The 228,809-nt window shown below is 66.0% G+C and carries 196 protein-coding genes, 2 tRNA genes, 3 rRNA genes, 1 pseudogene and 2 riboswitches (2 of these 204 only partly in view); of the genes and pseudogenes, 104 read left to right on the top strand and 98 right to left on the bottom strand.

Going from position 1 to position 228,809, the window contains the following annotated elements; genetic code table 11:
* The 5 genes from SBP01_RS18965 to SBP01_RS18945 form a co-directional block, all read left to right on the top strand.
* Window positions 1–642, top strand: partial view of an ABC transporter permease gene (locus SBP01_RS18965; protein ID WP_275213116.1) — the 3' portion only. Its footprint begins 333 nt before the window's first position; 642 of the gene's 975 nt are visible here — the last part of the coding sequence; its start codon lies off the left edge, out of view; it ends in the stop codon at window positions 640–642.
* Window positions 639–2,876, top strand: a complete 2,238-nt coding sequence (locus SBP01_RS18960) for an ABC transporter ATP-binding protein (RefSeq protein WP_320536915.1) — start codon at window positions 639–641, stop codon at window positions 2,874–2,876. The genes SBP01_RS18965 and SBP01_RS18960 overlap by 4 nt, the downstream gene beginning before the upstream one ends.
* Before the next feature lie 49 nt (window positions 2,877–2,925).
* Window positions 2,926–4,647 carry an ABC transporter family substrate-binding protein gene (locus tag SBP01_RS18955; protein ID WP_275213119.1) on the top strand — a complete coding sequence of 574 codons (1,722 nt, stop codon included), beginning with the start codon at window positions 2,926–2,928 and terminating at the stop codon, window positions 4,645–4,647.
* 128 nt (window positions 4,648–4,775) lie between these two features.
* Entirely contained in the window at window positions 4,776–5,846 is a 1,071-nt protein-coding gene (locus SBP01_RS18950) for a Gfo/Idh/MocA family oxidoreductase (RefSeq protein ID WP_320536914.1), read from the top strand.
* Between the two features lie 164 nt (window positions 5,847–6,010).
* Complete coding sequence (locus SBP01_RS18945) at window positions 6,011–7,570, top strand: S8 family serine peptidase (RefSeq protein WP_320536913.1); 1,560 nt, start codon at window positions 6,011–6,013, stop codon at window positions 7,568–7,570.
* Window positions 7,571–7,775: 205 nt separating this feature from the next.
* On the opposite strand, the gene ald is transcribed toward SBP01_RS18945, so the two are convergent.
* Complete coding sequence (gene ald, locus SBP01_RS18940) at window positions 7,776–8,894, bottom strand: alanine dehydrogenase (RefSeq protein WP_275213122.1); 1,119 nt, start codon at window positions 8,892–8,894, stop codon at window positions 7,776–7,778.
* A 235-nt stretch (window positions 8,895–9,129) separates the two neighbouring features.
* Here ald and SBP01_RS18935 point away from each other — a divergent pair, with 235 nt between their 5' ends.
* Window positions 9,130–10,347 carry a helix-turn-helix domain-containing protein gene (locus SBP01_RS18935; protein ID WP_320536912.1) on the top strand — a complete coding sequence of 406 codons (1,218 nt, stop codon included), beginning with the start codon at window positions 9,130–9,132 and terminating at the stop codon, window positions 10,345–10,347.
* On the opposite strand, the gene SBP01_RS18930 is transcribed toward SBP01_RS18935, so the two are convergent.
* On the bottom strand, window positions 10,344–10,760 hold the full coding sequence (locus SBP01_RS18930; RefSeq protein WP_320536911.1) for a helix-turn-helix domain-containing protein: 417 nt from the start codon (window positions 10,758–10,760) through the stop codon (window positions 10,344–10,346). The genes SBP01_RS18935 and SBP01_RS18930 overlap by 4 nt on opposite strands.
* Before the next feature lie 48 nt (window positions 10,761–10,808).
* On the opposite strand from SBP01_RS18930, the gene SBP01_RS18925 reads away from it, so the two are divergent.
* A complete protein-coding gene (locus tag SBP01_RS18925) occupies window positions 10,809–11,591 on the top strand; it encodes an alpha/beta hydrolase (RefSeq protein ID WP_320536910.1) in 783 nt (260 codons plus the stop codon).
* A gap of 33 nt (window positions 11,592–11,624) precedes the next feature.
* Here SBP01_RS18925 and SBP01_RS18920 read toward each other — a convergent pair whose 3' ends face one another.
* Together SBP01_RS18920 and ptsP are read right to left on the bottom strand one after the other, a co-directional pair.
* Window positions 11,625–11,903 (bottom strand): HPr family phosphocarrier protein, encoded by a 279-nt coding sequence (locus tag SBP01_RS18920; protein WP_275213126.1) that lies wholly within the window; start codon window positions 11,901–11,903, stop codon window positions 11,625–11,627.
* Window positions 11,904–11,956: 53 nt separating this feature from the next.
* Entirely contained in the window at window positions 11,957–13,642 is a 1,686-nt protein-coding gene (gene ptsP, locus SBP01_RS18915; protein ID WP_320536909.1) for a phosphoenolpyruvate--protein phosphotransferase, read from the bottom strand.
* 161 nt (window positions 13,643–13,803) lie between these two features.
* Between ptsP and SBP01_RS18910 the strand changes: the two genes are divergently transcribed.
* From SBP01_RS18910 to SBP01_RS18880, 7 genes are all read left to right on the top strand, one after another.
* On the top strand, window positions 13,804–14,532 hold the full coding sequence (locus tag SBP01_RS18910; protein WP_275213128.1) for a TetR/AcrR family transcriptional regulator: 729 nt from the start codon (window positions 13,804–13,806) through the stop codon (window positions 14,530–14,532).
* A 49-nt stretch (window positions 14,533–14,581) separates the two neighbouring features.
* Window positions 14,582–16,669, top strand: a complete 2,088-nt coding sequence (locus SBP01_RS18905; protein WP_320536908.1) for a PTS mannitol transporter subunit IICBA — start codon at window positions 14,582–14,584, stop codon at window positions 16,667–16,669.
* The gene (locus tag SBP01_RS18900) at window positions 16,669–17,832 is read left to right on the top strand and encodes a mannitol-1-phosphate 5-dehydrogenase (RefSeq protein ID WP_320536907.1); all 1,164 of its coding nucleotides are present in this window, start codon (window positions 16,669–16,671) and stop codon (window positions 17,830–17,832) included. The genes SBP01_RS18905 and SBP01_RS18900 overlap by 1 nt, the downstream gene beginning before the upstream one ends.
* Before the next feature lie 249 nt (window positions 17,833–18,081).
* Window positions 18,082–19,032: a siderophore ABC transporter substrate-binding protein gene (locus tag SBP01_RS18895; RefSeq protein WP_320536906.1), complete on the top strand. Its 951-nt coding sequence runs from the start codon at window positions 18,082–18,084 to the stop codon at window positions 19,030–19,032.
* A gap of 47 nt (window positions 19,033–19,079) precedes the next feature.
* On the top strand, window positions 19,080–20,087 hold the full coding sequence (locus SBP01_RS18890) for an ABC transporter permease (RefSeq protein WP_320536905.1): 1,008 nt from the start codon (window positions 19,080–19,082) through the stop codon (window positions 20,085–20,087).
* Window positions 20,080–21,129, top strand: coding sequence for an iron chelate uptake ABC transporter family permease subunit (locus SBP01_RS18885; RefSeq protein WP_320536904.1), 1,050 nt, complete (start codon window positions 20,080–20,082; stop codon window positions 21,127–21,129). Before SBP01_RS18890 ends, SBP01_RS18885 begins: the two co-directional genes overlap by 8 nt.
* Entirely contained in the window at window positions 21,126–21,884 is a 759-nt protein-coding gene (locus SBP01_RS18880) for an ABC transporter ATP-binding protein (RefSeq protein WP_320536903.1), read from the top strand. Before SBP01_RS18885 ends, SBP01_RS18880 begins: the two co-directional genes overlap by 4 nt.
* 354 nt (window positions 21,885–22,238) lie before the next feature.
* Here SBP01_RS18880 and SBP01_RS18875 read toward each other — a convergent pair whose 3' ends face one another.
* Window positions 22,239–23,717 carry an amino acid permease gene (locus SBP01_RS18875; RefSeq protein WP_320536902.1) on the bottom strand — a complete coding sequence of 493 codons (1,479 nt, stop codon included), beginning with the start codon at window positions 23,715–23,717 and terminating at the stop codon, window positions 22,239–22,241.
* A 95-nt stretch (window positions 23,718–23,812) separates the two neighbouring features.
* Between SBP01_RS18875 and SBP01_RS18870 the strand changes: the two genes are divergently transcribed.
* Window positions 23,813–24,349, top strand: a complete 537-nt coding sequence (locus tag SBP01_RS18870) for a GNAT family N-acetyltransferase (protein WP_320536900.1) — start codon at window positions 23,813–23,815, stop codon at window positions 24,347–24,349.
* A 128-nt stretch (window positions 24,350–24,477) separates the two neighbouring features.
* Window positions 24,478–24,774 carry a hypothetical protein gene (locus SBP01_RS18865; RefSeq protein ID WP_320536899.1) on the top strand — a complete coding sequence of 99 codons (297 nt, stop codon included), beginning with the start codon at window positions 24,478–24,480 and terminating at the stop codon, window positions 24,772–24,774.
* A 149-nt stretch (window positions 24,775–24,923) separates the two neighbouring features.
* On the opposite strand, the gene SBP01_RS18860 is transcribed toward SBP01_RS18865, so the two are convergent.
* The 3 genes from SBP01_RS18860 to rraA all read right to left on the bottom strand — a co-directional run bounded on the left by SBP01_RS18860 (window position 24,924) and on the right by rraA (window position 28,910).
* The gene (locus tag SBP01_RS18860; protein WP_320536898.1) at window positions 24,924–26,363 is read right to left on the bottom strand and encodes a sugar porter family MFS transporter; all 1,440 of its coding nucleotides are present in this window, start codon (window positions 26,361–26,363) and stop codon (window positions 24,924–24,926) included.
* Between the two features lie 215 nt (window positions 26,364–26,578).
* Window positions 26,579–28,240, bottom strand: a complete 1,662-nt coding sequence (locus SBP01_RS18855; protein ID WP_275216317.1) for an MDR family MFS transporter — start codon at window positions 28,238–28,240, stop codon at window positions 26,579–26,581.
* Window positions 28,241–28,415: 175 nt separating this feature from the next.
* Window positions 28,416–28,910, bottom strand: coding sequence for a ribonuclease E activity regulator RraA (gene rraA, locus SBP01_RS18850; protein ID WP_275216319.1), 495 nt, complete (start codon window positions 28,908–28,910; stop codon window positions 28,416–28,418).
* A 132-nt stretch (window positions 28,911–29,042) separates the two neighbouring features.
* On the opposite strand from rraA, the gene SBP01_RS18845 reads away from it, so the two are divergent.
* From SBP01_RS18845 to SBP01_RS18820, 6 genes are all read left to right on the top strand, one after another.
* On the top strand, window positions 29,043–30,341 hold the full coding sequence (locus SBP01_RS18845) for an MFS transporter (RefSeq protein WP_320536897.1): 1,299 nt from the start codon (window positions 29,043–29,045) through the stop codon (window positions 30,339–30,341).
* Window positions 30,342–30,476: 135 nt separating this feature from the next.
* Window positions 30,477–31,085 carry a TetR/AcrR family transcriptional regulator gene (locus tag SBP01_RS18840; RefSeq protein WP_275216321.1) on the top strand — a complete coding sequence of 203 codons (609 nt, stop codon included), beginning with the start codon at window positions 30,477–30,479 and terminating at the stop codon, window positions 31,083–31,085.
* A 290-nt stretch (window positions 31,086–31,375) separates the two neighbouring features.
* Window positions 31,376–32,575: an NADP-dependent malic enzyme gene (locus SBP01_RS18835; protein ID WP_275216322.1), complete on the top strand. Its 1,200-nt coding sequence runs from the start codon at window positions 31,376–31,378 to the stop codon at window positions 32,573–32,575.
* A gap of 140 nt (window positions 32,576–32,715) precedes the next feature.
* On the top strand, window positions 32,716–33,216 hold the full coding sequence (locus SBP01_RS18830; RefSeq protein ID WP_320536896.1) for a DUF456 domain-containing protein: 501 nt from the start codon (window positions 32,716–32,718) through the stop codon (window positions 33,214–33,216).
* Window positions 33,217–33,249: 33 nt separating this feature from the next.
* Window positions 33,250–34,215 (top strand): hypothetical protein, encoded by a 966-nt coding sequence (locus tag SBP01_RS18825; protein WP_275216324.1) that lies wholly within the window; start codon window positions 33,250–33,252, stop codon window positions 34,213–34,215.
* Between the two features lie 54 nt (window positions 34,216–34,269).
* Entirely contained in the window at window positions 34,270–34,629 is a 360-nt protein-coding gene (locus SBP01_RS18820; RefSeq protein ID WP_275216325.1) for a nuclear transport factor 2 family protein, read from the top strand.
* A gap of 10 nt (window positions 34,630–34,639) precedes the next feature.
* Here SBP01_RS18820 and SBP01_RS18815 read toward each other — a convergent pair whose 3' ends face one another.
* Complete coding sequence (locus SBP01_RS18815; protein ID WP_320536895.1) at window positions 34,640–35,293, bottom strand: LysE family translocator; 654 nt, start codon at window positions 35,291–35,293, stop codon at window positions 34,640–34,642.
* 104 nt (window positions 35,294–35,397) lie between these two features.
* Between SBP01_RS18815 and SBP01_RS18810 the strand changes: the two genes are divergently transcribed.
* Entirely contained in the window at window positions 35,398–35,853 is a 456-nt protein-coding gene (locus SBP01_RS18810; protein ID WP_275216327.1) for an Lrp/AsnC family transcriptional regulator, read from the top strand.
* A 120-nt stretch (window positions 35,854–35,973) separates the two neighbouring features.
* Here the strand turns inward: SBP01_RS18810 and SBP01_RS18805 are convergent, their stop codons facing one another.
* The gene (locus SBP01_RS18805; protein WP_275216334.1) at window positions 35,974–36,432 is read right to left on the bottom strand and encodes an Lrp/AsnC family transcriptional regulator; all 459 of its coding nucleotides are present in this window, start codon (window positions 36,430–36,432) and stop codon (window positions 35,974–35,976) included.
* A 422-nt stretch (window positions 36,433–36,854) separates the two neighbouring features.
* Here SBP01_RS18805 and gluQRS point away from each other — a divergent pair, with 422 nt between their 5' ends.
* From gluQRS to SBP01_RS18785, 4 genes and pseudogenes are all read left to right on the top strand, one after another.
* A complete protein-coding gene (gene gluQRS / locus SBP01_RS18800; protein WP_320536894.1) occupies window positions 36,855–37,736 on the top strand; it encodes a tRNA glutamyl-Q(34) synthetase GluQRS in 882 nt (293 codons plus the stop codon).
* Window positions 37,737–37,868: 132 nt separating this feature from the next.
* Window positions 37,869–38,188: pseudogene (locus SBP01_RS18795) on the top strand (Hsp20/alpha crystallin family protein).
* A 55-nt stretch (window positions 38,189–38,243) separates the two neighbouring features.
* Window positions 38,244–38,316 (top strand) — tRNA-Lys (locus tag SBP01_RS18790).
* Window positions 38,317–38,464: 148 nt separating this feature from the next.
* Window positions 38,465–39,115: a DUF1345 domain-containing protein gene (locus tag SBP01_RS18785; protein WP_320536892.1), complete on the top strand. Its 651-nt coding sequence runs from the start codon at window positions 38,465–38,467 to the stop codon at window positions 39,113–39,115.
* Between the two features lie 29 nt (window positions 39,116–39,144).
* Here SBP01_RS18785 and SBP01_RS18780 read toward each other — a convergent pair whose 3' ends face one another.
* Window positions 39,145–40,014, bottom strand: coding sequence for a S1C family serine protease (locus tag SBP01_RS18780; protein WP_320536891.1), 870 nt, complete (start codon window positions 40,012–40,014; stop codon window positions 39,145–39,147).
* 493 nt (window positions 40,015–40,507) lie between these two features.
* Here SBP01_RS18780 and SBP01_RS18775 point away from each other — a divergent pair, with 493 nt between their 5' ends.
* The gene (locus tag SBP01_RS18775) at window positions 40,508–41,110 is read left to right on the top strand and encodes a phosphohydrolase (RefSeq protein WP_275216331.1); all 603 of its coding nucleotides are present in this window, start codon (window positions 40,508–40,510) and stop codon (window positions 41,108–41,110) included.
* Here SBP01_RS18775 and SBP01_RS18770 read toward each other — a convergent pair.
* The 11 genes from SBP01_RS18770 to SBP01_RS18720 all read right to left on the bottom strand — a co-directional run bounded on the left by SBP01_RS18770 (window position 41,107) and on the right by SBP01_RS18720 (window position 56,417).
* The gene (locus SBP01_RS18770) at window positions 41,107–42,618 is read right to left on the bottom strand and encodes a carboxylesterase/lipase family protein (protein ID WP_320536890.1); all 1,512 of its coding nucleotides are present in this window, start codon (window positions 42,616–42,618) and stop codon (window positions 41,107–41,109) included. The two genes, SBP01_RS18775 and SBP01_RS18770, sit on opposite strands and share 4 nt — an antisense overlap.
* Window positions 42,619–42,825: 207 nt before the next feature.
* The gene (locus SBP01_RS18765) at window positions 42,826–44,436 is read right to left on the bottom strand and encodes a DUF222 domain-containing protein (protein ID WP_414004245.1); all 1,611 of its coding nucleotides are present in this window, start codon (window positions 44,434–44,436) and stop codon (window positions 42,826–42,828) included.
* Window positions 44,437–44,579: 143 nt separating this feature from the next.
* Window positions 44,580–45,896 (bottom strand): ATP-binding protein, encoded by a 1,317-nt coding sequence (locus tag SBP01_RS18760; RefSeq protein WP_275215770.1) that lies wholly within the window; start codon window positions 45,894–45,896, stop codon window positions 44,580–44,582.
* 109 nt (window positions 45,897–46,005) lie between these two features.
* A complete protein-coding gene (locus tag SBP01_RS18755) occupies window positions 46,006–47,382 on the bottom strand; it encodes an FAD-binding oxidoreductase (RefSeq protein WP_320536889.1) in 1,377 nt (458 codons plus the stop codon).
* 358 nt (window positions 47,383–47,740) lie between these two features.
* Window positions 47,741–48,235 (bottom strand): universal stress protein, encoded by a 495-nt coding sequence (locus tag SBP01_RS18750; RefSeq protein WP_320536887.1) that lies wholly within the window; start codon window positions 48,233–48,235, stop codon window positions 47,741–47,743.
* Window positions 48,236–48,405: 170 nt separating this feature from the next.
* Window positions 48,406–49,353, bottom strand: a complete 948-nt coding sequence (locus tag SBP01_RS18745) for an L-lactate dehydrogenase (protein ID WP_320536886.1) — start codon at window positions 49,351–49,353, stop codon at window positions 48,406–48,408.
* Window positions 49,354–49,509: 156 nt separating this feature from the next.
* A complete protein-coding gene (locus SBP01_RS18740) occupies window positions 49,510–51,048 on the bottom strand; it encodes an amino acid permease (protein WP_320536885.1) in 1,539 nt (512 codons plus the stop codon).
* A 78-nt stretch (window positions 51,049–51,126) separates the two neighbouring features.
* Complete coding sequence (locus tag SBP01_RS18735; RefSeq protein WP_320536884.1) at window positions 51,127–52,542, bottom strand: aspartate ammonia-lyase; 1,416 nt, start codon at window positions 52,540–52,542, stop codon at window positions 51,127–51,129.
* Window positions 52,543–52,585: 43 nt separating this feature from the next.
* The gene (locus SBP01_RS18730; protein WP_320536883.1) at window positions 52,586–53,650 is read right to left on the bottom strand and encodes an asparaginase; all 1,065 of its coding nucleotides are present in this window, start codon (window positions 53,648–53,650) and stop codon (window positions 52,586–52,588) included.
* A gap of 55 nt (window positions 53,651–53,705) precedes the next feature.
* Window positions 53,706–54,461 (bottom strand): FadR/GntR family transcriptional regulator, encoded by a 756-nt coding sequence (locus SBP01_RS18725; protein WP_414004244.1) that lies wholly within the window; start codon window positions 54,459–54,461, stop codon window positions 53,706–53,708.
* 108 nt (window positions 54,462–54,569) lie between these two features.
* Window positions 54,570–56,417 (bottom strand): glycoside hydrolase family 15 protein, encoded by a 1,848-nt coding sequence (locus SBP01_RS18720; RefSeq protein ID WP_320536882.1) that lies wholly within the window; start codon window positions 56,415–56,417, stop codon window positions 54,570–54,572.
* Window positions 56,418–56,538: 121 nt separating this feature from the next.
* Here SBP01_RS18720 and SBP01_RS18715 point away from each other — a divergent pair, with 121 nt between their 5' ends.
* On the top strand, window positions 56,539–57,501 hold the full coding sequence (locus SBP01_RS18715) for a polysaccharide deacetylase family protein (protein WP_320536881.1): 963 nt from the start codon (window positions 56,539–56,541) through the stop codon (window positions 57,499–57,501).
* 21 nt (window positions 57,502–57,522) lie between these two features.
* Here SBP01_RS18715 and SBP01_RS18710 read toward each other — a convergent pair whose 3' ends face one another.
* A complete protein-coding gene (locus SBP01_RS18710; protein ID WP_320536879.1) occupies window positions 57,523–58,143 on the bottom strand; it encodes a DedA family protein in 621 nt (206 codons plus the stop codon).
* A gap of 180 nt (window positions 58,144–58,323) precedes the next feature.
* On the opposite strand from SBP01_RS18710, the gene SBP01_RS18705 reads away from it, so the two are divergent.
* Window positions 58,324–58,590 carry a helix-turn-helix transcriptional regulator gene (locus SBP01_RS18705; protein WP_320536878.1) on the top strand — a complete coding sequence of 89 codons (267 nt, stop codon included), beginning with the start codon at window positions 58,324–58,326 and terminating at the stop codon, window positions 58,588–58,590.
* Entirely contained in the window at window positions 58,587–59,831 is a 1,245-nt protein-coding gene (locus tag SBP01_RS18700; protein WP_320536877.1) for a type II toxin-antitoxin system HipA family toxin, read from the top strand. Before SBP01_RS18705 ends, SBP01_RS18700 begins: the two co-directional genes overlap by 4 nt.
* A gap of 42 nt (window positions 59,832–59,873) precedes the next feature.
* Here the strand turns inward: SBP01_RS18700 and SBP01_RS18695 are convergent, their stop codons facing one another.
* Window positions 59,874–60,491 (bottom strand): uracil-DNA glycosylase, encoded by a 618-nt coding sequence (locus SBP01_RS18695; RefSeq protein WP_275215783.1) that lies wholly within the window; start codon window positions 60,489–60,491, stop codon window positions 59,874–59,876.
* Window positions 60,492–60,617: 126 nt separating this feature from the next.
* Here SBP01_RS18695 and SBP01_RS18690 point away from each other — a divergent pair, with 126 nt between their 5' ends.
* Complete coding sequence (locus tag SBP01_RS18690; protein ID WP_275215784.1) at window positions 60,618–61,127, top strand: hypothetical protein; 510 nt, start codon at window positions 60,618–60,620, stop codon at window positions 61,125–61,127.
* On the opposite strand, the gene SBP01_RS18685 is transcribed toward SBP01_RS18690, so the two are convergent.
* The 5 genes from SBP01_RS18685 to SBP01_RS18665 are packed head-to-tail and all read right to left on the bottom strand — an operon-like array spanning window position 61,124 to window position 64,728.
* Window positions 61,124–61,504 carry an RNA-binding S4 domain-containing protein gene (locus SBP01_RS18685; protein ID WP_320536875.1) on the bottom strand — a complete coding sequence of 127 codons (381 nt, stop codon included), beginning with the start codon at window positions 61,502–61,504 and terminating at the stop codon, window positions 61,124–61,126. The two genes, SBP01_RS18690 and SBP01_RS18685, sit on opposite strands and share 4 nt — an antisense overlap.
* A 43-nt stretch (window positions 61,505–61,547) precedes the next feature.
* Window positions 61,548–62,546 (bottom strand): HAMP domain-containing sensor histidine kinase, encoded by a 999-nt coding sequence (locus SBP01_RS18680; protein WP_320536874.1) that lies wholly within the window; start codon window positions 62,544–62,546, stop codon window positions 61,548–61,550.
* Window positions 62,539–63,207, bottom strand: a complete 669-nt coding sequence (locus SBP01_RS18675) for a response regulator transcription factor (protein WP_275215786.1) — start codon at window positions 63,205–63,207, stop codon at window positions 62,539–62,541. The genes SBP01_RS18680 and SBP01_RS18675 overlap by 8 nt, the downstream gene beginning before the upstream one ends.
* Before the next feature lie 4 nt (window positions 63,208–63,211).
* A complete protein-coding gene (locus SBP01_RS18670; RefSeq protein ID WP_320536873.1) occupies window positions 63,212–63,910 on the bottom strand; it encodes a DedA family protein in 699 nt (232 codons plus the stop codon).
* Between the two features lie 26 nt (window positions 63,911–63,936).
* Window positions 63,937–64,728 (bottom strand): phosphatase PAP2 family protein, encoded by a 792-nt coding sequence (locus SBP01_RS18665; protein ID WP_320536872.1) that lies wholly within the window; start codon window positions 64,726–64,728, stop codon window positions 63,937–63,939.
* A gap of 139 nt (window positions 64,729–64,867) precedes the next feature.
* Here SBP01_RS18665 and SBP01_RS18660 point away from each other — a divergent pair, with 139 nt between their 5' ends.
* Window positions 64,868–65,752, top strand: a complete 885-nt coding sequence (locus tag SBP01_RS18660; RefSeq protein WP_320536871.1) for a cytochrome c oxidase assembly protein — start codon at window positions 64,868–64,870, stop codon at window positions 65,750–65,752.
* On the opposite strand, the gene SBP01_RS18655 is transcribed toward SBP01_RS18660, so the two are convergent.
* The 4 genes from SBP01_RS18655 to SBP01_RS18640 all read right to left on the bottom strand — a co-directional run bounded on the left by SBP01_RS18655 (window position 65,749) and on the right by SBP01_RS18640 (window position 69,797).
* On the bottom strand, window positions 65,749–66,408 hold the full coding sequence (locus SBP01_RS18655) for a GntR family transcriptional regulator (RefSeq protein ID WP_320536870.1): 660 nt from the start codon (window positions 66,406–66,408) through the stop codon (window positions 65,749–65,751). The two genes, SBP01_RS18660 and SBP01_RS18655, sit on opposite strands and share 4 nt — an antisense overlap.
* A gap of 118 nt (window positions 66,409–66,526) precedes the next feature.
* Window positions 66,527–67,480, bottom strand: coding sequence for a transketolase family protein (locus tag SBP01_RS18650; protein WP_320538389.1), 954 nt, complete (start codon window positions 67,478–67,480; stop codon window positions 66,527–66,529).
* A gap of 41 nt (window positions 67,481–67,521) precedes the next feature.
* Complete coding sequence (locus SBP01_RS18645; protein WP_320538388.1) at window positions 67,522–68,394, bottom strand: transketolase; 873 nt, start codon at window positions 68,392–68,394, stop codon at window positions 67,522–67,524.
* 65 nt (window positions 68,395–68,459) lie between these two features.
* Complete coding sequence (locus tag SBP01_RS18640; protein ID WP_320536869.1) at window positions 68,460–69,797, bottom strand: MFS transporter; 1,338 nt, start codon at window positions 69,795–69,797, stop codon at window positions 68,460–68,462.
* A gap of 190 nt (window positions 69,798–69,987) precedes the next feature.
* Here SBP01_RS18640 and SBP01_RS18635 point away from each other — a divergent pair, with 190 nt between their 5' ends.
* Genes SBP01_RS18635 through SBP01_RS18620 form a run of 4 tightly spaced genes read left to right on the top strand, consistent with a single transcriptional unit; the run spans window position 69,988 to window position 73,995 of the window.
* Complete coding sequence (locus tag SBP01_RS18635) at window positions 69,988–70,812, top strand: sugar phosphate isomerase/epimerase (RefSeq protein ID WP_320536868.1); 825 nt, start codon at window positions 69,988–69,990, stop codon at window positions 70,810–70,812.
* A 43-nt stretch (window positions 70,813–70,855) separates the two neighbouring features.
* Window positions 70,856–71,632 carry an SDR family NAD(P)-dependent oxidoreductase gene (locus tag SBP01_RS18630; protein WP_320536867.1) on the top strand — a complete coding sequence of 259 codons (777 nt, stop codon included), beginning with the start codon at window positions 70,856–70,858 and terminating at the stop codon, window positions 71,630–71,632.
* 42 nt (window positions 71,633–71,674) lie between these two features.
* Window positions 71,675–73,447, top strand: a complete 1,773-nt coding sequence (locus SBP01_RS18625) for a dihydroxyacetone kinase family protein (RefSeq protein ID WP_320536866.1) — start codon at window positions 71,675–71,677, stop codon at window positions 73,445–73,447.
* The gene (locus SBP01_RS18620; protein WP_320536865.1) at window positions 73,444–73,995 is read left to right on the top strand and encodes an RpiB/LacA/LacB family sugar-phosphate isomerase; all 552 of its coding nucleotides are present in this window, start codon (window positions 73,444–73,446) and stop codon (window positions 73,993–73,995) included. Before SBP01_RS18625 ends, SBP01_RS18620 begins: the two co-directional genes overlap by 4 nt.
* Before the next feature lie 21 nt (window positions 73,996–74,016).
* Here the strand turns inward: SBP01_RS18620 and SBP01_RS18615 are convergent, their stop codons facing one another.
* The 6 genes from SBP01_RS18615 to SBP01_RS18590 all read right to left on the bottom strand — a co-directional run bounded on the left by SBP01_RS18615 (window position 74,017) and on the right by SBP01_RS18590 (window position 79,010).
* Window positions 74,017–75,123, bottom strand: coding sequence for a sulfite oxidase (locus SBP01_RS18615; RefSeq protein WP_320536864.1), 1,107 nt, complete (start codon window positions 75,121–75,123; stop codon window positions 74,017–74,019).
* Between the two features lie 120 nt (window positions 75,124–75,243).
* Window positions 75,244–75,657 carry a DUF4282 domain-containing protein gene (locus SBP01_RS18610; protein WP_320536863.1) on the bottom strand — a complete coding sequence of 138 codons (414 nt, stop codon included), beginning with the start codon at window positions 75,655–75,657 and terminating at the stop codon, window positions 75,244–75,246.
* Between the two features lie 120 nt (window positions 75,658–75,777).
* Window positions 75,778–76,575 (bottom strand): SDR family oxidoreductase, encoded by a 798-nt coding sequence (locus tag SBP01_RS18605; RefSeq protein ID WP_414004310.1) that lies wholly within the window; start codon window positions 76,573–76,575, stop codon window positions 75,778–75,780.
* 72 nt (window positions 76,576–76,647) lie between these two features.
* A complete protein-coding gene (locus tag SBP01_RS18600) occupies window positions 76,648–77,652 on the bottom strand; it encodes an aldo/keto reductase family protein (RefSeq protein WP_320536861.1) in 1,005 nt (334 codons plus the stop codon).
* A gap of 107 nt (window positions 77,653–77,759) precedes the next feature.
* Window positions 77,760–77,954: a hypothetical protein gene (locus SBP01_RS18595; protein WP_320536860.1), complete on the bottom strand. Its 195-nt coding sequence runs from the start codon at window positions 77,952–77,954 to the stop codon at window positions 77,760–77,762.
* A 192-nt stretch (window positions 77,955–78,146) separates the two neighbouring features.
* Window positions 78,147–79,010, bottom strand: coding sequence for a hypothetical protein (locus SBP01_RS18590; RefSeq protein ID WP_320536859.1), 864 nt, complete (start codon window positions 79,008–79,010; stop codon window positions 78,147–78,149).
* A 244-nt stretch (window positions 79,011–79,254) separates the two neighbouring features.
* Between SBP01_RS18590 and SBP01_RS18585 the strand changes: the two genes are divergently transcribed.
* Window positions 79,255–79,650 (top strand): YchJ family protein, encoded by a 396-nt coding sequence (locus SBP01_RS18585; protein WP_320536858.1) that lies wholly within the window; start codon window positions 79,255–79,257, stop codon window positions 79,648–79,650.
* On the opposite strand, the gene SBP01_RS18580 is transcribed toward SBP01_RS18585, so the two are convergent.
* The 3 genes from SBP01_RS18580 to SBP01_RS18570 form a co-directional block, all read right to left on the bottom strand.
* Window positions 79,647–80,591: a hypothetical protein gene (locus SBP01_RS18580; protein ID WP_320536857.1), complete on the bottom strand. Its 945-nt coding sequence runs from the start codon at window positions 80,589–80,591 to the stop codon at window positions 79,647–79,649. The two genes, SBP01_RS18585 and SBP01_RS18580, sit on opposite strands and share 4 nt — an antisense overlap.
* 62 nt (window positions 80,592–80,653) lie before the next feature.
* Window positions 80,654–82,681 carry an acyl-CoA dehydrogenase family protein gene (locus SBP01_RS18575; RefSeq protein WP_320536856.1) on the bottom strand — a complete coding sequence of 676 codons (2,028 nt, stop codon included), beginning with the start codon at window positions 82,679–82,681 and terminating at the stop codon, window positions 80,654–80,656.
* A 61-nt stretch (window positions 82,682–82,742) separates the two neighbouring features.
* Window positions 82,743–83,045 carry a hypothetical protein gene (locus SBP01_RS18570; RefSeq protein ID WP_275215803.1) on the bottom strand — a complete coding sequence of 101 codons (303 nt, stop codon included), beginning with the start codon at window positions 83,043–83,045 and terminating at the stop codon, window positions 82,743–82,745.
* Between the two features lie 308 nt (window positions 83,046–83,353).
* Between SBP01_RS18570 and SBP01_RS18565 the strand changes: the two genes are divergently transcribed.
* From SBP01_RS18565 to SBP01_RS18555, 3 genes are read left to right on the top strand one after another with little or no spacing between them, the layout of a single operon-like run.
* Entirely contained in the window at window positions 83,354–84,811 is a 1,458-nt protein-coding gene (locus tag SBP01_RS18565) for a DUF3375 family protein (protein WP_320536855.1), read from the top strand.
* A complete protein-coding gene (locus tag SBP01_RS18560) occupies window positions 84,811–85,611 on the top strand; it encodes a DUF4194 domain-containing protein (protein WP_320538387.1) in 801 nt (266 codons plus the stop codon). Before SBP01_RS18565 ends, SBP01_RS18560 begins: the two co-directional genes overlap by 1 nt.
* The gene (locus SBP01_RS18555; protein WP_320536854.1) at window positions 85,608–89,051 is read left to right on the top strand and encodes an ATP-binding protein; all 3,444 of its coding nucleotides are present in this window, start codon (window positions 85,608–85,610) and stop codon (window positions 89,049–89,051) included. The genes SBP01_RS18560 and SBP01_RS18555 overlap by 4 nt, the downstream gene beginning before the upstream one ends.
* 133 nt (window positions 89,052–89,184) lie before the next feature.
* Here SBP01_RS18555 and SBP01_RS18550 read toward each other — a convergent pair whose 3' ends face one another.
* Both SBP01_RS18550 and SBP01_RS18545 read right to left on the bottom strand, forming a co-directional pair.
* Window positions 89,185–89,748 (bottom strand): TetR/AcrR family transcriptional regulator, encoded by a 564-nt coding sequence (locus SBP01_RS18550; RefSeq protein WP_320536853.1) that lies wholly within the window; start codon window positions 89,746–89,748, stop codon window positions 89,185–89,187.
* The gene (locus tag SBP01_RS18545) at window positions 89,745–91,715 is read right to left on the bottom strand and encodes an MFS transporter (RefSeq protein ID WP_275215807.1); all 1,971 of its coding nucleotides are present in this window, start codon (window positions 91,713–91,715) and stop codon (window positions 89,745–89,747) included. Before SBP01_RS18545 ends, SBP01_RS18550 begins: the two co-directional genes overlap by 4 nt.
* A gap of 240 nt (window positions 91,716–91,955) precedes the next feature.
* Here SBP01_RS18545 and SBP01_RS18540 point away from each other — a divergent pair, with 240 nt between their 5' ends.
* The 6 genes from SBP01_RS18540 to SBP01_RS18515 all read left to right on the top strand — a co-directional run bounded on the left by SBP01_RS18540 (window position 91,956) and on the right by SBP01_RS18515 (window position 98,183).
* Window positions 91,956–93,065, top strand: a complete 1,110-nt coding sequence (locus tag SBP01_RS18540) for an ABC transporter substrate-binding protein (protein WP_275215808.1) — start codon at window positions 91,956–91,958, stop codon at window positions 93,063–93,065.
* Window positions 93,066–93,075: 10 nt separating this feature from the next.
* Window positions 93,076–94,194, top strand: a complete 1,119-nt coding sequence (locus tag SBP01_RS18535; RefSeq protein WP_320536852.1) for a FecCD family ABC transporter permease — start codon at window positions 93,076–93,078, stop codon at window positions 94,192–94,194.
* A 53-nt stretch (window positions 94,195–94,247) separates the two neighbouring features.
* Window positions 94,248–95,231 (top strand): FecCD family ABC transporter permease, encoded by a 984-nt coding sequence (locus tag SBP01_RS18530; protein ID WP_320538386.1) that lies wholly within the window; start codon window positions 94,248–94,250, stop codon window positions 95,229–95,231.
* A 1-nt stretch (window position 95,232) separates the two neighbouring features.
* The gene (locus tag SBP01_RS18525) at window positions 95,233–96,048 is read left to right on the top strand and encodes an ABC transporter ATP-binding protein (RefSeq protein WP_320536851.1); all 816 of its coding nucleotides are present in this window, start codon (window positions 95,233–95,235) and stop codon (window positions 96,046–96,048) included.
* Entirely contained in the window at window positions 96,045–97,148 is a 1,104-nt protein-coding gene (locus SBP01_RS18520; protein ID WP_320536850.1) for a siderophore-interacting protein, read from the top strand. The genes SBP01_RS18525 and SBP01_RS18520 overlap by 4 nt, the downstream gene beginning before the upstream one ends.
* Window positions 97,149–97,340: 192 nt before the next feature.
* Entirely contained in the window at window positions 97,341–98,183 is an 843-nt protein-coding gene (locus SBP01_RS18515; RefSeq protein WP_320536849.1) for an SGNH/GDSL hydrolase family protein, read from the top strand.
* Here the strand turns inward: SBP01_RS18515 and SBP01_RS18510 are convergent.
* Window positions 98,180–98,467 carry a YciI family protein gene (locus SBP01_RS18510; RefSeq protein ID WP_275215813.1) on the bottom strand — a complete coding sequence of 96 codons (288 nt, stop codon included), beginning with the start codon at window positions 98,465–98,467 and terminating at the stop codon, window positions 98,180–98,182. The two genes, SBP01_RS18515 and SBP01_RS18510, sit on opposite strands and share 4 nt — an antisense overlap.
* Before the next feature lie 69 nt (window positions 98,468–98,536).
* Here SBP01_RS18510 and SBP01_RS18505 point away from each other — a divergent pair, with 69 nt between their 5' ends.
* Together SBP01_RS18505 and SBP01_RS18500 are read left to right on the top strand one after the other, a co-directional pair.
* Window positions 98,537–99,016: a MarR family winged helix-turn-helix transcriptional regulator gene (locus SBP01_RS18505; RefSeq protein WP_275215814.1), complete on the top strand. Its 480-nt coding sequence runs from the start codon at window positions 98,537–98,539 to the stop codon at window positions 99,014–99,016.
* A 39-nt stretch (window positions 99,017–99,055) separates the two neighbouring features.
* Entirely contained in the window at window positions 99,056–99,817 is a 762-nt protein-coding gene (locus SBP01_RS18500; RefSeq protein ID WP_320536848.1) for an SGNH/GDSL hydrolase family protein, read from the top strand.
* 16 nt (window positions 99,818–99,833) lie between these two features.
* On the opposite strand, the gene SBP01_RS18495 is transcribed toward SBP01_RS18500, so the two are convergent.
* From SBP01_RS18495 to SBP01_RS18485, 3 genes are read right to left on the bottom strand one after another with little or no spacing between them, the layout of a single operon-like run.
* Window positions 99,834–100,652 carry an FAD:protein FMN transferase gene (locus SBP01_RS18495; protein WP_320536847.1) on the bottom strand — a complete coding sequence of 273 codons (819 nt, stop codon included), beginning with the start codon at window positions 100,650–100,652 and terminating at the stop codon, window positions 99,834–99,836.
* The gene (locus SBP01_RS18490) at window positions 100,636–101,142 is read right to left on the bottom strand and encodes an FMN-binding protein (protein ID WP_320536846.1); all 507 of its coding nucleotides are present in this window, start codon (window positions 101,140–101,142) and stop codon (window positions 100,636–100,638) included. Before SBP01_RS18490 ends, SBP01_RS18495 begins: the two co-directional genes overlap by 17 nt.
* Window positions 101,139–102,611 (bottom strand): ferredoxin reductase family protein, encoded by a 1,473-nt coding sequence (locus SBP01_RS18485; RefSeq protein ID WP_320536845.1) that lies wholly within the window; start codon window positions 102,609–102,611, stop codon window positions 101,139–101,141. The genes SBP01_RS18490 and SBP01_RS18485 overlap by 4 nt, the downstream gene beginning before the upstream one ends.
* A 316-nt stretch (window positions 102,612–102,927) precedes the next feature.
* Between SBP01_RS18485 and rpmB the strand changes: the two genes are divergently transcribed.
* The 9 genes from rpmB (at window position 102,928) to SBP01_RS18440 (ending at window position 114,886) form a co-directional block, all read left to right on the top strand.
* Window positions 102,928–103,164, top strand: coding sequence for a 50S ribosomal protein L28 (rpmB, locus tag SBP01_RS18480; protein ID WP_015938871.1), 237 nt, complete (start codon window positions 102,928–102,930; stop codon window positions 103,162–103,164).
* Complete coding sequence (gene rpmG / locus SBP01_RS18475; RefSeq protein WP_013602737.1) at window positions 103,164–103,331, top strand: 50S ribosomal protein L33; 168 nt, start codon at window positions 103,164–103,166, stop codon at window positions 103,329–103,331. The genes rpmB and rpmG overlap by 1 nt, the downstream gene beginning before the upstream one ends.
* A gap of 3 nt (window positions 103,332–103,334) precedes the next feature.
* On the top strand, window positions 103,335–103,640 hold the full coding sequence (gene rpsN / locus SBP01_RS18470) for a 30S ribosomal protein S14 (protein WP_164204161.1): 306 nt from the start codon (window positions 103,335–103,337) through the stop codon (window positions 103,638–103,640).
* Between the two features lie 679 nt (window positions 103,641–104,319).
* Window positions 104,320–105,847 (top strand): 16S ribosomal RNA (locus tag SBP01_RS18465).
* A 563-nt stretch (window positions 105,848–106,410) separates the two neighbouring features.
* Window positions 106,411–109,551 (top strand): 23S ribosomal RNA (locus tag SBP01_RS18460).
* Between the two features lie 218 nt (window positions 109,552–109,769).
* Window positions 109,770–109,886, top strand: a 5S ribosomal RNA gene (gene rrf, locus SBP01_RS18455).
* Together the 16S, 23S and 5S rRNA genes form the textbook arrangement of a ribosomal RNA operon.
* A gap of 446 nt (window positions 109,887–110,332) precedes the next feature.
* Window positions 110,333–110,620 carry an HU family DNA-binding protein gene (locus SBP01_RS18450; RefSeq protein ID WP_214961838.1) on the top strand — a complete coding sequence of 96 codons (288 nt, stop codon included), beginning with the start codon at window positions 110,333–110,335 and terminating at the stop codon, window positions 110,618–110,620.
* Window positions 110,621–110,729: 109 nt separating this feature from the next.
* A complete protein-coding gene (locus SBP01_RS18445) occupies window positions 110,730–112,877 on the top strand; it encodes a cytochrome c oxidase assembly protein (protein WP_320536843.1) in 2,148 nt (715 codons plus the stop codon).
* Window positions 112,877–114,886, top strand: a complete 2,010-nt coding sequence (locus tag SBP01_RS18440) for an NHL domain-containing thioredoxin family protein (protein ID WP_320536842.1) — start codon at window positions 112,877–112,879, stop codon at window positions 114,884–114,886. The genes SBP01_RS18445 and SBP01_RS18440 overlap by 1 nt, the downstream gene beginning before the upstream one ends.
* A 77-nt stretch (window positions 114,887–114,963) precedes the next feature.
* On the opposite strand, the gene SBP01_RS18435 is transcribed toward SBP01_RS18440, so the two are convergent.
* The 4 genes from SBP01_RS18435 to catA form a co-directional block, all read right to left on the bottom strand.
* Window positions 114,964–115,956, bottom strand: a complete 993-nt coding sequence (locus SBP01_RS18435) for a hypothetical protein (RefSeq protein ID WP_320536841.1) — start codon at window positions 115,954–115,956, stop codon at window positions 114,964–114,966.
* Window positions 115,957–116,085: 129 nt separating this feature from the next.
* Window positions 116,086–117,807 carry a helicase HerA-like domain-containing protein gene (locus tag SBP01_RS18430; protein WP_320536840.1) on the bottom strand — a complete coding sequence of 574 codons (1,722 nt, stop codon included), beginning with the start codon at window positions 117,805–117,807 and terminating at the stop codon, window positions 116,086–116,088.
* Window positions 117,808–117,816: 9 nt separating this feature from the next.
* Window positions 117,817–119,154, bottom strand: coding sequence for a benzoate/H(+) symporter BenE family transporter (locus tag SBP01_RS18425; protein WP_320536839.1), 1,338 nt, complete (start codon window positions 119,152–119,154; stop codon window positions 117,817–117,819).
* 109 nt (window positions 119,155–119,263) lie between these two features.
* Window positions 119,264–120,160: a catechol 1,2-dioxygenase gene (gene catA / locus SBP01_RS18420; protein WP_320536838.1), complete on the bottom strand. Its 897-nt coding sequence runs from the start codon at window positions 120,158–120,160 to the stop codon at window positions 119,264–119,266.
* A 323-nt stretch (window positions 120,161–120,483) separates the two neighbouring features.
* Here catA and benA point away from each other — a divergent pair, with 323 nt between their 5' ends.
* The 5 genes from benA (at window position 120,484) to SBP01_RS18395 (ending at window position 127,854) form a co-directional block, all read left to right on the top strand.
* Entirely contained in the window at window positions 120,484–121,866 is a 1,383-nt protein-coding gene (benA, locus tag SBP01_RS18415; RefSeq protein WP_320536837.1) for a benzoate 1,2-dioxygenase large subunit, read from the top strand.
* 37 nt (window positions 121,867–121,903) lie between these two features.
* Complete coding sequence (gene benB / locus SBP01_RS18410) at window positions 121,904–122,440, top strand: benzoate 1,2-dioxygenase small subunit (RefSeq protein ID WP_320536836.1); 537 nt, start codon at window positions 121,904–121,906, stop codon at window positions 122,438–122,440.
* 121 nt (window positions 122,441–122,561) lie between these two features.
* Window positions 122,562–124,133: a benzoate 1,2-dioxygenase electron transfer component BenC gene (gene benC / locus SBP01_RS18405; RefSeq protein ID WP_320536835.1), complete on the top strand. Its 1,572-nt coding sequence runs from the start codon at window positions 122,562–122,564 to the stop codon at window positions 124,131–124,133.
* Window positions 124,133–124,960, top strand: a complete 828-nt coding sequence (locus SBP01_RS18400; RefSeq protein WP_320536834.1) for a 1,6-dihydroxycyclohexa-2,4-diene-1-carboxylate dehydrogenase — start codon at window positions 124,133–124,135, stop codon at window positions 124,958–124,960. Before benC ends, SBP01_RS18400 begins: the two co-directional genes overlap by 1 nt.
* 62 nt (window positions 124,961–125,022) lie before the next feature.
* Complete coding sequence (locus SBP01_RS18395) at window positions 125,023–127,854, top strand: ATP-binding protein (RefSeq protein WP_320536833.1); 2,832 nt, start codon at window positions 125,023–125,025, stop codon at window positions 127,852–127,854.
* A gap of 24 nt (window positions 127,855–127,878) precedes the next feature.
* Here the strand turns inward: SBP01_RS18395 and catC are convergent, their stop codons facing one another.
* From catC to SBP01_RS18375, 4 genes are all read right to left on the bottom strand, one after another.
* Window positions 127,879–128,157 (bottom strand): muconolactone Delta-isomerase, encoded by a 279-nt coding sequence (gene catC, locus SBP01_RS18390; protein ID WP_275215197.1) that lies wholly within the window; start codon window positions 128,155–128,157, stop codon window positions 127,879–127,881.
* Window positions 128,158–128,200: 43 nt separating this feature from the next.
* The gene (locus SBP01_RS18385) at window positions 128,201–129,304 is read right to left on the bottom strand and encodes a mandelate racemase/muconate lactonizing enzyme family protein (protein WP_320536832.1); all 1,104 of its coding nucleotides are present in this window, start codon (window positions 129,302–129,304) and stop codon (window positions 128,201–128,203) included.
* The gene (locus tag SBP01_RS18380; RefSeq protein WP_320536831.1) at window positions 129,301–130,239 is read right to left on the bottom strand and encodes a LysR substrate-binding domain-containing protein; all 939 of its coding nucleotides are present in this window, start codon (window positions 130,237–130,239) and stop codon (window positions 129,301–129,303) included. The genes SBP01_RS18385 and SBP01_RS18380 overlap by 4 nt, the downstream gene beginning before the upstream one ends.
* Before the next feature lie 125 nt (window positions 130,240–130,364).
* Complete coding sequence (locus SBP01_RS18375) at window positions 130,365–131,750, bottom strand: aromatic acid/H+ symport family MFS transporter (protein ID WP_320536830.1); 1,386 nt, start codon at window positions 131,748–131,750, stop codon at window positions 130,365–130,367.
* 283 nt (window positions 131,751–132,033) lie between these two features.
* On the opposite strand from SBP01_RS18375, the gene SBP01_RS18370 reads away from it, so the two are divergent.
* Window positions 132,034–132,732 carry a maleylpyruvate isomerase family mycothiol-dependent enzyme gene (locus tag SBP01_RS18370; RefSeq protein WP_320536829.1) on the top strand — a complete coding sequence of 233 codons (699 nt, stop codon included), beginning with the start codon at window positions 132,034–132,036 and terminating at the stop codon, window positions 132,730–132,732.
* 167 nt (window positions 132,733–132,899) lie between these two features.
* Here SBP01_RS18370 and SBP01_RS18365 read toward each other — a convergent pair whose 3' ends face one another.
* The gene (locus SBP01_RS18365; protein ID WP_320538385.1) at window positions 132,900–134,111 is read right to left on the bottom strand and encodes a multidrug effflux MFS transporter; all 1,212 of its coding nucleotides are present in this window, start codon (window positions 134,109–134,111) and stop codon (window positions 132,900–132,902) included.
* A 112-nt stretch (window positions 134,112–134,223) separates the two neighbouring features.
* On the opposite strand from SBP01_RS18365, the gene SBP01_RS18360 reads away from it, so the two are divergent.
* Window positions 134,224–134,664 carry a MarR family winged helix-turn-helix transcriptional regulator gene (locus SBP01_RS18360; protein WP_275215182.1) on the top strand — a complete coding sequence of 147 codons (441 nt, stop codon included), beginning with the start codon at window positions 134,224–134,226 and terminating at the stop codon, window positions 134,662–134,664.
* A gap of 56 nt (window positions 134,665–134,720) precedes the next feature.
* Here SBP01_RS18360 and SBP01_RS18355 read toward each other — a convergent pair whose 3' ends face one another.
* The gene (locus SBP01_RS18355) at window positions 134,721–135,620 is read right to left on the bottom strand and encodes a transporter substrate-binding domain-containing protein (protein ID WP_320536828.1); all 900 of its coding nucleotides are present in this window, start codon (window positions 135,618–135,620) and stop codon (window positions 134,721–134,723) included.
* A gap of 302 nt (window positions 135,621–135,922) precedes the next feature.
* Between SBP01_RS18355 and SBP01_RS18350 the strand changes: the two genes are divergently transcribed.
* Window positions 135,923–138,262 carry a chromosome segregation ATPase gene (locus tag SBP01_RS18350; protein WP_320536827.1) on the top strand — a complete coding sequence of 780 codons (2,340 nt, stop codon included), beginning with the start codon at window positions 135,923–135,925 and terminating at the stop codon, window positions 138,260–138,262.
* An 83-nt stretch (window positions 138,263–138,345) separates the two neighbouring features.
* Here SBP01_RS18350 and SBP01_RS18345 read toward each other — a convergent pair whose 3' ends face one another.
* Both SBP01_RS18345 and SBP01_RS18340 read right to left on the bottom strand, forming a co-directional pair.
* The gene (locus SBP01_RS18345) at window positions 138,346–139,044 is read right to left on the bottom strand and encodes a type 1 glutamine amidotransferase domain-containing protein (RefSeq protein ID WP_320536826.1); all 699 of its coding nucleotides are present in this window, start codon (window positions 139,042–139,044) and stop codon (window positions 138,346–138,348) included.
* 59 nt (window positions 139,045–139,103) lie between these two features.
* A complete protein-coding gene (locus SBP01_RS18340) occupies window positions 139,104–139,988 on the bottom strand; it encodes an aldo/keto reductase (RefSeq protein WP_320536825.1) in 885 nt (294 codons plus the stop codon).
* Window positions 139,989–140,128: 140 nt separating this feature from the next.
* On the opposite strand from SBP01_RS18340, the gene SBP01_RS18335 reads away from it, so the two are divergent.
* On the top strand, window positions 140,129–141,118 hold the full coding sequence (locus tag SBP01_RS18335) for an LLM class flavin-dependent oxidoreductase (RefSeq protein WP_320536824.1): 990 nt from the start codon (window positions 140,129–140,131) through the stop codon (window positions 141,116–141,118).
* A 6-nt stretch (window positions 141,119–141,124) separates the two neighbouring features.
* On the opposite strand, the gene galK is transcribed toward SBP01_RS18335, so the two are convergent.
* The 8 genes from galK to SBP01_RS18295 form a co-directional block, all read right to left on the bottom strand.
* Window positions 141,125–142,303, bottom strand: coding sequence for a galactokinase (gene galK, locus SBP01_RS18330; protein WP_320536823.1), 1,179 nt, complete (start codon window positions 142,301–142,303; stop codon window positions 141,125–141,127).
* Window positions 142,300–143,430: a galactose-1-phosphate uridylyltransferase gene (gene galT / locus SBP01_RS18325; protein WP_320536822.1), complete on the bottom strand. Its 1,131-nt coding sequence runs from the start codon at window positions 143,428–143,430 to the stop codon at window positions 142,300–142,302. Before galT ends, galK begins: the two co-directional genes overlap by 4 nt.
* A 1-nt stretch (window position 143,431) precedes the next feature.
* The gene (locus SBP01_RS18320) at window positions 143,432–145,666 is read right to left on the bottom strand and encodes an alpha-galactosidase (protein WP_320538384.1); all 2,235 of its coding nucleotides are present in this window, start codon (window positions 145,664–145,666) and stop codon (window positions 143,432–143,434) included.
* A 104-nt stretch (window positions 145,667–145,770) separates the two neighbouring features.
* Window positions 145,771–146,580 carry a DeoR/GlpR family DNA-binding transcription regulator gene (locus SBP01_RS18315; RefSeq protein ID WP_320536821.1) on the bottom strand — a complete coding sequence of 270 codons (810 nt, stop codon included), beginning with the start codon at window positions 146,578–146,580 and terminating at the stop codon, window positions 145,771–145,773.
* A 9-nt stretch (window positions 146,581–146,589) separates the two neighbouring features.
* Window positions 146,590–148,695, bottom strand: coding sequence for a beta-galactosidase (locus SBP01_RS18310; protein ID WP_320536820.1), 2,106 nt, complete (start codon window positions 148,693–148,695; stop codon window positions 146,590–146,592).
* A 2-nt stretch (window positions 148,696–148,697) separates the two neighbouring features.
* Window positions 148,698–149,645, bottom strand: a complete 948-nt coding sequence (locus SBP01_RS18305; RefSeq protein ID WP_320536819.1) for a carbohydrate ABC transporter permease — start codon at window positions 149,643–149,645, stop codon at window positions 148,698–148,700.
* Window positions 149,642–150,595, bottom strand: a complete 954-nt coding sequence (locus tag SBP01_RS18300; RefSeq protein ID WP_320536818.1) for a sugar ABC transporter permease — start codon at window positions 150,593–150,595, stop codon at window positions 149,642–149,644. Before SBP01_RS18300 ends, SBP01_RS18305 begins: the two co-directional genes overlap by 4 nt.
* A 44-nt stretch (window positions 150,596–150,639) precedes the next feature.
* On the bottom strand, window positions 150,640–151,962 hold the full coding sequence (locus SBP01_RS18295) for an ABC transporter substrate-binding protein (protein WP_320536817.1): 1,323 nt from the start codon (window positions 151,960–151,962) through the stop codon (window positions 150,640–150,642).
* A gap of 231 nt (window positions 151,963–152,193) precedes the next feature.
* Here SBP01_RS18295 and SBP01_RS18290 point away from each other — a divergent pair, with 231 nt between their 5' ends.
* The gene (locus tag SBP01_RS18290) at window positions 152,194–154,845 is read left to right on the top strand and encodes a trehalase-like domain-containing protein (RefSeq protein WP_320536816.1); all 2,652 of its coding nucleotides are present in this window, start codon (window positions 152,194–152,196) and stop codon (window positions 154,843–154,845) included.
* A gap of 18 nt (window positions 154,846–154,863) precedes the next feature.
* On the opposite strand, the gene SBP01_RS18285 is transcribed toward SBP01_RS18290, so the two are convergent.
* The 4 genes from SBP01_RS18285 to SBP01_RS18270 form a co-directional block, all read right to left on the bottom strand.
* Window positions 154,864–156,006: an FAD-dependent oxidoreductase gene (locus SBP01_RS18285; RefSeq protein WP_320536815.1), complete on the bottom strand. Its 1,143-nt coding sequence runs from the start codon at window positions 156,004–156,006 to the stop codon at window positions 154,864–154,866.
* Window positions 156,007–156,071: 65 nt separating this feature from the next.
* Window positions 156,072–156,998 carry an AEC family transporter gene (locus SBP01_RS18280; protein ID WP_320536814.1) on the bottom strand — a complete coding sequence of 309 codons (927 nt, stop codon included), beginning with the start codon at window positions 156,996–156,998 and terminating at the stop codon, window positions 156,072–156,074.
* A gap of 51 nt (window positions 156,999–157,049) precedes the next feature.
* The gene (gene panD / locus SBP01_RS18275) at window positions 157,050–157,475 is read right to left on the bottom strand and encodes an aspartate 1-decarboxylase (RefSeq protein WP_275215169.1); all 426 of its coding nucleotides are present in this window, start codon (window positions 157,473–157,475) and stop codon (window positions 157,050–157,052) included.
* Window positions 157,476–157,644: 169 nt separating this feature from the next.
* The gene (locus SBP01_RS18270) at window positions 157,645–158,559 is read right to left on the bottom strand and encodes a LysR substrate-binding domain-containing protein (protein ID WP_320536813.1); all 915 of its coding nucleotides are present in this window, start codon (window positions 158,557–158,559) and stop codon (window positions 157,645–157,647) included.
* A gap of 166 nt (window positions 158,560–158,725) precedes the next feature.
* On the opposite strand from SBP01_RS18270, the gene SBP01_RS18265 reads away from it, so the two are divergent.
* Window positions 158,726–160,189 (top strand): amino acid permease, encoded by a 1,464-nt coding sequence (locus tag SBP01_RS18265; protein ID WP_275215167.1) that lies wholly within the window; start codon window positions 158,726–158,728, stop codon window positions 160,187–160,189.
* Between the two features lie 311 nt (window positions 160,190–160,500).
* Window positions 160,501–163,998: a proline dehydrogenase family protein gene (locus tag SBP01_RS18260; protein WP_320536812.1), complete on the top strand. Its 3,498-nt coding sequence runs from the start codon at window positions 160,501–160,503 to the stop codon at window positions 163,996–163,998.
* 123 nt (window positions 163,999–164,121) lie between these two features.
* On the opposite strand, the gene SBP01_RS18255 is transcribed toward SBP01_RS18260, so the two are convergent.
* Both SBP01_RS18255 and SBP01_RS18250 read right to left on the bottom strand, forming a co-directional pair.
* Window positions 164,122–164,436, bottom strand: coding sequence for a hypothetical protein (locus SBP01_RS18255; protein ID WP_320536811.1), 315 nt, complete (start codon window positions 164,434–164,436; stop codon window positions 164,122–164,124).
* A 140-nt stretch (window positions 164,437–164,576) separates the two neighbouring features.
* Complete coding sequence (locus tag SBP01_RS18250; RefSeq protein ID WP_320536810.1) at window positions 164,577–165,431, bottom strand: LysR family transcriptional regulator; 855 nt, start codon at window positions 165,429–165,431, stop codon at window positions 164,577–164,579.
* Window positions 165,432–165,593: 162 nt separating this feature from the next.
* Here SBP01_RS18250 and SBP01_RS18245 point away from each other — a divergent pair, with 162 nt between their 5' ends.
* Complete coding sequence (locus SBP01_RS18245; protein ID WP_320536809.1) at window positions 165,594–166,970, top strand: MFS transporter; 1,377 nt, start codon at window positions 165,594–165,596, stop codon at window positions 166,968–166,970.
* Window positions 166,971–166,982: 12 nt separating this feature from the next.
* On the opposite strand, the gene SBP01_RS18240 is transcribed toward SBP01_RS18245, so the two are convergent.
* A complete protein-coding gene (locus SBP01_RS18240; RefSeq protein WP_320536808.1) occupies window positions 166,983–168,137 on the bottom strand; it encodes a N(5)-(carboxyethyl)ornithine synthase in 1,155 nt (384 codons plus the stop codon).
* A complete protein-coding gene (locus SBP01_RS18235) occupies window positions 168,134–168,271 on the bottom strand; it encodes a hypothetical protein (RefSeq protein WP_275215161.1) in 138 nt (45 codons plus the stop codon). Before SBP01_RS18235 ends, SBP01_RS18240 begins: the two co-directional genes overlap by 4 nt.
* A gap of 143 nt (window positions 168,272–168,414) precedes the next feature.
* Here SBP01_RS18235 and SBP01_RS18230 point away from each other — a divergent pair, with 143 nt between their 5' ends.
* Window positions 168,415–168,849, top strand: a complete 435-nt coding sequence (locus SBP01_RS18230; RefSeq protein ID WP_320536807.1) for a hypothetical protein — start codon at window positions 168,415–168,417, stop codon at window positions 168,847–168,849.
* A gap of 18 nt (window positions 168,850–168,867) precedes the next feature.
* Here the strand turns inward: SBP01_RS18230 and SBP01_RS18225 are convergent.
* Window positions 168,868–168,941, bottom strand: a tRNA-Gly gene (locus SBP01_RS18225).
* A gap of 251 nt (window positions 168,942–169,192) precedes the next feature.
* Between SBP01_RS18225 and SBP01_RS18220 the strand changes: the two genes are divergently transcribed.
* On the top strand, window positions 169,193–169,636 hold the full coding sequence (locus tag SBP01_RS18220; protein WP_320536806.1) for an SRPBCC family protein: 444 nt from the start codon (window positions 169,193–169,195) through the stop codon (window positions 169,634–169,636).
* A 60-nt stretch (window positions 169,637–169,696) separates the two neighbouring features.
* On the opposite strand, the gene SBP01_RS18215 is transcribed toward SBP01_RS18220, so the two are convergent.
* The gene (locus tag SBP01_RS18215; RefSeq protein ID WP_320536805.1) at window positions 169,697–171,430 is read right to left on the bottom strand and encodes a CAP domain-containing protein; all 1,734 of its coding nucleotides are present in this window, start codon (window positions 171,428–171,430) and stop codon (window positions 169,697–169,699) included.
* A 137-nt stretch (window positions 171,431–171,567) separates the two neighbouring features.
* On the opposite strand from SBP01_RS18215, the gene dcd reads away from it, so the two are divergent.
* On the top strand, window positions 171,568–172,143 hold the full coding sequence (gene dcd, locus SBP01_RS18210) for a dCTP deaminase (protein ID WP_275215158.1): 576 nt from the start codon (window positions 171,568–171,570) through the stop codon (window positions 172,141–172,143).
* A 156-nt stretch (window positions 172,144–172,299) separates the two neighbouring features.
* Window positions 172,300–173,268, top strand: a complete 969-nt coding sequence (locus SBP01_RS18205) for a hypothetical protein (RefSeq protein ID WP_320536804.1) — start codon at window positions 172,300–172,302, stop codon at window positions 173,266–173,268.
* An 88-nt stretch (window positions 173,269–173,356) separates the two neighbouring features.
* Here the strand turns inward: SBP01_RS18205 and SBP01_RS18200 are convergent, their stop codons facing one another.
* The 3 genes from SBP01_RS18200 to SBP01_RS18190 form a co-directional block, all read right to left on the bottom strand.
* Window positions 173,357–174,556 carry a cation:proton antiporter gene (locus SBP01_RS18200; protein WP_275215156.1) on the bottom strand — a complete coding sequence of 400 codons (1,200 nt, stop codon included), beginning with the start codon at window positions 174,554–174,556 and terminating at the stop codon, window positions 173,357–173,359.
* A 5-nt stretch (window positions 174,557–174,561) separates the two neighbouring features.
* Window positions 174,562–175,044, bottom strand: a complete 483-nt coding sequence (locus SBP01_RS18195; RefSeq protein WP_275215155.1) for a cation:proton antiporter regulatory subunit — start codon at window positions 175,042–175,044, stop codon at window positions 174,562–174,564.
* 108 nt (window positions 175,045–175,152) lie between these two features.
* Window positions 175,153–176,556, bottom strand: a complete 1,404-nt coding sequence (locus tag SBP01_RS18190; RefSeq protein ID WP_320536803.1) for an MFS transporter — start codon at window positions 176,554–176,556, stop codon at window positions 175,153–175,155.
* A 193-nt stretch (window positions 176,557–176,749) separates the two neighbouring features.
* On the opposite strand from SBP01_RS18190, the gene SBP01_RS18185 reads away from it, so the two are divergent.
* Genes SBP01_RS18185 through mnhG form a run of 6 tightly spaced genes read left to right on the top strand, consistent with a single transcriptional unit; the run spans window position 176,750 to window position 183,190 of the window.
* A complete protein-coding gene (locus SBP01_RS18185) occupies window positions 176,750–179,803 on the top strand; it encodes a Na+/H+ antiporter subunit A (RefSeq protein WP_320536802.1) in 3,054 nt (1,017 codons plus the stop codon).
* Window positions 179,800–180,390, top strand: coding sequence for a Na(+)/H(+) antiporter subunit C (locus SBP01_RS18180; RefSeq protein ID WP_320536801.1), 591 nt, complete (start codon window positions 179,800–179,802; stop codon window positions 180,388–180,390). The genes SBP01_RS18185 and SBP01_RS18180 overlap by 4 nt, the downstream gene beginning before the upstream one ends.
* Window positions 180,387–181,994, top strand: coding sequence for a Na+/H+ antiporter subunit D (locus SBP01_RS18175; protein WP_275215151.1), 1,608 nt, complete (start codon window positions 180,387–180,389; stop codon window positions 181,992–181,994). Before SBP01_RS18180 ends, SBP01_RS18175 begins: the two co-directional genes overlap by 4 nt.
* The gene (locus SBP01_RS18170) at window positions 181,991–182,536 is read left to right on the top strand and encodes a Na+/H+ antiporter subunit E (RefSeq protein ID WP_275215150.1); all 546 of its coding nucleotides are present in this window, start codon (window positions 181,991–181,993) and stop codon (window positions 182,534–182,536) included. The genes SBP01_RS18175 and SBP01_RS18170 overlap by 4 nt, the downstream gene beginning before the upstream one ends.
* Window positions 182,533–182,811: a monovalent cation/H+ antiporter complex subunit F gene (locus SBP01_RS18165; RefSeq protein WP_275215149.1), complete on the top strand. Its 279-nt coding sequence runs from the start codon at window positions 182,533–182,535 to the stop codon at window positions 182,809–182,811. The genes SBP01_RS18170 and SBP01_RS18165 overlap by 4 nt, the downstream gene beginning before the upstream one ends.
* Entirely contained in the window at window positions 182,801–183,190 is a 390-nt protein-coding gene (gene mnhG / locus SBP01_RS18160; RefSeq protein ID WP_320536800.1) for a monovalent cation/H(+) antiporter subunit G, read from the top strand. Before SBP01_RS18165 ends, mnhG begins: the two co-directional genes overlap by 11 nt.
* A 127-nt stretch (window positions 183,191–183,317) precedes the next feature.
* On the opposite strand, the gene SBP01_RS18155 is transcribed toward mnhG, so the two are convergent.
* On the bottom strand, window positions 183,318–183,581 hold the full coding sequence (locus tag SBP01_RS18155; protein WP_275215147.1) for a DUF4235 domain-containing protein: 264 nt from the start codon (window positions 183,579–183,581) through the stop codon (window positions 183,318–183,320).
* A gap of 70 nt (window positions 183,582–183,651) precedes the next feature.
* The gene (locus SBP01_RS18150) at window positions 183,652–184,194 is read right to left on the bottom strand and encodes a heme-degrading domain-containing protein (protein ID WP_275215146.1); all 543 of its coding nucleotides are present in this window, start codon (window positions 184,192–184,194) and stop codon (window positions 183,652–183,654) included.
* Window positions 184,195–184,250: 56 nt separating this feature from the next.
* Window positions 184,251–184,386, top strand: a riboswitch (TPP riboswitch).
* A 72-nt stretch (window positions 184,387–184,458) separates the two neighbouring features.
* Between SBP01_RS18150 and SBP01_RS18145 the strand changes: the two genes are divergently transcribed.
* The 5 genes from SBP01_RS18145 (at window position 184,459) to SBP01_RS18125 (ending at window position 190,489) form a co-directional block, all read left to right on the top strand.
* Window positions 184,459–185,079 carry an ECF transporter S component gene (locus SBP01_RS18145; RefSeq protein WP_275215145.1) on the top strand — a complete coding sequence of 207 codons (621 nt, stop codon included), beginning with the start codon at window positions 184,459–184,461 and terminating at the stop codon, window positions 185,077–185,079.
* The gene (locus SBP01_RS18140; protein ID WP_320536799.1) at window positions 185,079–186,725 is read left to right on the top strand and encodes an ABC transporter ATP-binding protein; all 1,647 of its coding nucleotides are present in this window, start codon (window positions 185,079–185,081) and stop codon (window positions 186,723–186,725) included. The genes SBP01_RS18145 and SBP01_RS18140 overlap by 1 nt, the downstream gene beginning before the upstream one ends.
* Window positions 186,722–187,516: an energy-coupling factor transporter transmembrane component T family protein gene (locus SBP01_RS18135; RefSeq protein WP_275215143.1), complete on the top strand. Its 795-nt coding sequence runs from the start codon at window positions 186,722–186,724 to the stop codon at window positions 187,514–187,516. The genes SBP01_RS18140 and SBP01_RS18135 overlap by 4 nt, the downstream gene beginning before the upstream one ends.
* 142 nt (window positions 187,517–187,658) lie before the next feature.
* Complete coding sequence (locus SBP01_RS18130; protein ID WP_320536798.1) at window positions 187,659–189,182, top strand: UDP-N-acetylglucosamine 1-carboxyvinyltransferase; 1,524 nt, start codon at window positions 187,659–187,661, stop codon at window positions 189,180–189,182.
* Window positions 189,183–189,265: 83 nt separating this feature from the next.
* Window positions 189,266–190,489: a glutamate--cysteine ligase gene (locus SBP01_RS18125; protein ID WP_275215141.1), complete on the top strand. Its 1,224-nt coding sequence runs from the start codon at window positions 189,266–189,268 to the stop codon at window positions 190,487–190,489.
* A 50-nt stretch (window positions 190,490–190,539) separates the two neighbouring features.
* Here the strand turns inward: SBP01_RS18125 and SBP01_RS18120 are convergent, their stop codons facing one another.
* Window positions 190,540–191,163, bottom strand: coding sequence for a LysE/ArgO family amino acid transporter (locus SBP01_RS18120; protein WP_320536797.1), 624 nt, complete (start codon window positions 191,161–191,163; stop codon window positions 190,540–190,542).
* Between the two features lie 69 nt (window positions 191,164–191,232).
* Between SBP01_RS18120 and SBP01_RS18115 the strand changes: the two genes are divergently transcribed.
* Window positions 191,233–192,126: a LysR family transcriptional regulator ArgP gene (locus tag SBP01_RS18115; protein ID WP_320536796.1), complete on the top strand. Its 894-nt coding sequence runs from the start codon at window positions 191,233–191,235 to the stop codon at window positions 192,124–192,126.
* On the opposite strand, the gene SBP01_RS18110 is transcribed toward SBP01_RS18115, so the two are convergent.
* Genes SBP01_RS18110 through SBP01_RS18100 form a run of 3 tightly spaced genes read right to left on the bottom strand, consistent with a single transcriptional unit; the run spans window position 192,123 to window position 194,014 of the window.
* A complete protein-coding gene (locus tag SBP01_RS18110; RefSeq protein ID WP_275215137.1) occupies window positions 192,123–193,331 on the bottom strand; it encodes an O-succinylhomoserine sulfhydrylase in 1,209 nt (402 codons plus the stop codon). The two genes, SBP01_RS18115 and SBP01_RS18110, sit on opposite strands and share 4 nt — an antisense overlap.
* Entirely contained in the window at window positions 193,332–193,742 is a 411-nt protein-coding gene (locus tag SBP01_RS18105; protein ID WP_275215136.1) for a rhodanese-like domain-containing protein, read from the bottom strand.
* Window positions 193,739–194,014, bottom strand: a complete 276-nt coding sequence (locus SBP01_RS18100) for a DUF1737 domain-containing protein (protein ID WP_275215135.1) — start codon at window positions 194,012–194,014, stop codon at window positions 193,739–193,741. Before SBP01_RS18100 ends, SBP01_RS18105 begins: the two co-directional genes overlap by 4 nt.
* A 12-nt stretch (window positions 194,015–194,026) precedes the next feature.
* Window positions 194,027–194,141: riboswitch (SAM riboswitch) on the bottom strand.
* Window positions 194,142–194,247: 106 nt separating this feature from the next.
* Between SBP01_RS18100 and SBP01_RS18095 the strand changes: the two genes are divergently transcribed.
* Both SBP01_RS18095 and opgC read left to right on the top strand, forming a co-directional pair.
* Window positions 194,248–194,742, top strand: coding sequence for a hypothetical protein (locus tag SBP01_RS18095; protein WP_320536795.1), 495 nt, complete (start codon window positions 194,248–194,250; stop codon window positions 194,740–194,742).
* A 118-nt stretch (window positions 194,743–194,860) separates the two neighbouring features.
* On the top strand, window positions 194,861–197,329 hold the full coding sequence (gene opgC / locus SBP01_RS18090; RefSeq protein WP_320536794.1) for an OpgC domain-containing protein: 2,469 nt from the start codon (window positions 194,861–194,863) through the stop codon (window positions 197,327–197,329).
* 69 nt (window positions 197,330–197,398) lie between these two features.
* On the opposite strand, the gene SBP01_RS18085 is transcribed toward opgC, so the two are convergent.
* Genes SBP01_RS18085 through SBP01_RS18065 form a run of 5 tightly spaced genes read right to left on the bottom strand, consistent with a single transcriptional unit; the run spans window position 197,399 to window position 202,116 of the window.
* Window positions 197,399–198,967: a long-chain fatty acid--CoA ligase gene (locus SBP01_RS18085; RefSeq protein WP_320536793.1), complete on the bottom strand. Its 1,569-nt coding sequence runs from the start codon at window positions 198,965–198,967 to the stop codon at window positions 197,399–197,401.
* A gap of 38 nt (window positions 198,968–199,005) precedes the next feature.
* Window positions 199,006–200,202 carry an acetyl-CoA C-acyltransferase gene (locus SBP01_RS18080; protein WP_320536792.1) on the bottom strand — a complete coding sequence of 399 codons (1,197 nt, stop codon included), beginning with the start codon at window positions 200,200–200,202 and terminating at the stop codon, window positions 199,006–199,008.
* Window positions 200,203–200,211: 9 nt separating this feature from the next.
* Window positions 200,212–200,676 carry a pyridoxamine 5'-phosphate oxidase family protein gene (locus tag SBP01_RS18075; protein ID WP_275215130.1) on the bottom strand — a complete coding sequence of 155 codons (465 nt, stop codon included), beginning with the start codon at window positions 200,674–200,676 and terminating at the stop codon, window positions 200,212–200,214.
* Between the two features lie 10 nt (window positions 200,677–200,686).
* On the bottom strand, window positions 200,687–201,169 hold the full coding sequence (locus SBP01_RS18070; RefSeq protein WP_320536791.1) for an NUDIX domain-containing protein: 483 nt from the start codon (window positions 201,167–201,169) through the stop codon (window positions 200,687–200,689).
* Between the two features lie 5 nt (window positions 201,170–201,174).
* Window positions 201,175–202,116, bottom strand: coding sequence for an aminodeoxychorismate lyase (locus SBP01_RS18065; protein ID WP_320536790.1), 942 nt, complete (start codon window positions 202,114–202,116; stop codon window positions 201,175–201,177).
* Window positions 202,117–202,212: 96 nt separating this feature from the next.
* Between SBP01_RS18065 and cls the strand changes: the two genes are divergently transcribed.
* Window positions 202,213–203,685 (top strand): cardiolipin synthase, encoded by a 1,473-nt coding sequence (gene cls, locus SBP01_RS18060; protein WP_320538383.1) that lies wholly within the window; start codon window positions 202,213–202,215, stop codon window positions 203,683–203,685.
* A 487-nt stretch (window positions 203,686–204,172) separates the two neighbouring features.
* Here the strand turns inward: cls and pabB are convergent, their stop codons facing one another.
* From pabB to SBP01_RS18040, 4 genes are all read right to left on the bottom strand, one after another.
* Complete coding sequence (gene pabB / locus SBP01_RS18055) at window positions 204,173–206,257, bottom strand: aminodeoxychorismate synthase component I (protein ID WP_320536789.1); 2,085 nt, start codon at window positions 206,255–206,257, stop codon at window positions 204,173–204,175.
* Between the two features lie 17 nt (window positions 206,258–206,274).
* Complete coding sequence (locus SBP01_RS18050) at window positions 206,275–206,898, bottom strand: LysE family transporter (protein ID WP_320536788.1); 624 nt, start codon at window positions 206,896–206,898, stop codon at window positions 206,275–206,277.
* 72 nt (window positions 206,899–206,970) lie between these two features.
* On the bottom strand, window positions 206,971–207,792 hold the full coding sequence (locus tag SBP01_RS18045; protein ID WP_275215124.1) for a methyltransferase domain-containing protein: 822 nt from the start codon (window positions 207,790–207,792) through the stop codon (window positions 206,971–206,973).
* A 115-nt stretch (window positions 207,793–207,907) separates the two neighbouring features.
* Window positions 207,908–208,447: a MarR family winged helix-turn-helix transcriptional regulator gene (locus tag SBP01_RS18040; RefSeq protein WP_320536786.1), complete on the bottom strand. Its 540-nt coding sequence runs from the start codon at window positions 208,445–208,447 to the stop codon at window positions 207,908–207,910.
* A 217-nt stretch (window positions 208,448–208,664) separates the two neighbouring features.
* Here SBP01_RS18040 and SBP01_RS18035 point away from each other — a divergent pair, with 217 nt between their 5' ends.
* Window positions 208,665–210,866, top strand: coding sequence for an MMPL family transporter (locus SBP01_RS18035; RefSeq protein WP_320536785.1), 2,202 nt, complete (start codon window positions 208,665–208,667; stop codon window positions 210,864–210,866).
* A 32-nt stretch (window positions 210,867–210,898) separates the two neighbouring features.
* On the opposite strand, the gene SBP01_RS18030 is transcribed toward SBP01_RS18035, so the two are convergent.
* Window positions 210,899–211,828: an NAD-dependent epimerase/dehydratase family protein gene (locus tag SBP01_RS18030; protein WP_320536784.1), complete on the bottom strand. Its 930-nt coding sequence runs from the start codon at window positions 211,826–211,828 to the stop codon at window positions 210,899–210,901.
* Between the two features lie 131 nt (window positions 211,829–211,959).
* Here SBP01_RS18030 and SBP01_RS18025 point away from each other — a divergent pair, with 131 nt between their 5' ends.
* The 11 genes from SBP01_RS18025 to betT all read left to right on the top strand — a co-directional run bounded on the left by SBP01_RS18025 (window position 211,960) and on the right by betT (window position 225,510).
* Complete coding sequence (locus SBP01_RS18025) at window positions 211,960–212,694, top strand: TetR/AcrR family transcriptional regulator (RefSeq protein WP_320536783.1); 735 nt, start codon at window positions 211,960–211,962, stop codon at window positions 212,692–212,694.
* A 155-nt stretch (window positions 212,695–212,849) separates the two neighbouring features.
* Window positions 212,850–215,339: a nitrate reductase gene (locus tag SBP01_RS18020; protein ID WP_320536781.1), complete on the top strand. Its 2,490-nt coding sequence runs from the start codon at window positions 212,850–212,852 to the stop codon at window positions 215,337–215,339.
* Entirely contained in the window at window positions 215,336–215,797 is a 462-nt protein-coding gene (locus tag SBP01_RS18015; RefSeq protein WP_320536780.1) for a hypothetical protein, read from the top strand. Before SBP01_RS18020 ends, SBP01_RS18015 begins: the two co-directional genes overlap by 4 nt.
* 102 nt (window positions 215,798–215,899) lie before the next feature.
* The gene (locus tag SBP01_RS18010; RefSeq protein WP_320536779.1) at window positions 215,900–216,181 is read left to right on the top strand and encodes a hypothetical protein; all 282 of its coding nucleotides are present in this window, start codon (window positions 215,900–215,902) and stop codon (window positions 216,179–216,181) included.
* Window positions 216,182–216,427: 246 nt separating this feature from the next.
* Window positions 216,428–218,296: a molecular chaperone DnaK gene (dnaK, locus tag SBP01_RS18005; protein WP_320536778.1), complete on the top strand. Its 1,869-nt coding sequence runs from the start codon at window positions 216,428–216,430 to the stop codon at window positions 218,294–218,296.
* 2 nt (window positions 218,297–218,298) lie between these two features.
* On the top strand, window positions 218,299–218,982 hold the full coding sequence (locus tag SBP01_RS18000) for a nucleotide exchange factor GrpE (RefSeq protein ID WP_275215115.1): 684 nt from the start codon (window positions 218,299–218,301) through the stop codon (window positions 218,980–218,982).
* A gap of 176 nt (window positions 218,983–219,158) precedes the next feature.
* Window positions 219,159–220,130 carry a DnaJ C-terminal domain-containing protein gene (locus SBP01_RS17995; protein ID WP_275215114.1) on the top strand — a complete coding sequence of 324 codons (972 nt, stop codon included), beginning with the start codon at window positions 219,159–219,161 and terminating at the stop codon, window positions 220,128–220,130.
* A 15-nt stretch (window positions 220,131–220,145) separates the two neighbouring features.
* Window positions 220,146–220,571, top strand: a complete 426-nt coding sequence (locus SBP01_RS17990; protein ID WP_275215113.1) for a heat shock protein transcriptional repressor HspR — start codon at window positions 220,146–220,148, stop codon at window positions 220,569–220,571.
* Between the two features lie 160 nt (window positions 220,572–220,731).
* Window positions 220,732–221,103 (top strand): hypothetical protein, encoded by a 372-nt coding sequence (locus tag SBP01_RS17985; RefSeq protein WP_275215209.1) that lies wholly within the window; start codon window positions 220,732–220,734, stop codon window positions 221,101–221,103.
* 108 nt (window positions 221,104–221,211) lie between these two features.
* Window positions 221,212–223,104 (top strand): FAD-binding monooxygenase, encoded by a 1,893-nt coding sequence (locus SBP01_RS17980; protein WP_275215112.1) that lies wholly within the window; start codon window positions 221,212–221,214, stop codon window positions 223,102–223,104.
* 153 nt (window positions 223,105–223,257) lie between these two features.
* Window positions 223,258–225,510 (top strand): choline BCCT transporter BetT, encoded by a 2,253-nt coding sequence (gene betT, locus SBP01_RS17975; protein WP_320536777.1) that lies wholly within the window; start codon window positions 223,258–223,260, stop codon window positions 225,508–225,510.
* A 32-nt stretch (window positions 225,511–225,542) separates the two neighbouring features.
* Here the strand turns inward: betT and SBP01_RS17970 are convergent, their stop codons facing one another.
* On the bottom strand, window positions 225,543–226,400 hold the full coding sequence (locus SBP01_RS17970; protein WP_320536776.1) for a prephenate dehydratase: 858 nt from the start codon (window positions 226,398–226,400) through the stop codon (window positions 225,543–225,545).
* Between the two features lie 193 nt (window positions 226,401–226,593).
* On the opposite strand from SBP01_RS17970, the gene gdhA reads away from it, so the two are divergent.
* Window positions 226,594–227,931 (top strand): NADP-specific glutamate dehydrogenase, encoded by a 1,338-nt coding sequence (gdhA, locus tag SBP01_RS17965; RefSeq protein WP_320536775.1) that lies wholly within the window; start codon window positions 226,594–226,596, stop codon window positions 227,929–227,931.
* A 334-nt stretch (window positions 227,932–228,265) separates the two neighbouring features.
* Window positions 228,266–228,809: the 5' end (the start) of an ammonium transporter gene (locus SBP01_RS17960; RefSeq protein WP_320536774.1), read on the top strand. Its footprint extends 746 nt past the window's final position; 544 of the gene's 1,290 nt are visible here — the first part of the coding sequence; it begins with the start codon at window positions 228,266–228,268; the stop codon falls past the right edge of the window.

Genomic DNA, 228,809 nt, shown 5'->3' with positions numbered 1-228,809 from the left:
GGCCTGGTGTCCGTCCTGATCGCTGCCGTGTACGGATGCACCATGGCCTACTTCGGCGGGAAAGTGGACAAAGTCATGCTCTTTGTCCTGGAGGCCCTCATCATGATGCCCGCGCTGCTGGTGGTGGCTGTGGCCACGAGCGGCGGCGGGGGCACTTTGAAGCAGAACCTCCCCAGCTGGCTCCTGCTGATCATCGTTCTCCTGGTGTTCAGCTGGATGGGCACGGCCAGGCTGATCCGTTCACTGTCCATGTCGCTCATGCAGCGTGACTTCGTCAAAGCAGCCCAGTACATGGGGGTACCGCCGCGCCGGATCGTCTGGCGGCACCTGGTGCCCAACATCGGGTCGCTACTCGTCCTGGACATCACCCGGGGTGTCACCGGCGCCATCCTGGCCGAAGTCGCGTTCTCCTTCATCGGCATCGGCATCAAGGTTCCGGACGTCAGCCTGGGCGTCCTGATCGGCGGCGCTACGTCCCAGGTCCAGACCTTTCCCTGGATGTTCTGGGTTCCGCTGACGGTGATGTTTCTGCTGACCGGGTCCCTGGCCATGATGAACGACGGACTTCGGGACGCCTTCGACCCCAGCTCCAGTTCCGTTGGCCGGGCAAAAAAGAAAAACGGACAGAGGGCCGGCAAATGAGCAACGAAACCACCATCGGTCCGGCTGACCCGGCCGGCACAACAGCCGAACGGCTGCACATCGCAGGCCTCCACTCGCCGTCGGACGCGGTGCTGTCCGTCCGGGACCTGCACGTCAGCTTCAACTCCGAAAACGGCTCCGTGCACGCGGTCCGGGGCGTGGACTTCGACCTAATGCCGGGCAAGACCCTGGGAATCGTAGGGGAGTCCGGTTCCGGCAAGTCGGTGACGTCGCTGGCCATCATGGGCCTGCTGCCGTCCACTGCGGAGATCTCCGGCTCGGTCCGGCTTAAGGGCCAGGAACTGCTGGGCCTCAGCGACAAAGCCATGTGCGCGCACCGCGGCAATGACATCGCCATGGTGTTCCAGGACCCACTGTCCTCCCTGACCCCGGTGTACACGGTGGGGGCCCAGATCACCGAGGCCCTGACCATCCACAACCCTGGCATGAGCAAATCGGCGAAGGAGGCCCGCGCCGTCGAACTGCTGGCGATGGTGGGCATTCCCAGCCCGAAGAACCGGCTCAAGGCCTTCCCGCACGAGTTCTCCGGCGGCATGCGCCAGCGCGTGATGATCGCCATTGCCATCGCCAATAATCCGCGGGTCCTGATCGCTGATGAGCCGACGACGGCGCTGGACGTCACCATCCAGGCCCAGGTGCTTGAGGTGCTTCATACGGCACAGGAGGAGACCGGGGCCGCCGTCGTGATGATCACGCACGATCTCGGCGTCGTGGCGGGCATGGCGGACGACATCATGGTCATGTACGCGGGAAAACCGGTGGAAACCGGCCCGGTGGACGATATCTACTACAACCCGCGCATGCCCTACACCATGGGGTTGCTCGGGGCCGTTCCCAGGGTGGATGTTGCAGAGAAGTCCTCGCTGGTGCCGATCGACGGCATCCCGCCCAACCTGCTCCACACCCCCACGGGCTGCTCGTTCGCACCCCGGTGCCCGCTGGTCACCGAGGCCTGCCTGTCCGGGGAACCGCCACTGCTGCCGGCCGACGGCCACGCCTCGCACAAGGCCGCCTGCATCAGGTCCGAAGAACTCGGCGGAGAAGTTAATGCACTCGAGATCTTCTCGGCTCCGCCGGTTCCCGTCTCACGGTTTGACGCCATCCCCCGCTGGGAACGCTCCGCTGTCCTGGAACTCAAGGAAGTCCGGAAGTACTTCCCGCTGACCAAGGGCGCCCTCCTCAAACGGCGCATCGGCACTGTCAAAGCGGTGGACGGCCTGAGCTTCGACATCCGCGAAGGGGAGTGCTTCTCCATTGTGGGGGAGTCCGGCTCCGGGAAAACCACCACACTCCTGGAAATCATGGAATTTCACAAGGACCAGGACGGTGAGGTGGTCATCGGCGGGATCAGCAACAAGCAGGCGGTTGATGCCAAGGCCAAAGCCGCCATGCGCAGGGAAATGCAGATGGTTTTCCAGGATCCCACGGGTGCACTGGATCCCCGCTTCACCGTCTACGAGGTCCTGGCTGAACCGCTCCAGAACGCAGGCATGGACAAGCAGGCCATCAAAAAGCGCATCATGGAACTGATGAAGCTTGTGGGGCTGCAGCCGGACCACGTCAACCGGTTTCCCAACCAGTTCTCCGGCGGCCAGCGCCAACGGGTGGGAATTGCCCGGGCCCTGGCTGTAAACCCGAAGCTGGTGGTCCTGGACGAGCCGGTGTCCGCGCTGGACGTCTCCGTGCAGGCCGGCGTCATCAACCTGCTGGACCGGCTCCGCGCCGAACTTGGCCTCAGTTACCTGATGGTGGCGCACGACCTCTCGGTGGTCCGGCACATCTCCAACCGGGTGGCAGTGATGTACCTGGGCAAGATCGTGGAGGTCGGCGAGGTACACCGGGTCTTTGACAACCCTCGCCACCCGTACACCCGGGCGCTGCTGTCCGCCATTCCCGTGCCGGACCCGCAGTTTGAGCGCACCAGAGAGCGGATCATCCTCAAAGGCGACCTCCCGTCCCCGCTGGATGCCCCCAAGGGCTGCAACTTTGCCACCCGGTGCCCTGTCTTCGCGGCACTTCCGGCCGCCAAACAGGAAAAGTGCCTGACCCTTGAGCCGCCGCTCGAAGCTGTGCGGCCCTCCCAGGCAGTGCAAGCCCTGGAAGCCGGCCCCACCGCAGCCGTAGACCAGCAGTTCGCCTGTTTCTTCCCGGACGGCGAACTGGACGAAGACATGCTGGTGGTCCACGAAGCGGCGGACCCCAGTGCACCCTAGGTTTTACATACCCATCACAAGCACCACCCGCACCTATGAAGGGAAAACAATGAGGAATCTGAACAGGATCGGCGGAGCTGCGGCACTTGCCGCAGCCCTGACGCTGACGGCCTGCGGCGGTGGCGGGGGAACCCCCACCGGCCCGGAAACGGCCAAGGGCCAGGCATCGGGCAGCGATCTGTCCAAGCTCATCAGCATCAACGAAAAACCAGCCGCGGATCTTGAGCAGGGCGGCAAGGTCACCCTGCCGCTGGGCAACATTGGGCCTGACTTCAACGGGTTCTCCAACAACGGCAACAGTGCGGACAACTCCGCCCTGCAGGTCCCGATGAACCCGATCGGCATGAACAGCGGCGGCATCGGCGGCTGCTGGAAGGTGGACTTCAAGGGCAAGGTCACACCCAACACGGACTTCTGCGAGTCCGTGGACAGTGTGGTCAAGGACGGCAAGCAGACCGTCACCATCAAGGTGAACCCCAAAGCCACCTACAACGACGGCACCCCCATTGACGTCAAGGCTTTCAAGAACACCTGGAACATCCTCAAGAGCGCCGATGCCGGCTACGACATCGTGAGCTCCGGGGCGTACGAGTTCGTTGATTCCGTCGAAGCAGGCAGCAGCGACAAGGAAGTCATCGTCAAGACCAGCCGTCCGGTCTTCCCGGTGGATTCGCTCTTCTTCGGGCTCATCCACCCCGCCGTGAACACCCCCGAGATCTTCAACGACGGCTACAACGGCAACCTGCACCCCGAATGGATGGCCGGTCCCTTCAAGCTGGACCAGTACGACACCGCCGCCAAGACCGTAACGCTGGTGCCGAACGACAAATGGTGGGGCCAGAAGCCGGTGTTGGCCAACGTGACCTTCCGCCAGCTGGAAACCAGCGCCCAGATCGCCGCTTTCAAAAACGGTGAGATCGACGCCATGTCCGCGAACACCATCTCGCTCTACAAGCAGCTTGACGGCACCAAGGATTCCGATATCCGCCGCGGCCAGCGGCTCTTCGCCGGCGGCATGAACCTGAACGCGCAGCGGATCACGGACGTCGCCGTGCGCAAGGCGATTTTCGCGGCCGTGGACCGGGAGGCCCTCCGCAAGGTGCGCTTCAACGGCCTGAACTGGGAGGAGCCCAGCTCCGGATCCATGATGCTGTTGCCCTTCTCCGAGTACTACCAGGACAACTACCCCGTCAAGGAAACCGGCCCGGACGCCGCCAAGAAGGTCCTCACGGACGCAGGTTACACCGCGAACGCCAGCGGCATCATGGAGAAGGACGGCAAGCCGGCAGCCTTCAAGATCAGCAACTTCGGCGACGACCCCACCACCCTGGCCTTCGCCCAGACCCTCCAGAACCAGCTCAAGGCCGGCGGCATGGACGTGGCGATCGACCAGCGCGCTTCCGCCGACTTCGGCAAGGTCCTGGGCTCACGCGAGTTCGACATGAGCATCTCCGGCTACACGGTTGGTGCTGATGCAACGGACGCCGTCAAGCAGTACTACGACTCCAAGGTCAACGAGAACAAACTCGGGGACGCGGATCTGGACAAGAAGATCGCCGATCTGGCCTCCATCGAGGACAACGCCGCCCGCAACAAGGCAGCGATGGACGTGGAGAAGGAGCACATGGCGAAGTATTTCTCCATGGGCGTTGTCATGAACGGCCCGCAGATCTCCTTCGTCCGCACCGGCCTGGCCAACTACGGCCCGTCCCTGTTCCAGAGCCTGTCCCAGGTTCCGGACTGGACCACCCTCGGCTGGCAGAAGAAGTAACGCTCTCTCACTTAATGTGGGTTCTTCCTAAACGCTCTCTCACTTCCGGCCCGTCATACGCGGGGAGTGAGAGAGCGTTTGGTTTTAACGCACATTAACTGCGAGAGCGTGCGGGTACGGTACTGCCTATGAACACCACTGAACCTGAACACGCCATCCGGACCGCCGTCGTCGGCTATGGCCTCTCCGGGAGCGTCTTCCACGCGCCGCTCATTGCCGCGGACCCCCGCTACTCGCTGGACGTCATTGCCACGTCCGACGCCGGCCGGCAGGCTGCGGCGACGCAGCGGTACCCGGGCGTCAAAACAGTGCGCGACGGCGGTGCTGTCCTTGAGCTCGCCGGTGACCTTGACCTTGTGGTGCTGGGAACCCCGCCCGCCACCCATTTCCCGCTGGCGAAGGCGGCGCTGGAGGCCGGGCTGGACGTGGTGGTGGACAAGCCGTTCGCAGTCAGCAGCGCACAGGGCCGGGAGCTGATCGCCCTGGCCGACAGGTTGGGCCGGGTGCTCACGGTGTTCCACAACCGGCGCTGGGACGGCGACTTCCTGACTGTCCGCAAGCTCCTGGCGGGGGATGCGCTGGGCGAGGTATCGCGGTTCGAGTCCAGCTTCGAGCGGTGGTCGCCGGCGATTTCGAAGGCCTGGAAGGCCAGTGCCACCGCGGCGGACGGCGGCGGTGTGCTGTTCGACCTCGGCACGCATCTGATCGATCAGGCACTCCAGCTGTTCGGGCCGGCGGAGGTTGTCCACGCCGAGCTTCAGATCCGCCGGCGGGACGAGAAGGCGGACGACGATGCGTTTGTGGTTTTACAGCACGGGTCGGGCGTCCTCAGCCACCTGACCATGAACATGCTGTGCGCCCAGCAGGGCCCGCGGTTCCGGATCCTCGGCTCCGCCGGGGCCTTCACCAAGCACGGGGTGGACCCCCAGGAGCCCTACATTGCGGCCGGCGGCGGCCCGCTGGATTCCGCATACGGCGTGGAGGCGCCCGAGTGGGCTGGAGCGTTGGGCCGGGACGGGCACCTGGATGCCCTGCCGACGGAACGGGGCGCCTACCCGGAGTTCTACCGGATCCTGGGGGACAAAATCCTCGACGGCGGGAGCACCTCCGCGCTGCCCCTGCCGGTAGACCCGGATGATGCGGTGGCAGTGCTGGGCATTATCGAGTCAGCCCGGAAAGCCGCCCCCGCGCGCTCTTGAAATTGTGTGAGGTGAGTCACTAGGGTCTGGTGTTGCGGGTGTTACCCCATTTGCTGGGCGGGGTATCCGCAGGGATCCGGGCAACAGCCCTCAGGATCGTGAACCAGGACTCTTGCCCGTGGACGTGGCTACCGCTGCGACGCCGGCAGAAATGGAGCTAGACCATGCAAGGATTCACCAAACTTGTGGCTTCCGCAGGGGCGTTGGCGCTCGCCATCGGCCTGGCTGCGGCCACAGCCCCCGCGGCGGTCTCGGCCGACGGGCAGGCAGCACAAGCCGCGAACCTGTCGACGACGCAGGGCGGCAAGCAGACCTACATCGTGCTGTACAAAGGCAACGGCGTGGCGGACAAATCATTGTCAGCGGTGCGCAGCGCCGGCGGCACCGTCGTGCAGGCCTATCCGCAGATCGGCGTGGCGATTGTGACGTCGGACCGGGCCGGTTTTGACGCCGCCCTCCGCGGGGCGGACCCTGCAGTCCAGGGAGCCGCCTCCACTGCCGGATTCGGCGTGGCTGTTGAAGCCGGGAAGGACGGTACCAACGAAGCGGCCGTCGAGCCCGGAACACCCGGCGTGCCCGCGCCGGGGGAGGACTCCCTTGGCGGCCTCCAGTGGGACATGAACCAGATCCAGGCCCCGGCGGCCCGTGCCATCAACGGGGGAAGCCGCTCGGTGGTGGTCGGTGACATCGACACCGGACTGGACTACAACCACCCGGACCTGGCCCCGAACGTTGATTTCTCCAAGAGTGTCTCCTGCGTGGGCGGCGTACCGAACACCAGCCCCACAGCATGGATGGATGACAACGGCCACGGAACCCACACGGCGGGAACCATCGCCGCGGCCAAGAACGGCATCGGCATGGTGGGTGTAGCCCCCAACGTAAAGATCGCCGGAATCAAGGCCGGCAACGCTGACGGCCTCTTCTTCCCCGAGGCAGTAGTCTGCGCCTTTATGTGGGCAGGGACCCAGGGTATCCAGGTGACCAACAACAGCTACTTTGCGGACCCCTGGCTCTTCAACTGCAAGAACGACCCCGTTCAGCGGGTCATCTGGGAGGCTGAGCGCAGGGCCATCAGGTTCGCGCAGCAAAGCGGAACCACAGTGGTGGCAGCCGAAGGCAACCAGGCGGACGACCTGGCCCATCCCACCCAGGATGCCACCAGCCCCGATGACACCACGCCAGTAATTCGGGACATCACCAACGCGTGCGCTGTGATCCCCACGGAGGTTCCCGGCGTGATCGGCGTGACGGCCAGCGGCAACAAAGGCTTCAAATCGTTCTTCTCAAACTATGGTTCGGGCGCTGCCGATGTTATGGCACCCGGCGGTGACTCGGTGCTGCAGGTGACGGCTGCCGCACCGAACGGACGAGTGCTTTCCACGTACCCGGCTAGCCTCCTGACGACCACATGCCTGCCGACCCGCCGTGTTGTTGACGCCAGCGGGGCCACCTACTGCTACCTCCAGGGAACCTCGATGGCCTCACCCCACGTTGCCGGTGTCGCGGCACTGATCGTCAGCACGGGCGTCAGCAACCCCGGAACCGTTGCCGCACGCATCACCGGCACGGCGGACCCGGTGGCCTGCCCGCCGGACACGAGCATATACAGCTTCTACCCGGCGCTGGACAATGGAGCGCCGCAGGTCTGCAAGGGCGGCGCGGGCTATAACAACTTCAGTGGCCACGGCCAACTGAACGCGCTCCGGGCGATCGGCGGCTAACCCGTCACAGGTCGCCAGAACGGCAGTCATCCAACGCGTGCTGCTCCCCACCGGCCCCCTAGCCTCGCAAGCTCGGCCAGGGAACCCTGCCGGTGTGGGCCCATTTCGTCGCTTTGACGCACGCTTTCTGGATGGCTGCCGTTCTGACGTTAAGCTCCGGCGTCCGCCGCGGTTGCTGGTGCCAGTATTGATCGATGGAGTCTGGCTAGGCCGAAACGAGCTCGTGCCAGTCCGCGACCAGGGGCAGGTGGTGGGCCTCGGAAACGGAGTGGTGTGCCACGTGGCCGCCGGCGATGTTGAGGCCGGCTGCCAGGGCAGGATCACGGTCGAAGGCGGTCCTGACGCCGAGGTTGGCCAGCGCCACGGCGTAGCGCAGGGTGACGTTGGTCAGCGCGTACGTGGAGGTGTTGGGTACGGCGCCGGGCATGTTGGCCACGCAGTAGAAGATGGTGTTGTGCACCTTGTACGTGGGTTCCTGGTGGGTGGTGGGGTGGGTGTCCTCGAAGCAGCCGCCCTGGTCCACGGCGATGTCTACCAGCACGGAGCCCGGCTTCATGCGGGAGACAAGCTCGTTGCTGACCAGTTTGGGGGCCTTGGCACCGGGAATCAGGACCGAGCCGATCACCAGGTCCGCGTCCACCACGGACTTCTCGATCTCATACTTGTTCGAGGCCACGGTCTTGAGGCGTCCGGCGTACTGGGCGTCCAGTTCGCGCAGCCGGTTGATGTTGATGTCCAGGATGGTCACGTCTGCGCCGAGTCCCAGGGCCATGGCTGCGGCGTTGGTGCCCGCGACGCCGGCGCCAAGGACAACCACCTTGGCCGGGCGGACACCGGGTACGCCGCCGAGCAGCACGCCCTTGCCGCCGGCCGGTGCCATGAGTGAGGTGGCGCCAACCTGCACGGAGAGGCGTCCTGCCACCTCGGACATGGGGGCCAACAGCGGCAGGCTGCGGCCTTCCTGGACGGTCTCGTAGGCGATGGCGGTGACGCCGGTGTTGATGAGCTCCTGGGTCAGTTCGGGCTCGGCGGCCAGGTGCAGGTAGGTGAAGAGGATCAGGCCCTTGCGGAAGCGGTGGTATTCGGCCTTGATGGGTTCCTTGACCTTCATGACCATGTCCGCGCGGCCCCAGACGTCGTCGGCGTCGGCCACAATCTCGGCGCCGGCGATCGCGTATTCCTCATCGGTGATTCCGGAGCCGAGCCCTGCCCCGCGCTCAACGAGGACGGTGTGGCCGTGCGTGCGGAACTCGTGAACACCTGCGGCGGTGATGGCGACGCGGAATTCGTTGTTCTTGATCTCTTTGGGGACACCGATGATCATTTTTGGGCTCCATGTTCTCTGGCCGGATAGGCCCGAAATTGCGGGGTAAGGTTGTGATTCCAGAATAAATCCGGCTGTGACCCAGCTGACAGCGATCCCGGCCGCCGGGCACCCGGCGACCGCGGCATTCCGCGGTTTTTGGTTTCCGCAGATCGACAAATGTTTAGCCTGAGGGCGTCAGGTGTCGCCTCGTGTCCGTTCGCTTCGGGAAGCCGCGGGGCAGTAGTGTTAGCCCATGCAGCAGGATGTGGAAGAGCTCGTGGAGCAGGTCGCCCAGAAGCTTGGGCGCGGACTTTCGCTGGAGGACCTGGACGGCCTGCTGCTCGCGTACAGCTCCAATCAGTCGCACGCGGACCAGGTCCGGGTGAACTTCCTGTTGAGCAAACGGGTGCCGGCGGACGTCAGTGCCTGGCAGCTGTCCCACGGCATCGCCACAGCGGTCCGCCCCGTGGTGCTCCCCGCCAACGCGGAGCTGGGCATGCTGGGCCGGGTCTGTGTTCCCCTGATGGTGCGCGGGTTCCGCGTGGGGTATCTCTGGGTGCAGCAGGACTCAGCCGAGGAGAACCCGGCGGCAATCCTCTCCCAGCTTCCGGAGGTGACCCGCGAGATCGAACTGCTTTCCGGCCTCCTCCTGGATTCCAACACGGCCGAGTCGGAGTTCCGGCGCAGCCGGGAACGGGAATTCCTGGCGGCCTGCGCCGGCGAGGCCAACGCCGTAGCCGCCGTGGCCGGGTGGAAGGAAATCCAAGGCAAGGGTCCCTGGCAGATGGTGACAGTGCTCGACGCCGATGGCTGGGCTGGCGGCCCGGACCCCATCGCCTCCACGCTGATTCACCGATCGGCCGCCCTGCAGGCCACGGTGGGGGTGGACATGGCGCTGTTCAGCGCGGGCACGGAAACCCACTCCGTGGTGCTGTTCAGCGAGTCCGTGGGGCGCGCCAACCACGCCCAGGTGCTGGTCCACTACCAGCTTGAGCTCGCCAAACGCTCGGGCCGGCCGGTGCACCGCATCATCCTGGGCATCAGCGAGGGCTTTGCGCGGCCGCGCGAACTGGCCGAGGCCTACCGGCAGTCCCGGCAGGCAGCGCAGGCGGCCGCCGTGGATCCGCAGCTCGGCGAACTGGTGGACTGCCGGGCCACGGGCGTTTACCAGTTGCTGGCATCGGCCGGCGGAGGAGCCGGGGCCTGGACGGACACCGGATCCGTCTACGTCCGAATGCTGGAGGACCACGACCGGAACCACGAGCTACTGCCGGTCCTGGAGCTTATTTACGATAACGATGGTTCGATCCAGGACGTGGCCGCCAAACTCCACCTCCACCGCAGCAGCGTCTACAACCGCCTGGGCCGCATCCGCCAGCTCCTCGGCGTCGACCCCCTGAAAGGGATGCCCAGGCTCGAACTGCACGCCGCGCTGAAGATGCGCCGCTGGGCCGCGCGGCCCCGGATCTAGGACGATTCCGCGGGCTGTTTTGTGGGCTCGGCCTGCTTCGCGTGCTCGTTTTTCTTTTGTTGCTCCAGCCAGGCCATGATGGCGGCCAGCCTGATCCGGCGGTGCGTGCCGCGGTATTCCACGGGAATCTCGCCGCGATCGGTCATGTTGCGCAGAAACGTGTGTGAAATCCCGGCGAGCTCCGCGGCCTGTGAGGTGGTGAGCATTTCCTCCACGCTGCTTACGGTTACCGCTTCGCCGCGCCCGAACCTACTGAGAAGATCGACGACGGCGTCCCTCGCCTGGGGCGTGAGCCGGTGGACCGTGCCATCCACAAAGACGGTGATGTCATGGCCGCCTTCGAGTGCCTGCCGCAGTTTGGCGGCGTCCTCCGCCGGCAGGCCGGGCGTCATCCGGGGAGCTATCAGTGCCATGCCAACAGCCTAACCGGCGCCGGGACGGGCCGGCGGTATGCTCGCTGGGTGAAACTTAACGGTGGCAGGGACATCGAGGCCGGCGGCCTGTCAGGCCGGCTTTACTCTTCCGTGGGACCTGCCGCCGATACCCCGCGAAGGACCTACGTCCTGCTGCACGGGATCGGCGTTTCGCACCGGTACCTCGCACGACTACACCAGGAACTGGCCCGCGGCGCCGATGTCCACTCCTTCGACCTCCCCGGGTTCGGCGATGCGCCCAGGCCGCGCCGCCAGGTTCCGGTGGGTGAGTATGCGGCGTTTGTCCGTGCCGGGCTTGCCGCGGCCGGGGTGAGGTCCTGTGTGGTGATCGGTCATTCCATGGGAACCCAGCACGCGGTGGAACTCGCCCTGCAGGAGCCGGACCTTGTGGACGGCGTGGTGCTGATGGGCCCCGTCGTCGACCCCCGGCGGCGGACCGTTGTGCAGCAGGCGCTTGCGCTGACCCGCGACGCCATGTTCAGCGAGAGCATCTCCGCGAATGCACTGGTCTTTTCCGACTACTTCCGCGCCGGCCCCCGCTGGTACCTCACCGAGTTGCCCGTCATGATGGACTACCCCATGGAGGCAAGGGTTCCGGGCGTGGGCCAGCCGGTGCTGGTCCTTCGGGGCAGCCAGGACCCGGTGGCTGACCGGGAATGGTGCCGGCGGCTCGCGGACCGGGCACCCCGGGGCAGCCTGACCGAGATCCCCGGCCATGGCCACGTTTTCCAGCACACCGCCACCGGCCCGGCAGCTGCAGCAATCACCAGCTGGGCCAGGGCGGCGGACGGCTTCGGCGTCATCGCCTGACCCCCCAGCCAGGCGTCGTACCTTGGGCGTTGCCTACTCCGCGTCGAGGTCCGTTTCCAGCAGCTTTACGAGCGAATCCAGCGCCGCGTCCGCGCCGTCACCTTCGGCCCGGAGCACCACCACATCGCCCTTCGCGGCACCGAGCGTCATCAGGGACAGGATGCTGGATGCGTCCAGTGCCTCGTCTTCCGGTTCGCCCTGCTTGGCGATGGTGACGTCCACTCCCACGTCTCCGGCCGCCTCAGCGAAAAGTGCAGCGGGGCGGGCGTGCAGGCCGGAGCGGCTGGCGATGGTGGCAATGCGTTCGGGCATGGTTCCTCCTGGTTGATGCTGTGGCGGTGGTGGGCAACGGCGGGGCGGGCTGCCTAGAGCCCGAGTTCTTCGAGCACGGGAAGTTTCTCCCGCACCCAGGCCCGGGCCTCGGTGGCGCTCGGCGCGGACAGCGCCAGCTTGGCCAGTTCCTGCGCCTCGGCCAGCGTGACCGTCTTCAGCACCGCCGCCACGGCGGCGAGGGACCGCGCGGTCATGGACAGCGTGTTGACTCCCAGCCCCGTGAGGACGACGGCGAGGGCCGGGTCGGCGGCAGCCTCACCGCAGACGCCAACAGGTTTGTTGTTGCCTTCCGCGCGGGAGCCTTCCACGGTGAGTCCCACCAGGCGGAGGACGGCCGGCTGCCACGGGGTGTTCAGGTTGGCGAGGGGGCCCAGCTGCCGGTCGGCGGCCATGGCGTACTGGGTGAGGTCGTTGGTGCCGAGGCTCGCGAAGGCCACCTCGCGAAGGATGGCTTCGGCGGTGAGGGCGGCGGACGGGACCTCCACCATGACGCCGGGGGTTTTGATGCCGGCGTCCGCGCACATGGAGGCAAAGCGGGCGGCCTCTTCGGCGGTGGAGATCATGGGGGCCATGACCCACACGTCCGCTTCGGACTGCTTCTCGGCCAGTGCGATTGCTTCGAGCTGGCGGTCCAGGACACCGGGGGTGGTGAAGTCCGTGCGGTAGCCGCGGACGCCAAGCGCGGGGTTGGGTTCCGTGGAGTCAGTCAGGAACGGGAGGGGTTTGTCGGCGCCGGCGTCGAGGGTCCGCAGGACCACCTTCTTGCCCGGGAAAGCGTCAAAGACGCTCTTATAGGCGGCGGCCTGCTCTTCCACACTGGGTTCGGTGTCCCGTTCCAGGAAGCAGAATTCGGTGCGGAACAGTCCCACGCCCTGGGCTCCCAGCTTCGCGGCGGCTTCCGCGTCCTTGCCGCCGCCCACGTTGGCGAGCAGCGGCACCAGGTGACCGTCCGCCGTCGTGCCCGTGCCGGTGAACTCGGACAGCAAGGAAGCCGTTGCCGCCCATGCCTCCGCGGCTGCGCGGAAGGAGTCGTCCGGATCGGAGGTGATGCTGCCCGCGGCGCCGTCCACAAACACTTCGGTACCGTCCGGCAGTTCGTCAACGCCCACGGCCGCAACGACGGCGGGTAGGCCGAGGGAGCGGGCGATGATGGCCGTGTGGGACTGCGGGCCGCCGCCTGCCGTCACGAGTGCAAGGACCTTGTTCGGGTCCAGGGTGGCGGTATCGGCCGGCGCCAGGTCCTCTGCCACCAGGACGAAGGGGGTGGTGGAGGCGGGAATGCCGGGCGCCGGAACGCCCCGGAGTTCGGCCACGATCCGGGCGCGGACGTCCAGGACGTCGGTGGCGCGCTCAGCCATGTAGCCGCCGAGGTTGTGCAGCATTTCCGAGACCGAGGAACCTGATTCCCAGATGGCCCGCTCGCTCGAGGTGCCGCGGGCCACCAGCTTGGCCGCTCCCTTGATCAGCATGGTGTCCTTGGCCATCAGTGCCGTGGCTTCCAGGACCGCCTTGCCGTCACCGGTGGCGTGCGCGGCACGGGCCTTCAGTTCATCGTGCACCGCCTGGGCCGCCGCCTTCAGGGCGGCGGTGGCCTCCTCCGCGGAAGTGCCGGGCGCCAGCTGCTCGCCCGCGGGGGGTTCGCTGATCGGTTTGGGCATTTGGCGGATGGTTCCGATGACGCGGCCGGGGCTGACGCCTACTCCTGAAAAGGTCTGCACTGAAGGTCCTCGTTCTCTGCCGGTAGCCAGGCGCGTCCCGGAACATCCCCGGCGCCATGCCGGGGTGCCGCGACTGCTGCGTGCGGCGGTGGAAACGTGCCTGAAAAAATTGTATGTGATTCAGTTCATATAGCAATGCTATAGGTGATAGGGTAGCGGCTATGAGTTTGGATGGCCAGCTTCCCCCCAAAATGCGACTGTTGCGAGCAGCAGCCGAATTGCTGGCAAATTCAGCCGGGGCAGCCGTTTCCACCCGCCAGATCACCCAGCTGGCGGGCGTCACGGCGCCCACCCTGTACCACCACTTCGGTGACAAGGAAGGTCTCTTCGACGCCGTTGTGGCCGCAGGTTTTGAGGAGTATGTAGCGGGTGAGAGAGATTTCGCCCCGTCCGGACAGCCGCTAGAGGATATCCGGCGGATGTGGGACAACCACGTCCTGTTTGGGCTGAAACAGCCGGAACTGTACCTGGTCATGTTCGGCAATATCCGCCCGGAAAGCCGTCCCGCCATCGTCGCCGACGCGGAGGCGCTGCTGGAGGAAATGCTGACCAAGGCAGCGGCTGCGGGCCAGCTGAACGTCCAGCCACGGGAAGCAGCCAGGTCCATCCTGGCCGCCAACGTGGGCGTGACGCTCATGCTGATAGCGGAGCCCGCCGCTGAACGGAACCTTGAACTGTCCACCATGACCCGGGATGCCATGATCTTTGCGGTGTCCACGGAGCAGGCCGCCGGAACATCCCGGGAAGACTCGGGCAGGTCCTCGGTGGTGGTGGCCGCGATCGCCCTGAATGCCGCACTTCAGGCGTCGCACTCGGACCAACTATCAAGTTCAGAACTGAAATTGTTCCTCGAATGGCTCCACCGAATCTCCACCAGCACGTCGTCGTAAATATCGGACCCATCCTGCGCAGCAGCAGGAAAGACGGTTAGGAAATCACATGGCAACGCAGACAGTTGCAAAACCCCGCACCAGCGTGCGGGTCGGCGTCCAGAAGTTCGGGACGTTCCTGTCCGGAATGATCATGCCCAACATCGGGGCATTCATCGCCTGGGGCCTCATCACCGCCCTCTTCATCGAAAAGGGCTGGATCCCGGTGCCGGGCCTGGGAGGTTTCGGCGAAACCGACGGGAAGCCGAACATTGGCCTGGTCGGCCCGATGATCACCTACCTGCTGCCGCTGCTGATCGCCTACACCGGCGGCCGGATGGTCTATGACGTCCGCGGCGGCGTGGTGGGCGCCATCGGCACCATGGGCGTCATTGTGGGCGCCGGCATCCCGATGTTCATCGGCGCCATGATCATGGGCCCCCTCGGCGGCTGGACCATGAAGAAGATCGACTCCCTGTGGGACGGCAAGATCCGGCCCGGGTTCGAAATGCTGGTGAACAACTTCTCCGCCGGCATCTGGGGCGCCTTCCTGGCCATGCTCGGGTTCTATGGCATCTCCCCGCTGGTGCAGGCGTTCAGCACGGGCGCAGGAAACGTGGTCCAGTTCCTGGTCAACAACGGCCTTCTCCCGCTCACCAGCATCTTTATTGAGCCGGCCAAGGTCCTGTTCCTGAACAACGCCATCAACCATGGCGTGCTGACCCCGCTGGGCATCCAGCAGTCGCTTCAGCAGGGCAAGTCCATCCTGTTCCTGCTTGAGGCAAACCCGGGCCCCGGCCTGGGCATCCTGCTGGCCTACATGTTCTTCGGCAAGGGTGTGGCCAAGGCTTCGGCTCCTGGCGCGGCTCTCATCCACTTCCTCGGCGGCATCCACGAGATCTACTTCCCCTACGTCCTGATGCGCCCGCTGCTGATCCTCGCCTCGATCGCCGGCGGCATGACCGGCATTGCCACGCTGGCCCTCACCGGCTCCGGCCTGGTTGCGCCGGCAGCACCTGGTTCAATCCTCGCAGTCCTCGCCCAGACGTCCCGCGACAGCTACGTGGGGGTGATCCTCGCGGTGCTGCTCGCCACCACGGTTTCCTTCCTGGTGGCTTCCGTGATCCTGAAGACCACCAAGCACAGCGACGAGGTTGACCTGAACGACGCCACCTCCAAGATGGAGGCCATGAAGGGCAAGAAGAGCTCGGTCTCCTCGGTCCTGACCGGCGCCGGTGCAGGCGGCGGCGTGGGAACGGCCGTGCTGGCCGGCCCGGTGCGGAACATTGTGTTCGCGTGCGACGCCGGCATGGGCTCCAGTGCCATGGGCGCCTCGGTGCTGCGGAACAAGATCAAGGCTGCCGGGTTCCCGGAGGTCAAGGTCACCAACTCGGCCATCGCCAACCTCAGCGACACCTACGACGTCGTCATTACCCACCAGGACCTCACCGAGCGGGCCAAGCCGGCCACCTCGAGCGCGGTGCACTTCTCCGTGGACAACTTCATGAATAGCCCCCGCTACGACGAAATCGTGGAGCTGGTCAAGGAAAGCAACTCACCCGAAGCCGGGGGCGGCGAGGCTGAAACGGCCGGCGCCTCGGGTTCAGGCGCAGCAGGTGTCCCGGTTGCAGCAGCAGCCGCGGGTGCCGGAACCGCCGCGGCCGGCCATGGCGCGCACGTTGCCAACGCTCCCGTGGACGGGGCACCTGCCGCAGCCGCGCCGCCGTCGGACATCCTGGTGGCGGACAGCGTCATCCTCAACGGCCGCGCAACCACCCGTGATGCCGCCATTGACGAAGCGGGCCGGCTCCTGCTGGACCGCGGCGCCGTGGATGAGGGCTACATCGCAGCCATGCACGAACGCGAGGAGTCGGTGTCCACGTACATGGGCAGCTTCCTGGCCATCCCGCACGGCACCAACGCCGCCAAGGACCACATCATGAAGTCCGCCGTGTCCGTGATCCGCTACCCGGACGGCATCGACTGGAACGGCAAGCAGGTCAAGTTCGTGGTGGGCGTGGCCGGCATCAACAACGAGCACCTCCAGATCCTGTCCTCCATCGCCAAGGTCTTCACCAACAAGGCCCAGGTGGCCCAGCTGGAGGCCGCCACGTCGGTCGAAGAAGTCCTGGACCTGTTCGGAAAGGTCAACGCATAGTGAAGGCCGTACATTTTGGCGCCGGAAACATCGGCCGCGGGTTCGTGGGGCTTCTGCTGCACCAGGCGGGCTATGAGCTGGTGTTCGCCGACGTCGCAGAGGCCCTCATTGACCAGCTGGCGGCAGCTGACAGTTACAACGTCAACGAGGTGGGGGAGAACCCGACCGTCCGGACCGTGGACAATTTCCGGGCGCTGAATTCGGCCACCCAGGAAGCGGAGCTGGTGCGGGAAATCGCGACGGCGGACATCGTCACCACCGCGGTGGGGCCGCACATCCTGAAGTTCGTGGCGCCCGCCATCACCAAGGGCATCGCCGCGCGGGAGGCCGGGCTGGCGCCGCTGCAGGTGATGGCCTGTGAAAATGCCATCAACGCCACGGACATCCTGCGGGACGAGGTGGCTGCGCTCTGGGACGACGCCGCCGGTTCGCTGGATTCACTGGCGGTGTTCGCGAACACCGCCGTGGACCGGATCGTGCCCAACCAGGAACCCGGCCAGGGCCTGGATGTAACGGTGGAAACGTTTTACGAGTGGGTCATCGACCGGAGCGCCTTTGGTGACGCGGCGCCGGTGATTCCCGGTGCCACGTTTGTGGACGATCTCTCGCCCTACATTGAGCGGAAGCTCTTTACCGTCAACACCGGGCATGCCTCCGCGGCGTACTTCGGGTTCGAGGCCGGGCTGGAGAAGATTTCCGATGCCATGGCCGATCAGGACGTTGCGGAGGACGTCCGGGCGGTCCTGGAGGAGACCAAGCAGCTGCTCGTGGCCAAACACGGGTTCAGCAACGATGAGCAGGAAGCCTACGTCCAGAAGATCCTGGTCCGGTTCTCCAACCCGCACCTGCCCGATACCGTGACCCGCGTAGGCCGCGCGCCGCTGCGGAAACTCAGCCGGCACGAGCGGTTCATCGGTCCGGCTGCCGAGCTGGCGGAGCGCGGGATTGTGCCTGAGGCCCTGCTGGGTGCCATTGCCGCGGCCCTGCGCTTCAACGATCCCGCGGATGCCGAAGCAACAGAGCTGGCGCAGATCCTGGCGGCCTCGTCCCCTGCGGATGCGACTGCGCAGATCACCGGGCTAGCCCCCGAGCACCCGCTGTTCGCCGCCGTGTCCACGCTCGTGGAGGAGCGGCAGGCGGAAGGAGCCAAGGCCCCGGCCTGACCCGTCTGCGGTCCTCACCCGCCGCCTCCCACCCCGGACGCTCTCTCACTTAATGCGGGTTTTTCCGAAACCCTCCCGCACTAAAGCACGACGCCGGCACTCACCCGAGTGCCGGCGTCGTGCGTTGTGATGCCGCTCACTTATTTCCGGAAACCGGCCTGACGTTTTGAAGTTAGCCTTACCTTACTTATAGAGTTCAGGGACATTAGGCAACAAACACGTGACGTTATTAGCGGACTGGAGATTGACGTGAAAAAGAAGCTTTCGAGCTACCTGGGGGCACTGGCTGCGGGAGCTGCGCTGCTGAGCATGACCGCGTGCGGCGGCAGCGCCACCGCGACGCCCGCATCTGAGGCAGCGGCCGGCATCACGGTGGAACACGCCCAGGGCAGCACGGCCAACGTGCCGGTCAACCCGGAGAAGGTCTTCACGTTCGATCTCGGCGTGCTGGACACCCTGGATGCGCTCGGCGTCGAACCGGCCGGGGTGCCGGAGGCGAGCTACCCGGCTTCACTCTCGAAGTACGCTGACGCCAAGTACGAGAAGATCGGTTCGCTCAAGGAACCCGACTTCGAAGCCGTCAGCGCCGGCGCGCCGGACCTCATCATCATCTCGGGCCGCACCGCCGGCGCCTATGAGGAACTGAGCAAAATCGCGCCCACCATCGACCTGTCCATCGATGCCGCAAGCCCGATGGAAAGCTTCAAGGACCAGACGAAGAAACTGGGCGCCATCTTCAACAAGACTGCGGAAGTTGACGCCAAGCTGGCCGGCGTGGACGCCACCATCGCCGCGACCAAGGCCAAGGCAGCTGATGCCGGCAAGGGCCTGATCGTGCTGACCTCCGGCGGGGAGGTCACCGCCTACGGCGCGGGCTCGCGCTTCGGCCTCATCCACGACGTCCTGGGGGTCCCCACTGCAGCCGACGTCAAGGCCGACGGAAGCCACGGCGAATCCGTGTCCTTCGAATACATCAAGCAGGTCAACCCCGACCTCCTGTACGTGATCAACCGCGACACCGCCATCGGTTCCGAGGCTGCCGGCGCCAACCCCGTCCTGGACAACGAACTGGTCCGGTCCACCAACGCCGCCAAGAACAACAAGATCATCAGCCTGGACCCCGCCGCCTGGTACATCGTGGGCTACGGCTTGAACAACGTTGAAGCGATGGTCAATGCCGTTGCCGATTCGGTGGCCTGAGCCCGCGCCTGACTGCTGACGGAGCCTGAGAAACTGACGTTCGAATCATGACAACCACGGCGGTGCGGACCGTCGCCCCCGTTAGCCGCGGCCGGGCCCGCCAATACGCAGGCCTGGTCGCTGCCGCGGCCGTTGTGCTGGCACTCGCGGCCGTCAGCATGTTCGTGGGGGTCAGCGACGTGTCACTGCCGGCCCTGCTGGCGGGCGACCCGGCCGCCGTCGACATCTTCTGGATCTCCCGCGTGCCCCGGACCCTGGCCGTGATCCTCGCCGGAATGTCGGTGGCCGTGGCGGGACTGATCATGCAGCTGATGGCCCGGAACCGGTTTGTGGAACCCTCCACCGTGGGAACCGTCGAATCCGCAACGCTGGGCATCCTGGTGGTCACGGTGGCCATTCCGACGGCGCCGATCCTCCTTCGGATGGGCGTCGCCAGTGTTTTCGCAGTCATAGGCACGGCACTGTTTTTGGCCATCCTGCGGCGACTGCCCACCCGCAACACCCTTCTGATCCCGTTGGTGGGCATCATGCTCGGCGGGGTCATCGCCGCCGTGACCACGTTCTTCGCCTACCGGTTCGACCTGCTGCAGACCCTGAGCAACTGGATGATTGGCGACTTCTCCGGGGTGCTCCGCGGCCGCTATGAGCTGCTGTGGATTGTGGCCGCCCTGATGCTCGTGGGGCTGCTGGCCGCCGACCGGTTCACCGTGGCCGGCATGGGGGAGGACTTCACCACCAACCTCGGCCTGAACTACAACCGCACCATGCGCCTGGGGTTGGTTATCGTTTCGCTGATCTCCGCTGTGGTGGTGACCACCGTGGGCGCCGTACCGTTCCTGGGCCTGGTGGTCCCCAACATCGTCTCGCTCCTGTTCGGCGACAACCTGCGCCGGGCCGTGCCGTGGACGGCCGTGTTCGGGGCCGGCTTTGTGCTGGTCTGCGACATCCTTGGCCGGACCATCCGCTATCCCTATGAAGTTCCGGTGGGGATGGTGATGGCCGTGGTGGGCGCCATCCTGTTCCTGGTCCTGATCCTGAGGAAGCGCAATGCCTGAAACTCCCGCCCCTGCCGCCCCTCCGGACCCGGCTGAGGTGGCCGGGAAAGGCGCCACGCGTCCCGCAGCGTCCCTGCGAAACCGCATCAGGACTGCCCCGCTGCGGCTCGTCATCGGCCTCCTGGCCGCCGCCACCGTTGCCGCCGTCGTGTTCTTCCTCTTCAGCGACCTCAAGGGCAACGTGGGCTACGTGCTTCCCCGCCGCGCCCTCAAGGTGGCCGCGATGCTGCTGGTGGCCGTCGCCGTGGGGGTTTCCACCCTGCTGTTCCAGACCGTCACCGCCAACCGGATCCTCACGCCCTCCATCATGGGCTTCGACTCGCTCTACATCCTGGTGCAGACGGCGCTCGTCTTTACCGTGAGTGCCGCGGCAGTCACGTCAGCGCCGCCTACGCTGCAGTTCGGCGTCGAGGTGGTCCTGATGGTTGCCTTCAGCGCGCTCCTGTACCGCTGGATGTTCACCGGCGCCACCCGGTCCCTGCACCTCCTGCTGCTGGTGGGCATCATCCTGGGCAGCCTCTTCCGCGGGTTCTCCTCGCTGCTGCAGCGGCTGATGGAGCCCAGCGAATTCATCATCCTGCAGGATCTGTTTTTCGCCAGCTTCAACAACGTGGATCCGGCGCTGCTGGGTGTCTCCGCCGTGATCATCGGCGCCGTCTGCATCCCCGTGTGGCGGGCCCGGCACACCCTGGACGTCCTGGCGCTGGGCCGCGACCTGGCCATCAACGTGGGGGTGGACCACCGCCGCGTAGTCATGCGGATCCTGCTGGCATGCTCCCTGCTGGTGGCCGTTTCCACCGCACTCGTGGGTCCCGTGACCTTCTTCGGGCTGCTGGTGGTCAGCCTCGGCTACCAGCTGTGCCGCGCCTTCAACCACGCCCGGCTGATCCCCATCGTGGTGCTCATCGGTGCTGTCGCGCTGGTGGGCGGACAGCTGATCCTGGAACGGGTCTTCGGCTTCGCCACCGCGCTCAGCGTTGTGATCGAGTTCGCCGGCGGCATCCTCTTCCTTTACCTCCTGCTGAAAGGCTCGCTGAAATGATTGACGTCCGGAACGTCTCCAAGAGCTACGGCGGCCAGCAGGTCCTCGACGACGTCAGCTGCGTGATACCCCGCGGCGGCATCACGTCCATCATCGGGCCCAACGGCGCGGGCAAGTCCACGCTGCTCTCCTTGATCAGCCGGCTCCAGCCGCTGGAATCAGGGGCTGTCTCGGTGGCCGGGCTGGATATTACGGCCACGCCCAGCCGCGACCTGGCCCGTACACTGGCCATCCTCCGCCAGGAGAACCACCTGACCATGCGGCTGACCGTCCGCGACCTGGTGGCGTTCGGCCGGTTCCCGCACTCGGGCGGCCAGCCCACGGTGGAGGACCTGGCCAAGGTGGAGGAGGCCATCGCGCATCTGGACCTGGGCGCCATGGCGGACAAGTTCGTGGACGAGCTCTCCGGCGGCCAGCGGCAACGCGCCTACATCGCCATGGTCCTCGCGCAGGACACCGAATACCTGCTCCTGGACGAGCCGCTGAACAACCTGGACATGAAGCACTCGGTGGAGATGATGCGGCTGCTGCGCCGGTTGGCCGACGACCTGGGCAAAACCATCGTCCTGGTGGTCCACGACATCAACTTCGCGTCCTGCTACTCGGACACCATCCTGGGCATGAAGGACGGCCGGCTCATCCACCAGGGGAGCCCGGCGCAGATCATGCAGGCCGCCATGCTGCACGACGTGTACGACATCGACATCCGTATCGAGGAGATCGACGGGAACCGCATCGGCGTCTACTTCGCCTGACCCCTCCCGAAACGCTCTCTCACCTAATGCGGGTTTTCCTGGAACCCTCTCTCATTAATGCGGGTTTCTCCGAAACGCTGGCGCACTTAAGCGCACGACGGCGGCACTCACCTTGAGTGCCGCCGGCGGCTTCGTTTCTGTCTGACGTGGAGGGTCTAGTCCGCGGGAGGCGCGCCGTGGATTGCTGAGGAGCCGGCGCTGCCAAGTACCGGGTACGGCAAACCCTCTCCCGCCAAGCCGGTGGGAGAGGGTTTGCCGAAAACCCACATTAAGTGAGGGGGCGTCGCCGGAAAACCCGCATCAAGTGAGAGAGCGTCCGGGGTGGGGGTGGGTGGGAGGGTAGGGCCGGTGGGGTCAGGCCGGCTGGTTGGCAGCGGCGGCGGCGGAGGTTTCAGCCTCGGCCATTGCCTTCCACTCGGCCACGCGGGCCTGGTGCAGCGGTGTCCTCCGGACCAGGGCATAGGCCCCGCCCAGCACCGCGAACCACACCGGAGTCACCAGCAGCGCCGTCAGTGTGTCCGGCTGCGTGGTCAGCGCCCAAAGCAGGAACGCGAAGAACGCGAAGACCACCCACACCATGGGAATCCCGCCGGGCATCTTGAAGGTGGATGCACTGGCCAGCTCCGGCCGGCGCTTCCGGAAGGCGAGGTAGCTGGCGAGGATGATGGACCACACGAACATAAAGCAGACGGCGGAGACGGTGGTGACCATGTCGAACGCCACGCCAACGTCCTTGCCCGCGTAGAGCAGGGCGACGCCGGCGAGCAGCAGCACGCAGGACAGGAACAGGGCGTTCTGCGGAACCTTGCGGCTCGAGAGGCGGCCGAAAAGCTTGGGGGCGTCACCGTCCTGGGCGAGCCCGAACACCATGCGGGAGGTGGAGTAGATGCCGGAGTTGGCGGAGGACATCGCGGACGTCAGCACCACCAGGTTGACCACCATCGCGGCCATGCCCAGGCCGGCGAGGGAGAACATGCCGATGAACGGGCTGTGGCCGGCCTGGAACTCGGTCCACGGCGTAACGGACATCAGGATGATGAGGGCGCCTACGTAGAACAGCATCACGCGCAGGGGAATGGCATTGATGGCGCGGGGCAGGTTGTGCTCCGGGTTCTTGGTTTCGGCGGCGGCGGTTCCCACGAGCTCAATGCCCACAAATGCGAAAACGGCGATCTGGAAGCCGGCCACGAAGCCCATGAACTCCTTGGGGAAGAAACCGCCATGGCTCCACAGGTTGGTGAAGCTTGCCGTGCCGGCGTTGGAGGTGAAGCCGGTGAAGATCATCACCAGGCCCACCACGATCAGCGCAACGATGGCAACAATCTTGATGAGCGCGAACCAGAACTCGGTTTCACCGAACGCTTTGACGGTGGGCAGGTTGAGCAGCAGCAGGATCACGATGGTGGCGATGCCGGGGACCCACAGCTGGATGCCGGGCCACAGTTCGTTGGCGTAGCCGGCGATCGCAATCACGTCAGCAACGCCCGTCACCACCCAGCAGAACCAGTAGGTCCAGCCGGTGAAGAACCCGGCCCAGGGGCCCAGCAGATCGCCGGCGAAGTCGCTGAAGGACTTGTAGTTCAGGTTGGACAGCAGCAGTTGGCCCATGGCGCGCATGACGAAGAACAGCATGAAGCCGATGATCATGTACACAAAAATCACGGACGGGCCGGCCACGGAAATGGTCTTGCCGGAGCCCATGAACAGGCCGGTGCCTATCGCGCCGCCAATGGCCAGGAGCTGGATGTGCCGGTTGCTCAGCGAGCGTGAAAGGTGGGGCTCGCTGTCCCGGCTGGAGGCAGTTCTCTGCCCCGTGGTTGTCTGGTCAGACATGTGCAAAATCCTTCGGATGGTCCGCCGGTAAGGGTGACGGCGGTTACAAAATCAGCTGTACCACCGTACACCGGCGGCTATGGAATGCTGGTGGCGTGACCCGGAACCCAGATGCGCCCACCGTTTTACTGACTGCCGAAGTCGACGGCGGGACCTTCCGCCTCCGCCACGCCTCGCCCGCGGACCTGCCTGCCATTGTTGCGCTGCTGGCAGATGACGCCATGGGCGCCGCCCGTGAAGCGGGCGAGGACATGGCGCCTTACGAGCGCGCGTTTGCAGCGATCGACGCCGACCCGTCCCACCTGCTGGTTGTTGGCGAGTTGGTGCCGCCGGGAACAGCCGGATCCGGCAGCGGTGAAGGCACCGTGGTGGCCACGTTCCAGCTGAGTTTCCTGCCCGGCATCTCACGGCACGGCGCTTGGCGCGCCCAGATCGAAGCGGTCCGCGTGGCCGGAAGTCTCCGCGGCCGGGGCTTCGGGAACCTGATGGTGCGGTGGGCAATCGGGGAGTCCCGGCGTCGTGGGTGCACACTGATACAGCTGACCACGCACAAGTCCCGGACGGCCGCACACCGGTTTTACGAGCGCCTGGGCTTTGACGCGAGCCACGAGGGCATGAAGCTCACGCTCTGACCGGGGCGGGAATGCCGCCCGCGGCTCTCGCCGCCTCTTGACGCTTCCGGGTGCGCGGCGTAAACAAGCCTCTATCTATCCGTTCGCAGGCTGCCTTGGTGGTAGGCCTGTCCGACAAAGGAGTCGTTATGGCGGTCGCAATAGTCATGGAGTTCGAGGGTACGGGTCTTGAGCAATATGACCAGGTCAACAGGTTGATGGGGCTCACGCCGGGCGGACCCGGCCCCGCCGGATCCCTCTCCCATTGGGCGACCATGACAGAGAAGGGCCTGCAGGTCACCGACGTCTGGGAGTCCCGTGAGAAGTTCGATGCCTTTGCCCGGGACAAGATGGGCCCCCTCACTGCGGAGGCCGGTTTCGCCGGGCCGCCGAAGATGACTTTCCACGAGGTGCACAACTACTTCACTGCCGGGAACGGCGCCTGAAATCGATCTTACGACGGCGCGTGGCCACCTCAGGCGGCCACGCATCCCCGCGTCAAGTGAGAGAGCGTCGCCAAAAAACGCGCATTAAGTGAGAGAGCGTCGGAGGGGGCCGGGGGGAGGGGGGAAGGCGGGGGCACCGCAGCCGCCCGTCAGGCCTTCCTGGAACCCTTCGGCACAAACAGCGTCTCGGCCTGCTCCAGCGACATCCCGTTGGTTTCCGGCACTTTGAACATCACAAAGAAGAACGACGCCGCGGCGAACAGCGCGTACATGGCGTAGGTCAGAGGCAGCGATGCGGCGGCCATCACGGGGAAGCTGAGGGTGATGGCAAAGTTGGCCACCCACTGCGCGGCGGCGGCCAGGCCAAGGGCGCGGGCGCGGATCCGGGACGGGAAAATCTCGCCCAGCAGGACCCACACCAAGGGCCCCCAGGAGGCGCCGAAGCTGACCACAAAGACGTTGGCGGCCACGAGGGCAACCGGACCCCAGGCCCCGGGCAGTGAGATCTCCGAGCCGGAACCTACGGCCGAGGAGAAGGCCAGCGCCATGGTGCCCAGTGAGACCGCCATGCCGATGGAGCCGGCAAGCAGAATGGGGCGGCGGCCGATCCGGTCCACAAGGGCGATGGCTACGAGGGTCACCAGGATGTTGGTGACGGATGTGGCCACGGAGATGGTGAGCGAGTCCTTTTCCTGGAAGCCCACGGCCTTCCACAGGGTGGTGGAGTAGTAGAAGATCACGTTGATGCCCACGAACTGCTGCAGGACGGAGAGGATGATGCCCACCCAGACCACGGCCTGCAAGCCGAACGTTTTGCCACGCAGCGAGCCCTTCTGGCCGGCCACCTTGTCCTCGTCGATGGCGTCCCGGATCTCGCGGATATGCCGGTCCGCTTCCTCCGGCGCGACGATCGAGTTGAAGACTTTCCGGGCCTCGTCCTCCTTGCCCTGGAACACCAGGAACCGCGGGGATTCAGGCAGCGTGTAGGCGATCACGCCGTAGACCACTGCGGGAACGGCGGCGGCAAGGAACATCCAGCGCCAGGCTTCCATGCCCAGCCAGAACGCCTGGTCCGCGCCGCCGGCAGTGGTGGCAAACAGCGCGTCAGAGAGCAGCGCGGCGAAGATACCCGTGGTGATGGCCAGCTGCTGCAGCGAGGCCAGCCTGCCGCGGACCTGCCGCGGCGAGATCTCGGAAATGTAGGCAGGCGCGATCACGGAGGCCAGGCCGATGCCCAGGCCGCCAACCAGCCGCCAGAAGATCAGGTCCCAAACGCCGAACGCGAAGCCGGTCCCGATCGCGCTGACCAGGAACAGCAAAGCACCAAGCTTCATCGCGGGGATGCGGCCGTAGCGGTCCGCGACCTTTCCGGCGAGGAAGGCGCCGGCAGCGCAGCCCAGCAGGGCAATGGCCACCGCGAACCCCGTCACGGCCTCGGAGAGCGCGAACTCATCCTTGATCGCATCCACGGCGCCGTTCACCACGGAGGAATCGAAACCGAACAGGAAGCCGCCCACCGCCCCCGCTAGTGCCAGCCAAATCACCCGCTGCGGTATTTTGGCGGATGTCTGCTCCTGGACCGTGGGCATGCTGCTCCCTGCATTGGGGGTGGGTGGTGGCGGTGCGGACATCGTCGGCCGGAGTGCCGGCCCAGCTGGCCGGCGCACGCGCGCTACACAGTGTGGCACGCCACCGCCCAACGTTCCACTTAGAAACCCGTGCAGGGCCAAAGCAGAGACGACGACGGCGGGCGGCCCGCCGTCGTCGTCCTCCGTTCTGGAATCCCAGATTCAGCGCACCGGAGTCAGTGCGCTGCCACCGCAGCTGCGTCTGCCCGCGGCGCTGCCTTCGGGTCCGTGAGTTTCTTGTTCGGCAGCGCGAAGCTGATGAGGAAGGCGATGCCGGTCAGGACCGCGGCAGTGAGCATAACGGCGTCGATCGCGTAGGAGAACCCCTCGGTGATGGGGCGGGTGAGCACGCTGTTGGCGGAGTGCAGCCAGCTGGTGTCGTTCAGCGAATCGTTCGACCCGCCGTTCTGGAAGAACTCGTACAGCTTGGCGTTGGCGGGGTCCGTGGCAACCGCCGGATCTTTCAGGACAGCCTGGTAGTCGGCGCTGGACATGGCCGACTTCATGCTGTCCGCGATCCGGCTGGCCGCAACGCTGAACAGCATGGAGATGAACACGGCCGTACCCACCGCGCCGCCCATGGAACGGAAGAATGCCGCGGACGAGGTGCCCACGCCCATGTCCTTCGGGGGCACGGAAACCTGCATGGCGAGGGTCAGGGGCTGCATGCAGAAACCCAGACCCATGCCGAAGAACACCGCGATCACGCCCGGAACCCAGAGGCCGGTGTCCACCCCGAGGGACAGGCCCATGGTCACCGCGGCAACGGTCAGGATGCCCGTGCCCAGAATGGGAAAGATCCGGTAGGTGCCCGACGCCGAGATGGTCCGGCCGGCCGTGATGGAGCCGAACAGGATGCCCACCGTGAAGGTGATCATCATCAGGCCGGCCTCGGTGGGGGTCAGCCCCTTGACCAGCTGCAGGTACATCGGAAGCATGGCGATCGCCCCGAACATGCCGATGCCGATGATGAAGTTCAGCAGCGAGGACAGCCCGAACGTGGTGTTGCGGAAGAGCCGGAGCGGGATCAGGGCGTAGTCGCCGGCGCGCTTTTCGGCGAGCAGGAACAGGGCGATGCCCGCAACTCCCAGCCCGTAGCAGAGGAACGCGTTCAGCGAGGCCCAGCCCCAGCTGCGCCCCTGCTCGGCCACCAGCAGCAGCGGCACGATGGCCAGGGTGATGGCCGCCGCGCCCCAGTAGTCGATCTTCTGCTTCACGTGTTTGGCCGGCAGGTGCAGGAACAGGAACACCACCGTCAGCGCCGCGATGCCAATGGGGAGGTTGATGAAGAACACCCAGCGCCAGCCGTCAAAGCCCAGGATGTTCGCGGAGCCGGCGAACGCGCCGCCCACCACCGGGCCCAGGACCGAGGAGATGCCGAACACGGACATGAAGTAGCCCTGGTATTTGGCCCGGTCCTTCAGGGACACAATGTCGCCGATGATGGTCAGCGCGAGGGCCAGCAGGCCGCCGGCGCCCAGGCCCTGCACGCCGCGGGCGATGGCCAGTTCCGTCATCGAGTGCACCGAGCCGGCATACAGCGAACCGGCCAGGAAGATCACGATGGCGGTCAGGTACAGCGGGCGGCGGCCGAAGATGTCGCTCAGCTTGCCATAGAGCGGTGTGCTGACGGTGGACGTGATGAGGTACGCCGTGGTGGCCCAGGCCTGAAGGGACAGCCCGTCGAGGTCGTTAGCGATGGTGTAGATCGAGGTGGACACGATGGTCTGGTCAAGGGATGCCAGGAACATGCCCAGCATCAGACCCACCATCACGGTGACGACCTGACGCGGAGTCAGGGTTTCGCCGGCGGCACGCACGGCGGATGTTTTGGACATGGCTTCTCCAGGAAAGGAAATGGCTGAATTAAGCTTGATAGTTGCTTTCAGTAACTATGTTACTTCCCTGGTTGTTCCCGGGATCCCATTTTTTCCTGGCGTCCCCATCGAGGGGCGACATCCCGGCGCTAAGCCGGCCCCATAGCGCCGGGACCTCGCCTCCCGATGCGGGAACCTAACGCTCCACGAGGATGCCGTCCGGATCGCACCAGACCATCACACCGGGACGGAACGTGACGCCGTCGAGCACTACATCCACGTCAACTTCGCCGGCGCTGGCCTTGGCGCTCTTGCGCGGGTTGCTGCCCAGCGCCTTCACGCCCAGGTCCAGCCCTGCGATGGCCGCACGGTCGCGGATGGCGCCATTAATCACGACGCCGGCCCACCCGTTGGTGACGGCGCTTTCGGCGATCATGTCCCCCATCAGGGCCGTGCCCAGGGAGCCGCCGCCGTCCACCACCAGGACCGCGCCGTTGCCCGGGGTGGCCAGTGTGGACTTCACCAGGCCGTTGTCCTGGAAGCAGCGGATGGTCCGGACGGGGCCGCTGAAGTGGGAACGCCCGCCCAGGGACTGAAACTGGAGGGAAACGGACGCGAGTTCATCGCCGCGCTCGTCGTACAGATCAGCGGTGTTGACTGTGGGGCGGGGGCTCGGTGCCGGTGCGTTCATTGGGTCTCCATAAGTCCGGTGCGTCATGTTCGGGCCGCCACAGTGCCCGGTTTTGACATGTGACAAGCGGTGTAATGAAGCCCACGATAGTCTGATTTTCAGCATCACCAACCGTTCCAGGGGGAACCAGCCATGAGCCTGCCCGACACACCCGCAGCAGCGGATCCCAGCCCGGCGACAGGTTCCGGAACGGAAAGGTCGACGGCGGCGCTCGCCGAGCCCACGCAAAGGGTCACCGCACGCTGGGTGACCGGGCTGGTGCTGGTCAACGTTGGCATCAACGCCGCGTTCTTCGGCCCGATCAACGTCTTTATCGCCGAGCAGGCCATTGGCATCGACGAAACCAACAAGGAAGCCATCGCCTCCCTCGTGCTGGGGTGTGGCGCCGCCGTATCCCTGGTGGCCAATCCGCTGTTCGGGGCGCTGTCCGATCGGACGGTCTCGGGTTTCGGCCGGCGTTCCCCCTGGGTCCTGGCAGGTGCCGTCCTGGCCGCCGCTGCCTTGCTGGCAATGTCCGGGGCCACGGCCGTTGCCCTCATGGTGCTGTTCTGGTGCCTGGTCCAACTGGGCGCCAATGCCGCCTACGCCGCCATCACCGCCGCCGTCCCGGACCGGGTGCCGGTGCCGCAGCGCGGCGGTGTCGGGGGACTGGCCGCCCTGGGCCAGACGGCGGGCATCCTCCTGGGTGCAGTCTTCGGGGCGGTGGTTTCAGGAAACTTCATGGTGGGGTACACCATGTGCGCGGCCGCCCTGCTGTTCTCCGTGCTGCCATACCTGTTCCACCGGAATGACCCGCCGCTGCCCAGGGAGCTTCGGCCGCCGTTCTCGTGGGGCAGCTTCCTCCGTGGCTTCTGGATCAGCCCGGCCCGCCACCCGGACTTCGCCTGGGCCTGGCTCACCCGCTTCCTGGTCAACGTCTGCAACCAGCTGACCATTGTGTACCTGATCTTTTTCCTCGGGGACATCCTCAAGCTGGAGAACCCGGCGCTGGGAGTCCTGATCCTGACCGGCATTTATGCGGTGTTGGTGATGGTTACTGCGGTGATTGCGGGGCCATGGAGCGACCGGGTGGGCAAGCGCAAGCCCTTTGTGATCGCCTCCTCCGTCATGATCGCCATGGCCGGCCTCACCATGGCGTTCTTCCCCGTGTGGACCGGCGCCCTGGTGGGGGCCGCCATCCTGGGCATCGGCTTCGGCGCCTACCAGGCTGTTGACTTTGCGCTGCTGACGCAGGTGCTGCCGCAGGCTGCCGACCGCGGCAAGGATATGGGGGTCATTAACGTGGCCGCCTCGTTGCCGCAGGTCTTCGCGACCGGCCTCGCGTTCCTCGCGGTGAGGTACTTCGGCGGGTACGTCACGTTATTCGTAGCCGCGGCTGTCATTGGGCTGCTGGGCGCCGTGTTCGTGGTCAAGATCAAGGGCGTGGACTGAGCTGCCGTGGCCCCGCCCCATCCGGAACGGCCTGCCCTAACAGGCCCGTGCCGTATAGTTGACGCCGACTGCAGGGCGCCCGGGATGGGGGAACAACCGGCCGCTGCACCGCAAATTCACTACCCCGGAATGCTGATGCCCGAGACCCTTCCCGACCATCCGCCCATGGCCGCCCGGCCCGCTACTCCCCGCCAGAGGCTGCGCTACGCACGCGTCCTCGAATCCGCCGGAGGGTTTGCCCGCAAGGGCCTGGAGTCCGTGGACCTCGCGGAAATCTCGGAAAAATCGGGCGTCCCGCTGGGCACCCTTTACCGGTATTTCCCTTCACCCACCCACCTCATGCTGTCCCTGTACCGCCAGCAGCTGGATGAGCTCCAGGCCAGGGCCCGCACGTCGGCAGCCAGTTTCGGCGGCCGCGCGCTCACCGGCGTGGTGATGGAAATCTTCCACATGCGGGTGATGCAGCCGGCGGTCGAACAGTGCCTGGGCCGCAGCGTGTACCTCAAGGGCAGGGACACCACGGAGCTCCTGCAGGAGATTGACGAGTTGAGCGAAAAAGCGGTGGCCATAGCCTCCGACGACGCCGTGGCGGCCCGCGTGCTCCTGCTGACAGTCACTGGTCTGGTCCAGTCCGTCCGCAACCGCCGCCTCTCGCTGTTTGAAGCCGAAGAGGACCTGAAGAAGGCCTGCACCCTGCTCGCGCCGGTGTCATCGAATACCCGCGCCGCGCACCGATCCGCGTAACTGGTCTAGACCGGTAAGCGATTAAATACGCCTTTATGGCGTGATGTAAATCACAAAAACGGCTGATAAATCGTTTTGGCGCCGCCCGAGCCGCGTGACGCTGCCTTTTTCGTCCATCGGCGCTGTTTACTATTGCAATACCGGAGTGGCTGGCAACCCGCAGCTGCAAGGACTTCACCCCGGACCCGTCACCCTTGGGTCCGCGAAGTGCCGAACCCCACCATCTTGAGCCTCCCTGCGCTTGAGCCATTCTGCGCCGTACGCCACGGCTAGCCCCAGGAGACAATGAAGTGTCCATTGACGCAATTGCCACGACCGACAATTCAGCAGCCACTGCCCTGACCGAAGCTGAGATCTTCGACGCCCACCAGGGCGGCAAGCTCTCGGTCACCAGCACGGTCCCGCTTGCCAACAAGCGCGACCTTTCCATCGCCTACACCCCCGGTGTGGCCGATGTCAGCCGGGCCATCCACAACAACCCGGAGCTCGCCAAGACCCTTACCTGGGCGCAGCGCCTGGTGGTAGTGGTCAGCGACGGCACCGCGGTGCTCGGCCTGGGCAACATCGGCGCCAGCGCCTCACTGCCGGTCATGGAGGGCAAGTCCGCCCTCTTCAAGACCTTCGGCGAGCTGGACTCCATTCCCCTGGTCCTGAACACCACCGACGTTGACGAGATTGTGGAAACCCTCGTCCGGCTCCGCCCCAGCTTCGGCGCCGTGAACCTCGAGGACATTTCCGCCCCGCGCTGCTTCGAGCTGGAAGAAAAGCTGATTGAGGCGCTGGACTGCCCGGTCATGCACGATGACCAGCACGGCACCGCAGTAGTGGTTCTCGCCGCCCTGACCAACGCCGCCAAGGTCACCGGCCGCGAACTCGAGGGCCTCCGCGTAGTGGTCTCCGGCGCCGGTGCTGCAGGCATCGCCGTCGCCGAAATCCTGCTCACCGCGGGAATCGAAGATGTTGTCCTGCTCGACTCCAAGGGCGTCATCAACCGTGACCGGGCGGACATCGCCGCCGACGCGCAGAGCAAGAAGTCAGAGATGGCCCAGCGCAGCAACCCGCGCGGCGTCACCGGCGGACCGGGCGACGCGCTGCTCGGCGCCGACGTGTTCATCGGCGTCTCCTCCTCGAAGCTGGACGAGGAACACCTGAAGCTGATGAACACCGACTCCATCGTGTTCGCGCTCTCCAACCCGGACCCCGAAGTCCTCCCCGAGGTGGCGTCCAAGTACGCCGCCGTGGTGGCCACCGGCCGCAGCGACTTCCCGAACCAGATCAACAACGTGCTGGCATTCCCCGGCATCTTCCGCGGCGCGCTGGACGCCGGCGCCCGCCGGATCACGCCCGCCATGAAGCTTGCCGCGGCACGCGCCATCGCGGAACTGGCCGAAGGGGACCTGTCCGTGAACTACATCGTGCCCAGCCCGCTGGACCCGCGCGTCGCCCCGGCAGTAACTGCCGCCGTCGCCGCCGCCGTGGAAGCCGAGTAGCCTCAGCCGCCACCCGCTGACCTGACGCCCGACGGCGGTGCCTCCTCTCGAAGGGAGGCGCCGCCGTCGGGCGTTAAGGCGCACTAGCGGGCGGGAACGCGGTGCCGGTTGCCGGGTCCCGCCGCCCTAAACTGGGGCTCATGAACTCCGAAACCGTTGTAAGCACCCTCTGCGGCGTTGCCATTCTGGTGGGCGTGGCCGGCACCATCATCCCGGTGCTTCCCGGCAGCTTCCTGATCGGCCTGAGCCTGCTGGCGTGGGCCATCTGGGGCGGTGCGGGATCGCTGGGCTGGGTGATCTTTGCGGTGGGAATGGTCTTTGTGGTGGCCGGCATGTCGGCCAGCGCCGTACTGACCGGCCGGAAGCTCAAGCAGCACGGCATCCCCAGCCGGAGCGTGGTGGTGGGCCTGGTCGCGGGCGTGATCGGGATGTTCATCATCCCCGTGGTGGGGCTCTTCATTGGCTTCGCGGCAGGGCTGCTCCTGAGCGAACTGAGCCGCACGCGGGAGATCCACACCGCAGCCACCACCAGCTGGGCCGCCTTGAAGGCCACGGGCCTGGGCATGCTCGCGGAGTTTGGCCTGGCCTGCCTGGCCGCCAGCACCTGGGTGATCGGACTCTGGATCGCCGCGGTTACCTAGGGTCCGCGGAGGCCATCCACGTAGCATGGAGGAATGACCGTGGGGGATGCCAGAGGGCCGATCTACCGGGACACCCGTGACCTGACACCATTCGGCAATGTGCAGCTGCGGACCCCCGTCCGGGAACTGGCCGGCAGCGTGGGCGGGCTGATCCACGGCGTTCTGGGCGGGCGCGATACCGCGCTCCTCGCCGTGGACGGGGATGTCCCCAGGCTCAAGCTGATGCCGGGCAGGGCGGCCAAAGCTGTCCATCACGCCATCTTCAACAGCAAGGAACCCGAACGGCTCATCGTCCTAGGCCGCACCTACCCGGGCTGGGCCGGGCTTTGTTCCGTCATGGCGGGCCTTCTGACTTACCAGCACGGCGGATACCTGCGCGCTTCCGAACTCCTGCAGCGCGGCCTGTCCATCAGGAACGACGACGACGCCAACCAGTACGCGGCCACGTACCTGACGCGGGTGGTCACCCGGGTGGAGGTTGCCGAACGCGTCGAAGTCCCGGTGCTGTTCGGCCAGGAATCCGTCTTCCTGGCCTTGTCGCACTCCCTGCGGGAAACCGGGCAGCTGGAAGCGGCGCTGCAGACGGTCACCGGGTTGCCGCCGTCGTTGCCCTCAGCCCTGGCCCGGTGCGCGCTGGCGTGCGCGCTGGGGCGGGACAAGGAAGTGGTGATCTGGACCGAGGGCCTGCTCAATTCCGATGATCTGTCGGCCGCGCTGCTGCTGCTCCGCGGCCGCGCACTGCGGCGTCTCGGGGCCCACGCGAAGGCGCAGGAGGTGCTCCAGGAGGTGCTCCGCCGCCGCAAGACGGACCCTGTGCTCCGCAACGACGCCCTGACGGACCGTGCCCTGCTGGTGCTGGACAACGGCCGGAGGTCCCTCAACCCGCGGGACTGGCTGCGGGGCCGTCCTGCGGAACTGGAGACCTTCGAGGTGATCCGCAAGGATGTGGACGCGCGCAGGCTGTGGGAGCAGGAGTGGGAGAACCTGGACGGGAAATGAGCCTCGCGCGCCGGACGCCTTGTGGGCTGCCTGCGCCGGGGGTACAACGGAGGCATGAGCGACGCAGTCCGGACCTGGATGGAAAAGTACATTGCGGCGTGGGAGACCAACGAACCCGACGATATCCGCGCGCTGTTCACCGAGGACGCCGTCTACGCTACCCGGCCGGAGGACAAGGACCCCTGGCGGGGCCGCGAGCAGATTGTGGACCGCTGGCTGAAGGCGCGGGATGAGCCCGAGGAATGGACCTTTGAGTGGACCCTGCTGGGCATCGACGGCGGCCTGGCCTTCGTGCAGGGCTTCACGCACTACTTGGGCGACCGGCCCAGCTACGACAACCTGTGGGTGATCCGGCTGGAGCCTGACGGTCGGGCGTCCCGGTTCACCGAGTGGTTTATGGAGCGCGGCGTTTAGGAAGCCGGCGTCAGGACTGCTGCGCCAGACCGGCCATCAGCGGGGCAACCTGCTCAGCCAGGAGTACCGCGCCGAGGAGAACCATGATGACCCCGCTGGCCAGCGTGACTGCGCGGGCGGCGCCGGGGCGGGACTTCAGGAGTTTGCGGGCCAGGAGCGCGACGCAGGTGTAAACGATTCCGGCCAGCAGGACAAACGTCAGGCCCAGCAACCCGGACTGGACCGGCAGCGGAAGGGTGGCTTCCGGGCTGACGAACTGCGGTACCAGCGCCACGTAGAACAGCAGGCCCTTGGGGTTGATGCCGCTGGTGCCCATGCCCTGGAGGAAGGTCCGGAGTTGGTTCACGGGCTTCCCTGCCGCGTCTGCAGCACTGAAGGAGGCCCCGCGCCAGGAACGGAGGGTGCTGATGCCCAGCCACAGGAGGTACGCCGCTCCGGCCACCGTCAGCCAGCCGAGGAGGCCGGGCAGGCCGGACAGGAGGGCCGCCAGTCCCACCACCATCAGTAGGGTGTGGAGGACATAGCCGCCGCAAAGTCCCGCAACGGCCGGAACAAAGCTGCGCTGCCGCAGGCCCGCGCTGATGGAATAGGCCCAGTCCACGCCGGGAGTGCAGGCGAGGGCGGCGGCCACCAGCACAAAGGCGAAAAATAACTGGGGATTCATGACGGGCTCCTGTCCAATATCTACAGCACAAACCCTACGAACTTTGCCGCCATAAGTGCTTACCTATTTAGCCGTCTTCGGACAGAAAACGGTAAGATTATTGCGTGATTGACCATATCGACAGAAACATTTTGCGCTATCTCAAAGAGGATGGCCGGATGACTGCCACGGCGCTGGCCGCGAAGGTGGGTTTGACGGTGGCGCCGTGCCACCGGAGGCTGCGGGACCTTGAAGCGTCCGGAGTGATCCGCGGCTACAAGGCGGACATCGATCCGGCCGCCGTCGGACTGGGTTTCGAGGCGATCGTCTTTGTCACCTTGCGCCAAGTGGACCGCTCCACCATGGAGATCTTTGAAAACCGCGTAGCCGACACCCCGAACATCGTGGAGGCGCAGCGGCTCTTCGGGTCACCGGACTACCTGCTGAAGGTTATCGCCGAGGACCTCCCGGCGTATCAGCGCTTCTACGACGCCGAACTCACTTCACTTCCGGGGGTGGAGCGGCTGACGTCCACGCTGGTGATGAAAAACCTCAAGGCCAACGCGGGGCCGCCGGTGTAGGAGGCCGGTGTAGAGAGCCGGCGTAAACAGCAGCGCGGGCTTCGTGCGCGGGCGGCACGTGGACGACGGCGGAACCGTTTTTGGCCGCCCGGTTCCTTTCCGCCGCATCCACGGCAGGGCTTAGCTCTTCAGCAGCCCGGTGGTCCGGTAAGGGATAACCTCGCGCAGGAACATGCTGGTGGACGTGCGGACGATCCCCGGGCAGAGGCGGATTTCCTCGGACACCCTGTACAGATCATCCGGGCTGGTTGCCACCACGCGGATCACCAGGTCGGTGTCACCGGCGGGAGCGTGGCACTCGAGGACCTCGGGGATCTCGCGGAGTGCGGCGATGGCTTCATTGAGATGGCTTTGGTCAAGCTCGGCGCTCACTGCCGCCGCCACCCCGCGGCCCAGGGCGGACGGCAGCACGCGGCTGCTGTTCGGGCGGAGCGCGCCCGAGGCGCTCATCCGCTCCAGACGTGATTGCACGGTGCCGCGGGCCAGGCCCAGGCGTTGCGCCAAGACCATGATGGGGAGCCGGGGGTCCTCGTCGAGGGCGCTGAGGATCCGTTTGTCGGTGATGTCCAGTTGCTGCAATGTGATCACTCCCTGCTGGTGACAGCGGCATATATTGATCAGTCTGACTACTCATCATTATGCCTGTTGTGCCAACTGCATGGCGTCTGCTCAAATAGTGGCAACAAAGCAGTGCGAGGCTACCGCCGGCACCGCTGGCTTACAGGAACCCCGGCACACCACCCGGAATCTGGACAATGCCTCCCGCACGGAGGCCGCCGCTGATGACACTTGTTCACACCACGGTCATCCTGCAAACACGACAAGAGCCCCTGAACTCCCGGGCGCCGGATCTCCCGGCGTCATCGGTAGCTGAGGGGCTCTTGTGTTTTCCTGGCTGCGACAAAGGCTCTTACCGCTACGCGGGGTCACTTCCGGTCCCATGGGAGCCCCGCATCGGGCGTGACGTGACCCCCGGTTATCCCTGTGCGTAGGGTTGCTATATGAATCGAGCCGGACGCTTTGCCCCCAGCCCCTCCGGTGAACTCCATGTTGGCAACCTCCGTACCGCCATTCTTGCCTGGCTGTTCGCCCGATCCACAGGCCGGGACTTCCTGCTTCGTGTTGAGGACCTGGACCGTGCGCGTGCCGGTGCGGAAGCTGAGCAGCTCCGCGATCTGGCGGCCATCGGCGTGACGTGGGACGGCGCCGTCGTGCGCCAGACGGACCGCGGCGAGGTGTACGGCGAGGCCATTGCGCGGCTGACCGCAGCGGGCCTCACGTATGAGTGCTTCTGCACGCGCCGCGAAATCCAGGAGGCGCCCTCCGCTCCGCACGCACCGCAAGGCGCCTACCCCGGCACGTGCCGCAACCTTGATCCGGCCGAGGTTGAGTTCAGGCGCTCCAACCGGCCCGCGGCCATCAGGCTGCGGGCGGAGGTAGCGGAGTACACCGTGCGGGACGTGCTGCACGGGGAATTCACCGGTGTGGTGGATGATTTCGTCCTGCGCCGCAACGACGGCGTGACCGCGTACAACCTCGCGGTGGTGGTGGATGATGCCGCCCAGGGCATAGATCAAGTGGTGCGGGGAGATGACCTGCTCTCCTCCACGCCGCGGCAGGCCTATCTTTCGTCCCTCCTGCATATGCCCGTTCCGGAATATGCGCACGTACCGCTGGTAGTGAATGCCGACGGCGCCCGGCTGGCCAAGCGCGACGGTGCGGTGACGCTGGCCGATCTGTCCCGCGAAGGAGTCGCCGCTGCGGGAGTCCGCGATCTTATCCTGCAGTCCCTGGGGCTGCCGGGCGGGACTTTGGAATCTGCGCTCTCCGCGTTCCGGACGCTGGATCTTCCCCGCGAGCCTTGGGTGTGGCGGCGCCTCTAGGTCCCCTGAGAATCGGGGAAAATCTTCAGTCACCTCTTGATGAGTGGTTAAAGCGGTGGTAAAAAATCTATACCAGCCAATATAGATCGGCTGGGGGAATGTGGTGGCCCATCTCTGACGAGGAGGGAAGTCATGTTGATGCAAACCGATCCGTTCCGCGAGCTGGACAGGCTGGCCCAACAGGTCCTCGGTACGGCTGCGCGGCCGGCGGCGATGCCCATGGATGCGTGGCGGGAGGACCAGGCATTCATGGTGGCTTTTGACCTGCTGCGGAGCGGCCGCGCGGGGTATTCAGCCGCCAACTGATCCTCGGCGCGGCGCTGGACACGGAGAAAATTAAGGCATCCTACGACGACGGCGTCCTGACTCTTCGGATTCCGGTCAAGGAGACGGCCAAAGCGCGCAGGATCCCAGTGGAAGCCAGGGAGGCCCACCGCCGGATTGCCGCGTAGCTCCAGGCACGGCGGCCCCCCGGTATCGACGGGGGCCGCCTCGCCAGGGCGAAATGCACCTGTAGCTCAGCTGGCAGAGCAGCGGACTTTTAATCCACGGGTCGTGGGTTCGAATCCCACCGGGTGCACAATGGCGCCTCATCGATGGCGCTCCACGGTCCAGGCCGCCGTCCTGCAGCGCCGGATGCCGGAACAAGGCCCCGCAGCAGGACGGTGGTTGGAAACTTTTTGGGTGGTCCCCTCCGGCGAGGCAGCCCGGGATGTCATTATCAGTTCATGAGCATCCGGCGATTCGGCACTCCGGTCCATAACACGCGGGTCCGGCTGATTGTCATGGCGGCCGGCGGCACGGCCGTTGCACTGGTGGTCGGCATTGCGGGTTCCTGGGCCTATGCCCCGGCCATCGGGTGGGCGGCGGCGTCAGTCATCTACTTGGTCTGGGTTTGGTCCGTTATCGGGCATCTCGATGCCGCTGGGACCTCTGCCCATGCCCTCCGGGAAGATCCCGGCCGGCTTGCATCCGATGTCCTGGTGCTGGCGGCGACGGTGAGCAGCTTCGGCGGGGTCGCACTCATCCTGCTCGATGCAGGTTCCGCGGCAGGCGGCACGAAAGCGGCCATCATTGGCCTTGCCCTGGCAAGTGTCGTCCTCTCATGGCTCCTGGTCCATACGCTCTTTACGCTCCGGTACGCCACCCTCTACTTTCAGGCAAACGATGGAGTGGACTTTAATAAGAGCGAACCGCCCAGGTACGCGGACTTTGCCTACCTCTCGTTCACTATCGGCATGACGTTCCAAGTCTCCGACACCGCCCTGACCACCCGCACCACTCGGTACACCGCACTGCGTCAAGCCCTGCTTTCCTACGTACTGGGAACAATTGTGCTCGCCACCACCATCAACCTTGTCGCCGGACTTGTCCGCTGACATCCATCACACGGACGGTCCTCGGGTTTTCATCCGGTGCCGGACGTGTCCGCGAGGACTGCGCTAAAGGTCTTGGCGTCTTTTCCACGCTGGGCGGTGATGCCGACCTCCTGGCCAGGTTGGGCCTTTCGCAGGGCTGCCAGCAGGTCGGTGACCCCCGCGATCTTCTGACCGTCGAACGCGGTGATGATATCCCCGGCCCGGATGCCTGCCTTGTCCGCAGGACTGTCAGGGGAAACCTGGATGACCAGTGCCCCCGTGGTTGTAGCCAGGTTGAACCTCTGGACGATCTCCGGGGTCAGATCGGCAGGGACCACTCCCAGTACGGCGTGGGAGGCCTTCCCGTTCTTCAGTAACTGGTCCGCGACGTTTGTAACGGTGGCAGCCGGCGTGACGAACCCGATAGCAACCGCACCGGAGCTCGGGGGCAGGTACGCCTCGGACAGCCCGATCACCTGTCCTTTTCCGTCAACGACGGCACCACCGGAATTACCCGGCGAGATCGGGGCGTCGGTCTGAAGCAGGTCGATGGCCCCCTGCGGCCGTTCAGCCGATGGTGGCATGTTGCGGTGAAGCCCCGACACGATCCCCGCGGTGACGGTCTCTGTGAGGCCGAGCGGGGTACCGATCACCACGGCCAGCTCCCCGACGTCGGGAGTTGTTGCCGAGAACTGCGCTGCAGGAAGATCCGAGCGGTCCGCTTTAATGACCGCCACGTCACTGGGGTCATCCACGCCGATGATTGAAGCGCTGGCTTGGCTGCCGTCAGCCAACTGGACCTGAACAGTCCCGTATGGCTGTTTGCTCTGGTCCTCGACCACGTGTGCATCAGTGACGATGACGCCGTCGCTGCGGTAAATCACGCCACTGCCTATCCCGTCCCGGGTTGTGATCGTCACCACCGAAGGCTCCACATTTTTGACGATCTGCGGAATGGACAGATTCCCGGCCGGGCTTGGCGACCCTGTAGGTACCGGCGACTCAGGCGAGGATGCGGTGGCGCCCGGCGAAACTTCGGCCGTAGGGGACGATAGGGGAGAAGACGTACCGGAGCTGCCGGGCGCCTGGCCTGGGCCGGGCGCCGTGCACGCCGGAACGCACAGCAGTAAGGCTGCGGCGAGAACCGGGGCTATATGGCCTTTCCTTGGTCTGATCCAGGACATTTCTGTTCCCTTTCCCCGCGGCTGCGGGACCCATCCCAGAGCAGCCGATTCCTCTCTGTTGTTGACGTCTGTTACCCGAAGCCGGGTCCGTCGGACGCCTCATGATTCAAGTAAATACCCTGACGGCCAGTGGGGGGATACATCGTCAAAAGAGGCCCGGGAGCTGCGCCGGCATGCCTCTTGGCCCCCGGGCGGGGCAGCGGGGTGCAAGGGCCCGTAGGCTTGGACTATGTCAGACCAGCACTCCACGGAGCACAGCGCCACGCCCGGATTTACTGTTGAGACCGCAAGGGTCCTGGCGGAGGTTGCCCACAACCGGCAGAAGGACAAGCTCAAACGGCCCTATCGTGACCACGTCATTGCCGTGGGGGACGCCCTGGCCGATTTCGACGACGACATCCGGATCGCCGGTTACCTTCACGACATTGCCGAGGACACTCCCATTACCCGGCAGGCGCTTCTGGACATGGGCGTCTCTGAGCGGGCAGCGGACATCATTGAACGGGTGACCAACCGGCTGCACGATAACCCGGACGACTACCAGGCCGGCATCCGCTACATCGCCGAGGACCATGACGCCGCCTTGGTGAAGATCGCCGACAATGCCCACAATTCCCTGCCCGAACGCGTTAAAGCCCTCGCCGAGAAATGGCCGGACAAGCCGCCGGTCACCAAGTACCGGGATGCGCGCCCGGTACTTTATGCCGCTGTGGAAACCGAGGAGATCCGGAAGATCCTGGGCAGGGTTAACCCGTGGCTGCTGGAAGAACTGGATGACCAGCTGGATGAGGAAGACAACACCGACTACGAGAACCTCTCCTACGATTCCTAGCGGACGTCTTTCCAAAGGCCGCGTTCCCACGCCCGCGGGTCATGGATGACGCCTGAGCTGGTGTCGAAGAACATCGTGGCCCGGCCGGCGCGCTCATAGAGCGGCCAGCCGGGATCGCCGGTGGCGGCGAATGAAACCCAGGCTCTGTGCATGGCATCGGCCAATGGCTGCGGCGGGTTTGGCCCCAGGAGTGGCCCGAACAGCCGGGAGTCTCCGTCCAAGGTGTCGAAAACGAACGGCACTTCCACGGCGTGGACTGCGCCGAGGCCGGGGGCGCGCCACCCGAACTCGTACATGTACGTCCGTGCGCCGGTGGTCAGTGCCGCAGCCTCGTGGGCTTCCGCCAGGCGCAGCGCGGGAATCCTCACCCACCAGTCAGTTTCCACAGCGGCCAGCAGCTCGCCCGGGGAACTTGCGGGGTAGTGGGACCGGTATTCACGGAGCGCGACGCCAGCCGGAAGACCATAAACCGACAAGGGCGGGAAACCGTCCACACTCCTGGAGTCCGCCAGATCCGCTTCCGTGACCTTGGCGATCACGCCGGTGATCGCGAGGAACAATTGCCAGTCCTCGGTGTTGGTGCCCACGATGACATCGACGGCGGACCCTGAGCCGGCGGCGATCCGTTCGATGGGTCGTCCCGGAACCGTGGCGCCGTCGATGGTTGGTTGCCACAGCATCCGGCTGGCCACAACTTCTTGTCCCCATCGTTCCGGATCGGGCCGGGCGGCGAGATCTGCCTTTAATTGTGCCTGCGCTGCCAGCAGTTGCCGGGTGGGCACGGCTGCTACCGCGTCCCGGGTTGCCGGAACCCCAAGCAACGCCGCGAGGAGGCCGCCGGTCCGTTGGGCGGTGGAGGTGTCGATTTCATGGTGGGCGGCGCCGCTCTGCAGGATGGCCCGCCGGAACAACCCTTCGGCGGCGGGCATGGAGAGAAGGACCCCGATGCTCATGGCACCTGCGGATTCGCCAAATACCGTGACGTTGCCCGGATCACCGCCAAACGCTGTGATGTTGTCGCGAACCCATTCCAAGGCCGCAACCTGGTCGAGGAGTCCGGCGTTGGCGTTGCCGTCACCGAGATCCAGGAAACCGTCGGCGCCGACGCGCCAGTTGATCACCACACACACCACGCCGTCCCGGGCGAAGTTTGTCCCGTTGTAGGCGGCCGTTGAGCCGATTTCAAATGCGCCGCCCTGGATCCACACCATCACCGGCAGGCCAGCCGAGCGCGGGTCGGGCGTCCAGATATTCAGGTTCAAGCAGTCTGCGCCGCCCACCCCGGTGTCCCACTCCGTGCCGGCACTTTCCGGGGGTGCCAGCTGGAAAGGGGCTGCGCCGTACTGGTCGGCATCCCGGATTCCATCCCAGGGCTGGAGCGGCTGGGGCGGACGGAACCGGTTAGCACCCAACGTGGGTGCGGCGTACGCAATGCCAAGGAACCGGTGCACGCCGCCGGTGATGCTTCCGCGCAACTGCCCTTGGTTGGTTGTGACGACGGCGTTCACGCGTGACACCTCCACGGTTCAACGTTTCCGGCCATGTTGTCACCTTGGCAGCTGTTGCGGCGCCGTTGCAGGGCCGAAGGTCATGGCCCATGGAAACTCGCAGCCGGCCCGGGGTGGAAGCAACGAAGGTTGGAATCAATGACGATGGGCAGGCCAAGAAAGCTCCAACAGCGTGGCAGCACGGAGATTTTAGGCCGGGCCGCCTAATTAGCCCGTGGTGCCGGAAGATGAACGCGCGCCGCTGCCCGCCAGCGGCTGTTCAACCAGCCAGAGAAAGTCAGCTACGGAAGCAAACCCAAGCGGCACCGGTTTATTGGGAAGACGCCGCAACAGCCACGCCGACTCGCCGTCGGGATTCGCCGGAATTGGTATTTCGGGCAGGCTTTCGGTCCGGGATTCGGGCAGGGAAGTGCCACGGTCCCTAGAGGGGAGTTGATCGACGATCTGGTCCGGCTTAGGAACTGGGTGCCGGTAGGGGAGTTGATCGACGATTTGGTCCGGCGGGGTTGGTGGTTCCCAGTCGGGGTGTTCGCTTTGGTAGTGGCGGCCGGTGGGGGAAATCCAGCCGGGAGGTTCGGTGGCGCTCGCCGGTGTGGGTGTCCAGGGTGAGGTGTGTTTGAGCCGGTGGTATTTGCGGCATGGTTGGGCGAGGTTGGTGATGCCGGTGGTTCCGGCGTTGGCCCAGGCGAGGATGTGGTCGGCGTCGTTGTCCAGGGATTGGTTGTTACAGCCGGGGAATGGGCATTTGCCGTCCCGCAGGCGCAGCCATTGCCGCATGGCTTTGGGGACCCGGTAGCTGGTCCGGCCGATTTCCAGCGGTGCGCCGTTGCGGGGGTCGGTCAGGACGCGGTGGAAGGACTCTGCACCGTCGGCGATGAGGGTGCGGGCCATGGATGGTGGGATGGCCCGTACCCGTCCAACATGGCGGGCTCGTCGGTCAGTCCCATCAGCGCGAACACCGGCACGGTGATCAGGACCTGGGCTTTCGGTGAGGGGATCAGGTCTGCTTCCCCGCCGAGGAGCCAGGCTGCGACGGTGTCGGCGCGGAGTTGGGTGAGGGTCCTGGTTTCGGTGGGGCCCTGCATTGCCCGGCGGCGGTGGTGGCGCGGTCATGGATCCCGGCGGCTTGATGGCGGGGAGGTAGGCCGAGAGCCAGGCCATCCCGTCCCGGTCCGGAGAGTACTCCAAACGCCGGTCCAAGGCACTCTTGGTGTGGCGTTTTTCGATGCTGTCGGGGTGGTGGCGTTCGCGCCAGGTGCGGGCTTTGGCGCGGAACCGGCCGGGGGTCAGCTCACCGGCCGGTCCCCGGGCCGGGTTGGGTGCGTCAGGGTCCAGGAAGTGGGCTTCGAGGGCGGCGGCGCCGGCGTGATCGAGGTTGAGGGTTTCGTCCGCCATGACCCGGGCGTGCTGCCACGAAATGGTTCCTGCCTGCAGGGCGGCCAGGGTCAGGGGCAGGGTGGTGGTGAGCCGGTGGGAGGTGGACAGCAGGGACGCGGCGTTTGGTTCGCTGACGGTCAGGACGCAGGCGAGTTCGGCGATCGCGGCCATTTCGTGGGCGGTATTCTCCTGCGGGGACGCGGCAGGGGGTGTGAGTGCCCTGGTCCCGTCGACGTATTCGGTGGTGGTGAAAACTTTCAAAGCGGCCGTGCTTGCTTCGAGCCGGGAGATGACGGCCAGGCGGTCCAGGGAGTCGTCCACACCCCGGCGCAGCGGATCAGGACCGGCGGGGTCCTCACGCTGGCGACGGCGGAGTTCGGCCAGCACGGCAACGGCAGCCACTACCTCATCAAACGCCGCGTCCGCTGCTGTGCCTTCCATGTTTCCATCATGTCGATGGGGTACGACATTTAAGGTCCCTGAAGCCCCTTCCTGAAAAGAATTCTGGAAATCTTTTTGGCTGCCCCAGTCACCGCTCAGGTGGTCGCCCGCCCAGTCCTGCGCCGGCCCAGACCTGCCCCGGCCTAGACCCGCCCCAGCGAGTCGATGTCCTCAAGGAAGTCCTGATGGACCTCGGCGCTAACCGTAGTCCGCGTTTCCCCGATGGCGTCCAGGTAATCCTCCGTGGAGGGCCCCTTCCGAACCGCTTCGCGAACTGAAACGCTTCCGCCGGAAGCCGCCCCGCCGTCGTCGTACACTGCCTTTTCCAGCGCACGCTGGGAGGCGCTGCGGGCGGCATACTCAATGTCTGCGGGAGAAAACCCTTCGGTGCGCTCCACGAGGAGTTCCACGTCGACGTCGTCCACCACGGCGGCCGGGATGAAGCGCTGCCACATGGCTTCACGGGCCTGACGGTCGGGCAGTCCGATGGGAATGACGTAGTCGAACCGGCCGTGACGCAGGAATGCGGTGTCCAGCGCCCGGATGAAGTTGGTGGCGCAGACCAGCAGGCGGCCGGGCTGTTCACGGAACGCCGGGATGATTTTCAGCAGCTCGTTCGTGACGCCCTGCAGCGGCGATGGCGGTTCGCCCGAACGCTGGGAAGCAATCTCCTCCACTTCGTCGATAAACACCACGCAGTGCTCCAGTTCGGCAATCTCCAGGAACGTCTCACGCAGCGCACCCGCCAGGCCCTTGGGATCGGAGGCGAGCCGGGACGGGAAGACCTCGACAAACGGCCACTCCAGCCGGGACGCGATCGCCTTCGCGAACGTGGTTTTACCCGTCCCCGGAGGACCAAACAACACCACCGCGCGCGGTGGCACCACACCGTACTCATCCGCGAGGTCCGCCTCCGCGAGCGGCAGGACCAGGCGCCGTTCAAGGAGTTCCTTTTCCTTGCGCATGCCCGCCACGTTTTCCCACAGGTCGCGCGCCAGGACCCGGCCGCCCAGCTGGCCGAGTGCGCCAAGTTCCTGCCGCTGCACCGGGATGGTCCGCTCGAAGTACCGCAAGTTCTTCTTCAGCGCGAACCCGCGGCTGAGGAAAGCTTCCACCCGGGTTTCGGCCTCGGGCATCAGCGCGGATAGCTTGTTGAGGCCATGCGGGGCCATCCGGTTTTCGACGGCGGCGAGCAGTGACGTGCCGATGCCCCGGCCGCGGTACTCCGGCAGCGTGGCCAGGAAGACGATCCAGCCCTGATCGTGCGCGGCACGTCCGACGGCGGCGCCCACCACCTGCTCGCCCTGGACCGCCACCACTGCATGGTCCTTTTCGCAGGACGCGAGGACCTCGGAGAGGGCATAAACGGGCTCCACGTTGGAGGCCTTGAGGGTCTCCCAGAGGTGCAGGATCCCGTCCAGGTCCGCTGAATGGAAATCCCTGATCCGCCAGTTGGTCATGCCGTGTCTCCCGGGTGGTTCGTCGTTGAACTGCGTGCTCTGCTGAGCATAGGGGATCAGCCCGCGACGAGGGGTTGCAGGAGCGTTGCGTTACAGGATGCCCGGAGGGTCAGGCGGCCGGTTTGATGTTCTGGTTAACGTGGAACAGGTTGTCCGGATCGTATTTCGCCTTGATGCTGGCCAGCCGCTGGTAGTTGCCCGAGTAGTTCTCCTTGGTCCGGGACTGATCGTCGGTGTCCATGAAATTAATGTAGGCGCCGCCGGCGCTGTGCTCACTAAGTCCGGCTGCGTACTCGCGGACCCAACTGATGTTCGCGTCATTATCGGCAGGGTTCTCCCACATTCCTGCTATCACGGCGGCGAAATCGACATCCCGGTACGGGAAGGCCGTCGCGTCCTTTGGGACCCGATGAACTGCGCCGTTGATGGGGTAGAAGTGGTTGGCGGTCTGCAGGCTCGGGACAGTTTCGCCGTGGTGCTTCGCCAGTTTGATGACCTCGTCAGTCATGGCGGGCAGGAACTCCGCCTTCCAGTAGCCCTGGAGTCCTTTGGGCAACATGGGGTCGAAGAGGGTGTTCAGGACAGGGTAGGGGATCGGTCCCACAAAGGAGCCGGCGACAGGCGCCGCGTCAAAGAACGGCTGCCACTGCCGCTGCCCCTCATCGTGTTCTCCCATCCAGGCGCCCACGAGGACCACCACCGGACGCCCATGGTATTCCTCCGGCAGGAAGGGAACCGGCGGACCCTGGTGGACACCCAGGAAAACGCCCAGTTCCTCCGGAGCCTTGGCGATGGTGTCCCGGTACAACTGGCCCACGGCCTCTGCGTGCTCGAGCAGGTAGATAATCACGCCGCCGTAGACGACATCCACAGGATGAAGGGCGAACTCCAGGGAGGTCACCACGCCGAAGTTTCCGGTTCCGCCGCGGAGGGCCCAGAAGAGATCGTCGTTTTCCGTGGCGCTGGCATGCCGGAATCGCCCGTCTGCGGTGATAACGTCGGCCGATTTCAAGTTGTCGCAAGACAGGCCGTACTGGCGCGAAAGGTAGCCGATGCCGCCACCCAAAGTTAGTCCTGCCACGCCGGTGGAACCGATGATCCCGCCTGTGGTGGCCAGTCCGAAGGCGTTGGTTGCGTGGTTGAAATCCGCCCACGTTGCGCCCGTTTCCGACCAAGCCGTTGCCGTGCCGGGATCTACACGTACGCCCCGGCGGTTAGAGAAGTCAAGCACCAGGCCGCCGTCGCAGGTGCCGAACCCGGGGGCGCTGTGGCCGCCACCGCGCAGGGCGATGTCCATCCCCTCGTCCCGGGCGAAATTCACTGCCGTGATCACGTCGGCCACCTGGGAAACCTGAAGGATCCCCGCGGGACGCTTATTGATCATTCCGTTGTACACAGCCCGGGCGGTGTCGTAATCGGGGCTGTCCGCTGTCGAGACGGAACCGCGCACTTTTTCCTGCAATGACAAGAATGAGTTGTTGTTCATGGTGAACTCCAAAGCGCAAAGATGCTGAGGTGTTTAGGCGCGCACCCCGCCAGCTGGCTCTGCCCGATGTGAAAGTTGGAGACCGGTGCACCAGAGGCAGCGGTGCGGTCTGGCCGCACGGTCTGCAGTGGCGTGCTTTATGACTGCAGGGCCGCAGCAGGGCAGCCCGGAACCGGGCACTTCAACGGGTCCGGTTATCCACAAACGTAAGCCCGCGGTCCATTGCGGTCAATGCCGGGTTTTAGGTCCGACGGTGCTACGTCCGACGACGGCACCGCTGGTTCCATAGGCAGGAAGCCGGGGCGCCGCCGTCGTAGGTTCAGCTTCTTTTTCGGCCGGAGCGGAATAGCTCAGTGAACTACACCGCGGGCGTGTTTTCGCCCTCGGCCCGGAGGTCCCGTCCGAGGTGGTGCGGGGCGTAGCGGCCATCAGAGTGGATCACCAGGACCGGGCAGGCAGCATGTGAAACACAGGCTGAGCTGACAGACCCCAGATGCATGCCCATGATTCCACCGTGGCCGCGGCGGCCGACCACCAGCATTGCGGCGCCTGCCGCTGCTTCGACGAGCTTGGCCGGCGCGGGACCACGAACCAGCTCATGAGTCATGTTGGCAGGGGTGTCGGGGCCGAATGCTTTACCGATCGCCTCAGTGAGGGTCTGGGTTGCGTCCGCTTCGAAGGCGTCGAAATCGGGCGGAACATAACCGGCGTACATCTGCGGGAAGTCCCAACAGGCCACCGCGTGAATCCGGGCATCGAGGGCGGGTGCCAGCCGTGCCGCGAGGCGCAGCGCCTGCACCGAGGAATCAGAGCCGTCCACACCAACAACAATCTTTGCTTCGGGGTTGTCCATCGGGATACTCCTTCAAGAAAGTGATTCTTTACGAATGGAAGAGAACGACGGCGGCATGCCGGTTTCGCCGTTGAAACAGCAGGATGGGGCTGACGCTAGTTCCGGGCCGTGAGGCCCGTCAAGAGGCGGGCACTGACATGTGGAAAGAGTCGTGCCCGTTCGTTCGCCGGCTAGATACCCAAAGTGGCCAGGGTGCTCCGTAGGGTGTCGGCGGAATGCTGAAGGGCGGCCAGTTCGTCGTCGTCCATGGGCGTGTGGAGGATCCGGTGCACCCCGCCGCGGCCCACGACGCTGGGGAGGGACAGGGCCACACCGGTAATGCCGTAGGGGCCGTCCAGCACGGTGGAAACAGGGAGGACAGCGTTCTCGTCCCGGAGGAGCGCTTCCACGATCCGTGCTCCGGACAGGCCGATGGCATAGTTGGTGGCACCCTTGCCGGCGATAACCTTGTACGCCGCCTGGGTCACTTCACGGGCGGTTTCATCGAGGTAGTCCGGGGTGAAGACGCGCTGGCCTCCTTCTTCCCACTCGCGGATGGGGACCGGACCGATCGTGGCGCCCGACCAAACGGGAAATTCAGTATCGCCGTGCTCGCCCACCATGCTGGCGTGGACGCTGGCGACGGCCACGCCGGCGCGCCGGGCCAGCAGCCACCGTAGCCGGGATGTGTCCAGCACGGTGCCGGAGGAGAAGACACGTTCCGGTGGCAGCCCGGAGATCTTCCGGGCTGCCACCGTGAGCACATCGCAGGGGTTGGTGACCAGGACATAGACCGCATCCGGAGCATGCTGGAGCAGCTGCGGCATGAGCTGTTCGAGGATGCGGACGTTGGTCCCGGCAAGGTCCAGCCGTGTCTGGCCCGGAGCCTGTTTCGCCCCTGCCGTGATAACCACGACGTCGGCGCCTTCAGTCACGGCGATGTCGCCGCCGCCGGTGACGGTTGCCGCGGCCGCTGTGAATTGGGTGCCGTGCGCGAGGTCCAACACCTCCGCCTCCGCCTTCAGCGCGTTGACGTCAAAGAGCGCGACGTGGCTGGCCGAGCCCCGGATCAGGGAAGCGTAGGCCAGGGAGGTGCCCACGCTGCCGGCTCCCACAACGGCAAGTTTGGATCCTGGCATGAGCCACCTCTTCCCCCGGTCCCCGGAGCTGCGGGAGCTCCGGGGACCGCGTTGTTGGTTGTCCGCAATGGCCTCATGCTACCGATTCATGCAGGACCGCACAGCAGGGGAATCCTGCCGGGGGCTGCACCCACAGGGGAGGGGGCAGCCGGGAGGCTACTTCTTGAATGTCGCCGCCGGCGGGTTGGCAATCACCGGGGCTGTGCCGGTGAAGCCCTCACGGGCCTCGGCGATCTCCCGGATGCGGTGACGGCAGGCGTACCACCCCACCACCATCAGGACGGAGGCGATGGCGGTGACCAGCATGGTGAGCGGGGATTCGATGAACACCATCACCAGCACACCCACCAGGAACAGCAGCGAGAGGTAACCGGTGTAGGGGGCCCCGAACATCCGGAAGGACGGGCGCTCCACCCAGCCTTTGTCTGCCCAGCGTTTGAGCTGGATCTGGCAGAGGACAATGGTTGCCCAGGTCACCACGATGCCCACGGAAGCCACGTTGAGCACAATCTCGAAGGCCTGGGCGGGCACCAGGTAGTTCAGCGGGACGCCCAGCAGGGACACCACGGCGGTGATGGCGATGCCGCCGTAGGGAACGCCGGCCTTGTTCATCCGGGAGGCGAACCTGGGGGCGGAGCCGTTGACGGACATGGAGCGAAGTATGCGTCCGGTGGAATACAAGCCGGCATTGAGGGAGGACAGCGCGGCCGTAAGCACCACGAGGTTCATGATGACATCCACACCCTGAATGCCGATGGAGCCGAAGAACGTCACGAACGGGCTGACACCCTTTTCGTACGACGTGTACGGCAGCAGCAGGGCGAGCAGGATCACGGAGCCGACGTAGAAGACGGCGATGCGGAACACCACCGAATTGATGGCCTTGGGCATGATCTTTTCCGGGTTTTCAGTTTCGCCTGCCGCGGTGCCCACCAGCTCAATGGAGGCGTAGGCGAACAGGACGCCCTGCATCAGGATGATCATGGGGAGCAGGCCGTTCGGGAACACGCCGCCGTTGTCTGAGAGGAGGTTAAGGCCAACCTGCTGGCCGTCCACGGGGGTGCCGAAGATGACGAAGTAGGTGCCCACCACGAGGAAGATGACCAGCGCGGCAACCTTGATGAGTGCGAACCAGAACTCCATCTCGCCGAAGACCTTCACGGAAACCAGGTTCAGGGCGAGGACCACAAGCAGGGCGGTCAGGGCCCATGCCCACTGCGGGACGGCCGCCATCCAGGGGATGTAGTTGCCGAAGAAGTGCATGTAAAGGGCGGCGGCGGTGATGTCCACGATGGTGGTGGTGGCCCAGTTGATCCAGTAGAACCAGCCGGACACAAAGGCGGCCTTCTCGCCGAAGAACTCACGGGCATAGGAGACGAACGAGCCGGACGAGGGGCGGTGAAGGACCAGTTCGCCCAGCGCCCGAAGGATAAGGAACGCGAAGAAACCGCACACAGCGTAGGCGATCACCAGCGACGGCCCGGCGGCGTTGAGGCGGCCGCCGGCGCCGAGGAACAGGCCGGTACCGATCGCGCCGCCAATGGCGATCATCTGGATCTGCCGCGGCTTCAGGTTCTTGTGGTAGCCCTTGTCCTCCGCGTGCAGTGCTGTTTCGGAGGCGTGGGCGTGGCCGCCGTCAATAACGTGGTCAGGGATGGGGATGGGGATGGGGATGGGGGTGGGGGGATTAGACATGGGGGAGTGTCCTTTGAAATCCGGTTGGTGGGCACGGAACTGCAGGGTTGAGGGCCTGCGTCGGGGTGCTGCTGGGGATTACTTGCTGAGGTTGGCCAGGCGTTCGGGGCTGAGGAGATCCTGGAGCTGGACTGCGGTGAGCAGGCCGTGTTCCAGGACGAGTTCGGCGACTCCCTTGCCGGTGGCGAGTGCTTCCTGCGCGATGGCGGTGGCAGTGGCGTAACCCAGGTGGGGATTCAGGGCGGTGACCAGGCCGATGGACTGTTCAACAGTGCGCCGGAGGTGCTCGGTGTTGGCGGTGGTGCCCCGGATGCAGCGGGCCGTGAGGGTGCGGCAGGCGGCTTCGAGGTGGGAGATGCTCTTGTGGAGGCTGTGGACGATGATGGGTTCGAAGGCGTTGAGCTGGAGCTGCCCGGCCTCGGCGGCCATGGTGATGGTGACGTCGTTGCCGATGACTTCGTAGGCCACCTGGCTGACCACTTCCGGGATGACCGGGTTGATCTTGCCGGGCATGATGGAGGACCCGGACTGGACGGCGGGCAGGTTGATCTCGCCGAAGCCAGCGCGCGGCCCGGAGGAGAGCAGGCGGAGGTCGTTGCAGATCTTGGAGAGCTTCACCGCCACCCGCTTGAGGACGCCGGACAGGTGGACGAATGCGCCCACGTCCTGGGTTGCTTCGATGAGGTCGGGCGCGGTGACCAGCGGAAGGCCCGTGATCTCGGCCAGGTGCCGGCAGGCTGCTTCGGCGTAGCCGGCGTGGGCATTCAGGCCGGTGCCGATGGCGGTGGCGCCGAGGTTGATCTCGTGAATCAGCAGGTCTGCTTCGGCCAGCCGCAGGCGGTCCTCGCCGATGGTGATGGCGTACGTGCCAAACTCCTGGCCGAGGGTCATGGGGACCGCGTCCTGTAGCTGCGTGCGGCCCATCTTCACCACGGTGCGGAATTCGAGCGCCTTCTCGGCGCAGGCTTCCTCAAGTTCTGCCAGGGCAGAGAGGAGTTCGCGGGCGGCGAAGATGGTGCCCAGCTTCACGGCCGTGGGGTAGACGTCGTTGGTGGACTGGCTGAGGTTCACGTGGTCGTTGGGGTGCAGCCTTGCGTAGTAGCCTTTGGGATGACCGAGGATTTCCAGTGCCCGGTTGGCGATGACCTCGTTGGCGTTCATGTTCGACGACGTTCCCGCACCGCCCTGGATCACGTCCACCACAAACTGGTCGCTGAGTTTGCCCTCCATCACGTCAGTGCAGGCCTGCCCGATGGCTTCCGCCCGTTCGGTGTCCAGCAGACCCAGCTCGTGGTTGGTCCTGGCGGCGGCGAGTTTCACCGCGGCGAGGCCGCGGACCAGGTGCATGTTGGAGGACAGGGGCTGCCCGGTGATGGGGAAGTTTTCCACGGCACGGAGCGTGTGCACGCCCCAGTAGGCGTCCGCGGGGATGTCGCGGTCGCCGAGGAGATCGTGTTCGGAACGGAAATTGCCGGCAGTAGGTGTGGTGGTCATGGGTGGGGTCCTTACAGGGCGTCGTTGTCGGGTTCGGACAGGTTTAGTTGAGGAAGTCGGTGGCTTGCAGCAGGCCTACTTGGTTCCCGCCGCCCAGAACCGGGGCGGTAGCGATGCCGGCCAGCGGTGCGGTGTCGAGGCCGAGGGCCGCCAGGATGTGGACGGTGGCGGGCATCCGGGCGCGGTCACCGCCGTCGGAAATTTTGACCGCGACGGCGCGGCCGTCCGGCAGGCCCACCAGCTGCACACCTTCAAAACCGTCCTTTGCCACGGTGCCCGGGAGCAGCCGCATCAGTTCGGTGACGTCCCGGCGCTCGCCGGCCACCATGTCCGGGTGTTGCCGCATGGCGAGTCCGACGGCGGCTTCCGGACGCAGCTGGGCGGTGGCGCCGTCGTCGGGGGTGCTTGCGTGAGAGGTGGCTGCGGCGGAAGCGGCAGCGGCAGCGATGGTGCCGAAGGCGCGGGCCATCCCGCGGAGCGTGAGGGCGAACAGCGGCGTTCCGCAGCCATCGGTGCTGCGGACGGACGGTTCCTCTCCCGCGAGTTCCGCGACCGTGGATGCGACCAGCTGCTGCAGGGGGTGCGACGGGTCCAGGTAGCCCTCCACCGGCCAGCCGTTGATGACGCAGGTGGCGGCCATGGCAGCGTGTTTGCCGGAGCAGTTCTGCGTCACCTGCGTGGGGTTGAGGCCGGCGCGCAGCCAGTTTTCGCGTTCGTTGGTGCCGTATGGGAGGTCGGTGCTGTTCTTGAGGTCGTTGGCGGTGAGGCCATGCATGGCGAGGATGCGCTGGGTGCCGCCGCGGTGCCTGGAACCGCCGGAGTGGCTCGCGGCGCCCAGGGCCAGGAGGTCCGGGGGGAGCCTCAGGCCGGCACGGACCATGGCCACGGCCTGCAGAGGCTTCAGCGAGGAGCGCGGGTAGAACGGCGCCAGGGGGTTCCCGGCGGCGGCGAGGATGGTGCCGTCCGGGGCGGTAGCGATCGCCGAGCCGTAGTGGACGCTTTCCACGAGGCCGTCGCGGGTGGCGACAACCAGGGGCGCGTGCTGCGGAAGGTTGCCGGGGCTGCCGGGGGCAGCAGTCTGGGCAGCATGAAGTGCAGGGGCAGGCATGGAGTCCTAGGGTGTGGTGATGGGATTCTTGCTGACGCGTTGGTGGCGGAAAGTTTTAGTGATTGAGGATGGAATCGAGGGCGATGCCCACGGCGCGCAGATGTTCGGCCATCGCGCTGCTGGCTTCGGCGGCGGTCTGGGCTTCGATGGCCTCGAGAATCCGCTGGTGCTCGGCGTCGGAGGCGTGCTGGCGGTCGGCCACCATGTTCAGCGTCTCGGACTGGAAGGCCAAGGCACCCCTGATGTCCGCCACCACGCTGGCGAACACCCTGTTTCCGCTGGCACGGGCGATGGCGGCGTGGAAGCTGGAGTCCAGGGCCACCCAGGACTCGGGGTCGGTTTCGGTGGTCATGGCGGCCACGATGTGGCGGAGGGTTTCCAGCTCTTCAGCAGTCCGGCGCTGGGCAGCCAGTCCGGCGGCGGGAACTTCGATGTGGGGGCGGGCCTCGGTAAGGTCCCGGGCCGAGTACTGTCCGAGGGTGAGATCGTTGGCCACCTTGTTGGCCACCACAAACGTGCCCTTGCCGGTCTTGGTGACCGTCAGGCCCAGCGCTGTGCAGGAACGGAGGGCTTCGCGGATGACGGAGCGGCTGACGCCGTACTGCTGCGACAGGGAAGCTTCGGAACTGAGCTTCCCGCCCACCGCCACGACGCCGGACTCGATGTCACCGCGGATGGCGTTGAACACCGCTTCGGCAGCGCTGAGTCTCGCGAGCGGCGGGACCGCCGTGGCCGGAGTCTGGAGTGCGGGGGGCTGCTCGCGTAATGGATCTGCAGGCTGTCCTGCTGTCCGGCTGTCTGACAGGTTCACCCCTCAAATATGGCACGGGTCACAGAGTGTGTCAATGTCTGAGGCGGCCCACGCGCCGGGACGGCGGCCCAGTTGGGGGCCGGCGCCGCTCATTTCCCGCACCATGGGTCAGGACTGTGAGGCCTTCCGTCGCTGCGCCTTGAGTAGGCGCAGGCCGCTGGACAGCACCCCCACGTGGCTGAAGGCCTGCGGAAAGTTGCCAAGGAACTCCCCGGTGTCCGGGTGGATCTGTTCAGGGAACAGGCCCAGTGGGTTGGCCCGCCTGCACAGCGACTCGTAGAGTTCGTGCGCCTCATCCAGCCGCCCCTGGCCGGCCAGGTTGTCCACGAGCCAGAAGCTGCAGAGCAGGAAGGCGCCCTCACCGCCGGGCAGTCCGTCGGGTGACGCAGCAGGCAGGTAGCGGAAGAGGAGCCCGTTGCCTGCATCCAGGTTGGCTGCTATGGCGTTGGATGTGGATACCATCCGGGGGTCATCGAACGGAATGACATTCCTGATGGGGAGGGTCAGCAGTGCCGCGTCCAGTCCGCCCTGGCCGCCCAGATGTTCGGTGAAGGTGTGCCGTTCCGGGTCCCAGGACAGGCCGAGGGCCGCCCGGTGGATTTGCCGGGCCGCCGCCTCCCAGCGCCTCTTCGGATAGGACAGCCTGTGCTTCCGGGCAATCTGGATGGCCCGGTCCAGGGCCACGTGGCACATGGCTGCCGAGTAGGTGAAGGGGCGGCCATCACTCCGGACTTCCCAGGGTCCGTTGTCCGGTTTCTTCCAGCTGGCGATGGCTGCTTCCACAATGGGCACCAGGGTGGACCACAACTGGTGGTCCACGGGCTGCCCGCTGTTGGACCACTGGTAGGCGATATCAACAATTTCTCCGTAGACATCGTGCTGCACCTGGTGGACCGCGCTGTTTCCCCACCGCACCGGGGATGACCCGCGGTAGCCTCGCAGAACCGGATCCACCACCTCGTCCGGAGGCTGGGACCCGTCCAGCGCATACATAACGTGCGGGACGCCGTCGCGCTCCACATTCGTCAGGACCCAGGCGAGGAAGACGTCGGCGTCGCTGCGGTCACCGATCCGCCGGAACACATAGTTGGAGAAGGACGCGTCGCGCACCCACGTGTACCGGTAGTCCCAATTACGGGCAGCGCCGGGCCACTCAGGGAGCGAGGACGTGGCGGCGGCCATGATGGCGCCGGTCTCCGCATGGTCAAGCAGCTTCAGGGTGATGGCGGACCGTTTCATCAGCTCTGCCTGGGAACCCTCGCAATTCAGATTTGACGCCCATTCCCGCCAGGCTCTTACCGTCTGGTCGATGAGCCTCTTTGCGTCGGGGCGTTGGCGGAGGCGGAACCGCCCCGACCAGTACAGGGCCGCGGTCAGTGTTTCACCGGCGCGCAGGGTCAGCTCGGTACTGAGCCCGCGGCCGTCAGGATGGAGTTCCTCCGATGACCACAGGTAGACCTCCTGCATCCCGTCCACAGGCCAGTCGAAGCGCCAGCCGGATGCGAGCTGATCAAAAGTGGCACCGGATTTGGGTTCGATCCGAATGCGCACCCGCACGTTGCCGCCCACGGCCTGAGCGTGCCGGAGCAGTTCGCTCCGGCCGGCAGGGACGGGTTCGGCAAGGTTCGCTCCGGAGCGCAGGGTAAGGCAGTCCGTCACCTGCAGCATTCCGCGGTCCGAAAACAGGGACGTCACCACCACCCCGGAGTCCTCTGTGTAGCGCTGGCCCGCGGACAGGAGCGGCACGGGCGTGATCTCGAACCGTCCCCCTGCCTCGCTGTCCAGAAGGCCGGCAAGGAACGGCGGGCTGTCGAATTCGGGCAGGCACAGCCAGGAGATTCCGCCGTCCCGCCCCACCAGGGCACACGTTGACCCGTCGCCGATGAGGCCGTGGTCCTCAATGGGCAAGTAGCCGTCGAGGCGCTCCACCGGACGTGAATGTGCCGGAGCATGCATGCCTGCTGGCTCCTTCAGTGGTTTCCTGTACCTCTTAATTCTCCCGCTGTTCCCTGACCTTTTCCACCGCCTTGGGCCTTTCTGCCCTTCCTCGGGGCTCTTCGTCCTGCCACGCTGAAGCATGAGCCCGCTCTCCGCCAAGGACCGCCGGATTTGGGCTGCCGTCCTGGCCGCGGCGCTGGTGATTGGCCTGACCGTGTGGGGGATGGTGCTGTTGAGTGCCCCTCCGGCGGGCGGTCCGGCAACCTCAGTTTCGCCGTCGGCCGGGGCCATCACCGGGGTTCCCTCCTCGACTGGCGCGCCTGCCACGGCGACGGCTCCGGCGACGACGCCGCCCCCTCCCGCCGAGCGGCTTCCGTCCCCGGCGCCGACGGCTCCGCCGGTGGTGGGCCCGGAACCTCCCGTCACGCCGCAGCCCCCGCCGCCGCAATCGCCCCCCGCGGCGCCGTTCCCGCGGGCGCTCCTCGGCCAGGACATTGAAGCAATACCGGGTGCGGGACGGGTCGTCGCACTGACGTTCGACGCCGGCGCGAACTCGGCTGCCTTGCCCAGCATTCTGAACACACTCGCGCGGGCCGGAGTGCCGGCGTCGTTCTTCCTTACCGGGAGCTGGGCGGCAGCGAATCCTGCCGGCGTGTCCGCGATTGTGGCCTCCGGGCACCGTGTGGGCAACCATTCAATGACTCACCCCGGCTTCACCGGACTCTCGGAAGCCGGAATCGCGGCCGAAATTCAGGGGGCGCAGCAAGCCATCCTCGCCGCTGGGGCGGACCCCGTGCCGCTCTTCCGTTTTCCCTTCGGCGAACGGGACGCCCGCACTATCGCGGCCGTGAACAACCTCGGCTACGTGCCAGTCAGGTGGACCGTGGACACGCTCGGCTGGAAGGGGACCAGCGGGGGAATCAGTGCGCAACAGGTCGCGGACAGGGCGCTGGCCGCACTGCGGCCGGGCGAGATCGTCCTGATGCACATCGGGTCCAACCCGGACGACGGCACCACCCTGGACGCGGACGCCCTCCCGCACATCATCGACGGCGTCCGGCAGGCCGGCTACGGCTTCGTTACGTTGGACAGCCTGCTGTAAGCGGTGTGCGGGGGAAGCCTGCTATTCCCCGTTTGATGTCCGTTCCCTGCGCCACTCCCGCAGGCGCCATGCCACCAGTGCGGCAACGGCTACCGCAGCGATGATGACGGCGAGGTCCTGGCCGGCTGCCTTGGCCACGGCCTCATAGGAGTTGCCGGCAAGATAGCCCAGCAGGACAAAGCCCATGCCCCAGACGAGGCCGCCGGCCGCGTTGAAGAGCAGGAAGCGGCCGTAGGGCATCCGCGACGCGCCGGCCAGGGCGGGCATCGTTGCGCGGAAGAAGGCGACGAACCGTCCCAGAAAGACCGCCCAGCCGCCCCTGCGGCGCAGGAAGCCCTGCGCCTTGTGGACCCGTCTCCTGTGCCGGGACAGCGATCTGGACTTCAAAAGGCGAGGGCCCAAATGCTTCCCGACCTCGTAGCCCACGGTGTCGCCCAGAATGGCAGCGGCCACCACAACAAGCATCATCAGCGGCAGCTGGACTTCGCCGCGGCTGGCCACCACGCCACCCAGGACCGCTGCTGTTTCACCCGGAATGACAAAGCCGACGAACAGCGCGTCCTCGGCGAACACCAGGCAGAACACGGCGATGAAGGCCACGAGCGGGTTGACGTTCAGTATGCCATCGATGAAGCCGCTCATGGGGACATCCTAGGCCCGCCGGAGGGGAACACGAGGCGTGGCGGCGGAACTCAGCCACTACCCATCGGATACATTCGTCCGGCACGTTCGTGCCGATCCACCGCTAGTCAGAAACCCGTGGCGGGCGTAGGATCGTGCCAGCCACTAAAAGCGGCACGATCGTACCTATTGGAGGTTGCGGTGGAACCCCTCGCCAGCATGCTCGCCGCCGAGGTCCGCCTGCGGCGCGGGCAGCTCGGCCTCACCCAGCGCGATCTCGCGGACATGGCCGGGGTCTCGGAACGGTTCGTACGTTTTGTGGAGCAGGGCAAACCCAGCGTTCAGCTCGATTCCCTGACCGCGGTCCTGGACACCCTGGGCTTCGAACTCCGGCTCACCACCAGGACCAGCCAGGCCGACCGGGCCCTCGCGGAGAATGCCGGCGCCCACCCGAACACGCAGCCATGACGCACCGCATCGCAGATATCTACAAGGCCGGCGTCCTGGCGGCCAAGCTCGAACGGCACGACGGCGGCACCCGGTTCAGCTACCTCCCGGCCTACCTGCAAAGCGGGGGACCCGCCGTCGCCAGTTCCCTGCCCCTCACCGCCGAACCCGTGATCTCAGCAGCAGGAGCGGCGCCGCCCTACTTCACCGGGCTGCTCCCGGAGGGGCGCCGGCTCAACGCGCTGCGCCGGTCCATCAAGACCAGCGCCGACGACGACCTGTCCCTGCTCATCGCCGCCGGGGCAAACCCGGTGGGCGACGTCCAGATTGTGGGCCACGGTGAACCGCTGGACCCGGACGAGCACGCCGTGGAGCTGGACCCCAAGCTGCCCGTGGATTTCGACCAGCTGCTGGGCGACCCTGACCTGATCGACCCCGTGGCCCTCGCCGGTGTGCAGGACAAGTTGTCCGCCGGGATGATCTCGCTGCCCGTTGCCAGCGCCGGCAAGCGGTTCATCCTCAAACTCAATGCCCCCGAATTCCCGCACGTGGTGGAGAACGAGCTGGTCATGTTCCGGTACGCGGCCAAACTCCGGATCCCGCTAAGCCCGGTGCGGTTGATCAGGGATGTTGAAGGACGGCCCGGGCTGCTCGTGGAGCGTTTTGACCGGGTCCCCGTTCCGGGCGGTCAGCTTGACCAGGTTCAGCGGCTCGCCGTGGAGGACGGCGCCCAGGTGCTGAAGCTCTACCCGGCCGACAAGTACAACGTGGGGTACGGCACGGTGTGCCACGCGCTGGCAGATCACTGCGCCGCCCGCCTGCCGGCCCTGCGCAACCTCGCCATTCAGGGGGCTTTCGCATGGCTGAGCGGCAACGGGGACCTGCATGCCAAGAACGTCTCCATGGTCCAGCAGCCGCACGGAGAGTGGACCATTGCGCCTGTTTACGACATTCCCTCCACGGTGGTCTACGGCGACAAGACCCTGGCCCTGACCCTGAACGGGAAGCGGAGCGGAATTTCGCGCCGGCATTTCCTGGGCTGGGCGACGGACCTCGGGCTCACCGGCCGCACCGCGGACCAGGTGGTGGAGCTGGCCCTCAGGGCGTCCGGTCCGCTGATCGCCGACCTGGAGGCAGGCACGGCCTTCGCCGGCGGCACCGGTCCGGGAAGAAACGACGACGGCGCTTCACCCTTCCCGAACATGGTCACCAGGGCGTGGGTGAAGGAGCTCAAGCACCGCAGGCGCCTGCTGGAGGGGTGAGGCACCACGGTAAGTGCCGCCGTCGTACTTAAGAGCGGGAACTCAGAGGTGCTGGATGCCTGCCCGCTGCATGGCGTCCTTGTAGACTTCCACGCTCTTGGCCAGGAGGTCCTCCTGCTTGGCCTCGGAAACAGCAAAGGCCCGCCCGCCGAGCGCGCTGGCCTTATAGATCTTGATGCCGTTGTTCTTCAGGGAGGAATGGTAGGTCTTCTCGAAGAGGGTGAGGAACGTGGAAGCGTCGGTGCCGTGGGCGATGACTGCCGAGACCCGGCGGTTGATTTTCAGGAACTGGCGGAACGGCCGGAGGCCATCGGTCTTTTCCTGAACGTTCAGGGCCGAGGGCAGCTCCGGATCGCGGACCCACGGGTAGGCGTTCCACGGCATCACGTAGCGGGGATCGAGTTCCGCGAGTTCGTAGATCTGCGTGGCACGGCGGGCGGCTTCGTCATCGTTGAAATGGGAGACGAACCCCGATTCGGTACCCTTGCCCGGGCTCACATGGAGGCTGACAATGCGGCATTCGTCCTCGTCATGCACGGGATCGATGTAAGGAACAACGGACCCTGGCTTCTTTTCCATCAGTTCGTCGCAAAGCTGCGTTACCGCCGCGATGTTTGGTTCCTGTAGCAGGGCCTTTTTTTCGTCCCAGTCAATCGTCACGATCTCTCCCTCAGCAGCAAGGCGTCCAGAATCAGGCGTCTAATGCCACTCTACGCTTTTGGACGTTTCGGTGCGCAGCCGGGACGGGCACACCGGACCGGTGCCCGCCCGGGTAACCTCGTCAGGGTGAACAGGAAAACGCTCAAATCCGACGGCTTCGCAGGCTTCAGGCAGTTCGACGACCTCGAGATCATGAGGGTGCCGCAGGGCACCGGCGTGTTCGCCGTCCTCAGGCCCAACGAGTACGAACCGCACTTCCTGAAACGAAGCACCGCCGGTGTCTTCAAAAAGAAGATCCCCACGCTGCCGGCCGAAACGCTGTTCCAGGAGTGGGTGGACGGTGCGGACATTCTCTACATCGGCAAGGCGGGGCCGGGAAGCAAGGGCAACCGGGGCCTTCGCAGCCAGATCAAGGAGTTCCTGGACTTCGGCCGGGGTTTGCCGCCGGGACACTGGGACGGCCGGCTCATCTGGCAGCTGACCCACACGGACGAGCTGATCATCGCGTGGAAAGAGCTGCCCGCCGAAGAAGTGAACCAGGCCGAGGCCGCCTATCATGCTGCCTTCGTGGCGGACCACGGCCGGCTGCCGTTCGCAAACCTCGTGCAGGCCAGGTTCAAAACAGGCCAGGCTTAGGAGCCTTTGAGCCGTTCCATCTCGCGCCGGTCCTTCTTGGTGGGCCGTCCGGCGCCGCGGTCACGCTGCGGCAGCCCCAGCGCCGGTGCCACGGGGCGGGGCGGGGTGTGGTCCGTGAAGCAGTGCGATGCGGCCTCGGCCCCCACCCGTTTGGCGATCAGGCGGCGGACCTCAAGGATGCGTTCGAAGCCGGACATGCGGATGGTCACGGTCTCACCCGTCACCAGCGTGGCCGAAGCTTTCGCGTGGCTGCCGTTGAGCCGCACATGGCCGGCCCGGCACGCGGCAGTGGCGGCGGAGCGGGTCTTGTAGGCGCGGATGGCCCACAGCCACGCATCAAGGCGGACGCTGGCGGGGGAGGCGGGAAGGCTGGTCATGGCTGGCACCGAGTATACGGCGTGGCGCATGCGTACCGGCAGTTCAGGGCGTGACCAGCGGCAGGACGATCCGCATAGTGGTCCCGCCCGGGCCGGTCCTGGCGATCTCCACCGTCCCCCCGGCGGCAGCAGCCACATCGCGGACCAGCGCCAGCCCGATGCCGAAGCTGCGTTGCGCCCGGGTTCCGTCCGGACGCGCTGTCCTGACGAAGCGTTCAAAAATCCTGTCGCGTTCGACGCCGGTGATCCCGTTTCCCGTGTCCGTCACCGTGATCACCGCGTGCCGTTGGTCCGCTGCAGCGGCCAGGGTGATGGTCCCGCCGGCCGGAGTGTGCGCAAGGGCGTTGTCAGCCAGGGCAAGGATGGCCCGGCGGAGGCTGCTTTCGTCGATCCGGGCCAGCGGACGCGCGCCCGCGGTGACGGCCACGCTGACATCCTGACCGTCTGCGATGGTCCGGACACTTTCCGCCACAGCCTCCACCACTCCCGCCACGTCAATCGGCTCCGCCGGCATTTCTGCGGCGTCTCCCGTGGCCGCCAGGAGCAGTTCGTTGACAATGGCCGTCAGGGCTGAGGTGTCCTGGCGGATCCGGGCCAGCGCCTGCCCCGGCTTTGATTGGGGCGGGGTATCGCGCTGGGCCAGCTGGATCCGGGCATCCAGGATTGCCAGCGGCGTCCGCAGTTCGTGGCTGGCGTCCTGGACGAACCGGCGCTGCAGGGCCATCGCGGCACCCAGTGGTTCGATGGCGCTGCGGGCACTGAACCAGCCGATTACCCCGGCAAGGACGATCCCTGCCGCACCGGCGATGATCAGGGCTTTGAGCAGGTCCTTGTAATCAAGGTAGGCAAAGTCGGCGGCCGGGTTGGAGGTGCCGGGAAGTTCCGGGTGGGACAGCTGGTTGGTCAGGTAGATCGCGGCTCCTGCGAGCAGGCAGAGGACCATCACGGCGCAGGCGGCACTGATGCGCACGGCGATCCGCAGTGAGGCCTTGCGGAGGGTGGCCTGGTCCGGGTCTGCCGCGGCCCGGCGTCGTTCATTCATGACCGTCCCCGATCTGGTAGCCCACGCCGTGGACGGTGCGGATCACATTCCGGGAAATCTTGCGGCGCAGGTGGTGGACATACGTGTCGATCACGCCGGGCTGGTCGGTGGAGGGGAACACGGCGCCGATGAGCTCGTCCCGGCTGAAAACGCGGTCCGGCTCCGTCGCGAGGGCTGCCAGCAGCTCGCACTCCTTCGCGGTCAGCGTCACCAATGGACCATAAACGGACCGCACGGAACGGCCCACGGCGTTCAGTTCCCAGTCGCCGATACTCATCGTGGGCTGTGCGTAACTGCGGGTCAGCGCGCGCAGCCGCGCACCCAGCTCGCCGGCGTCGAACGGTTTGGTCATGTAGTCATTCGCGCCGGCGTCCAGGCCCCGGACCTTCTCATCCGTTGCGCCCAGCGCCGTGAGGATCAGCACCGGCGTCGAAATCCCTTTCGCCCGGAGGGCGCTGATCAGGGCGATGCCGTCCATGCCGGGAAGGCCGCGGTCGATCACCATGACGTCCCAGGGTTCCCCGAGGGCGGCCCCCAGGCCGGTCCGGCCGTCCGCTACCAGGCTGATCCGGTAATCGCTTTCCAGCAGCTCGGCAATAAGCGGGCCCAGGACCGGATCGTCCTCGACCAGAAGCAGGGACGGCCGGGCATCTGTTGTCATGGGGCTATTCTTCCGTGATCAGCTCTTCCACGGGCTGATTCCCGGGTTCTTCGGCCGGTTCGCCGCTGGTGCGCTTGTTCTTCCGGCTCTTAAGGTACTCAATGCCCCACGGGATGACGGAGATCAGGACCATGGCCACCGCAATCAGGTCGATGTTGTTGGCGATGATGTCGAAGTGCCCCAGCCAGGAACCCAGCAGGATCACCGACGCCGACCACGCCACCGCGCCCACAACGTTCCAGAGGGCGAACTTCCGGTACGTGTAGTGGGCTATGCCTGCAGCCAGCGGGGCGTAGGTGCGCACGATCGGCACGAAGCGGGCCATCACCACCGCGCCACCGCCGTGCCGGTGGAAGAACTCTTCAGTCCGGGTCAGGTGCGAGGTCTTCAGGATCCGGGCATCATCCTTGAACCACCGGCGGCCGAACTTCCGGCCGAGGAAGTAGCCCACCTGGTCACCTGCCACCGCCGCGACGGAGACGACGCCGATCAGCAGCGGGAGGGTGAGGTTCAGCTGCTGATGGAGCAGCCCCGCCGTGAAGAGGAGCGAGTCCCCGGGCAGGAACGGGAAGAGGACACCGGATTCGATGAAGACCATCCCGGCGATGACCGCCAGGGCGGCCGGCCCCAGGCCCTCAAGGAGGCCCGCCGGATCCAGCGGTGAAGAGGCGGCTACCGTGGCCAGTGCATGAAATGTCTGCATGATGCCTTTCTAGGGCTGAAAAGTCTTTAGGGCAGGAACGGACGCGTGACCGCGTTCACCGGTACCCGCTGCCACACCCGGGGCGCCAGCCAGTTCCAGCACCCGCTCACCAGGATCACAGCTGCGGTGCCCGCCAGCAGTGACCCGGCGACGTCGGACGGGTAATGGACGCCGATGTACAGCCGCGACCACGCCACGAGGGCCACCACCACCACGCCGGCAACGGCCGCAAACTTGGCCCGGCGCGTCCCGCGGGCCAGGAAATACACGGCGAAGGCAAGGGTCACGGCGAACGTGACGTGGCCGCTCGGGAAACTGTCCGCACCGTTTTCCGGGGCCAGCGGATCGAACAGCAACGCGGAATCCGGGCGCTGCCTGGCCACCAGGACCTTGAAGAATTCGCTCGCCGCCCAGCCGGACACGGCCACCAGGCCAAACGCGACAGCATTGACGGGGGCCCGGCGCACCAGGAGCAGGAACAACGCGACGGCGGCGATCAGCAAAACCCCGGTGACGGGTCCAAACAGCACATTCAGGGCCATGGCCACGCCGGTCAGCAGGGCAGCGTGATGCCGGCTGAGGCTCTGGTCCACGCCGAGCTCGTCGGTGCTGATACCCGGAACGTCGGCAACGGTGATGCCAAGAGCCACCACGGCAGCCGCCAGGACGATCCCCCACAGGGCCCAGAGGCGGGGCCGGGGCAGGGCAAGAAGCCGCGTGCTTGCGCCGTTCGGGGTGCGGGCTCGGCTGGCGTCCGTCCGGGTGGCGGTGTCTGCAGAAGCAGTGGGCAAACTCTGGCTGTGGACGGTCTCAGGCATCAAATACTCCGGCTCGCTTTCTGCGGCCGGCCGGCCGCTTCAGGACCAGTCTTTCCCAGGGCCCTTAAGGAATCCTTAAGAATGAAGTACGCCATGGAGTGCCCGGCGTTTTCCAAGGAACGTCCCTTAACCTTGGCCTGTGCCCCCCTTCGAAGTTGTCTTAGGTGCCTGGCAGGCCGACTGGGCCGCCCTGATTCTCATTGTTTCCGCCGGCGTGCTGTACGCGCTCGGTATCCGGACGGCAGCGGCCCGTGGCCGCCGGTGGCCGTGGTGGCGGACCGTGGCGTTCTACCTGCTGGGCCTGGGATCACTGACGGTCCTGACCTGCGGCTTTCCCGGCGTCTACAGTGCGGAACTCCGGTGGGCGTTCACGCTGAAGATCTCCCTGCTGCTTTTTGTGGTGCCGCTGCTGATAGGGCTGGGGAAGCCCATTTCCCTGGCTCGTGCGGCGCTTCCGGCCGCGGGCATCGCGCGGCTGAACGCCGTGCTGTCCCACTCGATGGTGCGCTTTTTCAGCAATTCACTGGCCGCCCCGCTGCTGGGGCTGGCCCTCTTTGCGACGTTCCTGACGCCGTTCTTCTACACCCTGAGGACGGATCCGGTGGCGGAGGCCCTGCTGACCGTAGGTGTCCCGTTGCTGGGCCTCCTGATGGCGCTGCCGATCATTGAGGAGGCGGACTTCCAGCGGTCCAGCGCCTTCATCACGCTCGAATTCGTCTTTGTCTTCATCGAGCTGCTGGTGGACGCCGTCCCCGGGATCCTGCTGCGCCTCAACGGCCAGGTGCTGGACCATGTGACGGCAGTGGCGGGCTCGGCGCCGGCCTGGTTCCCGGGCGCCCTCCGGGATCAGCAGCTTGCCGGGGATCTCCTCTGGTTCATCTGCGAAATTGTGGACCTGCCGCTGATCATCCTGATGTTCATGCGTTTCTCACGGAGCGACAAGCGCGAGGCCCGCAGCTTCGATGACCTCACGGACCAGGAACTGGACGATCTCAACGCCGAGCACCTGAGGCGGGGCCGCTAAGAGACCAGGTTCGCGGCGGCGGTGTCCATGTGTTCGCGGATGGTCTTCCGGGCCAGTGAGGCGTCACCGGTCTCGATGGCGGCAACGATCTCGTAGTGCCGGTCCACGCTCATGTTCTTCATGCCCTTGTCCTGCCCCGCGAACATGATGGACATCCGGATGGACCCCTCCAGTGACTCCCACGAGTGCAGCAGGGTTTCGTTGCCGGTCAGGCGGCATAGGGTCCGGTGGAACTCCAGGTCGGCTTCGATCCGTTCCTGCAGGCCGGCCTTTTCCGCCGCGGCCATGGCCTCGATGGCGGCCTTGAGCGAGCGGATGGCGTGCTGACGGTCGGGGAGTTCGCACAGCGTGCGGGCAGCCAGGGACTCCAGTGCCGCCCGGACCGAGTAGATATCCCGGATCTCCTTTGCGTCCAGGTGCCGCACGGAGAGCCTGCCGCGCGGCCCTGCGGAAAGCAGCCCCTCCTGTTCGAGCTGGCGCAGCGCTTCGCGGAGCGTGCCGCGGCTGATCTGGAGCATGTCGGACAGTTCGGTTTCCACCAGATGCCTGCCGGGTTCCAGCTCACCGCTGGTGATGGCGGCTCGCAAAGCGGCGAGGGCCTGCTCGCGGAGGCTCCTCTTCTGCAGTCCCAGCAGCGGTGCTGTAGCTCCGGCCATGATGTATGTCCTCGATGTCAGTGGTCGACTGTTTACAGTCGATCTGTTAACAGTCGATGTTACGGCAGAAGCGCGGCGCCGGGGTGGGTTCGGCGCCGCGCTTCTGGTGGATTTCTTCCTACTTCAGTTCTGCGAGTACTTTCGCCACGATTTTTTGGATGCTGAGTCCGTAGCGGTCGTGGAGGGTGGGGAGGGCCCCGGCGTCGAGGAACTGGTCCGGCAGCGCGATGGGCACCACCCGCTTTCCCAGCCCTGCGGTGACGACGGCGGAGGCCACGGTTTCGAAGAGGCCGCCGATCACGCTGTGGTTTTCCAGGGTGACGGCCAGGCGGTCGGTGTTGAGTTCGGCGAGGACGGTTCCGGCGTCGAACGGCTTGATGGTGGGAGTGTGCACGACGGCGACGTCCACGTTGTGTGCCGCCAGGGCCTTGGCTGCGTCCAGGGCGCGCATGGTCATCAGCCCGGAGGAGACGAACACGACGTCGTTTCCGCCGCGCAGGACCTTGGCTTTGCCCAGTTCGAAGGTGTAGCCGTACTCGTCCAGGACGGTGGGCACGTTCCCGCGCAGCAGCCGGAGGTAGGTGGGGCCTTCGGCGGCGGCGAGCTGGGGGACGGCCTGTTCGATGTCGATCGAGTCGCAGGGGTCCACGATGGTCAGGTTGGGCATGCCGCGGAAGATCGCCATGTCCTCGGTGGCCTGGTGGCTGGGTCCGTACCCGGTGGTCAGGCCCGGCAGGCCGCCCACGATGTTCACGTTCAGGTTCGGCTCGGCCGAGTCCAGGCACAGGAAGTCGTAGGCGCGGCGGGCGGCGAACACGGAGTAGGTGGACGCGAACGGGACGAGTCCGGTTTCGGCCAGGCCGGCGGCGGCGCCGAAGAGCAGCTGTTCGGCCATGCCCATCTGGAAGAACCGTTCCGGGAAGGCCTGGGCGAAGATGTGCATGTCCGTGTACTTGCCCAGGTCCGCGGTGAGGCCGACAATTTTGTCGTTCTCCTGTGCGGCTTTGACCAGGGCGTGGCCGAACGGTGCGGACGCGGTCTTCTGGCCGGGTTCGGCGAAGGACGCGATCATCGCCGAGGTCTTGAGCTTTGGTTTGGCGGCGGCGGCGGTGCTCACTTGGTGTCTCCTTCGGCGGTTTCGTATCCGGCCGTCAGCTGTTCGCGGCAGGTCTGCCATTCGTGTTCCTCGATGCGCATGAAGTGCGCTTTCTCGCGCTCCTCAAGGAGCGGCACGCCGCGGCCTACCTTCGTGTCGCACAGGATCACGGAGGGGCGTCCGACGGCGGCGGCCTGGTTTGCTGCGTTGTCGAACGCTGCCAGCAGCGCACCGACGTCGTTTCCGTCCACGCGCTGGGTGTACCAGCCGAAGGATTCCCACTTTTCGGTGACGGGTTCGGTGCGGAGGACGGTGTCGGTTTTGCCGTCGGCCTGCAGGGCGTTGATGTCCACCATGGCGGTGAGGTTGCCGAGCTGGTGGTGGTGGGCGCCCATGGCCGCTTCCCAGGTGGAGCCCTCGTCCAGTTCGCCGTCGGAGAGGAAGTTGTAGATCCTTGCCGTGGAGTTCTGGTAGCGCAGGCCCAGGGCCATGCCCACGGCGATGGTCAGGCCGTGGCCCAGGGAGCCGCCGGAGATTTCCATGCCCGGGGTGTAAGTGGACATCCCGGACATCGGCAGGCGGGAATCGTCGGAGCCGTAGGTTTCGAGTTCTTCCACGGGGACGATGCCGGCCTCGGCCAGGGCTGCGTAGTGGCCGATGGCGTAGTGGCCGGTGGAGAGCAGGAACCGGTCCCGGGCTTCCCATTCCGGGTCTTGGGGGCGGTAGCGGAGCTGGTCCGAGTAGACAGCGGCGAGCATGTCCGCCGCGCCGAGGGCCTGGCCCACGTAGCCCTGGCCCTGGACCTCGCCCATGTTCAGGGCGTGGTGGCGGATCCGGTAGGCGGCGGCACTGACGCGGTGCAGGCGTTCGGCGGCAGTTTCCTGGGTCATGCGTTCCTTCTGCGGGAGTTCAGGCGTGTGCGGTTCGTGAAGCTTCAGGTCCGGGGTGGTGGTCATCAGACGCTCACCGTGTTGGGGGTGCTTTTGGTGGCCTCATCCGCGAGCTGGCGCTCACGCTTGCCCCAGGTTTCGCGGGTGGCTACCGCGGCCCAGAGGCCGATGGCGGCGTAGGCGCCGAAGAGGAGCGCCGGGCCCATCCAGCCCAGGGCAACGAACAGCAGGGTGGTGATGAACGGGGTGAACCCGGAGACCATGGCCGAGATCTGGTAAGCCAGGCTGGCGCCGGAAGCGCGGGTCCTGGCCTGGAAGAGCTCGGGGAACCAGGCGCCCTGGGCGCCGGCAAGGGAGTTCTGGCAGACGGCGTAGGAGATGACCAGGGTGGCGATGATGAAGAAGAACATGCCGGTGTTCACCAGCAGGAACATGGGGACCGCAAACACCACGGCGAAGGCGCAGGACCAGAGGTAGACGGGCCGGCGGCCGATCCGGTCGGTCAGGCGGGCCCATGCCTGGGTGGCGAAAATGCCGATGGCGGAGGCGATGCAGAGGGCAACCAGGGTCTGGGTCTTATCGGCCAGGTGCTGGCTGTTGAGGTAGGAAATCATGTAGGTGATGGAGACGGCGTAGCCTGCGGTCTCGGCCACGCGGAGGCCGATGCCCTTCACAATGTTGCGCCAGTCGGTCTTGATGACCTCCACGATGGGGGACTTGACGATGTCGCCGCTGTCCTTGACCTCATCGAAAACGGGGGACTCGGGCACCTTGGAGCGGATGATCAGGCCGACGATCACCAGGATGATGCTGGCGAGGAAGGGGATGCGCCAGGCGAGTTCGCCGCCGAAGTTCACACTGACCAGGAAGACGAGGTTGGCCAGCAGCAGGCCCACGGGGAAGCCTGCCTGGACGATGCCGGTGTACTTGCCCTTGGATTTCCACGGTGCGTGCTCGTAGCTCATCAGGATGGCGCCGCCCCACTCGGCACCGAATGCCAGGCCCTGGACGATGCGGACGAAGACCAGCAGGGCCGGAGCCAGCAGGCCAACCTGTCCGTAGGTGGGGAGCAGGCCGATCAGGAACGTGGCCACGCCCATGAGGATGAGCGAGGCGACCAGCACGGGCTTGCGGCCCACCTTGTCGCCGAGGTGGCCGCCGATGATGCCGCCGAGGGGACGGGCGGCGAAGCCGACGCCGAGGGTGGCGAACGCTGCCAGTGTGCCCGTCACCGGATCGCCGGTGGGGAAGAATGCCGTGCCGAAGTACAGGGCGGCTGCCGTGCCGAACCCGATGAAGTCGTAGGTTTCGATGACGGCGCCAACGCCGGAGCCGATTGCGACGCGCCTGGCGTCTTTGGTGCCATGCACGTGGCCGCGCATTTTCAGAGCTTCATTGCCCATTGCTGGATCCCTTTCGAAAAGCGTTCCCGTGCTTCCGCCGGGCCGCTGTGTCGACTGTTAACAAATGATATGCCAGTGTGACCCGCGTCATGCGTCAATGTCAACAGTCAATGTTTGAGGTTGACTGTCAACAATGAATTGGCCTACAGTGATTCACATCACCACCCGCTTATCCAGAGGATCAACGACGATGTTCAACTCCCGACTCGGCTGCTCGTCCATCAGCTTCAGGCACCAGGACCTGCCGGCCGCCCTGCGGACCATCAGCGGCCTGGGCTTCGAAGAGATCGATCTCGGCGCCCTCCCCGGTGTCTGTGACCATGTCCCGTACAGCCTGGATCAGGCCGCCGTCAGCGCCGTGACCGCGGAAGTGGCCGCCTCCGGGCTCCGCGTCCGTTCAGTCAACGGGGATATCGGCGATCTCAACGTAGTGCTCGACGCCGATGCAAGCGAAGCCCGCGAACGTCACCTGGAGGCGCTGCTCACCCTCGCCGCCGGCACCGGTGCGAAGGCCCTGGTTCTCCCGTGCGGGGCGCTCAGCCACGAACCGGTCCGAAGCCTCCGGGAGGACCTGGACCTCATTGCAGCCCAGCTCACCCACGCCGCACAACGCGCGGCGGAGTTCGGCGTCGAGCTCTGGACCGAGTCCCTGCACTTCCTGCGGTTCTGCTGGAACCTGGAGCGCGCGGAACTGCTGGCCCGGCGGCTGGCGGGGACCGGCGTCGGGATTGTCATGGACTTCAGCCACATCGTTGCCGCCGGCGAGGATCCGCTGGAGTACCTCGAACGGCATCAGGGCCGCATCTCCCACGTCCACCTCCGCGATGCGGTGCCGGGCAACATCAACCTGAGCATCGGCAACGGCCAGGCAGACTTCGCAGCCGGCCTCCGGGCGCTCGCCGCGAGCGGCTACACCGGGCACTTCTCGCTCGAACTCGAAACCCGGGACGTCACGCACGACGAACGCCCCGCCGCCGCAGCCAAAGCGGCAAGCTTCATCACCGACCTCATCTGACCCCTCACTTCTGAACCACCACCCAAGTAACCCAAGGAGCATCATGACTACCACGACTCAGCGCACCGCAGTCCTCACCGGAGCCACCTCCGAGCGGGGCATCGGCATCACCACTGCCCGCCGCTACGCCAGCCAGGGCTGGGGTGTGGTGATCCTGGACCTCGACGGCGAGAAGTCCGCCAAGGTCGCCGCCGACATCGGCAACGAGTTCAACGTCCCGGCGTTCGGCCACGAGATCGACGTCGCCAACGAAGCCTCCGTCACCACCGCATACGCAGCCGTCAAGAAAGAGATCGACGCCGGCATCCTGCCTGCTGTGGGCGCCCTCGCCAACATCGCCGGAATCACCTCCCCGGTCCCGTTCCTCGAAACCACCCTGGAACTCTGGCACAAGGTCATGGACGTCAACGCCACCGGCACCTACCTGGTCACTAAAGCGTTCCTGCCGGACATGATCGAGAACGGCTGGGGCCGGATCGTGAACATGTCCTCCGTCTCCGCGCAGCGCGGCGGCGGCGTGTTCGGCAAGGTCCCCTACTCCGCTGCCAAGGCCGCCATCCTCGGCTTCACCAAGGCTCTGGCCCGCGAAATCGGCGCCACCGGCGTCACGGTCAATGCCATCACGCCCGGCGCGGTGGACACCAACATCCGCGTGGGCAGCACCGAGGAGCAGGAAGCCGCCATCAACGCCGGCATCCCGCTGGGCCGCAACGCCACCACCGAGGAAGTCGCCGCCGTCATCACATTCCTGTCCTCCGAGGAATCCGCGTACCTGACCGGCACCACCATCGACATCAACGGCGGAAGCCACATCCACTAGCAGCGGCAACCCCCAAAGCCCAGGCACGTTAGAGAGCCCACCATGACCAAGATTTTCAACGACCCCTCCGAATTCGCCGAAGAAGCCCTGGCCGGATTCTGCGACATCCACTCCGGCCTGGTGCGCCAGGTTCCCGGCGGAGCCGTGCGGCGCCACCGGCCGGCCAAACCCAAGGTGGCCGTCCTCGCCGGCGGCGGCTCCGGCCACTACCCGGCGTTCGCCGGGCTGATCGGGCCCGGACTGGCCGACGGCGCCGTGGTGGGAAACATCTTCACCTCGCCGTCCGCGCAGCAGGCCTATGCCGTGGCCAAGGCCGCTGATTCGGGCGCCGGCGTGGTGTTCACCTACGGCAACTACGCCGGTGACGTGATGAACTTCGGGATGGCCAGCGAACGCCTCGCCGCCGAGGGGATCCAGGTGGACAACGTCCTGGTCACGGACGACATTGCCAGCGCACCGCCGTCGGAATCCGAAAAACGCCGCGGCATCGCCGGTGACTTCACGGTCTTCAAGATCATGGGCGCCGCAGCCGAAGCGGGGGCGGAGCTCGCCGAGGTGGTGCGGCTCGGCCGGAAGGCCAACGGCCTCACCCGGACCATCGGCAGCGCCTTCCACGGCTGCACGTTCCCGGGCGCGGACGCGCCGCTGTTCGCGCTCAAGGACAAGCAGATGGGGCTCGGCCTGGGAATCCACGGTGAACCCGGCCTGTTCGACACCGACCTGCCCTCCGCCAAGGAACTGGGCCAGGAATTCGTCACCCGGCTGCTGGCCGAGACGCCCGAGGGGGCCGGCGACCGGCTCGCGGTCATTCTCAACGGACTGGGCTCCACCAAGCATGAGGAACTCTTTGTCCTCTGGCTGACCGTGGCACCGCTGCTCCGGGAGGCCGGCTACACGCTGGTGCAGCCCGAGGTGGGTGAACTGGTCACCAGCCTGGACATGGCCGGGGTGTCCCTGACCATCACCTGGCTGGACGAGGAACTCGAGCCGCTGTGGACCGCCCCTGCCGAGACGCCGGCCTACCGGCGCGGGAACACCGCGGTCCAGTCGGGGGAGGCCTCCGGAGAGGAAACGTCCGACGCCGGCGCCGCACCCACCGCTTTCGAGGCCACCGAGGATTCGCGCGAGTATGCGGCCCGGTGCCTTTCGGCGCTGGATGCCGCCCGCGACAGCCTGCACGCAGCCGAAACAAAGCTCGGGGACATGGACGCCATCGCCGGAGACGGTGACCACGGCCGCGGCATGGTCCGCGGCATCGACGCTGCCACCGCGGCAGCCGCGGCTGCCGCCCGGCAGGGCGCCGGCGCAGGATCGGTCCTCATCGCCGCCGGCGATGCGTGGGCGGACAAGGCCGGCGGCACGTCCGGGGTCCTCTGGGGTGCCGGCCTGCGGGCTTTCGGGGAAGCGCTGGGGGACCAGGTCAGCCCTGACGTATCCCAACTGGCGGCCGGGGTGGCCGCCTTCACGGACAGGATCACCGGCCTGGGCAAAGCCGCCCCCGGCGATAAGACCATGGTGGATGCCCTGGTGCCTTTCACGGAGACGTTGACCCGGCTGGCTGCGGACGGTACGGAACCGCACCGGGCGTGGGCTGCCGCCGCCGTCGAAGCGACGGTTGCGGCCCAGGCCACGGCATCGCTGCGGCCGTTGAAGGGCCGCGCCCGGCCGCTTGCCGAAAAGAGCGTGGGCACGCCGGATCCCGGTGCCACGTCCCTGGCAATGATTTTCACCGTGATGGCTCCGTCCCTGGCAGGCTCGGGCCAGCCAACCCCTGCCGCCGCCGCCATCAGCCAGCCGCAAGGAGCACTCTCATGATCACCACGCAGGAAGCATCCACGCCGGAAGCAGCCACGCCGGAAGCAGCCACATCGGAAGCAGCCACATCGGGGAAGCCCGGACTCCGCCTCGTTGTGGGGGCCGATGAAGCCGGGGTGGACTACAAGAACCGCATCCTGGCCGATTTGCAGGCCGATCCCCGGATCAGCGAAATCATCGACATCGGGGTCAACCGGACCGACGCCCCGGAAGACTTCACCAGGCCCTACCCCTACGTCGGCATCGCCGCCGGGGAACTGATCCGCGATGGCAAGGCGGACCGCGCCATCCTCTTCTGCGGCACGGGCATCGGGGTGGCGATTGCTGCCAATAAGGTGGACGGCATCCGCGCCACCACCGCCCACGACTCGTTCTCCGTGGAGCGCTCGGTGCTGTCCAACGACTGCCAGGTGCTGACCATGGGGCAGCGGGTCATCGGCGTGGAACTCGCCAGCCGGCTGGCCCGCGAATGGATCGGCTACACCTTTGATCCGGCGTCGGCCTCGGCGGACAAGGTCAAGGTGCTCACCGCCTTCGAAGGCTGCTGAGCGTCCGGTTCCGGGCGGGACCTATTCCACCGTGACGCTGACCCGCTGCACCACGTTGTTGCCCATCCCCTGGTAATTCCAGTTCTGCCCCAGGGGCTGGGTGGCGCCGGTGCTGTCCATGGCCCGGCAGGAGAGCTCGTGTTCGCCGGGATCCGCCACCCACGGCAGCGTCCATTTGCACCAGGCGAACGGACCGGCAGGCTTTTCCAGGTGCGCCGACACCCACTGGCCGTCGATCCCCACCTCAACCCGGGTGACAGCGCCCTCGCCGGACCAGGCCCTGCCTTGCAGCGTCACCGGCCCGTGCGGCAGCACCCGCTTGCGGGTGAAAAAGTCCGGGACGCCCGGCGGAACCATCAGCGAACGGATCCTGATCCGCGAAACCGGTACACCGGCATCGTGCGCGTCCGCCTGGTACTGGTAGGCCACCTTCTGTTGGAAACCCTCAAACGGAACCCTCACCACATCAATGGACTGGAGCCACTTAACACTGGCCATGCCGTACCAGCCCGGAACCACCAGCCGGAGCGGATAGCCGTGCTGGGGAGGCAAGTCCCTGCCATTCATCTTGTAGGCAAGCACGACGTCGGGCCGCAGCGCCTCACGAATCGGCAGGCTGCGTGCGTACTGCTGCCGGACGCCGCCCTGGATGCCCGCGTCCGCGCCGGTGAAAACAACCTCCACGGCCGAATCCAGCACCCCGGCCTGGGCCAGCAGATAGGCCAGCGGCACACCGGTCCACTCGGCAGTGCCCACCCCTTCGAGGATCCACGGCTGGCTCAGCGGCCGGGGCTGGAGCAGCGACCTGCCGTTGCCCGCACACTCGAGGGTGACTGGGACCGTGATGGCGGGGTCCCGGTGGAGGGCGGCGAGACTGAGCTCAAGCGACCGCTCAACAGCTCCGTTGACCATCAAGTGCCAGGGCCCTGCTCCGGGTTCGGGGATGTCGAAGTGCGTAAGGACATAATGCAGGCCCGGGGGAGTGAAATCCTGGCGAAGAGCCTCAAGCGGCAAGGAATGGTTGCGCACCGCCAGCTGCAGTTCCTCAAGGGTGAGCGGGCCGGTTGTAGGTACGCCCGAATGCGATGCCAGACGGGAGGACTGCTGGTGCTTGTAGATCTGCTTCATGGCGGTGCGATTCTGCTCGGTACGGCCGGGCGTCTCCCCTCTTCATAGGTTTACGCCCGGCCTCCCGACGGGTCAACGGCCGGGACGCATCCCGGCGGCAGAGAGCCCGATGACGTGCCGCTACTGGGCCGGCGGCTGGTAATTCGGCGGGTAGTTCGAAGGCGCTGCCGGCTGCTGGCCATAGGACGGGCTCCAGCCTTCCGGCGCCACCGGACTTCCCGCGCGGCCGGCCTGGGCAGATCCCGGAGGTGTGCCGCCCTGGAGCCGGAGGAGCTCTGCGGTGTTTTCCGCGGTGCGAATGCCTGCGACCAATGACTCAAGGCCGATCCGAGCCAAGGCCAGGTAGATGAGCACCACCAGCGGGCCGATGATCAGCATGACCAGGATGCCGAGCATCACGTTGCGGGAGGCGAACGAAGCAATCACCATGACGATGTAGCCAAGACCGAGGGCAACCATGATCAGGATGTAGACGATTCTGGCGATTGATGGCGATACGAATCTGGTGAATGACAGGTCGAACAGGTTTTTCATGGGTCCCCCATTTTTAAGTTTCCGCTGTTCAGGCGGTTATTGCTGACGGTGCCAGCCTAGCCGCTGGCGCTGATCGCCAGGCCCGCACGCCTCGCAGGGAAGGGTTAACCCCTGGCGGGGTTACAGCTGGGGCTGCGCCAGGAACCCGGCCAGGCTCAACGGGTCCCGGCCGGTCAGTGCATGCACATCCGGTGAGAGCCCGGCCATTTCCCCCGCGGCGATTGCCGTGTAGGTGCTGACCCAGGCGTCCACCTGCCAGGGCGGTGCCCCGTTGGATGCCCGGGAGGCGTAGGCCTCTTCCACCGTTTCCGGGTGATAGGTGACGGTGCGCCCGGTTTTTGCGGTCAGGATGTCGGCGGCGGCCGCGATGGTCAATTCCTCGGGCCCGGTGAGGTTGTACGTGGTTCCCACGTGGAGCGCGGGATCCCTCAGCACCGCCACCGCACACCGGGCAATGTCCTCGCGGGAAACCGCGGAGACCACGCCGTTCCCCGCGGGCCCGCGGATCACCCCGTCTTCGCCTGTCAGGAGCGGCAGGAAGTCCAGGTAGAAGTTGTCCCGCAGGAAGGTGTAGTTCATGCCGGAGGCCTTGATGCGTTCCTCGGTGGCGAAGTGGTCCCGGGCCAGCGTGAAGGTGGCGTCCGGGGCGGCACCATAGAACGAGGTGTAAACGACGTGCTGGACCCCGGCCGCAGCAGCCGCATCAATAAAGGTGTAGTGCTGCTGCAGCCGGTCCTCGGCCTCGGCCGCGGACACCATAAACAGGACCTTGACTCCCTCCAGAACCTGGCGTGCCGAATCCGGGTCCGCATAGCTGAACACCAGCGGGTCGGCGCCCTCGAGCTCAGGGGCGCGGCCGGCGTCGCGGACCAGCAGGCGCTGCGCCTGCCCCACGTCCGCGAGCTGCCGGGCCACCATCCCGCCCAGGCCGCCGGTGGAGCCGGTGACAGCGAGATCGGACAGGTTCGGAAGGGAAGCCAAGGGGTCTCCTTATGCTTCGCGGGTGGCGGGCGAGGTGGTTTTCGCCGGATCGCGCTCCGCGAGCGAGCCGATGGCGTCGTCGATCTTCTTCAGCACGTCAGGCTCGAGGGTCACCCCTGCGGCAGCCACGCTGTCGGCGATCTGCTCAGGGCGCGAAGCCCCCACAATGGCGGAGGCCACGTTCGGGTTCTGCAGGACCCACGCAACCGCGAGCTGCGGCATGGTCAGCCCGGCTTCCGCCGCGATCGGCTTGAGCGCCTGGACGCCGGTGAGGACGTCATCGCGCATCCAGCGTTCGATCATTTTGGCGCCGCCCTTGCTATCCGTGGCGCGGCTGCCTTCAGGTGCAGGCTGGCCGGGCAGGTACTTTCCGCTCAGGACGCCCTGGGCCATGGGAGACCAGACGATCTGCGAGATGCCCAGTTCCTCGGACGCCGGCACAACCTCAGCTTCGATGACCCGCCACAGCATGGAGTACTGCGGCTGGTTGGAAATCAGCTGGAAGCCCAGCTCCCTGGACAGCCTGTGGCCCTCGCGGAGCTGCTCGGCGGTCCATTCGCTGACACCGATGTAGAGTGCCTTGCCCTGCCGGACGATGTCCGCGAACGCCTGCATGGTCTCTTCCAGCGGCGTTTCGAAGTCGTAGCGGTGCGCCTGGTAGAGGTCCACGTAGTCCGTCTGCAGCCTGCGCAGCGAGCCGTTGATGGACTCCATGATGTGCTTGCGGGACAGGCCCACATCGTTCTTTCCCTTGGGACCGGTGGGGCCGAAGACTTTGGTGAAGATCTCCAGGGATTCGCGGCGCTCACCCTTCAGGGCCTCGCCGAGGACAGTTTCCGCTGCCGTGTTCGCGTAGACGTCCGCCGTATCAAAGGTGCTGATGCCGGCGTCGAGCGCCGCGCGCACGCACTGGGAGGCGACGTCATTCTCCACCTGCGAGCCGTGGGTCAGCCAGTTGCCGAACGTAATTTCCGAGACTTTGAAGCCGCTGTTTCCGAGGTATCTGAATTCCATGGTCCCCACGCTAACGGAGTTGGTTGCTCAGGGTAAGTGCCTGTCCGGTTGCGTGGCCGGGTTTTGGCGCTGGTGGCGTCCGACGGCGTTGCGCCCGGTTCCGGCGGTCAGCGGCGGCGGAGTTCCGCGTACTCCAGGGACGGGACCACCGCCCCGGCATCGCGCTCCACGAAGTTGGTCCCGGGCGGCACCAGGTCATCGATCGCATCCAGCACCGGCTCGCTCAGCAGGGTGTCCGCAGCCAGGAGCTTGCGTTCGCTGGAGGGCCCGGAGATGTCATAGCGGCCCGGGAGCGAATGCACCCGGGTGCGCGGCTTGCCGGCGTCCAGGACAAAATCGCCGGACAGCCAGGTCCCTTACTCCATGCTGGTGCGCGGCAACGAGCGGGATGCTGTCCGCGGCGCTGCCCGAGCCTTCGCCAAAGTTCATGGTGCCCAGGGTGAGCGGAGCCCGGGCCGTGACGAATTATGAAGACCCGCGCTGCGGGCTGAAGCTCACTTGTTGTTGTTGGCAGGCAGCTTGCGGAGCAACTTCGCGTGACCGGTCAACGAGACGAGCGAACCGGTGTCCAATGGAGAGGCCGGTGACTGCGGCTTCGTAAAGGAGCGGGCAGCGCCGGGGGCGGGGACCGCGTCGCCGGTCCCCGCAGTCTCTTCGGTGTCAGGAGTTCCGGTGCCCGCGGGCACATTCCGGGTTGGCCCGGTGTTCCCGGGACCGGGAAGGTCCTTGCGTGCGGGAACGTCCTGGTGCAGCGCGGACTGCACGAGCGGGGCCACCGCTTCCACCTTTGCCGCAGGAAGGGAGGGCGCCGGAAGTTCGCGGACTGTCACTTTGATCTCGGGGGCAGCGGCGCGTGCCCTGGCTACGGCGCGGGCATCGGCCTCGGCGACGGCCGCGGCCCAGTCTTCGGCCAGCGCCTGCTGTTCACGCCGCGGGGCACCGGGCAACGGGTGGCGCGTGGCGCCGTCCTGCAGCCGGGCGCCCTGGCTTGATGTTTTCAACCGGCCCCAAACATTAGGCCGGCCCATGCGTCGGACCCCGGCAACAAAGGCCGCCGCGCGGGGAACCCCGGCGCGGGGCGGCGTGGCGGCGGAGGGCGCGGCAGCGGCGTCGTCGTGCGTTGTCCGGGGTGCATCGGACGGATGCCCGGTCGCCCCGGTCAGGTGGACCAGCGGAAGGGTTTCGTTCCGGGGGAGCCGGCCAAACAGCGCCTGCACGGCGAGAACCAGGAGCCGCCCGACGCCGGCGAGCACCAGCGTGAGGATGACCAGCAGGAACAGCCCCACGAACATCAGGAACGCCAGCCCCAGGGTGCCGAAAAATGTCAGGTTGAGAGCGATCGTTGCTGAATCTCCCACGTCATCACTCCAATCTGCCAGCGGCGGAGTCCGTGCCGGCAGCCACCACCCGGGCACCAAACTCCTCCACTACCTTACGGACTATTTTCCGGACACGCGGCCGGTTGCGGGGGTGCGCTGGAGGTTGTTTCAAAGCTGTTACCGGATATGACAAGGCGCCGGGCCGCCTGTACCGCCACCTATAGTCGGTAGGAAAAGCAAAGCAGCCGGGCTGCAGCCAAGCCCACCCTCAAAAGGAGCGCCAGTGAACGCCAAACCGGGCCCTGCCGGCAACTGCCCCTGCCTGTCAGGGGAGGCCTATCCCGAATGCTGCGGACGCTTCCTCAGCGGCGCAGCGGATGCCGCCACCGCCGAGCAGCTCATGCGTTCGCGCTACACCGCGTTTGTGCTGCTCAACGCGGAGTACCTCAAAAATTCGTGGCACCCCAGCACCCTGCCGGCGGACCTGGCGCTGGATCCCGGGATGGAGTGGCGGCGCCTGGACATTGTCTCCACGCACCGGGGCGGCCCGCTGGACACTGAGGGCGTGGTGGAGTTCAAAGCGTTCTACCGGCACGACGGCGAACGCGGAGTTCACCACGAAACCAGCCGTTTTGTGCGGGAGAACCGGCGCTGGTATTACCTGGACGCCGTCGCTTAGCTTTCGCTGTGCGTCTCGTCCGGGGTGAACCCGGCCCGGTCAACCTTGCGGTGGAAATGCATCCCGGCCAGGCCGCCGAGCACGGCCCCCACCAGGGCAACCACGGCCACCACAACGGCGGCGATGATGCTGGTGACGGTCAGTTCGCCTTCGTTGATGGGGATGCGGGGGAAGCTGTTGAGATTGGCCAGGACGTTGAACTGCTGCCCCGCGATCAGGCCGAGCACGGCCACCACAACGGCGGCGATCAGGGCCCACACCCACACCATCATGCCCTGCTTGGCGCCATTGAACCGTGCCATCCGGCCGGCCACGTAGCCGCCTGAATAGTAGGAGACGAACAGGATGACCAGCAGGACAATGATGCCTACCAGCCCCACGGTGCCGTTGGTGGTCACCTGGTTGACGGCCGCGTTGACGTCCGTATTGTTCGCCAGCCCCACCGCGGTACCAGCCGCGGCAACAAAGGCCGTCAGCAGGACGGCCATGCCGGTGGCGGCCAGCCAGCCGAAAAATGCTGACCCCACCTTCACGCCGCCGAACTGTTCCTTCTCGCGGGCCACGGCGGTCTGCTGGTCAGTCAGGCGAGGATCCGTCAGGCGCGGATCGATGACGGGTGTTGTTACCGCCGGTTCCGCGCTGAGAGGTTCAGTGGCATACGCTTCCGCGCTGACCGGTTCTGCAGCGTACGGCTCCCTGGCCGGGGTTCCGGCCGGGTAGGCCGGTTCCGCCGTGTAGGCGCGCGCCTCGCGGGACCGCTCAGTGGAAGCCGGCCCGGCGTAAGACTGATCGGCGTAGGGCTGTGTCTGGTCCATGGCGCGTGTTGGCTCGCCGCCCGGCCCGCTGCCGGTGAAGGCTGTTTCGCGGGCAGTTTCGCTCCTCAGATTCTCCTTCCGGTTGCGCCGCGGAAGTCCGTCCCCTGGTTCCATGTGGTTGCTCATGCCTCAACTCAACCACTGGTCAGCGGCGATAACAAGGGTACTTACTATTGCCGGGGCCTGGCCTAGCGGTAGCTGCGGTGCAGGTTTTCCTTCGTGGAGGCCCGGGGCGTGGCGTCCGCGATCCACGGCCCGGTGCCTTCGGACTGGTCCAGGATTCCGGCCTCCAGCCAGGTGTAATCCCCGGCCAGGACCTTTCCGGTGAGCGCGTGATCGGAGTCGTCCGTGTTGCGCCAAAGCTGGTCAAAGTACTCGTCAATGCGGACGCGCGACTGCTCACAGAACGCCTCGGCCAGCTCGTAGGCTCCCGCGGCATGTTCCGGGGCGGTGCGGAGCAGCATCTCGGCCCGTGAGCAGGTTGCCGCCATGGCGAAGAGCTCGGCGCCGATATCCACCACACGGCCCAGGAACGCCTGCTTGTATTCCAGCTTCGCCTGCCAGCGTCCCATGCCGTAGAACGTTTGCCGGGCCAGCCGACGTGAGGTCCGTTCCACAAACCGAAGGTGCTTGGCCAGCCGGCCGAAGTCGCTGTAGGAGCGGGGGTCCATCCCGGCGCCGGCCACGAGTTTGGGCAGCCACTTCGCGTAAAAACCTGAGGCCCCGACGGCGGCCTTCGCCTTGTCCTGCAGGCTCGCATCCACGGAGGCAAGATCGCCGGCTGCGGCAAGGTGCGCGTCCACGGCCTCGCGGGCAATGAGGAGCTTCATGATCTCCGAGGAACCCTCGAAGATGCGGTTGATCCTCAGGTCCCGCAGCTGCTGTTCGGCCGGGACCGCGCGTTCCCCGCGGGCCGCCAGCGATTCTGCTGTCTCAAAACCCCTACCGCCGCGGATCTGGACCAGTTCATCGGCGATTCTGCAGCTGATCTCGGTGGACCACAGCTTCGCCAGGGCGGCTTCGATCCGGACGTCCTTCTGCCCGGCGTCCGCAAGTTCTGCAGACAGCTCAAACACGGCGTCAAGGGCGAAGGCGGACGCGGCGATGAAGGCGATCTTCTTGCCCACGGCTTCGTGTTTGCCCACCGGCTGGCCCCATTGGGTGCGGGCGTTGGACCATTCCCGGGCGATCTTCAGGCTCCAGCGGCCGGAGGCCACGCACAGGGCCGGCAGCGAGAGGCGGCCCGTGTTCAGCGTGGTGAGTGCGATCTTCAGGCCCTGTCCCTCGCGTCCCAGCCGGTTTGCCGCGGGTACCCGCACCTGATGGAACCGGGTCACGCCGTTTTCGATCCCCCGCAGACCCATAAACGCGTTGCGATTCTCCACGGTGATGCCGGGGGAGTCCATCTCCACCACGAACGCGCTGATGCCGCCCTTGTGCGCCGTGCCGTCGGCGTCGGTGTGGGCCGGAACCAGGGCCATGACCACCACCAGTTCGGCGATCACCCCGTTGGTGGTCCAAAGTTTCACGCCGTCCAGAACGTAACTCTCGCCGTCGTCCGTGGGAACGGCGGTGCTGCCCATCCGGGCGGGATCGCTGCCCACGTCCGGTTCGGTCAGGAGGAAGGCGGTGATGGCCCCCGCGGCGCAGCGCGGCAGGTATTCGCGTTTCTGCTCAGCGGTGCCAAACACTTTCACGGGCTCCGGCACGCCGATTGACTGGTGGGCCGAGACCAGGGCGCCGAGGCTTGGATGAACACTGCCCAGCAGCGCCAGGGACCTGCCGTAGTAGACCAGGGACAGGCCGAGCCCGCCGTATTCGCGGGGGATCTTCATGCCAAAGACGCCAAGCTCCGCCAGGCCGCGGATGTATTCGTCAGGGATTTTTGCGTCCCGTTCGATCACGCGGCCGGACATGGTGCGGGCATACGCCGTGAGCCGCTCCATGAAGGCTTCGCCACGTTCCACGTCCTCAGCCTGGGCCTTTGGCCAGGGGTGAATCAGGCCGAGGTCAAAACTTCCCAGGTACAGTCCCTTCGCGAAGCTGGGCCGGTCCCAGCCGGTCTCGCGGGACGCCTCGGCCAGTGCACGGGCATCAGCGGCGGTGGCTTCCGGGCCGATGTTGCCGGCGTCCACCGGAACATCGGCGTCCGGGGCGTCCACTGGAGGCGCCTCGGGGGCGGCCTGGGTAGCGGAACTGTCAGTGGCGGAGCTCATGGGGTATCTCCTTCGCCGGATGGCCGGTACTAGCCATGGATCCGCCGGGTTGGAGAACCCTTTAGCTGTCTCCCAACATTACCCGCGGGTAGGTTCCCGTGCTAGGGGCAGGCTGCCCTTGAAAGTCGCCGGGGAGTTCGACGTTGCCGGCTTGGCGGACCAGCCGCTCCCACCCCCGGTTGATGCCGTGGACCACTGCCAGCAGCGAGGTGGATGCCAGGAACCAGGCCAGCTTGCCCACCCCAACCAGGACCAGGGCAACGAACCCTGCGGTCAGGACAAAGGCCACGATGACCAAGGCGAAAATCATGGTTCCGATGAACACCATGGTCGCCGTTTCCACTGAACTTAAGTCGAACTGCATTCTTCCCCCTGCGCCATTGCTTCGGTCGAGCCAGTAGGACTGAGCGTAGGGGTTGCCGGCTGCCCCCAGCCAGACACGGGGCCGCCCCGGGCGGGGGTTGATATGGGATCGCAATGCTACCCGCAGGTAGGTCACGGGGCGGTCGCGGAAAGCCTGCACGCTCCTCCCAACGCGGGGTCACTTTGCGCCCAATAACGCTCCCCAATCCGGCGTCATGTGACTCCGCGTTGGTTGCACGGGCGGCTGCGTTAACCTTGTAGTTGGCAGTTTCCTGCCGAAACCAACCCCCAGCTGTTGAAGGAGAGTGCGTGCCCCGCTCCGCCAGGTCATCCGCTGACGCGATCAGCGCCCGGCTCCGGGACCTCGAACTCCTCACCAAGGGCCCCGCCTGGGCGCTCACCCGCTCCGCACCGTGGGTGATCGCGGTGCTGCAGGCATCCTTCACCCGCACACGCCCGCAGCTGCCGCTCGAGGAGTTCCACGCCGACGTCGACTCCTTCCTTGAGCAGTTGCGGCGCCAGGAGCCCGGCGGGGCCGCCGCCGGGACCTCCACCGGCAGGAACTATGCGGACGAATGGACCCGCAAGAACTTCCTGACCCGCCGCAACCAATCCGGGCAGATCGTCTACGAAGTCACCGAGCCTGCCGCACGCGTGCTCGCCTTCCTGGACAGCCTCTCCAGCGAACGGTCCACCCTGAACGGGTCCCGGCTGGGAACCCTGCTCGGCGATGTGGAGAAGCTCGCCAACGAAACCAACCCGGACCAAAGCGCCCGGCTGGAATCGCTCGAGGAAGAGATCGGGGAACGGCAGCAGCTGATCCAGGACATCAGCAGCGGGGATTTTGACGGTCTGCTCGATGACGACGAAGCCGTGGAGGCCGCCGGAAACATCCTGGACCTCGCCGCGAGCCTGCCCGCCGACTACAAAAAGATGCGCGACCGCATCGAAGAGCTGGTGGGTGAACTGCGCAACCAGATCATCGAGGAGTCGCTGAGCAAGGGCGCCACCATGGCCCAGGTGCTGGAAGCGGACAAGCGGCTCCGGCAGAGCCCCGAGGGCAGGACCTTCCGTTCCTTCACCGCTTTCCTGGACGATCCGCAGCAGCAAATGCGGTTCCGCTCGGCCATCGGCGAGGTCCTGAGCAGGCAGTTCGCCGATGACCTCACGCCCGAGGACCGCGAGACCCTGAAGAACCTGGTGGCCGAACTCCGCCACCAGCACGGCCAGATCCAGCGCATCTACGGCAAGCTCAGCGAAAGCCTGAACACCTACGTCCAGAGCGACGACTTCCGCCAGTCCGTCCGGCTCCGGAAGGTCCTGCGCGAGGCCGAGCAGGCCATCAGGTCCCTGCCGTACGAACGTGAACGGGCCAGCCTGGTCCGGGGGCCGGTGCTGTTCAACGCCGGCTTCGAATCCCTGGCCATGGTCAAGCTCTATGACCCGGACGAGTTTGCCGTCCCGCCGAAGCTCGCGGACCCCATCGCCTTCAGCGACTCGGACCGTGTGCGCTCGCCGAGGACAGGCAAAGCCCGGCCGGAGGCGATCCGTGCCGCCGTTGCCGGTGCCGCTACCCTGGCCGAGGCCTGGGCGCAGCTGCCCGCCGAAGAGCAGCACATCAACTCCATCCGCGCGCTCCTTGCGCATGCCCTCCAGGAAGGCGCGGCCTTCGACCGCGAAACCTGGGACGGCCTGGACTTCGAACAGATCGACGGCACCACCCGCAAGGCATACCTGCCGGTGGTCACCCTCAAGAAGGATTCATGATGACTGAAGACATGACGACGGCGGCAGCTTCCGTTGAGGAGGATGCCCGCTTTGCGGGGGTGGCATCGGGCGCTGAGCGGACCATTGCGGCAGCCCTCACCCCGCGCGATACCTTTGTGGACGGTGCGGCGCTTTTCCCGGGCGACACCGGCGTGCTCCCGATGAAGGTGCGCCAGGCGCTGGTGAAGCTGCTGAAGGGCCCCTACGTGGACGGCGGCCGGGACGAGAAACTGTGGACCACCCTGCTGGATAACCAGCTGATCCTGCGCAGCCGGCTGTCCGAGGTCTTCCTGACCCTCCAGCTGGACCACGAACGCAAGATCGCTGTCCTGCGCCCGGTGGACCCGGACGCCATCGGCGGCAGCACGCGTTCCAGCATCCTGCGCCAGCAGAGGGCGCTCAGCCGGGTGGAGACCATTGTGCTGCTCCGGCTGCGCCTGCTGCTGGACCGCCACGTCACGGCGCAGACCGATCCCACCATTACCCGCGAGGAGATCGCGGATCTGGTGGCCCACTACCAGCCCGCCGGCCAGCAGGACGCCCTCCGCGACTCGGACGTGGTGAACCGCGCCATCACCAAGCTCCTGGCCCGCCAACTCCTCCTCACCACCGGCCTGGAAGACGTGTACGCCATCTCCAACGCCCTGCCCCTGGCACTCCCGTTCGAAAACATCGGCGACATCCCGGCCCAGATCGAAGCCCTGGTAGCAGCCACAACAGACCCCACCGGCACCGAGCCGCTGCTGGAGCTGGACCACGACGCGGAGACTGAAACCGCCGAAACCGAGGAGGACAAGTGAGCGTCGCGACCATGCTCCCCATGGGCGAGCTCACGAACCCGGGCCAGATGCGGCTCGCCTTGGTGCAGGTGGTCAACTGGGGCACGTTCCACGGAGCTCACACCATGCACGTGGACCGCAACGGAACCCTGCTGACCGGCAACTCCGGCGTCGGCAAGTCCACGCTTTTTGACGCCATGCTGCGGGTGTTTGACGCGAGGCCACGCTCCAACGAGGCCGCCGCCCAGCGCGCCGGCGGGGCTGTGGAGGACAAGAGGACCACGTTCACCTACATGCGCGGCAAGGTGGGCGACAAGGCGGTGGGCGAGGGCTCGGCCAGTGCGTTCCAGCGTCCGGGTGCCACCTGGTCCGCCGTCGCGCTGACCTTCGATAACGCCGCAGGCACCCGCGTCACCGTGTCGGCCCTGTTCGATGTGCCCAAGAACGGGACGGAGTCCAGCGTTGGACGTTTCTACCTGATCGACAACAAGCCGCTGGACCTGCCCGCCATTGAGGACATCGCCGAGAGACGCTTCACCAAGGCCGCACTGGAAGCGGTCTTCCCCGACGCCCAGATCTTCGACGTCCACAAGGCCTTCGCGGAGCGTTTCCGCCGCCTGCTGGGGATCAGCTCGGACCAGGCCCTGCCGCTGCTCCGCGTGATCCAGGCCGGCAAGGGCCTGGGCGGAAGCGTTAACACCTTCTTCCGCGATCAGGTCCTGGACGCCCCGGCCACCCTGTCCGCGGCGGACGCGGTGGTGGAGGAATTCAGCAACCTGATGTCCATCCGGCAGCGGCTCGAGGACGTGCGTCAGCAGCGCGACCAGCTGGCCCCTGTGCCGGGCCTGAACAAGGAATACGCACAGTCGCTGCTGGACGCCAACCGGCTCCGTGAGCTGGCCGGCGAGGAGTTCGAGGCCTACAAGCAGCAGCTCGCGGTCACCGTGCACCAAAAAACCCTCGCCCGCTTCAAGGAGCTGGCCCAGGCCAAAGCCAAGGAACTGGGCGCCGAACGGACGGTCCGTGACGGGCTCGCCAAAGAGCTCCGGGAGCTCGAGGCCGACTACAACAACCAGGGCGGCAACGCGATCTCCGCGATCGAACAGTCATTGGAGAACGCCAGGGTTGGCCTGCGGCTCCGCGAACAGGTGGAGGAAGCCGCGCGCACCGCCCTGTCCGACGCCGGCCTGCAGCTTGACTGGTCAGCGGAGGGCTGGGAACAGGCCCACGAGCAGGCGGCCACCCGGGCCGCTGAGCTCAAGGACGATTCCCAGGCGTTGCAGGACCTCCGGTTCGAAGCGTTCGACGGCCACGCCACCAAAAAACGCGAGCTCGCGGCTGCCCAGCAGGAGCTCCTCTCGCTGAAGACGCGCAAGTCCCTGCTGCCGCCGTCGAGCATTGAAAACCGGGCGGCGATCGCGGCGGCCACCGGCGTCCCCGAGGACCGGATGCCGTTTGGCGGCGAGCTGATGGACCTCGCCGAGGGGCAGGAACACTGGCGGCCGGCCGCCGAGCGCGCGCTCCGCAACCTGGCCACCACGCTGCTGGTCCCCGGCGAACACTTCGCGGCGGTGACCCGCTACCTCAACGACCACAAGGTGCGCGGCGCCCTCCGCGCCGTGGACGTCTCCAAACCGCTCGCGGGCGGCGCCCTCGCCGTGGAGGACGTGCGCGACGGCGACCTGCTCACCAAGCTGGATATCCTCGCCAGCGGCGCGGTGGCCGACGCCGGGGAATGGATCCGCGAGCGGATCGCCCTCGATTTCGCGTACCCGTGTGTCGAGGACCCTGACGAGCTGGCGAAGCTGGACAAGGGCCTGAGCCTGGGCGGGGTGGTCAAGCGCAACCGCCACACGGTGGAAAAGGACGACCGTTTCACCGGCCGCCAGGACTACGTGCTCGGCTTCGACAACGCCGCCAAGCTCGAACTCGTGGCCGCCCAGGTGGCGGACCTGCAGCAGGAACTGGCCAAGGCCGCCGAACTGGCCCAGAGCCGCGAAGAGTCCCATCAGGGCATGAGCCGCCAGCTCGACGCCCTCCGGCGCATCGCCGAGGACCACCGGCCCTGGGAACAGGTGTCCGCTGCCGTGGCTGCCGAGGAACTCACCAGGATTGAACAGCGGCTCAAGGACGCACTGGCGGCCCAGGCGGACCTGGAACCGCTGCGGGCCAACATCGAAACGGCGCGGCAGAAACACCAGGCAAGCACCGAGGCCGCGGCCGTCCTGCAAAGCGAATACAAGGCACTGGACCGCCAGCTGAGCACTGCCGATTCACTGCTGGAAGCCGCACGGACCCGCCTCGCCCAGGCGCCGCCGTCGGAAGCTACCGTCACGGCACTGGAGCCGTACTTCGCCGATTTCGGCGAGGTCAGCGAAATGCATGAGCTGGACAACCTGGCCAACCGCGTCCGCACCGAACTGCTGGGGGAGCTGCATACCGCAGAGACACGCGGTCAGGCCACGTCCGAGCGGCTGACCAGGATCTTTGAGGGTTTTGTGCGCGAGTGGGGATCCGCGATCTCGGCGGACCACGGCACTTCGATCGGCGCGGCGGGGGAGTTCGAAGCCCGCTACCACGCGATCGTCAGCGACGGTCTGCCCGCGCAGGAGAGCGAATTCCGGCAGTTCTTCAACCAGCGCACGCACGAATCCTTCAGCACGCTGCTGCACCTGCTGGATGAGGAGCGGCGATCCATCACCAGCCGCATCCTGCCCCTGAACGGCATCCTGTCCGAGGTCAACTTCCACGAGGGAAGCTTCCTGGAGCTGGACATCAAACAGACGCTGCCGGCCACGGCGAAGCAGTTCAAGGACGCCATCCACAACGCGCTGAAGGCCCGGCATGCGCGGCCCGCCCGAGGCCCCGCGGGGCCGGCTTCAGGGGCGGAAGCCGATGACGATGCCGAGCTGACCGCGCGCTACAAAACCCTGGAAACGCTGGTGAAGCGGCTCGGATCGCCCACGCCCGAGGACCGGCGCTGGCGCGCGGAAGTCCTGGATGTGCGCGGCCACCTGTTCATCCAGTGCAAGGAGCACCGGAAGACCGGCAAGAAAACCGACGTCTACATGCACGCCGATACCGGGTCCATGTCCGGCGGCGAGCGGCAGCGGTTCACGGCGTTCATCATGGCCGCCGCGTTGAGCTACCAGCTGGGCATTGCCGAGCAGGGGTTCACCACGTACGGCACGGTGATGATGGACGAGGCCTTTGTGCTGGCGTCGGAGGAGTTCGCCGGTGCCGGCATCAAGGCGTTGCACGAGTTCGGGTTCCAGCTGCTGCTGGCCGCGCCCGAAAACGTCATCGACCTGTCCCGGCACCTGGGCTCCGTCACCGAAATCCTCCGCGACAAGCGCACCAACCGCTCCGGGGTGTTGACGGCACCGGTGATCCGGCGCAGCCCCGGCTCCGAGGGCGAATGGCGGTCCGAGGCCAACCCGGTGGACATCGTCCTCCGCTAACCCTGCCGCCACCCAGGACGCTCTCTCACTTAATGTGGATTTTTGACCATCCCTCTCTCACTTTCTTGAAGAGAGTGAGAGAGCGTCGCCCAGAAGGCGCATTAAGTGATGGAGCGTTGGGAAATTTCACGCATTAAGTGAGAGAGGGTTTCCAGGGGGCGGGGGGCGCGGCGTCGATCTGGGCTTGGATGATGGGCCCGAAGTGGGCCACGAGCTCGTCAAACCCCCAGTGGTCGAACAGGCCCAGCGTGCGGAGCGTCTCGCCGAACCCGGTCATCAAGGCGATCACCGTCGCGGACGCACGCCTATCGGGCGAGGTGTCGCCCATGGCGCGGGCGACGGCGGCGAGGTAGCGTTCGCGGATCTCGGCGCGGGCAGCGTCGGGGTCCGGGGCGTCCTGGATGGCGAACGGGATCATGGCCCACGGCTCCTGCACGCCGCGCTCCCGGCGCATCAGGACCCGGAACACCAGCGCCCGGCCAAGTTCCGACGTCGGGACGTCCAGGTCGGTGAGGAGCGATTCGTCCGGTTGGGCCGCGGCGAAGAGTTTTTCCTTGGAGCGGAACAGCTTCATGACCAGGGCCGCCGAGATGCCGGCGTCGGCAGCGATGTCCCGGACTGTCACACCCCGGTATCCGCGTTCACCGAAGAGGCGCCTGGCGGACTGCAGGATGGTGTCATGGCTCGGGCTGCTCATGCCCGCACCGGTTCGTCCGTGTTTTCCTCTGAAAGCGGCGCGGCGAGGTCCAGGGTGACGGAACGGCTGTCCACGGCCAGTTTGCCGGCCAGCGCCTGGTGGGTCACCGGATGCAGCATGCTGACAACGTAGCGCCCGGCCGGCGGCAACGGAAAAGCGTACGTGCCGTCGTTGCCGGTGTGCGTGGTTGCCACGTGCTCGCCCGTCGCCTGCAGCAGCGTCACCACGGCACCCGGGACTGCGCGGCCGCCAACACTGACAGTGCCGCTGAGTTCCAGGCGCTTCGCCAGGAGGAAGTTGTGCTGGAGGGTGCGGCCGTCGAAGTCGAAGACCTGCGCCAAAGGCGCCCAGCCGCCCGCATTGGCCACAACGAGGTATTTCCCGGCACCGGGCAGCGCCACCGAATAGTTGCCTTCCGCGTCCACCCGGCTCCAGTCCACCGGCTCGCCGCCGGTCCGCAGAACGGTGACGACGGCGGGCGTGAGGGGGCGGTGGTCCGCTGCCAGTACGCGCCCTTGGACCACGAGTTCGCTGACCGCGCCCACGGGCACCGCCGGGCGGGGTGCCGCCAGCCGCGGGATGAACACCGCGGCAAGGATGGATCCCGCCGAGGCCAGGGCTGCCATCCAGAAAACGTCCTTGAACGCATCGAACGAGGGAAGGTGGGCGGCGCCCACCGTGAGGGTCACGGAGGTGAGGACGGCTGCGACGGCGGCGCTCGACGTCGAGGTGCCGATGGACCTGACCAGGCTGTTCAGTCCGTTGGCGGACGCCGTCTCGGTGATGGGAACCACGCCCATGATCAGGGTGGGCATGGCCGCGTAGGCGATGGCCGTTCCGATGCTGACCACGGTGGAACCGATGATGACTGACGCGATGGAGTCGTAGAAGAACACGCGGCCCACGTAGCCGGCAATCATCACGGCGGCACCGGCAATCAGCGCGGTCTTGCCGCCAAAAACGCGGATCAGGCGGCCGGAAACGGGTGCGAAGATCACCATGGCGAGTCCGGACGGGACCATGCACAGCCCGGCTGTGATGACGCTCAGCTGGAAGCCATAGCCGGTGGACGCGGGCAGTTGAAGCTGTTGCGTCGTGAGCAGCATGTTCGCGAACATGGCGAACCCGATCAGCAGGGAGGCCACGTTGGTCATCAGCACCGGGCGGCGGGCGGAAGTCCGCAGGTCAACCATCGGATGGCTGACCTTGAGTTCGTAGGGCACCCACATGGCCAGCAGCACCACGGCGCTCAGGAACAGCAGCAGGACCGGTTCCGAGCCCCAGCCCCACGAACCGCCCTTGGAGATGGCCAGCAGGAGGGCCGCCAGCGCACCGGACAACACCACGGCCCCGGCGTAATCGAAGCGCCCCGGCGTACGGACCTTCGATTCTGGGACCACCAGCACGACGGCCAGGAGCAGCAGCGTGCCGGCCGCGGCGGAGACCCAGAAAATGGACGCCCAGCCGAGGCCCTCGTACAGCACGCCGGCCAGCGGCAAGCCCAAGGCACTGCCGATGCCGAGGGTGGCGCTCATCAGGGCAACCGCCGATCCCATCTTTTCCTTCGGCAATTCGTCCCGCATGATGCTGATGCCCACGGGAATCAGCGCTGAGGAGAACCCCTGGAGGGCCCGTCCGATGATGAGCCACAGGAAGGACCCGCCAACGCCGGCGATGACGGAGCCCGTCACCATGATGGCCAGGCAGATCACCATCATCTTGCGCTTGCCGTACATGTCCGCGCTGCGGGACACGATCGGTGTTGCCACCGCGCTCGAGAGCAGCGTCGCAGTCACGAGCCAGGAGGCGTCGTCGGCGGTTACGCCCAGGATGCGGGGGAAATCCGGAAGCAGCGGGACCACCAGCGTCTGCATCAGTGATACCACCGTGCCGCTGAGCGCCAGGACTGCGGTGATGAGCGACGGCGCTGGGCTGCGTTGGGGACGGGCGGCGGTGGTACGGGGCATCTGCTGCTTTCGAAGGGAGCGGGGCGTGGGAAGCCGGGGCGGGAACGCGGCCAGCAATCCACGCGAGGCGGTGAACGGGCGTTTACCCTTCCACCAGTGAACCACCGTTCACCCCCGAGTCGCAATCTGCGGGGCGCGTTTTCTTCGTCACATGAGTAATTACGCAAGGCAAAGCTTTCGTAATTGCCATGAGGGTAGGCTAGCCTTATTTAGGTTTGCTTCACTGACCTAAGGAGTTTCGTGACTTCCCCCCTCTTCCGTGGCCCCAGCGCCACACGCCGGACCCTGTTCAAAACAGCCGGCAAGGCCTCTGCGGTGCTGGCAGCAGCGGCACTCAGCCTTTCGGCCTGCTCCACAGGTCCTGCCGCGGGTCCCGCGGCGAGTACGCCCGACGCCGGAACCTCCAGCAGCTCCCAGTTCCCTGTCACCATCAAGCACGTCTTCGGCGAGACCACCATCAAGGAACGGCCCACACGCGTGGCCACCGTCTCCTGGGTCAATGACGATGTGGCCATCGCCCTCGGCGTTGTACCCGTGGGTGTGCCCAAGAACGAATGGGGCGGCAACGAACAGGGCTCCACGCCGTGGAAGGACGCCGCGCTCAAGGAACTTGGCGCCGGATTCGGCACGGCCAAGGCGCCGGTTCAGTACTCGGAGGCCGACGGCATCAACTTCACCGAGATCGCCAAGCTGACCCCGGACGTCATCCTCGCCGCGTACTCCGGGCTGAGTGAAGAGGACTACCGGAAGCTCAGTGAGATCGCCCCGGTTGTGGTCCACCCCGAGGTTGCCTACGGGACGTCCTGGCAGGACTCCACCGCCATCATCGGCAAGGCGCTGGGCAAGGACGCCGAGGCCACCAAACTGATTTCGGCCACCGAAGCCACAGTGAAGAACGAAGCTGCCAAGTACCCGCAAATCGCCGGCAAGAGCTTCATCTACGGCTACGCAAATCCCGCAGATCCAACGGCCACAGGCTTTTACACCGCCAACGACAACCGTCCGAGGTTCCTATCTGCGATTGGTATGACGCTCGCCCCGGTCGCCGAAAAGGCCTCCGCCGGCTCCAAGGAATTCTTTGTACCCTGGTCCGCCGAAAAGGCCAACGAACTGGAGTCCGATATCTTCCTGAGCTCGGTGGAGGACACCGCCGCCGGCGAGGCCGTCAAAAGCGACCCGCTGCTGGGCCAGATCCCGGCGGTCAAGCATGGCGCATTCGTTGCCGATGCGGACAAGAGCCTGGTGCTGGCCATCTCCGCGTCCTCGCCGTTGAGCCTGCCCTGGGCGCTGGACACGTTCCTGCCGCAACTCGCCACCGCCGCGGACGCAGCCGCCGGCGCGACGAAGTAGGCACCATTTCATGACGAAAAGTACGACGGCGGCACGCGCCGAGGGGCGGGATCTCGGCGCTTTGGTACCCCCAGAGCGCCGAGATCTCCCCTTTCGGTGCCCTCCGGACGCCCGCGCGGCCTCCCGGACGCGCTCCCGGGGCAGGCAGGCCGCGTGGCTGCTGGCCGCCGTCGTCGTTCTTGCTGTGCTGACCGCCGCTTCCCTGGCCATCGGGGCCCGCGGGCTTCCGGTGACCACGGTGTGGCAGGCCCTCACCCAGTTTGATCCCGGCGACGGAGATCACGCTGTGGTCCACGCCCGCATCCCCCGCACTGTCCTGGGGCTGCTCGCGGGCGGGGCGCTCGGGCTGGCGGGCGCGGCCATGCAGGGCGTTGCCCGCAACCCGTTGGCCGACCCCGGCATTATGGGCGTCAACGCCGGCGCCGCGCTGGCCGTGGTTACCGGCATCTATGTTTTCGGAATCTCATCCCTGACCGGCTACATCTGGTTCGCTTTCATCGGCGCCGCAGCGGCCGCCGTCGTGGTCTACCTCATTGCCTCCCTGGGCCGGGACGGCGCGACGCCCGTCAAGCTGGCCCTCGCCGGCGCGGCCCTCAGTGCCGGGCTGTTCTCGCTCATGAACGTCATCCTGGTCTCCAGCCAGGACACCCTGGACCGCTTCCGCTTCTGGCAGGTGGGCGGAATCGCGGTCCGCGACTGGTCTGTGGTCCTCCCCGGGCTGCCGTTCCTCGCGGTCGGGGCCGTCCTGGTCCTCTTCACCGGCCGCATCCTCAACAGCCTGGCCCTGGGTGACGACGTCGCCCGCGGCCTTGGCCAGCGCGTGGGCCTCGCGCGGGGGATTACCGCCCTGGGGGTTGTGCTGCTCTGCGGTTCGGCAACGGCACTGGCCGGTCCCATCGGCTTTGTGGGCCTGATCATCCCGCACGCAGTCCGCTCCCTCACCGGGCCGGACTACCGCTGGATTCTCCCGTTCTCACTGGTTCTGGCCCCGGCCCTGCTGCTCGGCGCCGACATCATCGGCCGTGTGGTCCTGCTCCCGGGCGAAGTCCCCGCCGGCATTATGACGGCCCTGGTGGGTGCGCCGGTGTTCGTCTGGCTGATCCGCCGGGGCAAGGCGGTGGGCCTGTGAAGTACCTCGGAAAAAGGGGGCGGACCGCACTGCTGGCTGCCGCCGCCGTAGCCATGTTCGGCGTGTACGTCCTGCTCGGCAGCTACACCGTGACCATCCCGGACTTTGTCCGGATCCTGGTCGCGCACCTGACCGGCGGCGAACGGATCCCCGGCGCCGGCTTCATCGTGATGCAGAGCAAGCTCCCGCGGGCAGTCATCGGCACCCTGATCGGGGCGGCCTTCGGGCTTGCGGGCGGCCTGTTCCAGACCATGCTCCGAAACCCGCTGGCCAGCCCGGACGTCATCGGTATCAGTTATGGCGCCAGCGCGGCAGCCGTCACCGCCATTGTGGTTTTCGGAGCCTCCGGCGCGGTTGTTTCCGGAGCTGCCCTGATGGGAGCACTGGGGGTGGCCGCCGTCATCTATTTCATCTCCCGCGGCAGCTCGCTCAGTTCGGACGGTGGCAACGGCGGACAGGCAGCCGCGAACCGCCTGATCCTCGCCGGGGTGGGCATCGCCGCCGCCCTGCACGCCGTGGTCAGCTTCCTGATGACCCGGGCCGACATCCGCACCGCCGCCGACGCCCTCGTCTGGCTCAACGGCTCCCTCAACTCCGCCAACTGGGACCGTACCGGCACGCTCGCCCTGGCTCTGACGGTGTTAATCCCGTCCGTGGCCGCCCTCGCCGGCCCGTTGCGAATCCTGGAACTCGGCGACGACACCGCTGCCGGGCTGGGCATCCGAGTCGGGGTCACGCGGCTTGCCGTGGTAGCAACTGCTGTGGCCCTGGCGGCGGTGGCGACGGCGGCGGCTGGCCCGGTAGCGTTTGTCGCCTTCCTGGCCGGTCCCATCGCGCGGCGCGTCACGAACAGAGCCAGCCTCCCGGCGTCGGCCTTTGTCGGTGCACTGATTGTCCTGGCGGCCGATTACTTAGCCGCCAACATTGCCCCCATGCTGCTGGACGGCACCGTGCTGCCCGTCGGCGTCATTACCGGCGCCCTCGGTGCCCCGTTCCTGCTGTGGCTCCTGGTCACGGCCAACCGAAAGGATGCCTGACATGGCCATTCTCAGTGCACAGGAGCTGACGCTCAAATACGATCAGCGCTGCGTGGTGGACGGGCTCACGGCGGAAATCCCCGAGGGCAAGGTGACCGTGATCGTGGGCGCCAACGCCTGCGGAAAGTCCACACTCCTGCATGGCCTGTCCCGGCTGCTCAAGCCTGCCGCCGGCGCGGTGATGCTGGACGGCAAGGACATCCACTCCCGGCCGTCCCGGGAACTGGCCCGCACCCTGGGCCTGCTTCCGCAGCACCCAACTGCCCCCGACGGCATCACCGTCCGTGACCTCGTGGGACGCGGGCGCTACCCTCACCAAGGCTTCTTCCGCAGCTGGAGTCAGAATGACGACGCCGCTGTGCAGCGCGCGCTTCAGGCGACCGAAACGCTGGAACTCGCTGGGAGGAACGTCGACGAGCTCTCCGGCGGGCAGCGCCAGCGCGTCTGGATCGCCATGGCACTGGCCCAGGAGACGGAGGTCCTGCTGCTGGACGAACCCACCACCTACCTCGACCTGGCCCACCAGGTGGAAGTCCTGGACCTGGTCACGGACCTGAACCGCAAACGCGGCACCACAGTAGCCATCGTCCTGCACGACCTGAACCTTGCCGCACGCTACGCAGACCATGTCATCGCCATGAAAGCCGGCGCCGTTGTTGCGCTTGGCGCGCCCCAGGACGTTGTCACCGAAAACCTGGTCCTGGACGTCTTCGGACTGCAATCCCGGGTGATTCCTGATCCGGTCTCAGGCACCCCGCTGATCATTCCCATCGGCCGCCACCACGCCCCCGCCAACCAACTGGAGCCTGCCCTATGAAGACCCGCGAAACTGCCGCCGCAAGGACGACGAACACCGAGCCCATGACCCTCGCTTTCGAGGTCACCGTTTCCGCGGTCCAGGAGCTGAGCCCCAATTTCCGCCGCATCACCTTCGGCGGCTACTCGCTGCGGGACTTTGGCCTTTCCGGGGACACCCGCGACCTCCGGATCAAACTGATGATTCCCTCGCTCGGCCGGAATGGACAGCAGATCCCGCTGCCTGCCTTCAACACGAGCGCCTCCGGCTGGTACCAGGAATGGCTCGGGCTGGACCCCGCGGTTCGCGGCGCCATGCGGACCTACACCGTCCGCGGGTCGCGGCTGGATGCCGTCTACCCGGAAATCGACGTCGACTTCGTGATGCATTTCGATGCCCCGGGGCACGTGAATGAAACCGGGCACGTGAATGAAACCGGGCGGTTGACCAACACCAGCGGGCCCGCCGCCAACTGGGCCCTCAACGCCAAACCGGGCGACGCCCTCACCATCATCGGGCCCAACAACCGGGCCGCCCAGTGCCGCACGGCCGAAACCTACGGCGGTATCGAGTGGCGGCCCGGCCTGGCCCAGCAGGTGCTGCTCGCCGGTGACGAGACAGCCGTTCCCGCCATCTCCGCCATCCTCGAAAGCCTGCCGTCCTACATGAGCGGCCATGCCTTCCTGGAGGTTCCCGAGGCCGGTGACTTCCTCGACCTGAAGACCGATGCCGCCGTCGACATCACCTGGCTCGCCCGCGGGGCCGGCATCGGCCGCTCCCGCCAGCACGGCGAGTTGCTGCAGCACGCCGTGCGTCAGGCCGTGCCGGTACCCGGTTGGGTAGGCATCAAGGCGGCCAGCGGCGGTGGGGGCCCCGAGCCCGAGGACGTCAACGTGGACCTGGACATCCTCTGGGAGACTCCGGCGCGGATGGAGGCAGCGGTGCTCGAGGCCAGCAGGAACCCGGACATGCCGGCGGGTGCCATGCCCTTCTACGCCTGGATCGCCGGCGAGGCCGCCGTCATCAAGGACCTGCGCCGGTACCTCGTGCGCGACGTCGGCATCGACCGGAAGCAGGTTGCCTTCATGGGCTACTGGCGGCGAGGCAAGGCAGAACTCTAAACCCGTCCTGGCGGTGGAGGGCAGACATCCTCGGCGTGCTCGCTCGTTCCTCGCTTAGACGCACGCTGCCGGATGCCTCCCCTCACCCCTTCTCAACGCTCTCGCACTTAATGTGGGTATTTCCCGCACCCTCTCGCACTCGTGTCGTCCGGCGTTAACTTCGGCGATGCTTTCCGTAGCTAGGGTGGCGGGGTGTGCGCTGAATCTTTGCTTCCTTCGAGCGGCCGGCGCGTTTTTGTTGCCTTGGGGGATTCCTTCACAGAGGGCGTCGGCGACAGGGACGAGCGGCTGCCCAACGGGGTGCGCGGGTGGGCTGACCGGGTGGCTGAAAAGCTGGCAAAGGCCAACCCGGGCTGGGAATACGCCAACCTGGCCATTCGGAGTAAACGGCTGCGCCACGTGGTGAGCGAACAGCTGGAGCCGGCGCTTGCCATGAAGCCCGCCTTGATCACCCTGTACGCCGGCGGAAACGACATCCTGGACATCGGCACTGACATGGCTGTCCTGATGGATGACTACGAAAAGCTGGTGGCACGGCTTGCCGGGAGCGGGGCAACGCTGGTCCTGTTCACGGGTTTTGACGTCAAGGTTTCGGCCGTGCTGGAGCTGCTGAAGAAGCGGAACACCGTCTACAACCAGCGGGTCCGGGAAATCGCGGCTCAGTACGGCGCCGTGCTGGTGGATTACTGGTGCCTGGATGCGTTCCATGACCAGCGAATGTGGGACTCGGACCGGCTCCACATGTCCAAAGCGGGCCACAAATACCTCGCGGGGCAGGTCTTGGACCAGCTCGGCGTGCCGCACAAGATTCAGCCCAAGGAATGGGAGCCGCTGCCCCGGCTTAGCCTGCGCGAGTGGGAGCAGCGGCAGCGGCGCTGGGTCAATGACTGGGTGGTGCCGCTCTTTGGCCGCAAGATCAGGGGCATCACGCTGGGGGACTCGCTGGCGGCACGCTGGCCCGAACCGGTCAGGGTACCGCGGAAGCGTGGCCTGAAGAAGGTGGCGGAGAACCGCGCAAAGGCCACAGGGGCTTAGGTGTCCAGCAGGTTTTCGTAGCCCTCGGCCACGGTGGTGGCCGTGAACTCGATGACCTCGAACTCGGCCACCCCGTTGCTGTAGAACGGGTCCCTGGCCAGGGCTGCATCAAGGGTGGCGCGGCTGGCCTTGGACAACAGCACACCGCCCACCGCCGGAACCAGGCGTCCGGACGCAAGGAACACGCCGTCGTCGAACGCTTCTTTGACCCAGGCCATATGCGCGGGGCGGTGATAGTCAACGATGTCTTCGGGCACTTTGTAGGTGAGCGACACAACAAACATAGGCCCAGCCTACCGGCGCGCGGACCCGGCACTTGAACTGTCAAGAGTTTGTCCTCCTAGAATGGAGTCATGACCGAACCGCGCTGGCTGAACGCCGACGAACGCCGTGCCTGGCTGGCGATCCTGAGTATCAACACCCTTCTCCCCGCCGCCCTGGACAGTCAGCTCCACACTGCCGGCAAGGTATCCCTGTTCGACTACAACGTCATGGCGATGCTTTCGGAGGCCGAAGGGCATTTTCTTCCCATGAGTGAGCTGGCAGCCCGGACCAGTTCGTCGCTGTCCCGGCTCTCGCATGTGGTGTCGAAACTGGAAAAGCGCGGCTGGCTGGAGCGGCGCCCGCACCCGCGTGATGCGCGGGTGACCACAGCGCACCTGTCCGACGACGGGATGGCCACTTTGGTGAACCTCGCCCCGGGGCACGTAGAGGCAGTCCGGACAAAGTTCCTGGATGCGCTGACGGACCGCGACGTTAATGATTTGGCCCGCATCGGGGAAAAAATTGTGGCCCGGCTCGACGATGACCACTGGATCCTCCGCGAAAGCTGATTCTTGGTTGCTCGCGGCAACGGATGACAGACTGGCGCTATGGATTTTTCGGCCCGGTACGTAGCCCTTGGTGATTCCTTTACGGAAGGAGTCGGTGATGATGACGCCACCCGTCCCAACGGAGTCCGGGGCTGGGCCGACCGCGTGGCTGAGCAGCTGGGCGCGGCGGATCCCGCCTTCGGCTACGCCAACCTCGCCATCCGCGGCAGGAAGCTCCGCCAGATCATGGCAGAGCAGGTGGACGCCGCCGTCGAGCTTAAGCCCACCCTGGTAACCATTTATGCAGGGGCCAACGACATTCTGCGGCCCAGGATCGACATCGACGATCTGCTCACTGAGTACGACGCCGGCATCCGCAAGCTGACCGCCACCGGAGCCACCGTGGTGATGTTCACCGGCTTCGATGCACGCGGTTCCAAGGTGTTCAGCACCATGCGCGGGCGCACTGCGATCTATAACGAGCTGGTGCGCGGCATCGCGGGTGACCACGGCGCCCTCCTGGTCGATTACTGGCGCTTCAGCGAGTACTACGACTGGGGCATGTGGGCGAAGGACCGGATGCACATGTCCGCCGCAGGCCACGCCAACATGGCCAGGCGCGTCCTGACGGTCCTCGAACACGACCATCCCATCGACGTCCCGCCCATGACCCCCGTCCCCGAACTCAGCAGGGCCGAAGCGATCCGCGCCAACGCCCGCTGGGTCCGCGAATTTGCCGGGCCGTGGGTGGTCCGCCGGGTCACGGGCAGGTCCTCCGGCGACGGCCTGGAGCCCAAGTACGGCCGGCTCACGCACCTCTGAACCGGGCCCGACGCTTCTAGCGGCGGAAGCCCGGCGTCCCCAGCAGCTCCCCGTCCGGGGCGACGGCCAGCACGGCGACGTCCCAGCCATCGGTGGCCCGGTCCAACATGGGCATGCCGCCGGCTACGATCGCGGTGGCCAGGACGTCGGCGGTAGTGATGTCCGCGGCGCCCACGGTGACCTGAACAAAGTCAGCGCTGCTTCCCACCCGCCAGATGTGCTCCCCGCGTTCAGCAGAGCCGGAGGTGGCGACGGCGCTGTGCCGGCTGCTGCCACCCAGCGCGTACCCGGTAAGCAGACTTCGGCGGTCCGCCGGGTCCACGATGCCGGCTTTCCAGGACTCGCCGCTGCCGGGGCGGGGCGAGCCGCTGACCAGGACGTCGCCGCCGGCATTGAGGCACCAGTCCGTGCTCCCCAGCGCCAGCAGGGAGAGCCCCGCCTCCCGGATTGCCTGGGCCTTGATGAGCCCGGAAAGGTCCAGCACGCCGTCGGGCCGTTCCGGCGTGAAAGCCCCGTGCGTCCGGAGCCGCCATTCGTGCGCCTCGGCATACCGCTCGCGCATCTCGGTTGAGGCGCCGCGCAGCGTCAGTTCGCCCCGGGCCAGCCTGGCCGCTTCGGAATCCACGCGGTAAAGACTGAATCTTTCGTCCAGGTCCCGGAAAAGGCGTTCGACGACGGCGGTGGCGGCAGCGAGCTCCTCGAACCCTGACTGCCCTTCCGCGGGGGAGCCGATCGGCAGCGTCAGCCCGATGACCGTGCCCATGCATTCAAAGGTGCGGGCCTTCAGGACGACGCCGCCGGCTACTGCGTCCAGGGGGTTAGAGGTGGGCTGCATCAATGGCCGCCTGGACTGAGGTCAGGTACGCGTCGCTGGTAATAGTGGCGCCGCTGACGGTCTGAACATCCGCCGACTGCGCCGCGAGGACCTTGCTCCGGAGCAGGGGCGCCGCGCGGTTGCTGATCTGGATGGACTTGCCGTCGGTGTTGGTCAGCTGGAGGGCGGTGACATCCGTGATCTTCCCGTTGGCTACCGTAATCTGGACCTGCACGGGACCGAACCGGGTCTGCACGGCGGTTCCCTTATACGTGCCGGAGGCGGAGTTTCCGGTCGAGCCGGAAGCGCTTGAGGAACCCGACGAACCCGACCCCGCCGCCCCGGACGAACCCGACCCGGACGAACCGGTACCTGTCGCACCCGTGGTGCCTGCCGCCGTCGTACTTGACGCGACGGTGCTGATGCCGCCTGCCTGGGTGCCTGTTTGCCATCCCGCCAGGAGGATCCCGGCGGAGGCCAGGGCCGCTGCAACTGTTCCGCGTATTTTCACCAGTCAAACCTTTCGTGATGGATCTGTTCCTCGGTAACGCCGGCTTTGCCGGCATCCGCTATGACGTTGGCCGCCCACGCCGCCGGGCCGCAGACGTAGACGTCCGCATCCGCGATGCCCGGCACATAGGAGGTGAGGCTGAAGCCGTTTCGCACGGCTTCCTCGGGGAGCCAGGTGGAGTGGCCGTGGGCCCTCGGGCCGGTGAGGTGGAAGAGCCGGACCCCCCGGGCCTGGCAGAGGTCGAGGATTTCGCTGCCCAGGTAGAGCTCCTGGTCGGTGTGGCCGCGGAGCAGGACGGTCGCCTCACCCGGAGCAAACGGTGTGGTTTCGAGCAGTGCGCGCAGCGGCGTTATGCCGATGCCGGCTCCGATCATCACCACCTTGTTCCTGGTCCTGGCAGCCGTGCTGAGCAGCCCGTACGGACCTTCCAGCGCAACCTTGGTCCCCTTCCGCAGCCGCAGGAGTTGGGCGGACCCGTCGCCAAGGTTCCGCACGGTGACCCGCAGCGTCCCCTGGCCTTCCGGGCCATTGAAGACGGGTTCGGCGGACAGGCTGAACGGGTGGGGATGCCACCACATTCCCGGGGCCAGGAAGCGCCAGATGAAGAAGCGTCCGCCCGTGCCGGCCAGCTGTTCCAGCTTCCGGCCCTTCATGACGATGTTCACCACGCCCGGCGCCACGGCCTCCACGCGGGCCACTGACAACTGGTGCCGTGCCGAGGCAAGCACCGGCTCCAGTACCCGGAAGTACACCAGGGCCGTGCCCGTGTAGATGCAGATGGCCAGCCAGTACCATCGCTGCCAGGTGCCCGCCGCGAAGAGGCCGCCCACGCTGAACTGGTGGGGCAGTGACGTTGCCACCGCGGCATAGGTCAGCAGGTGCACAACGTACCAAAACTCGTAGGGAAAACGACGCCGGACAGCCACCAGGGACGTCACGACGACAGCGATGAACAGCGCCATGGAGACGAACGCCAGCCACATGTCCGGGACCTGCGCCCACAGGTTGACGGATTCGGTGACCGGATCCAGCCCTTCGGCCATGCCGTAACCGACCGCGATCAGGAGGCCGTGTGCCAGAAGCAGGTACAGGGATGGTTTTCCCAGCTTCCCGTGGAACTCCAAGGCGCGGTCGTGACCGATGGTGCGGTCTATGAAGGGAATCCTCGCGGCCAGGAGGAGCATGAGCAGGACCAGGTCCATGCCCGCCAGCCCGGCCACGATCCCGGCCGCCGTGAACAGGGGGGCGGGGGAGGTGATCTGGGCGGCCCCGCCGTCGGCAAGCCAGAGGGCAATTGCGGCGGCGACGGAGACCCAGGCAATGACGGTCAGGAGGTCTGTCCGAAGCATGCGTTGCCGGTACTGGCGGGCAAACCAGCCGGGGGCGGGCCTCTTCGCTGATGGTGGTGAAAGCTCCGGGCGGCCGGAGCTGCTTGCGGCCGGAGTCGCCGGCAGGAGCTGTGTGTTCATGTATCCAAGATGCTTGGCGAAGCTATGTCCCTGCTGTGAAAAGGACCAACCTGCGGCTGTGACCATTTGTTGGCCCTTATACACCGTTGTCCGCCGGATTGGTCTTTAATTGCCTCAACTCGTAGACTTGGTAGGCGCTAAGTGCGCGGAGCGTGCGCAATTGCTCCGGTGGCCCGGTAAATTCTCCAGGGTAGCCGGTAGTTAGGGGCTCAAGTTGCGTGACTAACCGTTCACCCTGATCACTTTGGGTCGCTCTTAGACGCATGATCCTGCAGCAGATATGCGGATCATTACTTTCAATTCTTGAGGAGAAGTCATGGCAGCACACTGCCAAGTGACCGGAGCCGAGCCGGGCTTTGGGCACAGCATTTCGCACTCGCACCGCCGCAACAAGCGTCGGTTCGATCCGAACATTCAGAAGAAGCGCTACTGGGTTCCGTCCCTGCGGCGTAACGTCACGCTGCAGGTTTCTGCGCGTGGCATCAAGACCATCGACGTACGCGGCATCGACGCAGTCGTCGCCTCTATCCTGGCTCGTGGGGTGAAGCTCTAGTGGCTAAGGACAAGGACGTACGTCCGATCATCAAGCTCAAGTCGACCGCGGGCACGGGTTACACCTATGTAACCCGTAAGAACCGTCGTAACGATCCGGACCGCATGGTTCTGAAGAAGTACGACCCCAAGATCCGCCAGCACGTCGAATTCCGAGAGGAGCGCTAAACCATGGCTAAGAAGTCCAAGATTGCTCGCAACGAGCAGCGCAAGGTCATCGTTGAGCGTTACGCTGCCAAGCGCCTCGAACTGAAGAAGGCCCTGGTTGACCCCAACTCAACCGACGAGGCACGCGAAGCTGCACGCCTCGGCCTGCAGAAGCTGCCCCGCAACGCCTCCCCGATCCGTCTGCGTAACCGCGACATCATCGACGGCCGTCCCCGCGGTACCTTCCAGAAATTCGGTATCTCCCGTGTTCGCTTCCGCGACATGGCTCACCGCGGTGAGCTCCCGGGCATCACCAAGTCTTCCTGGTAATTCAGCACCGCTGATTCCAGCAGCTTGAGAAGGGCCGGCAACCAATTGGTTGCCGGCCCTTCTGCATTTAAACGCCACGGGGCATTGATGAGGATGGTCCAGATCCGCACCTGTGTTGCAGCGTACAGAAGGAATGTACGACGGCGGGACTCATCCTGAGTGCCCATTGGCCGTATGTTCCCCGGAATCGCGGGGAACGGGGCCCCATCCGGGATGGATTTGCGGCAAGGCGTCACTGGGTGTATTGTTTTCTAAGTCGCCGCGAGGGGAACAGCGAGTAGCTGGTTACCGCGGGCGGCCAAACCCCCCACATTCAAGGCCATGATCTGGTTGTTCTTTTAGGGCGCTGGAAAGTGGCGGGGGGACGGTGTTTTCTGCCGGTGCGGGTCCTGGAAAATGGATTTGCGTCGGGGGTTGAGATCGGGTAAGTTTGAAAAGTTGCTCCGGAGCGATCCACGGCTGAGAAGTGCTGGTGGTGGTGCCGGGTGTGTCTGTTGTTTGAGAACTCAATAGTGTGCCAAGTTTGTTGATACCAATTTATTGTATTGAATTGGTTGAATTGGCCAGGCCTGTCCACCCCGTGGATGTGGTTTGGTTTTTACAGCTGGTTTCAAATTTTTGCGGCCTTCTTTTCCCGTTATTTCCGGGGGTGTTGGTTGTTTTCTGTTTTTGTTTTACTTCAACGGAGAGTTTGATCCTGGCTCAGGATGAACGCTGGCGGCGTGCTTAACACATGCAAGTCGAACGATGATCCGGTGCTTGCATCGGGGATTAGTGGCGAACGGGTGAGTAACACGTGAGTAACCTGCCCTTGACTCTGGGATAAGCCTGGGAAACTGGGTCTAATACCGGATATGACTCCTCATCGCATGGTGGGGGGTGGAAAGCTTTATTGTGGTTTTGGATGGACTCGCGGCCTATCAGCTTGTTGGTGAGGTAATGGCTTACCAAGGCGACGACGGGTAGCCGGCCTGAGAGGGTGACCGGCCACACTGGGACTGAGACACGGCCCAGACTCCTACGGGAGGCAGCAGTGGGGAATATTGCACAATGGGCGAAAGCCTGATGCAGCGACGCCGCGTGAGGGATGACGGCCTTCGGGTTGTAAACCTCTTTCAGTAGGGAAGAAGCGAAAGTGACGGTACCTGCAGAAGAAGCGCCGGCTAACTACGTGCCAGCAGCCGCGGTAATACGTAGGGCGCAAGCGTTATCCGGAATTATTGGGCGTAAAGAGCTCGTAGGCGGTTTGTCGCGTCTGCCGTGAAAGTCCGGGGCTCAACTCCGGATCTGCGGTGGGTACGGGCAGACTAGAGTGATGTAGGGGAGACTGGAATTCCTGGTGTAGCGGTGAAATGCGCAGATATCAGGAGGAACACCGATGGCGAAGGCAGGTCTCTGGGCATTAACTGACGCTGAGGAGCGAAAGCATGGGGAGCGAACAGGATTAGATACCCTGGTAGTCCATGCCGTAAACGTTGGGCACTAGGTGTGGGGGACATTCCACGTTTTCCGCGCCGTAGCTAACGCATTAAGTGCCCCGCCTGGGGAGTACGGCCGCAAGGCTAAAACTCAAAGGAATTGACGGGGGCCCGCACAAGCGGCGGAGCATGCGGATTAATTCGATGCAACGCGAAGAACCTTACCAAGGCTTGACATGGACTGGAAATACCTGGAAACAGGTGCCCCGCTTGCGGTCGGTTCACAGGTGGTGCATGGTTGTCGTCAGCTCGTGTCGTGAGATGTTGGGTTAAGTCCCGCAACGAGCGCAACCCTCGTTCTATGTTGCCAGCGCGTGATGGCGGGGACTCATAGGAGACTGCCGGGGTCAACTCGGAGGAAGGTGGGGACGACGTCAAATCATCATGCCCCTTATGTCTTGGGCTTCACGCATGCTACAATGGCCGGTACAAAGGGTTGCGATACTGTGAGGTGGAGCTAATCCCAAAAAGCCGGTCTCAGTTCGGATTGGGGTCTGCAACTCGACCCCATGAAGTCGGAGTCGCTAGTAATCGCAGATCAGCAACGCTGCGGTGAATACGTTCCCGGGCCTTGTACACACCGCCCGTCAAGTCACGAAAGTTGGTAACACCCGAAGCCGGTGGCCTAACCCCCTTGTGGGGAGGGAGCTGTCGAAGGTGGGACTGGCGATTGGGACTAAGTCGTAACAAGGTAGCCGTACCGGAAGGTGCGGCTGGATCACCTCCTTTCTAAGGAGCACCTACAACAACCCTGCCAGGCGTTATGTCTGTGTGGTGGTGTTGTCAGGAGTACGCCCGTTGCGCAGACGTTTGTTCTGCGGCGGGTGCTCACGGGTGGAATATCAACAAATAGCGGCCGCGTGTTTCTTCTTCTTGCCTAGTACGGATGGTGTCTTTGGATGCTTGTCGTGGAACGGTGCCGGAGGTGGGGGCGGGTGGTTTAGTGTTTGGCACACTGTTGGGTCCTGAGGCAACAGGACCGGGGTGGGATGCGTTGCGGCTTACGGGTTGCGGTGTTCTTGTTCCGGGGTTTGTTTGTTTCTGGTTTCCTGGCTGCACCGATCGCACGGTTGCTTGTTTCCTTCGGGGGCGGGTGTGTGTGGGGTGTGTGGTTTGGGGTTGTTGTTTGAGAACTACATAGTGGACGCGAGCATCTTTTATAAGAAGCAATTTCCAAGAATATGAACCTGGATCTGGCTGCGCGTGATGATGGCACCTCTTTTTGGGGGTGTGGTTGTTGGGTGTGGTTGGTTTTCGTGGTTCTCTCGAAAATTTCTGAATTGATCTTTTGTGGTCAAGTTTTTAAGAGCACACGGTGGATGCCTTGGCATTAGGAGCCGAAGAAGGACGTAGGAATCTGCGATAAGCCTGGGGGAGTCGATAACCGGACTGTGATCCCAGGGTGTCCGAATGGGGAAACCCCGCCAGGGGAGCGATCTGCCTGGTGACCCGCATCTGAACACATAGGGTGCGTGGGGGGAACGCGGGGAAGTGAAACATCTCAGTACCCGCAGGAAGAGAAAACAATAGTGATTCCGTTAGTAGTGGCGAGCGAACGCGGATCAGGCTAAACCGTTCCATGTGTGATAGCCGGCGGGCGTTGCATGGTCGGGGTTGTGGGACTTTCCATACCAGTTCTGCCGGACTGGTGGGGTGTGATGTGCAGGCATAGGTGAACGGTCTTGAAAGGCCGGCCAGAGAGGGTGTGAGCCCCGTAACCGAAATGTTTTGTGCCGCCTGTGAGAGTATCCCAAGTAGCACGGGGCCCGAGAAATCCCGTGCGAATCTGTCAGGACCACCTGATAAGCCTAAATACTCCCTAATGACCGATAGCGGACCAGTACCGTGAGGGAAAGGTGAAAAGTACCCCGGGAGGGGAGTGAAACAGTACCTGAAACCGTGTGCTTACAATCCGTCGGAGCAGCCGTGATTTATCACAAGTAGCTGTGACGGCGTGCCTTTTGAAGAATGAGCCTGCGAGTTAGTGTTACGTCGCGAGGTTAACCCGTGTGGGGAAGCCGTAGCGAAAGCGAGTCTGAATAGGGCGTTGCAGTGGCGTGATCTAGACCCGAAGCGAAGTGATCTACCCATGGCCAGGTTGAAGCGACGGTAAGACGTCGTGGAGGACCGAACCCACTTCAGTTGAAAATGGAGGGGATGAGCTGTGGGTAGGGGTGAAAGGCCAATCAAACTTCGTGATAGCTGGTTCTCCCCGAAATGCATTTAGGTGCAGCGTTGCGTGTTTCTTACCGGAGGTAGAGCTACTGGATGGCTAATGGGCCCTACAAGGTTACTGACGTCAGCCAAACTCCGAATGCCGGTAAGTGAGAGCGCAGCAGTGAGACTGTGGGGGATAAGCTTCATAGTCGAGAGGGAAACAGCCCAGACCACCAACTAAGGCCCCTAAGCGTGTGCTAAGTGGGAAAGGATGTGGAGTTGCGAAGACAACCAGGAGGTTGGCTTAGAAGCAGCCATCCTTAAAAGAGTGCGTAATAGCTCACTGGTCAAGTGATTCCGCGCCGACAATGTAGCGGGGCTCAAGTACACCGCCGAAGTTGTGGCATTCAAATATTGCTAAGCCCTTGTGGTTCAGGCGTTTGGATGGGTAGGGGAGCGTCGTGTGGGCAGTGAAGTCGCGGTGTAAACCAGCGGTGGAGCCTACACGAGTGAGAATGCAGGCATGAGTAGCGAAAGACGGGTGAGAAACCCGTCCGCCGAATGATCAAGGGTTCCAGGGTCAAGCTAATCTGCCCTGGGTAAGTCGGGACCTAAGGCGAGGCCGACAGGCGTAGTCGATGGACAACGGGTTGATATTCCCGTACCGGCGAAAAACCGTCCATGTTGAACAGGGGATACTAACCGCCCGAGACCTGCCCAATCACCCTTGTGGTGTGCGGGTTTTGGTGGAGCGCGGGACCTGATCCTGGGAGGCAAGCGTATTAACAGGTGTGACGCAGGAAGGTAGCCGAGCCGGGCGATGGTTGTCCCGGTCTAAGGATGTAGGGCGAACGGTAGGCAAATCCGCTGTTCATGATGCCTGAGATCTGATGGGACCCCCTTTAGTGGGGGGATTTGGTGATCCTATGCTGCCGAGAAAAGCATCGACGCGAGGTTTTAGCCGCCCGTACCCCAAACCGACACAGGTGATCAGGTAGAGAATACTAAGGCGATCGAGAGAATTATGGTTAAGGAACTCGGCAAAATGCCCCCGTAACTTCGGGAGAAGGGGGGCCCCAACCTTGAACACCACTTGCTGGTGGGAGGGGATCGGGGCCGCAGAGACCAGGGGGAAGCGACTGTTTACTAAAAACACAGGTCCGTGCGAAGTCGCAAGACGATGTATACGGACTGACTCCTGCCCGGTGCTGGAAGGTTAAGAGGACCGGTTAGCCCTTACGGGCGAAGCTGAGAATTTAAGCCCCAGTAAACGGCGGTGGTAACTATAACCATCCTAAGGTAGCGAAATTCCTTGTCGGGTAAGTTCCGACCTGCACGAATGGAGTAACGACTTCCCCGCTGTCTCAACCATAAACTCGGCGAAATTGCAGTACGAGTAAAGATGCTCGTTACGCGCAGCAGGACGGAAAGACCCCGAGACCTTTACTATAGTTTGGTATTGGTGTTCGGAGTGGCTTGTGTAGGATAGGTGGGAGACGTTGAAGCCCGGACGCCAGTTCGGGTGGAGTCATCGTTGAAATACCACTCTGGTCACTTTGGACATCTAACTTCGGCCCGTAATCCGGGTCAGGGACAGTGCCTGATGGGTAGTTTAACTGGGGCGGTTGCCTCCTAAAAAGTAACGGAGGCGCCCAAAGGTTCCCTCAGCCTGGTTGGCAATCAGGTGTCGAGTGTAAGTGCACAAGGGAGCTTGACTGTGAGAGAGACATCTCGAGCAGGGACGAAAGTCGGGACTAGTGATCCGGCGGTACATTGTGGAATGGCCGTCGCTCAACGGATAAAAGGTACCTCGGGGATAACAGGCTGATCTTGCCCAAGAGTCCATATCGACGGCATGGTTTGGCACCTCGATGTCGGCTCGTCGCATCCTGGGGCTGGAGTAGGTCCCAAGGGTTGGGCTGTTCGCCCATTAAAGCGGTACGCGAGCTGGGTTTAGAACGTCGTGAGACAGTTCGGTCCCTATCCGCTGCGCGCGCAGGAAATTTGAGAAGGGCTGTCCTTAGTACGAGAGGACCGGGACGGACGAACCTCTGGTGTGTCAGTTGTACTGCCAAGTGCACCGCTGATTAGCTACATTCGGATGGGATAACCGCTGAAAGCATCTAAGCGGGAAGCTCGCTTCGAGATGAGATTTCCATACACCTTGTGTGTGAGAGGCCCCCAGCCAGACCACTGGGTTGATAGGCCGGATGTGGAAGCGAGGACTAACGACTCGTGAAGCTGACCGGTACTAATAGGCCGATAACTTACACCACACACCACTGCGTGAACGGCATTCAAAAGACGTTCACACCCAGCACTGGTAAAAAGAAACAAGACTGCTTGCGTCCACTATGTGGTTCCCAACCAACAAACCCGCCACGGGTCCGTTGCGACAGGGAACAAAAAACACAACACAATACAAACAACACCACAATGTTGTAACCACAGATTTCCCACCCGGACACCACTGTCCAGGGTGCGGACATAAGGTTACGGCGGTCATAGCGTGGGGGAAACGCCCGGTCCCATTCCGAACCCGGAAGCTAAGACCCACAGCGCCGATGGTACTGCACCCGGGAGGGTGTGGGAGAGTAGGTCACCGCCGGAACACCATTAAAACGGTTGAGAGCCTCCAGACACAGTCTGGAGGCTCTCCCACTTTAACCACCCACCCCACCCGGCCAGCCCACAGCCGGCACCCGCCGCACCCAACCACCCACCGCAGGCACCGCCGTCGTGCACCACACCATGTCCGGCCCCCCGGCACCCATCCCCGGCACCGCCGTCGAACACCCCACACTGCGAGAGCGTCCACGGAAAACCCACATCAACTGAGAGAGCGTCGGCTGAAAACCCGCATCAAGTGAGAGAGCGTCCGCTGTGGGCGCAATTTCACCCGGGAAAGCCCGAAATTCCGGTGATTTAAGTCAAAAAGTCGCGGAAACACGCGGAATTTGCGGACCTCGCCGTCCCAAGCTGGTAAGTTTTCGAACAGTGGCTTGCACGCATGCCGCGTTCAGGCTCCAGAAATCGTGACCGTCCAGGAGGACATCAATGGCTAAGAACCGTAGCGAACTTGTTTCAGAGGTAGCAGGCAAGGCCGGCACCAGCCAGGCAGCCGTCAACTCCGTCCTCGATGCACTGTTCGAAGTTTTCGAAACGTCAGTCGCCTCCGGCGAGAAGATCACCATCCCGGGCTGGCTTGCAGTCGAGCGCACCGACCGTGCAGCTCGCACCGGCCGCAACCCGCAGACCGGCGAGACCATCCAGATCGCAGCAGGCCACAGCGTCAAGCTGACCGCCGGCTCCAAGCTGAAGGCTGCGGTAGCCAAGAAGAAGTAGTCTTCTTCAGCACCAGCTAAAGGGGCGGCAACCTTCGGGTTGCCGCCCCTTTGCATCTCCCCGTGAAGTACGATTCGCCGCCTCGGCGCGGGTAGCGGACAATGAATAGGTGCCTTCTGCAGCAAAGTCCCGTCCCACAACACCCTCACCGGCCCCCGGCAGGGGCGGTACAACGCCGGGCGCCGCGCCTGTGGGGGTTTCCCGGCCCTGGCAGCTTCTGGGGCTTGCAGCGCTGCTTCTGGGACTGGTCGCAGCGCTCCTCTTCTCCGGCGCGGCGGCGGCCCGAACAGTATCTGATCCCGGAGCGCTGGCCCGCTGGGGCCTGCCGATCAGCAAGGCCATCCACAACGTGTCCCTGGCAACGGTGATCGGCGGACTGATCTTCGCGGTCGGCATCCTTCCCAGGAGCGCCGGCCCACGTTCCCGGACCAACGATGCGCACGCGCCCGAACACCCTGCGTTTTCACGGGCCCTGGCCATAGCCGCTGCCGCCGGCCCGGTCTGGACGTTATCGGCCATCGCCGTGCTGGTCCTCACCTACTCGGACGTGGCAGGCCAGGGACTCTCCGGGGACGCTGAGTTCACGCGCGCCCTGGTCTACTTCATGACCGACATCGACACCGGCCGTGCCTGGCTGGCCGTCACCATCATCGGGGCCGTGGTGACCACCGCCCTGTTCGGTGTCAGATCCCTGGGCGGTCTGGCGCTCACGCTGATCCTGGCACTGATCGGGTTGGTCCCCGCCGCGTTGATCGGGCACTCGTCGAGTTCCTCGGACCATTCAGCTGCGGTCAACTCCCTGGGCCTGCACCTAGTGGGCGTCAGCGTTTGGGTGGGCGGCATCATCCTGCTGGCCCTGCTCTCAGGCATCCTGGCGGGACCGAAGCCGGGCGCGGGCACAGACATCACCGAACCCACCCTGCGGCGGTTTTCGGCCCTGGCCGGTTTTGCTTTTGTGCTGGTTTTTGCCTCGGGCGTCATCAACGCAAGCATTCGCGTCACCAACTGGGCTGACCTTTTTGGCTCTCCCTACGGGCAGCTCATTCTGGCTAAGGCGGCAGCGACGGTGGTCCTCGGCGGCATCGGCCTGATGCACCGGCAGTGGGTTATCCCGCAGCTGGGCCGCCAGGGCTCGGCATTTACCGCCCGCCGCGTGCTGTGGCAGCTGGTCATCGTTGAACTCCTGATCATGGGCGCCACCTCGGGCGTCGCCGTCGCCCTGAGCCGTTCGGCCCCGCCCGAACCCACCAGCTTCGCACCCAACGCTTCGCCGGCATTTATCCTGTCGGGCTATGAGCTGCCGCCGGAGCTGACCCCCGAACGCTGGTTCACGGAATGGCGCCTGGACTGGCTCTGGGTAGCCGTGGTGCTGTTCGCTCTGGTGGCCTACTTCCTCGGCGTGGCCAAAGTGGTGCGGCGAGGGGACAAGTGGCCGTGGTTCCGGTCCGTGAACTGGGTGGTGGGACTTGTGGCACTGACCTACATCACCTCCGGCCCGCCGACTGTCTACGGGATGGTGCTGTTCTCCGCTCACATGGTGGGCCACATGGCACTGACCATGGTGGCGCCGCTGTTCCTGGTGCTGGGCGCCCCGGTGACGCTGGCCCTGCGCGCCCTTCCGGCACGCGCGGACGGTTCCAGGGGACTGCGTGAGTGGGTGCTGGTTTTTGTCCACTCCAAGTTCTCCCAGGTGGTCACGCACCCGCTGTTTGCCGCGGCAAACTTCGCCGGCTCGATCATTCTGTTCTACTTCTCGGACGCGTTCGGCTTTGCGATGCGGGAGCACGTGGGCCACGAACTCATGAACCTGCACTTCCTGCTCACCGGTTACATCTTCGTGCTGAGCATGATCGGCACGGACCCGCTGCCCCGCCGCGCGCCCTATCCCATGCGCCTGCTCCTCCTGCTGGCCACCATGGCTTTCCACGCCTTCTTCGGCGTCACCATCATGGGCGGGACCAGCCTGCTGGCGGCGGACTACTTCGGCAACCTCGGCCGCCCCTGGGGACCGTCCGCCCTCCTGGACCAGCAACTGGGCGGTGCGGTGACCTGGGGCATCGGCGAAGTCCCCACCCTGCTGGTGGCGATCGGCGTCGCCATCATGTGGTCACGCTCCGATGAACGCGAGACCCGCCGCACCGATCGGGCAGCGGACAGGAATAACGACGCCGATCTCACCGCTTACAACGATATGTTTGCCAAATTGGCCGAACGCGACGCCAGATTGGCTGAACGCAACAAGCTGGAAGGACGCTGATGAGCGAAACCGTACGCACCCAACTCCGGGTCCGCGCCTCCGAACTGGTGGGCCGTAACTGGCTAAACACCGGCGGGAAGTCGCTGGACCTCGAAGCCCTGCGCGGCAAGATCGTGCTCCTCGATTTTTGGACGTTCTGCTGCATCAACTGCCTGCATGTCCTGGATGAGCTGCGCCCGCTCGAAGCAAAGTACGCAGACGTCCTGGTCACCGTGGGCGTGCACTCGCCCAAGTTCGAGCACGAGGCAGATCCGGTAGCCCTTGCCGCCGCGGTTGAGCGCTACGAGATCCACCACCCCGTCCTGGACGATCCTGAGCTGGACACCTGGAAGGCCTACACTGCCCGTGCCTGGCCCACCCTGGTGGTCATCGATCCCGAGGGTTACATCGTGGCGCACCTCTCCGGCGAAGGCCACGCGGACGGCCTGGCCGTGCTCATCCCCGAGCTGATCGCCGAACATGAGGCCAAGGGCACCCTGCACCGGGGCTCGGGCCCCTACGTGGCGCCGGAAGCGACCTCGGGTACCCTGCGCTTCCCGGGCAAGGCACTCTTCCTCCCCGCCGGACGGGGCACTTCCGAGGTGGGCACTTCCGGCGCGGGCGCCTCTGACACGGAAGCGTCCGACGCCGGCACCTGGCTTGTGACGGATACCGGCCACCACCGCCTCGTGGAGTTGGGCACCGACTTCCAGACGGTGCTGCGCACCTACGGTTCAGGTACCAAAGGCTACGAGGACGGCCCCGCCGCCGGTGACCCGGCCGCCGCCCGGTTCAACGAGCCCCAGGGCCTTGCGCTGCTGCCGGAAGACGTGGCAGCGAAGGCAGGCTACGACGTCGTCATTGCCGATTCGGTCAACCACCGCCTGCGCGGGCTCTCGCTCACAGACGGAAAGGCCAGCACGCTCGCCGGGAACGGCGTTCAGCGGCTCCTTGAAACGGGTCCCGCGCGCGTGGACGAGGACGCTGCCGGGTTCACCGGGCAGCTCAGCGGGCACCCGTTGGAGGTCTCGCTCAGCTCGCCGTGGGACGTTGTCTGGTCCACCAAGCTCAACGCCGTGGTGGTCGCGATGGCCGGAACCCACCAGATCTTCAGCTTCGACCCGCTCACCGGCGCTGTGGCCATTGTGGCCGGCAACGGATTGGAAGGCCTGCTGGACGGCAAAGCCCACGAAGCCTGGTTCGCTCAGCCGTCCGGCCTTGCCGAGGACGCCGACGGGAACATCTGGGTAGCGGATTCGGAAACGTCCGCACTCCGCAAGCTGGCCATCAGCGACGACGGCACGGTCACCGTGGAAACCGCCGTCGGCAAGGGTTTGTTCGACTTCGGGTTCCGCGACGGTGAGGCGGCGGAAGCCCGGCTGCAGCACCCGCTGGGCGTTACCGTCCTGCCCGACGGCTCCGTGGCCATCGCGGACACCTACAACGGTGCCGTGCGCCGCTACGACCCGGCAACGGGCAAGGTCTCCACGCTGGCGCGGGGCCTGTCCGAACCAAGCGACGTGATCGTGGACCATACCCGGGCTGCCGGCTCCGAACCGCTCCTGGTGGTGGTTGAGGCCAACAAGCATCAGCTCGTCTACGTGCCCATCCCCAAGGAGGCGCAGCAGGTGGACGAGGGCGCGTCGCAGACTCAGCGTCCCAAGAGCCCCGTGGCTCCGGGCCTGCTGGACCTGACCGTCCGCTTCACGGCCCCCACCGGCCAGAAGCTCGATGACCGCTGGGGCGATCCCACCCAGCTGAAGATCTCCTCCACCCCGCCGGAGCTGCTGGTGTCCGGTGGCGGCACGTCTGTGGGCCTGCTCCGGACCCTGGAGTTGGCAACGGGAATTCCGGAAGGCGTCCTGCACATCACCGCCCGGGCCGCGGCCTGCGACGGCCCCGAGAACGAGGACGGCGAGATCCCGGACCACGCCGCCTGCCACCTGTACCAGCAGGACTGGGGCATTCCCGTGCTGCTCACGGACGACGGCGACACGGAACTGGTCCTGGACCTGCGCGGCATGGACTAGCCACCGCCGTCGTACTTACACAAAAGGCTGCCTCCCGGGATATTGCGTCACGGGAGGCAGCCTTTTGTGTGCGCCCCCTAATAGCTCAGCAGCGGGGTGACCTTGATGGTGTCGCCCTCGACGTCCAGGCGGGTGGTGAAGCTGAAGTCCACTTCTTCGTTCAGCGGGAACCAGGCGCCGGTGAAGGAGCTCTGCTGCACTGCCTCCACTTTCGCCTTGCCGTCCAGGGGAGCAACCACCCAGCGGCCGTCAAAAGGCGCGATGGAGATTTCGGGGTACTCGGTGATGGTCCATTTGATGGTGCCGTCGTCCACGTTGTTGGTGCTGGAGAAATAGAAGGGGCAGTCGGGCTGCAGCCGCTGCTGTTTCACGGCTTCCGCGGCGCAGCCGTCCAGGAACTCCTTCACCCGCTGGCCCACATCTTTGCGCAGCTGTTCGGTGGCCTCGGTCAGAAGGTTCAGCGGGGCCACCGGCGCATCGCGGGACGTGATGGTGGCGCGGGTGGCCGGTGCGGCGAAGTAGACGCCGTTGAGGGAGGCCTCGTATTCGCCGGGATAGAAGACGGCAAAGGAGTTCCGGCCGCCGGGCATGTTCACCGGGACACCGTTCAGGTTGGCTTCGCTGGAGTTCACCACCGTGACGGGCAGGGTGGGTAGCCGCGACGGCACAAACGCCCAGGTCTTAAAGAACAGCCATTCCGTTCCTGTCTCCTCCAACAGGAACTCGGTGCGCAGGCGGCTGCCATCAATGGTGTACTGCACCGGGACCATGACCTGGCGGCCGGCCCGGTTCTCAGGCTCACCGATGGTGACGTTGGCAAGGCGCGAGGCGGCGGTCTTCAGCGCCGTCCCGTCAAGCATGGCTGCGTTGCTGGGCGGCACGCTGGCCCGCAGCAGGCCCAGGGCCTTGCCGCCGTTGCCCTGCTGCAGCGCATCCAGGTACTCACGGACCGGCTGCTGCGGGCTCGCGACGGTCTTGTTCACCACGTTGATGCCAACAATGGAGGCAGCCACGGCAAGCATGAAGCCCAGCAGCCATCCGGCCGCTATCTTCACCAACGCTTGACTCATCTGCACGCCCCTTACGTTACCTGCAAGCCCGCTGAACACTGGAGCTGGGGGCAGGGCGCAAGGCAGCTTAACGGCTTTGTTAACGTCCGACGGCGGGCGATCGGCGCGCGGGGCATCGTCCGGTCTGGCCTATCGGCGGCGCCGGGACGAGGTGCCGAACACGCCGCGCAGCAGCTCGCGGCCGAGCTGCGTTCCCATGGACCGCACCATGCTCTTGAGTCCGCCGCCCAATGCCCCGCCGAGGGCACCCGCGAGCTCGCCGGCAATCCCGCCGCCGGCAGGTGCAGGTTCGGGCGCGCGCGGTGCCCGTGCCCGCTCAGGGGCCCGGTCCGGAACAGGAACAGAACGGCTGCTGGGCCGGCCCAGGATCTCCTCCTCGATCCGCCGGGCCTCGGCGTCGACATCGGCCTGGCTGCCACCTGCCTGGCCGGCACTGCCGGATTCGGTGCCGCCGGGGACGGGCGGCTCGCCGGGAGCGGCTTCGCCCGTGGGCGCGGCACCCTTACCGGTGAGCTTTTCGTAGGCGGAGATGTTGTCCACCGCGGCGCCGTATTTGGCCAGCAGCGCCGATCCGGCCACGCTGCTCTTGACGAGGTCCTCGGTGCTGGGTCCCATGACCGATTCCGGGGCCCGGAGCCGGGTCAGGGCCACCGGCGTGGGGGCGCCTTTCTCGTTCATGACCGTGATGACCGCTTCGCCGATCCCCGCGGACGTGAGCGTTTCCTCGAGGTCGTAGTCGCTGACCGGGAAGGTGGAGACCGTGGCTTTGAGGGCTTTGGCATCCTCCGGGGTGAACGCACGAAGGGCATGCTGGATCCGGTTGGCCAGCTGGCCCAGGACATCGGCGGGCACGTCTTTGGGGGTCTGGGTGACGAAGAAGATTCCCACGCCCTTGGACCGGATCAGCCGGACGGTGGTGGTGATGGCGCTCAGGAAGGCCTTGGACGCGCCGTTGAAAAGCAGATGGGCCTCATCCAGGAAGAACACCAGCTTGGGCTTGTCCAGATCGCCGGCCTCAGGCAGGTCTTCGAACAGGTCGGCCAGCAGCCACATCAGGAAGGTCGAGAACAGCATCGGCTTGGTCTGCAGCGTGGGGAGTTCCAGGCAGGTGACCACGCCGCGGCCGTTCGGAGCCGTCCGGAGAAGTTCGGCGGTATCGAACTCGGGTTCGCCGAAGAACTTTTCCAGGCCCTGGGCCTCCAGGTTCACCAGTTCGCGCAGGATGACGCCGGCCGTTGCCTTGGAGAGGCCGCCCAGTTCCTCAAGCTCGTCCTTGCCTTCGTCCGAGGTGAGGAACTGGATGACGGCGCGGAGGTCCTTGAGGTCGATCAGTTCGAGGTTGTTCTTGTCCGCAAAGTGGAAGACGAGCTGCAGGCTGGATTCCTGGGTGTCGTTGAGTTCCATCACGCGGGAGAGCAGGATGGGCCCGAACGAGGTGATGGTGGCCCGCACCGGAATGCCGTTCCCGTCACCGCCCAGTGCCAGGAACTCCACGGGGTAGGTCTTGCCGGCCCAGGCCTGGCCGATGCTGTCAGTGCGTGCCTTCAGTTTGTCGCTGCCTGCCGCGGCGGTTGCGAGTCCGGAGAGATCGCCCTTGATGTCGGCCAGGAAGACGGGAACGCCGGCCGTGGACAGCTGCTCTGCCATCATGTGCAGCGTGACGGTCTTGCCGGTGCCGGTGGCGCCGGCCACCAGCCCATGCCTGTTCATCATGGCCAGCGGCAGCCGGACCTGCGCTTCCTTGTGAAGCTCGCCGTCAACAATGGCGGCGCCCAGCTCGATGGTGGCACCTTCCAGGGTGTAGCCCTTCTGGATGGTGGCAAGCTTTTCTGCAGTGGTTTTGTTGGCCATGCCGCTAGCTTAGTTGGCCGGGGCCTTCAGATGGGGTGTAGACGTACCGCTTTTCAGCCCGGTGTCAGCGCCGGCATGGTCCGCGTGCTCAAGCACCCGGGAAACCGCGTAGCCGATGACCAGGCCCCAGAACGCGGGGTGAATGTTGAAAAGGCTCATGCCGGACATGGTCACCACGAACGTCACCAAAGAACCCAGGGTGAACGTGGTGGCAAAGGCGGTGACAAAGGCTTGCTGGAGGGCCCGGAGCATGGCGATGCCGCCGAGGGCAAGAATAAATTCCGTGGGTGTGGCGAGCATGAGCCGGGTGAGGGCCGGAGCCAGCAGCGCGCAGATCATGGCCAGGACACCGAACACCACGGCAGCCGTGTACTGGCGTTCTTTGGCTCCCGATGACGTCATGAGCGCGTTGGTCGGGCCGGTAACACAGGCTGAGACGGCGCCGCACCCCGCGTTGAGCAACGAAAACGCGCCCGAAACGATGGCGAAGACGTTTACCGGCGGGTTATGCCCGGCGGCACGGAGCACGGCGATGCCTTGGCCATTTTGAACGAACAACACGGTGAGGGCCAACGGAACCACAAGTTCGAGCTGGGCAGCCCACGTGAACTCGGGTGCGGTGAAGACCGGCGCCGCCAGAACCGGGCCGCCCGCATGGAACGAAAACTGACCGCTTGCCGCCACGGCGAGGCACCCCACCACCAGGGTGCCCAGCACCGGTGGCAGGAACCGGCCGAGGGCCGGCACCGCCGTAAGGACCAGGAAGGCAACCACCATGGGCCCGGCCACGACGGGGTTCGCCTGGGTGGAGGAGACGATATCAGTGCCGAACTTGAGGAATACGGCGGCAACCATGGCCATGACTATCGGCATTGGAACCGCTGCCATAATGCGCCGCACGACACCGGAGGCGCCCAGCGCCAGGACCAGCACACCGGAGGTGAAGAAGGCTCCCACCACTTCCGCGAAGGACAGATGCTGAAGGGACGGCCCCAGGAGCACCGTACCGGGAATGGACCAGGCGAAGCCCAGAGGCTGCCGATACAGCAGGGACATCACCAAGGTGGCGGCCCCGCCTGAGAAAAGGATGCCAAACACCCAGGATGCGAGCTGGGCCTCGGTAAGGCCGCCCGCCGCTCCCACTGCCAGCGTGACGGCTATGGGGCCTGACGCGGAGAAGATGAGGCCGATCACCCCGTTGGAAACATAAGGCAGGCCCACATCACGGAAGACCTGGCGCAGACCTGCAGGCCGGACGCCGGGGCGTTCCAGCAGTGGCGGGGACAAGCGGGGTGCAGGGGTGTCCGCCTGGGGAGCGGCGGGCGGGACCGGACGGGATGGCTGCATTCTGGCTCCTGGAACGGGTGCAAAAAATACAGGCGCCCCGGAGTTTGCACTCCGGGGCGCCTTCGGGGCCGGGGCCGAGGGCGCCGGCCCCGCTTGTCAGCGGTGGCTCTTACTTGTGCTGGCCTTCTTTGGCGAGGACGTAGTCGTAGACCACTTCTTCACCGGAGCCGCCGTCGGTGCGCGGCTTCGGGTCCAGCATCAGTTCAGGCTTGACTGCCGAAGCAATGTCGTCCGCGTTGTGCGGGTCGCCGGGGAAGTACAGCTGCTGGGTTACGGGCTGGAAGCCGGGCGCGGAGACCTTGATGTGGATGTGCGCCGGGCGCCAGGCGTGCCAGCCCGCGGCGTCGATCAGCTGCCCGCAGGCCCCGTCCATAGGAATTTGGTAGGGCGCCGGGCGCATGGTGTTGATTTCGAAGCGGCCGTCGTCGTCTGCCTTGATCGTGCCCCGGAGGAGCCAGTCGGGCAGGCCCGGGGCGTACTGGGAATAGAACCCGGCGCTGTCCGCATGCCAGATTTCCACCTGGGCGTTCTGGATCGGGTTGCCGTCGGTGTCCGTGAATCGGCCGCTGAAGCGCAGCGGGGTGCCTTCCTCGTCCGCACGCATTTCCACGGTTGCAGGGGTCTGGAGTACCGGGGAGCCGGGGATGTAGTAGGGCCCCTCGATGGTCCCCACGGTGCCGGGGCGGTCCTGGGAGTTGACGTCCTCCACAGAATGCTCCAGCCATACGTCGAGGAACAGCGGCCATTCGCCGTCGGTTCCCACCTTGATGAGCCACGCCTTGAGTGCGTTGTATTCCTCGTAGGTGACCTGGTGCTCGACGACGATGTCGTTGGCGGCCTTGATGAGTGCCCCCGCCAGCAGGCTCACTCTTTCCTTGGGCACATCCAGGCCGGCAAGCTTGCCGGAGGCAGCGAAGCGTTCGGTGGCTTTGGAGCCGGCTTCGACTGCAGTGCCCTCGTCCTCTTTGCGGGTGTCTGCTTGGGTCTCGGTCATGGTGATGTCCATACTCCTCTTTGAATAGGGGACAGGAACTGCTCCTGAACCCGTTGCGAACCGGTGGAGGGGCAGGATCTGAACCTGTCGCGACGCAGTTCGCGTGATGACCGTCTCATCCTAGGCCTGAAATAAGGACGCTACAAATATCGATTTGGCCTGTTTTCTGTCATTAACCAGACATAAAGACACCCTTGGCCTAACCTAGGGGTTTGCCTGATGTGAGAGCGATCACGATGGGGAAGACTGACGTGACAACGTCCCCCCCTGGGCACCGCGGGTTGGCCCGGACCTCCCGCTCATCCGTCCAGCACCCTCCAATGAAGGAGCACGCCATGACCGAGAACCTGGCCCATGTCCGCGAGGTCCTTGCCGACGCCGTTATCGACGACCGTGAGAACGGCGTCATCCGTGCCAAGCGCGAGATTTTCACCGACGAAGAGATCTTCGAACTGGAGATGAAGCACATCTTCGAAGGCAACTGGGTTTATCTCGCCCACGAATCCCAGATCCCCAACGTGGGGGACTACTTCACCACCAACATCGGCCGCACGCCCGTGATGATCACCCGCGACAAGGACGAGAACCTCAACTGCCTCGTAAACGCCTGCTCCCACCGCGGCGCCATGCTGTGCCGCCGCAAGACGGACAACCGCACCACGTTCACCTGCCCGTTCCACGGCTGGACGTTCAAGAACTCCGGTGAGCTGCTGAAGGTCAAGGACTCACGCAACGCGGGCTACCCGGAGACCTTCAACAAAGAGGGCTCCCACGACCTCACCAAAGTGGCCCGCTTCGAGTCCTACCGCGGCTTCCTCTTTGGTTCCCTGAAAGCTGACGTGCTCCCGCTCGAAGAACACCTGGGTGATGCCACCAAGGTGATCGACTCCATCGTGGACCAGTCCCCGGAGGGGCTCGAGGTGCTTCGCGGGGCCTCGACCTACACCTACGACGGCAACTGGAAGGTGCAGGCGGAGAACGGGGCGGACGGCTACCATGTCACGGCCGTGCACTGGAACTACGCTGCCACGACGGCCCGCCGCACCGCCGGTGACTCTGCCAACAAGACCAAGGCCATGGACGCCGGCAAATGGGGCAAGGTCAAGGGCGGTTTCTATTCGTACGACCACGGGCACCTGCTGCTGTGGCAGGAATGGACCAACCCGGAGGACCGGCCGCTGTGGGACCGGCGGGATGAACTCGTGACGAAGTATGGCGAAGAGATGGCCAACTTCATGATCAACATCTCCCGGAACCTCTGCCTGTACCCGAATGTCTACATCATGGACCAGTTCTCCTCGCAGATCCGCCACTTCCGGCCCATCTCGGCTGACCAGACCGAGGTGACCATCTACTGCATCGCGCCCAAGGGTGAATCGCAGGAGAACCGGTCCAAGCGGATCCGTCAGTATGAGGACTTCTTCAACGCCACCGGCATGGCCACCCCCGATGACCTCGAAGAGTTCCGGTCCTGCAACAAGACCTACTGGGCCACCTCGGCGCCCTGGAACGACATGACCCGCGGTTCCACCCACGAGATCGCCGGTCCTGACGAGCAGGCCCAGGCACTGGGCATGACCAGGGTCATCGCCTCCGGGGTGCGCACCGAGGACGAGGGGCTGTACCCCATTCAGCACGGGTACTGGAAGGAAGTCATGGACCGGGCCCTGGCGGAGGAAGAGACCTCCGCGCTGGACGCCGTTCCAGTCACCGCCTGACCCCCCTCCACGTGGAACCAAAGAGAGTGCAGAACCCATGACCAACCTGACGATGCCCGCTGCCGCGCTCAAGAGCGCCGAGGAGATTGCCACCCTCGAAACCGTCCGTGCCTTCCTCTACAAGGAGGCCCGCCTGCTGGATGACCGCCAGTTCGATGAGTGGCTTCAGTGCTACCACCCGGACTCCGAGTTCTGGATGCCCGCCTGGGACGTCGATGACCGCCTGACCGAGGACCCGCAGAACGAGATCTCGCTCATTTACTATGACAACCGCGGCGGCATCGAGGACCGCGTCTTCCGGATCAAGACGGACCGGTCCTCGGCCACGTCCCTGCCGGAACCCCGCACCGGGCACAACATCACCGACGTCGAAATCATGGAGCGCGAAGGCAATCAGGTGAAGGCGCGCTTCAACTGGTTCACGCTCTACTTCCGGTACAACACCACGGACACGTACTTCGGGACCAGCCACTACACGATCGACCTCGCCGGCGCAGAGCCGGTCATCATGAAAAAGAAGGTCGTCCTCAAGAACGACTACATCCACCACGTTGTGGACGTCTACATGATCTGACGGCTCCCGCCGGTGCCCGGCCCGAGGCCGGCACCGGCTGAGGCCGTTTCACAATCCGTGCCCGCCGGGCACATCCGCACTTACCCGGGCCGCATCGACGCGTCCCAACCAGGAGGAAACCATGGGCCACAAAGTAGCCCTCAGCTTCGAGGATGGCGTCACCAAGGTCATCAAGGTCGGCGACTACGAGACCGTGATGGATGCCGCGTACAAGGCACGTATCAACATTCCGTCGGACTGCCGGGACGGGGCGTGCGGAACCTGCAAGGCCTTTTGCGATTCCGGTTCCTTCGATCCGGGCGACTTCATTGACGATGCCATGACAGAGGATGAGCTGGAAAAGGGCTATATGCTCACCTGCCAGGCGGTGCCGGAATCGGACCTGGCCATCCAGATCCCTGCCACGTCAGAATCCGCGAAAACCTCGGCAACCACCTTCACCTCCACCATGACGGAGCTCAACAAGCATTCGGAGTCGACGGTTTCCTTCACGTTGAAGGCGGAGAACCGGGACGGCCTGGCGTTCCTGCCCGGCCAGTACGTCAACATCAAGGTCCCCGGGACGGACGCCGAGCGCTCCTATTCATTCAGCAGCGGCCCCGAGGTGCAGGATGCTTCCTTTATGGTGCGGGTGACGCCGCAGGGCGCCATGTCCGAATACCTGCGCGACAGGGCTGCGGTGGGTGACACCATCGAGTTCACGGGTCCTTACGGCTCCTTCTTCCTGCGTGAGCCCAAGCGGCCCCTGCTCCTGCTGGCAGGCGGAACGGGCCTGGCCCCGCTCCTGTCCATCCTCGAGAAGCTCACCGAGAATCCGCCGTCGGCGCCGGTCCACCTGATCTACGGCCTGACCCGTGAGGCGGACATTGTTGGCCTGGACTGGTTGCGCGAGTACGAGGCGAAACTGCCCGCCTTCACGTGGGACTACATTGCCTCCGAACCGGGGACTTCTGCTCCGCACACGGGCTATGTCACCCAGATCATCGAGCCGAAGCACCTGAACGACGGCGACGTCGACATCTACCTGTGCGGCCCGCCCCCCATGGTGAACGCTGTATCGAAGTGGCTGGACTCTGAGGGCATCGAGCCCGCCAACTTCTACTTCGAGCGTTTTGCCCCCAAGGAAACCACCGGCGGCGACGCCGAAACAGGCGCGCCCGCAGCGGCAGCAAAGATCGAAGCCGAGGGCGACACGATGAGCCGCAGCGAGGCGGTCTCCTCCCTGGAAACCGGCCGGCTGGATTTCCGCAAGGAGGACAGCTTCGCCCAGCTGGATGCGCGCATGGGCCTCGAGCTCGCAGTGAGCGAACTGATGCTGGGCCGCCTCAGCGAGGAGCAGTTGCAGCAGTTCCGGCGGCTGGCGGAGGCCACCACGTGCTCCGTGGCTGCCGGGGCCGTCCAGGAACCGGAGGAATTCGCGCGGACCAATGAGGAGTTCCACGAATACCTGTTTGTGGTCTGCGACAACCCCATGCTGCTTGAGTCCTACCGCCGCCTGGACGTCCACGCGCAGATGGCCGCGGCCTTCGAAGCGGGAACCGCCATCTTCGAGCGGGTGACCCAGGACCACCTTGATGTGGTTGACGCCTTTGAGCGTCAAGACAAGGCGCGGGTGCGGGAGGTCATCATGGCCCACGCACACGATGCCAAGGAAACCATGGCCGGAGCGATCGACGCGAAGGCCGGCAGCTGATGGCGGCTCCCTATTCCGGCCAGTTCGTTACCCCCGGCCGGTACGCCGGCAAGGTGGTGCTGGTGACCGGTTCCGCCCAGGGAATCGGGCAGAAAGTGGCCGAACGGATCGGAGCCGAGGGCGGCGCCGTCGTCCTGGTGGACCGGGCCGAACTGGTCCATGAGGTGGCGCAAGGGATCCAGGAGGCCGCGCAGGCTTCCGGTTCAGGAGGCTCGGCCACTTCCGTGACTGCGGACCTGGAGACGTTCGCCGGTGCACAGCAGGCAGTGGACGCGGCGCTCGCCGCCCACGGCCGCGTTGACGTGCTGGTTAATAACGTGGGCGGGACCATCTGGGCCCGCCCCTACGAGGAGTATGACGAGGACAGGATCGAGAAAGAGATCCGCCGCTCGCTCTTCCCCACCCTCTGGACCTGCCGGGCAGTGCTGCCGGCCATGCTGGAGCAGGGTTCGGGCACCATCGTCAACGTCTCCTCGGTGGCCACCCGCGGCATGCACCGTGTTCCGTATGCGGCAGCCAAAGGCGGGGTCAACGCCCTGACCCAGTCCCTGGCGATGGAGGTGGGCGGCCGCGGAATCCGCGTGGTGGCCGCAGCCCCCGGGGGCACCGAGGCGCCGCCCCGCAGGGTTAAGCGGGGTCCGGAGGCCGAATCCCCCACGGAGAAGGCCTGGTACCAGGTGATCGTTGACCAGACCGTGGACTCATCCTTTATGAAGCGGTACGGGACATTGGACGAACAGGCCGCACCCATCGTGTTCCTCGGATCAGATGAAGCGTCCTATGTCACCGGAAGCGTCCTTCCGGTCGCCGGCGGGGACCTGGGCTGAGCGCACCCGTGATCGATGGCCGCCGCCGGGCCCGGCAGGGCCTCTCCGGTAGAGTTGCGGCCATGACGTCGGCCTCCACACACGGTGACATGGCGGAGGACTTGCCGCTTGTTGGCCGGGCGGGGGTCTTCGCGGAGCTGCTGGAAATTTTCCGGACCGTCCGCAAGGGCAACGTACGTGCTGTCGTGATCTCCGGTCCCGCCGGAGCCGGGAAGACCGCCGTCCTGGACCTTTTTCTGGAACACTGCCGCACGGGTGCCCGTGGTGTCCGGGTGCTGTCCGCCATGGGGGATGAGTGGGAGGCGCAGTTTCCCCTCGCCGGCTACTCGCAGCTGATGCTTACGGCGCCGCTGCGTTCGGCCAAGGATTACGACGGCGGCCCTGCCCTGCCCGCAGGCCCCCTCCCGGCGCTCACCCCGGCGCAGGTGGTTAATTACGCGTCCACGCTCAGCACCCACCTGGCGGGGCTTCAGTCCCATGGCAGCGTGGTGGTGGCCGTCGATGACGTTCACCGACTCGACGTCGAGAGCCTGCGCATCCTCACGTTCGTGATGCGGCGGCTGCACGGCAAACGGATCCTGTTTGTGCTCACCCTCAACCCGGACGACGCCCTACGCGTCCCCGCCGGAACGCTGGACTTCCTGACCGGCCACCAGGTGACCACCATCCCGCTGGATCCGCTCACCCCGGCGCAGGTGCAGGATCTCGCCAGGCGGATGCTCGGCATCGATCTGAGTCCGACGGCGGCGCACGGCCTGGTGCAGCACACCGGCGGGCTCGCCCAGCCGGTGGTGGAACTGCTCCAGGAGCTCCCGGCGGAAACCTGGCAGACCTGGTTCCCCTCCCTGCCTCCGACGTCCCGGGTGCGTGCCCGGGTGCGCAGTGTCCTGGCCGCGGCGTCCCCGGAGCTGGTTGCCGTTGCCGAGGCCGCGTCAGTGCTGGGGAGTGCCGCAGGCATGGCCGAGGTTTCCGAGGTCAGCAGGGTGGGCCCGGTCATGGACGCCCTTGACGAGGGACACCGTGCGGGGCTGTTGGGACTGGCCGTGGACCAGGCCCGTTCCGCCGTCGTCTTCTCCGGACCGGGCACCGCGGAGGCCATCTACGAACAGATCGTTCCCAGCCGGCGGATCGCGCTTCACCGGCGGGCGGCTGAGGCGGTGCAGGCTGAGGGCGAACGGCTGGGCCACCGGGTCGCCGCCACGCCCGGCGCGGACGAATCCCTGGCGGACGAGCTGGAGGACTATGCGCGGCGCCAGGCCCGGGTGGGCGCGTGGCAGGACGCCTCAACGGCGCTGTTCTCCGCGTCCAGGCTTTCCCGGGACATCCGCTCCCGGAATGACAGGCTCCTTCGGGCCGTGGATGCCCTGGTGGGCTCCGGCAACATTTCCCAGGCCCAGATGTGGACCGCGGCAGTGGACGCCTTGCCGCCGTCGCCGCTGCGCTCCTCCGTCCTGGGTTACCTCTCCACCGCATCCGGGCAGAACGACAGCGCGCAGACACAGTTGGAGATGGCCTGGCGCACCTCCAACCCCGAACATGATCCTTCTGCCGCCGCGCAGGTGGCGCAGCGCTTCGTCCTGCACGGGGTCGCGTCGTGGGACGGCCCGATGATCACCACCTGGGCCGAACGGGCCATGGAGCTTACGCTGCCCGACACCCCCGCCCACATTGAATCGGAGGCCATTTACGGCCTGGGCCTGTACGCCCAGGGCCGGGTTTCCGAGGCGGAAGCCTCCTACCTCCGGGCGTTCGAACATGCTGCCGAGAACGCCCAGAAACAGCGTGTCCAGATGGGCGCCGGCTGGCTGGCGCTGCGCCTGGACAATGTGGAGACGGCCCTGGTGAACTTCGAGTCCGCGGCCCCCACCGAATACCGGGGCGGGTCGATGCGCATCTCCCTGTGGGCTGAGGCGTGGCTGGCCCGCACCCACCTGGTGCTCGGCAATTGGGATGCGGCCGCAGCCACCGTGGCCCGCGCGTCCGTACGTCTCGAGACCTCGCGCATGCCGCTGATCCGCCCGCTGCTCTACTGGACCGCGGCCGAGCTCTGGTCCATGCGCGGAGACTGGGAACGGGCGCGGTACTACGTTTCCCAGGCCGCAGTGCAGCCCGGAACCTACCGCGCCATGCAGGTGCCGGCGAGCCTCGCCCGCGCCCGCTTCCACGAGGCGCGGGCGGACTATGAAGGCGCCTTGGCTGTCCTGCAGCCGCTGACCGAGCTGGACCCGTGGACCGAGCACCGCGTGTCCTTCTGGCCCTGGCAGGACACGTACGTCAACGCCCTGGTCATGACCGACCAGCTCGACGCCGCCGATGCGTTCCTCACGGCGTTCGAGCGGGTGCCGCGGGAGCGGGAAATACCCTCGGACATGGCGCGGATGGCCTGGGCCAGGGGCCGTCTGGTGGCCGCGCAGGGAGACCCGGACACCGCCAGGGAGCATTTCGAGGCGTCCCTGGGGCACCTGAGGGGGCTCAACAGGCCGTATCTGCGCGCCCGGATCAGTTTTGCGTTCGGCCAGAGCATGCGCCGGGCAGGCAAACGGCGGCTGGCCTCAACCGTCCTGCGCGCAGCCCGCGACCTCTATGACACCCTGGGGGCTGCCACGTACGTGGAACGCTGCGACCGCGAGCTCAAGGCAACAGGGCTCGACGTCGGGAACATCCCGGACCCCGCCGACCCGGTGCTGACAGCCGTCAGTGACCACCACCTCCAGCTCACCGCGCAGGAACGGGCGGTGGCCGAACTGGTGGCGGGGGGCGCCACCAACAAAGAGGCGGCCCGGGCATTGTTCCTCGCGGAGAAGACGGTGCAGTACCACCTGACCCGGCTCTACCGGAAGATGGGAATCCGTTCCCGCAGCGAGCTCGCCGCCGTGTTCCGGGCCAAGGACTGACCCGGAACACCGGCCGGGTGTGCCCTATTTGACGTCGGAGGGGTGCTTCGCGAGCGGCACCACCGAGATCTCCATGTACGGGAACAGCGGCAGGTTCTGCAGGATGTCGTGGAGTTCGTCGTTCGACTCGGCGTCGAAGATCGAATAATTGGCGTACTCGCCCACCACCCGCCAGATTTCGGGCCATTTGCCGGAACGCTGCAGCTCCTGTGAGTAGGCCTTCTCCGTAGCCTTGAGCTCTGCGGCTTCGTCCGCGGGCAGATCGGCGGGCAGGTTTACGTCCATGTGGACCAGGAATTTCATGAATGTCCTTTCAGAAAAGCGGTTGCTGGCGGAAAAAGCGGTGTTATCGGTCGGTGCGGTACAGGGCGAGCTTGTCCTCATCAACAGCGGTGCCCACCCCGGGGCCCTCAGGAACACGGATGCGTCCGCCGGTGATGGCCAGGGGTTCGGCCAGCAGGTCGTCGGTCATGTCCAGGAAGTTGGAAAGTTCCGCCGCCCGTTTGGCCGTGTGGGCGAACGCGGCGCCGAAGGTCACCGACGCCGCCGTGCCCACCTGGGTGTCGATCTGGTTGCCGATGTAAACATCGATGCCCATGCCCTCGGCCATCCCCACGATCTTGGCCCCCTCGGTGAAGCCTGAACGGGCGGTTTTGACGGCCAGCAGGTTGGCGCCGCCGGTGAGGATTTCCCGTGCGGCCTCGCCGAGGTTGGCGGCCGATTCGTCTGCGGCAATGGGGATGGGGGAGTTCGTGACGAGGCGACGGCGGCCCAGGACCTCCCGGGCGTCGTCGGGCTCTTCAAGGAACTGCAGCCCCAAGTCGGCTGTGCGGCGCAGGACCTCGGCCGCCTCATTGGCCGACCAGCCACGGTTGGCGTCCATGTAGAGTTCAGCCTCGTCGCCGAGGCCCTCACGCAGGACCCGGGCGGCTTCGACGTCGAGGTGGAGGGGCCGCCGGCCGGTCTTGAGCTTGAAAGTGTTGATGCCGTAGGTTTCGCGGAACTCCAGGGCCAGCGCCAGCAACTCCTGGGCCGGCTTGAAACCGAGCATGTGGGAGACGCGCAGCGAGTCGGTGTAGCCGCCCAGCAGTTTTGTCACCGGCTGACCGAGTGTTTTGCCGAGGGCATCCCACAAGGCGATGTCCACGGCACCCTTGGCGGTCTGGTTGTGCACCGTCCGGTAGAGGATCTCCTGGACCTTCTCGCGGTCAAAAATGTCGACGCCGATCAGCTGCGGAGCAAAAATGTCCTCCACCACGGCAACGATTGACTTCTGCGTCTCACCGTAGGTGTACGGGCGGGGCGGGGTGTCAGCGGTGCCCACTACGCCGTCTTCCGTCCGAAGCCTGATCAGCACGTGGTCTGCCTCGTGCACGGACCCTGACGCGAAGTGCAGGGGATGAAGGTAGGGGATCGAGTAGGGAATCGCCTCAATGGCCGCGATCTTCATGAGTTGGGGAGCCTTTCATCGGTGGGAAGCGGCGCATGGCCGGGGGAGGGGGCCGCGGCTCCCGCAGTCGCGGTCACCACCACCTCCAGAAAGTTGTGCAGCAGCGCCGACTGATGCCCGCGCAGCCAGGCGACGGCCAGTTCAACATCGGGGACATTCTCTATTTCCCGGTAAGCCACACCTTCAAGCTGGAAGGCCTGCACGCTGGACGGCATGATGGCCACCCCGCCGCCCGCAGCCACGAACGCCAACATGGTGGAGGTTTCCCCCACCACCTGGGTGATGCGCGGCTGGAAGCCCGCCTGGCGGCAAAGGTCCGCGGTGGTGCGGTAGAGCACGGACTCGGGTCCGTAAGCGATGAAGTCCTGGTCCTGCAGTTCGTGCATGGCCACCGGCCGGTCCACAGCCAGCGCGCTGAACGAGGGAAGCGCCACAACCAGCGGCTCCCGGGTCACTGTCCGGTAGTCGATGTCCTGGGACGCGACCGGAGGACGCAGCAACGCGGCGTCCAGGGTGCCGTCACGGAGCCCGGCTTCCATGGAGGGCGTGAGCATCTCACCGTGCAGGGCCAGGGACAGGCCGGGCAGCACCTGTTTGGCCACGCGGGCGATCCGGGGCATAACACCGTAGGTTGCCGACCCTGAAAAGCCCACCCGCAGGACGCCCGTTGCGCCCCGCCCCACCTGGTAGACGTCGGCCTGAAGCGTGGCGACCTCGTTGACGATCTGCCGTCCCCGGTCCAGCAGGAGCTGACCCGCCGCCGTGAGGTCAACTCTGCGGGTGGTCCGGTTGAGCAGCTTGACGCCAAGCTGATCCTCCAACTGCCGGATCTGCTGCGAGAGCGGTGGCTGCGCCATGTGCAGGCGCTTGGCGGCCCGGCCGAAGTGCCTCTCTTCAGCAACCGCAATGAAATAGTTCAGTTGGCGGATGTCCAAGGCAGTCCCGTCCTTCCGCTGGCCGGCCCCACGTTCCCGGTATTCATGATTGATTCAAAGAATAACCATAATAAGCCCTACTAGGTTACTTTAGCCACGTAATGAGACGGTACTGGCCGGCTGGACTAGGTGGGCTGGCCGGCCGGGACGCCGTCTTCTGTCCTGCTTTCCGCGATTTCCTCCACCTTGTGTTCGGCTTCCTCCAGCTTGCGTTGGCGGGGGACCAGCACGGTGACCACGGCGCCCACCAGGGCGACGGCCCCGTAGATGTAGAAGGCAGTGGATCCGCCGATGCCGGCGGCGGCCAGCCAGCCTCCGATGATGGGACCGAGCACTCCGCCCAGCCGGCCCACGCTTGCACACCAGGCCACGCCGGCCGCCCGGGCATTTGTGGTGAAGTAGTTGGACTGGAACCCATAGATCAGCACCTGGGTTCCCAGCGTGCCGACGCCTGCCAGGGCAATAAAGACAAAAAGCAGCGGCAGCGGAAAACTGAAAGTCATCAGGGCCAGGGAGATCGTTGCCAGCGCGAAGGTGGCGGCGATGACCCGCTGCGGTCCGCTCTTGTCCGCCAGGCGGGAGGCCAGCAGTCCGCCCGCCACGGCGCCGAGGTTCAATGCCAGCGGGAAGAACAGCGAGTAGGTCCGCCCGTAGCCGTAGCCTTCCATGATTTTGGGCAGCCAGGTGTTGAGGCCGTAGGTCAGCAGGAGGCCGCAGAAGGACATCAGGCCCAACAGGACGGCTGCGGCCGCGAACTGGCGGGAAAACACTGCGGCAAAACCTGACTTCTGCGGCGCGGCGCCGACCTGCTGGATGATCCGCTCTTCGATGAGCGGGACGCCGGTGCGCTGGGCGGCGGCGAGGGCCTCCTGCTCCCGGCCCCGGGACAGCAGCCACCGCGGTGACTCAGGAAGCTTGCGCCAGGCAATGGGCAGGAGAAAGAGCAGCGGCAGCGAGCCGATGATGAAAAGCCCGCGCCAGCCGATGCTGTCGAGGAACAGGATGCCCAGGATGGAGGCCAGGACTCCGCCTGCCGGGATGCCCGAGTACACGATTGCGTTGTAGAACTGGCGGCGTCCGGCCGGGGCGAATTCGGCCATGGTGGCACCGGCGCTGGCAATCACGATGCCCAGTCCGAGCCCGGTTGCGAAGCGCAGGGCTCCGAAGGCGGGGACGCTGGTGGCAAAGGCTGTGGCGAACATGCCGATGGAGAACCAGGCTATGCCCAGGAGCATCAGCCGGCGGCGGCCGAAGAAGTCACCCACCGCGCCGCAGATCAGGGAACCGACAAGGACTCCGATCAGGGCCCAGGAGCCGAGCAGGCCTGCGGTGACTGCATCAAACGCTCCAATCTGGCCCGGGTCCGCGAGCAGCCCGGGAAGGACGGTGCCGTAAATGACGAGGTCGTACCCGTCGAACAGGAGCGCGGTGCAGATGATGAAGGCCACCCAATTGGCAGTGCGCGTTTCCTTCTGCGGATTTTCGGCAATAACGGCATGCGGTTGTGACATAGTACCCAAGTCCTCTCTGACTTAAGTGGAGGCCTGCGGCACCGGGAGAATCCGAGGGGCCGTCCTCCGAGTTCCTTCAGCCTGACAGAGGTGTGATGCGCAACATATGAGGGGAAACCCCGGCTTTCCGCCCGGGGGGTATTCATATGCTGCGGATCTGAAATGGCCGTTTTTTGAAGGGTTTCCCTCGGCGCCGCCGGGCGTCTCAGTCGAGACGATCTGGGTATCGAACGGCGGCGCAGGAACGGTGGTCTGGAAACCGGCCGGTGGGTAGGCTGGCCAAATGATCAACCCTGCACGCCTTCACTCCGACCTGTCCCGCCTCGGCAGGGAGACGGACATGTTCCTGGCCACCGTTGAGTCCCTTGCCGACGACGAGATGGCGGTTCCCTCGCTGTGTGAGGGGTGGACCCGTGCCGACGTTATTGCCCACGTCGCCTCCAGCGGGCGCGCCCTGGTGAAGCTCATCGACTGGGCAGCCTCCGGGGAGGAACGTCCCCTGTACGCCTCCCGTGAGGCCCGGGCCGCGGAGATCGCCGCCTTGGCGGCCCTGCCACGGGAAGAGCTCATCCGGGAAGTGCGGGATTCCGCTCAAAACTTCGCCGAACAGGCCCGGCGGCTCAGCGGTGAACTGGCCGCCCCGGAGGTGCAGTTGAACGGCAAGCCGCTCTCCGCCACGTCCATCGTGGCGCTCCGGATCGCCGAGGTTGTGGTGCATCACCACGACCTCAACACCGCCTGGACCATCGAGGAGGCCGATCCGGACTCCCTGCTGAACGCCCTCGAAGCCGTGGTGCGGTCCCTGCGCGCCAAGGGTGCCCCCGGCATGACGCTGGTGACCGAGGAACGGGACGAATGGGTCATTGGCGACGGCGGGCTGCGCGTGGCGTCCGACCGCGAAGGCCTGCTCCAATGGCTGGCACGGGGCGACGCCGAGCATGTTGACGTTGACGGGCCCGTGCCGGCACTACCGGCCTGGTAGGACAAGGGCGCCGGTGTGCGCCTGATGCCTGCGGCGGGTTTGGGGAGAAAGGACGACGCCGGTACCGAGGCGCCGTCGTCGAACCTTCCCGTGAAGGTGCAGCTACCCGCGGCGCCGTCAGGCTGCAGCTGACGGTGTGGGAGCAGCTGCTGTAGACCTGTTGCGGGTCAGCGGGATGCGGTTGCCGGCTGCCTTTCCTCCTGCCCGGCAGCGGCCGGAAGGGGTGCGCCGCCGCGGGTGAGCGTGATCAGGCTGAGGAGAGCGATGCCCCCCGCCACCAGCATCACGATGGCCATGGGCGTGGCGCTGTCTTCTCCGGCGAGGCCCACCAAGGGCGACGCGATGGCGGCCAGGGTGAACTGGAGCGCACCCATGACTGCGGACCCGGTGCCTGCGTACTTCTTGACCTGGTCCGTGGCCAGGGCCGCGGCGTTGCCGAAGATGAAGCCCAGGGAGGAGATGCCCAGGAAGAGCAGCGCCAGCGTCGGGAACAGCGGCGTGTTCCCTGCCGTGACCACTGCCAGCAGCCCGGCACTGAACACCACCAGGCCCGAGACGCCGATGTACGTCATGCGCAGTGGGCTCAGGGTGCCAACCAGCTTGACGCCCACGACGCTGGTGATGGTGATGCCCAGCGCGTTCACGGCGAACAGCAGCGAAAACGCCGTGGGGTTGAGTCCCAGGATGTTTTGGTAGACAAAGGGCGAGGCGGAGATGTAGCCGAACATGGCCGCCATGGCGAAGGCGAACGCGAACGTGAAGCCAAGGTAGCGCCGGTTGCCCAGCATGCGTCCGGTGCTGGCGAACAGCTCTTTCACGCCGCCGTTGCTGCGGTGTTCCCGCGGCAGGCTTTCCTTCACGATGATGATCGAACCGATCACCATCAGCAGGTTCAGCACAGCCAGGGCCCAGAACACACCGCGCCAGCCGGCGAAGCCGATGACACCGCCGCCGGCCAGTGGTGAGAGGACCGGAGCGATGCCGCCCACGGCCATCAGGATGCCGAACTGCTTGGCGGCGTGCACGCCGCGGGCTGAATCGGAAACGATGGCGCGGGCCAGGACCACGCCTGCCGCCCCCGCGAATCCCTGCAGGAAGCGCATGCCGATCAGGGTCTCGATGTTGGGTGCCACGGCGCAGAGCACACTGGCCGCCAGGCATGCGAGGGCGCCGATCAGCAGCGGCTTGCGCCGGCCGAACTGGTCGGAAAGTGGTCCAATGACCAGCTGGCCGACGGCCATGCCGAGCATGAAGGTGGTGAGTGTCAGCTGGATGGAGGCTGCGGTGGTGTTCAGGTCCTGCATCATCTGCGGGAAAGCTGGCAGGTACATGTCGATGGCAAAGGGGCCCAGGGCGCTGAGGAGCGCCAGCATGGTCATCAGAGACACTGATGCTTTTGAAGTCGTGGTCATGTGGTGGGGCGGTTCACTTTCTCTGATTCAGCGAGTTAGTTATGTTGACATATGTATGTAAGCATAGCAAAATTGTGGAATGGAAAAAGTGCATGAGGCGGCGAAGGCGCTCCTGGAGCTGGCCTGGTGGGTTCAACGCAAAGGCCCCATCCGGGCCGGTTTTGAACCCCTGCCCGCCACGGAGCGGGTCATCCTCGGATACCTGGAAGGCAACGAGAGATCGAGCGTCACCGAAGTGGGGGCCGCGCTGGACATCAAGCCCTCGAACGTCTCCGCCGCCGTCCGCGAACTCAGTGCGCGCGGGCTGGTGGAACGGGTTGCGGATCCGGACGACAAACGAAAGTCGTTGCTGTCCCTGACCGATGAGGCCCGCCGGAACAAGAGCAGCATCGACGCGGCGGTGACGGGCTCCCTGGAGGAAGTGCTGGAGCAGCTCTCACCCGAACACCGGGAATCCCTCTTCGCCTCCCTCGATGCGCTGGGCGATGTTGTCCTTCGCCTCCGTACCGCGGACAGGTAGGCGGGCAAAAGAATCCCCGCCTCGCTGGAGCAAGACGGCGATTCTGCATCTGCAGGCTACTTCTTGTGAAGGCCTGCCGGGTTCAGTTCCGTCTGGGCAGCGACCGCGAGTCCGTTGCCGTTCCGGGTGGTGAACGCGATCTCCGCAGCCAGCGGCCAGCCGCGGTTCAGGGTGCCCACTTCCTTGGTCTTGCCGTCCTGGGCGGTCTTGTAGGCGGCCGATGCGTTCGGGCCGAACGTCAGGTCCGCGCGGCCCGACTGGAGGGCGAGCGTGGAGGCGGAGTCGTCGTCGTAATACTGGAAGGCGACCGGCTCCAGGCCCTTCGCCTTGTTCTCCTCGTCCCAGCGCACCAGGATTGCCTCCTGGTTGGTGCCGGAACCGACGATGATGCGTTTGCCGGCCACATCCTTCGCTTCCTTGATGGTGCCGATGGTGGAGTCGGCCTTGGCGTAGAAGCCCAGAAGGTCGTTGCGGTAGGTTGCGAAGTCGAGCTTCTCCTTCCGCGCCTCGGTGACGGTGACATTGGACAGGACTGCCTCGTACTTCCCGGACTCGACGCCCAACGGCCAGTCGGCCCAGGCGACGGGAAGCACTTCGACCTCCAGTCCCAGGGCCGCGCCCACCGCGTAGGCGATGTCCACTTCGCTGCCGATCAGGGTTTTGTTGTCCGTGGCGAAGAGCGTCAGAGGGGCCGAGCCTCCGGTGGTGACCACGGTGAGTTTTCCGTCCGCCTTGATGGCGGCGGGGACCAGTGCCGCCGCCTCCGGATCAACGTTCACCTTGAAGCGGTCCTGCTCGGGAGTCAGATTAAACGTCTTGCCCGCCGCGGTAGTTGTGGCGCCCGACGCCGGTGCTGCCGCGGCCGTTGCGCCCGGATCCGAGCAGGCGCCCAGCGCCAGGAGGGAGCTCAGTGCGAGTGCTGCGGCGGCAGCCTGTTTGGTTTTGACTCTGGTCATGATTGCCCCTTGAAAGTTGAAGGTGACGCAGCGGAAATAACGCCTGTGGCAGCTACTATCCGTGAGCATCAGCACCCGATCAAAGGCCGCCGAAACGGTGCGATATGAGGGGTAAGGGCCGTTAACCGGGCGTCAGGGGCCGTCACAAACCAAGTAGTGCCCCGGAAACCGGTTGCGAATGTGAGTACTCATCCAAAAAAGACGGGTGGCGACTACGCGTGTGCACCTCCGGCGATCCCTTTACGGTGAGGTAATGAGCGGCCAGAGGGCCGCGCCACCGGTCTCAATGGGGAGTTTTCTTTATGACTACTGCAGCGTCCAAATCCGTCTTTGCCCGTCGCCTTGCCGCTGCGGTTATCCTGCCCGGCCTGCTCACCAGCAGCCTGGTCCTGGTCCAGCCCGCCATGGCCGCTCCGGGCGGGGTCACCGGAATCTGCAACGGGGTGGTGAACCAGCTGGCGCACCGCGGCACCGTTCAGGAAAACCTGATGAAGGCTGCAGTCAAGAAGAACGCTGCCGCCATCGCCGCCCTGCAGGCGGAAAGGGCCACGATGCAGTCCTCCGCCGACTCGCTCACCTCCCAGGTTGCCGCAGCACAGAAGGAGCTGGACGGTCTTGCGAGCCAGGAGCAGCAGCTAGCTGACGACGTGACTGCTGCACAGGGAGAAGTGGACAGGCTGACTTCTGAGCAGAAGGCCGCCGCTGGTGCAGTAACGTCTGCCCAGGCTGACCTCGCCGCTCTGTTGGGCCACCAGGCAACCGTCCACAGTGAGCTGGCGCCGCTGCAGGATGAGTTGGCAGCGGCGCAGGATGAATCTTCGGGGCTGAAGAGCAAACTGGCCGACCTTGAAACCCAGCAGGCTGCGAACACCAAGTCCCTTGAGGCCGCCCGGACCGAGCTCGGCGCCGCACAGCAGGCAGCGTCCAATGCGGCCTCCGCCGTTGCTGCCAAGAACGCCGAAATCCAGCAGGCCCAGGCCGACCTCGCAATACTGAACACGAAGGCTGCCCAAGCGGCGGCGGATGTGGAAGCCGCGCAACAGGCAGTCACTGACGCGGAGACTCAGCTGAAAGTACTTGAGGCTGCAGGAGCCAATGCGGCTGCGGAGCTGCAGGCCCAGCAGGACAAGGTAGCCACGGCCAACCAGACGCTGGCGAACCTGCAGGCCGTTGCCGCGGCCGCCGACGTCGTTGTCACCAGCAAGAAGGACCAGATTAAGGCCGCGCAGGCGGAGTTGACGGCCCTGCAGTCCACGGCCTCCGCCGCGAAGGCGGCCCTCGACGCCACGAACGCCCAGATTTCAACAGCGCAGGGGGAGCTGACCACCCTTCAGGACAGCGCGGCGTTGGCGGCGACGGCAGTCAGTGATAACAACGCGAAGATCGCCGCCGTGAACGCTGACATCACCGCCCTGCAGGGCCAGATCAAATCCCTGAACGATCAGATCTCGGCCCAACAGGCGCAACTGACTACAGCTCAGGACGACCTGGCCGCCCTCACCGCTCAAATGAACACATTGACGGCCCAGGTCGCAAGCCTGGACAGCCAGATTGCCGCGATCAACAACAACGGCAACGGCCAAGGCAAGAAGGAACTTATCGCCAAGCGTGACGCCGCCCAGGCACAACTCAACACCGTGAACGGTCAGATCACGAACAAGAACGCGCAGATCTCCGGACTGCAGGGTGACCTCGCCGCGCTCCAGACGCAGGTCAATTCGCTGAACAGCCAATTGCAGACGAAGCAGGCGGAAAGCAGCACCCTGCAGCAGAAAGCTGCGCCCCTTCAGACGTCGCTCGACGCCGCCAACCTCGCCGTATCAACCAAACAGGGGGACATCGCAACACTCAAAGCCCAGGTGCCCGCCCTCCAAACCGCCCTGAACCAGGCGAACGGCGCGGTGACCACCAAACAGGCGGAGCTCGCCGCTCTCAAGGGCCAGCTCCCGGCACTTGAGCGGACGGCGACAGCGGCGGCAGACGCGGTGACGGCCCAGCAGCAGGTGGTGGCGGATCTCGAACGTTCCCTGCCGACCCTCACCGCAAATGTGGTCCAGGCCCAGCAGGACATCGCGGACCAGCGGGCGGTCCTGGAGGGCAAGAAAGCCGCGTTGGCTCAGGCTCAGGATGCGCTGGCCGCAGCCAATAAGGCCGTCGGGGACAAGCAGCTGGAGATTTCAGCGCTTCAGGATCAGCTCCCGGCACTCCAAAGTACCCTTGATGCGGCCAACGCTGCAGTTGCCACCAAGACCGGCGAAATCGATTCACTCAACCGGATCGGCGACACCTTGGTAGCTCAGATCACGGCACTCAATGCCCAGATCTCCACCGCTGAAGCAAACGTGCTGGACCTGCAGGCACAGGTTGCGCCGCTGTTGCAGCAACTCAACCAGCTGAATGGCGAGATCAGCGCCACGCAAGCAAAGCTGGCCACACTGCAGAGCCAGCTCAATGGGCTGGACTCGGAGCTGACAGCGGCGCAACTGAAGCTGGCCGGGCTACAGGCCCAGAAGAAACAGAACGGCGCTGACATCAAGGCCCAGAAGGACGTGGTCGCCAGCCTCCAGGCCCAGCTCGGCGCCGTCCAGTTGCAGATTGCGGGCATCGACGTAACCATCGCGCTCGGAGGCTGTGCCGCCTAAGCCGGCGCGGCGTCCAACGGCGTGCGCCGCAAGGAGGGGACCGGCTCATCGCGAGCCGGTCCCCTCTGCTATTGCCGTCGAACTTAGCCCAGCGCGCTGACGACTTCCTTGGCCACGTCCTCGCTGGACTGCGGGTTCTGGCCGGTGATGAGGTTGCGGTCGCGGACCACATTGGAGCTCCAGGACGCCGCGTTCTCGATGACGGCGCCCTTGTCCTTCAGTGCGTCCTCCACCAGCCACGGGGTGTTCTCCCCGGTGCCGCCGTTCAGTTCCTCATCGTTGGTGAAGACGGTGAGGCGGCGGCCTGCAAAGGCGAACGAGCCGTCGTCGAGCGTTGCGCTGAGCAGCCCGGCGGGCCCGTGGCAGAACGGGGCGATGATTTTTCCGGCACTGTCCGCAGCCACCAGGAGGCGGCCCAGATCGGCGTCCTTGTACAGGTCGGTCATGGGGCCGTGGCCACCGGGCATCACCACGGCGTCGTAGCCGGCGATGTCGACGTCGGCCAGCACCAGGGGAGCCGAGAGCTCGGCGTCGATGGTGGCCAGGTAGTCGCGGAAGCTGTCCGCCCGTTCCTTGCCGCCGGCCGACTCCGGGGCCAGGCTCACCTGGTCAACAGTGGGCTTTGTTCCGCCGGGCGTGGCGATGTGGACCGTGTGGCCGGCGTCCCGGAGGGTCTGGTGGGAGACCACCAGTTCCTCGGCCCAGTAGCCGGTGGGGTGTTCGCTGCCGTCCTTCATGGTGAGTGAATCGGCGGCCGATACGACCATCAAGATGTTTGCCATGCTGTGACTCCTGTCTGTGTGCCGGATTTCCGGCGAATGTGTTGCGGGATAAGCGGCGGTCAGGACTCGGCGGCTGCCTTGGAGGCAGCCTCAAGCTCCGCGTAGGTTGCGTCGTCGATCCGGAGCGCGGCCGCTGCCAGGTTTTCTTCCAGGTGCTTCACCGAGCCGGTGCCCGGAATCGGCATCATCACGGGGGAACGGCGGAGCAGCCAGGCCAGCGCCACCTGGGAAGCCGTGGCATCCAGCCGCTTGGCCGCCTCATCCAGCGGGCCGCCGGGCTGCGCGAGTTCGCCGGCGGAGATGGGTGCCCAGGGGATGAAACCGATGCCGTTCGCCTCCGCGTACTCGAGGACATCCTCCGAGCTGCGGTCCGTCAGGTTGTACCGGTTCTGGACCGTGGAGACGGTGAAGTGTTTTCCGGCCGCTTCCAGTTCGGCCACGCTCACCTGGGACAGGCCCAGGGCCTTGACTTTGCCTTCGTCCTGCAGTTCGCGGAGCACGCCGAACTGTTCCTCCGCGTCCACCTTCGGATCGATCCGGTGCAGCTGGAGCAGGTCCAGGGTATCCACCTTCAGTTTGCGCAGGCTCAGTTCGGTCTGCTGGCGCAGGTACTCGGGCCGGCCCACCGGAATCCACTTGTTGGGCCCGGTCCGGGTGAATCCCACCTTCGTGGCGATCTTCAGCCCCTCCGCATAGGGGTGCAGGGCCTCGGCGATGATTTCCTCGCTGATGTTGGGCCCGTAGGAATCCGCGGTGTCAATGAAGTCCACCCCGAGTTCGACGGCGCGGCGCAGCACGGCGATTGCCGCCTGGCGGTCTGCCGGTTCACCCCACACGCCGTTGCCGACGATGCGCATGGCACCGAAGCCGAGGCGATGCACGGTTCCGAGGTCCTTGAGGTCGATGGTTGCGGACGGTTCCGTCTGGTTCGTGTTTTGGCTCATAGGGGCGGCAACACGCTCAGCATGCTGAGTATTCCATTGCGGGATGAAATATCCCGCGTGCCGCCGTCGTTGTTCACAGTGTGCCGCCGTAATCCGGCGCGCCCACTCCTACGCAACGCATTTGAAAGGCCGGCACCGACGTGACGCTTCCCCTCTCCATCCTTGACCTGGCAACCATCGGCAGAGGCCAGACGGCGGCGGAAAGTTTCGCGGGGAGCGTGGCGATGGCCCAGCGGGCCGAGGAGCTCGGGTACCGGCGGATCTGGTACGCCGAGCACCACAACATGTCCGCCATTGCCTCCTCGGCCACCAGCGTGCTGATCGCCCATGTGGCCGCGCACACCAGCACCATCCGGCTGGGCGCGGGCGGCATCATGCTTCCCAACCACTCGCCCCTGACCATCGCCGAACAGTTCGGCACCCTGGAAACCCTGCACCCGGGCCGGATTGATCTTGGCCTCGGCCGCGCTCCCGGCAGCGACCAGAACACTCTGCGCGCGCTGCGCCGGGACCCGATGTCCGCGGACAGCTTCCCGCAGGACGTGCTGGAACTGCAGGGCTACCTCACTGGCCCCACCCGCATTCAGGGCGTCGAGGCCACCCCCGGCAAGGGCACCAATGTGCCGCTCTACATCCTGGGCTCCTCGCTGTTCGGTGCCCGGCTCGCAGCCCAGCTGGGACTGCCCTATGCGTTCGCTTCGCACTTCGCGCCCAACGCCCTGCAGGACGCCGTGGCCCTTTACCGCCGCGAATTCAAGCGGTCAGCCCAGCTGGACGCACCCCACGTCATCGCCGGCGTCAACGTGATCGCCGCGGATTCCACCGCCGAAGCGCAGGCGGCGTTCCGGGCCACCCTCCGTGCCCGCGTGGGGCTCTTCTTCGGCGGCGGACGCGAATTCACCGACGACGAAGCGGATATGGTGCTGGACTCACCGCAGGGGCAGCACGTCTCGCAGATGATGACGTACTCAGCCGTCGGCACCCCGGACGCCGTCCTGGACTACCTCGACGGGTTCGCCAAGCACTCCGACGCCGACGAACTGATCGTGGCGCACCAGAACACCGGCACCGACGCCCGGCTCCGCTCCGTGGAACTGCTCGCCGAAGTAGCCGGACTGGCCCGGGTCTAACCGCGGCTACTCCTCCCGGCGGGCGCCGGCCGAGGCGCTGACGGGAAAGATGCTGGGGGCCGTGAAGCCTGCGCGGGCGAATTCCCGGACGAGTCCTTCGGTGATCCCGGCCGCGTCCCCGTTGCGGACCAGGGCTATTGCCGCCCCGCCGAAACCGCCGCCGGTCATGCGGGCGCCGAGGGCGCCGAGGGACTGCGCGGTGGAGACGGCCAGATCCAGTTCCGGGGTGGAAATCTCAAAGTCGTCGCGCATGGAGACGTGTGATTGGTTAAGGAAGGACCCGACGGCGGAGGGGCCTTCCGCCCGCAGCGCAGCCACGGTGTCCAGCACCCGCTGGTTCTCCGTGACGATGTGCCGGACCCGCCGGAAGGTCTCGTCATCCAGTACGTCCGCCGCGCGGGGAAGGTCCCCGGGGCTGAGGGCACGGAGGCTGGGGACGCCCATCGCCGTCGCGCCCTCCTCGCAGGACCGGCGGCGGCTGGCATAGCCGCCGTCGGCGTGCGAGTGGCTGGTGCGGGTGTCGATGACCAGCAGCCCGAGACCTGCAGCGGCAAAACCCAGGGGCACGCTGTCCGCCCGCAGGCTTTGGCAGTCCAGCAGAATGCCGTGGTCCGGCTCGCCCAGCAACGAGGCGGACTGGTCCATGATCCCCGTGGGGGCGCCCACAACCCGGTTTTCGGCCAGCTGGCCGATCCGGGCCAGCTCTTCCCGGCCCAGCCCCAAACCCCAGAGCTCGTTCAGGGCAAGGGCGGCGGCGCACTCGACTGCGGCCGAGGACGACAAGCCGGCCCCGGCCGGGACATCCGAAGTGAGCGTGAGGTCGACGCCCGCCAGCCGGGCGCCCGGGATCCCCTTTTCGCCCGCCGCCTGTGACATGGCCCAGGCAACACCCAGGGGATACGCAGCCCAGCCCTGCAGGGCGTCCGGGTCCAGTTCGTCGAGGCTGACCTCCACCATGCCGGGGAACGAGCTGCTTGCCACCCGCAGCCGGCGGTCTGAACGGAGGCCGGCCGCTGCAACCGTGCGCTTTTCAATCGCAATCGGGAAGACAAAACCGTTGTTGTAATCCGTGTGTTCACCGATGAGGTTGACCCGCCCCGGGGCGGACCACAGGCCGTCAGGCGGGTGCCCGAACTGGCCGGCGAAGAACTCGCGTCCCTGCTGGGAAAGTTCGGTGGTGGTCATGCGGTGCCTTCCTGGTCAATCGCGTCCCGCAGCCGGGCGGCGGCGGTCTCGGGCGGAATGTCGGCGATGAACGCCCCCATCGCAGCCTCGGACCCGGCCAGATACTTGAGTTTGTTCTCCTCGCGCCGCGGTGAGGTCAGCTGCAGCATCAGCCGGACATCGTCCCGGTGGACATTGACGGGGGCCTGATGCCAGGCGGCGATGTAGGGTGTCGGCGTCGAGTACAGCGCGTCGACGCCGCGCAGGAGCTGCCCGTACAGCCGGGCGAACTCGTCGCGTTCCTCGTCCGTGGTCGCCGCCAGGTCCGGGACATGCCGGTGCGGAAGGATGTGCACTTCCAGCGGCCAGCGCGCAGCAAACGGGACGAACGCCGTCCAGTGCTCGCCACGGAGCAGCACCCGCTCGGACTTCTGCTCGAACCCGAGGATGTCCTCGAACAGGCTGCCGCCATACTTCTCGATGGTGCGGACCAGCTGGGCCGTGCGCGGGGTGATGTACGGGTAGGCGTAGATCTGGCCGTGCGGGTGGTGCAGTGTCACTCCGATCGCCTCGCCACGGTTCTCGAAGGGAAAGACCTGCTCGACGCCGGGCAGCGCGGACAGTGCGGCAGTCCGGTCCGCCCAAGCTTCCACCACCGTCCGCATCCGGGAAAGCGAGACGCCGGCGAGGGAACCGGTGTGTTCGGGGGAGAAGCACACCACCTCGCAGCGGCCCACTGACTGCCGGCTGCGTCCGAGGCCTATCCTGGCCAGGTCATCGAGGCCCTCCGGCACGGTGGGGTCGTGGGTTGCCTCAGGGCCGGCCAGCCCCGGGCCGAAGGACGGGGACTTGTTTTCGAAAACGGCCACATCGTAGAGGCTGGGGATTTCAGAGGGGTTGTCCGGCGATGCCGGGGCCAGCGGGTCCAGGTGCGAGGGCGGAAGGACCACCCGGTTCTGCCGCGCGGCAGCGATGGAGATCCACTCGCCGGTCAGCGCATCCTGCCGCATGGTGGCGGTGGGCGGCCGGACCGCCGGCTCACGGAGGTCCGGTCCGCGGTCCGGCGGGAGCACCGTGTCGGCGTCGTCGAAGTAGATGAGGTCCCGCCCGTCCGAAAGCTTGTAGGCGCGTTTGGTGATCCGGTCCATGCTAGGAGTTCCTTACGGGGCGGCCATCGGGGCTGGCCTGAGCGTGATCTACCCGGCGGACGGCCAGGAGCACCCCGTGTTCGGGGTTGAGGACCGGCATCGGGAGACCGGCTACCGCCAGGTAACGGCCGGTGGCTTCAACGCCGGCACTGAGCCAGGCCGGGGGCACAGTCTGGATGAAGGCGTGCCGGTCATCGGCTGCCGGGTAGACGGCTTCCACCCGGTAGCGGGCTTCGGGGTGCAGCCCGGGCAGGCAGACCCGGCCGGGGACTTCGGCGAACGAGGTCGCCACCGAGACCAGCGCGTACAGCGCTTCGCTGCCGTCGTGTGCCACAACGCCGTGCAGCCGCAGTGCGGGGTCGGGTTCATCGGCGCGGACCATCGTCCCGCTGTGCAGCAGGCCCCGGTACTGCTTGAACAGCGCGATCACCCGCCCAAGCTCGTCACGCTCGGCAGGGTCGAGCTGCCGGAGGTCCCATTCCAGCCCGAAGTGGCCGAACATCGCGGTGATCGCCCGGAACGAGAGATCGTGGGTTCGAGCGGTGGTGTGGCTCGTGGTGGGCCCGATATGTGATCCGACGAGTTCCGGCGGCACCACCATACCGGTCCAGCGCTGGATGGTCTGCCGTTCCAGGGCGTCGTTGCAGTCCGATCCCCACACCCTGTCCGTGCGTTCGAGGATGCCCAGATCCACCCGGGCCCCTCCCGATGAGCAGCTCTCAATTTCGACGCCGGGATGGGCCCTGCGCAGTTCGTCCAGCAGCCGGTAGACGGCCCGGGTCTGGGCATGGACCGAGGGCCGGCCGGCATGGCCCATCTCGGTCAGGTCCCGGTTTTGATCCCACTTGAGGTAACTGATGCGGTTCTCGCGGAGGAGGGCATCAAGGCGGTCGAAGATGTACTGCCAGGCGTCGGGGTTGACCAGGTCCAGCACCTGCTGGTGCCGCCACCGTTCGGGCAGGCGGCCGGCCGGGCCGGCCGGGCCGGCAGTGCCGGGTGCGCCGTCTGCGCTCGCCGCTGGACGCGCGGCCGGCCCGGCGATCCAGTCCGGATGTGCCCGGGCGAGATCCGAGTCCTCGTTGACCATCTCCGGTTCCACCCACAGGCCAAACTCCATGCCGTGGCCGGTCACGGCGTCGACCAGGGGCGTGAGGCCGTCGGGCCAAAGCTGCTCGTCGACATACCAGTCGCCAAGGCCCGCGGTGTCATTGCGGCGGCCGCGGAACCAGCCGTCGTCGAGCACGTAGCGTTCAACACCCAATGCGGCGGCGGTCCGGGCAAGGTCCAGCAGCGCCGGCAGCCGGTGGTCGAAATAGACCGCCTCCCAGACATTGAGGACCACCGGGCGGGGCTTGCCCGAGGCTGCGCCCGGGTGATGCGGCCGGCCACGGAACCAGGCGTAGAAGGCCTCGCTGATGCCGTCCAGGCCGGCGTCGGAGTAGGCCGCAAACAACCAGGGGGTCTCATAACCGGCACCAGGTGCCAGGCTGATTTCCGCCGACCCCAGCAACTCCGAAGCGCCGATGACGGTCCGGCCGTCGCCGGCCGTGTCCACAAAACTCTCGTGGTTCCCGCTCCAGCCCAAATGGACCGCCCACACCTGCCCGTGCCGGTACCCGAACCCGGCCGTGCCGGCGGCCAGCAGCAGCGAGGAATCATGGCCGGTCCGCCCGTGCCGGCCGGACCTCACCCACGTGCCCTGATGCAGCGGCAGGCGCTGGGGGTGGGACTCCCGGCACCAGCGGCCGGTCAGGTCAAGGATTTCCGTGGCGGCCCGGCCCACGGGCAGCACCGCCGCCAGTTCCTCGACGAAGTAGGTGTCCGGCCCGTCGTTTGTCAGCGCGTGGCGGAGCTGAAGCAGGCCGCCATCGCTGAGCCGGACCTCGGTCCGTACGGTGATGCAGCCGTCGGGGTCGGACTGGGTGATGACGGCCGAACCGGGATCGCTCTGGTCATTTTCGGCGGACGCAAGCCGGAGCCTGGCGGAAAACGACCCGCCATTCCGGTGGCCGCGGAGGCCGGGGCGGCCCCGCCAGCCGGAGGAAGCCTGCGGAATAAGGCCCAGGGTCACCGGGGTGTCCAGTGCGGAGTGCGGCACCGGGTCACGCAGCAGCGAAAGGTCCGGCAGCTCCGGGCCGAGGTCGGCGCCGAAATGCACTAAGGCCGGTTCGCCCGTGCTGAAATCGATGAGCAGCGCGGTCCCCGGGCGCCGCAGGTACAGCGGTGCCGGGGGCATGGCGGTCCCTGCGGTAGTGGGTTCCGGGGCAAGGTCCAGGTCCGGGTTGTTCACTGCAGCTCCAGGCGTTGTAGAGGGTCGGGTGGAATTGAAGGCACCGCTGGTCAGCCGGCTACGGGGCCGGTTTCGGTGTCCGGCGGAGCGGTGGTCGGGGCCAGCCGCAGCCGGCCCACCCGTTCGCCGAGGATGCGCCGGGCTTCGCCGCCGAGCAGGTCGTCGCTGATGAGTTCATCAGCATCCTCGAGGGCGGCAATCGTGCTGATGCCAAGCGTGCCCCACTTGGTATGGTCGGCCAGGACCACCACACGCCGCGCCGCCGCCACGAACGCACGGTCGGTTTCGGCCTCCAGCACATTCGGCGTCGTAAACCCGGCGTCGGCGTCCACCCCGTGGACGCCGAGGAACAGCACGTCCAGGTGCAGCTGCCGGAGGGAGGACGTGGCCAGCGGGCCCACCAGCGCGTCCGATGGGGTGCGCTCGCCGCCGGTGAGGATCACGGTGGAGGGTGAAGAACTCTGGTGGAACACGTTGGCAATCCGCACCGAGTTGGTGACCACGGTGATCCGCGGACCGGAGGACAGCAGCTGGGCCAGGGCCCAGGTGGTGGTGCCCGCGCTGAGGCCCACCGCCATTCCCTCGCGCACCTGGGCAGCGGCCGCCCGGGCGATGGCCATCTTCTCGTCCTTAAGCTGGGTCACTTTCAGCTCAAAACCCGGCTCGTGCGTACTGGCTCCGCCCGGCAGTTTGGCCCCGCCATGGATCTTCTCCACGGCACCCGCCGCATCAAGGGCTTCAATGTCCCGCCGCACCGTCATCAGCGAAACACCCAGCATCCTGGCCAGGTCCGCAACACGGACAATCCGCTCACGCTGGACCTCGGCGAGGATGGCTGAATGACGGGCTGCGGCGAGCATATGGAGTCCCTAACGGCTTGAGTGGGTTGACGGCTTGGCGGCGGTACCGGCCAGCTGGACGGCAGCCGAGCGGACGACGGCGACACCACCGGCTGCGAGCCCCAGTCCGCCGCTGAGCTCAGCGCCCGTCAGGACGTCAACGCCTTCCAGCGGCAGCCGGACGCCCGCCAACCCGTGGTTGATGCAGAACGTCCAGTCTGTTCCGTCTTTGCTGCGCCGGGCAACTTCCACCGCCTCCGGCAGGTCCGGAACGAGCGGTTCTACTCCTGCATCGGCGCAGACCATGGTGACCAGCTCGCCCAGGCCCTCGGGTGCGAGCGTGGTAGCCACATAGTAGGAGCGGCCGCTGCCGGCATGGTTGCGGGTGACGGCCGGAGAGCCCGCGGTCGGCCCCTCGGCCACCGACGCGAGGACCTCGGCGGTGGTGGCCCGGCCGAGCTCGTTCCAGCAGCTGCCCGCACCGAAGCCGCTGAGCAGGACGCTTTCCCCTGCCCGCAGCGGAAAGAACTCTTCCATCTCCACGCCCAGCAGGCCCCTGAAGGCGCCCGGGTAGCTGCCAAGCCTGATGTGGTCATTTTCGTCCACGATCCCGGAGAAATAGGTCACCACCAAGTGGCCGCCGGCGCGGACGTACCCGTCCAGGTTGGCCACGCCCGCATCGGTGAGCAGGTACTGCATGGGGGCAATGACCAGGCGGTAACCGGAAAGGTCGTCGGTGCTCCGGGCGAAGTCGGTGGGGATGCCGGCCCGGTAGAACGCATCATGCCAGCGCCGGGTTTCGGCGATGTTCGAAGCATCCACGCTCGGGTGCGAGTCCAGCTCCGACGCCCAGCGGGCGTCGGTGTCGTGCAGGATGGCAACGTCCACACGGCCCGAGGCTCCGGTGACCAGCGAGCCGCTGACTTCGGCCAGACTGCGCAGCGCCTGGCCAAGTTGCACCACTTCACGCCAGACCTTGGTGTCCGTGCCTGCGTGGGGGAGCAGCCCGGAGTGGAATTTCTCGGCACCGGCGCGCGAGGCCCGCCACTGGAAGAAGAGCGCCCCGTCCGCCCCGCGGGCCACGTGCTGCAGAGAATTGCGCAGCATCTCGCCGGGAGCTTTGGCGATGTTGCGCGGCTGCCAGTTCACGGCCGACGTCGAATGTTCCATCAGCAGCCACGGCTTGCCTTTGGCCCAGCCGCGGGTGAGGTCCGCCGTGGCCGCCAGTTCCTGGAAGTTCCGCGGATCCTCGGCGATGAGGTAGTGGTCGTTGGAGACCACATCCATCTCCTCGGACCAGCGCCAGTAGTCCACCGGCTGGTGCAGGCCCATGTTGAAGCCCATGAAGTTGGTGGTGACCGGGTGCCCGGAGTGCGAGCGGATGATGGCCGCTTCGGCTTTGTAGCATTCGAGCAGCTCATCGGAGGAGTAACGGGCGAAATCCAGCTGCTGGGTGGGGTTGACCCACGTCCCGGAGGTGCGCGGGGGCAGGATTTCCTCCCATGCCGAGTAGCGCTGGGACCAGAACGCGGTGCCCCAGGCGGCGTTGAGGGCTTCGAAGCTCCCGTAGCGGCGTTCGAGCCAGCGGCGGAAACCGGCGGCGGCGCCGTCGGAGAAGTCCGGCTGGTTGTGGCAGCCGTACTCGTTGTGGACGTGCCACATCACGACGGCGGGATGGTCCTTGTAGCGTGCGGCGATCTGTTCGGTGAGGGCTGCGGCTGCCCTGCGGTAGTCGGCGCTGGAGGCAGCGAAGGCCTGCCGGGAACCGTAACTGTGCCGCACGCCGTCGGCCGTTACCGGCAACGACTCGGGGTACTTGTGACTGAACCACGGCGGCGGTGAGGCGGTGGCGTTTGCCAGGTCAACACGCACGCCGTTGGCGTGCAGCAGGTCCAGGATCCGGTCCAGCCAGCCGAACTCGTAGACGCCCTCCGACGGTTCCAGCAGGGACCAGCTGAAGATACCCACGCTGACCAGGTTGACGCCGGCCTCGCGCATCAGCCGGACGTCTTCCTCCCACGTTGCCTCGGGCCACTGCTCGGGGTTGTAGTCGCCGCCGAAGGCCAGCATCGGGGAGCCTTCGGAGCCGAGGCGGGCGGTGATGTAGTCCATGGAAGCGTTGTTGTGGTTGTCCACGTTCATCCTTTGCTGGAGCCGAGCGTCAGACCGGCTACGAAGTGTCGCTGGAGCAGGAGGTAGATCACCAGTGCCGGGATCGCCGTGATCATGGCGCCGGCGGCGATGAGGTTGTAGTTGGAAAGGAACTGTCCCTGCAGGTTGTTGACGGCCGTGGTCAGCGGGAGGCGGTCGCCGCTTTGCAGGAAGAGCAGCGGCCAGAAGAAGTCGTTGTAGATGAAGATGACTTCGAGGGTGCCCATGGCGGCCAGGGCCGGGCGGCACAGCGGCAGGATGATGCTCCAGTACTGGCGCCAGATCCCGGCGCCGTCCACCAGGGCAGCCTCGGTGAGCTCAGGGGAGAGCGCCTTCATGTAGTTGGAGAGGACGAACGTCACGAAGCCGATCTGGAACGCCGTGTCCACGGCAATCACGCTGATGTAGGTGTTGAGCAGGCTCCCGGAATCGCTGACGCTGTAGGGCAGCGGCAGCAGTTTGAACATTTCGAACAGCGGTGCGGCGAGGACCTGCGGGGGCAGCAGGTTGCCGGCGGTGAACATGATCAGGAGCGTGACGTTGAACTTCCAACTGACCCGGCTGACAGCGAACGCCATCATGGACGCAAAGAACAGCACCAGCACCACCGACGGGATGGTGATCAGGGCAGAGTTCCAGGCGTACTGGGCAAAACCGCCCTGGGTCCAGGCCTGGGTGAAATTGTCGAAGTTGAAAGACCCGCCGAAGCTGAAGTAGCCGTACTTGTCCGTGTCCGCCTTGGGCCGCAGCGCGGTAAAGATGGTCCAGACCAGGGGGATGAGCCACATGACCGCCAGCACGATGAGGAAGAGGTGGATGCCGTAGTGGGGCTTGCCGCGCTTGGTGTTGGCAGGCTGCCCGGACCCGGCGCCGGTCCTCCGCCCGGCAGGGGAGCTGCCCGCAGCGGGTGCATCCGTGGGCTGTGCGATGCTCATGCTTCTTTGTCCTTTCCGAACGCCCGGGACAGGTAGAACGTGATGGGTACCAGGGAAATGACCAGGAGGATGACGGCCAGCGCCGACCCGACGCCGATCACCTGGCCCTCGCCGACCAGGTTTTGGATGACCAGGGCGCTGATGAGTTCCAGGCCGTTGGTGCCGCGGTTGATCACGTAGACGATGTCGAACGCCCGCAGGGACTCGATCACGGTGATCACAATGATGATGACGTTGACGGGGCGCATGGCCGGGAAGATCACCCGGAAGAAGGTCTGCACCGCGTTGGCGCCGTCGATCTGCGCAGCTTCGCGCAGCGTGGGGTCGACGCCCTTGAGCCCGGCCAGGTACAGGATCATGACATAGCCCGCGTGCCGCCACGTCGCGGCGATGAGCGCGGCCCAGATATTGACGCCGGAATCGCCGAACCAGTCCACGGCCTGCGGCGTTCCCGCCGTGCCGAGCAGGAAGTTCAGCAGCCCGCTGTCACGGTTGTAGAAGAGCTGCCAGATGACGCCGATCAGTGCCAGGGAAAGCATTACCGGAGTGAAGAAAATGCTCTGGTAGATCTTGGTGCCGCGGATGTTCTGGTCCAGCAGGATGGCCAGCAGCAGTCCCAGCGGCGTTGCGATGACGGCCAGGAAAACCAGCCACAGCACATTGTGTTGCACGGCGGGCCAGAACGGAGGGTAGTTCTCGGCGATGAACTCGTAGTTGCTGATCCCGGCGGGCTTGATGTCGTCCAGGCTCAGGCCATTCCACCGGGTGAAGGACAGCGCCGCTGAGAGTAGCGTCGGGATCCAGACCAGGACCAGCTGGATCAGGGTGGGCACGCCCACCATGAAACTCAGGACCCACTTGTCGCGGCGGGAGAGCCGTCGGACCCGCCCCGTGCGGGGCGCAGCAGTGCGCCGCACCCCGCCGGGGCTCGTTTTGGAAAGTGTACTCACGGGAAGATATTCCTTAGTGCCGGATCGTGGTGGCCTGGACGCCTCTATTGGGCGGCGTACAGCGACTTGGCCTGGGCTTCCAGGTTCTTGACGTCAACGTTGCCGTCCTTGATGAACGACTGCAGGGCCGGGATCATGACGTTGTTGGCCATGGCAGGCAGGGCGTCCCGGTCAAAGAACTGGCTGATGCTCTTGGCGTTGGTGATGACGTCGGCCATCTTTTTGGTCAGCGGCGTGAACTTGGACGTATCGGCGCCCTTGGCGGTGGCAATGTTTGAACTGTCCACGGAGGCATACACGTCCTGCCCCTCGGGGGTGCCGAGGTACGCCAGGAAGTCCCTGGCGGACTGGTTCTCGCCGCCCTTCTTGGACAGCAGCAGACCGTCGATGGGTGCTTCGACGGCGTCCCGGCCCTCCACTGCCAGTTCGGGGAACGGGAAGAAATCGATGTCGTCGGCCACGGCCTTGTCCGTGTACTGCTGGGTGAGGAAGGACCCGAGCAGGTACATCCCGGACTTCTTGTCGCCGAGGTTCTTGGCGGAGTCCTGCCAGGTCATGCCGAGCGCGTTGGGGTTCTGGAAGGGCAGGAGCGCTTTCCAGGTGTCGAAGACATCGCTGACCTTCTTCTGGTCCCAGGATTCCTTGTGTGCCGTGAGGTCCATGTGGAACTGGTAGCCGTTGAGGCGCATGTTCAGGTAGTCAAAGGTGCCCATCGCCGGCCAGCCGTCCTTGTCGGCAAATTCGATCGGGATCAGTCCGTCTGCCTGCATCTTCTTGGCCAGGGCCGTCAGCGCATCGAAGGTGGTGGGAACCTCATAGCCCTTCTCTGTCCAGAGGCTCTTCCGGTAGAAGAAGCCCCAGGGATAGTTGTAGTTCGGGACGAAGTACATCTTGCCGTCGGCGCCGGTGGACGCCTTCTTCATGGCGTCGGAGTAGTTGCCGCCGATTTTCTCCCACACATCATCGATCGGGGCGAGGAGGCCCTTGCCCGCGTAGTACTGCATGCGATAACCGGCGAACCAGGTGAAGGTGTCGTCCGGGCTGCCCTGCAGGTAGGTGTTGATCTTGTTCTGGAAGTCGTTGTGGGGGACCACGTTGGTGTTGACCGTAATGCCGGATTTCTTCGTGAACGCATCGGTGACGGCCTTGTAGGCGGCCTTGGGGACTTCATCCGACGAACCCGAGCCGAAGGAGACTGTCTTACTGCCGGTGCTGCCGCCTGCCGGTCCACTGCCACCGGTGCACGCCGCCAGCAGTGGAGCGCTGGCGATGGCGAAGGCCCCGGCGCCGAACGTCTTCAGCAGCGTCCGCCTGTCCCACCCGCCCTGACTGGAAGCCCGGCGCAATGCGTCCTCGTGCATGGTCATGATTTCTCCTTTGAAACAGTGCGGGGGTGTGAAGCATTTCACAGTGATATCTATCATAAACGCACAATAAAGAACGTCAAGAGGCAAAGGCGAACATTGTCGAAAGTCTGGGGAGTACCGGTTGGCGGATTTACACACATGCAACCATCGGGACTTTTCCGGGAAACCACGGCGGCGGAGAATGAGGGGAGCGGCTGCAGTACAGGCCGTTTCCGCTGGAAGGTTAAGCAAATGCCTACTCCGTTCAACCAGAGCGTGGCGGATACCGCGCTCCTGACCAAATCACTGCCACTGGGCCTGCTGCGCGCATTCGTCCAGTCAGATGCCGCAGACGAAGGCCTCACCCCCGTTCTGCTGGCGGAACTCAAAGTCCTGGCCCGTGTCCCCGGGCTGCTCGTTGCCTGCAACTACGGCGGCACCTTGTGCGACGCCGAAGGGATCTCCACCGAAACCCTGCCCCTGGGCAACGCCGCAATCGCACTCCGCGCCCTCGCCGCCCTGCCCAACACCCACGCCGCGGTCATCTCCGGACGTTCGCTGCGTGATCTCGCCGCCGTCTCCCGCCTCCCCGCCGAAGTCCATCTGGTGGGCTCCCACGGGGCCGAAGCAGACATGCAGTTCGCGCACGTCCAGCCGCTGGCCACCGAGGTCATCCTCCAGAAAGTCAGCACCGCCCTCTCCGAGGCTGTGGGCTTCCAGGAAGGTGTCTGGATCGAGCGCAAGCCCGTTGCGGTCTCCGTGCACACCCGGCCGGCAGCGCCGGACGTGGTGGAGTCGGTGACGGAGACGTCCAGGGCGATCGCGCGGGCCCACGGGCTGTTCTTCATCGTGGACGGGTCCGTGCTGGACCTTTCGGTGGTGGAGCCGTCCAAGGCGGACGCACTGGAAAACCTCCGGTCCCGGCTTGGCGCCAGCGCTGCCCTTTACGCCGGCGACGCCTACAGCGATGAGCTTGCCATCGCCACACTCCGGGGCCCCGACCTGGGGCTGCATGTCGGCCCGGGCGATACCCGGGCCGAACACCGGCTCCGTAACCCGGAATCGTTTGCCCGGGTCCTTGCCATCCTGTTTGAGCTCAGGCGCGCCTGGCTGTTCGGCGAAGACGCGGTGGGACTGGAGCGGCACACCCTGATCGGCAACGGCTCCTCCACCGCCCTGCTCACCCCGGATGCCAAAGTCTGCTGGATGAGCCACCCGCTGCCCGATTCAGGCTCGCTTTTTGCCCACATCCTCGGCGGAGACGCGGCCGGGCACTTCTCCGTGGAACCGGTGAAGAAGTCGCAGGTGCTCGGGCAGAGGTACGTAGACAGCACCATGATTGTGGAGACGCGCTGGGCGGACGTGACCGTCACGGACTACCTGGAACCGGCACCCGAGGGCATCACCAGCCTGGTCCGGGTGCTTTCCGGCACCGGCGCGGCGAGGATTGTCTTCGCGCCCCGGCCGGACTACGCCAACGTGCCCTTCAGCATGGAGGCCCGCGACGACGAACTGCACATCACGGGCACGGCCGATCCGATTGTCCTTTCCGCGCCGGGCGTCAGCTTCGTGATCACCTCCGACGGCCGGCACGCAACGGCGACAGCCACCGTGAACCTGCAGGACGGCCCGGTGGTCCTGAACCTGCGCTGCGGTGACACGGAACCCCGTGCCGCAGATCCCGGCGGTGAGGTGGACCGGCGGTCCGGCGTGGCCCTGCGCTCCCGCCGCTGGGTCCAGGACCTGGATCTGCCGTCCGTCAAACCGTCACTGGTCCGCCGTTCGGCACTGGTGCTGCGTGCCCTGGTTCATGAGCCAACCGGCGCCGTGCTGGCGGCCCCCACCACCTCCCTCCCGGAGGGTATTGGCGGGACAAGGAACTGGGACTACCGGTACTGCTGGCTTCGGGACGGTTCCATGACGGTGCACGCGCTGGTGGACCTGGGCTCCACGGCCGAGGCAGCCGGGTTCCTGAAGTGGCTGGGGCGGATCCTCGAACACGCGCCGGGCCCGGAATGGCTGCACCCGCTGTATTCGGTCACGGGCGCGCAGCTGTCCACCGAAGCCATCATCGAAACACTGCCCGGGTACGCCGGTTCCCGTCCGGTCCGGATCGGGAATGCCGCCGACCATCAGGTTCAGCTGGACGTCTTCGGACCCGTGGCCGAACTCATTGCCGCGCTGAGCGAGCGGAACGGCACGCTGGCCGAAAAGGACTGGCAGCTGATGGTGAAGATGGCCGCCGCCGTGCTGGCCCGGTGGCATGAGCCGGACCACGGCATCTGGGAGGCCCGGCGGCCGCCGCGCCACCACGTGTACAGCAAAGTGATGTGCTGGGTGACGCTGGACCGGGCGCTCCGGACAGCCGCCCGGTTCGGCAGGACGCCGGAACCCGCGTGGCAACCCACGGCACAGGCCATCCGCGACGAGGTGCTGCACGAGGGCTGGGACGACTCCGCACGCTCCTACACCGTTGCCTACGACAGCCCCGACCTGGATGCGGCCGTCCTGCACATCGGGCTCTCCGGCCTGCTGGACGTCCGCGATCAGCGGTTCCTGGACACGGTGACGGCCGTGGAACGTGAACTGCGGGTGGGTCCCACCGTCTTCCGGTACAGGTACGACGACGGTCTGCCGGGTTTGGAGGGAGGCTTCCACATCTGCACCACCTGGCTGATTGAGGCGTACGTTGCGGTGGGCAGGATCGAGGAGGCCTGGGACCTCTTTGATCAGCTGGTGAACCTGTTCGGCCCCACGGGGCTGCTGCCCGAGGAGTACGATCCCGGCACGGAGACGCACCTCGGCAACCACCCTCAGGCGTACTCGCACCTGGGCTTCATTCGCTGCGCCCGGCTTCTGGACCAGCACAGGCCCGAGGTGAAGGTGCCGTCGCCTGCAGGGTAGCCTGCACGGCGCTGGCGGTCAGCGCGACGCGGAGAAGATCTGCGGTGCGGGGCGGGTGCCCGTGGCCAGGTCCGCGAGGATCCGCCCCACCACCGGGGTGAACTTGAAGCCGTGCCCGGAAAAGCCCGCGCCGATCACGAGGGGGCCGATCCGGTCCAGGATGAAGTCCTCGTCCGGGGTGGTGGTGTATGTGCAGCTGATGGCCTCAAGGGAATCAGCGTCGACGCCGGGCAGCCACGTCCGGGCATAGTCCTGCAGCGCCGCGAGCTGGACGGGTTCCGGGAGGAAGGACCGCCTGTCCGGATCCACCACCGGGCCCACACCGTGCCAGCCGGCCTTGATGCCCTCGCCCGGCGTCTGCATCCCGTACACCGGTGAATACCAGTTCCTGTAGTCCGGCCCGGACCCGGGAGTGTGGTTGAAGCCGGGCCACACAGCCTGTTCGTCGGCAACACGGAAATGCGCCGGCTGTTCCTGGGTCACGGTGAGCCGGGGGAGGCGCACCGTGCCGCTGCCCGCCGCCCTGGCCAGCAGTTTCGCGGTCCAGGCGCCGGCGGTCACCACTGCCTGCCCGGCGGTGACCACCTCGGTGGTCCCGCCTGTCCCGCCGGCCTCCACGGTGAGCCGGACGCCGTCGACCATGATTTCCAGCTCCACTACCCTGGTGTGATGCCGGATCTCGGCGCCGCGGGCCGCGGCGAGCCGCTGGAAGGCGGGGAGCGCCGCCTCAGGGTTCAGCTGGCCGCCGTCGGGCATGTAGAGCACCTGCTGGTCAAAGCGGATGCCGCGCCACCGCTCGGCGGCCTCGTCGGGGCGGAGCGACTCGGCCCGGATGCCTGCCTCGGTCAGTGCCGCCTGCACCAGCGGGAGCCGCGGATCAGGACCATGGTTGACGATCCCCGTCCGGGTGAGCAGCCGCTCGCCGCTGTCCTGCTCCAGTTCATCCCAAAGGGCCAATGCTTCGGCGAGCATGGCCACGTACTCCGGCCGGTGGTAGCCCGGGTTCAGGTTCCGGGTGCTGCCGTGTGACGCCCCGTTGTGGTGCCCCGGTCCGAACTGTTCCAGCAACGTGACCTGCCGGCCGCGGCGGGCCAACGCCCAGGCGGCGGCGGAGCCCATCGCTCCGCCGCCAATCACAACGGTGTCCAGTATTGTTCCCATCTGGCTCCTTGGGTCCGGTCGGTTCAGGGTGGGTCAGAGTGGTTCAGGTTCGGTACAGCAGCGGGTCAGTTCAGCAGCAGGGCTACGCCAATCATGGCCGGCACGGCCACCACCGTGGTGATCAGGACCGTGTCCTTGGCCACCGTGAGGCCCGTGGAGTAGCGGCTGGCGGCAACAAAAACGTTCTGCGCCGTGGGAAGGGAAGAAACCACCACCACCGCGAACAGGGGGTGCCCGTCCAGCCCCAGCGCAAAGCGGGCAAAAAGGTAGGCCATGGCCGGTTGCACCACCAGCTTAAAGGCACTGGCCAGGATGGTGTCCAGCCGTCGTTCGGCCGCGGCCTGCAGGGGCCGGCTGCCGTGGAGGCTCATGCCGAAAGCAATCAGCATGGCAGGGATGGCCGCACCGCCGATCAGGTGGATGGGCTCCATGACCAGGGCCGGCACCTGCCAGTTCATCCCGGCCACCAACAGCCCCAGCGCCGACCCCACAATCATGGGGTTCCGCAGGATCATGAGGATAAAACCCCCAACCGTGGTGCGGTGGCTGCTGGTGCTGGCATCCAGGATCATCAGGAACAGCGGGGTGAAGAAAGCCAGCTGAAAGATCAGCAGCGGCGCCACGTAACTGGCGTCGCCCAGGACATAGACGGCAATGGGGATGCCCAGGTTCGCCGAGTTCGCCAGGGACGCCGCCATGGAGGACATCAGCGCCTCCGGCAGGGCACGCTTCAGGACGAACTTCACGATCCCGAAGAACACCAGGGCGCTGCAGAGGGCCGCCACCGCGGTCACCAGCAGCGGCTCGGCGAAGACTTCCCGCAGCTCGGCCTTGCTCAGGGTCTCGAACAGGAGGGCCGGGCTGGCCACGAAGAAGGTCAGGGCGCTCAGGACCTGGCGGGCGTTCTCGCCAAGGATCCGTTGCCGGCCAACAAACCAGCCCACCAGGATGATGAACCACACCACAAAAAAGCCCTGCAGCACCCCTACCACCGGCAGCCTCCCAGGGTGCGGGGGCGGGGTGGGCCGGAACTCACGCTCCGGCTACAGGACGGCGTTATTCAGGGCATGCGGCGGGCGCATCAGGCCCGGGGTGTGACCCTCGGCGGGGTCGTTGCCGATCTGGACGATCCTGTTGTCCTGGTCCACGTGGACAACCTTGGGGTCGTACGCCGCAGCCTCTTCCGAGGTCATCTGGGCATACGTGATCAGGATGACGATGTCGTTCTCGTGCATCAGGTGCGCCGCCGCCCCGTTGATGCCGATCACGCCTGAGCCGCGCTCGCCGGCAATCGTGTAAGTCTCCAGGCGCGCACCGTTCGTAACGTCCACAATGGCCACGAGCTCGCCCGGGAGGATATCGGCGGCCTCAAGGAGGTCCAGGTCAACGGTGACCGAACCTACGTAGTGGAGGTCAGCATGCGTGACGGTGGCCCGGTGGATTTTGGACTTGAACATTGTGCGATTCATAAGGAGTCCAGTCTATCGCCGGCCCCCGCATCGCGCTGTGACGCACCAAACAGCGGCGCGCGCACACGGGACGCAGAAAAAAGGGAAGTACGACGGCGGCTGCCGGGCGCCGCGGTCCGGCACCGCGCCGTCGTCGGTCACCGCTCCGGCGGTACCGCGCCGCTGTCGGTCACCGCTCCGGCGGTCCGCTGACTGACGCGGCCGTGGCGGCGAGCGTCTGGCGGGCGGCAAGGATGGCGGGCCGCTGGGCGCTGGAGCGCCGCACCGAGGTGAAAATGGTGCGGTGCGGGTCGCCGGGCAGTTCCAGCAGCCGGGCGGTGGTGCCGCGGCCGGTCCAGACGAGGTCCGGCATCAGGGCGACGGCATTCCCCGACTCGATCAGCCGGATCTGCGCCTGCAGATCGGCGGTTTCGAAGCGGACGTCGGGCTCGAACCCGGCACTTCTGCATGCCTGCTCCGCCCAGTGACGTGATGCGGCGCCGCGGGGTTCCATGACCCACGGCAGGTCCGCGGTGTCCTCGATCGACCGGATGGCGGCCCCGCCGTCGGACGCCGGCGGAACGGCGAGCCGGATGGCATCGGTGGTCAGTTTGACCCGGTCCAGTTCCGGGTACCTGGGCGCGGCGTGGCCCGGATACTGCTCGGCAATCACCAGGTCGAAGTCGCGTGCCCAGGTCTCGTGCAGGGCGGTTTCCGGCTCCCGCTGGGTCATCTCGATCCGCACCTCGGGGTACTCCGCCGTCATCCGGGTCAGGGTGCCCGGCATCAGCGCCAGCGCCGCGGACTGGAAAACGGCGATCCGCACCGTTCCCGTGACGGTGGTCAGCGAGGCCGCCAGGTCCGCTTCGGCCTGTTCCAGCGTCTCGAGCAGCTGGGCGGTGTGCGCCACCAGGACTTCGGCCTGCGGTGTCAGCTGGACGCGGCGTCCGGTTTTCCGGAGCAGTTCCACTCCGACTTCCTTTTCGAGCAGGGCCAGCTGCTGCGAGACTGACGACGGGCTGTACTGCAGTGCCTCCGCGACCTCTGCCAGGGTTCCCCGGATCTTCAGTTCACGGAGCAGCCTGAGGCGCCGGACATCGAGCATGGCCACATTCCTTGACGAATCTAATGGATATTGGTTAGAAAGATTCACTTTATCTAACGCAAAGAGTGCTTGCATACTGTTGTACCTGAGTTACCCCCATCACAGCCCGCCGCAGCTAGTCGCAAGGGTGCCGTGCTGGGGCCGCACCCCCATGCAGGAGTTCCTGATGAGCACAAAAGACATAAGTCAGTCGATCATGCGGCGCAAGCCTATCGATGACATCGAAGAAGAAAACAAGCACAGCGGACTGTTCAAATCCCTCGGGCTTTGGCAGTTGACCGCCATCGGCGTCGGCGGCATCATCGGCGTCGGCATCTTTTCCCTCGCCGGGCTGGTGGCCGCAGGCAGCAAGGATACGCCGGGTGTGGGGCCCGCGGTGTTGATTTCCTTCCTGGTGGCCGGCCTGGCGTCCGCCGCGGCTGCCCTTTCCTACGCGGAGTTTGCAGGCATGATCCCGCGTGCGGGCTCCGCCTACACCTACGGTTACGTTGCCCTGGGTGAAGTGATCGGCTGGTTCATTGGCTGGGACCTGCTCCTCGAATACATTGCCATCGTTGCCGTGGTGGCCATCGGCATTTCGGGGTACTTTGACGCCTTCCTGTCCGGCATAGGCATCCATATGCCGGTGTGGATGACCTCGACGCCGGACGAGGGCAAGGGCGGAATCGTCAACATCCCGGCTATCGCAGTCTGCCTCCTGGTGACGTGGATCCTGTCCAGGGGCACCAAGGCATTTGGCAGGTTCGAGCTGGTGGCGGTGGCCATCAAGGTCGTCCTGATCCTGTTCATCATCGGCCTTGGCGTCTTCTATATCGACACCAACAACTACAACCCGTTCATGCCCAGCGGGTTCGGCCCGGTCCTCGCCGGCTCCGCAACCGTCTTCTTTGCCGTGTTCGGCTACGACGCCATGAGCACCGCCGCGGAAGAGGCCACGGACGGCAAGAAGCACATGCCCAAGGCCATCATCCTGTCCCTGATCATCGCCATGCTGCTCTATGTGGCAGCCACCCTGGTCCTGACCGGCATGCAGAACTACAAGGACATCGATCCGAAAGCCGGCTTCGCCTCGGCCTTCACCAGCGTGGGCCTGCCGGTCATTGCCACCATCATCTCGGTGTTCGCGGTCCTGTCCATCCTCACCGTGATGCTGACCTTCCTCCTCGGCGTGACCCGTGTCTGGTTCTCCATGAGCCGCGACGGCCTGCTCCCCGGCTGGTTCTCCAAGACCGACCGCCACGGCACCCCGCAGCGTGTCACCTGGATCGCGGGCGTGGCTTCGGCGCTGCTGGCCGGCGTTTTCCCGATCAAGGCCGTGGCCGACCTGACGAACATCGGCATCCTGGCCGCGTTCGTCGTCGTCTGCCTCTCGGTGATCATCTTCCGCTACAAGAAGCCCGACGCCCCGCGAACGTTCCGCCTGCCGTTCATGCCGGTGGTTCCGTTGTTCGGCATGCTCGCCTCGGCGTTCCTCATGACCCAGCTGCACTGGGAGACCTGGCTGCGGTTCGTCGTGTGGCTGATCGTGGGACTGGCCATCTACTTCTTCTACGGCCGGAAAAACTCGCTAATGAACCCCAACAGCCCGCGCCACGAGGAAGCCGTGGAAATGCACCGCCACCTGCCCTGACCCGCCGGCATCACCCACCCCAAGCCACTCACCAACCCCTCCGCCCCACCCCCTGGACGCTCTCTCAGTTAATGTCGGTTTTCGCCGGACGCTCTCTCACTTTCTTCAGGAAAGTGAGAGAGCGTTTCCGGTTTTCTGCGTTAAGTGAGAGAGCGTTGCCCTAAAAACCGCATTAAGTGAGAGAGCGTCGGGGCATGGAAGGGTTGGGATTTCTAACCTGTATTGCTTAGGAAAGGTCGCTTTATCTTAAGTGATTTGAAGCTCATACTGATGAATAAGACCCCTTCAGATCAAGGAAAGAACGAGCGATCATGACTCACACTGCAACGGAAACCTCCGGGCACACGGACGTCCCGCAGGCCCGTGCCCTCGCCGCGGACACCATCACCCTGGTCCGGCGCTGGCTGACCGAAGCGTCCAAGGTGCCCGTGGATGCGTCAGCCCAGCAGCTCGCTGGCGTGTTGAAGGATCCGAACGGGCTGGAATTCACGGTGGGCTTCGTCGACGGCGTGGTGCGCCCCGAGGACCTGCACGTCGCCGCCCGGAACCTGGCCGCCCTCGCCCCCAAGGTCCCGGCGTTCCTGCCTTGGTACATGCGCCGCGCAGTGCAGTTCGGCGGGACCATGGCCCCGGTCCTGCCGCAGGTGGTCATCCCGATCGCCCGCAGGGTCCTCCGTGAAATGGTGGGCCACCTGATCGTGGACGCCACCGACGCCAAGCTCGGCCCGGCCATCGCCAAGATCCGCAAGGACGGCATCAAGCTCAACGTCAACCTGCTGGGCGAGGCCGTCCTGGGCGAACACGAAGCCTCCCGCCGGCTCGAAGGCACCCACGCACTGCTGGCCCGCCCGGACGTGGATTACGTGTCCATCAAAGTCTCCTCCACTGTGGCCCCGCACTCCGCCTGGGCGTTCGATGAGGCCGTTGAGCATGTCGTGGAGAAGCTGACGCCGCTGTTCCAGCGCGCCGCCTCCTTCGCCGGCAGCGGCGCCAGCCAGAAAGCCAAGTTCATCAACCTGGACATGGAGGAATACAAGGACCTGGACATGACCATCGCCGTCTTCACCAGGATCCTGGACAGGCCCGAGTTCAAGAACCTCGAAGCGGGCATCGTCCTTCAGGCCTACCTCCCGGACGCGCTCGCCGCCATGATCCGGCTGCAGGATTGGGCCGCCGAACGCCGTGCCAACGGCGGTGCCGCCATCAAGGTCCGTGTGGTCAAGGGCGCCAACCTGCCGATGGAACAGGTGGAAGCCTCCCTCCACGACTGGCCGCTGGCCACCTGGCACACCAAGCAGGACTCGGACACCAACTACAAGCGCGTCATCAACTACGCGCTCCACCGGGACCGCATCAACAACGTCCGCATCGGCGTGGCCGGCCACAACCTCTTTGACATCGCCTTTGCCTGGCTGCTCGCCAAGCAGCGCGGCATCACAGATACCGCACCGCAGGGTATCGAGTTCGAGATGCTGCTGGGCATGGCGCAGGGCCAGGCTGAAGCCGTCAAGAAGGACGTCGGCTCCCTCCTGCTCTACACCCCGGTGGTGCACCCGGCCGAGTTCGACGTCGCGATCGCCTACCTGATCCGCCGCCTCGAAGAGGGTGCCAGCCAGGACAACTTCATGTCCGCGGTGTTCGAACTCAGTGACAACGAAGTTTTGTTCGAGCGGGAAAAGCAGCGCTTCCTCGCCTCCCTGGACAAGCTCGACGACGAGGTGCCCCCGCCCAACCGGCAGCAGAACCGCAGCCTCCCGCCGCAGCCCCTGCCGCATGATTCGTTCCACAACACTCCGGACACGGACCCCTCCCTGCCCGCCAACCGGGACTGGGGCCGCGCCATCCTGGACCGCGTCCCGACCTCCACACTGGGCAACGCTGCGGTGGAAAAAGCCACCATCCGTGATGAAGCCACCCTGAACTCCGTCATTGCGGCGGCCATCGAGAAGGGCAAGGCCTGGGGCGCCCTGTCCGGTGACGAGCGCGCCGAAATCCTGCACCGCGCCGGCGACGTCCTCGAGGCCCGCCGGGCGGACCTGCTTGAAGTCATGGCCAGCGAAACCGGCAAGACCCTGGACCAGGGCGATCCCGAGGTCAGCGAGGCCATTGACTTCGCGCACTACTATGCGGAGTCGGCGCGCAAGCTGGAAAAGGTCGACGGCGCCACCTTTGTCCCGGCCAAACTCACCGTAGTGACGCCGCCCTGGAACTTCCCGGTCGCCATTCCCGCAGGGTCCACCCTCGCGGCACTCGCCGCGGGCTCCGCCGTCGTGATTAAACCCGCGAAGCAGGCCCGCCGCAGCGGCGCGGTGATGATCGAAGCGCTGTGGGAGGCCGGCGTTCCGAGGGACGTGCTGACCATGGTGCAGCTGGGCGAACGGGAGCTCGGCCAGCAGCTGATCTCCCACCCGTCCGTGGATCGCGTGATCCTGACCGGCGGCTATGAGACGGCCGAGCTGTTCCGGTCCTTTCGCAAGGATCTCCCGCTCCTGGCCGAAACCAGCGGCAAAAACGCCATCATCGTCACACCCAGTGCGGACCTGGACCTGGCAGCCAAGGACGTGGCCTACTCCGCGTTCGGCCACGCCGGTCAGAAGTGCTCCGCCGCGTCACTGGTGATCCTGGTGGGCTCGGTCGCCAAGTCCAAGCGCTTCCACAACCAGCTGATCGACGCCGTCACCTCCCTGAAAGTGGGCTACCCGCAGGATCCCACCAGCCAGATGGGCCCGATCATCGAGCCTGCCAGCGGCAAACTCCTCAATGCCCTCACCACCCTCGGCGAAGGCGAAAGCTGGGCCGTGGAACCGAAGAAGCTGGACGGGACCGGCCGGCTTTGGAGCCCGGGCGTGCGCCATGGCGTCCGCCGCGGGTCCTATTTCCACCTCACCGAGTTCTTCGGACCGGTCCTGGGCGTCATGACTGCCGAAACCCTGGAAGAGGCCATCGCCATCCAGAACCAGATCGAGTACGGCCTCACCGCCGGCCTGCACTCGCTGAACCCGGATGAGCTGGCCGTCTGGCTGGACTCCATCCAGGCCGGCAACCTGTACGTCAACCGCGGCATCACCGGGGCCATTGTGCAGCGCCAGCCGTTCGGCGGCTGGAAGAAGTCGGCAGTTGGTGCCGGCACGAAGGCCGGCGGCCCCAACTACCTGGCGGGGCTGGGTGACTGGACCAGCAAGGAAAGCGCAGCCACGGTCAACGTCGCGAATGCGGCCGTGAAGCGTGTCCTGAACGCCGTTTCGGGCGCCCTGCAGCCGGGGGAACTGAGGTTCCTGCAGCGCTCCCTCGCATCCGACGCCCAGGCCTGGGCCGACGAGTTCGGCACCGCCAAGGACGTCTCCGGCCTCAGCGCCGAACGGAACATCTTCCGGTACCGGGCCCTCCCGGTCAGCATCCGCCTTTCTGACGGTGCTCCGCTGGCGCATCTGGCCCGGACCGTCGCCGCCGGTGTCCAGGCTGGTTCGGCACTCACCGTATCCACCGCCGTCGAACTTCCCGTCCAGTTCCGGGCCGTCCTCACCGGCCTGGACATCGAGGTGACAGTGGAGTCCGACGCCGGATGGCTGGCTTCAGCGGCGCGCCTCGCCAAAGCGGGCAAGCTGTCCGGTGCGCGCATCCGGCTGATCGGCGGGGATGCCACCGCGCTCGCGGAAGCTGTCGACGGGCGCCCGGACGTGGCGGTCTACGCACACCCGGTCACCGAGGCCGGCCGTGTTGAGCTGCTGCCGTTCCTGCACGAACAGGCCATCAGCATCACCGCGCACCGGTTCGGCACGCCGAATCACCTCTCGGATGCGTTGATCTAGGAGCCGGCGCGCCGCAGGGCAGCCGCATACGGGAAAGTCCCGACGGCCACCAAGGGTGGCCGTCGGGACTTTCTGTTTGTTAGGAGGGCCCCGCTGGAGGCGGCGGCCGGAGACCATTGCGAGTTAGCCCAGATACCAGCCCGGGGGAGTCCACGACGTCGGAACGTTGTGGGCGGAGAAATCTTCGCAACGGGTGCAGGTGTAAGCGACTTCGCCCAGTGTCCTGACCGCCCCGTCACGCCGGTAAACCGGAGGGACATACGATTCCAGGTAGATAAATTCGTCCGTGCCGCACTTGTCGCAGGTTGGCTTGCCGACGTACTCGGCGGCGTGGGTGATGCCGGCGCTGTAGCTGGGATGATGCGGGGCCAGCGGGCGTGCGGTGTTATGTCGGGGCGCGTACGTGGTGTGGAAATGGGTGTTCTCGGCTGTCGTCATTGGCTGCCTTCCAGAGCACGGCCGCCCATGGGCTGCGGGGCGCGCTCGTAGTGTTGAACCCGGCCTTTGCTTGACCCCATGGGTAATCAAGCATAGAGGAGGCTGGCTTTTTCTTCAATGGTTTTGTGTTACGCGTGCGACTAAATGGCCTTCTTGAGAGTCCGTCCCACGATGGCCTGGGTGAGGGCATCGATCACCTCGGTATTGGCCAGCGGGTTGCGGATCAGGGTGAAATCGACGTCACCCACCGGCGGCAGGTCGAAGGTGCGGGTGATGATCTTCAAATCCTCGGGAACCAGCGAGGTTGGCATCACGGCAACGCCGATCCCGGCCCTCAGGGCCGCCAGGACCCCGCTGATCTGCCGGGTGGTGCACGTGATACGCCACGTGCGGCCATGGGCTTCGAGCGCGTCGATGGCCAGTTTCCGGCTGAGGCTGGGGGAGGGGTAGGCGATCAGCGGCACCGTGTCCGCCGGCTTGAGGGACGTCTGCTCCAGCCCCACCCAGGAGAAGGTGTCGTGCTGGACAACGGTCCCGTCTTTCGCGCCGGCCACCCACTTCACAAACACGAGGTCGAGTTGGCCGGCGTTGAGCTTTTTGTACAACTGGTCGCTCTGGCCCACGGTGAGCTCGAGGTTGATCTGGGGGTAGACCTGCCGGAATTCGCGCAGGATCCGGGGGAGTCCGGTGATGGCGAGGTCGTCGGCCGTGCCGAAGCGGAGCCGGCCGCGCATGGCCGAGCCGGAGAAGTAGCGGGCGGCAGCATCATGGGCCGAGAGGATGTTGCGGGCGAATCCGGCCATGGCGTCACCGTTATCGGTCAGCCGGACGTCCCGGGTGTCGCGGCTGATGAGGATGCGCTTGGCGGCGGTTTCCAGCTTGCGGACGTGCTGGCTGACCGTTGGTTGGGCCAGGCCAAGCCGTTCGGCGGCCTTGGTGAAGCTCAAGGTCTCGGCCACGGCAAGGAACGACCGAAGTTGTGCGGGCTCAAACACTGGCGGACTCCTCTGGGCGCCGTTGCCTGTTTTCGCAGGTCCGGCTCGGGCCCTATTACGTTTCGTGATGCTAGTTATAGCCAGGATAGGTCTACATAATCATCGGGTTCCAGCTTAGCGTGGGAGCATCCCCACCCGCCCGCTTCCCCTGAGGACACATCCGTGGCTCCCCCACCGCCCACATCGGCAACCGTCAGCCAGCCCGTCATTGATACCGCGGCCGCCGCCGCTTCGCCCCGGACCCAGCCTCTTGGGGTGGTCAACGAACACCTCCCGTGGCGCCACACCTTCATCTCGCTTAAGGTCCCCAACTTCCGCATCTTCGCGATCGGCCATTTTGTCGCCGTGGTGGCCCTCTGGATGCAGCGCATCGCGCAGGACTGGCTGGTGCTGGAGCTCTCCGGCTCCGTGACCGCCGTGGGCATCACCGTGGCGCTGCAGTTTATGCCCTCCCTCCTGCTGGGGCCGTGGGGCGGGATGGTGGCCGACCGGTTCGCCAAGCGCAGGATCCTCATGCTGTGCCAAAGCCTGGCGGCCATCCTCGCGGCCACCCTTGCCGTGCTGTCCCTGACCGGCGCCATCCAGGTGTGGCATGTCTACTCCGTCGCCCTGATGGTGGGACTGGTCACGGTACTTGACCAGCCCGCGCGGCAGGTCTTTGTCAATGAGCTGGTGGGTCCGAAATACCTGCGCAACGCGATCAGCGTCAACTCCACCACCTTCCAGCTGGGCGGCCTGATCGGGCCGGCCCTCGCCGGTGTCCTGCTGACCGCCGTCGGTGCCGGCTGGGCCTTTGCTGCCAATGCCGTGGCGTGCTGCTCCACCGTGACCATGCTGCTGCTCCTGCGGAAGGACCAACTGTTCCTCAGCCGTCCGGCGCCGAAGAAGAAGGGCATGCTGCGCGAAGGGCTGCGGTACGCGCTCAGCAAGCCGACCATTTACTGGCCATGGCTGATGGCCGGCTTCATCGCGGTGTTTGCCATGAGCCTGCCGGTCATGCTCGCGGCCTTCGCGGACCACGTGTTCGACGTCGGTGCCGGCGGCTATGGCCTCCTCAACGCACTGGTGGCCCTCGGCGCGCTCGCCGGGGCCGTTGCCTCCACCCGCCGCCGGCGGCTAAGGCTCCGGTCCGTGGTGTTCTGCGCCGGAATGTATGGCCTCATGCTTTGCCTGGCGGCCCTGGCTCCGTCCATGCTCTGGTTCGGCGCCGTGATGGTCCTGTCCGGATTCTGGTGCCTGATGTTCCTCACCGGGTCCAACCAGCTGGTCCAGATCAGCTCGAACGTGGCCATCCGGGGACGCGTCATGAGCTTGTACATCATGGTGCTGATCGGCGGCCAGGCCATCGGCGGGCCGATGCTGGGCTGGATTGCCGAGCACGTTGACCCGCACGCGGCACTGCTGGTGGCAGGCGGGGTGCCGGTGCTCGCTGCCCTGACGGTCGGCGTCGTTCTGGCCAGGAAAGGTGCCCTGAAGCTCCGGGTGAACCTCAAGGACCGCCGCCACCCGGTGAGGATCGTGGGCGCGGCGGCGGCCTAAGCCGGCAGCTGCTTAGGCCGGCAGGTGCGGGTATTCGGCCTGCCGCTGCTGGAACTCCAGCACGTCCTTGTTGAGCACCACACCGTCGCGGATTTCGATGGCTCGCCTGATCGTTTCGTTCGAGTCCCAGGCTTCCGGGCCGTCAATGACCGTTTCCAAGAACGGCATGAGCGCCTGGCTGATCTCCCAGGTGGCGGAATTCCAGAGGTAGGACGGGCTGTGGTCCACGGCGTAGTAATTGATGTGGTCAGCCATCGTGAACATCGGCTCGGCGAAGGTGGTGGAACGTGCCCAACTGAAGCCCATGCCCTCGTCGCACGAGACGTCCACGATCAGGCTGCCCGGGCTGAACGCCGCAAGGTCCTCCGTCCGGAGGTACGTCAGCGGGTTGTTCGGATCCTGCAGGGTGCAGTTGACCACAATGTCGCTTTCGGCCAGGAACGGCGCCAGCGGAACCCGGCCCCGGTCGGAGATGACCTGACTCAGGAAGGGGGCCTCGTCGTCGTGATCAAACTGAACGATGTTGACCGAATGGATCGGGGCGCCCACGGCGGCGACTCCGCGGTTGGTCAGCACCTGGACGTCGTGGATGCCGTGTGCATTCAGCGCGGTCACGGCGCCGCGGGCAGTGGCACCGAAACCGATCACCACGGCATTGAGGCGGCGTCCGTAATCACCGGTTGAGCCCGTCAGCGAGAGAGCGTGCAGCACCGAGCAGTACCCGGCCAGCTCATTGTTCTTGTGGAACACGTGCAGCCCAAAACCGCCGTCGCTCGCCCAGTGGTTCATGGCTTCGAAGGCAATGAGGGTGAGCTTTTTGTCGATGGCCAGCTGGGTAATGGCGCGGTCCTGGACGCAGTGCGGCCAGCCCCAAAGGGCCTGGCCATCGCGCAGCTCCGCAAGGTCTTCCGGCTGCGGTTTGGGCAGGAGTACGACGTCGGCCTCGGCCAGCAGCGCCTCCCTGGTGGCCATTTTGCCGACCAGGGACGAGAGATGGTGATCGGAGAGGCCGAAGCGTTCGCCGTAGCCCTGCTCCAGGATGATGTGCCGGCGCAGCTCGGGGGCGATGCGTTCGAAATGCAGCGGGTGGATGGGGAGGCGGCGTTCGTCCGGTTTCCGGGTCGAGGCCAGGACGCCGAGGGTGAGCCGGCTCTGTTGGCCGTTCACTTCTTTTTGGTGGACTTGGACGTGACGTCCAGGGAGCTGGAAGGCGCTGCGGCGGCCCGCTTGTCAGCGCGCTTTTCCTTGATGGACTTGCCGGCCTTTTTGGATGCTGCTTGACGCGGGGACTTGTCAGCCATGATTGCTCCTGTAGCGGAACCGAAGAGGTTCCTGACTTCTGACCATACAGGGGCGGACCTAACGGGCCTGGCGCAGGGTGGTCCGGTATATCGGAAGGGCCGGGGTGCGGCGGTGATTGTGCCTCGGCGCGTCCGGTGTGAAAATGTCGCTCTGGGCACTGCGCCCGGCGGGCTCACGGAAGTACGGGAACAGCATCATGGGATCCATCACGATCGAAAGCACCGTCCTCATCCCCTGTGGACGGCAGGACGTCTACGCCTTCTGCACCGACCAGGAAGCCCGCGCCGCCGTTCCCGGGCAGGAGGCGGTTTCCCTGCATCTCCGGGACCTGGTGCAGGACCGCTCCTGGTCCGAAACACTCGAGAGCCGCACGGAAACCATCACCTGTTCCTGCGTGGTGTACCCGGTAGCGGACAGCACGCGGCTGACCGTGACGGCACAGTATGTTCCGAAGGGGTTCGGCGGACTGTTTGCCGCGGCCAAGGAGGGTGCTTTCCGGAAGCAGGAGGCGGCGCGGCTGGCGGCGTTGAAGAAGGCCGTGGAACGCGGGGTTAGGAAGGCGCGGAACGCCCGGTAAGGGCAGGGATATACGCAGTGGAGCGGCTGACGGGAATCGAACCCGCGTATCAAGCTTGGGAAGCTAGCGCTCTACCATTGAGCTACAGCCGCGTGGCCCCCTGTGCGTGGGGCAGAACTTAGCTTAGCGCAGATGCGGGCCTGTCCCGACAACACGCCCACCCTGAAGGGGCGTGTCCGCCCCGGGCCCGGTTTGCCCGGCGTAATCCAGTAACTCTTCAATAACGTCCCTGCCCGTGGCTAGGTCCGGAGCAAAACCAGTCGCTACTGTGAACCCGTTAGCTGCAGTGCCATGGGGGTGGGGCGGGCTATCGCCGCCGCCTTGACGCTAACCGAAGGATCCCATGGCATTCGCAGAACACGAGGTACTCGTCCCGCGTGACGCCTTGGACGTGTACACCTTCCTGATCGACGGGATGAACCTGCCCAAGTGGCGCACCGGCATCCGCAGCATCAGCGTCTCATCCGGAGTTGCCGGTTCCAAGGGCTCCGTGTACCGGCAGACAGTGCTGGGCCGGTCCGGCTGGCCGGTGCCGGCAGACTTTGAAATCACCGAGGCCCGGCCCGGGGCCGAAATCCGGTATCAGGTCATCGCCGGGCACAACCGACCCTCCGGCGGGTATTACTTCAGCACCGAACCCGCCGGAACGCGCGTCCGGTTCGCGCTCGAATGCCAGCCCAAAGGACTCTTGGGGCTGATGAACACCGGCATCCAGCGCGCCATGAAGGCTGAAGTTGTTCAGCTGGAGCGGCTCAAGGACGTGTTGGCTGTCGCGTCGGCCGCCTAGCTTTCCGGCGCTGCTGCGCCGGCCGCTGCGTTTGTCCGTTCCTGCCTGCGCTGGCCGCCGCTACTGCGCCAGCCGCTGCCCCGCCCAGCTTCCGGTGATGTTCGACGGCGAGGCAAGGCGTCCGCCGGTCAGGTCCCAGTACTGCACCACATCGTTGGCCCGGCGCAGTGCCACCCCCGTGGAGTTCAAGCCCGTGACGTCCCGCAGCGGCCGGATGCCGGTGACATCCCCCCAGCCGGTGGCCACGGTGGCCCTGGCTTCGGCGCGGGGCGCCGGGGTGCCGGCTCCGCGGTAAAGCTGCACCGCGCCGTCGGACTTTCGGGCCAGAATGTCCTGGAAGCCGTCAGCGTCATAATCCACCATGGCAAGGCGGGTGGCCGATACCCCGCCTGTCATCAGGGTGCGGGAGGACATGTCCGCCGCACCGATGTTCGGGTAGAGCCAAAGGTTGCCCGAGGTGTCCAGGGCCACGAGTTGCGGGAGCCGGTTATTGGCGCACCAACCGCCCACGGCAAGGGTCATGCCTGCCCAGCCGGATTGGCCTAGGGTGACCGCGGCCCCGAAGCCACCGCCGGCGAAGCCGGGATGAAGCGTCAGCCGGCCGTCGTTCCACTGGGCCAGGATGTCAAAGGTGCCGTTGCGGTCCCAGTCGGTGACGAAGACTTCCTTGACGTTGCTGAAGAAGGAATTGATGACCTTGGCCGGCCCGTACGTCCTGTTCCCTGTGGAGGGGCGGTTGACCAGCTCACCGCCGGCATTCACGGTGACAAGGTCCGCGGCGCTGGTGATGGATGCCGTCTTCAGGTTCAGTGTGGGCGGCATGTGCTTGACGGAGGCGTCGCACATGGTGGGCGCGGCAGGCGGGAAAGCGTTCCCGCCGCTGGGGCTGCCGCCGGGCGAGGTGAGGGTGCCGGCCGGGAGGGTGGCGTAGCCGAAGAAGTTCACCACACCCCAGATGGTGTAAAGGCTGTTCGTGTAGGAAATCCCGGCGCCCATGACGTTGAAGCGCGGGTCCAGGAGCATGGCGTTGTGGCCGGGTGATCCTTTCCACCATTCCACCAGCTGGGCGGCATCGCGGTCCGTGCGGATGGCGATGACCTCACCGGCGCTGGTCGGGCTCATGGCGCGGGCGTCCGTCCAAAAACTGGCTCGGTGTTCAATCACTTCGCGGGAGGCGATGTTGTCTGACCAGTCCTGGGACAACCCGGCCACCGTGGGGTGGTACTTGACCGCGGCCAGGCCGTTGGCCAACCGGTACTCATTGATCTTGTTGAAGACAGTCAGGATGGCCGCTGCGTTGTTGTCCGGGACCAACGCTTCCGTGGCAAGCTTCCCCGCGGCCGGGGGTTCCGCTGCGAAGGTCTGCGGGGTGGGCGCTGCAGTTTTGTTCTGCGCCAGTTCCTCGTCGGGGGCCCACAGCGGCGGCACCGAAGGAACTTCGGCCGCGGAGGCTTTAGCCGGGGCGGCCGCCGGTGCCGTCGCAGTTGCCGGCGCGGTTGCCGGCTGGGGCGCCGCGGGCACCGTGTTCTGTACCCCGGCCGGCGCCGCCGGTGCGATCACCGGGTCCACGGCTGGGGCGAGCAGCGATCCGGTGCCGGTATCCTCACGCGGTGCGCCGCCGTCGTCGTCCACCATGCCTTGAGGACCCAGCGTGACCGCGCGCGGTCCCACCGCACCGGCAGCCCCCGCCGAGGAGTCGTGTTCCCCCGGGACAGAGTGCAGCCCGGCCGCCGGAGAGACCAACGCGAGGGCGCACAACATAGCCACAACGGCGGGCGCCGCAAAGTTTTTCAAACCAACCCCAGATCAGTTCAGTTGTACCAGCCGGGAGACCTCCGGTGGCTGACATCCTGAGGCAACATTAGCCTCACTAGGCAACAGCAACAACGAAAGAATGGGCGCTGTGGACAACGCATAGTAATTTGGGAGGCGTGCTGATCTCTGACCGCGACATTCGCGCTGAACTGGACTCCCAACGGATCGTCCTCGAACCCTTCGATCCCGTCATGGTCCAACCCTCCTCGGTGGACGTGCGGATCGACCGGTTTTTCCGTCTTTTCGACAACCACAAGTACGCCCACATCGACCCTGCGGAGGAACAGCCGGAGCTGACCCGGCTGGTGGAGGTGGACCGCGGCGAGCCGTTCATCCTGCACCCCGGCGAGTTCGTGCTCGGCTCCACCTACGAGACGGTCACGCTGCCGGACGACATCGCAGCCCGCCTCGAAGGCAAGTCCTCCCTCGGCAGGCTGGGCCTCCTGACGCACTCCACGGCCGGCTTCATCGATCCCGGATTCTCCGGACACGTCACCCTGGAGCTATCCAACATGGCCACCCTGCCCATCAAACTGTGGCCGGGAATGAAGATCGGTCAGCTGTGCTTCTTCCGGCTGACATCCGCGGCCGAACACCCCTACGGTTCGGGCGAGTACGGCAACCGCTACCAGGGCCAGCGCGGCCCGACCGCCAGCCGCAGCCACCTGAACTTCCACCGCACCGAGATCTAGGCGGGCCCGGTCCTTCGTCGAGTGGCGACGTCTCGCCGCTAAGAACGCCTCTTAGCGGCGAGAGCCCGCCTCTCGAACGCAGGGCTCGGCAGGAACTGTTCCTCCACATTGTGGATAACCCACGTGGCTGCCAGGTGCTGTGCCAACAATGGGGTCATGCGGCAACCTTCAGCCCTCCCGGACCACCTCTCTGGACGCTCATTCACGCTGGCCCAGCAGATGGATGCCGGCGTCCCTGCCGGGCGTGCCTGGCGGAGCGACCTTTATGTGCCCAGCCGGGGCATGCGCGTTCCCTGGGATGCAGCGCAGCCGTTGCACCACACCTGCTCGTTGTTGGTGGCGCTGACTCCCGGCGCGGTCTGCTGCCTCGGGACGGCCGGGCTGCTGTGGGGCTGCCCGTTGCCTCTAGTCGTGCAAAACGACCTGATCATCCACTTGGCCAAAGCCCGTGGGGAAGCGCGGCCGGAACGAAAAGGGGTTGCCGGTCACCGGCTGTCCCTGCGCGCCGGGGATGTAGCAATGCTCGACGGCGTTCCGGTCACCTCGCCTGCCCGGACGTGGCTGGACCTGGCCTCCGTCCTCGGCCTTGAAGGCCTGGTGGCGGCAGGGGACCACTTCATCTGCAGCCAGGCCAGGAGCTTCGGGCCCGTCAGGACGGCGTTCTGTTCCCTGGATGACCTCCGGGAGCAGGTCATGACCACCCAGGGCGTCCGGGGTATCCGAAAAGCCAGGCAGGCGCTGGAGCTTTGCCGGGTTGGTGCTGACTCAGCGCCGGAGACGCGGCTGCGGCTGGCGATGGGGCGGCTGGGCCTGCCTGAGCCCACCCTGAGCCACGTGGTCCTTGACCCGACCGGAGGGGAGCTTGCCTGGCCGGACCTGGCTTTCCCCGAGTTCAAGGTGGCCGTCAACTACGACGGCCGGCACCACCTCGAGGCCCGGCAGCGCGAATCGGACATCCGCCGGGACGAATCCATTGCCGCCGTTGGCTGGCAGTCGGTGACAGTGACCGCCGGCCACGTGCGCACCTGGGGCTTCGACGGATGCGCGCACCGGGTGCTGGACGCGCTGGTCCGGGCTGGTTGGGGCGTCGAGAGGCGAGATCTCCGCGCTAAGCGGGCGGCTTAGCGCCGAGACGTCTCCTCTCGATGAAGGTGGGCCAGCTGAAGGAGGGCGAGCTGGAGTGGGCGCGGGGCGAGGGGCGCGGCGGGGGAGGCTAAGGGGTGCTGTGCGCGGGCCGGCCGCCCGGCTCCCCGGCTGCTCGGCCCAGGGCCTTGACCACCGGCTCAACGTAACGGGCGGCGAGGGGGCCAATGATGGCCATCAGGAGGACGTAGGCCGTGGCCAGGGCGGCGAGGTCGCGGGGAACCACACCCGAGGCGACGGCCAGGCCGGCGATCACGATGGAGAATTCGCCACGGGCGATCAGTGCGGCGCCTGCCCGGAACCGGCCCGGACGGCCGACGCCCGCCCGCTTGGCCGCCCAGATCCCCGTGATCATCTTGGTGAGGGCGGTGATGACGGCCAGCACCAGCGCCCAGCCGAGGACCGGGGGAATGGTGGAGGGATCGGTGTTGAGGCCGAACGCCACAAAGAAAATGGCGGCAAACAGGTCCCGGAGCGGTTCGAGGATCCGGGTGGCGCTGTGGGCTGTGGCGCCGGAGATGGCAATGCCCAGCATAAACGCGCCCACCGCGGCGGAGACCTGCATCGCCGATGCGACGCCGGCCACCAGGAGGGCAGCCCCGAGCAGGTTGAGCAGGAAGACTTCGGAGTTTTCGCTGTGCACCGCCTTGGACACGTGGTGGCCATGGCGCAGGGCCACCATCAGGACCAGCGTGACCACTGCCAGGGAGATGCCCACCGTGGTCAGGCCGCCCAGGAAGCTCACCCCCGCCAGGGTGGCCGTCAGAATAGGCAGGTACACGGCCATGGCCAGGTCCTCGAAGACCAGGATGGACAGCACCACCGGCGTCTCCCGGTTGCCGAGGCGGCCGAGGTCGGTGATCACCTTCGCGGCGATTCCGGAGGAGGATATATAGGTCACGCCGCCCATCACCATGGCGCCCACCGGCCCCCAGCCGAGCAGGAACGCCAACCCCGCGCCCGGTACGAAATTCAGGACCAGGTCAAGAACACCGGCCTGCCACGACCTGCGCAGACCGGTGAAAAGCTCGGCAGCCGTATATTCCAATCCGAGCATAAGCAACAGCAGGATGACCCCGATTTCGCCGGAAAGATGTGCGAATTCGTGCATACCATCGAGCTTGACCACCCCGCCTGCCCCGAAGGCGAGCCCACCCACAAGATAGAGGGGGATTGGTGACATTCCGATCCGTCCGGCCAGCCTGGCCAACAGGCCAAGGCAGAACACAACGGCCCCCAGTTCAATGAGGGTCAGGGCCAGCGGGTCCATCAGGCTCAGCCGTTGCGGAGAATATCGGCCGCCGAGTCGAGGCCTTCTTGGGTTCCCACGGCCACCAGCAAATCGCCGGAATGAAGGACGACGTCGGGTCCCGGCGAGGGGAGCACCTCGCCTTCACGCATGATCGCCACGATCGAGACGCCGCAGCGGGTGCGGATGCAGGCCTTGCCCATGGGCTGGTTCTGGAACGGGGAATCCGGGGCAATGGAGAACTGCCGGGTCACAATGCCGGGCACATCCCGGTGTTCCTCGGCCAGCTTCATGGCCAGGTGCTGCCCGCCCAGGAGGTTGCCCAGGGTGGCTGCCTCGTCCCCGGTCAGGGGAATAGAAGCCTGGCAGGTGTCGGGATCGTCCCAGGTGGAAACGATAAGTTCCGTCTGGCCTTCCCGCAGCTCCACGACGCCGATGCGGCGTCCGGATGCCGTCATGAAATCCTTCCGCCGGCCCAGGCCGGGGAGGTCCGTTTCGTCCACGTTCATACGTCCAGACTAGTCGCCGCACACCGGTTTCGGGTGCCGGTCCGCCGCTCGGGAAAGCCAGCTCCAAACACCGGCGCGGTGTGGCGCGTTACCGGGATGACGGGCCGGCTAGGAGGAAGGTACCTGGGCAATGGGTGCCTTGCTGGGCGGTTTCACCGGCAGCAGGACCAGCAGGCCGGCGAGCAGGACCACCATGATGCCCAGGATTCCCCAGCGCTGGGCCTCGCCGGGCGCCACCAGGGGAGTGGCCACAGTGATGCAGAGCGTGAACAATGCGGGGGCCAGGAAACTGACGGCCCGGCCCGTGGTTGCATACAGGCCGAACAGCTCGCCGGTCTCCCCGGTGGGTGCAAGCCGGGCCAGGTAGGCCCTGGAGGATGACTGTGCCGGGCCTACGAAGAGGCAGAGGAACAACCCGAAGACCCAGAACGTCGTGGCGCCGGCCCAGGCCGTTCCGAAGAACACGTAGTTGCCGTTGCCGAGGACCAGGATCATGGCACCGGCGATCAGCAGTCCGATGAGGGAGCCCATGATGACGGCTTTCGGGCCCACCCGGTCATCCAGGAACCCGCCGATGACGGCACCAACCGCTGCCACCACATTCCCGAAGATGGCAAAGAAAATGACCTGGGGCAGCTCGAAGCCGAAGGTGCCGGCCGCAATGATCCCGCCGAACGTGAAGACTGCTGCGAGCCCGTCGCGGAAGACTGCGCTGGCGAGGAGGAAATAGATCGTATGGGGGCTCGTGGCGTAGATCGCCTTGATCCGGCGGACCAGCAGGCCGTAAGAGGCCAGGAAGCCCAGCTGTTTGGCCCGCGCCGGCCGGGGCAGTTCCGGAACGACGAACAGGACCGGGAGGGCGAAGATGAAGAACCACAGCGCCGAGAACACCGCCACAAGCCGGATGTTCAGGCTGGCTTCCGTGGAGGCGCCAAACCAGTCGAAGCTCGGCTGCACAAAGAGTTGCAGCACCACCAACAGCGCCACAATGCCGCCAAGATAACCCATTCCCCAGCCGAACCCGCTGACCTTGCCGATGTTCGTGGGGGTGGACACCTGGGTGAGCATGGCGTTGTAGTTGACGCCCGCAAACTCAAAGAAAACATTCGCCAGGGCAATGAGGGAGACCCCCAGCAGCAGGAATTCCGGGCCCGGGACAACGAAGAAACACAGCCCTGTCAGAACGGCGACGGCGGCCGAGTTGACCCCCAGCCACAGCTTGCGGCGCCCGCCGCTGTCCGAGCGCTGTCCTGTCACCGGAGCGAGGACAGCGATTGCCAGGCCAGCGATGGCCAGCGCAGTTCCCAGCACGGCAGAGGACTGGTCCTTGTCGCCGAAGGCGCTGGAGGTGAGATAGACCGTGAAGACGAAAGTGGTCATGACCGCGTTGAACGCCGCCGACCCCCAGTCCCAGGCAGCCCAGGCCAGCACGCGGCCCTTGCCGGTGGCCCGGGGTCCGGATGCGAGTTCCGATGGCGGCTGGGTGGCCTCAGGAGCGCTGGCGGTGTTCATAGCCTGAATGTTATCCGCCCGTGGCGAACAGGGCGGGCATAATACGCCTGACACTCAGCAAAATCGAGCGGCCGGCGGTCTTCGCGCGGAAAACGGCTGGAACGTCTTGATAAACTGTGGCCACCGAACCTGACGATTGACCGCCTGCCCTAACTTTTTTTGTTTACGAATCCCTGACGTTGCGGAGATAACAGTGATCACAGTCCTTGCCGTGCAGTTTACGGTGGCTGCTGTGGCGCCCCTCCTGTTCAGGATGTGGGGCCGTAACGCGTTCTATGCATTGGCGGCCGTGCCTGCCGCGTCCTTCATCTGGCTGCTGTTCCAGTACGGCGCCGTCTACTCGGACTCCGGGGCCGTGGCAGAGGTCATTCCCTGGATCCCCGGGCTGAAGCTGGAGCTGGCCTTCCGGCTGGATCCGCTGGCCTGGGTGATGTCCCTGCTGGTCCTGGGTGTGGGCGCGCTGGTGCTGATCTACTGCGCCCGGTACTTCAGTGAGAAGGACCAGGATCTGGGTGGCTTCGGAGCGCAGTTGCTCGCCTTCGCGGGGGCCATGTTCGGCCTGGTGGTGGCGGATGACCTGCTCCTGCTGTTCATCTTCTGGGAACTGACCACCATCCTTTCCTACCTGCTGATCGGCTTTGCCCGCACCAGGCTGGCCGCCCGGCGCTCCGCCCTGCAGGCCCTGATGGTCACCACCGCCGGCGGCCTGGCCATGCTGGTGGGCCTGATCATGCTGGGCTACAGCGCCGGAACCTACCGCATTTCGGCGATTATGGCGCAGGCGGCCACGCTGGTGACCGGACCGGACAGCGGCATCGTCGCCACCGCCGTCGTACTCATCCTCGTGGGCGCCATCAGCAAATCCGCGCTGGTGCCCTTCCACTTCTGGCTGCCGGGCGCCATGGCGGCGCCCACGCCGGTCAGCGCCTATCTGCACGCCGCAGCCATGGTTAAGGCCGGCATCTACCTGGTGGCCAGGCTTGCGCCGGGTTTCTCGGAGACCGCCTACTGGCAGCCCGTTGTGCTGGGGCTGGGCCTGGCCACCATGCTGGTGGGCGGGTACCGGGCGTTGCGGCAGACCGACATTAAGCTGATCCTTGCGTACGGCACCGTCAGCCAGCTGGGTTTCCTGACCATGGTGGTGGGACTCGGGACGCCGGACGCCGCGCTCGCCGGCCTCGCCATGCTCCTGGCGCATGGCCTCTTCAAAGCCACCCTGTTCCTGGTGGTGGGCATCATCGACCACCAGGCCGGAACGCGTGATGTCCGCCAGCTGTCCGGCGTGTTCCGCTCGTCCCGGGCGCTGGGCATTGTGGCCGGCATCGGCGCCGCGTCGATGGCGGGCGTTCCGCTGCTGGCCGGCTTTGTCGCCAAGGAATCGGTCCTGGAGGCCTTCGTTCACCACGCCTCCGGGGGAGACCCCTGGAGCACCGTTGTGCTTGCGGGCATCGTCCTGGGCTCGGTCCTCACTTTCGCCTACAGCGCCCGATTCATGTGGGGGGCGTTCGCCGTCAAGTCCGGCGTGGATCCCACCCCGTTCAAGGCCGTCCGGCCCTCCTTCCTGGCGGCCCCCGCGCTCCTGAGCCTCCTCACCATTGTTTATGGCCTGTGGCCAACCCCGGTGGATGCCTGGATCCAGCCGTATGCGGCCCTCTTTGCGTCCACCGCGGCCGACGCCGGCACACCGGTTGAGCAGGCCGGGCACCTCGCGCTGTGGCACGGGCTGAATCCGGCGCTCGGACTGACGGCGCTGACGTTCGTCCTCGGCCTGGCCATGCACTCAGGCCGGAAGCTGGTGGAGCGGGCACAGTCCCGGGTACCCGGCTGGATCGACGGGGACCGGTTCTACCAGCTCACCATCGGCGCGCTGGATGATGTGGCCGTGTGGATCACCGGCCGCACCCAGCGTGGTTCGCTCTACTTTTATCTCTCCGTGATCCTCTCCATGGCGTTTGCGCTGCCGCTGACCACCATGCTTGTGGCCGGGAAACCCCTGCCGACGAACCTGTACTTCAGTGATCCGTTCTCCCCGCTCCAGCCCGTGGTGGGTGCCGGGATCGTGATCGGGGCCCTGGCCGCGGTCAAGGCCAACCGGCGGTTCCTCGCCGTGCTGATGGTGTCGGTGACCGGGTACGGGATTGCCCTGATGTTCGCGCTGCAGGGCGCGCCGGACCTGGCCCTGACCCAGGTGCTGGTGGAAACCATCATCCTGGTGGCGTTCGTCCTGGCCATGCGCAGCCTGCCAGCCGAGCTGCGAGACCGGACCGGCGGGAGATACCGGGTGGTCCGCGTGATTATCGGCGCCGCCTTCGGCATCACCATGGTTTTCGCCGCCATCTACGCGATGGGCGCCCGGGTGGCTGCCCCCGTGTCGCTGGAGTTTCCGAGGCTGGCGTACGAAGGCGGCGGCGGACTGAACATCGTCAACGTGACCCTGGTGGACATCAGGGCCTGGGATACGTTCGGCGAAATTTCCGTCCTCGCGCTCGCGGCCACCGGCGTCGCCAGCCTGATCTTTGTCCGCGGCCGGGGCGACCGGCTCAGAATGTCCTCCACCATCGCCGAGGGCAGCGTGGGACGGCAATCGGCAGCGGACCCGGGATCCCGCGAAGCCGCGTCGCTGGCCCTCAGCCGGAAGTTTGCCGCCTCCACACGGGACGCCTGGATCGTGGCCGGCCGGACCCTGGCCCCCGAGCGGCGCTCCATCATCTTCGAAGTGGTGACTCGGCTGATCTTCCACTCGCTGATCATCTTCTCGCTCTACCTCCTCCTGGCCGGGCACAACCTGCCCGGCGGTGGTTTCGCGGGCGGCCTCACGGCGGGACTCGCCCTCGCCATCCGCTACCTGGCCGGCGGGCGCTTCGAACTGCGGGAGGCCACCCCCGTAGGCGCCGGCACCCTGCTGGGCATCGGTCTTGCGACGGCGGCCGCCTCGGGTGTGGTGCCGCTCCTGCTGGGCGGTCAGGTGTTCCAGAGCGCCATCATCGAACTGTGGCTCCCCGTGTTTGGCGACATCAAGTTCGTCACGTCCACCCTGTTCGACATCGGCGTGTACATCGTGGTGGTGGGCCTGGTGCTGGACGTGCTCCGCAGCCTGGGCTCCGAGATCGACGAACATTTTGACGAAAACGAGGACGAACCGGCACCGGACTCCCTTGTTGAGGACGTGATGGCCGGTGCCGTTTCCACCGACGGGCACGAGGCCGTGAGCCTCTCCGCCGAAACCACAGTGAAGGGCCAAGGATGAGTGTCAACCTGACCCTGCTGATGGTGATGGGTGCCCTGTATGCGTGCGGGATCTACCTGATCCTGGAACGCAGCCTCACCCGGGTGCTTCTGGGGCTGATGCTCCTGACCAACGCCACGAACCTGCTGATCCTCACCACGGGCGGCTATGCCGGCCTGGCTCCGTTCTTCAACAAGGACACCGGTGCCAACGAGTACGCGGACCCGCTGCCGCAGGCACTCATCCTCACGTCGATCGTGATCTCCTTCGCCGTCACCGCGTTTATGCTCGGCATCATTTACCGCACCTGGGTCCTGGCGCGCCAGGATGAGATCCAGGACGACGTCGAGGACCGCCGCGTGGCCGCGACGCCCAGGTTCGATGCCGAGGACGACGCCGAGATCCCGGCCGAGACGTCCGAGTTTCCGCTGACGATGCTTGGCAGCGACGGCAGCGGCGTTTCGGACTATGCGGATCAATCAGACCCTGAAGAGTCCGGGGAGTCGGTGGTGGCCGGCGCCCGGACGATTCCCGCGGTGGATGCCGCGGCCGAAGAGCAACCCGGTTCCCGAAACGTAACCCCCGGCCCCGAAGGAGGTGTGAAGTGAACATCACAAGCTTTGCCCCGCTTGCCGTCCTGCTTCCCATCTTTGGTGCCGCGCTGGCCTTCCTGCTGTTCCGGCATTCCCGGGCGCAGCGGGCGGTCAGCATCGGTGTGCTGTCCCTGACGCTGCTCCTGGAATGCGCCCTGCTCGCCTCTGTGTGGGAGGGCGGAACAGCCGCCGTGAACATCGGCGGCTGGCTGCCGCCCTGGGGCATCACCATGGTGGTGGATCAGTTCTCCTCGCTCATGCTGGTGGTGTCCTCCGCCGTCAGCCTGGCCGTCCTCATCTATGCCACCGGGCAGGGCATGGCCGACGGCGATCAGGACGCCCCCGTATCGATCTTCCACCCCACCTTCCTGATCCTCGTGGCCGGGGTGTCCAACGCGTTCCTGTCCGGGGACCTCTTCAACCTGTACGTCGGTTTTGAGATCCTCCTGACGGCAAGCTACGTCCTGATGACCCTGGGCGGGACGGGACCCCGGATCCGGGCAGGCGTCACCTATGTGGTGGTCTCCGTGGTGTCCTCCGTCCTGTTCCTGATCTCCATCGCCATGGTTTACGGCGCCACCGGCACGGTGAACATGGCAGACCTCGCCATCAAGCTCGCGGACCTGGACGAGGGAACACAGACGCTGCTGCATGTGATGCTCCTGGTGGCCTTCGGCATCAAGGCGGCCGTGTTCCCGCTGTCCTTCTGGCTTCCGGACTCCTATCCCACCGCGCCCGCCCCGGTCACCGCCGTGTTCGCCGGCCTGCTGACCAAAGTGGGCGTGTATGCGATGGTCCGCACCGAGACCCTGCTGTTTCCCGGCGACAGCCTGAACACTCCCTTAATGGTGGTGGCGCTCCTGACCATGGTGGTGGGAATCCTCGGCGCCCTCGCCCAAAGCGACATCAAACGTCTGTTGTCCTTCACGCTGGTGAGCCACATCGGCTACATGGTGTTCGGGCTGGCGATGTCCTCGGTGGCCGGGCTGGCCGCTGCCGTGTTCTACGTGGCCCACCACATCACCATCCAGACCAGCCTGTTCCTCGTCACGGGCCTCATTGAACGCCGGGGCGGCAGTTCCTCGGTGGACCGGCTGGCGGGGCTGGCCAAGCTTTCCCCCGTCTTGGCGCTCCTGTTCTTTGTGCCCGCCATGAACCTGGCCGGCATACCGCCGTTCTCCGGGTTCCTGGGCAAGGTGGGCCTGATCCAGGCCGGCATTGAACTGGGGACTCCGCTCGCCTACGCGCTGGTGATCGGCGGCGTGGTCACGAGCCTGCTGACGCTCCTCGCCGTGGCGCGAGTCTGGAACCGTGCGTTCTGGCGGAAGCCCTCGGACGCAGAGCACCCGGACCCCGTTCTCCTGGCGGCGCGCGAGGAATCAGCCACCGGCCGGCGGGCCGGCCGCGACAGCGTGACCCTGCTGCCCCGCACCATGGTGGGCTCAACCCTCGGGCTGGTGGCGCTGGGCGTATCCCTCACGGTCTTCGCCGGCCCGCTGTTCAAGGTGGCGGATCAGGCGGCCCAGGAGATGCTGGAAAGGTCCTCGTACATCCAGGCGGTGCTCGGTGAGGACACCCAGGTGCCGCCCCTGGCGCTGAAAGCGGGTGGGGGCGAATGAGCCGCCGCCGCCTTTCGCTGCGCCAGGAGATTCCCCTCCTGGTGTGGCTGGTGATCGTCTGGGGTGCGCTCTGGCAGGACTTCAGTCCCGGCAACCTGCTCTTCGGTGCCCTGCTGGCCGTGCTGGTGGCCCGGATGTTCTACCTGCCGCCGGTGGAGCTCAGCGGCAGGTTCAATATCCTGCACGCGGTTCCCTTCGCCCTGCGGTTCATCGCCCGGGTGGCGGCAGCGAGCATCGAGGTCATGTACCTGGCGGTGGTCCGCGGCCCCAAGGTGATCAACGCCGTCGTCGCCGTCCCGCTGCGGAGCCACCAGGACCTCATCGTCACCGCCGTGGGGCACGTGATTTCGCTGATCCCGGGTTCCCTGGTGGTGGAAGTGGACCGTTCAACGTCCACCCTTTACCTGCACGCGCTCAACATCAGCAACGCCGAGGACGTGGCCAGCCTGCGTAAGGAAGTCCGGTCCATTGAAGCCGGTCTGATCCGCATTATGGGCAGCAGGGAAGAACTCGAAGCAGTGCGGCAGGAGACCCCGGCATGATGCAAATTGTCCTGGCTGTCACGGCAGTCATTCTCTCGGCGGCCGCGGCCGGTGCCATCATCCGCATTGCGCGGGGCCCCTCGCTGCTGGACCGGGTGCTGGCCTCCGATGTGCTGCTGGCCATCCTCGGCGCGGCCCTGTGCATCGACATGGCCGTGAACCGGCACCTGAACAACTTGATGCTGCTCGTGGCATTGTCGGTGGTTGGCTTCATCGGCTCCGTGACAGTGGCACGCTTCGTGGCCGACCGGCGGGAGCAGACCCATGAATCCTGAGGCGAGCCTGGTGGACAACGTGATCGACACCGTGACGGCGGTATTCCTGGTGGCGGGTGCCCTCATGTCCCTGGCGGCCGCCGTCGGGCTCCTCCGTTTCCCTGACCTGCTGAGCCGAATGCACGCGGCCACGAAACCGCAGGTGCTGGGACTGTTCCTGCTCCTGGCGGCCATCGGCCTGCAGATGCGGTCGTGGTGGGTGTGGCCGGTGCTGCTGGTGGCATGGATTTTCCAGCTGCTGACGGTGCCGGTGTCCGCGCACATGGTGGGCCGGGCCGGCTACCGCACCAAGCACATGCACCGGGATTTGCTCAGCTCCGATGACCTGGAGGCCGTGGTCCAGAAAGCGGCCAAGTCGGCCCGCGACGAAGAGTCCTGACGGCTGAGGATTTTGCCCGGACCAGAGCCACAGCAAGACCGCCGGACAAGAGCCACGAACAAGAGCGCCGGGCTGTGGCCCGAACAAGAGCGCCGAGCCACAGCCCGGCAGCCGGACGGTAAATCCGTTAGACGATGTCCTGGGTCTTCGCGAACCGGGTGATGGCCCGCTGCGTGCCGCGGTTGGCGAGGACCTGGATGATGGTGCTGACCGAGGCCGAGATCAGCGCGAAGGTCAGGGCGGACCGAAGGCTCGTTGGGGTGTCTTCGTGCTTGCCGGTGGGGGGCTTCCGGCCGGTGGACTTTTCCCAGACGGTGTTGACTACCTTGGTGCCGACAAACCCGGCGGCGAGGCTGATTCCGGTGCCGAGCAGCTTGATGAACAGGTTCATGGGGTGAACTCCTTGTGGGCGGATCGGGGGACTGCCTTTAGCCTAACGTGATCAGCGTCCCAGCCGGCATTCAGGCAGGGCGCATGGACCCCAGAATCTCCCTGAGGGCCTCCACCACGAGGTCATGGTCCTGCATTTGCGGCAGCCCCGAGACGGTCACGGTGGCCACGGCGCCCACGCCGGCAACGTACACGGGAAAGGACCCGCCGTGTGCGGCATAGACGGATTCGTCATACCAGCCCTGGTCCTCGATCCTGCCGCCCCGCAGCCTTGCCCGCAGGCCCACCAGCAGCGATGGGATTTCGTACCGCGCGGCTGTGCGCTGCTTGGCCCGCACCCAGTGCTCGTTGTTGGGCGTGGCACCGTCCAGGGCCACGTGGAACAGGACCTGCTCGCCCTTGGTGATGTCGATGGCAATGGGCAGCTTCCTCGTTTTGCCCAGCTCCACCAGCAGCAGCCCCAGGTTGAGCGAATCGTCCTTGCTGAACCGCGGGAACTGCAGCTCGCTGATCTCGCCGTCGATCCTGGCAATCAATGCCTCCAGCGAACCGGGGGGCTGGCTCCCGCCGGCATCGGGATCGAACAGGGTCACATCGGACGGTTCGGCAGTCATGGCCCACAATCTACCGCGGCTGCGGTGTAAACTGGGTCACGCCCATCAGGGCAGATTTATTACGACAGGGGAGCGCCGCCGTCGGGCACTGCAGGAATGCAGCCGGTGGTGGGCGCTGAGAGTGCGGACAGCCGCAGACCCTCGAACCTGATCCGGTTAGTACCGGCGCAAGGGAGTCGAGCTTCTCAGAGTGTCCGGATCCGGGCGGCGCAGGCCGGGCCGAAACCGCGAATACTCTCCCCTCCTGTACCTCAGGAGGTTGACATGACAACAGTAAGCATCAAGAAGGCCGGCTACACCTGGCGCGTAGTGGACATCGTGGTGGCGGCTCTGATCGCCATCGCCGGCGGCGTGATCTTCTGGGCGTGGGACCAGGGCGCGGCGCTGGTCTCGGCACCGATGAACGCCACCTACCCGCCCCTGACCGGCCTGATCTCCGGCGGCTGGATGATTCCGGCCATTCTGGGCATGCTCGTCATCCGCAAGCCGGGCGCCGCACTGTTCTGCGAGGCCGTGGCCGCCACCGGTGAGCTCATGATGGGATCCCAGTACGGCACCACCGTGCTGATCTCCGGCATCCTGCAGGGCCTCGGCGCGGAACTGGTGTTCGCCGCGTTCGGCTACCGGAAGTTCAACCTGCCCACCGCCATGCTGGCAGGTGCCGGGGCAGGCCTCTTCTGTGGCCTGAACGACTCGTTCCTCCCGTGGGGCTGGAACATCGCCTACGAGGCCGGCGACAAAGCCGCCTACATTCTCTTCTGCGCCATCTCCGGCGCCGTAATCGCCGGTGCCGTGTCCTGGGTGGCCACCCGCGGCCTCGCGAGGACCGGTGTGCTGAGCTCCTTCGCGTCCCGGAAGGCCTCCTCGGAGCCCGTCTTCAACTGATGGCCGCTTCCGACGCCGGCGCCTCCGCCGTGCGCCCCGCAGCCGTGTCCGCCCGCGGCTGGGGGTGGCGGCACGCCGGCCGCGCCGTACCCGCCGTCCACGGGCTGGACCTGGACATTGCACCCGGTGAACGGGTGCTGCTCCTGGGCCCGTCAGGCGCCGGCAAATCAACGCTGCTGCATGCGCTGGCAGGGGTGCTGGGGGACGAAGGGGACGACGCCGATGAGACGGGCACGCTGCTGATCGACGGCGCCGAGCCGCGTGCCCGGCGCGGCCGCGCCGGACTTATGCAACAGGACCCTGAAACCCAGGTGGTCCTCTCCCGCGTGGGTGACGACGTCGCCTTTGGCGCCGAAAACCTGGCCGTGCCGCGGGACGAGATCTGGCGGCGGGTGGACGAAGCGCTCGACGACGTCGGGCTGCGGAGTGCCGGCCGCCCGGACGGTGCGGCGGGCCTTCCCCTGGACCACCCGACGTCGGCCCTGTCCGGGGGCCAAAAGCAGCGGCTGGCGCTGGCCGGGATCCTTGCGATGCGGCCAGGGCTGATCCTGCTGGACGAGCCGACCGCCAACCTCGACCCGGCCGGCGTCCTGGAGGTCCGTGACGCGGTGGGCCGCTCCCTCGATAAAACCGGGGCCACCCTGGTGGTGGTGGAACACCGGGTGTCCGTCTGGAAAGACCTGGTGGACCGGATCGTGGTGCTGCAGCCCGGCGTGGCTGCGGGGGTCGGCGCGGCTTCCGGCACCCCCGGCAGCGCCTCCGCAGTGCTCCTGGACGGGCCGCCGGACAGGGTGCTCGCCGAGGCGCGGGACATGCTGATCGACGCCGGGGTGTGGGTGCCGGGGTATGTTCCGGCCACGCGTCCCCGGACCGGCGCTTCCGGCAGCGTGGGCGCTTCCGGAAGCTCGGGTAGCTCCGGCGGAACGGGGGAGCTGTTGCTTGCAGCCGAGCACCTTGCGGTGTCCCGTGAGCGCCCGCGACGCCGGGGGTTCCGGACCATCCCGCCGGTCCCCGTCCAAACCGGCATCACCGCCCAGGTCCGGGCCGGCCAGGCACTGACCGTCACCGGACCCAACGGCGCCGGGAAGTCCACATTCGCGCTGACGCTCGCAGGACTGCTGGCGCCGGTGGCAGGAAAGGTTTCCGCCGCCGTCGAGCTTTCCCAAGGCGCCGGAATTGATCCGTTCAGGTGGAAGGCCAAGCAGCTGATTTCGCGGATCGGCACGGTGTTCCAGGAGCCCGAGCACCAGTTCGTCACAGGGCGCGTCCGGGATGAACTGATGTTCGGTCCGCGGCATCTGGGGCACGGGGAGCAACGTGTGGACGAACTGCTGGAGCGGCTGCGCCTGACCCACCTCGTGGAGGCGAACCCCTACACCTTGTCCGGTGGAGAGAAGCGCCGGCTGTCGGTGGCCACCGTCCTCGCAGCCCATCCACGGGTCCTGGTGCTCGACGAACCCACGTTCGGCCAGGACGCCAACACGTGGGCCGAGCTCGCCTCGTTCCTGTCCGAACTGCTCGACGAAGGGACGTCCGTGGTCTCCGTGACCCACGACGAAGAATTCACCGCCGTCCTGGGCGGCACCGAACTGCGGCTCGGCCCGGCCTCCCGGGGCGGCGCCCGCCAGGAAGCAGGGACGGGATGAGGGACGCCCTGACGCTGGGCGGAAACCACGCCGTACTGACCCGCGCCAATCCGCTGGCCAAATTCGCCGCCGTCTTCCTGATCACCCTGGTCCTGGCGCTCTCCATCGACTGGGTGTCCGCCTCGGTGGCGCTGGTTGCGGAACTGGCGCTCTTTCCGCTGGCCGGACTGACGCTGCGCCTGCTCTGGCAGCGCGGCTGGCCCCTGATCATCGCGGCAGCGGTGGGCGGCTGGAGCACGGCCATTGTGGCCGCGGACAGCGGCGCTGTACTGCTCGACGTCGGCATTTGGTCCATCAGCGAAGGTTCCCTGCAGCTGGGACTCGGGTTCATGCTGCGCGGCCTGGCAATAGCCCTGCCGGCGATCCTGCTGATGACCTGCACTGACCCGACGGACCTCGCCGACGCCCTCGCCCAGAAGGCCCGGCTCCCGCACCGGTTCGTCCTCGGCACCCTGGCGGCGATGCGGCTGGTGGGACTGCTGGCCGAGGAATGGCAAACCATCGGGATGGCGCGCCGTGCCCGCGGAGTGGGCTCCCACGGGGGCCCGCTGGAGCGGCTCCGGGCCACCCTCGGCCAGGGCTTCGGGCTCCTGGTCCAGGCGATCCGGCGCGCCTCCCGGCTGGCCGTCACCATGGAGGCGCGGGGCTTTGGGACCGGCCACCGCACCTGGGCGCGGGAATCCACCTACTCGGTGCTGGACGCCTGGGTGGTGCTGGGCGGGGTGCTGATCGCTGCCGCCGCCGTGGTTGCCGCCGCCGGGATGGGGACCTGGAACTTCGTGTGGCGGTAATAAGCGGGAGTCCGGCGGTAACGGGTGTTTCAAAACCGCATGAATGAGATGCGTATCGCATGAGGTGGATATTTATAGTCCGAACCCCGCCGAAGTGCCAGGCTACCGATGCAAAATAACTCATTTATGATATTTTTTAGCTATGACTCAGGAAACTGCAGAGCACATTGCTGCCACTGTTAAGGACGCCCGCATCGACAAGGGCTGGACTCAGGGCCAGCTGGCCGAAGCACTGGGAACCAGCCAAAGCGCCATCGCCCGCATGGAACAGGGCAAGCAGAACCTCAGCCTGAGGATGATCCAGCGCCTCGAAACGATCTTCGAGCGCAGCATCGTCAAGGTGGGCAAACCGCAGATGACCCACCTGCGGATCGAAGGCGGCCGGACCCTGTCCGGGGCAGTGGACGTCAATAGCAGCAAGAACGCCGGGGTGGCCCTGCTGTGCGCCAGCCTGATCAACCGCGGCACCACAGTCCTGCGCAGGCTCGCCCGGATTGAAGAGGTCAACCGGATCGTGGAGGTGCTGACCAGCATCGGCGTGGAATGCACCTGGCTGAACGACACCGACCTTCAACTCCGCCGCCCGGAAGTCCTGGACCTGGCCGCCATGGACGTGGACGCGGCACGCCGCACCCGTAGCGTCATCATGCTCCTGGGGCCCCTCCTGGACGAGAGCTCCGAGTACCGCCTGCCGTATGCCGGCGGTTGCGACCTGGGCACCCGAACGGTGGAACCGCACATGCAGGCCCTGCGCGAGTTCGGCCTCACGGTGGAGGCCACCGCGGGTTTTTACGCCGTCCGCGCTCCGCAGCCGGACACCAGGGACCGCTCCTTTGTGCTGACTGAGCGCGGGGACACCGTGACCGAGAACGCCATCATGGCGGCGGCCCACCGCCGCGGCACCACGATCATCCGCAACGCCAGCCCCAACTACATGGTCCAGGACCTCTGTTTCTACCTGGAGATGCTCGGCGTGCAGATCGACGGCGTGGGCACCACCACCCTGAAGATCACCGGCCGGCCGTTTGTGGATGCCGACATCGAATATTTCCCGTCCGAGGATCCGATCGAAGCCATGAGCCTGATCACCGCCGGCATTGTGACCAACTCCGAGGTGACCATCCGGCGGGTCCCCATCGAGTTCATGGAGATCGAGCTGGCCACGCTGGAGCAGATGGGCCAGAAGCTGGAGATCTCCGGAGAATACATGGCCCGGAACGGGCGGACCCGCTTGGTGGATGTGACCACCAAGCCGTCCGAGCTGCGGGCGCCGGAGGACAAGATCCACCCCATGCCGTTCCCCGGGCTGAACATCGACAACCTGCCGTTCTTTGCGGTCATCGCCGCCAACGCCCACGGCCAGACCATGATCCACGACTGGGTCTACGAGAACCGGGCCATCTACCTCACGGAGCTGAACCGGCTCGGCGCCCAGGTGCAGCTGCTGGACCCGCACCGGATCTACGTCAACGGACCCACCAAGTGGCGCGCCGCCGAGGTGGGCTGCCCGCCGGCCCTCCGCCCGGCCGCGTGCCTGCTGCTGGCCATGCTCGCCGCGAGGGGAGTCTCCGAGCTGCGCAACATCTACGTGATCGAGCGCGGCTATGAGGACCTGGCCGAGCGGCTCAACGCCATCGGCGCCAAGGTGGAGTACTTCCAGGACTAGCCGCGGTTGGCTTGCCCCTCGGCCTCGTCCTGCCACCCGGACCGGGCTGCCGCACCCCCGGCGGCTTGGCGCACAATATAGTCATGCGAACTTTCGGGGTCGAGGAAGAGCTCCTGATCGTTGATCCGGAGTCCGGGCTGCCGCTTGCCCTGGCGGATGCCCTGCTTTCAGGGCACCGGTTGGCGGCCGACGACGCCCCGCCGGACCAGCAAGCGGGCAGGACCCGGGACCACACCGCGTACGACGACGAAATGGGCTTGAGTGCCGAGCTGAAGCTTGAGCAGATCGAGACGCAGACGCGCCCGTGCCGCGAGTATGCCGAACTGCTCCCGCAGATCCGGGCCGGGCGGCTGCTCGCGGACCGGGCAGCGCGCAAATTCGGCGCGCGGGTGGCCGCGCTGGCCACTTCCCCGTTCGGGCTGGCGAGCCACACCACCCCGGACCCGCGTTATGCACGGATGCTGGAGCGCTTTGGCCTGACCGCCCAGGAACAGCTGACCTGCGGCTTCCACGTCCATACGGCCATCGAGTCCAACGAAGAGGGCGTGGCCGTGCTGGACAGGATCAGGGACAAACTGGCTGTCCTCACCGCCCTCAGTGCCAACTCGCCGTTCTGGATGGGGATGCACACAGGCTTCGCCAGTTACCGCACGCAGGCCTGGAACCGCTGGCCAACGTCCGGCCCGTCCGGCATCTTCGGCACGTATTCCCAGTACCGCCGGGTGGTGACGCGGCTGCTGGACAGCGGGGTGATGTTGGACGAGGGCATGATCTACTTCGACGCCCGGCTCTCCCGGAACCATCCGACGGTTGAGGTCCGGGTTGCCGATGTCTGCCTCCGGGCTGAGGATGCCGCCCTGATCGCCGTGCTGGTACGGGCCCTGGTGGAGACGGCCAGCCGGGAATGGCGCGAGGGGGTGGAACCGGCCCCGGTGCCCACCGTGCTGCTCCGGATGGCGGCCTGGCAGGCGAGCAGCAGCGGCCTGGGCGGCGAGCTGCTGGACTTCGGCACGTTCCGGCCCGCGCCGGCGGTGGACGTGGTGCGTGCGCTCGTGGATTACCTGGCGCCCGTGCTCGCCGAACAGGGGGAGCTGTCCCTTGCCAGGCAGGGTGTGGAGGACATCATTTCCCGGGGTACCGGTGCCGCCGAGCAGTGCCGCGTGCGGGAGGCGGCTGCTGAAGTGTCGCCTGAGGACAGCGGGCTGGGCGCCGTTGTTGCCCACGCCGTGGGCATCACCATGCGCGGCACATCCGGCATGACTGAGGTGGATGAAGTTCCGGACCTGCTGCGCGTGCGGCAGGTCTGAGAGGTTCAACAGCTTCTCCGGCCCATTCCCTTTTGTGCTGCCGTGGTTTGTCAGCCGCCGACAGCCAGCCGTATCCCCAATGTCAGCATCACGGCAGCCACGAGGCCGTCCAGAATGCGCCAGGAGGCGGGCTTCGCGAAGAAGGGCCGCAGCGCGCGGGCCCCGAAGCCGAGCGCACTGAACCACGCCACGCTGGCTGCGATGGCGCCGGCACCAAACCACCACCGCGCGTCATGCGCCTGTTGGTTGGCCACGGATCCCAGCAGCAGGACGGTGTCGAGGTAGACGTGAGGGTTGAGCCAGGTCAGGGCGAGCACGGTGCTGAGTGCGGCGCCGAGGCCGACGGCGGGCTGCCGGGCGGCCGCCGTTAGGGCGCCCGGATGCAGCGCCCGGCGCGCCGCCATGACGCCGTAGGCCAGCAGGAACGCCGCTCCGGCGAACCGGACCACGTCCACCACCATCGGGTTCGCCTGCAGCAAGGCCCCCACCCCGGCGATCCCGGCCGCGATAAGGATGGCATCCGAGACGCTGCAGATGAGGACGACGGCGGCCACATGCTCACCGCGGATGCCCTGCCGCAGGACAAAGGCGTTCTGGCTGCCGATGGCCACGATGAGGGCCAGGCCGGTGCCGAAGCCAAGCGCTGCGGGCGCGAGCAATTCTGTGGAGTCCATATGGTTCAAGGTACGGTCCGGCCTAGGATTACTCCAGCTAAACATTCTTACTTATATGAAGGAAAACTAATGAAAGCGTTTCAGCTGGAGCACCTCAGGACCTTTGCCGCGGTGGTGGAGGAGGGCACCCTGGAAGCGGCAGCCCGCACCCTGCACGTCACGCCGTCGGCGATTTCCCAGCGGCTGAAGGCGATGGAGGATGCGGCCGGCCAGATCCTGCTGCAGCGCACCAGTCCGGTCCGGCCGACTCCCGCCGGGGAGGCCGTCCTGCGATTTGCCCTGCAGGTCAGGCAGCTGGAGGGGGATGCACGCCAGGAGCTGGGCGGTGGCCAAAGCGGACCGGGCGCGCCCATCCCGCTGGTGGTGAATGCCGACTCGCTGTCCACCTGGTTCCTGCCGGCGCTGGCGAGTCTTCCGGGGGAACCGGGCGTCTGTTTTGAACTCCGGAGGGAGGACGAACAGCATTCCACCCGGCAGCTGCGCACCGGCGCGGTCATGGCAGCCGTGACCGCCACGCCGGAGCCCGTTCCGGGGTGCAGCGTGGAGCCGCTGGGGTCACTGCGGTACCGTGCGGTGGCCAGCCCGGCCTACGTGCGCCGCTGGTGGCCGGACGGGTCCGGCCTCGTGGCCGGCAGCCGGTCACCGGTGGTGGACTTCGACCGGAAGGATGACCTGCAGGCAGGATTCTTCCGCGCGCTGACCGGCACTGACTTGGCGGCGCCACGGCACTACGTGCCGTCGTCGGCCGAATTTGCGCAGGCCATCCGGCTGGGACTGGGCTGGGGGCTCCTGCCCGAGCAGCACTGCCTGGCCGGTCTCGGGAGCGGGGACCTCGTGGAACTGGCGCCGGACAACCCGGTTGATGTTGCGCTGTACTGGCAGCGCTGGAAGATCGACTCCCCGGTCCTCAACCAGCTCAGCGCGGCAGTCCGGGAGGCGGCGTCCAGCCAGCTTCGCCGCTAGACGTGCTTGAGCGCCTGTTCGAGGTCCCCGATGAGGTCATCCACGTCCTCGAGCCCTACGGACAGGCGCACCACGCCGTCGCTGAGCCCGATCGCGGCGCGGCCTTCCGGGCCCATGGCGCGGTGCGTGGTGGTGGCCGGGTGGGTAATAAGGGACTTCGCATCACCTAGGTTGTTGGAGATGTCGATGATCCGCAGCGCATCCAGCAGTGCGAAGGCAGCCTCCTTGCCGGAGCGGCCGCCCGTTGCCGCGAGTTCCAGGGTGAGCACGGTGCCGCCGGCCTTCATTTGCCTGGCGGCCAGCTCATACTGCGGGTGCGACGCCAGCAGCGGGTACCTGACCCAGCTGACGGCGGGTTGCTGCTCGAGCCATTCGGCGAGCCGCAGCGCGGACGCGGACGAATGGTTGACGCGCAGGGCCATGGTTTCGAGGCCTTTGGTGAGGACCCAGGCGTTGAACGCGGACAGGGCCGGACCGGTGTGCCGCATCAGCTGCTTGACCGGGCCGTTGATGAACTCGGCCGTGCCCAGGATGGCACCGCCCATCACGCGTCCCTGCCCGTCGATGTGCTTGGTGCCGGAGTAGACAATCACGTCAGCGCCCAGCTGCCCGCAGCGCTGCAGCAACGGGGTGGCGAAGACGTTGTCCACCACCACGGTGGCACCCGCCGCGTGCGCCAGCTCGCTGACCGCGGCGATGTCCACGATTTCCTGCATGGGGTTGGACGGCGATTCGAAGAACACCGCCGTCGTCGGCTCGGCAAGCGCCGCCCGCCACTGCTCCAGGTCCGGGCCGTCCACGAACACCGTCTCCACGCCCCAGCGGGGCAGAATCTCATTCAGGATCACAAAGCATGAACCGAACAGCGAGCGGGCGGCAACAACCCGGTCACCGGCAGCCAGCAGGGCACCCAGGGCGGTGAACACCGCTGACATGCCCGACGCCGTCGCGAAGCATGCCTCGGTGCCCTCCAAAAGCCGGAGGCGTTCCTGGAACGTGGCCACCGTGGGGTTGCCGTAGCGGGAGTAGACAAACCGTTCATCCTCGCCGGTGAACGCGCGCTCGGCGGCGGCGGCGGACTCGTAGACGAAACCCGAGTTCAGGAAGATCGGCTCGGTGGTTTCCTGGAACTGCGTGCGGTCCAAACCGCCGCGGACCGCCTGGGTGTCGGGGCTCCAGCCGGCAGCTTCGTCGTTGAAAGTCATTTATTTGCTTCCGAGGTTGGTGGGCAGGCCGCGGTTTTTCCAGCCGTTGACCGTGCGCCCGCCGTAGCGGTCCGGCTCGCCTTCGAAGCCCTCGAGGACGTTGTAGGAGGTGAATCCGGCCTGCGTGGCGGCAAGGGCGGCGGCGATGGAGCGCTGGCCGGAGCGGCAGAGGAAAACCAGTTCGGTGCTGGTGTCCTCCGGCGCCTGCTGCTTCAGCTGGTCAACAAAATCCGGATTGGGAATCCCGCCCGGGAAGGTCCACGGGATGAAGAGGGGATCGTTTTCGGTCGCCTTTGTGTCCGGGATGCCGATGTGCGCCCATTCGCCCTCAGTGCGGACATCCACCAGGATGGCGCCCTGTTCCAGTTTGGTCCAGGCCTCCTGCGGCGTGAGGTCTCCGGCGTAGCTCATGCGTGGCCCTCGCCGTCGAACTCAAGATCGTCGCCCGCCTCGAGATCCTCCACGGCGGTGGCGACGGCGGCATCCGCACTGGCGATGGCCGCCGGAAGGATGAGGGCCTGGGCAACGATCACGGCGGTGCCGTTGAACGTCGCGGCCGGGCTGCCGTGCAGGACGTACCCCTCGGCGAGGGCGGCGGAAATCCGCTCACAGAAGGTGCGGTCGTCCGTGCCGGTGATGAGCCGGTAGGACAGTTTTTCCTCGGGAACAGGTGCGTCGGACACGACGATCTCCTTCTTTCACGCTTGCAGCTCGAATGGGTCGATATGCCGAGTATTCACCTGAGGCACCCCGCCGCGATAGGAGGGTTGCCGACCGGCCAGTCAGGGCTTGGCACCGGTTCTCATTACTCCCCAAAAACGTAACACCCGGCCCGGCCCGCCGCACGGCCGCCGGCGTCATGTTCCGTAACCAACACGTGCTTCCATCCGCCGCTACCGGGCACAACAATCGGACCATGGGCAAAGACCGGGGGAATCGCCTGACCGTCGCGTGGCCGCGCCTCATCACCGTGGTGCTGTGTGCCGCGATTCTCACGGCCGCCCTCAACAGCTGCCGGAACGTTGTGGCACCGCCGCCGTGCATGCCGCCCGCGTTCACGGTGATTCCGGCGGAAGTGAAACCTGGGGACAGGGTGACGGTCAGCGCCCCGGACGCCGGCTGTGATGCGCGCTACGGCCAGGCTGCCCGGGTCCGGGTGGAACTGCTGAACGCGGCCGGCACGCCCGTGCTGGATGAGCTCGCCCCCATGACCGACGACGGCGGCTTCACTTTGGTGTTCACCGTCCCGGCAGACATGTCCCCGGGGGAAGCCGGCGTCACCGCGTATCCGTACAACCTGGATTGGTGCGATGACACCGGAGTCAACAACCGGGCGGCCGCGGGGCCGCCGACCCTTGTCCGGGTCTCCTGCGCCCAGCGCCTGGTGCCGCTGGTGATCCTGGCCGGCTGATTCGGGCGGCGTTGACCGGGCGGCGTTGATAGGGCACTGCCTGCGAACACCGATAGAGTTCTCGCGGTGGCAGCGGCCGCCAATTACATGACCGTCCGGGGGGAAGGTTCACACCAGCATGCCTACAGCCACCACACTTTGGCGCGTGCCGCCGTCGGACATCCGGAGGCGCCGCCCGCTGTTGGCGGCGCTCCTCGCGGCACTCTTCCTCCTGGTAAGCCTGGCACCCGCGGGCGCAGCGAACGCGGCCGAGCCGGAGCCGGCGAAGGGCAAGCCCCTGCTGGGGGCCGTCCTGGAGTGGGGCGAGGACTCAGCGCAAAGGTTTGCCGAGCGGCTTGGTGCTGCACCGGCCCTGCTGGGGCACGAGATCTCCCTGCCTGTGGGGCCCGGCGAGGAACAGGACATCCGCGAGTCCCTCGGCCAGGCCGCTGGCCAGGGTTCCCACGCGATTCTCACGGTGCGGCCCACCGCAGCACTGGACCAGGTGGACGCGGCCGCCGCCAAAAACTTCGCCGCCAAGGTGGGGGACCTGACGGCTGGCTTCAAAGGCGCCGTCCTGATCCGGTTCGCCCCGGACATGAACTCCAGCTGGGTGGAGTGGGGCCAGCAGCCGGCCGCCTACAAGACGGCTTTCCGGAACGTTGCCGCGGCGTTCAAAACGGCGGACGACGCCGGCACGGTCATGGTGTGGCAGCCGTACCTTGGGCGGGACTACCCCTTTGAACGGCGCCGGAACGCTCCCGCCCCCGGGTCCGAGGGTTTTGCCCTGCTGGACACCAACGGCGACGGAAACTGGAACGGCGCGGATTCCGCGTACGCGCCGTACTACCCCGGCGATGACGTGGTGGAGTGGGTGGGGCTCACCGCCTATCACGACGACACCGGCGGCAACTCGGCCGTGAACACCGTCCCCGCTGCCGGCGAGCTGTCCGCGATGCTGACGCAATCCGGCAATGAGAATTTCTACGCCGCCTACGCCGCCGGGCGGAACAAACCCATGCTCCTCCAGACAGCGGCCTTCTACAGCCCGGCCGCGGGCGGCGCCGCGGAATCCGACATCAAGACATCCTGGTGGGACCAAACCCTGGCCGCCGCCACCTCCGCTGAGTTCGCACGCATGGCGGCAGTCGTCTGGGATGAGCGGACCAGCACGCGGGACACCGGAGTGATCAGCATCGACTGGCGGCTGACGGGCAGGAGCGGCATTGCCGAGGCAGCGGGCAAGAGACTGACGGAATCGGGGCTCACCACCGGGCCGGTGACGGCTGTCAGCGGGGGCCAGCAGGCCGCCCGCGCCAATTCCCTCTCCGGGGCGGCGGCCTGGAGCGTCGCCGCTGCCATGCTCATCATCCTGGTGGCCCTGTGGCAGCTGCCGCGGCGCATGGGGGCGGTGGCCGGCTGGGGCTATGGCGTGCCGTCGAACCGGGACTCCCGCGTTGACCTCCTCCGCGGGCTGGCCATCGTTTTTGTGGTGGTCAACCACCTGGGCATGACATCGCTGTTCCAGCTATTCACCCAGGAGGCCGTTGGGTTTGTCTCCGGCGCCGAGCTGTTCGTCCTGTTCTCCGGACTGGTGGTGGGGATGGTCTACGGCCCGCGGGTCAAGAATGATTTCGGCAAGGTGGTTGACCTGACCTCCCGCCGGGCCGGCAAGCTGTACGTGACTGCCCTGGCCGTCCTGGTGGGCGTCTTCCTGCTTTCGCTGCTGCCGTTCTTCCAGACCGACGCGCTGACCACGTACGTGGACCAGGGAACCGGCGGCGCCGGGCACAACGCCGTCGGCCGTACCTACGATCTGTACGCCGGCATGGAAACGCTCCTGCAGTTCCCGGTCCCGGCCCAAGTCCTGCCCGCCATCATCCTCCTGCAGTTCGGGCCCTGGCAGTTCAACGTGATGGGGCTCTATGTGGTGCTGCTCCTCGTGAGCCCGCTGATCCTGGCGGCGCTCAACCGCGGCAAGGCCCTGTGGGTGCTGGCCGGGACGCTGGGCCTGTATGCGGTGGGCGCCGCCACCCGGGTCAGGCTGCTGCCGTCCCAGTTTGAGGACTCCTTCCCGCTGCTCGTCTGGCAGGTGCTCTTTGTCCTGGGGCTCGTGGCAGGCTTCCACCGGCACCGCATTATTGCCTGGTTGTCGGCACACCACTGGGTAGTGGTGGCGTCCACGGTGCTGGCGTTTGTTTTTGCGTTCCTGTCCTGGTGCAACCCTTACCTCGCCAACGGTTTCGACCTGCGCCTGGCCATCATCCCGGACGCGTCCTACCGGGTGATGTACGACGCCTTCTTTGCCCGCACCTACCTGGACCCGGGCCGTTTGCTCAATGTCCTGGCCCTGGTGGTGGCCTCCTACGCGTTCCTCACCGCGTACTGGAAACCGGTGGAGCGGGCCCTGGGCTGGTTCCTCATTCCGCTGGGGCAGGCCACGCTGTACGTCTTCATCCTGCACGTGGTGCTGATCGCCGTGATTGCCAACATCCCGGTCCTCCAGCAGGGACACATTCTGATCAACACCGCGGCGTACGCGGCGATTCTGGGCCTGCTGTGGGTGATGGTGAAGAAACGCGTCCTGTTCGGGATTATCCCCACCTGACCTGCCACTCGCCGGCCCGCTCCCCTCAGGGCCCGTCCCAGGACGTGCTGTCGCCTTCGTATGCGCCGCTTACGGGGCCTGGTGACGGGCGGTGAGTTCCCGCTTGAGGACCTTGCCGCTGGGACCGGTAGGGAATTCCGTGACCAGGGTGATGATCCGCGGATACTTGTAGGCGGCAAGTTCCGACGCGGCGAAGTCCCGCAGCTCATCAATGCTGGCGCTGCTGCCCGGATTAAGGACGACGGCGGCCGCCACCTCCTGCCCGTGTGTTTCGTCGGGGACGCCATAGACGGCAACGCTGAGGACCGCCGCGTGCCGGCTGAGGACTTCCTCCACCTCCCGCGGGTAGACGTTAAAGCCGTTCCGGATAATCATCTCCTTCTTCCGGTCCAGGATCCGGAGGTAGCCTTCCCCGTCCTTGGTGCCCAGATCGCCGGTCCGGAACCAGCCGTCCACCATCGCCTCGGCAGTTGCTTCGTGGCGATTGAGGTAGCCCTTGAAGAGGTTGTGCCCCCGGACCACCAGTTCGCCTAACTCGCCCGAAGGCAGCAGTTCGATGGCATTTTGGATGTCCGCCCGCGCGATCTCCACTTGGACACCCCAAATGGCCTGTCCTACCGTTCCGGGCCGCGGTGATTTTCCGACATGGTTGAAGGTGGCAACCGGGGACGTCTCGGTCAGGCCATAGCCTTCGTAGATATCCGAGCGGAATTCCGCCTTGAACCTGTCCATCACCGCCACCGGCAGCGACGCGCCGCCGGAGATGCAGTACCGCAGGGCATTGGACCGGCCGGGGTTGGTGCGGGCGGCTTCGAGCAGGGCGATGTACATGGTGGGCACGCCGAAGAAGATGTTGATGTTGTGGCGGGCCAGGGCATTCAGGGCTGCTTCGCCGCTGAATTTGGGCAGCATCACGATGGCGGCCCCCGCCCGGAGCCCCGAATTCAGGACGCACGTCTGGCCGAAGGTGTGGAACATCGGCAGTCCGCCGAAGATGACGTCACCGCGGCGTAGGTCGAACGTGCTGGTCAGCAGCGTATTTGTCTGCTCAACCAGGGCGAAGTGGCTGCCCAAGGCGCCCTTGGGTTGGCCGGTGGTTCCCGATGTGTAGAGAATCGTAGCCGTCTCGGACGGCCGCAGCGGCAGCCACGTACTTATGGGCTCGGCTCCTGCCGCTTCTGTCTCCAGCCGAGCGGCGGCCCCGGTCCCCTCCGGCACCAGCACTGTGACGATGTCGATACCCGCGGCTGCGGCGCCTTTGGCACCTTCTTCAAGGAGCGGCCCGGCGCAGACGAGCAGCTGCGCGCCACTGTCGCGCAGCACGTACTCGATCTCCCTGGCCTTCAGCAGCGCATGTAATGGCACCACCACGCCGCCCAGCGCGAGGACCGCGTAGTAGACCCGGGCGAAATCAGGTACGTTGGGCATCAGCAGGGCCACGCGGCTTGCGTGGCCCACGCCCCGGTCCCGCAACGCACCGGCATAGGCGCGAGTCTGTTCCCAGAGTTCGCTGTAGGTCACCCGCTCCTCGCCTACCACGAGGGCCGCGGACTCCGGGAAACGGGCGGCTGATTCAGCCAGTATCGCGGCCACGGAGATGGTCCCGAAACCCTCTTCGGCAGTAAGTAAAGTGTCCATGGTGTCCTATCCGGCTGGCGTTGATTTGGCGGAGGGAGTCAGGCCTTGAGGATCAGCGCCTCGCCCTGTCCGCCGCCGCCGCACAGGGCAACCACGCCGGTGCCGCCGCCGCGGCGTTGCAGTGCCAGGGCCTGGTGCAGCACCAGGCGCGCCCCCGACGCACCCACCGGATGCCCCAAGGCGATGGCGCCGCCGTCGGCGTTGATCTGTTCGGCGTCGATGCCCAGGTCCTTGGCGGACTGCAGCACCACCGAGGCGAAGGCTTCGTTGACCTCGATGAGGTCCAGTTCCCCGACGGCGAGCCCCTCCAGTTTCAGGGCACGTTCAATCGCTCGTGAAGGCTGGGAGTGCAGCGAACCGTCCGGTCCAGCGGTCTGGCCGTGGCTGCCGATTTCCGCGATCCACGCCAGTCCTGCCGCTTTCGCCGCGGCCTTGCTGGCCACAATCACGGCGGCCGCGCCGTCGGAGAGCGGCGAGGAGGACCCTGCGGTGATGGTGGCTGAGTCCGCTGTGGAGAAGGCCGGCTTCAGGGCGGCAAGCCCCGCCGGCGTCGTATCTGCCCGGATTCCCTCGTCCGCATCAATCACGACGGCGGGGCCGCGGCGTTGCGGCATTTCAACCGGAGCGATCTCCGCGGCCAGGATGCCGGCCGCCCGGGCGGCTTCCGCGCGCTGATGGGAACGGGCTGCGACGGCGTCCTGGTCCTCCCTGCCGATGCCAAGCCGGGCGTTCCCGGCGTCGGTGGCGGAACCCATCAGTTCACCGGAACGGGGGTCCTGCAGGCCGTCGAAATTCAAGGAATCCAGCAGCGCAGCGTCGCCGATTGCCACGCCGGCACGGAGCCTGGGCAGCAGGTGCGGGGCGTTGGTCATCGATTCCTGGCCCGCTGCCACAATGAAGTCGGCCTCCCCGGCGCGGATCATCCGGGCGGCGTCGATCACGGCGGTCAGCCCGGACAGGCACAGTTTGTTGATGGTTACGGTGGGCACATCCCAGCCGATCCCTGCCGCGAGGCTGGCCTGCCGTGCGGGTCCCTGGCCGGCACCGGCCTGGATCACCTGGCCCACGATGACGGCCTGGATCTGTTCCGGAGCGACTCCGGTCCGCGCCAGGGCGTGGCGGATGGCGTGGGCGCCCAGTTCGCTTGAGGAGAGGCCTGAAAGCCCGCCGCGGAACTTGCCGAACGGGGTGCGGGCGCCGCCCAGGATGACGGGAATACGGGCATCGTTGCTCATGGCTTGCGGTTATTCGAAGGACGCGCGGCGCCGGTCCGTGGCCCGGGTGTTCCAGACGTCCGGTTTGTTGACCCGGAACCGGCGGCCGGTGAGCGCCCGCGGGGTCAGCCGGATGTAAAAGTTCTTGTCCCCGGGCTGCCACGGTTCCAGGTGAAGGGCGTCCACGGCATCCCTTTCAGCCTGGTCTTCGATCAACTCCGTATCGCCTCGCACCACGACGCTCCAGGCCTGCTCGGTACCGGGATCGTAGCCGTCGATTTCAAGCGCCGCCGGCCGCTCCGACGCCGCGCTCCACAGCTTGGTCCCGCCGGCGGTGCGGAAGGCAATGCTCCTGCGCTGCAGGATGTAGTTGATGGGGAAGATCTCGGGATGGGCATCCACCACAAGTGCCAGGCGGCCCACGATTTCGTCAGCGAGCAACTCCCAGCATTCGTCAAAGGTCAATTTGATGATCGGATCCGTGTGCGAGTTCATGGACCAAACCTTACGGATGATCCTGCCGTTCCAACAGGTCTTTGACGAGGGCATCAAGGATCGGGAGCTGACCCTTGACGAGCTTGCTGCGCGCATCGGCCTCGGAAACCCAGCGGGCGTCGTCGATCTCGGGAAAGTCCTGGATGGTCCCGGAACCCCTCGGCCATTCGAGGGGGAACGTGTTACTCACAATTTCGGCGGGCTGGAAGTCCGCCGCCGCGGTGAATACCGTGATGCGCTTCCCTGATGGCTGGCGGAATTCGCCGAGCAGGACGTAATCAGCGTCGGGTGGCGGGGTGCCGATTTCCTCGGTGAACTCGCGCCGGGCCGCCACCAGGGGGTCCTCGTCATCCTGGTATTCACCCTTGGGAAGGGACCAGGAGTGCACCTTTTTGCCCGCCCAGAACGGGCCGCCCATGTGCCCGATCCAGACTTCGAGCCCTTCCGCCCCGCCGTCCCGGTAAAGCAGGATGCCCGCGCTGCGCACCGTCACGGGGCTTACTGAATTCCTGCGTAGAGGGCGTTGAGTTCGGCCGTCAGCTGTTTCTGGAGTGCCGGCGTGCCGATTTCCTGGCCGTCGATGTGGTTCACGGGTGCCAGCAGGCGGATGCTGGAAATCAGCCACACGGCGTCCGCGTCCAGGAGGTCCTGCGGCTCCAGCGGGCCGTAGCCCAGTTCCCAGCCTGCGGCCTTCGCAGCCCGGAAAAGCGCATTCTGGGACGTGCCGGGGAGGATGCCGGTGTCCAGCTGCGGCGTGATGAGCCGCCGCACGGTGCGGGTGGCGCCCGCGCCGTCGTCGGCTGTTTCCACATGCGCCAGCAGGACCGTGGACGTGGGGCCCTCCAGGACCCGGCCGTCGGCGGAAAGGAAAATGACGTCGTCGGCGCCCTGTTTGTGTGCGTGCCGCAGCGCAGCCATGTTCACCGCGTAGGACAGGGTCTTGGCGCCCAGCAGCAGCCAGGGGGCGCGCTCGGCAACGTCACTGTCGTACCCGCGGTCCAGGAGGATCACATCGATGCCGGCCTCGCGCTGCCGGCGTCCCAGCGCACCCACGGGGGATACCTGGACCCAGCATGTGGGCGAGTCAGCACCTTCCGGGCCGCGGGTTGCCACCAGTTTGACCACCAGTTCGTCCTCGGCCGGTGAAGGCGCCGGGTGCTGGGAGCGGTATTCAGCCACGCCTGTGGTGATGGCCGCGCGCCACTGCTCCTGTGCGGGGATGACCAGGTCCAGGGTTTCGGCGGAAGCGCCAAGCCGGTTCAGGTGGGCCTGCAGCTTCCGGACGTTCCCGCCCACGGCGAGCATGGATTCGAACACGCCGTCCCCGCGGGTTGCCCCCTGGTCCGTCGCCATCAGCTGGGGCTGCGAGGCGTCGGCCAGGCGGCCTTCCGGGCGGGCAGGGTCAAGGAAAACAAGCACCACGGGCGCGGGAGAGGTCATGGCTCCAGCTTAGTCGGGCCGGGCGCGGATAAGCTGTGGTCATTGCCTGGCCGGAATCCGTCCGCCGGTGCGCACTCCCCGGGGGTATTTCCAGTGTTGTGGCCGATTTCGCTTGCCGGTACTGCGCCGACGTGGATTGTGGTGCTTCTGAGCATCGCGGATCTGGTGATCAGGGTGCTGGCCATCGGCATCATTCCCGGCAACCGCCGCCCCACCACAGCCATGGCCTGGCTGCTGGGGATCTTCTTTGTCCCGTTCGTGGGCCTGGCCCTGTTCCTGCTTTTCGGGAATTTCAGGCTTTCCAGCCGGCGCCGGGCGCAGCAGGAGATCGTCAACACCCGGGTGCGTGCCGGCATCTCGGCGCTGGCCGACGTCGAAAGCGACTACCCCGGCCCGGATTGGGTGAAATCCGCCGGGGAGTTGAACCGCCGGCTGGGGTCCCTGCCGATGGTGGACGGCAACTCCGTGGACCTTATTCCGGGTTACCCGGACTCGATCCTGGCCATGACGGAAGCGGTCCGCGGTGCCCGGAAGTTCGTCAACGCCGAGTTCTACATCATGAGCACGGACCACGTCACCAACGACCTCCTGACCGCCATGGAAGAGGCAGCGGAGCGCGGGGTTGAAGTCCGGGTGCTGTTCGACCACATCGGCACCCTGCGGGTCAGGGGCTACCGCAACCTCCTCAACCGCCTCAAGGCCAGCAAGATCCAATGGCGGCGCATGCTCCCGCTGCTGCCCACGCAAGGCCAGTGGCGCCGCCCGGACCTGCGGAACCACCGCAAGATCATGGTGGTGGACGGAGAGATCGCCTTCACCGGCTCGCAGAACCTGATTGAACCGTCCTACAACAACCCCAAGCACCGTAAAGCCGGCCGCGAATGGGTGGAACTGATGGCACGCCTGCGCGGGCCCATCGTCACCACGCTGAACGTCGTGTTTGCCACGGACTGGCTCAGCGAGACCGACGAGAACCTTGAACACCAGCTGCAGCTCCCGGCCAACCCGGAGCCGGGCACCGTCACGGCCCAGGTGGTGCCCAGCGGGCCCGGGTTCATCACGGAAAACAACCTCCGCCTCTTCAACACCCTGATCTACTCCGCGCAGCAGCGGATTTCGATCTGCAGCCCGTACTTCGTCCCCGACGACTCGCTCCTCTACGCCATCACCACTGCGGCCCAGCGGGGCGTGGACGTGGAGCTGTTCGTTTCGGAAAAGGGCGATCAGTTCCTGGTCCACCATGCCCAGCGCTCCTACTACGAGGCGCTGCTGGAAGCCGGGGTGAGGATTTACCTCTACAAGGCACCGTTTGTGCTGCACGCCAAGCACTTCACCATCGACGACGAAGTGGCCGTCCTGGGTTCCAGCAACATGGACATGCGGTCCTTCTCGTTGAACCTGGAAGTCTCCGTGATGCTGCTCGGAGCGGACATCGTGGAGAGCATGCGGGCGGTGGAAAACACCTACCGGGACATTTCAACCGAGCTCAAACTCGATGAGTGGCGTCAGCGGCCCCTTGCTGCCCGCTACATCGATAACGTGGCCAGGCTGACGGCCACAGTCCAGTAGCGCCCAGTGGCGCCGGATTCTTGCCCAAAAATTGATCCGGTCCGCTCTGGAGCGGCGTGGAAAGGGCGGCTAACCTGAAAGCATCGGTTCATGAAGACGGACCATTCGGATCCCGGCTGCCCAAGGCGCCGCCCGAGGGAGCTGACAGATATGCCACAGTCGAAAGTAGCGCGCGTCTGGTTCCGCGTTTCGGCGCTGTCCTTCACCCTGCTGGCGGGGATCACCTTCGTCCAGGTCTCGACCTTTACGCGCGACCTCGACCATACCTGTGAGGCTGCCGGCCAGGCGCTGGACATCAACTACCGGCTGAGGCACCAGCATGACGGGACTTTTTATTTCCCGCTGCAAAACCGATGCAACCCTGTGTATGACACGGTTCCCCAGTGGGTCAACCCGGTCCTGGCAATCCTGGCAGCGGTGCTTGCCATTGCCCTGACCGGTGCGCTGGTCACCTACGGCGAGAAAAAACCCCGTCCGGTACGCATGCCTAGCCGGCCGGGAATTCCGCACCCAGAGCGGAAAGCACACCGTGCGCCTTTACCCGAATCTCGTCGTACTCCTCGTTCGGTACCGAGTCGGCAGTGATGGCACCGCCGACGCCGAGAGTCAGTTCCGCCGTCGGCGCTTCCTGGTTGCCGTCCCCCATAGAGTCCTGGTTGCCGTCCCCCGTAGCGATGACCAGCGTCCTGATTGCCACAGCCAGGTCCGTGGCACCGTTCAGCGAAAAGTAGCCGATCGCGCCCGAGTACAGGCCCCGGGGGCCGTCCTCCAGCCGGTCCAGGATAGCCATGGTGCTGATTTTTGGGGCACCGGTCATGGACCCGGCCGGGAAGCAGGCGGCCACGGCCTCCGCCCGCGGTGCGCCGGGCGTCAACCGCGCGTCGATGGTGCTCACCATTTGGTGGACCGTGGCATAGCTTTCGATCTCGCACAGCCTGCTGACCGTTACGGACCCGGGCTCTGCGAAGTGGCTGAGGTCGTTCCGCAGCAGGTCCACGATCATGATGTTCTCCGCACGGTCCTTGAGCGAAGAAACCAGGTCCTCGCGCAGCTGCCGGTCCTGCTCCGGATCGGCACCCCGGCGGCGGGTGCCCTTAATGGGCTCGGCGCGCATGCCGCCGTCGGACGTGATGCGCAGGAAGCGTTCCGGTGAGGTGCTTGCGACGGTCAGCCCGGTAAACCGCAGATAGCTCGCGAAGGGTGCCGGGTTCCTCCGCCGCAGGGCCAGATAAGTGGGCCACGGGGCCGCCGCCGCGGCAGGCAGCCGCGCCGTGAGGGTTGTGGTGAGGCAGACTTCGTAAGAGTTCCCCTCATGGATTTCATCCTGGGCCGCTGCGATTTTCTGCTTATAGGACGCCTCGGTGTCGCGGCTCGTAAACGCTGCCGTTGCGTCGGGAGCCGTTGCGTTGAGGGCCGCTGCGTTGAGGGCCGTTGCGTTGACGGCGCTCCGTGCGGCGGCCAGCCACGTGTCCGCGTCAGGTGCCTCCAGCGCCAGCAGCCACGCTGTTCCCTCGACATGGTCCACCACCACCGCACGGCCCGCAAAAATGAGCGCCGCGTCGGGGGTTGGTGACACCAGGTCCGAGCCGCCCGTTTCGCGTTTGAGCTCATAACCCAGGCAGCCCAGCCAGCCCAGGGCGAAATCCCCGGGATAGTCATCGGGGGTGCGGACGGCCCTGCGTCCCCAGACGGTATCAAGCCAGCGGAAGAACGGCCCCGGCACGCGGACTGTTGCCGATCCGGCAGTCACCACAGTTTCGCCGGAGCGGTGCGTGACCGACTGGCCGTACGTTCCGGAGTCGTCGGCAAGGATGCTGAAGCGGCTGCGTTCGGTGGCCGGCGACTGCTCCGGGGCGGGGCCGGCGGGCGCATTCGAGGAGTCCAGCCACGCGGCACGCGCGGATGTGCCGTAGAGGGACGCGAAGAGGGCAGCGGTGTCCGGGCGGGCGGCCAGGCGCTCTGCCCGGAGCCGGAGCCCGCGGCGGCCGGCACGTTCCGGCACCATCACCGGCCCCAGCACGGGGAGGTAGGCGAGGGCCTGCAGGACGTCTTCCGGGGCCGAGCCGTCTGCCTGGTTGAGCACGCGGATATCGGCCTGCGCGGGGACGTCATCCGTCGCCAGCCAATCAGCTTCCTGCGCCGCCCACTGCTCCCAGAACGGCTCATAGGTGCCGCCATCGCGTTCCAGTGCCCGTGTCCGGCGGACGTCCTCCGGTGAGTCGGCCCAGATGACGGCGCTGAGCAGGGGCCGGGCTTCCGCGGCGGCGGCGCCCACACCCTCGATGATCACGATCTCGGCCGGCAGCGTGACCCGGGTGTCGCCGTCGTAATGATTTGCCCAGTCCCAGCTGGTCCAGGTGGCTGCTTCCCCGCGGCTCAGGGGGGTGAGGACGGTGGACACGTAGCGTTCAATGCCCGTTGCCAGGCCGTTCCAGCCGGGGTAGATGTCCTCGAGATGGAACAGGGCCACCTTGTGGTGGTTCCGCAGCTGCGCGGCGAGCTCGATGGCCAGGGTGGTTTTGCCTGCGCCGGATCGCCCGTCAATGGCGATGATCACAGGTGCGGGGGTCATGAAATAGAGCGTACCTGCTAGTGGATCACGGCGAGGAGGACACCCACGGCGACGAAGAGGACACCGAAAATACGGCTCAGGACCGTCTGCCCGTGGGCATCGTGGGTGAACCGCTGGAAGGACTTGGCGGCTAAAGCGAAGAAGAACCACATCACCAGGATGTCGATCGCCACCACGGTGGTGGTGAGGACGGCGTACTGCGGCAGGAGCGGCCGTTCCGGCCGGATGAACTGCGGCATGAAGGCGAGGAAGAAGACGATGGCCTTGGGGTTGAGGAGGTTAACCCACAGGCCGCGCCGAAACATGGACCAGGCCGGCTCGTTTCGGAGGACGGCAGCCTGTTCCCGGTCCAGGTCCGGCTTGCTCAGGAACTGGCGGATACCGAGGTAGACAAGGTAGGCGGCGCCCGCGTAACGGATCACGTTGAAGGCCACCGGCGAACTGGCCACCAGCACGCCCACGCCGAGAGCCACGATGATCACGTGGATCACCAGGGCCGCCTGCTGGCCCAGGATCCCCCAGATGGAGCGGCGGAATCCCGAGGTCAGGGAGTTGCTCATGGTGTTGATGGCGCCGGCACCCGGAGTAAAACTGATCAGGACGCCCGCGCCGGCGAGCGCGAGCCACAGGGAGAATTGCACCTGCCAAGTTTAGTGCCGGTTCACCAGGGGCGGTGACGTGTCCAGCCAGGCCAGGGGCGGTGCCGACCTCTCCTACGCCCGGGCGATGACCTCTCCGTTGGGAATGAGGAACCAGCCGTCGTCGGTGGATCCCCAGCGGTGCCAGCCCGCGGAGATCCGGGCCAGGTCCGCTTCGTTGGCGAAGCCGTACTCCAGCGCCTGGTCCGCGAAGGCCGAATGCAGCACCCGTTCACCCCACACCCGCGCCTGCCATCTCCGCTGCTGGCTGGTGGCGTAGAGCCAGTTGCTGCTGGTGGGCGCCACGTCGGTGAAGCCCGCGGACTGGGCCCAGGAAACCAGGCGGCGGCCGGCGTCGGGTTCGGCCCCGTTGCGGCGGGCGATCTGCTGGTAAAGGTCCATCCACTCGTCCAGTTCCGGCAGCGGCGGGTACCAGCTCATGCCATGGAAGTCCGCGTCCCGTACGGCCACAATCCCGCCGGGCTTGGCCACCCGGCGCATCTCCCGCAGCGCTTCCACCGGATCGGTCAGGTGCTGCAGGACCTGGTGGGCGTGGACGACGTCGAACGTCTCGTCCTCGAAGTCGAGGTCATAGATGTTGCCGGTGACGAACTCGGCGTTGGCCACGCCGCGTTCAGCGGCGAGCGCCGTGGCCTGGGCAATGATGTCCGGCGACCGGTCAAGCCCGGTGACCTTCCCGGGCGCCACCAGCACCGCGAAATCGCACGTGATGCTTCCGGGCCCGCAGCCGACGTCGAGCACGGAGGCCCCCGGAGTGAGGTGCGGAATCACAAAGGCCGCTGAATTTTCCGCGGTCCTGGAAGCATGGGCGCGGACCACGGACTCGTGGTGGCCGTGCGTGTACACATCGTCGTCTTCGGGCTGCTGCGCACTCATAACCAAAACGCTACCGCCGCGGTGGCGGGAATGGGAGGAACCGTCGTCGTGCATTCCGCCCAACTGAGTAGCGCGAACTGTCGTTTTGACCGCTCAAAACGACAGTTCGCGCTACTTAGTTGGGGGCGGGAGGGTGCTCAGCGGATGCAGTGGCGGGGCTGGCCGGACCAGGTTCGGAGGTTTCCTGGCGGGCGGCGATGGTGGCAGCGACCATGGCTGTCATAAAGCGGGTGACAACGCCGAGTTCCTCGGGGGAGAAGGCAGCGATGGCGGCGCCCATGTGACGGGACAAGGGCATGAACATGGCCCCTCCATCCTGGAAGGCCTTGGGCGTCATCCGGAGCTGAACCTGCCGGCGGTCTGATGCATGCCGTTCGCGGATTACGTGGCCCGAGTGGTCCAGCCGGTCGATGAGGGCCGTGGTGGCAGGAGAGCTCAGGTGCAGTTCCTTCCGGAGGATCCCAGGGGTGACCACCAGGCCCTTGGCGGTGTGGCGCATGATGACGGCCAGTGCATTCAGGTCGGTGCGGTGCATGTCATTTTGGGCACCCGCCGAGTCCGCGTACCTGTTGGCCTCAAGCGTGAATTCCTGCAGCAGGCGGATCAGGGACTGGGGGCCGGCGTCGGCAGGGGGCTGGAACGTATCGTCCGTCATGTCCTGCCTCCTCCGCTAGCTCGCGTCATGCATGTGGCTCTCCGCTGTTTGGTGCTGACGCCCTGACGGATATTACTGCAGCAGCGCCATCCGCGGGCCTTCCACCCGTGATTGCCTGGCAGAAACCGAAATTGCATGACAGGCACTTATCTCTATGGTGGAGATACTCTATGATGGAATCAATTGTACGCCTCCGTTCCCAAGCTCAGAAGGAATCATGAAAACCAGTCCCCAACACAGCGCGCGGGTTCCGTTCTGGCTTCGCTGGCTCATCCCGGTCCTTCTGGTCCTCACCTGGCTGGCCGCGGCCGGCATCGGCGGACCCACTTTCGGGCGCCTCAGCGAGGTCTCTTCCAACGACCAGGCATCCTTCCTGCCCGCAAGCGCCGAAGCAACAGCCGCGCAGGAGTGGCAGACGAAGTTCCGGGATTCCAACGAAGTTCCTGCCGTGGTGGTCATTGAAAGCAGTGAAGCATTCACCCCGGCCCAGCTGGGTAAGGCTGCAGCCCTCAGGGCGGACATGGAAGCGCTGAAGCTCGGCAGCACGGTGATCGGCCCCATCCCATCCGAAGACGGCAAAGCCGTCCAGTTCGTCGCTCCCATTGCCTCCTCCGGTGAGCTGAAGGAGGCAGTCAAGGAACTGCGGACCACGGTTGCTGACGCCGCTCCGGACGGGATGCGGACGTTTGTCACCGGACCCGCCGGCCTTGCCGCGGACCTTACCAGCGCGTTCGCAGGAATCGACGGCATCCTGCTGCTGGTGGCCCTGGGCGCCGTTTTTGTGATCCTCCTGATCGTCTACCGCTCCCTGCTGCTGCCCATCGCGGTGCTGCTGACTTCGGTGTTCGCGCTGTGCGCCGCCATCCTGCTCGTATTTGGAATGGCCAAACTCGGCTGGATCCAGCTCAATGGCCAGAGCCAGGGCATCCTGTCCATCCTGGTGATCGGCGCGGCCACCGACTACGCGCTGCTCTACGTGGCCCGGTTCCGTGAAGCCCTCACCCACACGCACAACCGGACCGCTGCCGTGCTGACGGCCTGGAAGACGTCGGTGGAGCCGATCGTGGCTTCCGGCGCCACCGTCATCATCGCCCTGCTGTGCCTGCTGTTCTCCGACCTGAACTCCAACAAGGGCCTTGGCCCGGTGGCGGCTGCAGGCATTCTCTGCTCACTGTTCGCCGCCCTGACCCTCCTGCCCGCGCTCATGGCACTCCTGGGCCGGGCAGCCTTCTGGCCATTCCGTCCCAAGCTGGTCCCCGAAGATCAGCGGGAACCGGAGCTCGTCACGGGCCTGGAAGGGCAGAAGGGCATCTGGCGTGCCATCGGATCGCTGGTCTCCCGCCGTCCGCGCACCGTGTGGGTGGCATCGGTACTCCTGCTGCTGGTGGCCTCGACGGGCATTCTGCAACTGAAAGCCAACGGGGTGCCGCAGACGGATGTCATCCTCACCGCGTCCAACGCCGTTGACGGCCAGGACGCGCTGGCGCGCCATTTCGACGCCGGCAGCGGCAGCCCCGCCGTCGTGATTGCGGATCAGGGCAAAGCTGATGAGGTCCTCGCGAAGGTCAAAACGGCCGACGGCGTGGGAGACGCCTACCTCCTGGCTGCGGGCAGTGTGCCCATCACCGGAGCCCCCGGAACTCCTACCGCCCCGGACGTCCGTGACGGCAAGGTCCTGATCAACGCCACACTGAACTACGCGGCGGATTCCATCGAAGCCGAGGACGTGGTCAAGGCGCTGCGCCAGGACGTCAAGGCAATCGACTCCGGTGCCCTGGTTGGCGGCGTCACGGCCACTGCCCTGGACACGAACACCACGGCCCAGCGCGACCTGGTCATCATCATCCCCATTGTGCTGGTGGTGATCCTCTTCATCCTGATGCTCCTGCTCCGTTCCGTGGTGGCGCCCGTCCTGCTGGTGCTCTCCGTGGTGCTGTCCTACGGCGCGGCGATGGGTGTCTCGGCCCTGGTGTTCAACAACCTGCTGGGATTCCCGGGGGCCGACGCCACAGTGCCGCTGTTCGGATTCGTCTTCCTGGTGGCCCTGGGCGTGGACTACAACATCTTCCTGATGAGCCGGGTCCGCGAGGAGTCGCTCAAGCACGGGACGCGTCCCGGCATCCTGCGTGGACTGGGTGTGACCGGGGGCGTAATCACGTCCGCCGGCGTGGTGCTGGCCGCCACATTCGCCGCGCTGAGCATCATTCCCATCATGTTCCTGGTCCAGCTGGCCTTCATTGTGGCCTTCGGTGTGCTGCTGGATACCGTCCTGGTGCGTTCGCTGCTGGTTCCGGCGTTGACTTACGACATCGGCCCGCGCATTTGGTGGCCCAGCAAGCTGGGCCGTCCGGAAGCGGACGCGGCGGTGCAGCAGCCGGACGGTCTGGAGCTGGAGGCGGAGGGCGCCGGCCGCCGGTAGTTGGGCCGTGGCGGGACGTGGAGGAGTAACCCTCAGCCCTGGTTCCGCCACCAGGCCACGGTGGCCGCAGCCGCTTGGGCGAGGGGCGTGGGGTGGAGGCCCAGGGTGGCCTGGCTCACGGCGGAGTCCATCACAAACGGCTTTTGGAACTGATACAGGGTTTCGCCAAGCTCCCCGAGATCCTTCGAGAAGAGTCCCATGACCCGCAGGGCCCAGCCGGGGATGGTACCGATTTTTGGCTGGGTGGCCCCGCCGGCCTCCGCGAATGCGGTTGCCAGCTGGCGTTGCGTGACAGCCGGGCCGGTGGGCGCGTGCCACACCCTGTTCCATAGCGACGGTGTCTGCGCGGACATGATCATCGCGGCCGCGAGGTCCGGGACGTAGGTGAATGAGTGCGGCTGGTCCGCGCTGCCCATGACCCAGAGCTTCTTTCCGGCGAGGACGGGCGCCACCATGCGCTCGCCGCCGTGCGAGTTCCGGACCCGCGGGCCGAAGAAGTCGCCGGCCACCACGCTGACCGTGTTGGTGGGGGAGGCGTCGCGGGCTCTCAGCAGGTCGGTGCGGACGCCGCGCTTGCCACCCCGGGCAGCCCGCGGTCCCGCCTCGGTCATGGGGCGGTCCGGCTCGCTGTAGGAATAGAGGCTTTCGGGAAAAACGACGACGGCGCCCGCCTCGGCCGCTGCGGCCAGCACCGTTTGTTCGGCGCGGGGGAGCTCGGCCCGCCATGCGTCCGCCGTGTAGGCGGACCCGTGGATGCAGTGGAACACAGCGGCGGCGCCGCTGAGTGCTTCGCGTACCCGGGCGGCGTCCTGGACGTCCACCACCCGGCGTTCCACCCGCGAATGCTCCGGGCCGGAGCCGGAACGCGTCAGGACCCTGACGTGCTTGCCCTGTTCCGCCAGCTGTTCCGCAACGGCCCAGCCAACCGGACCTGCTCCGGTGACAACGTGTAGATCGTTCATGGCTTCCCCTTCAGGACGGTCCAGGCTATGAGAGCACTGCTCTCATCTAAGAATGCACCCGGTCGCCTGGACCGGTCAAGAGCGGTGCTCTCAATTGTTGACAGTGCTCTGCGTTATGCCATGCTGGTGTGGTGACCGACAAGCCCGCGAACCCCGACGCCAACCTTCGGACACCCCGGGAGCGGGCCCGCGCCCAGACCATTGCCGAGATTGTCCGGCTGGGGCGGCGCCACCTGGCAATCCACGGTGCGGCGGCACTCTCACTCCGTGCCGTGGCGAGGGATTTAGGCGTTGTCTCGTCCGCCGTCTACCGTTACGTCGCCAGCCGCGACGAACTCCTGACTCTGCTGCTCGTGGACGCCTACAACGAGCTCGGCGACGCCGTGGATGAGGCGGTGAATGCGAAGCCTGAGAATGACTTCGCCGGACGGTTCGCGGCGCTGGGGCTCGCTGTCCGGGAGTGGGCGCTGCGCGAGCCGGCGCGCTATGGACTCCTGTTCGGCAGCCCGGTGCCCGGCTACCAGGCGCCCGCCAGCCAGACCACAGCGCCCGGCACGCGGGTGATCTACAGCCTGGTCGGGATCCTTGATGCCGCCTACCGGGCGGGTGAGCTGTCCATGCCGGCGAGTGCCGCCGTCGTGCGTTCGCCGCTGGCTGCCGACCTCGAATCCATCCGTTCCGGACTCGGGCTCACGGTGCCTGACAGCCTCCTCGCGAATGGAGCGCTGGTGTGGACGTCGCTTTTCGGCGCGGTGAGCTTCGAGATCTTCGGCCAGTACGGGCCGGACACCTTCCGCGCCCGCGATGACCTCTTTGAGCACCACCTCGCGGTTCTTGCGCGCCTGACTGGCTTCGCCGGCAGCTAACCGCCCGAGCGTCACGCCGGGCATGCACGCCACGGGGCCTGGGGTGCATGTGGGGCGGCGGAAATAGTAAGCCTACTGCCCTTTCGCTCCGCATCATCCGGGTCTAGCCTGTTCAGCAGAAACTCTTTCGCTGCCGCAAGAGCCAGGAGGCCGCCATGGCTGACCGCATCGCTGAAATCTGGGGGAGCCGGACGCCGTACGCCCGTGGCGGCTTGTGGCCGGTCCGGGTGGACCAGGCGCTCGACGGCGGCGTCCCGGAAGCGGACGTGGACCGCTGGGTGCAGTCCGCCTGTGTCCTGTGCAGCAACGGCTGCGCCTGCGACATCGCGGTCAAGGATGGCGCCATGGTGGGCATCCGCGGGCGGGCCGGTGACCTGGTGAACCATGGACGGCTGGGTCCGAAGGGCCTGTTCGCCAGCTGGCAGGGCGTGTCGCATAAGGACCGCCTGACGCAGCCGATGATCCGCGAGAACGGGCAGTTGGTGGAATGCAGCTGGGACACCGCCATGGGCCGCATTGTGGAGCGAAGCAAGGAACTGCTCCGGACCCGGGGGCCCCTGAGCCACGGCTTCTACACCAGCGGCCAGCTGTTGCTGGAGGAGTACTACGCCCTGGCGGTGATCGGGAAAGCCGGCATCGGCACGCCCCACATGGACGGCAACACCCGCCTCTGCACGGCCACGGCAGCGGCCTCCCTGAAGGAATCCTTCGGCGCCGACGGGCAGCCGGGCGCCTACGAGGACATCGACCACTGCGATGCCATCTTTTTTTACGGACACAACATGGCCGAGACCCAGACGGTCCTCTGGTCCAGGGTTTTGGACAGGATCGCGGGACCGGACCGTCCCAGGGTGGTGTGCGTGGACCCGCGCGATACCGAGGTGGCCAGGTATGCGGACGTCCATCTCGCGCTGAAGCCGGGCACCAATCTGGCGCTGATGCACGCCCTGGTCCGCGAGGTCCTGCACAACGGCTGGCAGGACTCCGACTACGTGGACGCGCATACACTCGGGCTCGAGGAGCTTCGGAAGACCGTGGAGCCATGGACCCCCGAGGCTGCAGCGGAAACCTGCGGTGTGGACGCCGCGGACATCCGGGAAGCCGCACGCATATTCGGCTCTTCCGAACGGGTGCTGTCCACCGTGCTCCAGGGGTTTTACCAGTCCTCCCAAGCCACCGCTTCGTCCTGCCAGGTCAACAACCTGCACCTGCTGCGCGCCATGCTGGGGCGCCCCGGCTGCGGGCTGCTGCAGATGAACGGGCAGCCCACCGCGCAGAACAACAGGGAATGCGGGGCCGACGGCGACCTTCCGGGCTTCCGGAACTGGGAAAACCAGGACCACATCAACGATTTGGCGCGGCTCTGGAAGGTGGACCCCGGGATCATTCCGCACTGGGCGCCTCCCACGCACGCGATGCAGATCTTCCGGTACGCGGAGCAGGGCTCCATCGAATTCCTGTGGGTCTCAGCCACCAATCCGGCCGTGTCCATGCCGCAGTTGCCCAGGATCCGGGAGATCCTCGCCAAGCCGGAACTCTTCCTGGTGGTCCAGGACCTGTACCTGACGGAAACGGCCCAGGCGGCCGACGTCGTCCTTCCCGCCGCCGGCTGGGGCGAGAAGGCGGGAACGTTCACCAACGCGGACCGGACCGTACACCTCTCGGACAAAGCCGTTGAACCCCCGGGCGAAGCCCGCCCCGACCTGGAGATCTTCCTGGACTACTCGCGCCGGATGGATTTCCGCACGCAGGACGGTGAGCCGCTGCTGACGTGGACCGGGCCCGAGGACGCCTTCGAGGCCTGGAAGGAATGCTCCCGGGGCCGGCCCTGCGACTACTCGGGCATCAGCTACGAAAAGCTCCGGGGCGGCAGCGGGATCCCGTGGCCCTGCAATGACGGGAATCCGGACGGCCGGGTGCGGCTCTATGACGACGGGATCTTCCCCACGCGGCCGGAGTACTGCGAAAGCTACGGCCACGATCTCCTGACCGGGGCCTCCATTCCTCCCACGGAATATAAGGCTTCCGCTCCTGCCGGCCGGGCGTTTCTGCGCACAACGCAGTACACCCCGGCGCACGAGGAGCCGGACGCGGAGTATCCGCTCCGCTACACAACCGGCCGGACCGCCTATCACTTCCATACGCGCACCAAGACGGGCCGTTCCAAGCCCTTGACGGCAGCCGCGCCGAGGGCCTGGGTGGAAATGGCGCCGGCCGATTGTGAAGCGCTGGGCATCTCCGAGGGCGATCTGGTGCGGGTGTCCTCCCGCCGGGGCACCATCGAAGTGCCGGTCCGCATCAGCGGCATCCGGCCAGGGAGCGTGTTTGCGCCCTTCCATTACGGCTACTGGGATGCCGGTGGCGTCCCGGGGGAGCACCCGACTGCCGCCAACGAACTCACGCTCACCGAGTGGGACCCCGTGTCCAAGCAGCCGGTGTTCAAGAATGCCGCCGTCAGGGTGGAGCGGATTGGGGATGCCGCCGGGCCCGCTCCGGCACCCACGACGACGGCGTCCCGGCCGCGGGAGGCCGCCCGGGTCCCAGCCACCAGGGGAGGCCCGGAGGCGGCAGCATCCGAACTTCTTGAGCCCGGGGATCCACCCAATTTTCCGGACGCCGTCAACTCGCCGGGAGGCCGGCCATGAACCTCAGGATCTATTTGGGGATGCTCCGCAGGACTGAGGTGACGCTGGCGGAATCGTTCGTCGAGGTGGCTGAAGGACACGGGGAGGAACCTGATGTCTATTTCCTCTGCCTTACCCTGGCGCGGCAATGCCTCGGCCATCAGGAGAAGCTGGAGGCCGTGGTGGAACGTTACGGCGAGGGCGCGCCGGACAACGAACCGGAACGGCTCCAAGCGGTAGGTCTTTCGGAGACCCGCAGCGGGCCGGTTGGTCTGTTGCGTGACCTGCAGGACCTTTACCTTCTGGCCAGCTTCGTGGATATCACCTGGACCATGGTCAAACAGGCGGCGGCCGCACTCCGCGACAAGGACCTGCTCGCCGTGGTGGCAGAGTGCGAGTCGGAAACCTCTACACAGCTCAAGTGGCTGCAGACACGGATGAAGCAGGCCGCTCCGCAGGCACTCGTGGCCGCGCGCTGACGGGGATGCGGATTGCGGCCGGCCCCTGTTTAGCCCGGGCCGGTCTGGGTACACTCCAAGTGCGCCCGCATGGACGCAGAACCTCGAGGAAGAGAAGCCACCATGAGCGAAAATCATGACGCCGCTGCCGGCGACGAGCCGCGCAAGGCCAGTACTGCTCCGGGCCTGGAAGGTGAAGGCGGCCAGTACGTGGACGGTGACTACGGCGACGCCGGTGTAGTGAGCGCCGCGGAGACGGAGCCCGAGGAAGGCGAATACCCCGACGGCGACTACGGTGATGCCGGCGCCTCCGGAACTGCCCGAACCGAGGATGCCATCCGCGAGGGACTGACCGACCGCCAGGTCAACACCACTGACGGGGAACGCGGCCCGCTGCACGGGTGACCACGGCGGACAAATGCTGCTGGAAAGTTCTCCCACAGCGAAACGCAGAGCCGCCGTCGTACGTTGTTTTCCAGACGAAAGCCCGGAATGACGCGGAATCCGGGCGGTTCCACACTGTGCAAAATCCAAAGTTGAGCGGACTTCGCTCAACTTTAGATTGACATCGCTTGTGCCCGGAGTAAAGTTGAGTGCAGAACGCTCAATGAGTGGGCGCCAGCAAGTTTCCAAGGAAAGAAGGAAGCACATATGTCACGTGCAGTAGGTATCGACCTCGGAACCACCAACTCCGTCGTCTCCGTTCTCGAAGGTGGCGAGCCCACCGTTATTGCCAACGCCGAGGGTGGCCGCACCACGCCGTCCGTCGTTGCGTTCTCCAAGTCCGGCGAAGTCCTGGTCGGCGAAATCGCCAAGCGCCAGGCCGTCAACAACATCGACCGCACCATCGCGTCGGTCAAGCGCCACATGGGCACCGACTGGTCCGTGTCCATCGATGACAAGAAGTACACCGCGCAGGAAATCTCCGCCCGCGTCCTGATGAAGCTGAAGAACGACGCCGAGTCGTACCTGGGTGAAAAGGTCACCGACGCCGTCGTCACCGTGCCTGCCTACTTCAACGACGCCCAGCGCCAGGCCACCAAGGAAGCCGGCGAAATCGCAGGCCTGAACGTCCTGCGCATCGTCAACGAGCCCACCGCCGCCGCACTGGCCTATGGCCTGGACAAGGGCAAGGAAGACGAACTCATCCTCGTCTTCGACCTCGGCGGCGGAACGTTCGACGTGTCCCTGCTCGAAGTCGGCAAGGATGAAGACAACTTCTCCACCATCCAGGTCCGCGCCACCGCCGGTGACAACCACCTCGGCGGCGACGACTGGGATCAGCGCGTTGTGGACTACCTGCTCAAGCAGCTCAAGGTCAAGGGCATCGACCTGTCCAAGGACAAGATCGCCCTGCAGCGCCTGCGCGAAGCCTCGGAGCAGGCCAAGAAGGAACTTTCGTCCTCCACCAGCACCAACGTCTCCCTCCAGTACCTGTCCGTCACCCCCGACGGCCCGGTCCACCTGGATGAGCAGCTGACCCGCGCGAAGTTCCAGGACCTCACCAAGGACCTGCTGGACCGTACCAAGAAGCCGTTCCAGGACGTCATCAAGGAAGCCGGCATCAAGCTCTCCGAGATCGACCACATCGTGCTCGTGGGCGGTTCCACCCGTATGCCCGCCGTGTACGAGCTCGTCAAGGAACTGGCCGGCGGCAAGGAGCCGAACAAGGGCGTCAACCCGGATGAGGTCGTCGCAGTCGGCGCCGCACTCCAGGCCGGTGTCCTCAAGGGCGAGCGCAAGGACGTCCTGCTGATCGACGTCACCCCGCTGTCCCTCGGCATCGAAACCAAGGGCGGCGTCATGACGCACCTGATCGAGCGCAACACCGCCATCCCCACGAAGCGGTCCGAGACCTTCACCACGGCCGACGACAACCAGCCGTCCGTGGCCATCCAGGTCTTCCAGGGCGAGCGCGAGTTCACCCGGGACAACAAGCCGCTGGGCACGTTCGAGCTGACCGGCATTGCGCCGGCTCCGCGCGGCGTCCCGCAGGTTGAAGTCACCTTCGACATCGACGCCAACGGCATCGTGCACGTCTCGGCGAAGGACAAGGGCACCGGCAAGGAACAGTCCATGACCATCACCGGCGGCACCGCGTTGTCCAAGGAAGACATTGACCGCATGGTCCGTGACGCCGAGGAACACGCAGCCGAGGACAAGGCCCGCCGCGAGGCAACCGACACCCGCAACACGGCCGAGCAGCTCGCCTACTCGGTGGACAAGCTCATCGCCGACAATGCCGACAAGCTGCCCGAAGAGGTCAAGACCGAGGTCCAGTCCGACGTCGACGCCCTGAAGAAGGCCCTTGAAGGCACGGATGACGCCGCCGTGAAGACCGCTTTCGAGAAGCTGCAGGCTTCCCAGAGCAAGCTCGGCGAGGCCATCTACGCCCAGGCCGGTTCGCCGGACGGCGCTGCCGGTGCTGACGGTGCCGCTGGTGCTGCGGGCGGCGAGAAGGCTGCTGATGAAGACATCGTCGACGCCGAGATCATCGACGAAGACGAAGCGAAGAAGTAGCCATGCCGCACCACGGTAACGAGGAAGAGCACAGCTCACCCGCGAGCCAGGAAAACCAGGAGCGGCAGGCAGGCGACCGCCAGGATCCGGTCATCCGGGACAACCGCAAGGTTGACCCGGTGACCGGGCAGGCCCGGCACCCGGAGGGTGAGCAGCACGCTCAGGCCCACTCACCGGTGGACTCCGACGGGGATGCCCTCGCCCAGGCTGAGGAAATCCTCAACGGGGTGGAGGTGCCGGCCGAGGAATCGGTGGCCCAGGGCGCAGCGAATGCAGAGGCGGCCGAGCTGAAGAACGACCTCCTCCGGCTCCAGGCTGAGTACGTCAACTACCGCAAGCGCGTCGAGCGCGACCGGGCCGTGGCAGGGGAGATGGCCGTCATCGGCGTCCTGAACTCCCTGCTTCCGGTCCTGGACGACATCGACGCCGCCCGCCAGCACGGTGACCTCGCGGACGGTCCGTTCGCGGCCATCGCCACCAAGCTGGAGACCGCGCTGAAGACGTACGGCCTGGTCCGCATCGCCGAGACCGGCGTGGAGTTCGACCCGAACATCCACGAGGCCCTGATTCAGCAGGCGGGCGAGGACATCGAGGTTGACACCGTCAGCCAGGTCCTCCGCTCCGGCTACCGCTCAGGCGACCGCGTCCTCCGCGCAGCCCAGGTTGTTGTCGCAGTACCGGCGTAATCAGCTACCGCCTCCGCGGATGAGGGGGCCCCGCCCCTACGCGTGGCGGCTTTGGTCCTACGGACCGAAAGTCGCCACGCTCCGGCAGGCCCGATGCCACTCCCGGGCCCCCTCATCCGCTCCGGCGGAGAGGTAATCTCGCCTTAACTCTTTTGTAAATTTGAAAGGAAACGCCATTGGCTAGCCAGGATTGGGTGGACAAGGACTTTTACGCGATCCTTGGTATCGCCAAGGACGCTTCCGACGCCGATATCAAGAAGGCGTACCGGAAACTTGCCCGCCAGCACCACCCGGACACCAACGCGGGTAATGCTGCCTCGGAGAAGAAGTTCAAGGACATCTCCGAGGCTTATTCGGTGCTTTCTGATCCGGACGAGCGCCAGCAGTACGACGCCATCCGTGCCATGGGTGGCGGCGCCAGGTTTGCTCCCGGCGGTGCCGGCGCTGGCAGCGGCGGCTTCGAGGATATGTTCGGCGGCCTGTTCACCGGCAACGCCGGACGCCATGCCGGCGGTTTCAGCACCTCGGGCGGCATTCCGCCCGAGTTCGCGGACCTGTTCGGCGGCGGTTTCGGCGGCCAGACCGGGTTCCAGCGTGCACCCCAGAAGGGCGCCGACCGGACCGCGTCCACCAGCATTTCGTTCGCCGGCTCGATCCGCGGCACCACCATCGGCCTGCGCGAACCCAGCGGCGAAGTCATTGACGTCCGGGTGCCAGCCGGCATCAAGGACGGCCAGAAGGTGCGCGTCCGCGGCAAGGGCCAGCCCTCACCTGCCGGCAACGGCGACCTGGTGGTGTCCGTGTCCGTCCAGCCCCACGCTTTTTACACGCGCGACGGCGACAACCTCCGCATCCACGTACCGGTCAGCTTCCCGGAAGCTGCTTTGGGCGCGGACATCGAAGTTCCCACCATTGACGGCGAGACGGTCAAGGTCCGCGTCCCGGCCGGCACGCCCTCGGGCCGCACGCTCCGGGTGAAGGGGCGCGGCGTGAAAACGTCAAAGGCTACCGGTGATCTTCTGGTGACCATCGACGTCGCGGTGCCCAAGAACCTGAACAAGGAGGCTGAGGCGGCCGTCAAGGCGTTCGCCGAGGCCACCGCCGACGCCGATGTCCGGCAGGGCCTGGCCGCCAAGGCCCGGCTGTAATCAGCGGAGCAGACCGTGAATATCAGTGCTGACCAGCCGATCTTCGTGATCTCGGTGGCGGCGGAACTGGCAGATATGCACCCGCAGACCCTCCGGCAATACGACCGGCTGGGCATCGTCTCGCCCAGCCGGGCGCCGGGGAAGTCGCGCCGCTATTCACAGCGGGACGTCAACATGCTGCGCGAGGTCCAGCGTCTCTCCCAGGAAGGCGTCTCGCTGGAGGGCATCAAACGGATCCTCCAACTGGAGAACCAGGTGGCTGCCCTCCAGCGCAAGGTGACCGAGCTGACCGAGGAGGTGGCCCGCCGTCGTGATCCCTTGGACTCCAGGATTTTTGCCGCCGGCGCGGCAGGCGACGTGGTGAGCCTGGCCCGCGGTCAGCGTCCGCGCGCACGCTCGCAGGCCGTCGTGGTCTGGCGCCCCCGGGCCCTGGGCAAGTAGGCGCACCCGAAACAAGAACCCCGGAATCGGCCACCCGGAAAATTCGAGTACCCACTACTGGTGACCCGCCGGCCCGCAGTGTCTTGAATGGAACCGTTGCTGGTCTCACAGCGGCACTTCGAGACTCTGGGGGTTTCACGTGTTTGGTTCTTCAGTGGTTATGTTTGCCGGGTCCAGCATCGGGCTGATCCTGCTGGCCTTCGGGCAGACCGTTGTGGTGGTCTGCGCCTGTTTTGACATGGTGCGGGCACTCTCGGTGCCAAGATCGCACCGCCGGTATATAGCCAGCACGGTCTTCCGGACGCTGGCCGTCCCGTCCATCATTGCCACCGGCATGAGTGCGCTCATCGCCGCACTGTCCTGGTCCTGGACTGACGTCTGCATGTCCACGTTCGTGATGGTGGCGATCATCTTCCGCCTCCACCATGACAAGGACGAGGACAGCTGGTGGAAGGGCAAGGGCAAGAAACTCGCCCGCTGGGCCCGCCGCCAGTTCAGTTCCGGCACCACGGTGGCCCCCGCGCTCGGTTAGTACGGGTCTCCTCGCCGGGCGCACAAAGCCCGGCCTGGCACTGCTCCTGAAATCGCGGGGCGTGAAGCGTACTATCGAGTACATTCACACAACGAAGTGAGGAAGCCCGTGCAGTTCCATCACCACGGTTACGTATCAGGGGACCCCCGCATCCAGCCTGCCGCCGGCGTCGGTCTCAACCGGCCTGCAGACCTGCCGGGCGAAGTCGACGTGCTGATTGTCGGCACCGGCCCGGCTGGAATGCTCGCGGCCGCCCAGCTTTCCCAATTTCCCGGCATCACCACCCGCATTGTGGAACGCCGTGCCGGGAGGCTGGTGATCGGCCAGGCGGACGGCATCCAGGCCCGCAGTGTGGAGACCTTCCAGGCCTTTGGCTTCGCCGAGCGGATCATCGCCGAGGCGTACCGCATCACCGAGATGGCGTTCTGGAAGCCTGACCCCGCGGACCACTCCCGGATTGTCCGGGCCGCGCGGGCTGTTGACGATGAGATGGGCATCAGCGAATTTCCGCACCTGATTGTCAACCAGGCCCGCGTGCTGGACTACTTCGCCGAATACATGGCGGACGCGCCAACCCGGATGAAACCGGACTACGGTTACGAGTTCCGCAGCCTCGAAGTGGGTGAAGGCGATTATCCCGTGACCGTCACCCTCGCCCATGCCGTCGGTCCGAACGAGGGCGAAGAACGCGTGGTCCGGGCCAAATACGTTGTGGGTGCGGACGGCGCGCGCAGCAAGGTGCGGGCCGCCATCGGCTGCACCATGGCCGGCGACGAGGCACATCATGCGTGGGGAGTCATGGATGTCCTCGCCGTCACGGATTTCCCCGATATCCGGACCAAGTGCGCCATCCAGTCCGGGGCAGGCGGGAGCATCCTGCTGATCCCGCGCGAAGGCGGCCATCTCTTCCGGATGTACGTGGATCTCGGTGAAGTGGACCCGGCGAACAAGGGCGCCGTGCGAAGCACCACGATCGAGCAGATCATCGCGCATGCGAACGCCATCCTGCGCCCCTACTCGCTTGACGTCAGAAACGTTGCCTGGCACAGCGTGTATGAGGTTGCGCACCGCCTGACGGACAGGTTCGACGACGTCCTTCCGGACCAGCGTGGCGAGCGCACGCCGCGCGTTTTCATCACCGGCGACGCCTGCCACACACACAGCGCCAAGGCCGGCCAAGGCATGAACGTTTCGTTGCAGGACGGCTTCAATCTCGGCTGGAAACTCGGACACGTCCTGGAAGGCCGTAGCCCCGCCAGCCTGCTCGCCACGTACTCGGCGGAGCGCCAGGTGGTGGCGAAGAACCTCATCGACTTCGACAAAGTATGGTCCACCATGATGGCGAAGAAGCCGGAGGAGTTCGAGAACCCCTCCGAACTGGAGGACTTCTATGTCAGGACGGCCGAGTTCCCCGCAGGATTCATGACCCAGTACACGCCGTCCCTCATCACTGCCGAAGCCACCCACCAGCATTTGGCGGCCGGTTTCCCCATCGGCAAGCGGTTCAAGTCTGCGCCCGTGGTCCGGGTGTGCGACGCGAACCCCATCCACCTTGGGCACCATGCCACAGCCGATGGCCGCTGGCGCATCTACGTCTTCGCGGACCCGGCGGCCGCAGGCGCCCCCTCACCCACCACGGACCTGGCCGGGTGGCTCGCGACCTCAGCCGAATCGCCGCTCGATGCGACGCCGTCGGGAGCTGATCGGGACGCCTGGTTCGACGTCAAAGTCATCTACCAGCAGGACCACACCAGCGTGGACATCGGCACCGTCCCGGAGGTGTTCAAGCCATACGTGGGACCGTTCAAACTCAGGGACTACGAGAAGGTCTACGCCACTGATCCCAAGGCTGACATCTTCGAACTCCGCGGCCTGCACCGGGACGGCGTTGTGGTGGTGGTCCGGCCGGACCAGTATGTGGCGAACGTGCTGCCTTTGTCGGCGACAGCGGAACTTGCGGCCTTCTTCGCGCCCCTCCTGCCCAGCCGGAAACCCGTTTGAACGGCGAAAAACGGTGGCCCCGCGGGCCACAAACCGGCGTGAATTGACACCGGGAAGAAGCCTCCGTTCCCGTGAAATCAGACGCCCGAGGCGGGGGTGCAGACGACCTCCGGCCGGGCCTCGTTTTGGCCGCGTGTACTAGCATGAGATTCCATGGCTGAACAAGAAGACACGCGGCGTCCGGCAGACGGACCACCGCAGGCATTAGTTCCACGCAGTCAGCTTGGCGGTACAGATCGCAAGCGCGGCGGCCCGGAATTTGAGAACCGACCACCGGTTTCCAGCCAGGAACTCAGCCGCGGCCCCGCCGAACTCATCGAGGCCCCGCAGCCTAAAGTCAACTGGCGTGTATTCGTCATCGCCTCGGTCATCATCATCGCCTTCTCCGTGTGGGCGATGCTGGTGCCTGCGAACGCCCAGTCCACCATGAAGACGGTGGTGGCCTGGATCGCAGAGAACGTGGGCTGGTTCTACGTCCTCACCGTGACCGTGGTGATCGGGTTCGTCCTCTGGGTCGCCTTCTCCAAGGAAGGCTCGGTCCGTCTGGGCCCGGACCACTCGCGGCCCCAGTACAAGCTCTTCACCTGGGTGGCCATGCTCTTTGCTGCCGGGGTGGGCATCGACATGCTCTTCTTCTCCGTCACCGGACCCATCAGCCAGTACATGTCGCCGCCGGCAGGCCAGGGACAAACTCCGGCGGCCGCCGCGGATGCCGTGGTCTGGACCATGTTCCACTACGGCGTAGCCGGCTGGGCCATGTATGCCCTCCTCGGCATGGCTATGGGATATTTCGCCTACCGGTGGGGCATGCCGCTCTCCATCCGTGCTGCCCTGTACCCGCTGCTCGGCAAGCGGGTCCGCGGCGGCATCGGCGACGCTATCGACATCGTCACCCTCGTGGGAACGGTTTTCGGCGTTGCCACGTCCATGGGGATCGGTGTGGTGCTCCTGAACGTGGGCTTCGCGCTGATATTCGGCCTGGAGCAGGGACTCGCGCTGCAGATCGCCCTGGTGATTGTCGCCGTCGTACTGACCATCGCCGCGTGCACGTCCGGCGTGGATAAAGGCATCCGCTGGATCTCGGAGCTGAACATCTGGAGCTCAGCGGCCATGCTGCTGTACATCCTGGTAACCGGCAAGACCTCGTTCCTCCTGAACGCGATGGTGGAGAACATCGGCCGGTTCCTGTTCACCCTGCCCGACCGCACCCTGCAGACCTTCGCGTACGAGGACGGCGGGTCCCAGTGGATGGCCGGCTGGACGCTCTTCTTCTGGGCTTTCTGGCTGGCGTGGGGCCCGTTCGTGGGCCTGTTCCTGGCCCGCATCTCCCGCGGCCGCACCCTGCGGGAGTTTGTCATCGCCGCCATCACCGCCCCGGTCCTGTGCGACTTCCTGATCGTGAGCATCTTCGGCAACAGTGCCATGCATGAGGTCCTGAGCGGGAACAAAGAGTTCGCCCAGCTGGCCGTGGACAGCCCGGAACAGGGCTGGTACGCCTTGCTGGAAATGTTCCCCGGCGCCAGCTTCCTGATTGGCCTGGGCACGCTGTCCGGCCTGCTGTTCTACCTGACGAGCGCCAACTCCGGCGCCATGGTGATGTCCAACTTCTCCTCCTCCATCCCGGACCCGTCCCAGGACGGCGCCAAGTGGCTCCGCATCTTCTGGGCGGTCCTCACCGCCTTGCTGACCATCGCCATGCTGATTGCCGGTGGTGTGACCACCATGGAATACGCCACGCTCATCTTCGCCCTGCCGGTGACCATCATCGCGTGGCTGGTGATGGCCTCGTTCTCGAAGGCGCTGCGGATGGAGCGGGCTGAGCGCGAGGGCCAGGTCCTGCGCAGGCAGTCGACGGCGGCGCACGGCGGCATGGTGCCGGACCGCACCTGGCGGCAACGGCTGGCCGGGATGCGCGCCTACCCGTCGAAGAAGCAGGTGGCCCAGTTCATGGAACGCGTCGTGCAGCCGGCCCTCGCCGACGTGCTCCGCGAGTTCACGAAGCAGGGCTACGAGGCAACCCTGGACATCATCCCCAACGAGGACACCAACATCTCCAGCCATGCGCTGGTTGTCCGGATCCCGAACCACCGCGACTTCCTGTACCAGGTCCAGGCCGTGGAGGCGCCGGTGCCCATGTTCGGCGGCCGCATGTCCCGCGAAACCGACGTGTACTACCGCGTTGAGGTGTTCGCGCAGACCGGCTCGGAGGGGTATGACCTGATGGGTGTCACCCACCAGCAGATCATCGACGACGTGCTGGACCGTTACGAGGCCCACCTGGGCTTCCTGACGTACTCAACGCAGCACGATTACGCCTCCGTGCTCACCCCGCCCGTGGCCCCGGCCACTGGTTCCATTGCCAAGATCGAGCCCGCAGAGCCTGACGGGACGGCCGCGAAGGAATAACGCAGCAGCCGCCCGGAGCGGGCGTCGGCCGGTTAGCGGCTGACAGCCCGCTGGGTGCGGTGCTCGGCCGCGGGGTAGACGCCCAGGATGCGTACTTCGGTGGTGAAGAACTCGAGTTCCTCGAGCGCCAGCCGCAGCGGCGTGTCTTCGGGGTGGCCTTCCACGTCCACCATGAACATGGTGGCGGCGAACTCGTCCCCCACCATGTAGCTTTCGAGCCGGGTCATGTTCACGCCGTTCGTGGCGAAGCCGCCCAGTGCCTTGTACAGCGCAGACGGAACGTTCCGGACGCGGAACACAAAGCTGGTCACCGCCGGACCCGGCAGTTCCTCCCGGGTGGGCAGGTCTTTTTCCCGCGCCAGCACCACAAAGCGGGTGGTGTTGGAGGGATCGTCCTCGACGCGCGAGGCCAGCACCTCCAGGCCGTAGATCCGGGCCGCGAGCGGTGGCGCGAGGGACAGCTTGGTGGGGTCGTTCCACTCCCGGACTTCCCGTGCGGAGCCGGCGGTATCGCCGGCGATGACGGGGCGGAGCTTGGCGTCACGGATCAGGCGGCGGCATTGCCCCAGGGCGTGGATGTGGCTGTGGACCTCGGTGGCGCCTTCGATGGTGCTGCCCGGAATGCCCAGCAGGTCGAAATGGATCGGGAGGAAGAACTCACCCACAATCTGCAGGTTCGACTGGGGCAGCAGAATGTGGATATCGGCCACCCGGCCGGCGATGGAGTTCTCGATCGGAATCATGGCCAGCTCGGCCTCACCGCTGGCCACCAGCTCGAAGGCGTCCTCGAAGCTGGCGCACGGTACGCTCTCCAGCTCGGGGAACATGTCCATGCACGCAATATTTGAGTTGGCGCCGGGCTCACCCTGGTACGCAATTTTCTGGGCCATGCTGGGTATGGTTTCACGTCCGGCGCCCACGCACCCAACTGGGTTGCGCTCGCTGTCGTTCCGGGCCCCCTAAACGACGGCTTGAGCTACCTGCCTGAGGACGTATTTCCGGGCGAACGACATAAAGGGCGGGACAGGAACGTTCGGTTGTTATCATTTGATGTTGAACATTTAACGAATTTGAGGAGACAGTGTGGACGCGCGGCTTGAAGCCATCCGGAATACGGTACTGGCGCGAAACCCTGGCGAGGCCGAATTCCACCAGGCAGTGACCGAGGTTTTCGAGAGTCTCGGCCCCGTCCACGACAGGCATCCCGAACTGCTCGAGGCCGCAATCCTGGAGCGGCTGTGCGAGCCCGAGCGCCAGATCATCTTCCGCGTCCCGTGGACCGACGACTCAGGCCGGGTGCAGATCAACAGGGGTTTCCGGGTTGAATTCAACTCCGCCCTGGGCCCGTACAAGGGCGGCCTGCGCTTCCATCCGTCGGTCTACCTGGGCATCGTGAAGTTCCTCGGTTTCGAGCAGATCTTCAAGAACGCCCTGACCGGTATGCCGATCGGCGGCGGCAAAGGCGGCTCGGACTTCGATCCCCGCGGCCGCAGCAATGCCGAGATCATGCGGTTCTGCCAGTCCTTTATGACCGAGCTGTACCGCCACATCGGCGAGTACACGGACGTGCCGGCCGGCGACATCGGTGTGGGCGGACGTGAAATCGGCTACCTCTTTGGCCAGTACAAGCGCATCACCAACCGCTACGAATCCGGCGTCCTGACGGGCAAGGGAATTTCCTGGGGCGGCTCCCTGGTGCGCCCCGAAGCCACCGGTTACGGCACCGTCATCTTCACGCAGGAAATGCTGAAAACACGCGGAAAGTCCTTCGACGGCCAGCGCGTTGTGGTGTCAGGCTCCGGCAACGTCGCCATCAACGCCATAGCCAAGGCGCAGTCGTTCGATGCCAGCGTGGTTGCGTGCTCCGACTCCTCCGGTTACATCGTGGACGAGGCGGGTATCGACGTCGGACTTTTGCGTGAGGTCAAGGAAGTGGAACGAGGACGGCTCAAGGATTACAGCCTCCGCCGTCCCGGCGTTTCCTATGTGGAAGGAGGGTCAGTGTGGGACGTCGATGCCACGGTGGCACTTCCCTGTGCGACGCAGAACGAGCTCGACGGCGATGCTGCCGCGCGGTTGGTGCGCAATGGCCTCGTCGCTGTCGGTGAAGGTGCAAACATGCCCTCCACGCGGGAGGCCGTGGCGGTGTTCCAGGACTCCGGCGTTCTGTTCGGACCGGGCAAAGCAGCCAACGCCGGAGGGGTTGCAACCTCGGCACTTGAGATGCAGCAGAATGCCAGCCGTGACTCCTGGACCTTTGAACACACCGAGCAGCGCCTCACCGAGATCATGGTGGGAATCCACGACCGTTGCGCGTCCACCGCGGACGAATACGGCGAGCCGGGCAACTACGTGCTGGGCGCGAACATTGGCGGCTTCGTCAAGGTGGCTGACGCCATGCTGGCGCAGGGCCTCATCTAAGGCATCCGCCCGGATAGCTCCCGCCACAGCGCAGCTTGTGTCACAGCGCTTTTATGTCACAGCGCTTTTATGTCACAGCGGCCACGGACCCACCAGGGTCCGTGGCCGCTGTGCTTGGTGGCGAAAACTGGAGTGACCTCTGAAACTCGCAGGTGAATGACTGAAACGATGATTTAACAAGGCGGAAACCCAGCGCGAAACGGCAGTCCTACAGTGGGAATCAGACGGCAATAGCTGCCCTCCAGTGAACGTGGTACTGATTCCGCGTCCCTCCTCCGGAGCGGCTCTCACGGGCGATTACCGTTCGCTCTTCGCATCACGAAAGGGGTTTCCCATGGATTCGGGAAATGTCGCTTGGATTCTGGCCAGCTCCGCGCTGGTCTGCATGATGATCCCCGCCCTCGCCCTGTTTTACGGAGGCATGGTGGGGTCCCGCCGTATTCTCAACATGATGATGATGTGCTTCGGCGGCGCGAGCCTCGTGGCTGTGCTCTGGGCGCTGTTCGGCTACTCATTGGCCTTCGGCAACTCTGTGGGGGGCCTGGGGCTGATCGGTGATATCACCGAATTTCCGGGCATGGGACAAATGCTGGCCAAGGACGACTCGGCATCCATCCCGCTCATCCTGTTCGCGGCCTTCCAACTCTTCTTCGCCTGCGTGACCACCGCGCTGGTTGCGGGAGCGGCGGCGGGGCGCATGAAGTTCGGTGCGTGGATGCTGTTCGCGGGCATCTGGGCCACGGTCGTTTACTTCCCCATTGCGCACTGGGTGTTCGCCTTCTCGTCTGCCGACGGAAGCGTTACCGGCGGCTGGATTGCCAATGGCATCAAGGCCATCGACTTCGCCGGTGGCACGGCAGTACACATGAACGCCGGCG

The sequence above is a fragment of the Pseudarthrobacter sp. IC2-21 genome, from assembly GCF_034048115.1.
Lineage (GTDB): Bacteria > Actinomycetota > Actinomycetes > Actinomycetales > Micrococcaceae > Arthrobacter > Arthrobacter naphthalenicus.
Note: the sequence above shows the minus strand (reverse complement) of the source record. Positions and strands in the feature narration are given on the sequence as shown.

What these genes read in the sequence shown, in the direction of transcription:
- SBP01_RS18960 (WP_320536915.1), top strand. Translation starts at nt 639, where the DNA reads ATGAGCAACGAAACCACCATCGGTCCGGCTGACCCGGCCGGCACAACA.
- SBP01_RS18955 (WP_275213119.1), top strand. Translation starts at nt 2,926, where the DNA reads ATGAGGAATCTGAACAGGATCGGCGGAGCTGCGGCACTTGCCGCAGCC.
- SBP01_RS18950 (WP_320536914.1), top strand. Translation starts at nt 4,776, where the DNA reads ATGAACACCACTGAACCTGAACACGCCATCCGGACCGCCGTCGTCGGC.
- SBP01_RS18945 (WP_320536913.1), top strand. Translation starts at nt 6,011, where the DNA reads ATGCAAGGATTCACCAAACTTGTGGCTTCCGCAGGGGCGTTGGCGCTC.
- ald (WP_275213122.1), bottom strand. Translation starts at nt 8,894, where the DNA reads ATGATCATCGGTGTCCCCAAAGAGATCAAGAACAACGAATTCCGCGTC.
- SBP01_RS18935 (WP_320536912.1), top strand. Translation starts at nt 9,130, where the DNA reads ATGCAGCAGGATGTGGAAGAGCTCGTGGAGCAGGTCGCCCAGAAGCTT.
- SBP01_RS18930 (WP_320536911.1), bottom strand. Translation starts at nt 10,760, where the DNA reads ATGGCACTGATAGCTCCCCGGATGACGCCCGGCCTGCCGGCGGAGGAC.
- SBP01_RS18920 (WP_275213126.1), bottom strand. Translation starts at nt 11,903, where the DNA reads ATGCCCGAACGCATTGCCACCATCGCCAGCCGCTCCGGCCTGCACGCC.
- SBP01_RS18910 (WP_275213128.1), top strand. Translation starts at nt 13,804, where the DNA reads ATGAGTTTGGATGGCCAGCTTCCCCCCAAAATGCGACTGTTGCGAGCA.
- SBP01_RS18905 (WP_320536908.1), top strand. Translation starts at nt 14,582, where the DNA reads ATGGCAACGCAGACAGTTGCAAAACCCCGCACCAGCGTGCGGGTCGGC.
- SBP01_RS18890 (WP_320536905.1), top strand. Translation starts at nt 19,080, where the DNA reads ATGACAACCACGGCGGTGCGGACCGTCGCCCCCGTTAGCCGCGGCCGG.
- SBP01_RS18885 (WP_320536904.1), top strand. Translation starts at nt 20,080, where the DNA reads ATGCCTGAAACTCCCGCCCCTGCCGCCCCTCCGGACCCGGCTGAGGTG.
- SBP01_RS18880 (WP_320536903.1), top strand. Translation starts at nt 21,126, where the DNA reads ATGATTGACGTCCGGAACGTCTCCAAGAGCTACGGCGGCCAGCAGGTC.
- SBP01_RS18875 (WP_320536902.1), bottom strand. Translation starts at nt 23,717, where the DNA reads ATGTCTGACCAGACAACCACGGGGCAGAGAACTGCCTCCAGCCGGGAC.
- SBP01_RS18865 (WP_320536899.1), top strand. Translation starts at nt 24,478, where the DNA reads ATGGCGGTCGCAATAGTCATGGAGTTCGAGGGTACGGGTCTTGAGCAA.
- SBP01_RS18860 (WP_320536898.1), bottom strand. Translation starts at nt 26,363, where the DNA reads ATGCCCACGGTCCAGGAGCAGACATCCGCCAAAATACCGCAGCGGGTG.
- SBP01_RS18855 (WP_275216317.1), bottom strand. Translation starts at nt 28,240, where the DNA reads ATGTCCAAAACATCCGCCGTGCGTGCCGCCGGCGAAACCCTGACTCCG.
- rraA (WP_275216319.1), bottom strand. Translation starts at nt 28,910, where the DNA reads ATGAACGCACCGGCACCGAGCCCCCGCCCCACAGTCAACACCGCTGAT.
- SBP01_RS18845 (WP_320536897.1), top strand. Translation starts at nt 29,043, where the DNA reads ATGAGCCTGCCCGACACACCCGCAGCAGCGGATCCCAGCCCGGCGACA.
- SBP01_RS18840 (WP_275216321.1), top strand. Translation starts at nt 30,477, where the DNA reads ATGCCCGAGACCCTTCCCGACCATCCGCCCATGGCCGCCCGGCCCGCT.
- SBP01_RS18830 (WP_320536896.1), top strand. Translation starts at nt 32,716, where the DNA reads ATGAACTCCGAAACCGTTGTAAGCACCCTCTGCGGCGTTGCCATTCTG.
- SBP01_RS18825 (WP_275216324.1), top strand. Translation starts at nt 33,250, where the DNA reads ATGACCGTGGGGGATGCCAGAGGGCCGATCTACCGGGACACCCGTGAC.
- SBP01_RS18820 (WP_275216325.1), top strand. Translation starts at nt 34,270, where the DNA reads ATGAGCGACGCAGTCCGGACCTGGATGGAAAAGTACATTGCGGCGTGG.
- SBP01_RS18815 (WP_320536895.1), bottom strand. Translation starts at nt 35,293, where the DNA reads ATGAATCCCCAGTTATTTTTCGCCTTTGTGCTGGTGGCCGCCGCCCTC.
- gluQRS (WP_320536894.1), top strand. Translation starts at nt 36,855, where the DNA reads ATGAATCGAGCCGGACGCTTTGCCCCCAGCCCCTCCGGTGAACTCCAT.
- SBP01_RS18785 (WP_320536892.1), top strand. Translation starts at nt 38,465, where the DNA reads ATGAGCATCCGGCGATTCGGCACTCCGGTCCATAACACGCGGGTCCGG.
- SBP01_RS18775 (WP_275216331.1), top strand. Translation starts at nt 40,508, where the DNA reads ATGTCAGACCAGCACTCCACGGAGCACAGCGCCACGCCCGGATTTACT.
- SBP01_RS18765 (WP_414004245.1), bottom strand. Translation starts at nt 44,436, where the DNA reads ATGGAAGGCACAGCAGCGGACGCGGCGTTTGATGAGGTAGTGGCTGCC.
- SBP01_RS18760 (WP_275215770.1), bottom strand. Translation starts at nt 45,896, where the DNA reads ATGACCAACTGGCGGATCAGGGATTTCCATTCAGCGGACCTGGACGGG.
- SBP01_RS18755 (WP_320536889.1), bottom strand. Translation starts at nt 47,382, where the DNA reads ATGAACAACAACTCATTCTTGTCATTGCAGGAAAAAGTGCGCGGTTCC.
- SBP01_RS18750 (WP_320536887.1), bottom strand. Translation starts at nt 48,235, where the DNA reads ATGGACAACCCCGAAGCAAAGATTGTTGTTGGTGTGGACGGCTCTGAT.
- SBP01_RS18745 (WP_320536886.1), bottom strand. Translation starts at nt 49,353, where the DNA reads ATGCCAGGATCCAAACTTGCCGTTGTGGGAGCCGGCAGCGTGGGCACC.
- SBP01_RS18740 (WP_320536885.1), bottom strand. Translation starts at nt 51,048, where the DNA reads ATGTCTAATCCCCCCACCCCCATCCCCATCCCCATCCCCATCCCTGAC.
- SBP01_RS18735 (WP_320536884.1), bottom strand. Translation starts at nt 52,542, where the DNA reads ATGACCACCACACCTACTGCCGGCAATTTCCGTTCCGAACACGATCTC.
- SBP01_RS18730 (WP_320536883.1), bottom strand. Translation starts at nt 53,650, where the DNA reads ATGCCTGCCCCTGCACTTCATGCTGCCCAGACTGCTGCCCCCGGCAGC.
- SBP01_RS18720 (WP_320536882.1), bottom strand. Translation starts at nt 56,417, where the DNA reads ATGCATGCTCCGGCACATTCACGTCCGGTGGAGCGCCTCGACGGCTAC.
- SBP01_RS18715 (WP_320536881.1), top strand. Translation starts at nt 56,539, where the DNA reads ATGAGCCCGCTCTCCGCCAAGGACCGCCGGATTTGGGCTGCCGTCCTG.
- SBP01_RS18710 (WP_320536879.1), bottom strand. Translation starts at nt 58,143, where the DNA reads ATGAGCGGCTTCATCGATGGCATACTGAACGTCAACCCGCTCGTGGCC.
- SBP01_RS18700 (WP_320536877.1), top strand. Translation starts at nt 58,587, where the DNA reads ATGACGCACCGCATCGCAGATATCTACAAGGCCGGCGTCCTGGCGGCC.
- SBP01_RS18685 (WP_320536875.1), bottom strand. Translation starts at nt 61,504, where the DNA reads ATGACCAGCCTTCCCGCCTCCCCCGCCAGCGTCCGCCTTGATGCGTGG.
- SBP01_RS18680 (WP_320536874.1), bottom strand. Translation starts at nt 62,546, where the DNA reads ATGAATGAACGACGCCGGGCCGCGGCAGACCCGGACCAGGCCACCCTC.
- SBP01_RS18675 (WP_275215786.1), bottom strand. Translation starts at nt 63,207, where the DNA reads ATGACAACAGATGCCCGGCCGTCCCTGCTTCTGGTCGAGGACGATCCG.
- SBP01_RS18670 (WP_320536873.1), bottom strand. Translation starts at nt 63,910, where the DNA reads ATGCAGACATTTCATGCACTGGCCACGGTAGCCGCCTCTTCACCGCTG.
- SBP01_RS18665 (WP_320536872.1), bottom strand. Translation starts at nt 64,728, where the DNA reads ATGCCTGAGACCGTCCACAGCCAGAGTTTGCCCACTGCTTCTGCAGAC.
- SBP01_RS18655 (WP_320536870.1), bottom strand. Translation starts at nt 66,408, where the DNA reads ATGGCCGGAGCTACAGCACCGCTGCTGGGACTGCAGAAGAGGAGCCTC.
- SBP01_RS18650 (WP_320538389.1), bottom strand. Translation starts at nt 67,480, where the DNA reads ATGATCGCGTCCTTCGCCGAACCCGGCCAGAAGACCGCGTCCGCACCG.
- SBP01_RS18645 (WP_320538388.1), bottom strand. Translation starts at nt 68,394, where the DNA reads ATGACCCAGGAAACTGCCGCCGAACGCCTGCACCGCGTCAGTGCCGCC.
- SBP01_RS18640 (WP_320536869.1), bottom strand. Translation starts at nt 69,797, where the DNA reads ATGGGCAATGAAGCTCTGAAAATGCGCGGCCACGTGCATGGCACCAAA.
- SBP01_RS18635 (WP_320536868.1), top strand. Translation starts at nt 69,988, where the DNA reads ATGTTCAACTCCCGACTCGGCTGCTCGTCCATCAGCTTCAGGCACCAG.
- SBP01_RS18630 (WP_320536867.1), top strand. Translation starts at nt 70,856, where the DNA reads ATGACTACCACGACTCAGCGCACCGCAGTCCTCACCGGAGCCACCTCC.
- SBP01_RS18625 (WP_320536866.1), top strand. Translation starts at nt 71,675, where the DNA reads ATGACCAAGATTTTCAACGACCCCTCCGAATTCGCCGAAGAAGCCCTG.
- SBP01_RS18620 (WP_320536865.1), top strand. Translation starts at nt 73,444, where the DNA reads ATGATCACCACGCAGGAAGCATCCACGCCGGAAGCAGCCACGCCGGAA.
- SBP01_RS18615 (WP_320536864.1), bottom strand. Translation starts at nt 75,123, where the DNA reads ATGAAGCAGATCTACAAGCACCAGCAGTCCTCCCGTCTGGCATCGCAT.
- SBP01_RS18610 (WP_320536863.1), bottom strand. Translation starts at nt 75,657, where the DNA reads ATGAAAAACCTGTTCGACCTGTCATTCACCAGATTCGTATCGCCATCA.
- SBP01_RS18605 (WP_414004310.1), bottom strand. Translation starts at nt 76,575, where the DNA reads ATGGTGGCCCGGCAGCTCGCGGACGTGGGGCAGGCGCAGCGCCTGCTG.
- SBP01_RS18600 (WP_320536861.1), bottom strand. Translation starts at nt 77,652, where the DNA reads ATGGAATTCAGATACCTCGGAAACAGCGGCTTCAAAGTCTCGGAAATT.
- SBP01_RS18580 (WP_320536857.1), bottom strand. Translation starts at nt 80,591, where the DNA reads ATGAGCAACCACATGGAACCAGGGGACGGACTTCCGCGGCGCAACCGG.
- SBP01_RS18575 (WP_320536856.1), bottom strand. Translation starts at nt 82,681, where the DNA reads ATGAGCTCCGCCACTGACAGTTCCGCTACCCAGGCCGCCCCCGAGGCG.
- SBP01_RS18570 (WP_275215803.1), bottom strand. Translation starts at nt 83,045, where the DNA reads ATGCAGTTCGACTTAAGTTCAGTGGAAACGGCGACCATGGTGTTCATC.
- SBP01_RS18560 (WP_320538387.1), top strand. Translation starts at nt 84,811, where the DNA reads ATGACTGAAGACATGACGACGGCGGCAGCTTCCGTTGAGGAGGATGCC.
- SBP01_RS18550 (WP_320536853.1), bottom strand. Translation starts at nt 89,748, where the DNA reads ATGAGCAGCCCGAGCCATGACACCATCCTGCAGTCCGCCAGGCGCCTC.
- SBP01_RS18545 (WP_275215807.1), bottom strand. Translation starts at nt 91,715, where the DNA reads ATGCCCCGTACCACCGCCGCCCGTCCCCAACGCAGCCCAGCGCCGTCG.
- SBP01_RS18535 (WP_320536852.1), top strand. Translation starts at nt 93,076, where the DNA reads ATGACGAAAAGTACGACGGCGGCACGCGCCGAGGGGCGGGATCTCGGC.
- SBP01_RS18530 (WP_320538386.1), top strand. Translation starts at nt 94,248, where the DNA reads ATGTTCGGCGTGTACGTCCTGCTCGGCAGCTACACCGTGACCATCCCG.
- SBP01_RS18525 (WP_320536851.1), top strand. Translation starts at nt 95,233, where the DNA reads ATGGCCATTCTCAGTGCACAGGAGCTGACGCTCAAATACGATCAGCGC.
- SBP01_RS18520 (WP_320536850.1), top strand. Translation starts at nt 96,045, where the DNA reads ATGAAGACCCGCGAAACTGCCGCCGCAAGGACGACGAACACCGAGCCC.
- SBP01_RS18510 (WP_275215813.1), bottom strand. Translation starts at nt 98,467, where the DNA reads ATGTTTGTTGTGTCGCTCACCTACAAAGTGCCCGAAGACATCGTTGAC.
- SBP01_RS18505 (WP_275215814.1), top strand. Translation starts at nt 98,537, where the DNA reads ATGACCGAACCGCGCTGGCTGAACGCCGACGAACGCCGTGCCTGGCTG.
- SBP01_RS18500 (WP_320536848.1), top strand. Translation starts at nt 99,056, where the DNA reads ATGGATTTTTCGGCCCGGTACGTAGCCCTTGGTGATTCCTTTACGGAA.
- SBP01_RS18495 (WP_320536847.1), bottom strand. Translation starts at nt 100,652, where the DNA reads ATGCAGCCCACCTCTAACCCCCTGGACGCAGTAGCCGGCGGCGTCGTC.
- SBP01_RS18485 (WP_320536845.1), bottom strand. Translation starts at nt 102,611, where the DNA reads ATGAACACACAGCTCCTGCCGGCGACTCCGGCCGCAAGCAGCTCCGGC.
- rpmB (WP_015938871.1), top strand. Translation starts at nt 102,928, where the DNA reads ATGGCAGCACACTGCCAAGTGACCGGAGCCGAGCCGGGCTTTGGGCAC.
- rpsN (WP_164204161.1), top strand. Translation starts at nt 103,335, where the DNA reads ATGGCTAAGAAGTCCAAGATTGCTCGCAACGAGCAGCGCAAGGTCATC.
- SBP01_RS18450 (WP_214961838.1), top strand. Translation starts at nt 110,333, where the DNA reads ATGGCTAAGAACCGTAGCGAACTTGTTTCAGAGGTAGCAGGCAAGGCC.
- SBP01_RS18440 (WP_320536842.1), top strand. Translation starts at nt 112,877, where the DNA reads ATGAGCGAAACCGTACGCACCCAACTCCGGGTCCGCGCCTCCGAACTG.
- SBP01_RS18435 (WP_320536841.1), bottom strand. Translation starts at nt 115,956, where the DNA reads ATGAGTCAAGCGTTGGTGAAGATAGCGGCCGGATGGCTGCTGGGCTTC.
- SBP01_RS18430 (WP_320536840.1), bottom strand. Translation starts at nt 117,807, where the DNA reads ATGGCCAACAAAACCACTGCAGAAAAGCTTGCCACCATCCAGAAGGGC.
- SBP01_RS18425 (WP_320536839.1), bottom strand. Translation starts at nt 119,154, where the DNA reads ATGCAGCCATCCCGTCCGGTCCCGCCCGCCGCTCCCCAGGCGGACACC.
- catA (WP_320536838.1), bottom strand. Translation starts at nt 120,160, where the DNA reads ATGGACATCACCATGACCGAGACCCAAGCAGACACCCGCAAAGAGGAC.
- benA (WP_320536837.1), top strand. Translation starts at nt 120,484, where the DNA reads ATGACCGAGAACCTGGCCCATGTCCGCGAGGTCCTTGCCGACGCCGTT.
- benB (WP_320536836.1), top strand. Translation starts at nt 121,904, where the DNA reads ATGACCAACCTGACGATGCCCGCTGCCGCGCTCAAGAGCGCCGAGGAG.
- benC (WP_320536835.1), top strand. Translation starts at nt 122,562, where the DNA reads ATGGGCCACAAAGTAGCCCTCAGCTTCGAGGATGGCGTCACCAAGGTC.
- SBP01_RS18400 (WP_320536834.1), top strand. Translation starts at nt 124,133, where the DNA reads ATGGCGGCTCCCTATTCCGGCCAGTTCGTTACCCCCGGCCGGTACGCC.
- SBP01_RS18395 (WP_320536833.1), top strand. Translation starts at nt 125,023, where the DNA reads ATGACGTCGGCCTCCACACACGGTGACATGGCGGAGGACTTGCCGCTT.
- catC (WP_275215197.1), bottom strand. Translation starts at nt 128,157, where the DNA reads ATGAAATTCCTGGTCCACATGGACGTAAACCTGCCCGCCGATCTGCCC.
- SBP01_RS18385 (WP_320536832.1), bottom strand. Translation starts at nt 129,304, where the DNA reads ATGAAGATCGCGGCCATTGAGGCGATTCCCTACTCGATCCCCTACCTT.
- SBP01_RS18375 (WP_320536830.1), bottom strand. Translation starts at nt 131,750, where the DNA reads ATGTCACAACCGCATGCCGTTATTGCCGAAAATCCGCAGAAGGAAACG.
- SBP01_RS18370 (WP_320536829.1), top strand. Translation starts at nt 132,034, where the DNA reads ATGATCAACCCTGCACGCCTTCACTCCGACCTGTCCCGCCTCGGCAGG.
- SBP01_RS18365 (WP_320538385.1), bottom strand. Translation starts at nt 134,111, where the DNA reads ATGACCATGCTGGCGCTCCTCAGCGCCCTGGGCCCCTTTGCCATCGAC.
- SBP01_RS18360 (WP_275215182.1), top strand. Translation starts at nt 134,224, where the DNA reads ATGGAAAAAGTGCATGAGGCGGCGAAGGCGCTCCTGGAGCTGGCCTGG.
- SBP01_RS18355 (WP_320536828.1), bottom strand. Translation starts at nt 135,620, where the DNA reads ATGACCAGAGTCAAAACCAAACAGGCTGCCGCCGCAGCACTCGCACTG.
- SBP01_RS18350 (WP_320536827.1), top strand. Translation starts at nt 135,923, where the DNA reads ATGACTACTGCAGCGTCCAAATCCGTCTTTGCCCGTCGCCTTGCCGCT.
- SBP01_RS18345 (WP_320536826.1), bottom strand. Translation starts at nt 139,044, where the DNA reads ATGGCAAACATCTTGATGGTCGTATCGGCCGCCGATTCACTCACCATG.
- SBP01_RS18340 (WP_320536825.1), bottom strand. Translation starts at nt 139,988, where the DNA reads ATGAGCCAAAACACGAACCAGACGGAACCGTCCGCAACCATCGACCTC.
- galK (WP_320536823.1), bottom strand. Translation starts at nt 142,303, where the DNA reads ATGACCACCACCGAACTTTCCCAGCAGGGACGCGAGTTCTTCGCCGGC.
- galT (WP_320536822.1), bottom strand. Translation starts at nt 143,430, where the DNA reads ATGGACCGGATCACCAAACGCGCCTACAAGCTTTCGGACGGGCGGGAC.
- SBP01_RS18320 (WP_320538384.1), bottom strand. Translation starts at nt 145,666, where the DNA reads ATGCCCCCGGCACCGCTGTACCTGCGGCGCCCGGGGACCGCGCTGCTC.
- SBP01_RS18315 (WP_320536821.1), bottom strand. Translation starts at nt 146,580, where the DNA reads ATGCTCGCCGCAGCCCGTCATTCAGCCATCCTCGCCGAGGTCCAGCGT.
- SBP01_RS18305 (WP_320536819.1), bottom strand. Translation starts at nt 149,645, where the DNA reads ATGAGCATCGCACAGCCCACGGATGCACCCGCTGCGGGCAGCTCCCCT.
- SBP01_RS18295 (WP_320536817.1), bottom strand. Translation starts at nt 151,962, where the DNA reads ATGACCATGCACGAGGACGCATTGCGCCGGGCTTCCAGTCAGGGCGGG.
- SBP01_RS18290 (WP_320536816.1), top strand. Translation starts at nt 152,194, where the DNA reads ATGCCTACTCCGTTCAACCAGAGCGTGGCGGATACCGCGCTCCTGACC.
- SBP01_RS18285 (WP_320536815.1), bottom strand. Translation starts at nt 156,006, where the DNA reads ATGGGAACAATACTGGACACCGTTGTGATTGGCGGCGGAGCGATGGGC.
- panD (WP_275215169.1), bottom strand. Translation starts at nt 157,475, where the DNA reads ATGAATCGCACAATGTTCAAGTCCAAAATCCACCGGGCCACCGTCACG.
- SBP01_RS18270 (WP_320536813.1), bottom strand. Translation starts at nt 158,559, where the DNA reads ATGCTCGATGTCCGGCGCCTCAGGCTGCTCCGTGAACTGAAGATCCGG.
- SBP01_RS18265 (WP_275215167.1), top strand. Translation starts at nt 158,726, where the DNA reads ATGAGCACAAAAGACATAAGTCAGTCGATCATGCGGCGCAAGCCTATC.
- SBP01_RS18260 (WP_320536812.1), top strand. Translation starts at nt 160,501, where the DNA reads ATGACTCACACTGCAACGGAAACCTCCGGGCACACGGACGTCCCGCAG.
- SBP01_RS18255 (WP_320536811.1), bottom strand. Translation starts at nt 164,436, where the DNA reads ATGACGACAGCCGAGAACACCCATTTCCACACCACGTACGCGCCCCGA.
- SBP01_RS18235 (WP_275215161.1), bottom strand. Translation starts at nt 168,271, where the DNA reads ATGGCTGACAAGTCCCCGCGTCAAGCAGCATCCAAAAAGGCCGGCAAG.
- SBP01_RS18230 (WP_320536807.1), top strand. Translation starts at nt 168,415, where the DNA reads ATGTCGCTCTGGGCACTGCGCCCGGCGGGCTCACGGAAGTACGGGAAC.
- SBP01_RS18220 (WP_320536806.1), top strand. Translation starts at nt 169,193, where the DNA reads ATGGCATTCGCAGAACACGAGGTACTCGTCCCGCGTGACGCCTTGGAC.
- SBP01_RS18205 (WP_320536804.1), top strand. Translation starts at nt 172,300, where the DNA reads ATGCGGCAACCTTCAGCCCTCCCGGACCACCTCTCTGGACGCTCATTC.
- SBP01_RS18200 (WP_275215156.1), bottom strand. Translation starts at nt 174,556, where the DNA reads ATGGACCCGCTGGCCCTGACCCTCATTGAACTGGGGGCCGTTGTGTTC.
- SBP01_RS18195 (WP_275215155.1), bottom strand. Translation starts at nt 175,044, where the DNA reads ATGAACGTGGACGAAACGGACCTCCCCGGCCTGGGCCGGCGGAAGGAT.
- SBP01_RS18190 (WP_320536803.1), bottom strand. Translation starts at nt 176,556, where the DNA reads ATGAACACCGCCAGCGCTCCTGAGGCCACCCAGCCGCCATCGGAACTC.
- SBP01_RS18180 (WP_320536801.1), top strand. Translation starts at nt 179,800, where the DNA reads ATGAGTGTCAACCTGACCCTGCTGATGGTGATGGGTGCCCTGTATGCG.
- SBP01_RS18170 (WP_275215150.1), top strand. Translation starts at nt 181,991, where the DNA reads ATGAGCCGCCGCCGCCTTTCGCTGCGCCAGGAGATTCCCCTCCTGGTG.
- SBP01_RS18165 (WP_275215149.1), top strand. Translation starts at nt 182,533, where the DNA reads ATGATGCAAATTGTCCTGGCTGTCACGGCAGTCATTCTCTCGGCGGCC.
- mnhG (WP_320536800.1), top strand. Translation starts at nt 182,801, where the DNA reads ATGAATCCTGAGGCGAGCCTGGTGGACAACGTGATCGACACCGTGACG.
- SBP01_RS18155 (WP_275215147.1), bottom strand. Translation starts at nt 183,581, where the DNA reads ATGAACCTGTTCATCAAGCTGCTCGGCACCGGAATCAGCCTCGCCGCC.
- SBP01_RS18150 (WP_275215146.1), bottom strand. Translation starts at nt 184,194, where the DNA reads ATGACTGCCGAACCGTCCGATGTGACCCTGTTCGATCCCGATGCCGGC.
- SBP01_RS18145 (WP_275215145.1), top strand. Translation starts at nt 184,459, where the DNA reads ATGACAACAGTAAGCATCAAGAAGGCCGGCTACACCTGGCGCGTAGTG.
- SBP01_RS18140 (WP_320536799.1), top strand. Translation starts at nt 185,079, where the DNA reads ATGGCCGCTTCCGACGCCGGCGCCTCCGCCGTGCGCCCCGCAGCCGTG.
- SBP01_RS18135 (WP_275215143.1), top strand. Translation starts at nt 186,722, where the DNA reads ATGAGGGACGCCCTGACGCTGGGCGGAAACCACGCCGTACTGACCCGC.
- SBP01_RS18130 (WP_320536798.1), top strand. Translation starts at nt 187,659, where the DNA reads ATGACTCAGGAAACTGCAGAGCACATTGCTGCCACTGTTAAGGACGCC.
- SBP01_RS18125 (WP_275215141.1), top strand. Translation starts at nt 189,266, where the DNA reads ATGCGAACTTTCGGGGTCGAGGAAGAGCTCCTGATCGTTGATCCGGAG.
- SBP01_RS18120 (WP_320536797.1), bottom strand. Translation starts at nt 191,163, where the DNA reads ATGGACTCCACAGAATTGCTCGCGCCCGCAGCGCTTGGCTTCGGCACC.
- SBP01_RS18115 (WP_320536796.1), top strand. Translation starts at nt 191,233, where the DNA reads ATGAAAGCGTTTCAGCTGGAGCACCTCAGGACCTTTGCCGCGGTGGTG.
- SBP01_RS18110 (WP_275215137.1), bottom strand. Translation starts at nt 193,331, where the DNA reads ATGACTTTCAACGACGAAGCTGCCGGCTGGAGCCCCGACACCCAGGCG.
- SBP01_RS18105 (WP_275215136.1), bottom strand. Translation starts at nt 193,742, where the DNA reads ATGAGCTACGCCGGAGACCTCACGCCGCAGGAGGCCTGGACCAAACTG.
- SBP01_RS18095 (WP_320536795.1), top strand. Translation starts at nt 194,248, where the DNA reads ATGGGCAAAGACCGGGGGAATCGCCTGACCGTCGCGTGGCCGCGCCTC.
- opgC (WP_320536794.1), top strand. Translation starts at nt 194,861, where the DNA reads ATGCCTACAGCCACCACACTTTGGCGCGTGCCGCCGTCGGACATCCGG.
- SBP01_RS18085 (WP_320536793.1), bottom strand. Translation starts at nt 198,967, where the DNA reads ATGGACACTTTACTTACTGCCGAAGAGGGTTTCGGGACCATCTCCGTG.
- SBP01_RS18080 (WP_320536792.1), bottom strand. Translation starts at nt 200,202, where the DNA reads ATGAGCAACGATGCCCGTATTCCCGTCATCCTGGGCGGCGCCCGCACC.
- SBP01_RS18075 (WP_275215130.1), bottom strand. Translation starts at nt 200,676, where the DNA reads ATGAACTCGCACACGGATCCGATCATCAAATTGACCTTTGACGAATGC.
- SBP01_RS18065 (WP_320536790.1), bottom strand. Translation starts at nt 202,116, where the DNA reads ATGACCTCTCCCGCGCCCGTGGTGCTTGTTTTCCTTGACCCTGCCCGC.
- pabB (WP_320536789.1), bottom strand. Translation starts at nt 206,257, where the DNA reads ATGACCCCCGCACCTGTGATCATCGCCATTGACGGGCGATCCGGCGCA.
- SBP01_RS18045 (WP_275215124.1), bottom strand. Translation starts at nt 207,792, where the DNA reads ATGAGTGCGCAGCAGCCCGAAGACGACGATGTGTACACGCACGGCCAC.
- SBP01_RS18040 (WP_320536786.1), bottom strand. Translation starts at nt 208,447, where the DNA reads ATGACGGACGATACGTTCCAGCCCCCTGCCGACGCCGGCCCCCAGTCC.
- SBP01_RS18035 (WP_320536785.1), top strand. Translation starts at nt 208,665, where the DNA reads ATGAAAACCAGTCCCCAACACAGCGCGCGGGTTCCGTTCTGGCTTCGC.
- SBP01_RS18030 (WP_320536784.1), bottom strand. Translation starts at nt 211,828, where the DNA reads ATGAACGATCTACACGTTGTCACCGGAGCAGGTCCGGTTGGCTGGGCC.
- SBP01_RS18020 (WP_320536781.1), top strand. Translation starts at nt 212,850, where the DNA reads ATGGCTGACCGCATCGCTGAAATCTGGGGGAGCCGGACGCCGTACGCC.
- SBP01_RS18015 (WP_320536780.1), top strand. Translation starts at nt 215,336, where the DNA reads ATGAACCTCAGGATCTATTTGGGGATGCTCCGCAGGACTGAGGTGACG.
- SBP01_RS18010 (WP_320536779.1), top strand. Translation starts at nt 215,900, where the DNA reads ATGAGCGAAAATCATGACGCCGCTGCCGGCGACGAGCCGCGCAAGGCC.
- dnaK (WP_320536778.1), top strand. Translation starts at nt 216,428, where the DNA reads ATGTCACGTGCAGTAGGTATCGACCTCGGAACCACCAACTCCGTCGTC.
- SBP01_RS18000 (WP_275215115.1), top strand. Translation starts at nt 218,299, where the DNA reads ATGCCGCACCACGGTAACGAGGAAGAGCACAGCTCACCCGCGAGCCAG.
- SBP01_RS17985 (WP_275215209.1), top strand. Translation starts at nt 220,732, where the DNA reads ATGTTTGCCGGGTCCAGCATCGGGCTGATCCTGCTGGCCTTCGGGCAG.
- betT (WP_320536777.1), top strand. Translation starts at nt 223,258, where the DNA reads ATGGCTGAACAAGAAGACACGCGGCGTCCGGCAGACGGACCACCGCAG.
- SBP01_RS17970 (WP_320536776.1), bottom strand. Translation starts at nt 226,400, where the DNA reads ATGGCCCAGAAAATTGCGTACCAGGGTGAGCCCGGCGCCAACTCAAAT.